Origin of the sequence: Turicibacter faecis (assembly GCF_037076425.1) — a bacterium.
Classification (GTDB): Bacteria; Bacillota_I; Bacilli_A; order MOL361; family Turicibacteraceae; genus Turicibacter; species Turicibacter faecis.
The window spans coordinates 2,250,001-2,417,500 of sequence record NZ_AP028127.1 but is presented as its reverse complement, the minus strand read 5'-3'; the positions used below and the strand labels follow the sequence as shown (position 1 = coordinate 2,417,500).

At 35.8% G+C, this 167,500-nt stretch carries 153 protein-coding genes, 2 pseudogenes, 2 riboswitches and 2 other annotated features (1 of these 159 cut by a window edge); of the genes and pseudogenes, 107 read left to right on the top strand and 48 right to left on the bottom strand.

The window, feature by feature from the left end; all coding sequences use genetic code 11:
* Positions 1-310: 310 nt before the first annotated feature.
* Positions 311-1,150 (top strand): annotated as a pseudogene (locus AACH31_RS11720) (ISL3 family transposase).
* Between the two features lie 83 nt (positions 1,151-1,233).
* Positions 1,234-1,500: pseudogene (locus tag AACH31_RS11815) on the top strand (transposase); the annotation flags it as partial.
* 300 nt (positions 1,501-1,800) lie between these two features.
* Here the strand turns inward: AACH31_RS11815 and rpoE are convergent.
* The 4 genes from rpoE to asnS all read right to left on the bottom strand — a co-directional run bounded on the left by rpoE (position 1,801) and on the right by asnS (position 6,015).
* Positions 1,801-2,286, bottom strand: a complete 486-nt coding sequence (gene rpoE, locus AACH31_RS11715) for a DNA-directed RNA polymerase subunit delta (RefSeq protein ID WP_161831416.1) — start codon at positions 2,284-2,286, stop codon at positions 1,801-1,803.
* A gap of 22 nt (positions 2,287-2,308) precedes the next feature.
* Positions 2,309-3,970, bottom strand: a complete 1,662-nt coding sequence (argS, locus tag AACH31_RS11710; protein WP_161831418.1) for an arginine--tRNA ligase — start codon at positions 3,968-3,970, stop codon at positions 2,309-2,311.
* Between the two features lie 2 nt (positions 3,971-3,972).
* Positions 3,973-4,410 (bottom strand): DUF1934 domain-containing protein, encoded by a 438-nt coding sequence (locus AACH31_RS11705; protein WP_338617708.1) that lies wholly within the window; start codon positions 4,408-4,410, stop codon positions 3,973-3,975.
* 213 nt (positions 4,411-4,623) lie between these two features.
* Positions 4,624-6,015, bottom strand: a complete 1,392-nt coding sequence (gene asnS / locus AACH31_RS11700) for an asparagine--tRNA ligase (RefSeq protein ID WP_161831422.1) — start codon at positions 6,013-6,015, stop codon at positions 4,624-4,626.
* A 57-nt stretch (positions 6,016-6,072) separates the two neighbouring features.
* Positions 6,073-6,297, bottom strand: a binding site (T-box leader).
* A gap of 634 nt (positions 6,298-6,931) precedes the next feature.
* On the opposite strand from asnS, the gene AACH31_RS11695 reads away from it, so the two are divergent.
* Together AACH31_RS11695 and AACH31_RS11690 are read left to right on the top strand one after the other, a co-directional pair.
* Complete coding sequence (locus tag AACH31_RS11695) at positions 6,932-7,795, top strand: transposase (RefSeq protein ID WP_338617289.1); 864 nt, start codon at positions 6,932-6,934, stop codon at positions 7,793-7,795.
* Positions 7,792-8,121: a transposase gene (locus AACH31_RS11690; RefSeq protein ID WP_338617288.1), complete on the top strand. Its 330-nt coding sequence runs from the start codon at positions 7,792-7,794 to the stop codon at positions 8,119-8,121. Before AACH31_RS11695 ends, AACH31_RS11690 begins: the two co-directional genes overlap by 4 nt.
* Positions 8,122-8,755: 634 nt before the next feature.
* On the opposite strand, the gene mnmE is transcribed toward AACH31_RS11690, so the two are convergent.
* From mnmE to rpmH, 3 genes are all read right to left on the bottom strand, one after another.
* Positions 8,756-10,114, bottom strand: a complete 1,359-nt coding sequence (gene mnmE, locus AACH31_RS11685; protein ID WP_161831424.1) for a tRNA uridine-5-carboxymethylaminomethyl(34) synthesis GTPase MnmE — start codon at positions 10,112-10,114, stop codon at positions 8,756-8,758.
* Between the two features lie 109 nt (positions 10,115-10,223).
* Positions 10,224-10,568 (bottom strand): ribonuclease P protein component, encoded by a 345-nt coding sequence (rnpA, locus tag AACH31_RS11680; RefSeq protein ID WP_161831426.1) that lies wholly within the window; start codon positions 10,566-10,568, stop codon positions 10,224-10,226.
* 55 nt (positions 10,569-10,623) lie between these two features.
* Entirely contained in the window at positions 10,624-10,758 is a 135-nt protein-coding gene (rpmH, locus tag AACH31_RS11675) for a 50S ribosomal protein L34 (protein ID WP_006784010.1), read from the bottom strand.
* Between the two features lie 443 nt (positions 10,759-11,201).
* On the opposite strand from rpmH, the gene dnaA reads away from it, so the two are divergent.
* The 9 genes from dnaA (at position 11,202) to AACH31_RS11630 (ending at position 21,472) form a co-directional block, all read left to right on the top strand.
* On the top strand, positions 11,202-12,548 hold the full coding sequence (dnaA, locus tag AACH31_RS11670) for a chromosomal replication initiator protein DnaA (protein WP_161831428.1): 1,347 nt from the start codon (positions 11,202-11,204) through the stop codon (positions 12,546-12,548).
* Positions 12,549-12,728: 180 nt separating this feature from the next.
* Positions 12,729-13,865: a DNA polymerase III subunit beta gene (gene dnaN / locus AACH31_RS11665; protein ID WP_161831430.1), complete on the top strand. Its 1,137-nt coding sequence runs from the start codon at positions 12,729-12,731 to the stop codon at positions 13,863-13,865.
* A gap of 907 nt (positions 13,866-14,772) precedes the next feature.
* A complete protein-coding gene (gene mnmG, locus AACH31_RS11660) occupies positions 14,773-16,644 on the top strand; it encodes a tRNA uridine-5-carboxymethylaminomethyl(34) synthesis enzyme MnmG (protein WP_161831432.1) in 1,872 nt (623 codons plus the stop codon).
* Between the two features lie 64 nt (positions 16,645-16,708).
* Positions 16,709-17,422, top strand: a complete 714-nt coding sequence (rsmG, locus tag AACH31_RS11655) for a 16S rRNA (guanine(527)-N(7))-methyltransferase RsmG (protein WP_161831434.1) — start codon at positions 16,709-16,711, stop codon at positions 17,420-17,422.
* Positions 17,423-17,539: 117 nt separating this feature from the next.
* Entirely contained in the window at positions 17,540-18,361 is an 822-nt protein-coding gene (gene noc, locus AACH31_RS11650; RefSeq protein ID WP_161831436.1) for a nucleoid occlusion protein, read from the top strand.
* Between the two features lie 320 nt (positions 18,362-18,681).
* Positions 18,682-19,452 (top strand): ParA family protein, encoded by a 771-nt coding sequence (locus tag AACH31_RS11645; protein WP_161831438.1) that lies wholly within the window; start codon positions 18,682-18,684, stop codon positions 19,450-19,452.
* Positions 19,439-20,314 carry a ParB/RepB/Spo0J family partition protein gene (locus AACH31_RS11640; RefSeq protein ID WP_161831440.1) on the top strand — a complete coding sequence of 292 codons (876 nt, stop codon included), beginning with the start codon at positions 19,439-19,441 and terminating at the stop codon, positions 20,312-20,314. The genes AACH31_RS11645 and AACH31_RS11640 overlap by 14 nt, the downstream gene beginning before the upstream one ends.
* A 16-nt stretch (positions 20,315-20,330) precedes the next feature.
* Entirely contained in the window at positions 20,331-21,266 is a 936-nt protein-coding gene (locus AACH31_RS11635; RefSeq protein WP_237658889.1) for a mechanosensitive ion channel family protein, read from the top strand.
* A complete protein-coding gene (locus tag AACH31_RS11630) occupies positions 21,266-21,472 on the top strand; it encodes a DUF951 domain-containing protein (protein ID WP_161831442.1) in 207 nt (68 codons plus the stop codon). The genes AACH31_RS11635 and AACH31_RS11630 overlap by 1 nt, the downstream gene beginning before the upstream one ends.
* A gap of 110 nt (positions 21,473-21,582) precedes the next feature.
* On the opposite strand, the gene AACH31_RS11625 is transcribed toward AACH31_RS11630, so the two are convergent.
* The gene (locus tag AACH31_RS11625; protein ID WP_338617700.1) at positions 21,583-22,869 is read right to left on the bottom strand and encodes an ISL3 family transposase; all 1,287 of its coding nucleotides are present in this window, start codon (positions 22,867-22,869) and stop codon (positions 21,583-21,585) included.
* A 354-nt stretch (positions 22,870-23,223) separates the two neighbouring features.
* Here AACH31_RS11625 and yaaA point away from each other — a divergent pair, with 354 nt between their 5' ends.
* The 10 genes from yaaA to AACH31_RS11575 all read left to right on the top strand — a co-directional run bounded on the left by yaaA (position 23,224) and on the right by AACH31_RS11575 (position 34,244).
* Positions 23,224-23,502, top strand: a complete 279-nt coding sequence (gene yaaA, locus AACH31_RS11620) for a S4 domain-containing protein YaaA (RefSeq protein ID WP_432766966.1) — start codon at positions 23,224-23,226, stop codon at positions 23,500-23,502.
* 12 nt (positions 23,503-23,514) lie between these two features.
* Positions 23,515-24,651: a DNA replication/repair protein RecF gene (recF, locus tag AACH31_RS11615; protein WP_161831444.1), complete on the top strand. Its 1,137-nt coding sequence runs from the start codon at positions 23,515-23,517 to the stop codon at positions 24,649-24,651.
* Entirely contained in the window at positions 24,617-26,539 is a 1,923-nt protein-coding gene (gyrB, locus tag AACH31_RS11610) for a DNA topoisomerase (ATP-hydrolyzing) subunit B (protein ID WP_161831446.1), read from the top strand. The genes recF and gyrB overlap by 35 nt, the downstream gene beginning before the upstream one ends.
* Before the next feature lie 34 nt (positions 26,540-26,573).
* Positions 26,574-29,081: a DNA gyrase subunit A gene (gene gyrA, locus AACH31_RS11605; protein WP_161831448.1), complete on the top strand. Its 2,508-nt coding sequence runs from the start codon at positions 26,574-26,576 to the stop codon at positions 29,079-29,081.
* A gap of 99 nt (positions 29,082-29,180) precedes the next feature.
* Positions 29,181-29,411: a binding site (T-box leader), on the top strand.
* A 64-nt stretch (positions 29,412-29,475) separates the two neighbouring features.
* A complete protein-coding gene (serS, locus tag AACH31_RS11600) occupies positions 29,476-30,750 on the top strand; it encodes a serine--tRNA ligase (RefSeq protein ID WP_161831450.1) in 1,275 nt (424 codons plus the stop codon).
* 127 nt (positions 30,751-30,877) lie between these two features.
* Entirely contained in the window at positions 30,878-31,666 is a 789-nt protein-coding gene (locus AACH31_RS11595; RefSeq protein ID WP_161831452.1) for an MBL fold metallo-hydrolase, read from the top strand.
* A gap of 13 nt (positions 31,667-31,679) precedes the next feature.
* Entirely contained in the window at positions 31,680-31,853 is a 174-nt protein-coding gene (locus tag AACH31_RS11590; protein ID WP_161831454.1) for a CxxH/CxxC protein, read from the top strand.
* Positions 31,854-31,906: 53 nt separating this feature from the next.
* The gene (gene rlmH / locus AACH31_RS11585; protein WP_338506492.1) at positions 31,907-32,386 is read left to right on the top strand and encodes a 23S rRNA (pseudouridine(1915)-N(3))-methyltransferase RlmH; all 480 of its coding nucleotides are present in this window, start codon (positions 31,907-31,909) and stop codon (positions 32,384-32,386) included.
* Positions 32,387-32,440: 54 nt separating this feature from the next.
* The gene (locus AACH31_RS11580; protein WP_320100822.1) at positions 32,441-33,301 is read left to right on the top strand and encodes a MurR/RpiR family transcriptional regulator; all 861 of its coding nucleotides are present in this window, start codon (positions 32,441-32,443) and stop codon (positions 33,299-33,301) included.
* A gap of 130 nt (positions 33,302-33,431) precedes the next feature.
* Complete coding sequence (locus AACH31_RS11575; protein ID WP_338506496.1) at positions 33,432-34,244, top strand: HAD family hydrolase; 813 nt, start codon at positions 33,432-33,434, stop codon at positions 34,242-34,244.
* 160 nt (positions 34,245-34,404) lie between these two features.
* Here the strand turns inward: AACH31_RS11575 and AACH31_RS11570 are convergent, their stop codons facing one another.
* Positions 34,405-35,934, bottom strand: a complete 1,530-nt coding sequence (locus tag AACH31_RS11570; protein WP_338618114.1) for a leucine-rich repeat domain-containing protein — start codon at positions 35,932-35,934, stop codon at positions 34,405-34,407.
* Between the two features lie 1,261 nt (positions 35,935-37,195).
* On the opposite strand from AACH31_RS11570, the gene AACH31_RS11565 reads away from it, so the two are divergent.
* From AACH31_RS11565 to AACH31_RS11515, 11 genes are all read left to right on the top strand, one after another.
* Positions 37,196-37,573: a metallophosphoesterase family protein gene (locus AACH31_RS11565; RefSeq protein WP_338617696.1), complete on the top strand. Its 378-nt coding sequence runs from the start codon at positions 37,196-37,198 to the stop codon at positions 37,571-37,573.
* Between the two features lie 160 nt (positions 37,574-37,733).
* Positions 37,734-38,081 (top strand): zinc ribbon domain-containing protein YjdM, encoded by a 348-nt coding sequence (locus AACH31_RS11560; RefSeq protein ID WP_161831466.1) that lies wholly within the window; start codon positions 37,734-37,736, stop codon positions 38,079-38,081.
* Between the two features lie 170 nt (positions 38,082-38,251).
* The gene (locus tag AACH31_RS11555) at positions 38,252-39,622 is read left to right on the top strand and encodes an RsmF rRNA methyltransferase first C-terminal domain-containing protein (RefSeq protein WP_338617694.1); all 1,371 of its coding nucleotides are present in this window, start codon (positions 38,252-38,254) and stop codon (positions 39,620-39,622) included.
* Positions 39,623-40,395: 773 nt separating this feature from the next.
* Positions 40,396-40,497: riboswitch (purine riboswitch) on the top strand.
* A gap of 91 nt (positions 40,498-40,588) precedes the next feature.
* Positions 40,589-41,926, top strand: coding sequence for a nucleobase:cation symporter-2 family protein (locus tag AACH31_RS11550; protein WP_338617692.1), 1,338 nt, complete (start codon positions 40,589-40,591; stop codon positions 41,924-41,926).
* Positions 41,927-42,502 (top strand): xanthine phosphoribosyltransferase, encoded by a 576-nt coding sequence (locus tag AACH31_RS11545; RefSeq protein WP_338617690.1) that lies wholly within the window; start codon positions 41,927-41,929, stop codon positions 42,500-42,502. It abuts the gene before it with no gap.
* Positions 42,503-42,688: 186 nt separating this feature from the next.
* On the top strand, positions 42,689-43,618 hold the full coding sequence (locus AACH31_RS11540; protein WP_262950762.1) for a carbohydrate ABC transporter permease: 930 nt from the start codon (positions 42,689-42,691) through the stop codon (positions 43,616-43,618).
* On the top strand, positions 43,618-44,442 hold the full coding sequence (locus tag AACH31_RS11535; RefSeq protein ID WP_338617687.1) for a carbohydrate ABC transporter permease: 825 nt from the start codon (positions 43,618-43,620) through the stop codon (positions 44,440-44,442). The genes AACH31_RS11540 and AACH31_RS11535 overlap by 1 nt, the downstream gene beginning before the upstream one ends.
* Before the next feature lie 16 nt (positions 44,443-44,458).
* Positions 44,459-45,763, top strand: a complete 1,305-nt coding sequence (locus AACH31_RS11530; RefSeq protein ID WP_262950764.1) for an ABC transporter substrate-binding protein — start codon at positions 44,459-44,461, stop codon at positions 45,761-45,763.
* A 15-nt stretch (positions 45,764-45,778) separates the two neighbouring features.
* On the top strand, positions 45,779-46,576 hold the full coding sequence (locus AACH31_RS11525; RefSeq protein WP_338617684.1) for an HAD family hydrolase: 798 nt from the start codon (positions 45,779-45,781) through the stop codon (positions 46,574-46,576).
* Between the two features lies 1 nt (position 46,577).
* Complete coding sequence (locus AACH31_RS11520; protein WP_262950766.1) at positions 46,578-47,318, top strand: glycerophosphodiester phosphodiesterase; 741 nt, start codon at positions 46,578-46,580, stop codon at positions 47,316-47,318.
* A gap of 11 nt (positions 47,319-47,329) precedes the next feature.
* Positions 47,330-48,457: an ABC transporter ATP-binding protein gene (locus AACH31_RS11515; protein WP_262950767.1), complete on the top strand. Its 1,128-nt coding sequence runs from the start codon at positions 47,330-47,332 to the stop codon at positions 48,455-48,457.
* A gap of 464 nt (positions 48,458-48,921) precedes the next feature.
* Here AACH31_RS11515 and AACH31_RS11510 read toward each other — a convergent pair whose 3' ends face one another.
* Positions 48,922-49,941 (bottom strand): YdcF family protein, encoded by a 1,020-nt coding sequence (locus AACH31_RS11510; protein WP_262950768.1) that lies wholly within the window; start codon positions 49,939-49,941, stop codon positions 48,922-48,924.
* A gap of 865 nt (positions 49,942-50,806) precedes the next feature.
* Entirely contained in the window at positions 50,807-50,983 is a 177-nt protein-coding gene (locus AACH31_RS11505; protein ID WP_161831474.1) for a hypothetical protein, read from the bottom strand.
* 667 nt (positions 50,984-51,650) lie between these two features.
* On the opposite strand from AACH31_RS11505, the gene AACH31_RS11500 reads away from it, so the two are divergent.
* Complete coding sequence (locus AACH31_RS11500) at positions 51,651-52,316, top strand: DUF305 domain-containing protein (RefSeq protein ID WP_161831476.1); 666 nt, start codon at positions 51,651-51,653, stop codon at positions 52,314-52,316.
* Between the two features lie 2 nt (positions 52,317-52,318).
* Here AACH31_RS11500 and AACH31_RS11495 read toward each other — a convergent pair whose 3' ends face one another.
* Positions 52,319-53,227 carry a ComEC/Rec2 family competence protein gene (locus AACH31_RS11495; RefSeq protein ID WP_237658893.1) on the bottom strand — a complete coding sequence of 303 codons (909 nt, stop codon included), beginning with the start codon at positions 53,225-53,227 and terminating at the stop codon, positions 52,319-52,321.
* A gap of 389 nt (positions 53,228-53,616) precedes the next feature.
* On the opposite strand from AACH31_RS11495, the gene AACH31_RS11490 reads away from it, so the two are divergent.
* Complete coding sequence (locus tag AACH31_RS11490) at positions 53,617-54,237, top strand: hypothetical protein (protein WP_338506524.1); 621 nt, start codon at positions 53,617-53,619, stop codon at positions 54,235-54,237.
* Positions 54,238-54,556: 319 nt separating this feature from the next.
* Here AACH31_RS11490 and AACH31_RS11485 read toward each other — a convergent pair whose 3' ends face one another.
* Positions 54,557-55,033, bottom strand: coding sequence for a flavodoxin family protein (locus AACH31_RS11485; protein WP_338506527.1), 477 nt, complete (start codon positions 55,031-55,033; stop codon positions 54,557-54,559).
* A gap of 190 nt (positions 55,034-55,223) precedes the next feature.
* On the opposite strand from AACH31_RS11485, the gene AACH31_RS11480 reads away from it, so the two are divergent.
* The 4 genes from AACH31_RS11480 (at position 55,224) to AACH31_RS11465 (ending at position 58,822) form a co-directional block, all read left to right on the top strand.
* On the top strand, positions 55,224-55,766 hold the full coding sequence (locus tag AACH31_RS11480; protein ID WP_161831484.1) for a sigma-70 family RNA polymerase sigma factor: 543 nt from the start codon (positions 55,224-55,226) through the stop codon (positions 55,764-55,766).
* A 1-nt stretch (position 55,767) separates the two neighbouring features.
* Positions 55,768-57,219: a DUF4179 domain-containing protein gene (locus AACH31_RS11475; protein WP_338506530.1), complete on the top strand. Its 1,452-nt coding sequence runs from the start codon at positions 55,768-55,770 to the stop codon at positions 57,217-57,219.
* A gap of 157 nt (positions 57,220-57,376) precedes the next feature.
* Positions 57,377-58,168, top strand: coding sequence for a hypothetical protein (locus tag AACH31_RS11470; protein WP_161831488.1), 792 nt, complete (start codon positions 57,377-57,379; stop codon positions 58,166-58,168).
* Between the two features lie 174 nt (positions 58,169-58,342).
* Complete coding sequence (locus AACH31_RS11465; RefSeq protein ID WP_161831490.1) at positions 58,343-58,822, top strand: SH3 domain-containing protein; 480 nt, start codon at positions 58,343-58,345, stop codon at positions 58,820-58,822.
* A gap of 41 nt (positions 58,823-58,863) precedes the next feature.
* On the opposite strand, the gene AACH31_RS11460 is transcribed toward AACH31_RS11465, so the two are convergent.
* Positions 58,864-60,189, bottom strand: coding sequence for an MATE family efflux transporter (locus AACH31_RS11460; protein ID WP_237658894.1), 1,326 nt, complete (start codon positions 60,187-60,189; stop codon positions 58,864-58,866).
* 71 nt (positions 60,190-60,260) lie between these two features.
* Between AACH31_RS11460 and AACH31_RS11455 the strand changes: the two genes are divergently transcribed.
* The 3 genes from AACH31_RS11455 to AACH31_RS11445 all read left to right on the top strand — a co-directional run bounded on the left by AACH31_RS11455 (position 60,261) and on the right by AACH31_RS11445 (position 63,375).
* Positions 60,261-61,064, top strand: a complete 804-nt coding sequence (locus AACH31_RS11455) for a MerR family transcriptional regulator (RefSeq protein WP_161831492.1) — start codon at positions 60,261-60,263, stop codon at positions 61,062-61,064.
* A gap of 107 nt (positions 61,065-61,171) precedes the next feature.
* Positions 61,172-62,239 carry a helix-turn-helix transcriptional regulator gene (locus AACH31_RS11450; protein WP_161831494.1) on the top strand — a complete coding sequence of 356 codons (1,068 nt, stop codon included), beginning with the start codon at positions 61,172-61,174 and terminating at the stop codon, positions 62,237-62,239.
* Positions 62,240-62,544: 305 nt separating this feature from the next.
* Positions 62,545-63,375 (top strand): metallophosphoesterase, encoded by an 831-nt coding sequence (locus AACH31_RS11445; RefSeq protein ID WP_161831496.1) that lies wholly within the window; start codon positions 62,545-62,547, stop codon positions 63,373-63,375.
* 30 nt (positions 63,376-63,405) lie between these two features.
* Here AACH31_RS11445 and AACH31_RS11440 read toward each other — a convergent pair whose 3' ends face one another.
* Positions 63,406-64,053: an FBP domain-containing protein gene (locus AACH31_RS11440; RefSeq protein ID WP_262950769.1), complete on the bottom strand. Its 648-nt coding sequence runs from the start codon at positions 64,051-64,053 to the stop codon at positions 63,406-63,408.
* Positions 64,054-64,142: 89 nt separating this feature from the next.
* Complete coding sequence (locus AACH31_RS11435; RefSeq protein ID WP_161831500.1) at positions 64,143-64,445, bottom strand: CD3324 family protein; 303 nt, start codon at positions 64,443-64,445, stop codon at positions 64,143-64,145.
* 317 nt (positions 64,446-64,762) lie between these two features.
* On the opposite strand from AACH31_RS11435, the gene AACH31_RS11430 reads away from it, so the two are divergent.
* Positions 64,763-64,972, top strand: a complete 210-nt coding sequence (locus tag AACH31_RS11430) for a hypothetical protein (protein ID WP_338617680.1) — start codon at positions 64,763-64,765, stop codon at positions 64,970-64,972.
* 53 nt (positions 64,973-65,025) lie between these two features.
* On the opposite strand, the gene AACH31_RS11425 is transcribed toward AACH31_RS11430, so the two are convergent.
* The gene (locus AACH31_RS11425) at positions 65,026-67,002 is read right to left on the bottom strand and encodes a M28 family peptidase (protein ID WP_338617678.1); all 1,977 of its coding nucleotides are present in this window, start codon (positions 67,000-67,002) and stop codon (positions 65,026-65,028) included.
* Positions 67,003-67,136: 134 nt separating this feature from the next.
* Here AACH31_RS11425 and AACH31_RS11420 point away from each other — a divergent pair, with 134 nt between their 5' ends.
* On the top strand, positions 67,137-67,538 hold the full coding sequence (locus tag AACH31_RS11420) for a helix-turn-helix domain-containing protein (protein WP_161831506.1): 402 nt from the start codon (positions 67,137-67,139) through the stop codon (positions 67,536-67,538).
* A 285-nt stretch (positions 67,539-67,823) separates the two neighbouring features.
* Positions 67,824-68,432 (top strand): hypothetical protein, encoded by a 609-nt coding sequence (locus AACH31_RS11415; RefSeq protein ID WP_161831508.1) that lies wholly within the window; start codon positions 67,824-67,826, stop codon positions 68,430-68,432.
* A gap of 115 nt (positions 68,433-68,547) precedes the next feature.
* Here the strand turns inward: AACH31_RS11415 and AACH31_RS11410 are convergent, their stop codons facing one another.
* Both AACH31_RS11410 and AACH31_RS11405 read right to left on the bottom strand, forming a co-directional pair.
* Positions 68,548-68,967 carry a hypothetical protein gene (locus tag AACH31_RS11410; RefSeq protein ID WP_161831510.1) on the bottom strand — a complete coding sequence of 140 codons (420 nt, stop codon included), beginning with the start codon at positions 68,965-68,967 and terminating at the stop codon, positions 68,548-68,550.
* A 257-nt stretch (positions 68,968-69,224) separates the two neighbouring features.
* The gene (locus AACH31_RS11405; RefSeq protein WP_202618713.1) at positions 69,225-70,595 is read right to left on the bottom strand and encodes a GntP family permease; all 1,371 of its coding nucleotides are present in this window, start codon (positions 70,593-70,595) and stop codon (positions 69,225-69,227) included.
* A 351-nt stretch (positions 70,596-70,946) separates the two neighbouring features.
* Between AACH31_RS11405 and AACH31_RS11400 the strand changes: the two genes are divergently transcribed.
* Positions 70,947-72,503: an AbgT family transporter gene (locus AACH31_RS11400; RefSeq protein ID WP_161831512.1), complete on the top strand. Its 1,557-nt coding sequence runs from the start codon at positions 70,947-70,949 to the stop codon at positions 72,501-72,503.
* 77 nt (positions 72,504-72,580) lie between these two features.
* On the opposite strand, the gene AACH31_RS11395 is transcribed toward AACH31_RS11400, so the two are convergent.
* Complete coding sequence (locus AACH31_RS11395; RefSeq protein WP_262953762.1) at positions 72,581-73,048, bottom strand: hypothetical protein; 468 nt, start codon at positions 73,046-73,048, stop codon at positions 72,581-72,583.
* Positions 73,049-73,254: 206 nt separating this feature from the next.
* On the bottom strand, positions 73,255-73,968 hold the full coding sequence (locus AACH31_RS11390) for a pirin family protein (protein WP_262950783.1): 714 nt from the start codon (positions 73,966-73,968) through the stop codon (positions 73,255-73,257).
* Positions 73,969-74,315: 347 nt separating this feature from the next.
* Between AACH31_RS11390 and AACH31_RS11385 the strand changes: the two genes are divergently transcribed.
* The 5 genes from AACH31_RS11385 to AACH31_RS11365 all read left to right on the top strand — a co-directional run bounded on the left by AACH31_RS11385 (position 74,316) and on the right by AACH31_RS11365 (position 79,411).
* Entirely contained in the window at positions 74,316-75,062 is a 747-nt protein-coding gene (locus AACH31_RS11385) for a M15 family metallopeptidase (RefSeq protein WP_161831518.1), read from the top strand.
* Between the two features lie 223 nt (positions 75,063-75,285).
* Complete coding sequence (locus AACH31_RS11380; RefSeq protein ID WP_161831519.1) at positions 75,286-76,980, top strand: M3 family oligoendopeptidase; 1,695 nt, start codon at positions 75,286-75,288, stop codon at positions 76,978-76,980.
* A gap of 188 nt (positions 76,981-77,168) precedes the next feature.
* The gene (locus AACH31_RS11375) at positions 77,169-77,996 is read left to right on the top strand and encodes an undecaprenyl-diphosphate phosphatase (protein ID WP_161831520.1); all 828 of its coding nucleotides are present in this window, start codon (positions 77,169-77,171) and stop codon (positions 77,994-77,996) included.
* A gap of 195 nt (positions 77,997-78,191) precedes the next feature.
* The gene (locus tag AACH31_RS11370; RefSeq protein WP_161831521.1) at positions 78,192-78,788 is read left to right on the top strand and encodes a VanZ family protein; all 597 of its coding nucleotides are present in this window, start codon (positions 78,192-78,194) and stop codon (positions 78,786-78,788) included.
* Positions 78,789-78,808: 20 nt separating this feature from the next.
* Positions 78,809-79,411: a VanZ family protein gene (locus AACH31_RS11365; RefSeq protein ID WP_161831522.1), complete on the top strand. Its 603-nt coding sequence runs from the start codon at positions 78,809-78,811 to the stop codon at positions 79,409-79,411.
* Positions 79,412-79,543: 132 nt separating this feature from the next.
* Here the strand turns inward: AACH31_RS11365 and AACH31_RS11360 are convergent, their stop codons facing one another.
* Both AACH31_RS11360 and AACH31_RS11355 read right to left on the bottom strand, forming a co-directional pair.
* Complete coding sequence (locus AACH31_RS11360) at positions 79,544-79,921, bottom strand: hypothetical protein (protein WP_161831523.1); 378 nt, start codon at positions 79,919-79,921, stop codon at positions 79,544-79,546.
* Between the two features lie 156 nt (positions 79,922-80,077).
* Complete coding sequence (locus tag AACH31_RS11355) at positions 80,078-80,806, bottom strand: YebC/PmpR family DNA-binding transcriptional regulator (RefSeq protein ID WP_161831524.1); 729 nt, start codon at positions 80,804-80,806, stop codon at positions 80,078-80,080.
* A gap of 192 nt (positions 80,807-80,998) precedes the next feature.
* Here AACH31_RS11355 and AACH31_RS11350 point away from each other — a divergent pair, with 192 nt between their 5' ends.
* Entirely contained in the window at positions 80,999-81,211 is a 213-nt protein-coding gene (locus AACH31_RS11350; protein WP_161831525.1) for a zinc ribbon domain-containing protein, read from the top strand.
* A 76-nt stretch (positions 81,212-81,287) separates the two neighbouring features.
* On the opposite strand, the gene AACH31_RS11345 is transcribed toward AACH31_RS11350, so the two are convergent.
* Positions 81,288-81,467: a (2Fe-2S)-binding protein gene (locus tag AACH31_RS11345; protein ID WP_161831526.1), complete on the bottom strand. Its 180-nt coding sequence runs from the start codon at positions 81,465-81,467 to the stop codon at positions 81,288-81,290.
* Positions 81,468-81,943: 476 nt separating this feature from the next.
* Here AACH31_RS11345 and AACH31_RS11340 point away from each other — a divergent pair, with 476 nt between their 5' ends.
* Entirely contained in the window at positions 81,944-82,258 is a 315-nt protein-coding gene (locus tag AACH31_RS11340) for a YbjQ family protein (protein WP_161831527.1), read from the top strand.
* A 183-nt stretch (positions 82,259-82,441) separates the two neighbouring features.
* Positions 82,442-82,939: a GNAT family N-acetyltransferase gene (locus AACH31_RS11335; RefSeq protein ID WP_161831528.1), complete on the top strand. Its 498-nt coding sequence runs from the start codon at positions 82,442-82,444 to the stop codon at positions 82,937-82,939.
* 31 nt (positions 82,940-82,970) lie between these two features.
* On the opposite strand, the gene AACH31_RS11330 is transcribed toward AACH31_RS11335, so the two are convergent.
* The 4 genes from AACH31_RS11330 to AACH31_RS11315 form a co-directional block, all read right to left on the bottom strand.
* Entirely contained in the window at positions 82,971-83,156 is a 186-nt protein-coding gene (locus AACH31_RS11330; RefSeq protein ID WP_161831529.1) for a hypothetical protein, read from the bottom strand.
* A 61-nt stretch (positions 83,157-83,217) separates the two neighbouring features.
* Entirely contained in the window at positions 83,218-84,099 is an 882-nt protein-coding gene (locus AACH31_RS11325; RefSeq protein ID WP_161831530.1) for a stalk domain-containing protein, read from the bottom strand.
* A 13-nt stretch (positions 84,100-84,112) separates the two neighbouring features.
* The gene (locus tag AACH31_RS11320; RefSeq protein ID WP_161831531.1) at positions 84,113-84,805 is read right to left on the bottom strand and encodes a hypothetical protein; all 693 of its coding nucleotides are present in this window, start codon (positions 84,803-84,805) and stop codon (positions 84,113-84,115) included.
* A gap of 267 nt (positions 84,806-85,072) precedes the next feature.
* The gene (locus AACH31_RS11315) at positions 85,073-85,507 is read right to left on the bottom strand and encodes a GNAT family N-acetyltransferase (protein WP_161831532.1); all 435 of its coding nucleotides are present in this window, start codon (positions 85,505-85,507) and stop codon (positions 85,073-85,075) included.
* A 300-nt stretch (positions 85,508-85,807) separates the two neighbouring features.
* On the opposite strand from AACH31_RS11315, the gene AACH31_RS11310 reads away from it, so the two are divergent.
* The 3 genes from AACH31_RS11310 to AACH31_RS11300 all read left to right on the top strand — a co-directional run bounded on the left by AACH31_RS11310 (position 85,808) and on the right by AACH31_RS11300 (position 88,891).
* Positions 85,808-87,109: a GHKL domain-containing protein gene (locus tag AACH31_RS11310; RefSeq protein ID WP_262950784.1), complete on the top strand. Its 1,302-nt coding sequence runs from the start codon at positions 85,808-85,810 to the stop codon at positions 87,107-87,109.
* Between the two features lie 4 nt (positions 87,110-87,113).
* Positions 87,114-87,863, top strand: coding sequence for a LytR/AlgR family response regulator transcription factor (locus AACH31_RS11305; protein WP_161831534.1), 750 nt, complete (start codon positions 87,114-87,116; stop codon positions 87,861-87,863).
* A gap of 548 nt (positions 87,864-88,411) precedes the next feature.
* The gene (locus AACH31_RS11300) at positions 88,412-88,891 is read left to right on the top strand and encodes a hypothetical protein (protein WP_161831535.1); all 480 of its coding nucleotides are present in this window, start codon (positions 88,412-88,414) and stop codon (positions 88,889-88,891) included.
* A 1,255-nt stretch (positions 88,892-90,146) separates the two neighbouring features.
* Here AACH31_RS11300 and AACH31_RS11295 read toward each other — a convergent pair.
* A complete protein-coding gene (locus tag AACH31_RS11295; RefSeq protein ID WP_161832735.1) occupies positions 90,147-91,727 on the bottom strand; it encodes an ABC-F family ATP-binding cassette domain-containing protein in 1,581 nt (526 codons plus the stop codon).
* 458 nt (positions 91,728-92,185) lie between these two features.
* Here AACH31_RS11295 and AACH31_RS11290 point away from each other — a divergent pair, with 458 nt between their 5' ends.
* The 3 genes from AACH31_RS11290 to AACH31_RS11280 all read left to right on the top strand — a co-directional run bounded on the left by AACH31_RS11290 (position 92,186) and on the right by AACH31_RS11280 (position 95,978).
* Complete coding sequence (locus AACH31_RS11290) at positions 92,186-93,799, top strand: DEAD/DEAH box helicase (protein WP_161832736.1); 1,614 nt, start codon at positions 92,186-92,188, stop codon at positions 93,797-93,799.
* A gap of 74 nt (positions 93,800-93,873) precedes the next feature.
* Positions 93,874-95,532 carry a SulP family inorganic anion transporter gene (locus AACH31_RS11285; RefSeq protein WP_262950785.1) on the top strand — a complete coding sequence of 553 codons (1,659 nt, stop codon included), beginning with the start codon at positions 93,874-93,876 and terminating at the stop codon, positions 95,530-95,532.
* Between the two features lie 38 nt (positions 95,533-95,570).
* On the top strand, positions 95,571-95,978 hold the full coding sequence (locus AACH31_RS11280; RefSeq protein WP_161832738.1) for a GNAT family N-acetyltransferase: 408 nt from the start codon (positions 95,571-95,573) through the stop codon (positions 95,976-95,978).
* Between the two features lie 70 nt (positions 95,979-96,048).
* On the opposite strand, the gene AACH31_RS11275 is transcribed toward AACH31_RS11280, so the two are convergent.
* Genes AACH31_RS11275 through AACH31_RS11265 form a run of 3 tightly spaced genes read right to left on the bottom strand, consistent with a single transcriptional unit; the run spans position 96,049 to position 97,838 of the window.
* A complete protein-coding gene (locus tag AACH31_RS11275) occupies positions 96,049-96,639 on the bottom strand; it encodes a manganese catalase family protein (protein WP_161832739.1) in 591 nt (196 codons plus the stop codon).
* A 15-nt stretch (positions 96,640-96,654) separates the two neighbouring features.
* Positions 96,655-96,903 carry a spore coat protein CotJB gene (locus AACH31_RS11270; protein ID WP_161832740.1) on the bottom strand — a complete coding sequence of 83 codons (249 nt, stop codon included), beginning with the start codon at positions 96,901-96,903 and terminating at the stop codon, positions 96,655-96,657.
* Positions 96,903-97,838, bottom strand: coding sequence for a hypothetical protein (locus AACH31_RS11265; RefSeq protein WP_237658984.1), 936 nt, complete (start codon positions 97,836-97,838; stop codon positions 96,903-96,905). The genes AACH31_RS11270 and AACH31_RS11265 overlap by 1 nt, the downstream gene beginning before the upstream one ends.
* 750 nt (positions 97,839-98,588) lie before the next feature.
* Here AACH31_RS11265 and AACH31_RS11260 point away from each other — a divergent pair.
* The 3 genes from AACH31_RS11260 (at position 98,589) to AACH31_RS11250 (ending at position 101,700) form a co-directional block, all read left to right on the top strand.
* A complete protein-coding gene (locus AACH31_RS11260) occupies positions 98,589-98,807 on the top strand; it encodes a hypothetical protein (RefSeq protein WP_161832741.1) in 219 nt (72 codons plus the stop codon).
* A 337-nt stretch (positions 98,808-99,144) separates the two neighbouring features.
* Entirely contained in the window at positions 99,145-99,720 is a 576-nt protein-coding gene (locus tag AACH31_RS11255) for a hypothetical protein (RefSeq protein ID WP_161832742.1), read from the top strand.
* A gap of 1,215 nt (positions 99,721-100,935) precedes the next feature.
* On the top strand, positions 100,936-101,700 hold the full coding sequence (locus AACH31_RS11250) for a hypothetical protein (protein WP_161832743.1): 765 nt from the start codon (positions 100,936-100,938) through the stop codon (positions 101,698-101,700).
* A 144-nt stretch (positions 101,701-101,844) separates the two neighbouring features.
* Here the strand turns inward: AACH31_RS11250 and AACH31_RS11245 are convergent, their stop codons facing one another.
* Entirely contained in the window at positions 101,845-104,316 is a 2,472-nt protein-coding gene (locus AACH31_RS11245) for a glycoside hydrolase domain-containing protein (protein ID WP_338617667.1), read from the bottom strand.
* A gap of 285 nt (positions 104,317-104,601) precedes the next feature.
* Between AACH31_RS11245 and AACH31_RS11240 the strand changes: the two genes are divergently transcribed.
* The 5 genes from AACH31_RS11240 (at position 104,602) to AACH31_RS11220 (ending at position 107,859) form a co-directional block, all read left to right on the top strand.
* A complete protein-coding gene (locus AACH31_RS11240; RefSeq protein ID WP_338617666.1) occupies positions 104,602-104,946 on the top strand; it encodes a sigma-70 region 4 domain-containing protein in 345 nt (114 codons plus the stop codon).
* A gap of 163 nt (positions 104,947-105,109) precedes the next feature.
* The gene (locus AACH31_RS11235) at positions 105,110-105,526 is read left to right on the top strand and encodes a hypothetical protein (RefSeq protein WP_338617665.1); all 417 of its coding nucleotides are present in this window, start codon (positions 105,110-105,112) and stop codon (positions 105,524-105,526) included.
* A gap of 97 nt (positions 105,527-105,623) precedes the next feature.
* Positions 105,624-105,980 (top strand): phage holin family protein, encoded by a 357-nt coding sequence (locus tag AACH31_RS11230; RefSeq protein ID WP_338617664.1) that lies wholly within the window; start codon positions 105,624-105,626, stop codon positions 105,978-105,980.
* 229 nt (positions 105,981-106,209) lie between these two features.
* On the top strand, positions 106,210-106,782 hold the full coding sequence (locus AACH31_RS11225) for a hypothetical protein (RefSeq protein ID WP_338617663.1): 573 nt from the start codon (positions 106,210-106,212) through the stop codon (positions 106,780-106,782).
* Positions 106,783-107,436: 654 nt separating this feature from the next.
* Entirely contained in the window at positions 107,437-107,859 is a 423-nt protein-coding gene (locus AACH31_RS11220; RefSeq protein ID WP_338617660.1) for a hypothetical protein, read from the top strand.
* A 213-nt stretch (positions 107,860-108,072) separates the two neighbouring features.
* Here AACH31_RS11220 and AACH31_RS11215 read toward each other — a convergent pair whose 3' ends face one another.
* Positions 108,073-110,880 (bottom strand): N-acetylmuramoyl-L-alanine amidase, encoded by a 2,808-nt coding sequence (locus tag AACH31_RS11215; RefSeq protein ID WP_338617659.1) that lies wholly within the window; start codon positions 110,878-110,880, stop codon positions 108,073-108,075.
* A 285-nt stretch (positions 110,881-111,165) separates the two neighbouring features.
* Between AACH31_RS11215 and AACH31_RS11210 the strand changes: the two genes are divergently transcribed.
* From AACH31_RS11210 to AACH31_RS11195, 4 genes are all read left to right on the top strand, one after another.
* Entirely contained in the window at positions 111,166-111,717 is a 552-nt protein-coding gene (locus AACH31_RS11210) for a hypothetical protein (RefSeq protein WP_338617658.1), read from the top strand.
* A 61-nt stretch (positions 111,718-111,778) separates the two neighbouring features.
* Entirely contained in the window at positions 111,779-112,354 is a 576-nt protein-coding gene (locus AACH31_RS11205) for a hypothetical protein (protein WP_338617657.1), read from the top strand.
* Positions 112,355-112,728: 374 nt separating this feature from the next.
* Positions 112,729-112,992 (top strand): hypothetical protein, encoded by a 264-nt coding sequence (locus AACH31_RS11200; protein ID WP_338617656.1) that lies wholly within the window; start codon positions 112,729-112,731, stop codon positions 112,990-112,992.
* A 126-nt stretch (positions 112,993-113,118) separates the two neighbouring features.
* Complete coding sequence (locus tag AACH31_RS11195) at positions 113,119-113,520, top strand: hypothetical protein (RefSeq protein ID WP_338617654.1); 402 nt, start codon at positions 113,119-113,121, stop codon at positions 113,518-113,520.
* A 207-nt stretch (positions 113,521-113,727) separates the two neighbouring features.
* Here the strand turns inward: AACH31_RS11195 and AACH31_RS11190 are convergent, their stop codons facing one another.
* Positions 113,728-115,095 (bottom strand): MATE family efflux transporter, encoded by a 1,368-nt coding sequence (locus AACH31_RS11190; RefSeq protein WP_338617653.1) that lies wholly within the window; start codon positions 115,093-115,095, stop codon positions 113,728-113,730.
* A 514-nt stretch (positions 115,096-115,609) separates the two neighbouring features.
* Between AACH31_RS11190 and AACH31_RS11185 the strand changes: the two genes are divergently transcribed.
* Positions 115,610-116,881, top strand: coding sequence for an ArsB/NhaD family transporter (locus AACH31_RS11185; protein ID WP_262953870.1), 1,272 nt, complete (start codon positions 115,610-115,612; stop codon positions 116,879-116,881).
* Positions 116,882-116,939: 58 nt separating this feature from the next.
* On the top strand, positions 116,940-117,488 hold the full coding sequence (locus tag AACH31_RS11180) for a hypothetical protein (protein WP_161832422.1): 549 nt from the start codon (positions 116,940-116,942) through the stop codon (positions 117,486-117,488).
* A 23-nt stretch (positions 117,489-117,511) separates the two neighbouring features.
* Here AACH31_RS11180 and AACH31_RS11175 read toward each other — a convergent pair whose 3' ends face one another.
* The 5 genes from AACH31_RS11175 to AACH31_RS11155 form a co-directional block, all read right to left on the bottom strand.
* A complete protein-coding gene (locus AACH31_RS11175) occupies positions 117,512-118,813 on the bottom strand; it encodes an alanine/glycine:cation symporter family protein (protein ID WP_338617651.1) in 1,302 nt (433 codons plus the stop codon).
* Between the two features lie 111 nt (positions 118,814-118,924).
* Positions 118,925-120,385, bottom strand: coding sequence for a leucyl aminopeptidase (locus AACH31_RS11170; RefSeq protein WP_338617648.1), 1,461 nt, complete (start codon positions 120,383-120,385; stop codon positions 118,925-118,927).
* Positions 120,386-120,527: 142 nt separating this feature from the next.
* Positions 120,528-121,340 carry a MetQ/NlpA family ABC transporter substrate-binding protein gene (locus tag AACH31_RS11165; RefSeq protein WP_338617646.1) on the bottom strand — a complete coding sequence of 271 codons (813 nt, stop codon included), beginning with the start codon at positions 121,338-121,340 and terminating at the stop codon, positions 120,528-120,530.
* Positions 121,341-121,415: 75 nt separating this feature from the next.
* Positions 121,416-122,084: a methionine ABC transporter permease gene (locus AACH31_RS11160; RefSeq protein WP_161832419.1), complete on the bottom strand. Its 669-nt coding sequence runs from the start codon at positions 122,082-122,084 to the stop codon at positions 121,416-121,418.
* Positions 122,084-123,097, bottom strand: coding sequence for a methionine ABC transporter ATP-binding protein (locus AACH31_RS11155; protein WP_338617643.1), 1,014 nt, complete (start codon positions 123,095-123,097; stop codon positions 122,084-122,086). Before AACH31_RS11155 ends, AACH31_RS11160 begins: the two co-directional genes overlap by 1 nt.
* A 349-nt stretch (positions 123,098-123,446) precedes the next feature.
* Here AACH31_RS11155 and AACH31_RS11150 point away from each other — a divergent pair, with 349 nt between their 5' ends.
* From AACH31_RS11150 to pflA, 3 genes are all read left to right on the top strand, one after another.
* On the top strand, positions 123,447-124,031 hold the full coding sequence (locus AACH31_RS11150; protein WP_338617640.1) for a manganese efflux pump MntP: 585 nt from the start codon (positions 123,447-123,449) through the stop codon (positions 124,029-124,031).
* Between the two features lie 338 nt (positions 124,032-124,369).
* Positions 124,370-126,595, top strand: a complete 2,226-nt coding sequence (gene pflB, locus AACH31_RS11145; RefSeq protein ID WP_161832417.1) for a formate C-acetyltransferase — start codon at positions 124,370-124,372, stop codon at positions 126,593-126,595.
* Between the two features lie 28 nt (positions 126,596-126,623).
* The gene (gene pflA / locus AACH31_RS11140; protein ID WP_161832416.1) at positions 126,624-127,355 is read left to right on the top strand and encodes a pyruvate formate-lyase-activating protein; all 732 of its coding nucleotides are present in this window, start codon (positions 126,624-126,626) and stop codon (positions 127,353-127,355) included.
* A 144-nt stretch (positions 127,356-127,499) separates the two neighbouring features.
* Here pflA and AACH31_RS11135 read toward each other — a convergent pair whose 3' ends face one another.
* The 4 genes from AACH31_RS11135 to AACH31_RS11120 form a co-directional block, all read right to left on the bottom strand.
* Positions 127,500-128,312 (bottom strand): Cof-type HAD-IIB family hydrolase, encoded by an 813-nt coding sequence (locus tag AACH31_RS11135; RefSeq protein ID WP_161832415.1) that lies wholly within the window; start codon positions 128,310-128,312, stop codon positions 127,500-127,502.
* A 17-nt stretch (positions 128,313-128,329) separates the two neighbouring features.
* Complete coding sequence (locus tag AACH31_RS11130) at positions 128,330-129,292, bottom strand: polyprenyl synthetase family protein (protein ID WP_161832426.1); 963 nt, start codon at positions 129,290-129,292, stop codon at positions 128,330-128,332.
* Positions 129,276-129,707 carry a hypothetical protein gene (locus tag AACH31_RS11125; protein ID WP_338506609.1) on the bottom strand — a complete coding sequence of 144 codons (432 nt, stop codon included), beginning with the start codon at positions 129,705-129,707 and terminating at the stop codon, positions 129,276-129,278. The genes AACH31_RS11130 and AACH31_RS11125 overlap by 17 nt, the downstream gene beginning before the upstream one ends.
* A 75-nt stretch (positions 129,708-129,782) precedes the next feature.
* Complete coding sequence (locus AACH31_RS11120) at positions 129,783-130,202, bottom strand: HIT family protein (RefSeq protein WP_161832413.1); 420 nt, start codon at positions 130,200-130,202, stop codon at positions 129,783-129,785.
* 230 nt (positions 130,203-130,432) lie between these two features.
* On the opposite strand from AACH31_RS11120, the gene AACH31_RS11115 reads away from it, so the two are divergent.
* Genes AACH31_RS11115 through AACH31_RS11105 form a run of 3 tightly spaced genes read left to right on the top strand, consistent with a single transcriptional unit; the run spans position 130,433 to position 132,461 of the window.
* Positions 130,433-130,984 carry a Gx transporter family protein gene (locus AACH31_RS11115; RefSeq protein ID WP_161832412.1) on the top strand — a complete coding sequence of 184 codons (552 nt, stop codon included), beginning with the start codon at positions 130,433-130,435 and terminating at the stop codon, positions 130,982-130,984.
* Positions 130,985-130,990: 6 nt separating this feature from the next.
* Entirely contained in the window at positions 130,991-131,764 is a 774-nt protein-coding gene (locus AACH31_RS11110; protein ID WP_237658959.1) for an energy-coupling factor transporter transmembrane component T family protein, read from the top strand.
* Between the two features lie 28 nt (positions 131,765-131,792).
* Positions 131,793-132,461, top strand: a complete 669-nt coding sequence (locus tag AACH31_RS11105) for a uracil-DNA glycosylase (protein ID WP_338506614.1) — start codon at positions 131,793-131,795, stop codon at positions 132,459-132,461.
* A 36-nt stretch (positions 132,462-132,497) separates the two neighbouring features.
* On the opposite strand, the gene gerQ is transcribed toward AACH31_RS11105, so the two are convergent.
* Together gerQ and AACH31_RS11095 are read right to left on the bottom strand one after the other, a co-directional pair.
* Positions 132,498-133,163 (bottom strand): spore coat protein GerQ, encoded by a 666-nt coding sequence (gene gerQ / locus AACH31_RS11100; protein ID WP_161832410.1) that lies wholly within the window; start codon positions 133,161-133,163, stop codon positions 132,498-132,500.
* Between the two features lie 24 nt (positions 133,164-133,187).
* The gene (locus tag AACH31_RS11095; protein ID WP_161832409.1) at positions 133,188-133,610 is read right to left on the bottom strand and encodes a cell wall hydrolase; all 423 of its coding nucleotides are present in this window, start codon (positions 133,608-133,610) and stop codon (positions 133,188-133,190) included.
* Positions 133,611-133,949: 339 nt separating this feature from the next.
* Between AACH31_RS11095 and pta the strand changes: the two genes are divergently transcribed.
* Positions 133,950-134,915: a phosphate acetyltransferase gene (gene pta, locus AACH31_RS11090; protein WP_161832408.1), complete on the top strand. Its 966-nt coding sequence runs from the start codon at positions 133,950-133,952 to the stop codon at positions 134,913-134,915.
* 107 nt (positions 134,916-135,022) lie between these two features.
* A complete protein-coding gene (locus tag AACH31_RS11085) occupies positions 135,023-135,274 on the top strand; it encodes a DUF1450 domain-containing protein (RefSeq protein ID WP_161832407.1) in 252 nt (83 codons plus the stop codon).
* A 43-nt stretch (positions 135,275-135,317) separates the two neighbouring features.
* Here AACH31_RS11085 and AACH31_RS11080 read toward each other — a convergent pair whose 3' ends face one another.
* A complete protein-coding gene (locus AACH31_RS11080) occupies positions 135,318-135,644 on the bottom strand; it encodes a hypothetical protein (RefSeq protein ID WP_161832406.1) in 327 nt (108 codons plus the stop codon).
* A gap of 208 nt (positions 135,645-135,852) precedes the next feature.
* On the opposite strand from AACH31_RS11080, the gene AACH31_RS11075 reads away from it, so the two are divergent.
* The 12 genes from AACH31_RS11075 (at position 135,853) to AACH31_RS11020 (ending at position 149,049) form a co-directional block, all read left to right on the top strand.
* Entirely contained in the window at positions 135,853-137,151 is a 1,299-nt protein-coding gene (locus tag AACH31_RS11075; RefSeq protein ID WP_161832405.1) for an HD domain-containing protein, read from the top strand.
* A gap of 28 nt (positions 137,152-137,179) precedes the next feature.
* Positions 137,180-137,731, top strand: coding sequence for a ribonuclease M5 (gene rnmV / locus AACH31_RS11070; RefSeq protein ID WP_161832404.1), 552 nt, complete (start codon positions 137,180-137,182; stop codon positions 137,729-137,731).
* Positions 137,732-137,750: 19 nt separating this feature from the next.
* Positions 137,751-138,623 (top strand): 16S rRNA (adenine(1518)-N(6)/adenine(1519)-N(6))-dimethyltransferase RsmA, encoded by an 873-nt coding sequence (gene rsmA / locus AACH31_RS11065; RefSeq protein ID WP_161832403.1) that lies wholly within the window; start codon positions 137,751-137,753, stop codon positions 138,621-138,623.
* A gap of 175 nt (positions 138,624-138,798) precedes the next feature.
* A complete protein-coding gene (gene yabG / locus AACH31_RS11060) occupies positions 138,799-139,611 on the top strand; it encodes a sporulation peptidase YabG (protein WP_161832402.1) in 813 nt (270 codons plus the stop codon).
* A 111-nt stretch (positions 139,612-139,722) separates the two neighbouring features.
* Complete coding sequence (locus tag AACH31_RS11055; RefSeq protein WP_161832401.1) at positions 139,723-139,956, top strand: Veg family protein; 234 nt, start codon at positions 139,723-139,725, stop codon at positions 139,954-139,956.
* A gap of 80 nt (positions 139,957-140,036) precedes the next feature.
* A complete protein-coding gene (gene ispE, locus AACH31_RS11050; RefSeq protein ID WP_161832400.1) occupies positions 140,037-140,891 on the top strand; it encodes a 4-(cytidine 5'-diphospho)-2-C-methyl-D-erythritol kinase in 855 nt (284 codons plus the stop codon).
* A gap of 192 nt (positions 140,892-141,083) precedes the next feature.
* Complete coding sequence (spoVG, locus tag AACH31_RS11045; RefSeq protein WP_161832399.1) at positions 141,084-141,338, top strand: septation regulator SpoVG; 255 nt, start codon at positions 141,084-141,086, stop codon at positions 141,336-141,338.
* 224 nt (positions 141,339-141,562) lie between these two features.
* Entirely contained in the window at positions 141,563-142,930 is a 1,368-nt protein-coding gene (glmU, locus tag AACH31_RS11040; RefSeq protein WP_161832456.1) for a bifunctional UDP-N-acetylglucosamine diphosphorylase/glucosamine-1-phosphate N-acetyltransferase GlmU, read from the top strand.
* Between the two features lie 107 nt (positions 142,931-143,037).
* The gene (locus AACH31_RS11035; RefSeq protein WP_161832457.1) at positions 143,038-144,012 is read left to right on the top strand and encodes a ribose-phosphate diphosphokinase; all 975 of its coding nucleotides are present in this window, start codon (positions 143,038-143,040) and stop codon (positions 144,010-144,012) included.
* A gap of 322 nt (positions 144,013-144,334) precedes the next feature.
* Positions 144,335-144,895: an aminoacyl-tRNA hydrolase gene (pth, locus tag AACH31_RS11030; RefSeq protein WP_161832458.1), complete on the top strand. Its 561-nt coding sequence runs from the start codon at positions 144,335-144,337 to the stop codon at positions 144,893-144,895.
* 25 nt (positions 144,896-144,920) lie between these two features.
* Positions 144,921-148,451: a transcription-repair coupling factor gene (mfd, locus tag AACH31_RS11025; protein ID WP_320100815.1), complete on the top strand. Its 3,531-nt coding sequence runs from the start codon at positions 144,921-144,923 to the stop codon at positions 148,449-148,451.
* 58 nt (positions 148,452-148,509) lie between these two features.
* The gene (locus AACH31_RS11020; RefSeq protein ID WP_161832460.1) at positions 148,510-149,049 is read left to right on the top strand and encodes a stage V sporulation T C-terminal domain-containing protein; all 540 of its coding nucleotides are present in this window, start codon (positions 148,510-148,512) and stop codon (positions 149,047-149,049) included.
* 127 nt (positions 149,050-149,176) lie between these two features.
* On the opposite strand, the gene guaB is transcribed toward AACH31_RS11020, so the two are convergent.
* A complete protein-coding gene (gene guaB / locus AACH31_RS11015; protein WP_161832461.1) occupies positions 149,177-150,652 on the bottom strand; it encodes an IMP dehydrogenase in 1,476 nt (491 codons plus the stop codon).
* A 430-nt stretch (positions 150,653-151,082) separates the two neighbouring features.
* A riboswitch (purine riboswitch) is annotated at positions 151,083-151,183 on the top strand.
* Between the two features lie 213 nt (positions 151,184-151,396).
* On the opposite strand from guaB, the gene AACH31_RS11010 reads away from it, so the two are divergent.
* From AACH31_RS11010 to AACH31_RS10955, 12 genes are all read left to right on the top strand, one after another.
* Positions 151,397-153,058, top strand: coding sequence for a formate--tetrahydrofolate ligase (locus tag AACH31_RS11010; protein ID WP_161832462.1), 1,662 nt, complete (start codon positions 151,397-151,399; stop codon positions 153,056-153,058).
* A gap of 126 nt (positions 153,059-153,184) precedes the next feature.
* Entirely contained in the window at positions 153,185-153,697 is a 513-nt protein-coding gene (gene purE, locus AACH31_RS11005; protein WP_161832463.1) for a 5-(carboxyamino)imidazole ribonucleotide mutase, read from the top strand.
* The gene (gene purK / locus AACH31_RS11000; RefSeq protein WP_161832464.1) at positions 153,690-154,820 is read left to right on the top strand and encodes a 5-(carboxyamino)imidazole ribonucleotide synthase; all 1,131 of its coding nucleotides are present in this window, start codon (positions 153,690-153,692) and stop codon (positions 154,818-154,820) included. Before purE ends, purK begins: the two co-directional genes overlap by 8 nt.
* Before the next feature lie 16 nt (positions 154,821-154,836).
* Positions 154,837-158,544 carry a phosphoribosylformylglycinamidine synthase gene (locus tag AACH31_RS10995; protein ID WP_338617631.1) on the top strand — a complete coding sequence of 1,236 codons (3,708 nt, stop codon included), beginning with the start codon at positions 154,837-154,839 and terminating at the stop codon, positions 158,542-158,544.
* A gap of 114 nt (positions 158,545-158,658) precedes the next feature.
* The gene (purC, locus tag AACH31_RS10990) at positions 158,659-159,369 is read left to right on the top strand and encodes a phosphoribosylaminoimidazolesuccinocarboxamide synthase (protein WP_161832466.1); all 711 of its coding nucleotides are present in this window, start codon (positions 158,659-158,661) and stop codon (positions 159,367-159,369) included.
* A 10-nt stretch (positions 159,370-159,379) separates the two neighbouring features.
* Positions 159,380-160,810, top strand: a complete 1,431-nt coding sequence (purF, locus tag AACH31_RS10985; RefSeq protein WP_338506625.1) for an amidophosphoribosyltransferase — start codon at positions 159,380-159,382, stop codon at positions 160,808-160,810.
* A 14-nt stretch (positions 160,811-160,824) separates the two neighbouring features.
* Positions 160,825-161,850: a phosphoribosylformylglycinamidine cyclo-ligase gene (gene purM / locus AACH31_RS10980; RefSeq protein ID WP_338617628.1), complete on the top strand. Its 1,026-nt coding sequence runs from the start codon at positions 160,825-160,827 to the stop codon at positions 161,848-161,850.
* Positions 161,847-162,407: a phosphoribosylglycinamide formyltransferase gene (gene purN / locus AACH31_RS10975; RefSeq protein ID WP_338617627.1), complete on the top strand. Its 561-nt coding sequence runs from the start codon at positions 161,847-161,849 to the stop codon at positions 162,405-162,407. The genes purM and purN overlap by 4 nt, the downstream gene beginning before the upstream one ends.
* A gap of 14 nt (positions 162,408-162,421) precedes the next feature.
* The gene (purH, locus tag AACH31_RS10970) at positions 162,422-163,954 is read left to right on the top strand and encodes a bifunctional phosphoribosylaminoimidazolecarboxamide formyltransferase/IMP cyclohydrolase (protein ID WP_161832470.1); all 1,533 of its coding nucleotides are present in this window, start codon (positions 162,422-162,424) and stop codon (positions 163,952-163,954) included.
* A 26-nt stretch (positions 163,955-163,980) separates the two neighbouring features.
* Positions 163,981-165,234, top strand: coding sequence for a phosphoribosylamine--glycine ligase (purD, locus tag AACH31_RS10965; RefSeq protein ID WP_161832471.1), 1,254 nt, complete (start codon positions 163,981-163,983; stop codon positions 165,232-165,234).
* 125 nt (positions 165,235-165,359) lie between these two features.
* Positions 165,360-166,451 carry a pyridoxal-phosphate-dependent aminotransferase family protein gene (locus tag AACH31_RS10960; RefSeq protein ID WP_338617625.1) on the top strand — a complete coding sequence of 364 codons (1,092 nt, stop codon included), beginning with the start codon at positions 165,360-165,362 and terminating at the stop codon, positions 166,449-166,451.
* Between the two features lie 16 nt (positions 166,452-166,467).
* Positions 166,468-167,500, top strand: partial view of a phosphoenolpyruvate carboxykinase gene (locus AACH31_RS10955; protein ID WP_161832473.1) — the 5' portion only. The gene runs 692 nt beyond the window's last position; only the first 1,033 of its 1,725 coding nucleotides appear in the window; the start codon lies at positions 166,468-166,470; its stop codon lies beyond the right edge, outside the window.

Below are 167,500 nucleotides of genomic sequence, written 5' to 3'. Positions count from 1 at the left end.
GTAATATGTTTCTTGCGACATAAAAAAAGAGCACTCCCCTCAATACCTTTACTATTTTATTAGCTAAGACATTATACTCCCATAGAATTAATTAGAGAAGATAAACTGAAATGACTATCTTTATTTTTCATAGCAACCTGCTTATTGTCAAAAATGCAGAATCCTATTTGATAAATCATAATTAAAAGGGGTCTATAATATTTAGTGTTGTTGATTAAGCAGCACTTTTATAGTATGAAAAAAAGAGACCTCAAGTCTCAATCCTGTCACAATGTTATCGACTAAAACAATATTGAAAGGATAAGATTTGATGTCTCACTCATATTTCACTAGAAAACTTTTAAATATTAAAGATAAAAATATTACATTTTCAAAAGATTATCTTGAGAAAGTAAAATTGAACGGAATTACTAGCTTTATCTTTAAAGGTATTCTTACGTATCAACCGACTCATTGTCAAAAGTACAGAACCCTATTTTATTCAAAATTTAAGAAGCATGGATTTAAAACCTCTCGAATCGCCATTCTAAAAGTCTCCCTTCACGATAGCTACTTAGCCCTAAAAAAACAGCGTTATTATTGTGGGCATTGCCAGTCTACTTTTACACTAAGTACTTCAATCGTTGAAAAGAACTATTACATTTCTTATCACACGAAACACGCCATTGCTTTAGAGGCCCAAAATAAAATTTCTGAATGTGATATTGCACGTCGCCATCAGGTCTCTCATTCAACCGTCAATCGAATCATCCATAGCTTTTATAACTCTCAAACTTTAAACCTTAATTATTTACCTGAAAATCTCTGTTTTGATGAATTTAAATCCGTTAAATCTGCTGAGGGTCATATGTCTTTTATCTTTTGCGATGCTGACTCAAAACAAATCATCGATATCGTTGAAGATCGTCGTTTAAGCTCCCTTCAAGCTTATTTTAAACGATACACAAAGGAAGCACGTCATCGAGTGAAAAATATTGTGATTGATATGTACGCTCCTTACATCAGCCTCATTAAGAATCTTTTTCCTCATGCCTAAATTATCATTGATAAATTTCATTTTGTTCAATATCTCTCTCGTGCACTGAATAAAACTCGAATTCGATTCATGAAAAAGTTCAAAAAGCATGGTCGTAAATTCAAACGTTATTAACGTTTATTTTTAAAATCTCACGCTTTACTTAATGTCACCACTTATCGATCAGTTTACTGTTTTAAACACCTTCTGAATTAAAAGCAACTTATGATTTATATCCAGAGTTACTTTTCGCTCTTCAGACGAAAAACTTAAAACGATTTAATCATTTACTCGAAACGGAACACCCACTTGTTTCTCCTGAGTTTCAAACAGCTTTCCAAACCTTTAAAACTTATCAATCCTATATTAAAAATACTCTCTCAACTCATTACACAAATGGTCCTATCGAAGGAATTAATAATAAAATTAAGGTCATTAGGCGTATTGCCTTTGGATACCGTAGTTTCTATCATTGGGTCCCCTAGTGTATGTAGCGAAGCTCGTACATTTCCTTCATTGCTAGGGTAATTAAATCTCGTATTCTCATGGTTCAAAATCTAACAAAACCTAAAACAAAAATCCTAGCAGTATAGCCACTAGGATTTCAATTTAGTCTTTCACTGCGATAGACTATCATTTCATTAACCTTTTAACATAGTGCATCAAAAAAATCTTCCAACAAACGCTACTACTAAGCATCCATTTGTTGGAAGATTTACGAGTATCTATTATTTTCCTGAGATTAATCTTTTATCGTCTTAACCTAAAAACCTTAATTTGAACAACTATTCTAATTCATCCTCTTGGTATATAGCTAGACCTTCAAACTCTTCTGGGTCCTCATCAACCTCTACTTCACTTTCATCACTGTAATCATCTTCATTATCAGCCTTATCTAAAAACTCATCAGTTTCATCTTTATCCATTTCTTCCTTGTAGACAGGTTCGGCATCATATGTATCAAACCCATCTTCAGTAATTGCTTCTACTTCCTCATCATCGAAATCGATATCATATGTATCATAGTTAGCTACTTCATATTTTTGACGTGATTTTAAATCCCATTTATCTTCACCCACAGTTACAAACTTACCGCTTAAGGTCAAATCTGAATAAAATTGTGGTAATCTTGCTTGAAACTGTTCATCAGTTAATCCCATAATTTCGCATACCTCTTTAGCGATTTTCTCGAATTTTTGAGGCTTTATTTTTCTTTGAATTAATAACTCCGCTACTTCTAACATTGACATTTCTTCATTATGTGTAGTCATTCTAAATCCTCCTCTTTATAATTTACATTCTTTCCGGCGCCGATACTCCAATTAAATTTAATGCATTTTTTATAGTTATCTCAAGAGCTTGGATCAATGCTAATTTTTCGTTTGTTTTTGCATTATCCTCTTCATTAATTACTTTTTCAGCATTATATAAGCTATGGAAGGCTGTTGCTAAATCATTTACGTAATTACAAATTAAATGAGGACGTCTTTTTGCTGCTGCATCTGCTACAACGTTAGGAAATTCCCCCATTAATTTAATAACTTCATACTCTTTTTCGTGATTAATAAATTCATAATTTTCTTTTACGTCAACGGAAAAGCCTTTTTCTTTAGCCTGTCTTAATATAGAACATGTTCTTGCATGTGCATATTGAGCATAGTAAACAGGATTTTCATTTGACTTTTTCGTAGCCAAATCTAAATCGAAATCCATTTGTGTTTCACCACTACGCATGACAAAGAAATAACGAACAGCATCTACTCCAACCTCATCAACAAGATCACGAATCGTAACAGCTTTTCCCGTTCGCTTAGACATTTTGAACTCTTCTCCGTCTTTAATTAAGCGAACCATCTGAATAATATCTACCTCTAATTTATCCGCCTCATATCCTAATGCCTGCATCGCAGCTTTTACGCGAGCAATATATCCATGATGGTCTGCTCCCCAAATATCTACTAACTTATCATTTCCTCTATTAAGTTTTTCGATATGATTTGCAATATCCGGTGTTAGGTAAGTATATGAGCCATCTGATTTTTTTAAAACTCTATCCTTGTCGTCTCCAAAATCAGTCGAACGGAACCAAATTGCCCCATCTTTTTCATAAATATATCCCTTTGATTGAAGAAGATCTATTGATTCTTTCACGAGGTTTTTATCGTAGATTGATTTCTCGCTCGTAAATAAATCAAATTCTACCCCAAACATATTTAAATCTTTTTTAATTTTATCTAACTCATAATCAAGCGATATTTGACGAATCAAATCATAATTTTCATCTAATTTTCCAACAAATTGCTCTTTATATTTTTCCGCCATCATTTGTCCTAACAAAATAATGTCCGGTCCATAATAACCATCTTCCGGCATTTTTGATTCATTCCCTAATGCCTCTAAATAACGAGCATAAGCCGAAACAACTAAATTATGAATTTGATTTCCCGCATCATTTACATAGTATTCACGAGTCACATCATATCCCGCTTTCGACAAAAGTCGGCAAAGAGAATCACCCAAGGCAGCTCCTCGAGCATGACCTAAATGTAGGTCGCCAGTCGGATTAGCTGAAACATACTCAACATTATATTTCAAACCTTTTCCGGAATTACTTTTACCGTAATCATCACCTAAATCAATGATGCCTTTAATAGACTTAGTAAATACCGTCTTTTTCAGGAAAAAATTGATAAAACCTGGGCCGGCAATTTCAATTTTTGCAACATCAGCTTTATTTGTATCAAAGTTTTTTACTATTTCTTCAGCTATAATACGTGGATTTTTCTTTGCACGTTTAGTTAACTGCATTGCAATATTAGTCGAATAATCCCCGTGTTTTGCATCTTTCGCATTTTCTAAAATAACATTGATATCTTCCTCACAAGAAACATAACCACACTTGATAACTGTTTCCTTAATTTCATTCTTTAAGTTTTCTTTCAGCGTTTGGATCATATCTAAGACATATCCTCCTTTTTAAAATAAATGCTCAGTTTATAATTTCCTACTCTTTCCTTTTGTACAGTTAAATCGTAGTCTAAATTTATCCGAAATTTATTTTCGCATTCCTCTAGATTATAACAATGAGTTTTTACCGTGCTAATAAGTTCACCGTAAGGCGTTTTTATATACCCATCTACATTTTTTTTTTTGGTGTATCTTTGATCTAATATTATCGTTCCATTGCGACGAATACGAATAGTGTTATCATCAAATTCTAATCTACACTTCGTAATATGGTCATCGTCAATATTTTTCTCTTCAAAGAATAAAAAGCCTATATTATTTTTTTTATAATATTTTCCTTGCGTCTCATACGAGGTCTCTGTTACCTCTAAACCTTGAGTTAATTTCATATGAAAATTAACCACACCCGTTATTTTACTCATAACCATTCTACCATCATCCATAATGTGTAATTTTATCTTTTAATTATAGCACAATTTATTTTATCCATTCTATATGATTATTGCAATAATTTTATAAATATATACGATGTCTTATTCTATTTAGAATTTTTTGGAATCAACTTTTTAAATTATATCTATAAAAAAAGACAAAAAAAACTAGGAAAATAATATCTATTTTTCTAGTTTTTTTATCATCAATTAGAATTCAGCATTTTTAGGGGTACGTGGAAAAGGAATTACGTCACGAATGTTTTCAACTCCAGTTAGATACATAACCATACGCTCAAAACCTAATCCAAATCCTGAATGAGTCACACCACCATAACGACGTAAGTCTAAATACCAATTTAAATCTTCTGTAGGAACACCTATTTCCTCCATACGTTTTTCTAAAATATCTAGACGCTCCTCTCGTTGGGATCCTCCTATTAGTTCTCCTACCCCTGGAACTAACAGGTCCATAGCTGCTACTGTTTTTTGATCATCATTAACTCTCATATAAAATGCTTTAATGTCCTTAGGATAGTCTGTTACAAATACCGGCGATTTAAAAACTTCATCAGTCAGGTATCTTTCGTGTTCAGTCGACAAGTCAATCCCCCATTCAACTTTATTTTCAAACTTTTTATTGGCAGTTAATAAAATATCGATTGCTTCTGTATAGGTAATTCGTTTAAATGTAGAATTAGCAACAGTTTGAACTCGATTTAGTACTCCCTTGCTAACATACTGATCAAAAAAGTTCATCTCTTCTGGGGCATTTTCTAGTACATAGTTAATAATATATTTAATCATTCCTTCTGCCATATCCATATCGTCTTTTAGGTCGGCAAACGCCATTTCTGGTTCAATCATCCAAAATTCTGATGCATGACGTTGGGTATTAGAATTTTCTGCACGGAAAGTCGGGCCAAATGTATAAACATCTCGTAAGGCAAGAGCGAATGCTTCCCCTTCAAGTTGTCCCGATACTGTTAAGTTAGTAGACTTAGCAAAAAAATCGTGTTTGAAATCTACGACTCCTTCCTCATTTCGAGGGATATTATCTAAGTCTAGTGTTGTAACTCGAAACATCTCTCCCGCTCCCTCAGCATCAGAACCTGTAATAATTGGGGTATGCACGTATACAAAGTTTTTTTCTTGAAAATAGCTATGTATTGCAAATGCAACTAATGAACGCACTCTAAAAACGGCAGAAAACAAATTAGTTCGGGGACGTAAATGAGCTACTTCTCTTAAGAATTCACGAGTATGTCTTTTAGGTTGAATTGGATAATCTTCCGGACAATCTCCTTTTAAGACTAATTTATGCGCTTTAATCTCGAAAGGTTGTTTAGCATTTGGCGTAGGTATAACTACCCCATATACAGTTACAGCTGAACCTACACGGATTTTTTGGATTTCTTTAAAATTATCTAAACTTTCCTCATATACAACCTGAATGGTTTCAAAAAATGATCCGTCATTAATCATTAAGAAGCCAAAAGATTTTTGAGCACGATTATTTCTAACCCATCCATTCAATTCAATAGACTGATGTTCAAATCGTTCTAAGTTTCTAAATAATTGTCGTGTTACAACTTTCTCCATCTAAAAATCCTCCTTAATTTTTTTAATTACTAAAAATAAAAAACAGTCCTCATCCAAAAAAGGGACGAATGACTGTTAATCCGCGGTACCACCCTAGTTTAAGAACATATAGTTCTTACACTTCATCCTTAACGCGGAATTTACGACTTAATCTACTTACAAACATTGTTTTCGGTAAGTTACTCCAAGGTGTTCTTCACTTCCAAATCCATTCTAGGCTCTCACCATCCCTAGATCGCTACAATTTCAATTAAAAGCTACTCTCCTTTTCAACGTAAATATTTAATTATTTAAATATTATACCCTTTGCTCTTATTAGTCAATATTTACTCATCGAATATTTATCCTATACTCCAAACACCTTCTTCGACAAAATAATAAAATTTTTGCAATAACGTGAATTATGTTAATTTATGTTTTATTTTGCAGAATTTAAATTTGATTATTTTCGCTAGTCCTTTTATTTTATTTTTTAAAATATTATTTTTTTATTATTTCACCTAAACTTCGATACAAAGAATCTGTTGTCATATGTCAAAAAATAATGCTTTTAGTCGCAAAATGCAATAATTAATAATATTTTGTTTAAATAATAAAATCAATAATAAACGTTGGGGATACAGTGGATAAGTGTACTAAAGTGTCGATTTAACGATGTTTTTGGATGTGAATAAATTGTAGACAAGTTGTTGATATATGTCGATTATTATCAACAACTATGTGAATAAGGTGTTTGTTTTTGTCGAATTATAGAGATTAAACACAAGTGATCTTAAATATTTAAAGCTATTAATGTGCAAAACTACTTCCAATTAATTTCCAGCTATAAAATACCAGTAAAAAAAGAAAAAACATTAACTTAAATCCCTGTATAATTAAGTCTCCTACAACCAATTAACGAGGGGGAATTAAGTTAATGTTCATGGATAGTATTATATCAGATTCAAATTCAATTTTCAAATTTTTAAAACAACTTGATTTAGATTTATTCTTATCTAAACCTCAGTTTAATCATGTTAACCAGTTTCTAAACTTGATGATTCAGGAAAATTATCAGGGGAAAATCTCTGCCGTTAAACACTGTCATCGGACAAGTTTTGGACGATTTTTAACGGATAGTCCTTGGGATGAGGAGGCGATCAGTCACCAGATTCAAACCTATGTTTTATCCTGTATCTATCAGCGTTCTTATCAAACTCAACAACCTATTTACGTGATGGTTGATGATACGACTTGTGTTAAAACTAAACCTTCGTCACGGGCAACACATCCTATTCAAGGATGTAGCTGGCACTTTTCTCATCTTCATCATCAACACGTTTATGGTCATCAATTTGTCGCCTTGATGCTTCAATGTGAGGATTTAATTCTTCCTTATCAAATCATTCCCTATGAAAAAGAGAAACAGAGTAAAATCGAACTCGTTCGAAGAGCTCTGATGGAATTACCCAAACCTCCCTATAAAGGCTATGTCTTAGCGGATAGTTGGTATACGTGTGAAGCTCTCCTTCAAACGGCTAAGCAAGTCGGGTTTCATTATTTAGGAGCGATTAAAACGAATCGAATCATTCTTCCTAAAGGTTACCGTCCCAACGGAATTCAACTGAAACAATTTGCGAAAACATTATCCCTTCATGATCTCGACTTAGTGACCGTCGGATCTGAGCGTTATTATACGTATCTATATAAGGGACGAATAAGAGGGGGACATGTCGTCCAAATCATTTTAAGTTGCGCCAAACGGCTCCTTTGGAAGAAAAAGCTTTACGTTGTTTTATGAGTCATGATTTGAAAATGTCTGCCAAACAACTACTTAAACACTATACTAAACGTTGGCCTATTGAAATTTTCTTCCGAGAAGTGAAGCAAAATTTCGGAATGGGGAACTATCAAATTCGAACTTTACAAGGGATTAAACGATTGATGTTAATGATTCAATTCGTTTACCTTTATTTAAAACGAATAACGTTAAATAATCGTTGTTTGGGTGACAGTTTACGCCAGTGTCAACGAAAGCAAAAACAAGAATTAGTGAAATTAATTTATCATAAAGCTCAAAAAGGTGTGGAATTAAAAACCATTTTTGAAGAGTTGAAAATTGCATAGGGTAAGTGTATTTTCATTCCTTGGAAAATTTTTCTTAAAAATTGCACATTAATAGTTTAAAGTTTAAAACTCTCGGAATTCAAGCGATATAACTCATTTTCTTACAAAATAACTGTTTTTTTCTTTTTTCGACGTTATCTCGAGATAAATAACAAGTTTCTACATAATTCGATAATATATTTTTTCTTTTTTTAATAATAATAAAAATAATATATGTGGATATTGGGGATAAACCCTAAATTTATTGATATTATCATATTTTAGATTGTAGATATCTTGTTAATAAACTGTTGATGTATTTAAAATTTATACACACATGCTGTGTATGTTTTATCGCATAATGTTTTATATTGTCGATTACTGTTCACCCTTCTAATACTTATTTAAGTGTTTCTTTTTTCTATAGGCACACTCGTTATATATAATAAAGTGCTAATACACTTAATAGATAAGAAATAAAGTATTAAATAAAATTACATTTAAAAACATCCATAACAGGCCTTATTTCTTCATCGAACCAACCTTAAAAATAACAAATAAAAGAAAAAAACGAAACTATTCTTATTCAAATAGCTTCGTTTAAAAAGTATTTTATTAAGTTTGACTTGTGTACTTATTTTAATTACATTTTGATTTATTTTCCTAAACAAAATTTACTAAATAATTCATCTAGTAATGCATCTCCAATATCTTCCCCGAGAATTTCCCCAAGAATATGCCAGGCATTTTTTATATCAATTTCAACCATATCCACAAGCATCCCTATTTTCATCGCTTCAATTGCATCTTCGAGGGAGGTAAGGGCCTGCTTTAATTTAGCGATATGACGAGCATTTGATATATAGGTCATATCCGTAGAACCTATCTCTCCTAGCTCAAACATTTCTTTAATACTATTTTCTAAAAGTTCAATACCCTCATCTAAAACCATTGAAGTTTCAATATAGTTAGGAATTTCATTACGTTCAATATTAGATTCTAAGTCTGTTTTATTCAAAATAATAATTCGTTTTTTTTCATCTGTAAGTTTTAATAACTGTCTATCTTGATCTGTTAGTGGTTCATTATTATTTAAAACGAGTAAGATTAGTTGTGCTTCACTTAATATTTTTTTCGACTTTTCTACGCCAATAGCTTCCACAATATCTGTTGTTTCCCGTATTCCAGCTGTATCAATTAAATTAAGTGTTAATCCACCAACATTTATATATCCTTCAACAGTATCCCTGGTAGTCCCAGCTATATCCGTTACAATTGCCTTTTCCTCCCGCATCAACTGATTAAGTAGACTTGATTTTCCTACGTTTGGTCGTCCAATAATTGCAGTTTTAATTCCATCTCTTAAAATTTGTCCAGTTTTAGCAGTTTCCAAAAGCTTAATCATTTTTTCCCTTATCTTCATGGAAAGAGGAAGTAGTAATTCGGAAGTCATCTCCTCTACATCATCATACTCTGGGTAATCGATATTAACCTCTATATTCGCAATAATGTTCAATATTTCCTCGCGCATTTCCTTAATTAGACGTGATATTCTACCATCTAATCCATTCAAGGCCAGAGATAATGATTGTTCACTTTTAGCATGGATGATATCCATAATAGATTCCGCTTGGGCTAAATCGATTCTACCATTTAAAAATGCCCTTTTTGTAAACTCTCCGGGATCAGCGACTCGTGCTCCGGCAACCAATAGCAATTCAAGAATTTTATTTGTTACCAATATCCCACCGTGACAATTTATTTCAACAACATCTTCGGCAGTAAAGGTGCGTGGAGCACGCATCACTGAAATTAGCACTTCATCAACCTTTTCTCCCGTTTCGGGATTGTATATAAAACCGTAGTTAATCGTGTGACTTTGAGCTTTATGTAAATCTCGCCCATTCAATAACTTATTTGTAATGGATATGGCATCCTTACCGCTGACACGAATAATAGAGATAGCTCCCTCTCCCATGGCAGTGGCAATACCTGCGATTGTATCTTGAAACATGCAAACACCTCCGAAACTAGTATAGTTAAATAATAATTTATTTTAACATTTGGGTTAGTGAAACGTCAAAATAGACCCCATTTGAGGTCTATTTTGACGTTTTTTATATTTATGACTTTGGGATCATTCCGATCTTTTTATATAGTTGCTCTAATTGGTACTTACATTCGGCATAATCTAATTCCTTTACACCTTTTCGTGCAATAACAAAATAGTCATAATCAGGGTTTATCTCATTTAGATGTTCTATAGTAATATTTCGAATGTATCGTTTGACCTTATTGCGTTCAAAGGCTTTTCCGACCTTTTTTCCCACAGAAACGGCTAACCGGGGATTAGCTATTTCCTTGTTAATACATTTATATATAATGAAATAAGAATTTGCCCTTGAACGACCACGCTTCATTACCTTTTCTATTTCGGTACTTTTTTTAATTCGATATTTTTTTTGCATTAGCTCACCCGCTATAGTTTTTTATATAGTAAAAAGACCACTTTAAAGAGTGGTCTTATGCACATAACACTTTTCTACCCTTTTTACGGCGACGCGCTAAAACATTACGTCCTCCTGGTGTTGCCATACGAGCGCGGAAACCATGAGTTTTTGCACGTTTACGTTTGTTAGGTTGCCAAGTACGTTTCATCTATAACACCTCCTAAGAGTCTTATACCATAGCATAATTCAATATTATAGTAAATATTCAAAAGAAAGTCAAACATTACTTTTTGCATAAGCACCTATATATTGTCCAGATAATAAAAATTATATACACATGTGGATATGTTAATAAACATAGATATAGTGTTAATTTTATCTCACTTTCCACAATATAATCAACATTTCGACAATTTGTTGATTATATGACATGTGGATATGAGGATAAATAATAGAAACGTTGATAATATCAATAAAATCAGAATAGTTTATCCACCTTTTGTTGTCGAAAAGTGTAGTAATATGTATTGATTTTAATAATATCCACAAGATGTTAATAAGTTTTTATTTTTTTTTATAGTTTGTGGACTTCTTTAACATTTTGTTATGCTATAATGTTGATAGAAGAGACTCTAAGATGAGGTGTACACGGTGGAAAAATATCAACGAATATGGGATGATGCTATTGATCGTTTAAAGTCAAATATTTCACAACAATCTTTTGATATGTTCTTTAGCACGCCTAAGAAGGTTTATAAAATAAAAAATAACAAAATGTACGTTATTGTTCAAAACAATCACGAACAATTTATGCTAGATAAATTTTATTTAAAAGAAGTTGTAGAGATGATAGCAGAGGTATCTGGTTTAAATTATGATGTTAAATTTATTACTGCCGATTATGTGAAAAATGATCAACAGGCATTTGATTTAACGAAGCCAGATCCTAATTTGCCAAAATATTATCGAGGTAATTTAAATACAACATACACTTTTGATCGTTTTGTTGCTGGAAAAAGCAATCGACTCGCGTACATGATTGCTCTTCAAGTGGCTGAACGACCAGGGGAAGTTGCGAATCCTTTATATATATTTGGTGGTGTTGGACTAGGAAAAACCCATTTAATGCAAGCGATAGGAAATTTCATTTTAGATGATAATCCTTCGTCGAGAATTTTATACTGTACCTCTGAAAAGTTTATTGACGATTACCGTCATGCAACATTAGATAATAATTTTGAATCTTTTAAAGAAAAATATCGAAATATCGACGTTCTTTTAATAGACGACATACAGTTTTTGTCCAAAAAAGAACAAACTCAAACAGAATTCTTCAATACATTTAATGAATTGTATAATAGTAATAAGCAAATTGTTATTACATCGGATCGTCCGGCATCAGATTTGAAGGATATTATGGATCGTTTAACTTCGAGGTTTGAGTGGGGATTACAAGCAGATATTCAAATTCCGGATACCCAAACACGTATAGAAATTATGAAAAAAAAATTGGCCGGGGAGAATATTAATTTAGAGGAATTTCCTGAAGAGGTGTTAGAGTTTATCGCAAGTAAATTTAACAGTAATGTGCGTACATTAGAAGGAGCTTTAAAAAGATTAATTTTTTATGCGACAATTAATAACTCAGATTTCACTATTGAATTAGCTAATGAAGCATTAAGAGATTTATTTAGGGCTGAGCAAAAAAAATCAAAAGTTGATGTAAATAACATTATTAAAGAGGTTGGGGCTTATTACGACGTATCTGTTGCGGATATTTTATCTAAAAAACGTAAAAAAAATATTGCTTATGCAAGACAAGTGGCCATGTTTTTAACTCGGGAATTAACGGGTAGTTCATTTCCTAAAATTGGTGAAGCATTTAGCGGGCGGGATCATACAACGATTATGCATGGATGCGAAAAAATAGAAAAAGAGTTAAAGGATAATACGGATTTAAAGAAGGCTATTAGTGACTTAAAACAAACATTATCATAAGTTATACACATGGGTTTGAAGATGAAGGGCTAATTTATCAACATAATATCAACATATTACACACAGGGTGCCGATACTGTTATTATTTGGTTTGATAGCCTTATCCCCTATATCCACAAATTTTATTACTAAAAAGATTATTAAACAGCAATAATATATAACTATATAGGAGTGATTCAGATGAAAATTAAGATTGATCGTCATTTATTGTTAACCCAACTGTCTTATATTAGTAAGGCGATTCCATCAAAAACGCCTCTTCCTGCATTGATGGGAATCAAATTTGTTGTTTCTGAAGAAGGATTATATCTAACTACGAGTGATTCAGATATTACAATTAATACGTTTTTACCGTTAGAGGTTAATGATACACAAGTAATACAGATTGACTCGATTGGATCAATTATTATCCCAGGAAAATATTTTATTGAAATTATAAAGAAATTAAATGGGGATATCATAGAAATTAGCACCTTTGAGGGACATTATGTCATTATTAAATGTGGACGTAGTGAGTATACCTTAAATGGATTAGATGTTTCGGAATATCCGAACATTGAACTGATTAAACATGATAACCCGATTCATTTAGAAAAACAATTGTTAAAAACGATTATAAGACAGACAGTTTTTTCAACTGCACATATTGAAAACAGGCCGGTTTTAACTGGGGTGAACTTCAGGTATGATGCTGATGAACTGATGTGTATTGCAACAGATAGTTACCGCTTATCAAAAAAAGTAATTCCACTAAATAAGCTGCATGAACCTTTTAATATTGTTATTCCAGGACGTAGTTTAATTGAATTATCAAAAATTTTAGATGATTCGCATGATGCAATTGACGTATACTTAGCACATAACCAGGTACTTTTCCAGATTGGAAATATTTCTTTTCAATCAAGATTGCTAGATGGAGAATATCCAGAAACTAAAGATTTTGTTCCTACAACATTTGGGATTGAGATTAAGGCTAATTATCATGAATTATATGAGGCTTTTGACCGTGCTGCCTTGATTGCCCGTGATCAAGAATCGAAGGTTGTCAAATTAAATATTTTACCTAATGAAAATAAAATGCTAATTACAGCTAACTATCCGGCAATTGGAAAGGTTGAGGAAGAGGTCCAAGTGGAAATGATTTCAGGAGGAGAATTAAGAATTGCTTGTAGTGCTTTATTCATCTTGGATGCTCTTAAAGCAATCAATAAATCAAGCGTAATTATGAGTTTTAACGGAGATATGTATCCATTTATTCTTCGAGATCAGTACGATGAGACGACAATTCAACTTATTGTTCCAATTCGAACAGAATAAAAAAAGAGCCAATTGGCTCTTTTTTTTATAAAAATAATGAATAATAAAAATAAAAATCATCAATAATAAAACGAATTGATAAAAACAAGCTTGTAGGGGAAGTTATTGTTACGGGTAAATCTGCCGTTAGTAAAAATATATCGTTTGGGTTTACGTAACAATCGTATTGTAAAATAAAGTTGGTGATTTAATAAACGGAGAAATAATAACTTATCCACATTTTTGATTTGTGGATAAATGAGGGGGTTAGCTTTATAATTACATAAAATTGATGATTATCGTTGTTGTGAGATCAAAAAAATTAAAATAATTGAATGCACCATGAAATATAATCAGTTCATAAATAAGTATAAGTATCTTTCATTTCTTCCGTCTTCATCTAATTTTAAAAAAGATTAATTTCATTTATACCTCCCTCGAAAAGAGGCAACAGTCTTGTTTGGATTTAAAAAGGATCGATTTTGGATGATATTTATATGAATGTTAAATAGAAGTTTGAGTGGTTTTTCTAGGTAAATCTGCGGTGTGAGTTATGTACTATATTGAGAGGATTATGGACAATCTTCATAAAATATGAGTAATCACTCTTTTTATCTCATATAAAAAATGTTTAATTAATAAAAAATGTCGTTTTATTAAGGGGGATGTTTTTGATATAAAATATAGATATTTATATTATGCAGGGGTGAACATAAAAAAACAATTATTTTATACTGAAATTCATTAAACTCAATTCTTAAGTAATTTATTTTTTGAAATAAAATGTTGTATTTCGTTGAAAAAAAGGGATAAAAAGCCGCCTATGTAGGGGATATATTCTTTTTTCTTGTTTATTGTCGACATTTAGAGGTAAAATGAAATAGTTACGTTGAATGAAAAAATATCTTTGTATAAGGAGTTGAAGTTGATGATATATGATGTAATCGTTGTCGGTGGAGGACATGCTGGTATTGAAGCAGCATTGGCACCATCGCGGATGGGGTGTAAAACCTTGATGATAACAGGAGATATTAGTCGCATTGGTCATATGCCTTGTAACCCAGCTATTGGGGGACCGGCAAAAGGAATTGTTGTTCGCGAAATCGATGCCCTGGGCGGTGAAATGGGGGTTAATACGGATAAAACACATATTCAGATGAGAATGTTGAATACAGGCAAGGGTCCGGCCGTTCGCGCACTAAGGGCACAGGCAGACAAAGTGGATTATCCACGCGAAATGCAAAAGACGGTTTTATCCCAAGAAAATTTAGATGTAATAGAAGAAATTGTGGATAACTTACTTGTCGAAAGTGGAGAGGTAAAAGGGGTTCAGTTAGAGAGTGGAGAAAAGATTTTATCAAAAGCTGTCATTCTTACTACGGGTACATATATGCATTCTAAAGTAATGATTAGTGACGAAATCACTTTAAGTGGTCCAGACGGAGCAAAAACCTCGTTAGGTTTATCAAATAATTTAAAGGAATTAGGTTTTGAGTTATTTCGTTTAAAAACAGGAACCCCTCCACGTGTAGCAGCGGATAGTGTTGATTTCTCGAAAACTGAAATTCAACCTGGTGATAACGTCATTCGATCGTTTAGTTTCGACACCGTTGACCACCTACCGTTAGAAAATCAAGTTCCATGCTATTTAACCTATACTGGAGAGGATACACACCACATTATAATGGAAAATCTAGAACGCTCATCGATGTATTCAGGTGCCGTTGAAGGGGTTGGTCCTCGTTATTGTCCTTCAATTGAAGATAAAATAGTTCGTTTTAATGATAAACCAAGACATCAGATTTTTTTAGAGCCTGAAAGTAAACATATTCCTGAAATCTATGTTCAGGGATTTTCAAGTAGCTTACCACGTGATATTCAAGAAAAAATGATTAGAACAATACCAGGACTTGAAAATTGTCGAATTGTTAAATATGCCTATGCGATTGAGTATGATGCCATCAAACCTACGCAATTATGGCCATCTCTAGAAACGAAATTAGTAAAAAATTTGTATACTGCAGGGCAGATTAATGGAACAAGTGGTTATGAAGAGGCGGCCGGTCAGGGAATTATGGCAGGAATTAATGCCGCATTACGAATTCAAGGGAAAGACCCGTTAATCTTGAAAAGAAGTGAGGCGTATATTGGGGTTTTAATAGATGATTTAGTTACAAAAGGGACATTAGAACCTTATCGTTTATTAACTTCTCGCGCGGAGTATCGCTTGTTATTACGTCATGATAATGCAGATATGAGGTTAAGAGAGTATGGTTACCAGGTTGGATTGGTAAGTGAAGAAAAGTATAAAAAATTCTTAAATAAGAAAGAAGCTATCGCATTAGAAAAAGAACGTTTATCGATGATTAAAATTACTCCGAAGGGAAATACTAATGAGTATTTATTAAGTATTCCTTCTTCTCCACTGAAAGATGGGATTACAGCAATTGATTTATTAAAGCGCCCTGAAATAACTTACACACATATCCACAACCTTATCGATGAAAAAAATGTGGATATTTCTAAAGAAGTTATTGAGCAAGTTGAAATTCAGGTTAAGTATGAAGGATATATTAATAAGGCTCTTCAACAGGTAGAAAAATTGCGTAAGGTTGAAGAAAAGAAAATCCCCATTTCAATTGACTACGATGATGTTCCAAATCTTGCTATAGAAGCGAAACAAAAACTTAAAGATGTACGTCCATTAACAATTGGACAGGCTAGCCGTATTTCGGGAGTAAATCCAGCGGATATTTCAATTTTAATGGTTTATATTGAATCTGGAAGATTTAATAAGTAAAAATATAAATTGAGAGTTAAGGGAAAGGATCTCTTAACTCTTTTGGGCTAAGGAGAGGTTTTTTATGACACCAGAACAATTTTACAGTAGACTAAAAGAGTTTGGTATTGATTTAAGCGAAGAACAAAAATGGCAGTTGCACCGATATTATGAATTATTAGTAGAGTGGAACGAAAAAATGAATTTAACAGGAATTACTGAAGTTAATGAAGTTTATTTAAAGCATTTTTATGATTCCTTAATTGGCTTCTTGATGTTTGAGGAGATTGGAAATTGTAGAACACTATGTGATGTCGGATCTGGGGCTGGATTTCCAGCATTGCCTGTAAAAATTGTATTCCCACATTTAAAAATGGATTTGGTCGATTCGCTAGGAAAAAGAGTTAACTTTTTAAATCATGTTATCAACGAGACCAAGTTAAAAGACATTCAGGCGTATCATTCTAGGGCGGAAGAATATGCAGGTCGTCATAGGGAGTCCTTTGATATTGTAACTGCCCGTGCGGTTGCGCGATTAAACATTCTTTCCGAGTTGTGTGTTCCATTGGTTAAAGAAGAGGGATATTTTATTGCCTTAAAGGGACAAACAGGTGAAGATGAGTTAATAGAGTCAAAGCGGGCACTCGAAACTTTAGGTGTACAGATTATTGATGTTAAACAAATAGAATTACCCGAGGAAGCGGGATCACGCACTAATATTTATACAAAAAAACACAAAAAAACACCTAATAAGTATCCTAGGGCTTATGGTCAAATTAAAAATAAACCATTAAAATAGGCTTAAATGTCATGGGCCAGGGTAAAGCTATAGAAATCCTAGAAAAAAGCAGAAAAATAAGCTATAATTTAAATATTAAGAGTGATTTTTAACTGTTATTATAAGGGGGGATTCAGGGTGTTTAATATATTTTTAAGGGATGATTCTCGTAACCAACCAAAGGATGAAGTTATTCAATTACCTATTGCGAAAATTATTCCAAATAAATATCAACCACGAAATATCTTTAATGATGAAAAGATTTCTGAGTTATCGGAATCGATTAAAGAACACGGAGTAATTCAACCTATAGTTGTTCGTCAATTTGAAGGCGGTTATGAAATTATTGCTGGGGAAAGACGTTATCGTGCCTCAAAGCTAATAGGTTTGGAAAAAGTTCCAGCTATTATAAGGGATTATGATGATCGCCAATCAGCATCAATTGCAATCGTTGAAAATATTCAACGTGAGGATTTAACGGCTATTGAGGAGGCTATGGCATATAAACAATTGATTGAGTTACATGGTATTACGCAGGCCACTCTAGCGAAACAGATGGGGAAATCTCAGTCGACTGTTGCGAATAAAATTCGCTTATTAAACTTAGGTGAAGCGGTGCAACAGGCAGTTTTGGAGCGTAATATTACAGAACGACACGCACGTGCGCTATTGACAGTAAAGGATTTTCAATTGCAAGAGCAATTATTGCAAAAAATTATAGAGAAGGATTTAAATGTCTCGGAAACAGAACGCTTAATAGACGAGACATTAAATCCAAAGGAAAAACCAGTGAAAGCCAAGACTATTTCTCGTATGCCAAGAGACTGTCGAATTGCTATGAATACCTTTAAACAGGCTATTATGATGGTTGAAAAAACTGGGATGAGGGTAAATCACGAAACTGAGGAATTAGACGATTCCTATGTTATTAAAATTTCTTTACCTAAGCGTAAGCAGTAAAGGGGTCTGTGGTCATAGGCCCCTTTTTTTTGTTATTAAATAACAGTGAACGAGGGTTCTATTGGGCAGGTGTGGATAAAATCTTTTTGTTATCCACAGGAACTTTCTTTTAATACTATAACCAGCAATAATTAGATGATATTTTAAGGTGGGAAAAACCAATTTTTTTCATAAAAATAGCATGTTTGGAAATAATATTTATTGGGTATAATGTGTACCTTTATAAAACCCAAAATTTACTGATTAAGTTCCAAATTTATTTCTCATAACTTATCATTTCGTGGTAAAATATTAGCAAGTATGACTTTAGGAGGGTTAATATGGGGAAAATTATCGCTATAACGAACCAAAAAGGTGGAGTTGGTAAGACGACATCTAGTATTAACTTATCAGCATCCTTGGCTTACTTGGGTCATAAAGTATTACTTGTTGATATGGATCCCCAAGCTAACGCCTCTACAGGTATTGGTGTTTATAAAGGAGACGCTGAGTTAACGGTTTTTGATTTACTGGTGGACGAGACACCAACGAGTCAAGTAATTTTAAAAACGAATGAGGAAAATTTATTTTTAATCCCCTCGTCTCAAGAATTAGCAGGATTTGAATCTATGATTGTTATGGAAAAAGACCGTGAATTTAAGTTATTACCTAAATTAGATCAGGTAAAGGATTATTTCGACTATATCATTATCGATTGTCCACCATCATTAGGTCTTTTAACAATCAATGCATTATCAGCAGCGGATTCCACATTAATCCCTGTTCAATGTGAGTATTATGCGTTAGAGGGATTAACACAATTATTAAATACAATTCGTATTGTTCAACGCCGCCTGAATCGAAATTTATCGATTGAAGGTGTACTTCTTACTATGCTTGATCGTAGAACACGATTAGGACTAGATGTGATTAATGAGGTTAAGCTATATTTTAAAGAAAAGGTATTTAATACAATTATTCCACGTTTAGTTAGATTGAGTGAGGCGCCATCCTTTGGTAAGTCTATTATTGCGTATGATCAGAAATCAACAGCAGCTCAATTTTATCTAGATTTAGCTAAAGAGGTGGTGAAAAATAATGTCAGCGAATAGATTGGGTAGAGGATTAGGTGCACTATTTCAAGAACATGACATTGAAAGCCTAGAGTCTTTTGAACAGGTAAAAGAGGGAGAGGTTATTCATCAATTAGAAGTCGGTGATTTAAGACCTAATCCATATCAACCACGTAAATATTTTGATGAAACAAAAATTAAAGAATTAGCCATGTCAATTAAAGAACATGGTGTTTTTCAGCCAATTATTGTGAAAAAAGACATAAAAGGTTATATAATTATCGCTGGAGAAAGACGTTTTCGAGCGGCCATACAGGCAGGATTAAAGACTATTCCGGCTATTATCCGTGAATTTAATGATCATTTGATGATGGAATATGCATTAATTGAAAATTTACAACGCGAGGATTTAACAGCTATTGAAGAGGCAGAGGCGTATCGTTTACTAATCCAAAAGTTAGACCTAACACAGGAACGATTGGGAGAACGTTTAGGGAAAAGCCGTGCTTATATTGCCAATACGATGCGCTTATTACAATTACCACAATCGGTACAGGAAGAAATCGAAAATGGTGTAATTTCGGTGGGACACGGTAAAGTTTTAGCGGGATTAAAGGATGAACAGTTAGTCTTAAAGCTCGTAAATATTATTAAAGAAAAACAAATTTCGGTTCGTGAACTAGAGGATTTAATAAAAGAAATTGGAATTACACATCCGGCAGAAGAGAAGAAAATAAAAAAAATAGTAAATCCGCACCTAGAATATGTCGAATCTAATTTAAAATCTTATTTTGGAACAAAGGTTAAACTTAAAGAAAAAAATGGTAAAGGCCAAATTATTATTGATTATATGACAATGGATGATTTAAATAGATTACTGGAGATGATGGGATTAGAGTAAATGAGGAGGAAGTTAATTGAATTTTTTGTTTTTTAGTCCAGATATAATAAAAGTAAATCCGTTTTTTGCTATTTCTCTAGCACTTGCTGATAGAATTCAGAATTTTTTTGCGAAGGAACAATTAAACGAGTTACTAATTAACGTGGGATTCAAAATTATTAGTGTAATTTTAGTTTGTGTAATCATGTCAGTTATAAGAAGGCTTGGAAAGAACATGTTGAAAAAAGCCTTTGCTGTAAATGTTGAACGTATTCAGAAGGTTACTGGGGGAACAGAGAGACGAAAAGAAACATTTGAAAGCCTGTCTTTAAATATTTGGCGATATACTGTTAATATTGTTTTGATTCTATGGTTAGTATCTATTTTTATTCCACTTCAAAATTTATTAATTGCGTCCAGTGCCTTCTTTGTTGTAATTGGATTTGCCGCAAAGAGTATGTTAGATGATATTACGATGGGATTTTTTATCATTTTTGAAGACCTATTTTCAGTAGGAGACTTTGTAGAAATTGACGGGAATACAGGAACAGTAACAGAAATTGGATTAAGATCTGTAAAGATTCGTGTCTTAACCGGGGAAATTGTGATTATTCCTAATGGAAATATAGGTAAGGTGATTAATCACTCGGTTTCAAATGGACAAGCCGTGTTGGATATTAGCATTGCATACGAGGCCGATATTGATCAAGCAATTTTAGTATTAGAGGGTGTAGCACAAGACGCTTTTGATAAATATGAGACTATTTTACAGTTGCCACAAATTTTAGGTGTACAAGAATTAGCTGATTCAGCAATTGTTATTCGAATGATAGCAGAGGTTTCACCATTACAACAATGGCATATTCAACGTGAGTTACGTCGATTAATAAAAAAATCTTTTGACCAGCATAATATTGAGATTCCATATTCTAAAATGGTAATTTATCAGAAGAATGAAGGAGGGGCACAGTAGTGAATAATGCATCATTTGGTTTGAATGATATTGTTGAAATGAAAAAACAGCACCCCTGTGGAACTAATCGTTGGCAAGTTATTCGTTTAGGGGCTGATATTAAAATCAAGTGTTGTCACTGTGAGAGAGTTTTAATGATGCCAAGGCCAGATTTTAAAAAGAAATTAAAAAAAGTTTTAGAGTCTTCACAAATTAGTGAGGACTAATGTGGGGATTTAGGACGCCATTGAGCGACTAAATCCGGTTCTTTGTCAAATAGTGTTGCTGATTAATTTGTAACCTGTTACAACGAAAATTCAAATCGAAATCCTAGTAGCTATGCTGCTAGGATTTTCGTTTTAGGCTTTGTTAGATTTTGAACCATGAGAATACGAGATTTAAAGTGATAGAAACTACGATATCCAAAGGCAATACGCTTAATGACCTTAATTTTATTATTAATTCCTTCGATGGGACCATTTGTGTAATGAGTTGAGAGTGTATTTTTAATATAGGATTGATAAGTTTTAAAGGTTTGGAAAGCCGTTTGAAACTCAGGAGAAACAAGCGGATGTTCCGTTTCGAGTAAATGATTAAATCGTTTTAAGTTTTTTGTCTGAAGAGCGAAAAGTAACCCTTGATATAAATCATAGGTTGCTTTTAATTCAGGAGATAAATCAAGTAGAAAGTTTAAGATATCAATTTCACGCATGGGTTGTTTAAAGCAGTAAACTGATCGATAAGTGGTGGTATTAAGTAAAGCGTGAGATTTTAAAAATAAGCGCCAATAACGTTTGAATTTACGACCATGCTTTTTGAACTTTTTCATGAATCGGATTCGAGTTTTGTTCAGTGCACGAGAGAGATGTTGAACGAGATGAAATTTATCAATGATAATTTGGGCATGAGGAAAAAGATCCTTAATGAGGCTGATGTAAGGAGCGTACATATCAATCACAATATTTTTTACTCGATGACGTGCTTCCTTTGTGTATCGTTTAAAATAAGCTTGAAGGGAGTTTAAACGACGATCTTCAACGATATCGATGATTTGTTTTGAGTCAGCATCGCAAAAAATAAAAGACATATGCCCCTCAGCAGACTTAACGGATTTAAATTCATCAAAACAGAGATTTTCAGGTAAATAATTAAGGTTTAAGGTTTGAGATTCATAAAAGCTATGGATGATTCGATTGACGGTTGAATGAGAGACCTGATGGCGACGTGCGATATCACATTCAGAAATTTTATTTTCGGCCTCTAAAGCAATGGCGTGTTTCGTATGATAAGAAATGTAACAGTTCTTTTCAACAATTGAAGTACTTAGTGTAAAAGTAGACTGGCAATGCCCACAATAATAACGCTGTTTTTTTAGGTCTAAGTAGGTATCGTGAAGAGAGACTTTTGGAATGACAATTCGAGAGGTTTTAAATCCATGCTTCTTAAATTTTGAATCAAATAGGGTTCCGCATTTTTGACAATGAGTCGGTTGATACGTAAGAATACCTTTAAAGATAAAGCTAGTAATTCCGTTCAACTTCACTTCCTCAAGATAATCTTCTGAAAATGTAATATTTTTATCTTTAATATTTAAAAGTTTTCTAGTAAAATATGAGTGAGACATTAAATCTTATCCTTTCAATATTGTTTTAGTCGATAACATTGTAACAGGATTGAGACTTGAAGTCTCTTTTTTTTATCCTATGAAAAAAGTGCTGCTTAATCAGCAACACTAAATATTATAGAACCCTAAATCCTCTTTTTATTTAGAGTATGCATTTTAGTGTCATAAAACTTTCGTTTTAAAATATAGTTGTGGACATCTCTGGGAGGGGGAATCAAGGAAATTCTTTAGTAATAAACATACTTTTTAGAAACGTTAGAGATGAGGATAAAAATCCCCTTTTTTTATATAGGGAAAAGTGGAGAAAAGGCGTTAAAATCAGTGGATTTGAGAGTTTTTTTAGGACGGTTTATCGTGTTAAAAAGTTACCAATTATGCTATAATATATATAGAAAGAAAAAGGTGATTAGTATGCAAACTGAAGTTTTTATTACAAGTGAATATATTACACTAGGTCAGTTTTTAAAGTATGAGAATTTAATTGAAAGCGGCGGAAGTGTAAAATTCTTTTTAGAAGAAATCCCGGTTTTTATAAACGGTGAACAAGATAATCGTCGTGGTCGAAAGCTATATCCGGGTGATATTGTATCCATTGAAGAGTTTGGTGAGTTTATTATTTTAATCCAGAAATAGAGGGTTAGATTAATGTTTATTAATCGATTATCATTAAAGCAGTTTAGAAATTATCAACAGGCTACTGTCGAGTTTAAAAAAAATATTAATATTATTATTGGAAATAACGCACAGGGGAAAACAAGTTTGATTGAGTCAATTTACGTTTTATCGACGACTAAATCACACCGGACGAGTAAGGATTCTCAACTCATTTTATTTAATGAGGATTTTGCTCGTATTGAGGCTGATATTACCCGTGAACGTGATAGGTTGCAATTATCCTTAGTTATTTCTAAAAAGGGGAAAAAGGCGAGTTATAACGGAGTTGACCAGAAGAAGTTAAGTGATTATGTAGGTAAGTTGATCGTTGTAATGTTCGCCCCAGAAGATCTATCCTTGGTTAAGGGTGGTCCCCAGTATCGTCGTCGATTTATGGATATGGAGATTGGGCAGTTATCACCATCATATCTATTTCATTTAGGCCAATATTCGAAGTTATTAAAGCAAAGAAACGAGTTATTAAAGCAATTACGATTGAATCGTACGGATGATTTGCTTTTAGATGTTATTACTGAACAATTAGTTCCACATGCTATTTATGTGCTAAATAGCCGCATTGATTTTTTAAATAAACTAGAGTTGTTTTCAAAGGAAATTCACGGAGAAATCTCTAACCAGTTAGAGGATATTAGTTTAAACTATATAAATTCATTTAAGAACTTGGAGTTAAGCGAAGAAGTATTGCTAAAAAAATATAAAGAGTTGTATGATCAGGATATTCAATTAGGATCAACTAGTTTAGGTCCCCATCGTGATGATTTCGGTGTTTCAATTAATGGGGTAAATACTCATCAATTTGGATCACAGGGTCAGCAAAGAACAGCATCATTATCGATGAAATTGGCCGAGATTGAGTTGATTTATTCTGTTTTAAATGAGTATCCTATTTTATTATTGGATGATGTTTTAAGTGAGTTAGATGATGTTCGTCAAACTCAATTACTAAATACGATAAAAAATAAGGTACAAACCTTTATTACGACAACAAATATTGACGGAATTGATAAATTTATGATTGAATTAGCTGATATTTTTACGATTAATAATGCAAAGATTAGGATAGGTGATATGAATGACGCAGGAAATGACGAACACACAACAGTATGATGCAAGTAATATTCAAGTCCTAGAAGGTTTAGAGGCGGTTCGTAAAAGACCAGGAATGTATATTGGTTCAACGAGTGGCCGTGGATTACACCATTTAGTTTGGGAAATTGTAGATAACTCGATTGACGAGGCCTTAGCGGGTTATTGTACAGAAATCAATGTCGCTATTACGGAAAATAACGAGATAATTGTAAAAGATAATGGTCGGGGAATTCCAGTAGATATTCATAAGCAAACAGGGAAATCGACTGTTGAAACGGTTTATACGGTACTTCATGCTGGAGGAAAATTTGGCGGTGGAGGATATAAGGTTTCTGGGGGATTACATGGTGTAGGGGCCTCAGTTGTTAATGCCTTATCTGAACATCTAGAGGTAACGGTAAACCGTAACGGTAAAAAATATTTTCAACAATTTGAAAAGGGGACACCAATTGATGAGTTGCATGTGATCGGTGAATCTGATTCAACGGGGACAGAGGTTAAATTTAAGCCGGATCCGACTATTTTTACAGAAACAACAGTTTATGACTATGATATCTTGCGCAATCGTATTCGTGAGTTAGCATTTTTAAATAAAGGATTAAAGATTACACTAGAGGACTTAAGGTCTGATAAACCACAACGTCATGAATTTCACTATGAAGGCGGTATTAGTGAATATGTTCGCTTCTTAAATAAAAATAAAGAAGTAATTCACGACGAGGTCATTCATGTTGAAGGTGAGCGCGATGGAATTAGCGTTGAAATTGCAATGCAGTATAATACGGGTGTTGCGGGAAATATTTATTCATTTGCGAATAATATTAATACACATGAGGGAGGGACTCACGAAGCTGGTTTCCGTGCGGCATTAACACGTATTATCAATAGTTATGCTAAAAAATTGAATTTGTTAAAGAGCGATGATGCCCTTATCGGTGAGGATATTCGGGAAGGATTAACGGCAATTATTTCAGCGAAGCACCCAGATCCTCAGTTTGAGGGACAGACTAAAACAAAACTGGGGAATAGCGAAGTTCGTCGTATTGCGGATAATATTTTTTCAGAAGGTTTTGAACGATTTTTAATGGAGAATCCGCAAGCGGCAAGGATTATTATTGATAAGGCATTGATGGCGGCGCGTGCAAGAATGGCGGCGAAGCGTGCCCGTGAAATGGTTCGTCGTAAATCGCCATTAGAATCTCTTGGATTTAAGAGTAAGCTAGCCGATTGTCAATCGCGCGATGCCCAAATTTCTGAGTTATTTATAGTCGAGGGAGATTCAGCGGGTGGATCGGCAAAACAGGGACGAGATAATAAGTTTCAGGCCATTTTGCCACTACGAGGAAAGGTATTAAACGTTGAAAAAGCCAGAATCGACAAAGTTTATGCAAATAATGAGATTAAGAGTATGATCCATGCCATCGGAACTGGAGTAGGGGATGAATTTGATATTGAAAAGGCCCGTTATCATAAGGTAGTTATTATGACCGATGCCGATGTTGATGGAGCCCATATTCGAACACTATTATTAACGTTCTTTTATAGATATATGAGACCTTTAGTTGAAAAAGGGTATGTATATATTGCTCAACCACCACTTTATAAGGTTACACAAGGGAAAAGAATTGAGTATGTATATTCACCTGAGGAGCTTGATGCGGTTATGGAAACATTGTCACCAACGCCACGTCCAAATGTCCAACGTTATAAAGGTCTTGGAGAGATGAATGCTGAACAGTTATGGGAGACGACGATGGATCCAGAGGTGCGTACATTATTACAGGTTACTCTTGAAGATGCTGTTGAAGCAGATGAAATTTTTGATATTTTAATGGGTGATCGTGTTGAACCTCGTCGAGAATTTATCGATGCTAATGCAAAATATGTGACAAATTTAGATTTCTAATTCAAAGCAATAGATAGTATCAGGAGGAACGAAAATGTCTGGATATGACCAAGTAAAACCGCATAATATTGCTAAAGAAATGAGAACCTCTTTTATTGATTATGCGATGAGTGTTATCGTATCACGTGCTCTACCAGATGTTCGTGATGGATTGAAACCTGTTCATCGTCGAATTTTATATTCGATGAATGACTTAGGAATGCACAGTGATAAACCATATAAAAAGTCTGCCCGTATTGTTGGGGATGTTATCGCTAAGTACCATCCTCACGGCGATTCATCTGTTTATGATGCGATGGTACGTATGGCACAAGATTTTAGTTATCGTTATCCTTTAGTTGATGGGCATGGTAACTTTGGTTCGATTGATGGCGATGGAGCGGCCGCAATGCGTTATACTGAAGCGAGAATGTCGAAATTAGCAATGGAAATGATGCGGGATATTAATAAAAATACGATTGATTTCCAACCTAACTTTGATGGTGAGGAACAAGAACCTGTTGTGTTACCGGCAAGGTTTCCAAGTCTACTAGTTAATGGGACAACCGGGATAGCAGTCGGTATGGCCACGAATATTCCACCTCATAACCTATCGGAAGTTATTGATGGTTGTTTAGCTTATATGGACAATCCTGAAATTGATATTTTGGGTTTGATGCAGTTTATTAAGGGGCCTGATTTACCTACAGGTGCGCTAATTTTAGGTACGAAAGGAATTCGTTCAGCTTACGAAACAGGAAATGGATCAATTATGATTCGTTCTCAATGTGAAATCGTTGAAGGTCATGGTGGCAAATATTCTATTTTAGTAACTGAAATTCCTTATCAGGTTAATCGTGAACGTTTAATTGAGAAAATTGCTGAGTTAGTTAAGGAAAAGCGTTTAGATGGGATTACGGATTTACGAAATGAATCGAATCGTGAAGGAACACGTATTGTTATTGAATTGCGTAAAGATGTTAATCCACAGGTGATGTTAAACAATTTATTTAAGTTAACTCAATTACAGGTTTCCTACGGTATTAATATGTTAGCTTTAGTCGATGGGCAGCCTAAAGTATTGAACCTAAAAGAGATTATTTCAGAATATATTAAACATCAGGTAGAAGTTATTGTTCGTCGTACAAAATTCGACTTGGATAAGGCCGAAGATCGTGCTCATATTTTAGAAGGATTACGTATTGCTTTGGATCATATTGATCGAATTATTGCAATCATTCGTGGTTCTTCTAATGATGAAGAAGCGTTAAATTCATTAATGTCAGAATTCTCTTTATCGGAACGTCAAGGGAAAGCTATTTTAGAGATGCGCCTTCGCCGTTTAACAGGATTAGAACGAGGTAAAATAGAAGATGAATATCAAAATTTAGTCGTTTTAATTGCTGATTTAAAAGATATTTTGGCGAATGAATCACGTGTTCATGCAATCATTCGTGAAGAATTACTTGAAGTTAAGCAAAAACATGGTGATGAGCGTCGCACTCAGATTGTTCGGGGTTCTGATTTTGATATTGAAGATGAAGATCTAATTCCAGAGGAACAAGTTATTATCACCTTGACTAATAATGGATATATTAAACGTCAACCGATATCAACGTATCGATCTCAAAATCGTGGAGGTCGAGGGGTCCAAGGAATGGGGACGCATGATGATGATTATGTAAAAGAATTATTATCAACATCTACCCACGATCATTTACTGTTCTTTACAAGTAAGGGAAAAGTTTATCAGAAAAAGGCATATACGATTCCGGAATACGGGCGTACGGCTAAGGGATTACCTATTGTAAATATTATTGAAATCGCGCAGGATGAATACATTAGTGCAATTATCCCAGTTAAAGAATTTAATGATGATGAATTTTTATTCTTTGCTACACGATTTGGTGTCGTAAAACGTACTACTTTATCGGCCTTTGGACATATCCGAACGAATGGTCTTATTGCCCTATCGTTAAGGGAAGACGATGAACTTATCGGGGTAAGAAAAACATCTGGACAAGATGATATTATTATTGCTTCTAGTGGTGGAAAAGCTGTTTGGTTTGATGAGACTGAGGTTCGTCCAATGGGACGTACAGCAGCTGGTGTTCGAGGTATTTTCTTAGAGGAAGATGAAGTTGCAATTGGAATGGAAATGGTCACAACGGACCAAGAAATTCTTGTAGTAACAGAGAACGGATTTGGTAAACGAACTTCAATTAAAGAATATCGCAAAACAAAACGTGGTGGAAAAGGTGTTAAAACGTTAACTATCACGGATAAAAACGGAACATTAGTGGCCATGAAGGCTGTAAATGGGGATGAGGATCTAATAATTGTAACAAATAAAGGGGTTATTATCCGAACACCAATTCAACAAATTTCACAAACTGGCCGTGCAACACAAGGGGTAAAATTAATTCGACTAACTGATGAACAATTAGTGTCTAGTGTTGCAATTGTTGAACATGAGGAGTCTGACGAGTCACAACTAGTTAGTGAAGAAGTCCAAAAGGTTGCTGAAGGAGCAGAGTTAGACAATAAACCAGAGTCAGAATAGTAAAAAAGAAATAATTTGTGTTAAAGAGGTATATAATATAATACAATTAATATACTAATATTGACAAAAAAAGGTCTTAGTGCTATAGTACAATTAAATAAAAAAGCATTGATTAGGAGTAGTACTTTTTACTTTTATTGCCTAGAGAGTCAGTGGTCGGTGGAAACTGAACAGTAAGTAATAAGGAATCAACCTAGGAGTGGAATGAAGAAATTTAGTATTCATTCACGGTTTAACCGTTATCTTTACAAGTGGTTTTATCAAATGATTTGTTATGAATCTGTTGATAAGCAACTAGGGTGGCAACGCGGGTTAAGTCTCGTCCCTAAGTCAGGGGACGGGACTTTTTTGCGTTTGAACTAACTAATCAAATGAGCTTATAGGAGGAATATCGATGTTAGATTTAAAACGAGTAAGAGAAGATTTACAAGGCACGATTGAGCGTTTAGGGACACGCGGTGGTGATTTCAGTTATTTAAATAAAATCACTGAATTAGACGAGCAACGTAAAAATATTATTTTAGAGGTTGAACAATTAAAATCAAATCGTAATGAGGTATCAAAATTAATTGGTCAATATAAACGTGAAAAAAAGGATGCGTCTGAATTACTTGCACAAATGAATGGTGTTGGTGAAAAAGTTAAAGAATTAGATGAAAAATTACGTCAAATTGATGAAGAAATTAAAAATTTATTATTAATTACCCCAAATGTTCCATGTGGAACAATTGCTATTGGGAAAGATGAAAATGATAACGTAGAAATTCGTAAATATGGAGAGCCAACTCATTTTGATTTCGAACCAAAAGCTCACTGGGATTTAGTTACTGAGTTAGATATTATTGATTTTGAACGTGCTGGGAAAATCACGGGAAGTCGTTTTGCGGTTTATAAAGGATTAGGAGCGCGTTTAGAGCGTGCCTTAATTAGTTTTATGTTAGATTTACATACGGGAGATCATGGATATACGGAAATTTTACCTCCGGTTATTGTGAACCGTGCGAGTATGACAGGGACGGGACAATTACCTAAATTTGAAGAAGATGCGTTTAAGCTAGTAGATTCAGATTATTTCCTTATCCCAACAGCAGAGGTTCCGGTTACAAATTTACACCGCGATGAGATTCTAAATGGTGAACAGTTACCGATTAAATATACAGCTTATAGTCCATGTTTCCGTGCTGAGGCTGGATCAGCGGGACGAGATACACGAGGAATTATTCGTCAGCATCAATTTAATAAGGTAGAATTAGTGAAGTTTGTTAAGCCAGAAGATTCATATCAAGAGTTAGAAAGTTTAACGGCTAATGCTGAGAAAGTATTACAATTATTAGGGTTACCTTATCGAGTAATTGAGTTATGTACAGGAGATATTGGATTCTCGGCAGCAAAAACATATGATATTGAGGTTTGGTTGCCATCTTATCATGCGTATAAAGAGATTTCTTCTTGTTCAAATTTTGAAGATTTCCAAGCACGTCGCGCTAACATCAAGTTCCGTCGCGATGCGAAGGCTAAACCTGAATTTGTTCATACATTAAATGGTTCAGGTTTAGCAATTGGTCGTACGGTTGCCGCTATTATTGAAAATTATCAGCAAGCAGATGGAAGCATCGTAATTCCGGAAGCTTTACGTCCATATATGCGTAATCTTGAGGTAATTAAATAGAGATTAAAGGAGGAGCGAAAGCTCCTTTTTTTGAGGAAAAGAATGTTTTTAGCGTAGGACTAGATTAAACGGAATAAAAATGTTAAAATGAATCATTAAGAAAAATGTGTTGAAATCGGGTGATAGAATGAAAATCTGTGTGTTGTCAAGCGGCAGTGTAGGAAACGCGACAATTATAGAAACCGACCAAACGGCAATTTTAATAGATAATGGTTTATCTTTAAAAAAGTTACAGGAATTAATTAAACAAAGTGGTTTTGATGAAAATAAAATAGAGCATATTTTGATTACTCATGAACATAGTGATCATATTAAAGGTGTTGGTGTTTGTACACGAAAATGGAAGTTAAACGTATGTGCAACACAGAAGACAATTGAGGAAATGTATCGAAAAAAAATTATTAAACCTGATGTAGAACAAACGATGGCCGTCGAAAAAGATCAGTGGATACAGCTAGGCGATTTATCTGTGATGCCCTTCCGAATTTCTCATGATGCGGTTGATCCTGTTGGATATATGATTCAACAGGAAGATAAGAGACTGGTTTATGTGACTGATACAGGATATATTACAGGAGATATTTTAAAAACCCTCGGTAATGCGGATGTTTATATTATGGAGACGAATCATAATGTGGAGATGCTTCAGATGTGTAATCGTCCATGGGCTTTAAAGCAACGTATTTTAGATGACTGCGGCCATTTATCAAATGAAGATTCGGCTTATGCGATGAGTCAGTTAATCGGGGATAAAACAAAACATATTTATTTAGCCCATTTGAGTCAAGAGGCGAATTTACCTGATTTGGCTATGATGACGGTCCGACATGTGTTACGAGAAGAAAATATTAATTTGGATTGTTTAAATTTGTATATGACATATCCGATGCAACCATCTAAGGTTATTCAATTATAATAGGAGGGGTTTTATGTATAGTTGTTTAGAACATATTGAAGAGGCAATGGATCGATATTTAGATGAGTATGGAAAGCTGCCTATTTTGGTGGAAGTGGAGCTTAGTCATAGTTGTGATTATTGCAAGCAGGAGGCTGTGTATAAAATTATAGAGGGTATGATGATTGAAGACGAAGAGGATTTCTAGGAGAGAGAACTTGCTTTTAAATAGTATTAGGAGCAAATTGGAGGCGTTATGTTATGAATATTACGATTATTTCTGTTGGTAAGATTAAGGAGAAATATATTAAGTTAGGAATTGATGAGTTTTCAAAGCGATTATCAAGATATTGTAAATTAACAATGGTTGAGGTTCCAGATGAGAAAACGCCAGATCAGGCTTCTATGCGGGAGATGGAATTGATTAAGGAGAAGGAAGGAAAACTAATTTTAAATAAGGTAAAAGATAATATGTATGTTATCGCTATGGATTTACAGGGGGAAATGAAAACATCAGAGCAATTTGCAACACAGTTAAGCCAGTTAGCCTTAAGAGGGGAGAGTAATGTAGCCTTTATTATCGGTGGATCTTTGGGCCTATCTGACGAGGTGAAGAAGCGAGCAAATTATAAGTTATGCTTTTCAAAGATGACCTTTCCCCATCAACTCTTTAAATTGATTTTATTAGAGCAGGTGTATCGAGCATATCGTATTAATCATAATGAACCGTATCATAAGTAATCATTAATGGAGTTATGTAACTCCTTTTTTTAATTTTTAGGAGAAGGTGATGGAATGACTTTTGAGAATATGGTTAAGTGTTGCGATAGGTTGACGCCGACCGAGTACAAATTGGCACAATTTATTATAAAGAATAAAAGGTTAATTCAAAAATTATCTATTCAGGAACTGGCTAATCAGACTTTTATTTCAAAATCGGGGATTCACCGTTTTTGTAAAAAGTTAGGTTTTGATGGATATAATGGACTAAAGTTAAAGTTGATTCAAGATTTATCACTGGGTACAAAGGATAAATCTATTGATGCGAATTTTCCGTTTTTAGAAACAGATAATCATGCTATGGTTGCTAAACGTTTGTTAGATTTGTACGAGGCTACTGTGAGGGACACGTTCCATTCTATTGATGTGGACATGCTAGAGAGGTGTGTTAATTTATTGCATGTGGCGGATGTTATTGATATTTATACCTATGCTCACAATTTAAATATTGCGGAGAATTTTCAAGATAAAATGAGGACAATTGGACGCGTTGTCAATTGTCCAAAATCTTTTTATGAACAACGATATACAGCAGCAGCATCTAATAGTAAGCATGTGGCTATGTTACTTTCTTATTCGGGGAGAGCTGTCTTTTTACCGGATATTATAGAGATGTTGAGTAGAAATAAAGTCGAAATGATTTTAGTAGGTCGGATAGGAAATACAACTTCAAATGGTGCGATTAAGAACCGATTATATTTAAGTGATCGAGAAGATTTTAAGAATCGTATTTCTCATTTTTCTTCACACATTGCGATGCAATATATGTTAGACGTCTTATTTAGTTCTATTTTTAAAAAAGATTATAGGAAAAATATTAATTATATTGATGAGATTCTTTCGATTGTAGATGACCGGCATCTTGAGGAAGAATAAAACGTGTCAAATGATTTCAGATTGATGTGAAATTAAGGGGAAGTTTAGGAACAATGTATCAGTCTTTATCTCTTTGATTGACGAAAATAAGAGGGGCAAGATATAGTAGTGGTGAAGGAGGAGTGAATTGATGAAGGCTATATTTTTCGATATTGATGGGACGTTGATTGATACATTGAATGGAGTGACGCAGATTTCGTCGCGGGTTAAACGTGCTATTCGTCAGTTACAGGATGAAGGAAATTTTGTTTTTATTGCGACTGGAAGGCCATATTCTTTTTTAGATGAGGAGATAAGAAACTTTGGTTTTGATGGATATGTATTAGTTAATGGTGCGCAGGTTATTGTTAGGGATCAGGTTGTTTATAATCAAGCGATGGATAAACGGTTTGTGAAGATGTTTGCTGACATATTGGATGATAAGGGAATCCAATATGTATTAGTTGGTGAAAGAAACAGTTATTTGGATAAAAAGAGTCAGGAGTTTTATGAGTTTTATGAGAGTATTCATATTCCAAGAAGCTACTTTGAGAGTGAGTATCGTTTAGAAGACTTAGAGATTTATAAATTCGAAATATTTGGGAAGACGAGTGAAGTGATAGAGGAATGCAAGGAATGGTTAAAAAACTATGAAGAGTATGGCTTTTTTCACAGTATTCACCCTAGTCATTTAGAGGTCTATTATAAAGAGAATCATAAGGCAACTGGAATTTTAAAAGCGCTGGAGTATTTGAATCTTCCGATTGAGGAGAGCTATGCTTTTGGTGATGGGGAAAATGATATTGAGATGCTTGCTACAGTCGGATGTGGCATTGCGATGGGGAATGCTGCAGAGAATGTAAAGAGGCATGCTAAGCAGGTAACAGATAGCGTAAGTCAGGATGGGGTAGCAAGAGGGATTGGAAAGTATATTTTATGTCAGAAAAATGATGAATATTTATGACGGAGAGGTAAAGGGGGCTACTCATGTCGGAATAATTTTTAGTTTATTCTATTCAATACGTTGGAGTCCTGTTTTATAGGGGGAATCACGTTTAGATGGTATACAAAAAGGGATGAGTCGTGCCATTAGGCCAACTCATCCCTTTTAAGAATGAAGAGGATTATTCTTCATTAACTTTAATGATTGCGATGGATGTGTAGATAAAATGCACATCTATTTTAGATGTATTAACGAGAGATAGAGAAGTGATATCCGTGGTTTTTAAGACAATAGTACCACTTAGTTCGACTAGTTGTCTTTCATCTGCGGTAACGATCGCTTTTGATCCCAGACATCTTTTATAGTTAGTCATTAATTCTACACTAATAGGAAGGTTATCACAGTTATGACAGTGATAGGCTGATGTATGATAGGTGATAAGGTAGATAGAATGGGGATCAAGTTCAATAGTTGTGTGTAATTTACTAGAATGCAGATTATTATTGTCCCCAAAATCGATATTCAAAATCGGATAGACGGGAATAAAATCATTAGGACGGATAGAGAGTTCTGAATGAGGTTTTGAAATATATTGTCTATTATCACCTGAAAACTCAGCCCCACGAGGACCTTGAGGCCCGGTAGCTCCGGTTAATCCACGAGGACCAGTTTGTCCAGTGGCTCCTTGAGGTCCAGTAGAACCGGTTAATCCACGGGGACCAGTTTGTCCAGTATCCCCTTGAGGTCCGGTAGCTCCGGTTAATCCACGAGGACCGGTTTGTCCAGTAGCCCCGGTTTGTCCAGTAGCTCCGGTTAATCCACGGGGACCAGTTTGCCCAGTGGCCCCTTGAGGTCCTGCTGGACCAGTGGCTCCACTTAGAATTAAATAAGGTTGATAAACAATCCCAGAGAAACTACTGGGGTTAGCATAATCAACGTTGAATATAAAACTTAGTGTTCCCTTTCCATTAAGGTTCGTCCATTCGATCGAGTTTGTTGCAGAATTGTATTGACCATTATCGCTGATTTCAGATGGTCGAATTGTTTCGCTTAAGCGATTGATAAGAGGGTTACTCACCGAAAGGTTATGTGTATAGGAAACTTGGGTTGGTAGTGTTATTTGTTGGTCATATAAGACAGGGTCACTTAAGTTTTTCAAATTTGCTAGGGGGGAAATATCAGTAATTTGATTAATCGGAAGCTCTAATTGTTCCAGATTTTGAAGGTCTGCTAGAGCATAGATATCGGATATTTCATTTCCACCTGCTTGGAGTTCTTTTAAGTTTGATAAATCTTGTAAACTAGAGATATCACGTATTTTGTTATAAGACATGGATAAACTTTCAAGCTGAAGTAGGTCTTTTAACGGTGTAATATTGTTGATACGATTTTGGCTAATATCTAAGTTTTTTAAATTTGTTAGATTTTCGATTGCTCTGATGGTACCAATGTTATTAGCCATCAGTTTTAAGGTTTCAAGAGAGACTAACGGTCTAAGAGGCGTTATGTCACTGATATTATTTCGATCGAGGGATAAATAGGTTAGTTTTGTTAAACCCTCTAAATCTGAAATCGTAATAAGTTGATTATTTTCTAGTTCCAAATGAGTTAGGTTTTTTAAGTATTTTAATGGAGATAATTCTAGTGATGATATTTGATTATTAGATAGGATAAGTGTTTGTAGTTTAACTAGTGGTTCTAATTCTGTGATTGAAGAAGTTAGATTTCCTTGTAGTTCGAGCGTTTCTAAGTTTGTGAGATGACCTAATCCTGTAAGATCAGAGATATTTCTATTTTTTGCGTCTAAGGTAGTTAACTGTTAGAGTTCTTCTTCCGTTAAATCGGTCGTTGTTGGTACTCCTAAGGCTTCACAGATAGCAGCTTTTAACTGGGGATCAGGGATATTAACAATCCCTGAGTTAGGGGTTGGCATAGTATCACATCCAGTATTAGAATAATTGAAACATATCTGTTTCTATATAATATATGATTGTTATCCACAGAAAGTCTGTACAATTATATGAAGAAGGGCAAAAACATTGGATATACATATATAGGGGATAAATCGGTTAAGTGGGTTAATTCTTTGATGGGATTTAGATTGGAGATATTTGTATCTATTAATTGTAGCTGATGTAAGTGAATGAGGTTTTCTAAAATGCTAAAATCATTGAGAGAACTTTGATTTAGAAAAAGTTTTTGTAGATTAGTCAGATTTTTAAGGATAGAATGATTAGAGCTATGATGAGCATAAATGAATAATAATTCCAACGGTAGTTGCTAATTTTATTTGAATATAAAGTTAATAAAGTTAAAATTATTCAGTCATGGAGCGAGTGAATATTCGAGATGAAATTTTCATATAATAATAGTTGATTTAAATTAAGTAGATTTTTCAAGAGAGCAATACTCATCATAGTATTTGTTTCTAACGATAAACGAGTTAAGTTTATTAAATTTTAAAATGGAGATAAGTCAGACATTTTGGAATCACTTCATTTAATATAGTTTAGGTTTCTATAAGATTACTAATGTTAACGGAAGAAGCTTTGAGAAGAAATTTTTTTCTTAGTTAAAGTACTTATTACTGAAATTTCAAGGGAGTTATCGAATGCCTCTTCTAGTTTAGATTCAGGAGTGTTCATAATCATTGGTCTAGAGATTGGCATCATATTACCTAAAATATTAGAATAATTGAAACAGTGATGTTAGGGTAGTAATATTTGTTTTGACGGAGTCTAGACTCTATCAGAGTATAGAGGATAAAAATTTTTTAATCATTGGAAGTATAATTAAAGGGAGCTAGTTATTATAAATAATGGAAGAGGAAGGCAGCCTCTAGTTCTTAATCATTTGAACGGTGCCCTTTTCATTGCTGGATGATCCGAGTGTTACATGTGGCATTTTTTTTCATATCAGTAAGATAAATTTAAATGTTCCACGTGGAACGTAAGAATGAGAGGATGATATTTTTGAAAATTGGTATTATTTCTGATACACATAATGTTTTAAGAGAAGAGGTGATTAATAGGTTAAATCAGATCACTAAGACATTTGTCGTGCGAGGCAATAACGATTTATTGGATCTTCCAGATTATTTAGAAATAGAAATGAATCAGTGTTTGATTTATGTTGTGCATGATAAAAGGAATATTCCTGATAAGTTAGCTGGAATAGATGTGGTGATCTATGGGCATTCTCATCGGTATGAGCAGGAGGAAAGAGAGGGAGTATTATTTTTAAATCCGGGAAGTTGTGGAAGACGACGATTTTCTTTACCTTTAACGATGGCATTTTTGTGGGTAGAAGATAACGAAATAAGGATTGAAAGAATTAATTTGGATGATTAGGTGCAAATTATATCTATACAGTGATGAAGTTGTTTAAACATGGGGTTGATTAGAAAAGAAATGATTCAGATAAGGGTTGTTTAATAGGACAACTTTGAAAAAATAGGTATTTTATGATATGATATTGAGTTATGAGATTTGCTTGAATGGAGGAATTTAGATGTCAGCTTTACCAAATTGCCCAAAATGTAATTCAGAATATACTTACGAAGATGGAAGTATGTTAGTTTGTCCAATGTGTGCTTACGAGTGGAATCCAGCGGCAGATGCTGAAGCAGCAGAAGCGAATGTAATTCGTGATGCGAATGGAAATGTATTAGCAGATGGAGATACAGTAACAGTTATTAAAGATTTAAAAGTTAAAGGAAGTTCTTCAGCGATTAAGCAAGGAACTAAAGTTAAGGGAATTCGTTTAGTTCATGATTCAACAAATGGACACGATATCGATTGTAAAATTGATGGATTTGGAGCGATGAGCTTAAAATCAGAATTCGTTAAAAAAATCTAGTTAAAAGGCGTTCAAATAGAACGCCTTTTTTTATGTTATAAGAGGGAGTTTCTTTATGGAGAATCAACGCTCTAATTTCCAGTATTTTCAATGCACTGATTCTTTAATGGGGAGACGTTTTGTACTATAATCGATAGATAGTTAGGAACATTAGGAAAGGGTGAGCGATGATGTCATTACCAAAGGACTTTTTAGATAAGATGCAAGAGTTACTTCAAGATGAGTATGATTTATTTATAAAAAGTTATGAGCAGGAGAAATCACTAGGGTTACGACTTAATTTATTGAAAACCGATAAGGATCATTTTATAAAGATAAATCATATGCATTTAACACCTATTCCATGGGTTTTAGAAGGCTTTTTTTATCAGCAAGCTGATCGTCCAGGAAAGCATCCGTATCATGAAGCGGGAGTTTATTATATTCAGGAACCGAGTGCGATGTCGGTTGGAACGTTTGTAGGGGCTTTACCTGGGGAGCGTGTGTTGGATTTATGTGCGGCGCCAGGTGGAAAAAGTACGCATCTTGCTTCTCAGTTACAGAATGATGGATTGTTAGTTACCAATGAAATTTATCCACAACGCGCTAAAATTCTTTCGCAAAATATTGAGCGTATGGGGGTTAAAAATGCAGTTGTGTTAAATGAGAGTCCTCAAACGTTAGCGAAGCATTTTCCTTCTTTTTTTGATCGAATCGTCGTAGACGCGCCATGTTCGGGTGAGGGGATGTTTAGAAAGGATGAGGTAGCGCAAGAGGAGTGGAGCCTTGATAATGTATTGAATTGTGCAAGCCGTCAGGCGGATATTTTAGAAGAGGCGGCAACGATGTTACGACCAGGTGGGCGTATGGTTTATTCAACGTGTACATTTGCACCAGAGGAGAATGAGCAGGCGATTGCTTCATTCATTGAACGACATCCAGAGTTTAAAATTGAATCTGTGGATAGTTATGAAGGATTTAGCGAAGGGCGAGTGGAATGGTCAGGGTATGAGATGGAGGAGATTAAGCGAACGTATCGTTTATGGCCACATCGAGTTCATGGGGAAGGGCATTATGTGGCTGTCTTAAAGAAGATGGAAGATCCTGAGGTTCGTGAACCGAAACGTCAGTTTGTTAAACCGTTAAAGGATAAGAAGAAGCTAGCGCCCTATTTAGAGTTTGCGAAGGAGACGTTTATCAATGTTCCTTCAGGGGATTATGTTTTATTTGGCGATCAGTTGTATATTGTTCCCTCAGGTATGCTATCTTTTGATGGATTAAAGGTGGTACGTGCGGGATGGCATTTGGGAACGATGAAGAAGAATCGTTTTGAACCGTCTCATGCCTTAGCGCTTTCATTAAATCAAGCAGATGTTAAACATTCCATCTCGCTTGCGGCAGATAGTGAAGAAATCGCGACGTATCTACGAGGAGGAACCCTTCCTTTTGAAGGTGAGAAAGGTTGGTATTTAATCTGCGTCGATGGGTATTCGCTTGGATGGGCGAAACTTGCGAATCATATGTTGAAGAATCATTATCCTAAAGGGTTACGATGGAATTAAAAAGTGGACGAGACGTCCACTTTTTTTAGAGTTTAATCCATTCATGAAGAGGTATCGTGATGTTTAGGAAACCATCTTTATTGATTAAGTTAGAAAAGGTGGTCAGAAGATGAAGAGGAAATCCAAACTGCAACATTTTTTGTCTAATTTGCCACAAGTCTTAGGAAATTTTATTAAAATATGATATATTCATGGGGATTAGGTATAAGTGGTAAATGAATGTCGCCGCTGATTTTATAGTTGAAGTGATTAAGATAAAAATAATCATTTCTCATGAAAAGGGAGGATAATAAATGGGAAAATATTTAAAGCTGTGGATACTTCTGTTTTTGACTTCAGTCGTTACTTTATTTTTTAGTATCTCTTGGATAACAAGAATCGAATTCGTTAATATATTTAATGAATTTGAAATTTTATTAATGTTAGTGGGATTTTCAGCGACGATCGCTTCTATCTTTAGTTGTACAACATTTATTTACGATCAACTTTCTAAATTAAAGTCATAAATGGACCTTTTAGGAGAGCGTAAGAACACTCGTAACTTTAGTCGTGGGAGGTTCAATCCAGCTAACATTGTTAGGTGTTACCGTTAAAGGAAGAAGACATTTTTTTACGTAAGACTAAATCTACCATTAATAATTGAAAGGACTGCTAACGCGGTCTTTTTTTATCCACAGTTTTATGAAAGGGGGTAAAAAATGAAAATAGGAGAAGTAATTTACAAATTTTCCAGGAAGAGGTTGTGTTTTTTGCACAGACATACTATAATACCTTTATTAAATGAAATAAAGACTCGTATATACCTGGTGATATGGACTGGGCGTTTCTACCTGCAAACCGTAAAAGTGCGGACTACGAGGCGTTGTTGATGACTAGAGATGGGGACATCTCTTGTTTAGCAGCACCTCGGCCAACGTGGGTGCTGCTTTTTTATTTGGAGATAAAAGTAAAAAGGAGTGGAGTTGTATGGAAGAGATGAAGCGTCAGACAAATTTAATTTATGGGGTAGAGGATAATCCTGCTTTTTTAAAGAAATTGCTATTTGGATTGCAACACGTATTTGCAGCATTTTCAGGGATTGTCGTGGTACCACTTGTTATTGCAGGGGCTTTAGGGTTTGATAGTCAGATGACAACGACCTTAATTAGTGCGTCTATTTTGGCAGCTGGTGTTGCAACAATTATTCAAGCTCGCGGAATCGGGCCTGTTGGATCGCGAGTAGCTTGTATTATGGGAACGGATTTTACGTTTGTTTCACCTGCGATTTCAGTAGGTTCAACGCTTGGAATGGCGGGAATTGTTGGGGCAACGATCCTGGGTTCATTGTTCGAGGTTGTGTTAAGTTTCTTTATTAAGCCATTAATGAAGTTATTTCCACCGCTTGTTACAGGAACGGTCGTTTGCTTGATTGGATTAACCCTTTTACCAGTATCGATCGATTGGGCTGCAGGGGGAAGTGGTGCAAGTGATTATGGAAGTTTATTAAATATTTCAATTGCCATGATTGTTCTGTGTGTGACCTTACTCTTAAATCGCTATGGAAAAGGAATCATTAGTAGCGCGGCAATTTTAATTGGGATGGCTGTGGGGTATGTGATTTGTATTCCGTTAGGATTGGTTGATTTTACGGCGGTGACGGAGGCGAGTTGGTTTGCGATTCCGAATATTTTGGAGTATGGGATTACGTTTGATGCGAAAGCCGTGCTTGCCTTTATTCCGGCTTATTTTGTGACGACAATTGAGACGGTTGGATGTTTAAAAGCAATTGGTGAAACATCAGATGTCGAGATGACGGATAAGAAAATGAGTTCAGGGATTTTAGCTGATGCAGTGGGGAGTATTTGTGGAGGACTTGTTGGTTCTTTCTCAAATACATCATTTAGTCAAAATGTAGGATTAATTTCGTTAACAAAAGTTGCGAGTAAGCATGTGGCCTTAATGGCGGGAATTTTATTAGTCTGCCTAGGATTATTTCCTAAGTTAGCGGGACTTATCAATGGTATTCCACAACCTGTTCTTGGTGGAGTAGGATTAGTGATGTTTGGTATGGTAGCTGCTGCGGGGATTAAGACATTGAGTCGTGTAGAGTTAACCGATCGTAATCTGTTAATTATCGCCGCTTCTTTAGCATTAGGTCTTGGAGTGACATTTAGACCGGAAGTTATTTCAGGATTACCAGAGGCTTTGCAGATGATTTTTGCGTCAGGAATTTCAACGGGAACGATTGTGGCGCTTGTGTTAAATTTAGTTTTAAAAGATATGAAACCCAAAAAAGTGCAGATTAAGAAAGTTGAGGTTGCTTAGATGAAGAGTTTGAAAGATAGAATTTTAAAGGATGGAATGGCATTAAATGAAACAGTATTAAAGGTTGATTCTTTCTTAAATCATGGGGTGGATGCCCAGTTAATGTATGAGGTTGGGACAGAATTTAAAAATTATTTTATGGACCATGGGGTAACGAAAATTTTTACAATTGAAAGTTCAGGTATTGCTCCAACTGTCATGACGGCGATCCAAATGGATTTACCGATGGTGACATTAAAGAAGCAGGCCTCTAAAGTATTAAAGGATGATGTGTACCAAACAACAGTTCATTCTTTTACAAAGGCAACGGATTATGAATTGACACTGTCAAAGAAATATATTTCTAACGAAGATAAAGTTTTAATTATTGATGATTTTTTAGCAAATGGAGAAGCGGCACTTGGAGCCATCCGTTTGGTTGAGGAAGCGGGGGCACAAGTAGCGGGGATTGGAATTGTGATTGAAAAGTCATTCCAACCTGGACGCCAATTGTTAATGGATAAAGGATATGAGGTTTATTCCCTCGCTCGTATTAATAAATTAGGAAAAGGGATAATTGAGTTTGTAGAAGAATAATAGGAAAGCCAAACGATGATGAGGATCGTTTGGCTTTTTTTCTTTCATACAGGAGCGACGTTTAATTAATAATGTTATCAAATAATTAATGTAAATTAACAATAATTAACAATTTATTCATGAACAGTTAAAATACGGGTGATATAGTTAATAATGTAATATTTATTTTAATTAGGAGGGGCTTGTATGGAAAAACGGGCAATGTATTCAATGGGAATAATGCCTATGGAAGAGGACAACGTGAAAAAAAAGAAAAGATTGGGATTAGGGAAACTAGAGCCTGTTTTTTATTTAATACCTGCATTTTCGGTATTTGCGGTTTTTGTGTTTTATCCATTTATTAAAACAATTATTCTAAGTTTATCCCGAACGAATTTACGTGGGGAAATCCAGGCATTTGTAGGTTTAGATAACTTTAATGAATTATTTACTAGTCCGGATTTTTACCGCTCAATGGTGGTGACATTTCAATTTGTATTGTTAGTTTCCATTCCATCAGTAGTCATCGGTTTAATTTTAGCCTTATTAGCAAACAACAAATTAAAAGGAAATCGGGTATATGAGTTAATGTTTTCGGTACCTATGGCCATTGCTTCTGCACCCGCAGCCGCTATTTGGACCATGATTTTTCATCCAACGAATGGAGTTTTAAATTTTATTTTGGGAAAGGAAATTGGTTGGTTAACGGATCCTAACTATGCACTGTTTTCTATTTCTATTGTAACGATTTGGTTAAATTTAGGGATTAATTTTATTTTTTTAACTACAGGTCTTCGTAATATTCCAAGTGAGTTATTAGAAAGTTCGGCAATTGATGGGGCACGCTTCTTTCACAAATTGAAGCATATTATTATTCCAATGATATCTCCCCAACTGTTTTTAGTTATTTTTATGAATCTGATTAATAGTTTTCAAGCTTTTGGGCAAATAAAGTTGTTAACGCAAGGTGGACCCGGAGATTCAACCAATGTTCTTGTCCATTCTATTTATCGTGAAGCCTTCTTTAATGGACGGTTTGAAACGGCTTGTACACAGGCGCTTGTTTTATTTGTCATGATGTTGATTGTGACACTTGTCCAGTTTAAGTTTGAGAAGAAGGGGGTTCATTACCAATAATGAAAATGTATAAGAGAAATCGTATCATCCTAACCGGATTAAATATTATTTGTGGTTTATTGATTATTTCTCCCTTGCTGTATGCACTCTCGTTAAGTTTTATGTCCCAAGGGGAAATGGCTCAATATCCAATTAAATTATTTCCAAGTCATTTAAATGTAGAGAATTATAAAGAGGCTTTAAATCCGGTGCCGTTACTTCGATTTTTGATAAATAGTTTAGTGGTTTCTATTTTGGTAACTATTGGCCAAGTCATTACTTCGAGTCTAGCAGCCTATGCCTTTGCTTTTTATGAATTTAAATATAAGAGGTTATTGTTTTTATTGGTTTTGTCGACGATGATGATTCCAGCGGAAACAACTATTATTTCTAACTTTCTAACTGTTAGTTCATTAGGGTGGACGGATCACTTATATGTATTAATTATTCCATTTCTAACGTCTGCTATGGGAATTTTTTTAATTCGTCAATTCTATTTAACAATTCCAAAGGAATTACTGGAGGCGGCTAAGATTGATGGTTGTAATCATTTTAAATTTTTAATCAATATATTGATTCCAATTTCTAAACCGGCGATTGCTTCATTATCTATTTATACGTTTATCGGAACTTGGAATCAATATCTATGGCCATTACTAACTATAAATAATGGGAATAATCGAACAGTTCAGATTGGAATTAGCATGCTTCAATTTGCAGAAGGGAGTAATTATGGAGTGGTATTGGCAGGTGCAATTTTAGTGTTAATCCCATCTATATTAGTGTTTATGATTGGACAAAAGTCACTGGTCGCTGGAATGACGGCAGGATCAGTGAAGGGATAAAAAAGGAGGAATAAAAATGAAGAAAAAGGTATTAGCAGTAGCAGGTATTTTAGGAATAACCCTATTAACCGGGTGCAGTGGGGGCAACCAGGCATCAGGGACAGAGATTACCTTCTGGCATTCGATGGGGGGAAAAGGCGGAGAGGCTATTAATAAGTTAGTCAAAGAGTTTAATGATTCACAGGATGATATCCAGGTGGTTGCAGAGTTTCAGGGGGAATATGATGATGCCATTAATAAATTAAAAAGTTCAGCGCTTAGTCATTCAGGCCCTGATATCATGCAGGTTTATGAAATCGGGACAAAATGGATGATGGATAGTGGATATGCGATTCCGATGCAAGCGTTAATTGATGAAGATGGATATGATATCTCTCATTTAGAGGAAAATATTATAGACTATTACACCGTTGATGGTGAGCTATATTCAATGCCATTCAATACATCAACTCCGATTCTTTATTATAATAAAACGGCCTTTGAGGAGGTAGGTCTCAATCCAGAAATAGCTCCTACCGATTTTAATCAAATTATTGAATTCTCAAACAAGTTATCGGAAGACGGTCGTTATGGATATGCGATGCAAATCTATGGATGGTTCTTCGAACAGTTTTTATTGAAACAGGGATTAGATTATGCGAACGAAGGAAATGGACGAGACGGCAATGCAACAGAGGTTGTATTTGATGAGAATGGTGGGGCCGCGACGATTATTGACGGGTGGAAGAAGTTAATTGACTCGGGGGCAGCTATTAGTTTTGGTCGTGATGGGGATGCAATAAAGGATGCTTTTGCATCAGGTAAAGTAGCAATGATGATTGCCTCAACGGCTTCCCTGACTGATATTAAAAGTAAAATTGATGACTCCTTTGAATTAGGGACGGCCTATTTTCCTTCAGTAAATAGCCAAGATACGGGTGGTGTTTCAATTGGTGGAGCTTCTTTATGGGTGATGGATAATGGTGATGATGAAAAATCCAAGGCTGCTTTTGAGTTTATTAAATTCATGGTTTCACCGGAGAGCCAAGCGAAATGGGCACAAGCAACGGGATATTTTTCAGTAACAAAAGATGCTTATGAGATCCCAAGTATGGTTGAGCATTTGAATAATAATAAAGAATTTCAAACAGCGATTAACCAATTACGTGAAGCTAACAATCAATCAGGAGCATTACTCGGGGTTTTAACTGAAGCACGTGCAACTATTGAGGAAAACATTGAAAAAGTTTTAAATAATGAATTAACAACGAAAAAGGCGATAGAAAATATAGCTAAAACAATTAATACGGCATTGGATAAATACAATAAGGCCAATCGATAATTACCGGAGGAAAAGATGAATAAGATGATATTTTTTGATGTCGATAATACCCTTGTTTGTCGACGTGAGAACAAGATGTGTGAGGGAACATTAAATGCAATTGAGAAGCTTAGTCGGGATAATAAGATCGACTTAGCAATTGCAACAGGTAGATCATTGGCAATGGTCAAACAGGAGAATTTTCATCAGATGTTCGAAACCATTATTTCAGCTAACGGATCACTGATTACAAGGCGAGATGAGGTCATTTATAAAAAACCGATAGATTGTGGGGTAGGTAGACAATTAATACGTTATTTTGAGGAGACTCAAACGCCGTATTGTATTCATTTATTAACGGAAAGTAAGGGGAAGTTAGAATACGATTGGGTGCGGCATTTTTCACAAAAATATAATATGACAATAAGCCTGTTAGAAGACGATGTATTAAATCGGTTAGACGAATATGAAATTTTTCAAATCAACGCCCATATTAAACAGGAGGATATTGAGAAATTTAAAAAGAATTACCCCCTCTTGAACTTCGTAAAACTTATCGATGTGGAGGAAGGCTATGATATTTTCAATAAATGTTGCACTAAAGGGAGTGCTATAAAGTTTTTGAAGGAAAGAAATACAATGAAGAATATGATGTATTATGCATTTGGAGATGGATTTAATGATTTGGAGATATTTGATGAAGTAGATTACTCGATTGCCATGGGGAATAGTTGTGATCCATTGAAAGCACGTGCAACGTATATTACGGATTCGGTCCATCTGAATGGAATTTATAAGGCATTGAGGAAATTGAATTTGATTAAGGGGGAATAGGATGATTAATTTTGCTCACCGCGGGGCTAGCGGGGATTATCCGGAGAATACATTAATCGCGTTTAAGGAAGGAATTAGATGTGGAGGGACTGGACTTGAATTTGACGTGCATCAGACAAAAGATGGTGAATTGGTCGTTATTCATGACGAGGATGTTGAACGAACGATGCAGGGTAAAGGCTTAATTAAAGACCTAACATTAGATGAAATTAGGGCATTCAAATGTAGAAAAGCACGCTTTGTTGACCATGAGGAGTGTTATGTTCCTAAACTTGAGGAAGTGTTAGAGTTGGTGAAGGAACAAGAAATCACGATAAATATTGAGTTAAAGACAGACGTGATTTCTTACTTTGGAATGGAAGAGGAGGTCATTGAATTAATTCAACGTTACGGGGTTAAACATAAAGTATTACTTTCGAGTTTTAATCCTCAATCTTTAAAAAAATGTAAAGAAATAGATGCAACAATAAAGACGGGATTCTTATATCATCAACCGATGGAGCAAATCATTGAGTATGCAAAAACGTTGCGGGTTGATGCGATTCATCCCCATTTAAAATTGGTAACGAAGGATTTAATTGAAAAGGCCCACCAAAATCAATTAGATGTAAATGTATATACGGTTAACTCGCCAATTCATATGAGAGAGTTAATTAGGGCGGAAGTTGATGGTATTTTTACGGACTATCCAAGTTTATTGAATGAAATAATTGAAGAGAATAAATTGAAATCATTGGTTTAGGAGAGGTTAGGATGGCAACATTAGCACTAAAAAATATTTATAAAATATACGAAGATGAGGTAACAGCGGTTAGTAATTTTAATTTAGAGATTAAGGATAAGGAGTTTATTGTTTTTGTTGGTCCATCTGGATGTGGGAAGTCAACAACGTTAAGAATGATTGCGGGATTAGAGGAAATTTCTAAAGGGGATTTATTTATTGGGGATCAATTGGTGACTGATGTTGAACCGAAGGATAGAGATATTGCGATGGTATTTCAAAATTATGCTTTATATCCTCATATGTCCATTTATGATAATATGGCATTTGCCTTAAAATTGAGAAAGTTTCCAAAGAAGGAGATTGATGAAAAGATCAGAGAGGTAGCTAAAATTTTAGATATTGAGGCACTTTTAGATCGTAAGCCAAAGGCTTTATCAGGGGGACAAAGGCAGCGGGTCGCATTAGGGCGTGCTATCGTTCGTCAACCTAAGGTTTTTTTGATGGATGAACCGTTATCGAATTTAGATGCTAAACTACGTGTCCAAATGAGAGCAGAGATTACAAAGTTACATAAAAGACTAGGAACAACATTTATTTATGTGACCCATGATCAGACTGAGGCGATGACGATGGGAACGCGGATTGTTGTCATGAATAAGGGAATTCTTCAACAGGTAGACACACCTCAAAATATTTATAATTATCCTAAAAATAAATTTGTTGCAAGTTTTATAGGAAGTCCACAAATGAATTTTTTTAATGGAATTGTCATCAAGAATCAAAATACTGTTGCAATGTTAGGCGGCAACGAAAAGATAACCTTATTACCAGAACAGGCGAAATATTTAATGAATAGTGGATATTTTGGAAGGGAAGTTATTTTAGGCGTCCGACCAGAGAACATTAGTTTAGTGCCTAAGACGACAAGGGATACTAAACTTACAGGTGTTATCGACATGGTTGAATTAATGGGGGCAGAAAGTTATATTTACGTGAAAATAGCAGAAGAAATGCTGGTGGTACGTATTAACGGAACAACAACTAAGACGGGTGGAGAAATCATTGATATTTATTTAAATCCAGATCAAATCCATCTCTTTGATAGGGAAACAGAAGAGCGAATGATTATAACTAAACATAGTGAGCAGACGATGTAAAAAATAAAGGATTTAATTTTTGTTCCACGTGGAACATGAATTAAATCCTTTTTATGATTGGGGATGTTAATATCAGTTGAAATTTACTCCTCTTATTTTCAATTAAGGATATGGTTAGCTGTTTTAATGGAAGATGGTTGACATGTTGTCCACAAAGTCAAAGGATGATAGGGAATGATTCCACGGATAAAAAAGGCGTCACGATGAAGTAGACAGCCTTTTTTAGCGAGACAACGATGAGGATTATCAACAAAATTGGTGTTTGGTAGGTAATAATTATAGGGATTAAAAGAGGCACCGTGATAAGGTAGGTGGCCTTTTTTAGCGAGACAATGATGAGGATTATTAACCAAGTTGGTGTTTGGTAGGTAGTAATTATAGGGATTAAAAGGAGCACCGTGATAAGGTAGGGTGCTTTTTTTATGGGGGAAAGGGTGAGAGGTTGGAAAAGGAATAGGATGTTGTTAGATAAAAAGGGTTAGTAGGAGTCCGAAGATTAGAAAGAGGAGTGTAATGGTAAGATGACGTTTTTTGTTCATAATGAGGAGTGCCATGTATTCTCGAATCATAGCATTGGGTAAAAAATAGGCTGCTGTTTTAGAGCCAATTCCCGCTGTTTTTAGTCCAATGGCTTTGGCATACAGGCTAGCACGGAAGGTATGATAATTGTTGGTTACGAAGGTGGTCTGGTAGCCGTTAGGATGGTTTTTTTCCATGAGTTGTTTAGAGAATTGCATGTTTTGGTAGGTATTTTTGGAGTTTGTTTCGACGAGTGTGTGTTCAAGGGGAATATTGTGATTCAGGGCGTATTGTTGCATGGCAATCGCTTCGGGGATCTCTTCGTTTGGGCCTTGTCCTCCAGAAAAGAGGAGCATAGGAGGCGTTGAACTTCTTTTTTGGTGCTGATAGATTTGGATAGCTTTATCGATACGACTAGCGAGTAGTGGGGGCACTTTATTGTTGATTAAACCACTGCCTAATACAATAATGTAATCATAATGGTAAGTAGGTTTTCTGATTGAAAAGAGGAATGAAATACTCAGGAAGCTTAGGAGATTGCAGAGATAGTAGAAGGCAACGAGGCCGAACCCGCTGAGAAAAATAAGAAGTTTTCGGGGAATCGGATAGATTAGGCAGATAAAAATGCATCCTAGTAAGGTGATGAGACCAAGGGCTAGAAATAGCGTGAGGAGGTTCGCAAAGGTTTTACGCTCCCGTTTCATGACTATTTTAGCGTTAATCAGGAGGGCGATAATTAGGATATAGATGCCGAAGAATAGAAAAAATAGAAGGTTAAGAAGCAGTAATCCGAGGAGGAAGATAATAAAGAGATTAGGAATCTGTATTGCCAGATAGACAACGTTTAAAGCATTTATTAAAAAAAGGATATTAAAGAGAAAACCATTTAATAGTCTTCGTGGTTCGAGTTTATAGCTTAAAAGGAAAACAAAAAGGGCCGTCAAATTGATATAAAATAGGGTCATAAAATCACCTCACAAATTTTTATTGAGAACCGAAACAATACACCGAAGTTCGCAAATGGCTAGGAGCCATTATGAAAATGAATGGTGAAGGGGAGGGAAAGAGGAAGAGGTCTTTTACCTTTTTATCGTCTACTGTTATACGGGATTACTTCATTCATGACCTCCATTTTTAGGTGTGAAAGATCTAGGATTCTTTATTGAAGCATTTTTCAGTTTCTCTATAAACAAATTATGTAGGAAAAGAGAAAAAATGAGAAGATAGGGACATTTCTAGAAGAGAGAAGATAAAAAAAGAAGTGGGAATCGTTAAATTAAGTCTGCTATTGAAAGATCATCAGGTTATCCTCAGTTTAGAAAAAATGAAATTGGGGATTCCTTTAATTGAAAGGTCATTCGTGCCTCATCTTTTTATTCGCAAGAAAGAAGGACTTAACGATTCTCTTCTTGGTAGACGATAGAGGTTAATCTGGGGATAATTATCCCCAGATTTTATTTTTATAAAAAATACTTGATGTATCGATTGTCGTATTTTTTATAATGGATACAATCAACGGATAAAAAAGCTTTGTTTTTTTGAATTTAATAGATTGTGAGTCGGTTTAATAAGATTAAAAGTTGATGGAGATTTCTCTTCTTCAGGATGGAATCTTTTTTCCTGTGTATAAATCATCTATTAAAATTGGAATAGAGGATATTAAATTTTTATATCGATCGCTTTTTTAGTATCCACAGTTGCTAATAAGGCGCAAATTTTTTTATCCCCAATTTAAAATTTTTTAAATTGAGGATAATTTAATGAAGAGAATAAAAACAACAAAATAAATTTGTGGACAAAAAAAGCACACCTTCGTAGGTGTGCTTTTAATTATTCAAATAAATCATTGAACTCTTCATCTTCTAAACTTTTTAATTGTTTTTCTTCTTCCTTTTTTTCTTTGTATTTAACCATTGTTTTTGTTAGAAGTGTAATTCCAACCCCTGCAGCTAAAGCGGATCCTGCCATTAAAACAGTAGATAGTTTTGGCTTATTTATTTTTTTCATTATCTTTCAACTCCTAATAGGTTTTGTTTTTCTAAGTCTTATTATAAAATATCTTCTTTTTTTTGAATAGTCTTTCCTTATTTCCTCTTTCTAAATTGGACGAGAAGATTAATTTAAACACTTTTTAATCGTGATTTCTCCAGATGTTCTTTTAACGTTATTCAAAAGAGACGATTTTCGGAGTTACTCTGCTTTTTTTTACTTCTTCTTTCCTCTATTTGTGCTCTCTTTTTAAATAGTTCCGCGCTAAATTGAATTTATTTATCTTCTTTTAACCTTTTTTTAACTCATTGGATGATCCATTTTCATGAAAATGGTATGACTATTTTAAAAAAACAATAATACTAATTTTATAATATTTTATTATTAAACTTAAAAAATACTTTTTTCCAATAGGTAATTTATAAAATTATTCTATCAATAGATTATATTTATAGAATAAAACTATCGATTAAAATTTAACTTGTCTATATGTTGTATTGAAGTTGTTGGGAAATTAAAAAGATTCGATTTTGCAGTAGTTTAAGTATAGCTAACTTTTAATGAGAAAAATGTTAAATTATACAAGTGGAGTTCGACAACTTTTCCTCTTTAAAACCGTTACATAAAGAATGATTAAAAACCGAATACTAAGGAAGAAATGAATCATGAAGAAGGTGGTGATAAGATGAAATGGTTTAAATATTCGTTATTGGTGTGTTTCTCATTTTTCTTTTTATCCATAACCGTGTTTGCTAATGATGGCGTAAGTTTAAAACAGCAAGATTATTTGAAAAAGGTCGATCTTATTTACTTACAGATGCAAAATAGCTTAAGCGCCAAGGAAAAAATGGGTGATTTAAACGCCGATTTTTTAAATCAGATGTTGAATCATCAACGTGGACTCATTGCATTATCAAAAAATCAGTTAGAACATGGAGAACGAAATAAAATAAAAAAATCCGTGAATGACATCACTCACGAATTGAAATCTAATATTAATAAAATTAATCAAACTCAAAAAAAGGTTCATCAACAGTTAGTTTATGATGAGAAGAAGGAAGCTACCTACCTATCTAGTTATGAGGAAGTTTATCAACAAATTTTAGTTGCGCTTAAATCGGAAGGTGCAGAACAGCCGACTACCTTAATAGGTAAGAGTGTAGATGAGGATTACTTGCATCGTGTGATGCAACAATGCGATGTTTGGATGATTTTAATTAATAATGTTTTAACGCAAACGGATAATGAAGAGGTTAAGTCTGTAGCCAATGAGTTATTAGAATCTTCTAAAAAGATAAAAAATGATGTTTCTCAGCTTATTGAAAAAATTGAACAGAAAAAAGGAGACTAAAGTTAGTCTCCTTTTTGTTTAAGGGAAAGTGTTGAAGTGAGTTGTTGATTAACCGTAATTTGTTGACCATCACTTCGTATAATAATTGGACCATCACTTGTGAGTAATGTTTGAACTTGATATTTTGTTAAAAGATCAAGGACCTTTTGATCCGGATATTCATCTTCTGAGCACGTAATGATGCCATAATCAGGAGTTGTCATTTGTAATAGTTCTTCTAGATTGTCACTGTATTTTCCGTGATGAGGCACCTTTAATAAGGTGTAAGCATGAGGATTAGAAGCAAGGAATTCACTTATTCGAATGGCCTCAGCGTCTCCAGCAAATAAAAAACTCTGATTTTTATATGAGAGAGAGGTAATTAAAGAATAGTCGTTTGATTGTTCGTATTCCTCTCTTAGCGGAGCGGAAACAATAATGGTTGCGCCATTTACTTCAAGTACTGTATCACTTGTTAGAAGGGTCGGCTTAATGTCGTGTTTTTCAAGGGCCTTTACGTATTCTTTATGTTGTTTTGTATCCCGCGAATAGTTCGGTTGAATGACGTTTTGCACCTCGATGCCTTCATCTAAGATAATATCTGCACCTCCGATGTGATCTTTATCGAGATGAGAGATAATAAGGTAATCAATCGTATCAATGTTTTCTTTTTTTAAAAAATCGGTAATTGTTTCTCCATTTTCATCTAGTCCTGTATCAATCATTACTGTTTTATCTTGTATTTGAATGATGATGCAATCGGATTTTCCTGTTGCAAGTATGTCAATGGTTAATGGAGCAGGACTTAAATTAGCTTTTGTATTTAATTGGGGCCCGTTTGTTGACGTCGTCCCCTCACAACCAGATAGGCAGATTAATAAAGTAGAAATCAGTGAGGTAAAAGCTAGTTTTAAGGAAGAGGTTTTTCTCATATATAAAAACTCCATTCTATCACAACATTTTTAGCACACAATTCTCTAGTTAAAGAATAGCATAAATAGGGTTAAATCTCGGTAGTATTAATATATAAAAAACGTGAAAATTCATTGAAAAGATAAACGTGTCCATTAAATTTTTAGGGGAAATAAGAATTAGTTGGTCCATCATTGACCGATTTAACATGAGGTTAGGGAGTCCTTTTTTTATTCAATGACTCAAAACCAAAGACTATGTTTTAAGCGATAACTTATCGTTTACTTATAGTTTAAATCAGTTGAAATCATTTTAATCGAAAGGATCAAGAAATTTTAAAAAATTTAGTCGCATTTTTGAGTGAGGTGCGTATAGTAGTAGAGACCATGTTTTTTTGGGAGGGAGAGGCATGAAAAAGTGGGGAGCGCTTTTGTTTTTAATGACACTATTGGTAGGTTGTCATTCGGTGGATGGGAATGAGGAAATCATAGAAACTCCTTTGACACCGGAGGAGAGTGTGGCCTATGATTCTAACCAATCACCGATTGAAACAGATGGAGTTTTTGTCGAAAAAGAGGATATCAAATTATCGATTGAATGTCCGGTAGAGGCAACGATTAATTCTGCCGTCGATGCTTTCCACCTGACGATGTCAGAGGATCAACTCGGAGCCATTATTCATGAGCCAACAGTAGAGCAATTAGCCCAACTTGATTCATTAGAAGTGTTGCTCTATGAAGAAGAAGGATGGAGTGATCGTCTTTTAATTATACCAAAAGAAGTTGGAACAACGGTTGCGATTTACTCGACTTGGTATGATGGAGAGCGTTTTATTGATGAGGAGCCAGTTTTTAATGAAATGGTAATTGAACAGTTTCAGGTGATAGATGTTCGAAGCCGAGTTCCAGAAGGGATTCCTAATCTAAAAGTCGTGATGGAATATAAAGAGAAAAAGGTGGAGTATTTGATGACTTATGATGGTCGGGGAGACCGAGCACAGGTTGAATATTTAGAGGTAAGTGGGGAATAGACTTCGGTGCTTGTATAAAAAAATTCCTCATAGGGTGAGGGAGCATGTGATGAGTTAATGGATAAAGACCGTTTGCAGGGACTAATTGAACGGATGGATTTCATTTATTATTCTCACTTATTTACTTATTTGAACGACATGCTTTAAATCCAGAACATGTATGGGGATAAAATGAGCGTTTAGGAAACCGGTCCAACTAATTTTTTAATAGGGAGTTTGCCTATTATAGACCTTTGTTCATAGCTTTAACGTTTAAAAAGGTGTATCAATGAAAAAAGAGGTTATTATTTTAAAACAATAACCTCTTTTTTCATTGGTTTTAAATCGCCGCTTTTACCGCAGATAAGAGTCCGTCGATATCTTTTTCGTTAGGGTGATGGACGGATTCGGCTAAATTATTTTTAATCGCCTCGTATTTTTCAGGGACGGCTTCTCGGAGCTGTTCTTGTTTTTTTTCTGAAACTTTTCCTTGGCAAGCATAGGCACCGATAATGGTATTAGAAGCGGGAACAAGTGCTTTTACATTATTTAAAATTTCTTCAAAATAAGCGTCGGTATTATCATAACCTACGGTTCCAAAGATGAATACTTTTTTGTTAGTAAGCTTTTCGATAAAGGCCTGGATATCAGCTGAACATGAATTTTTAGTTGCCCAAAATCCAACAAAGATGACGTCTGCATTTAATGCCTCATTCGAGGGCTTTCCAACATAACTCGCTCCTAGGTGATTGTTGATTGCCTCAGCCAATTTTGCGGTGTTACCTGTGACGCTACTGTAAACAATTGAATAATTCATAAGATAATCTCCTTAAGTTATGGAAAAATAGGGTGCTTGATTGATAGAATAACCCTTAATAGGATTTGATTTTAAAAAATTTATATTCATGAGGATAAATTTTCGATGAAGAACAATATTTTTGCAACCTTTTAGAGGGAGATAGACTCTAAGAGAGTGAGGACAAAGGTCGGAAGATAAGGAGGATGAAATGAAGATTTTTAGGTGGGAGCAACGGTACAGTCAATTATCAGAGGTTCAATTAGTTAAGCGCGCGATGAAAAAGGACGATTTGGCTTTTTTGGAGTTAATGAGACGTTACGAGAACTATTTCATTCAGATGGCTTATCGATATGTGAAAAATGAGCAAGATGTGATGGATTTAATTCAGGAGTTAGCCTATCGAGGGCTTTTGAATATCCATCAATTAAAGGAACCGAAGTATTTTAAAACATGGATGACAAGGATTTTAATTAATTTAGCGATGAATCTTTGGCACAAGGTGGAGTTAAATGAGTTGGGTGAGGACCTTGAGGCCCCCTCTAAGGGATGCCTAATTGAAGAACGGATGGATTTGAATCGAGCCATTCAAAAATTACGTCCAGATTATCAGTCAGTGATTAAGATGCATTATTTTGAAGACTTAAGTATTGAGGATATTTCTATTCGGCTTCAACTAAAGCCGAATACAGTAAAAAGTCATTTAAGAAGAGGGAAAAAAGCACTTGAGACGATGTTGAAGGAGGATGTCTAAGATGAATTCAAAAATGTATGAAGAAGCAGTGATTAAAGGAATAGAACGGGCTAACCAGGAGATGAAGAAAAATAAGGGAGGGATAAAGTCTAAGAAAGTGGTCCCAATAGTGGCGAGTCTTTGTTTAGTTGGAGGAGTTGGGCTTAACCAACCACCGATTATTAATGCTTTAAAAGAAATTGGCGAGTCTTTTAATGAATTTTCAGGGTATTTATTTGGGGGGACAACCGAAAAATTTCAAAAGGTAGCAACGGAGATTGGCGAGTCAATGACAGATAAAGATTTGGTGATTACGGTAGAAGAAGTTGTATTAGACGATAATCTTCTTCTTATGGCGTTAACGGTAGAAAGTGAGTTTTTGAAGGGGTATGAGGGATTAAATGAGAATGATTTTTTCAATTTAGATTATCGTTTACGTGTGAATCATAGGATTCCTGAGGCAATGAATGCCTTCCGGGTACGAAAAATTGATGAAAAAACGGGAGCAATTATTATTGAGGCGGATCTTTCAACTATTAATTTAAAGGATGAAGTGATGATTGAATTAGGAGTCAATCGAATTGCGCGTGGATATAACTTTATAGAAGGGAAATGGGACTTTAAATTTAAGGTTGCAAAATTGGAAGGAACGGAAGAGTTTCACCCTAATGTCAAGACAGCGTATGAGGATACATCTATCTCACTTAATCGATTGATGAAAAGTTCGCTTGCTACAACATTTGAATTGGAGGTTAAAGGGCAAACTGTTAACGAGGTTCGCTATCAGTTAGATCAATTAGTTGTAAGGGGATCAAACGGATATATTTACGAGCCTACATTTATTTCAGAAAATTTCGATGAGAAATCCAAAGAATATTCAGGGCGCTTAAGGGTAGATTCAGATATGGATGGACTGGAATGGCTAGAACTTTATCCAAGAGAGGAAATTGCTCGCCATGTTCAGGTCGATGGTTGGACGTATGAAATATATCAGACACCGAATAAGCCTATCTTTTCGGATGAATATGAGAAAGTTACACGTTTACCAAACGAACAAGAACTAGCAGCAGGATATGGATTGGATGACGTGACGTATTATATTAACGGTCAATTACCGACAGAATTTAAACCGTTAACGGAATACATCTCTGATGAAGTTTGGGTTAATTCAACAGAGAAGGTCACGATTGAAAATGTGGAATTACAAAATGATGAGGTTGTTGTCACTGTAAAAATACCATCGACTTATTCGGAACGTAATTTAGCGCGTCTTGTCTTATTTGATGAAACAATGAACGATTATGCAGCGCGCGAAGGACAATTAATTGTTGCCCCCAAAGACGAATCACAAGGAATTTATCAAATTAAATTAGACGCCATTGACACTAACAAAATGTATACAATAGCTCTGCCTCTGATGCCCGAAACAAATGAAGAGGTGGCACCATGGTGTTTAAGAGTACCCTTAAAATAAAAAGTGAAATCTGATAGGACTCCTGATTGTTAGGGGTCTTTTTTTTCTGGGGGATAATGTCAGTTAAAAAAGTTAAAGAAATTTGTTATAATTAATCGAAAGTTAAATCATGGGGCACGAGATGATTTTAAATGAACGATATGGGAGGAATGTGAAGATGGGAAGAAAGATGTATCAAGTTGTTAAATCAAGGGGGCTTCAAATTGGATTATCACTAGCAGGTGTAACAGCTGTCGCACTTTGTGCGTCGTTATTGACGGTAAAAATAGAGTCTGCGCAAGCCAAGGCAAAGGATCAGTCCGTAGAACCGGTGTTACTAGAGGCCAAAGAGTTTAAAGTTCTTCAACGCGCGACGTTAGACGTTAAGCCAGAGGAAGATGAGGCTAATGTTAATGAGGAAAATCAGTCCATGGAATCGGGGGTTGTTGAACCGTCAACGGAACAAGTAATCCCACAACCAACGGTTGAAGAGCAGACACCCCCACAGATAAATGAGGTAAAAGAACCTGAAGCGACAGTAGAAGAGACGCCTACTGTGAGCGACCCATCAGCTGCTCACTTATTAGGACTACAAATGAACGCAAATCACCTAGGTGCGATTATTCATCGACCTTCTTCGGCACAGTTATCAGCACTTCAACAGTTAAATGTAGCTGAATATCGCGAAAATCTTGTCGAAGAACATGTGATTATTGTTCCAAACGAGGTAGGTTCACGAGTTAAGATTTATCAACTGAAATTTGAAGAGGGTGATTTAGTAGAAGATGGCATCGTCTTTGAAAAATATATAGCAGATGAGCATGATGTGGTGTCTTTAAAATGTTATATTTCGGGTGGAATTCCTAATTTAAAAATCGTTGTTGAGGCACCAAATGGCCGTTTCGAACATATTTTAACGGCAGATGGCGTAGGTAATCGTCCGGCGACGGAGTATTTTTCGGCTTATTAATCAAGAAAAAAATCTCTTCTCCTTGCGTTAAGCGGTGAAGAGATTTTTTAATGGCTGATAATGTCAGCTGAAATTACATCATTATTCTACAAAAATATGATATGATTAGTTATAATAATATAATTCTCGATCGATTTAGTGATATTTTTACAAGTGTTAATGAGGAGGGTTATCATGCAACCAAAGAAAAAATCAAAATCGAATGAACAAGTCATTTCATGGACGCAACGAATTGGGGTCTCATTTATTGGGTTATTAACGGCACTAGGGGCTGGACTTATTATGTATACCGGGGTAATGGCGGCAACGTATGAGCAACCAGAGGCTGAGAATGAATTTATTGTTTATGATGAGGGCCAAGATAAAAATCAGGTAAACCAAGAATCATCGGATCAAAATTCGGCAGCAAATTCTGAAGGTGAAACGCCTGCTACGCCAACTGAAGATAAAGAAACAGATCATTCCGTTGCTTATTGTAATATTGACGGCGTTAACGTCCGTAGTGAAGCGGCAACAGGGACCGACATTATCGGAAATCTTGATGCGGGAGATGAAGTAACCGTCTTAAATCGATATTATAATGATGAATGGGTACAAATCTCTTTTGAAGGACAAACTGGGTATGTGTACGTGGAGTATTTAGATTTTGAATAATGATAAAAAAGGGTCATCTCCGGTTGGAGATGACCTTTCTTTTAAGCATAGTGATAATAGTTCCCATAGCGCTTCATTAATAAAAGTGAAAAAATAAGGGTCACAGCCTCTGAAAATGGAATGGTGAGCCATACACCGTAAACCCCTAGGAGGGTTGGAAGCAGGATGATTCCAACTAAGACAAGAATTAAGGTTCTTAAAATAGAAATAAAGGCTGAGATTTTCCCATTTGAAAAGGCAGTAAACATGGCAGAGGTAAAGATATTTAAACCAACGGGTAGAAAACTAATCGCAAATAAATTGAATCCGATCAAGGTTAAGTGATAAAGTTCATTCTTTCCGCCCGTAAATAGTTTAATCAGTGGCGAAGCAAGAATGAGGGCAAGGGCAAACGTTGCTACGGAGGCAACCATTAGAATTCGGTAACTATAACGAATCAGTTTTCTTAGATTTTCATGGTTATTTTCACCGTAGTTGAAACTAATGAGTGGGGCAGCACCAGATGAAAATCCAAGGTAAGCGGACATTAAGAAAAATTGAGCGTATAAAACAATGGTAATCGCAGCTACCCCTTTCTCGCCAAGATAATGAAGCATGGCTAAATTGAAAAGTAAGGTTGTGACAGAACTTGAAAGATTCGTGACCATTTCAGAAGAACCATTTCCCATACTTTTTAAGATAATCGACCACTCTAACTTCGGTTTAGTGAAGTGGAGGTAGTTTGTTTGATTCATAAAATAAATGAAACCTAAGATTGCAGGAACTAATAGACCAATGGCGGTAGCTAGGGCGGCCCCTGCAATTCCTATCTTAAAGACAACGATAAAAAGGTAGTCTAAAATAATGTTTGTCACACCACCGATTACCGTATAAAAGAGACCACGTTTCGGTTGATTAGCAGTAACCATGAAGTAATCAAAGAGTGATTTCAACATAGTAGTCGGCATAAAAATAGTTAAAATCGTTCCATAAGCATAAGCATGTTCGTAAATATTGTCAGTAGCTCCTAATAATCGTAAAAGTTTTGGGAGAAAGAGTAACTGAAGAAGCATTAAAAAGAGACCAATTGCAAGGGTAACAGCTACGATTAATGAAAAATGTTGCTTAGCTTGTTCAGGTTTCCCTTCCCCAAAGTTTTTCGCCACAATGGCACTTCCCCCCGTGGCGAACATGACAGCAATCCCGTTGAGGGCAACCCATAAGGGTAAAAAGATATTAATCGCGGATAGGGCATTTTGTCCGACAACTCGTGAGACAAAGACCCCGTCGATAATCGTATAAAGTGATAAAAAAATCATCATAATCATCGTTGGGAATGTAAAAACCAAAAATGATTTGAGTGTTAACTGCTTATTTGTTAAAGACATCTTAATAAATCCCACCTTTCGGTACTATCATATAGTATACGGTAACCGTATAGTCAAGAGGAGGACAGTAAATGAAACAATATATTACAACTGGTGAATTCGCTAAACTGTGGGGCATCAAAAAACAAACGCTTTTTCATTATGATGACATCGGCATCTTTCAACCGATAATCAAGCAGGAGAACGGGTACCGTTATTACAGTTATCAACAGTTTGAAGTTTTCGGAGTGATTACGGCATTAAAAGAGTTAGGAATGTCTCTGAAAGAGATTAAAGCTTATTTAGATAGTCGGAGTCCAGAAAATTTATCACAACTCTTTTTACAAAAGATAGAGGATATTGATCGAGAAATTGAATATTTGAAAAAAATAAAGCACTTTATGAAAGAAAAAATAGAAATAACAGAGCAGGCCATCACAATAAATAAGGATGCCATTGAGTGTTTACACCTAGAAGAAGAGTATTTAACGTTGAGTCCACCTTTAGATTATACGAGCCATCATGGTTTTTTTAATCACCTGGCTGAATTTATGCAGGAAAGGGGATTGAATTATTTATCAGCCATCGGTTGTATGATTGACGAAGAGCATTTGAATTCTTCAGAGTATGGTCATTATAGTTATTTATATTCAAAATCTGATAAGAGGAAGGAAAGAGCACCATTATTTTTAAAACCAAGAGGGACGTATTTAATGGCGTATCACCAGGGGGATTACGAACTATCCTATCAAACATATGATCGCATAAAGGCATTCGCAAAAGCTAATCACCTTGAATTTGAGGGCTATGCGTATGAAGAGTTTATACTCGATGAGGTATCAGTGAAAGGATACGAAAATTATTTATTAAAGATTCAAATCAAGATCAAAGATTAACTCATGGTTAAAAAAGTTATCAAATGTTTAACAGTTGGGTTATGGTGGGTCAGCTTGAGGAACGTTTATAATAGGAGTATAGATTGTTTGTAGGAAGGGATGAAAGGATGAACTTAAAAATTGGTGAGGTTATTTATCGTTTGAGAAAGGAACATCACTTGACGCAGGAACAGTTAGCACAGGCAATTGGTGTATCGGTTCCCGCTGTTTCTAAATGGGAAACGGGGACAACATATCCGGATATTACGTTATTGCCAAAGATTGCTCAGTTTTTTGAATGTAGCATCGATGAACTGATGGCGTACGAACAAAAATTGACGCCTCAGCAAATTAATCAGTGGGTCGTAGAATGTAAAGAACTAGCGAACAAACGTTTATTTGGTGAAATGATTGAAAAATGTACGGGCTATTTGAGACAGTATCCAAAAAGTAATGAGTTGAAATTGGCTATTGCCTCGTTTTACTTAATGGAAAAAGGGTTTGCGCCAAAGGATATTTTAGACGACTTGTCAAAACAGGTCATTTCATTACTTGAAGAGGTCGCAAGTGGAACAGATGCCTCTTTAATGAATCAAGCAAACTATTTATTAGCGGGAATCTATATTCAAAATCAAGAGGATGAAAAGGCAGAAAAGATTTTACTTCAAATGCCACGCTTGACCTTTCATCCGGATGATTTATTAATTGCTATTTATCTTCAGCGCAAAGAAAATAAGGAGGTTAAACAACGAATTCAACGAAGATTGTTTAACCATCTGTCATCTATTCGCATCACCTTAGGACATTATCGTCAATTTTGTGTGAAGCAAAATCAGTCTTTGATGACGGAGCGGTTGTTGCAGATAGAGGGGGCGTTAATCGAACTTTTTGAGTTGGAAGCATTATTTAGGGTTAGTTATACATTAGAAAAAATTATTTTTTTTAGTCGTCAACATCGTGAAGAAGAGGTCATGAGTCAATTAACAAAAATAATCGATCAACTTGAACACACAACTATGAAAATGCCGACGCCTTTATTCGGTGAACTAGAGTTGAATGAAAGTCTTCAGTCAGAAAGGTTTCCGGGACTGTTGCTCCAGTTAATCGTAACGGATCCTACATTTGAGGGGATTCGTTCGCGAAAAGAGTACCCGGAGTTGATTAAAAGACTGGAGGGTATCCTTCAAGCAGATTAATTAGGCAGTTGTTTCCTTGAAAAAAATTCCTTATATAATAAGGATAGAAAAACTGCTGTTAAATCGGGAGAAAGTTCCTTGATTGGATTCAAAGATGAGCAATTTAACCTATCACGCTTTATGAACCGAGGTGGGTTTTTTCAATGAAACAAATCCCCTATATAATAAGGATAGAAAAAATTTTGAAAAAAATCGCCTTCGACATATTATCGGAATAAATTCTAAAAAAAGAGTTTGTGATTTATTTTTAATGAGAGTACAATATAATCTTGTAAAGATAACGTGAGAGTATAGAGGATGAGGCGATGAAGGTATTACTGAAGTGTTTAGGTTGGTTGATAGCGATTGGAATAGGAGTCGGTCTTTACGCAACATTTATTGAGCCAAAGTTGTTACATGTTGTTTCCCACGAAATCGTGAGTGAAAAGGTGAAGGGTGAAACGATTAAAGTTGTTCAGTTTTCGGATACACATATCGGTGAATTTTTTTCAACGGAGGATCTTAAGAAGGTTGTGAACAAGATTAATGAGCAGTCCGCCGACTTAGTGTTATTTACAGGGGACTTGATGGATAACGCAGCTAAGTATGAGGGAAGTTTAGAGGAAGTTCAAAGAATCCTGTCTACCATAGAAGCGACAGATGGGAAGTATGCTGTCTTTGGAAATCGCGATTATGGTGGCGGAGCCGAAAAATTTTATGAAGAGTTAATGGAAGCAGCGGGATTTAAAGTTTTACTGAATGAGCATGAGGCGCTAACAATTAAGGGAACGACCTTAAATTTATATGGCGCCGATGATGCTTTGATAGGGTATTATAATCTCAATCAAACGGTGCAGGGGATGGAGGAAACGAATTTAAATCTGCTCATGTTACATGAGCCAGACCTAGTCAACGAGTTTGTTGGTTATCCCATTGATCTAGCGTTAGCTGGGCATAGTCATGGGGGACAGGTTTATCTTCCATTTGTGGGTCCTTTGATGACAACGGCACTCGGCCAACAGTATGTTCGTGGCTTTTATGAAGTTGGAAATCAAATTTCGCTTTATGTGAATACAGGAATCGGAAATACGAAGGTACCGTTTCGTCTATTTAATGTGCCGCAGGTGACCGTGTTTGAATTAAAAGCAAGAGAATAATGAAAAAAAGTCTAGAAACTCTAGACTTTTTTATTTAATATTATTAACCTCTTTAAGAAGCCCCTCTAATTTTTCAGTAGATGTGATACGCTCATTGCAGGCTGCACTATCTAAACAAGCGAAAAAACCGATGGAACGATAATTTTTATTTCCCTTACAAAGAGGGGAGACAAAAGCAACTTCACTTTTAGGCCCCATATGATGACAGAGGGCGCACACGTTTGTCTGTTTATTTTTGGCTTCCGTGAGTCGGCAAGCCATCCCCAGTAATTGTTGGTGATAGCGGTGGACGATAAAGAGTTTTTTCGTCGCTAAATCAAACCAACCGAGATAAACACACGGACGTTCCAATACCTCACTCGAAGGGAGTTTCAATTTTTTTTCTTTCTTAAAGAGTTTAGAAATTTCACTCGCTGTAATCGGTGGGTTTGTAAAAATGTAAGGTTGTAATTGGTTTAAAAAGACATCGATGTCGTGGGAATCTTTGAGAGCCGTGATATCGAGTAATTTTTTTTGTTCAGGAAGGAGATGACTGAGGTGCGAAAGAATTTTATCTTGAATGTAATCACGACTTGCATCTCGTGTCCGATAATCGTTACACGTTCGCAAGGCATTATTTAAGTCTTTTAATCGTTTTTTTATGTAGTTATACTCTTCTTTTTTTAAGAAGGCTTCCATGAAGAAATCACTCCTTTTCCTAGATAAAAAGCTGATGCGATGATCATCAGCTCTTTTATAATTAGTATAACAGGAGGGTGAGAGAGGCGCTAGCTCATCTTTGATTCTGTATCAACGATGGGGCCCTTTTTTTGTTGGGCAATAATGCGCCGAATACTTTTTTCTGATAGAAAGTGGAGGTGGGCCAATTCAGAAATTGGGATTCCCGCGAGATAATGTTCGTAAATGTCCCGATTTCGTTCGAGTAGGCCTTTTTTAGCTCCATTTTTTTCACCCCATGATTTTTGATTTTCTTGTTTTCGTGGGATATAAAGATATTCGCCATCGATATAATCTTGAATTAAAGTTAAAAGTTCTTCAGGTAAGATAGATTTTGCGTTCGTGTACTTCATCATTTTGCTCCTTTACGGCTAAATTTATACAGTCGTAAGAGCAAAGAACGCCATATTGCTTTGTTTAAAAGAACCTAGTTATGATTTTTTCTCAGCTATTAAGTGAACGAGGCTCCAAACAAAGCATAGCTGACTTTGACGTTCCTTGCGTGGAGCAAACTGATTTAAAAATGAAAGTCTTTAAAACAGTCACGAGCATCACCCCCTCATCTCATAGGTTTATTATACGACTAATTAGGGAAAAGAAGAAAGACGGAAGTTAATGACAAGAGGAGGATATGCTATAATGGTAGGAGAAATAGATCGGGAGTGGTGAGATGAAGCAGGGAAGTTTATCACTAATAGGTGCGATGATTGGGTGTTTAGGATTAATAATTTCTTCAAAAGAGCTGATGGATATTCTATGGCCATTTGGTCCATATGTTGTGTTCATTTTTCGTTTGGCGTATGTGGTTGCATCAGGAATACTATGCTACCTTTCATTCAAGTTATTAGTCTTAAATCTGAAAGGTAAACATCAAGCGTAACTAAAAACCCCCTACTGTCTTCATCCTTGAGTGACAAAAGGGGGGGGGGTTAGTTATAGAGTTAAAAGACGACGCATTTTTCGGATGATTTGTTTGAGGTTTCTTATTTCTTCCACCATTACTTGATCTTCTTGGATTTTTTCATAGGCGAGGAGAGATTTTAATTGGCTAATTTCATGACAAAGATCGTCGTTGGCGTGTTTATGGAGGAGGGAATCGATAAGTTCATATAAGTTAATCTGGCTGACGATTAGGTTTTTTCCCCATGTCATATGTTTGTCGTCTTGGCTAGTAGATTGTTTGAGAAAATACTCATAAGTGTCTTGGTCATAGTAGAAAGCATAGAGATTGAGGTCAACACGGCAAAGTTGTTCAACAGCGGATTTTAATTTTTCTTGTTTTAACAACCGGAGCGCCTCTTTCAAGTGAACCATATTTTTTTGATAAGCTTCATGCGGAAAAATAGTTGTTCCATCCCAAGTTAATCGAACGAACGACTGTTGAATTTTTAAATACAGCTCGTGAAGTTGAATATTCATGAGGTGACTCTTCCGAGGTGAAAGGGGGGCAAATTGAGTGAATGTATAAAGATGACGTGCTAAATGTTTTGACATTTGAAGAAGAAAATAGAGTTCTTTATGGGAATGATACGATTGAAAATCAAGACTCTCTTCAAATGCTTCGAAGAACTTCTCAAATTTAAGCGGCATAATTTTCATCTGATCAAATAAGATGATGAATGTTCCATAAAGTTTGTGGCAATACTCAAATGCGGGATAACTAAAATGATGAGTGATTTCATCATAGGATGTTTGACGAAGGATGAAATCCTGTTCGTGAGTGGGGCGGTAGCTAATGATGGTTGGAATTCCACTTTGTGAATACGAAAAATCGTCACTTACAATAGTAGTTGGTGCATCGATGACACAGCCATCTGGATAGGGACATCCAGGTACGAGTTTGGAAATGGATCGAATAAAATCCTGATACCCTTCTGTCGTTTTAATATGATGGGATTGAAAGTCATCATAGGCAACAAACCCTTCAAGATTAATTGCCACCATCGCCTCTTTTGCCCACTCAGGATGATTTTTAGTAATTTGTTGATAACCGCCAATGGACCAATTAAAAGAAGACTCACTTAGTCCCCATTCTTTAGCGCCATGGGCGATAAAGACCAAGGTTTTATCGGGAACGTAATGACTCTTGATAAGTGCTCGGGCTAATCCTAGTAATAAGCCGCACCCACAGGCTCCGCTGTGGAAATTATAAAAGAGTCCGTCATAGTGGGACATAATAAGGATGCGCTCATGTTGATTTTTCCCTGGAATTTCACCGATGATATTGTAAGATGGCTGGTCTTTTAAAATATGGCTATAGCAATTAAGAACAACAGGTAGGGTTTGATTTTTAGAGTTGGATAATTGTTTTTTCAACATACAAGCATCTTGCAAACTAACGGCAAAGGCTGGAATATCAACGGGTGCATTGAAATTTTCGTAAGTGAGTGCATCAGCAGGAAGCTGCTGATCGTCCCGCATTGGAGCGGCGATGATTCCATAAGCACCTTTTTGTCTTGCTTGTAGGGCACAAATCCCAATCTGGCATCCGATATAGGTGTCTAAGTCAACGAGAACTAGCTTGTTCTTGACGTCTATGTTTTTATATTCATTTTTAGTCCCTTTTCCAACGTAAACGAGATCGAGGGTTAGGTTTTCTTCAATACAGTGCGTTGCGTAGGCGCAAAGGGTGAGTTGATGGAGTCTTTTTTTGCGATCAAGGTAGTGAAGGGTGCTTGTCTTGAACTCCCAGGAATCGATGGTGATTTCTTCTTTGCGAACATCGGATAAACCGATTTTTTGAAACTGATGATATAAAAATTGGCCAGATGACTTTTCTGACGGTGATCCAGCCGTACGAAATCCGAGCGTTTCGTTTGATCCTGATTGAGAGAGAGTACCGGCTACATAAGTGGCGTAATCAACATTAATTGCATCATAAAAATGATTTAATTCTTCTTGATAAGTCATAGCATGACTCCTCCTTTGATTCTTTCCTTCTATATCATAGTAAAAAAGGTAGAAATAGGTTCCAATCCTAAAGGAGAAATGTATATCTATTTCACTTCGTGAATAAGATAGAAGTACAAAGGGGGAAATATAAGATGGAATTTAACGAAAAACTACAACTACTACGGCAAACAAAAGGGATTTCCCAGGAAATGTTAGCAGAAGAAATTGGGGTACCGAAGAAATTAGTGGTCGATTGGGAAGCAGGAAAAGAGTTGCCAGATATGCATAACTTAATGGCAATTTCGGATTGGTTTAACGTGAGTTTGGACGAATTACTGCGTGATCGCATTCACTTGGATACACTAAATCGGTTGGGATTTTTTGAGCAGGAAGAAGAGCTTGTTCAAAACGATTTTCTTGAAAATCTTATTTTAATTGTAGGCATGATGCTGATGATCATGAGCTTTATTTTTAATCACTTTTTAATAGGTGCTATATTTGGTCTTTTAGGAACCGGGATATACTATGGGATTCGTTTGAAAAAACAAAGATAATCAAACATAAAAAAGGCAAGCTCCTTGTTTAATGAGGAGCTTGCTTTTTTTATTTATCTATTGAAAAAATAAGACAAATTTGTCCAAACTGCAATAGTTATTGTCTAGTTAGCATCAAAGGGTATGAAGTTGTCAACAACTACGATATACTTCTATTTATTGGATGGATGTTCACTTGTTAGGAATTATAATAGGTGGAATTAACTTCAACCAATAGGTAGAAAGGAGGATTATCTTCGGAATAGGGAATAAAGTAGCGAGTTTTAATAATAGGGAGTGAGTAAGATGAAGAAAATAGTATTTATGATTGGAGCAGTCATAGTCTTTTTAACTGGAGTTTTGATTCTTTCAATCCATGTTGATTTCCGTCATGAGGAAGAAGACAATCAGGAGATGACGCAAAAGGTCGAATTCGTTGAGGTTATCGATGGAAAAATTAGAATTGATGAAGTGTATACAACGTTAGGTGTTCCTAGTGATTCAGTTTATGTGACAAGGGAAGTCTTAGGTGAAAAAACAGTGGTATCTGTTTTTGATAAAGAGAGTCAAACTTATTTATTTGGGTTTGAGGAAGAGGGGACAAACCCGAATGCCCGTGGAGCATATACGAAAACTGTTTCAAAGATTACTTCTTCAAATGGGGCAGAAGCTAAATTACAAATGGTTTTAGAGTGCTATCAGGATAGTAATCATCGTCAAATCAATAAAATTAAATCTACAAAATGGATTGCAGTTTCAGGATCAATTTTAGAATGTGAATACACTTCGTATATTTCAGATAAAAATGATCAAGGTGTAGGGACAAAGGCGCGCATGTTTGGGACAGTTAAGATGAAAAAAGGTTCGGATTCAAATATTTGGACGAGTATCGATCACACGTATTCATTAGACTAAAAGGTTGGCGAAATTTTTTTAAAGAAGAATATAGCACCTAAACAAAAGGAGGTCTTCCAGTGGAAAGACCTCCTTTTGTTTACGCGTTATTAATCGGATTGTGAACTACTGACGTTTAACGGCTCGTTACTTTTAGGGTATAGGTTCCAGAAGTTTCTGCTTTGGCTTGAACAACAAATGTTCCGCTATTTGCTGGAATTTCTGCAAAAGTAACTGTTTTTCCCGGCTTAATCGTCTGGGGTTTCCCCTTGATTTCCCCTTTATTATTTAATATTTGAACTTTAATGCTCCCTGGGTTTCCTCCATTATTGGTTACGTTAACGTCTGCTTTAAAAAGATTATTATCTCCTATGACATTACACCATTGTCCTGCAGTTAAATACGTTGATCCACTCCAGTTTAACCAAGCTTTCGAGTTTTGTTCTCTCTGTTTAATCACAATTTCATCGGGTGTTGAAGCGGTGATAGAATTTGCATGCCATCCTACTCCTAATAATGTTAAACATGTGAAACTAACTACGAATCCCTTTTTCATCCTATATCCTCTCCAACTATCATAAGTTTATAGGAAAATCATAACATATTTTATTCAAAGGAGAGAAGAAAAGTACAAAAATAGACAATAACATCCCTTATTATTTCATCTGACGTGATTTTGTCGGGAGAGTTGTGGCATCCCTTGCTCAGAAGGTGAGTTTTAATTCATGAAAAAGATAGGGCATAAAAAATTCCTAGCGCGAAGACTTGGTTTTGTCTAAGCACTAGGAATTTTTTATTTGAAGTTCGTTGGCTTTATCGATAGACGAATGAGGTCAGTATAACGATGAGTGCTGTCACTGTAATTGGAATGATGACGGATGTGAAGAAAATATCTTTATAAGATTGTTTGTGGGTGAGGCCGAAGATGGCGAGTGTCGTAATGACGGCACCGTTATGAGGAAGGGTATCGAGTCCACCGGAAGCTAGAGCGGCGATTCGGTGAAGAAGTTCAGGAGAAATACCAAGAGGTTCACTCATTTGTAAAAAGGTAGGGGCAAGGGCATTTAAGGTAATGCCGAGTCCGCCAGAGGCTGAAGCCGTTAATCCACAAATGATATTAACTGAGAGGGCCTCAGTAATAATAGGATTAGGAGAAAGATTTAAAATCATCGTTTGAATACTGGCGAAAATGGGAAGAGTTTTGATGATGCTACCATATCCGACGATAGCACTTGAATTAAGTAGGGGAACAAAGGAATTTTTGACCCCTTGGTCGAGAACGGATTGAAGATTTTTTATTTTCCCAATATTCAAGAGGAGAATTAATACAATAGCAATCACGATGGAAATAATGACGCTCCATGTTCCAGACTGGCTATCGAGTGTCGTGTTGTATTTTTCTAAATAACTTCCATCTATATAAGGATAGTAAAATTTTGAAAAGAAGAGATTGGCGCTAAAAATAACAACGATGGGTGCGAGGGCTAACCAAATAGACGGAGTTTTTGATGGAATTTTTGTCTTTTGCTCCATACTCTCCCCATAACCTTCGTTAACTTTTTTCGCACGGGCTGCTTGATTGTTGAGGTAAAGCATCCCTAATCCGAAGATGAGGGCGCTCGCAAGGAGTCCAATTCCTGGAGCGGCAAAGGTGTCAGTTTTGAAGTAGGTCATAGGAATAACGTTTTGAATTTCGGGCGTTCCTGGAAGGGCAGTCATCGTAAAGGTGAAGGCTCCGAGTGCAATGGTTCCAGGGATTAAACGTTTGGGAATGTCCGCCTCTTTAAATAATAAGGTGGCGATAGGGTAAAGAACGAAGGCGACGACAAAGAGTGAGACACCCCCGTAGGTCAGTAAGGCACCAGACAGAACAACAGCTAAAATCGCACGTTCAGGCTTTAACCACCGAATAATCGTGTGGGCGATCGCATGGGCATATCCCGTTTCCTCCATCAGTTTTGCAAAAATGGCTCCGGTTAAGAAAAGTGGAAAGTAATTTTTAACGAATCCAGCAAATCCATCCATATATACAAGCGTATAGTTTGCCATGAGATGACTATCAAACCCAAACGTTAAAAGCAGCGTGACGAGGGCGACGATCGGCGCCGTGATAATCGTCGAGTACCCCTTATATGCAAGAAACATAATGGTTCCTAACGATAAAATTAAAATAATTAAATGCATGATGATAAAACCCTCCTTGAAGTTTTTTTTCCGAGTTAAAAGAGCACGAGCCTTACTTTTATTGCCTATCTATTTGATAAATCCAAACGAGCCTTCAAAAAAATAGGTAGGGGAGTAGGAAGAAAAAAGAAAGTTGTATAAATAAGTTTGGCGTGATTATTATAGGAGAAACAAAGGTATTTCACAAATAATATGCAATTTTTTACCTCATTTTATAAAATAATGAAAAAATATTACAAGTACAATCAGAATTTTCTTTTCAGAAAGCGTTTTAAGGGGATATAATTAATTATGTTTAACTATTTAAACGGGAATCCCAAATAATGGGAAAGGGAATCAAGGAGGAATAATATGAGTGAGCAAAGGAAAAAGATTGGTATTTTAGATCGGGTGGAGAGGATTGGGAATGCCCTGCCGCATCCGGCAACAATTTTCTTAATTTTATCAGTTGTTATCGTTGTGTTATCAGCGATCTTATCAGCAACCGGGTTATCAGTTACGTATGAGGGGATTAATCGTGCGAATAATAATGCGGTTGAAATGATGACAGTAACGGTTAACAGTTTACTTTCAAAAGAAGGGGTTCAGTATTTATTTAGTTCTGCAGTAACGAACTTCACTGGGTTTGCACCACTGGGGACAGTCTTAGTCGCGTTACTCGGAGTTGGACTTGCCGAAGGAACAGGATTAATTGGAACATTATTAAAAAAATTAGTAATGAGTACGCCAAAACGTTTAATTACGGTTGTTGTGGTGCTTGCCGGTGTTTTATCAAGTATTGCATCTGATGCAGGATATGTTGTTTTAATTCCGTTAGGAGCGATCATTTTCTTAAGTATGGGACGTCATCCATTGGCCGGATTAGCAGCAGCGTTCGCCGGGGTATCTGGTGGATTTAGTGCTAACGTGATGGTCGGGCCAACAGATTCATTACTGGCTGGATTAACAACAGAAGGTGCGAAATTAGTGGATCCAAATTATGTTGTTGGTATTCAAGCTAACTGGTGGTTCTTAATTGCTTCAACAGTATTAATTACAATCATCGGAACGGTTATTACTGAAAAAATTGTTGAGCCTCGTTTAGGAAAATATACAGGTGACGCAAAAGTTGAAGACCATGAAATGAAGGTTTCAACAGAGGAGCAACGTGGATTACGTTTTGCTGGAATTGCGACACTGTTAATGATTATATTATTTGCTGTATTAGTTGTTCCAGCGAATGGTTTCTTACGCGGAACGGAAGCAGGAGTTCAAGGGGTTTTAAATTCTCCATTTATGAATTCAATGGTTGTTGTGATTGCGTTAGTATTTGCAGTGGCCGGAATCGCTTATGGATTTGGAGCTAAAGTTGTAAAAAATGATAAAGATGTAATGAATTTGATGGGTAAAAGTATGGCATCAATGGGATCATACATTGTCTTAGTCTTCTTTGCCGCTCAATTCGTTGCTTACTTCAATTATTCAAATTTAGGAACAATTATTGCTGTTAAAGGGGCTGACTTGTTAACGGCGATTGGATTACAAGGAATTCCACTTGTTATCTTATTTATCTTAGTGGTGGCATTCATTAATATCTTCATGGGATCAGCTTCAGCTAAATGGGCAATCCTAGCACCAGTTTTTGTGCCAATGTTAATGAAGGTCGGATTCACGCCAGAATTCACTCAGATGGCTTACCGTATTGGTGATTCAACAACAAACTTAATTTCACCATTAATGAGTTACTTCGCCTTAATCGTAACATTTGCAGCGAAGTACGATAAAAAATCTGGAATTGGTACATTGGTTTCAACGATGGTGCCGTATTCAATTGCCTTATTAATTGGATGGACGATTTTATTAGTTGTTTGGTTTGTACTACGTTTACCATTAGGGCCAGGTATTGAAATTTTCTTACCAGGATTTTAATTAAATGAAAAAGACTTAAGCACTTGCTTAAGTCTTTTTTTGTGTCATTTAAAAATCTCCTATCGAGTTTGAGACGATTATCTCTTCTTGAATAAAATATAAAGTCCCAAACCAATAAGAAAAATTGAAAATAAAAATAGATAAGAAACGAAAAAATTTAAGTAGAGGAATAGGGCGATGGTGCAAAGGATTGTAATAGGAATGAGTAGACCTTTATCCTTGACATCAAAGTAATAGAGCTGATAAAGACCAAAAGCAACAGTTAATAAATAAAGTGGTGCGGTAAAATCTGAATATTGCCACTTGGTTAAAATTTCAAAAAGAGAGATTAATCCAATGGCAGATAAAATCCCCCCGGGTACAAGTTGACCGGGGTTTTTTCTCGTTTGAAAATAATTGATTTCAAAATAGAGCCCCGGAATTAAAACAAATAAAAACCAAAGATTATCGAGGATGACGGTATCTAAATGGAAGGCGTAAGTAAGGAGTGATAGTCCCCCGATAAGGATTAAAACACTTCCGATAACGAGTTGAAATGGTTTCATAAAAATTCCCCCTTCACGAATTAACATACCATGTCTAGATGTGATTCGAAAGGGGGAAAATATCCTACTTTTTATGAAGCAATCGATAGTCGCTTGGCATCATTTCCTTTAGCTTTTTAAATCTAAAAAATTAATAAACGGTTGAGATTTGACAAAAGATAATAAGAATCAACAGATAAAAAAAGAGCGATTAAATCGCTCTTTTTTTACATATAAGGATGGCTTGATTTAGGCATCTCGATGACGATAAAGTGGGAAGTATGGGTTGCCTCTATATGAATTTCATCTTCGATAATTTCAAGGGCATCCTGTTCTTTGAGGGCAATTCCGTTCGCTTCGGAAAAACCTTCAATTTGCATGAGGTAGGCCTGTCGACCTAAAGGGACGTTAATGGTTGCTGTATTTTTCTCATCGAGAATAATAGTATAGATGTTCACGTCCTGGTTTATGGTGATGGGCGCATCCCCATGAATATCAGAAACCATGTGGAGCCATTGGTTGTGACGTGCCTCGAAGTCAAAGTGGTAATCCCCGTGTGTTTGGTGACGATGATGGGGTTGTGGGGAAATCCCAATCTCTAAAACCCGAGTGGGTTGAGCCGTGTTGTTCGATCGGATTTGTTCAACATCTGATGCTGCGCTCATGTAGTGCATTTGTCCGCGTTTGAGAACGCAATTGTGTCCGTGTTGATCGGTATAGGTTAGTTCGCCGTCAACAACGTAGGTAAGTGTCTCGATATTGTTATTAGTTGTTGTCTTATAGACGGAATGAGGAGAGATAAGGTTGTCATTTAAAACACGTAATACGCCAAAGTTAATTTTTGTCTCATCAAAATAGTCTGCAAATGAAAAGTGATAGACTGTTGATAACCAGTCAAATTCAGCGCCACCCATTGATTGATGATCGAGTTTTCTAAGCATGTGAATCACTCCATCTCCTGAAAATTTAGGCGGTTGCCTATTACTAGTATCAGTTTGTCTTGGGTAACTATACGGCGAAATAGTTGGATAGTTCAAGCAGAAATTAGGTCGACTAGATAATAATTAGAAATTTTATAAAATTTTGCTTTTAAAATTATTTTTTAATTTGTGGTTAAAAATATTGCTGTCTTTAAATTAGGAGGGAATTTGTCATTTATTAACTAATCCTTCAATTCATCTGTGTAAGAAAAAACGAATCGTTATTTTTGAGTGAAGGGAATGTTTAAAATTAAAAAAAGATGCTCAATAATAAAGAAACTAGTGAATTGAAGAGGAGGCGCGTGATAATGAATCGAATGCGAATGTTTTTAATTGCAATGAGTGGACTATTTTTAACGATAGGGATGATTACCGTGTTTTTATTTCAAACGCAACTGAAGGAGAAGGAAACAGACATTCCCACCTTTTATCAGGATGTTGTGGAGATAGAAAATCCGGCTAGTTTCCGTGCATTAGTTAATAAAAATTATCGTTTACCTGCTGATTATGAACCATCGGATTTAGTTCTTTTAGACGTGCCCCTTTATAATAAGGATAAGAATAATGAGGCAAACTATTTAAGAAAAGAGGCTGCACGTGCCTTAAAGAATTTATTTGAAGCCGCTTATAATGAGAAGGGGTATGAATTAATCGCGCGAAGCGGCTATCGTTCGTATGACACACAGGTGATGCTTTACGACCGTTACGTTAAAGAAGATGGGGTAGAGGCAGCTGATACTTATAGTGCGAGACCTGGGCATAGCGAGCATCAAACAGGATTGACGATTGATATTACATCCGACTCCGTTCATGGGGGATTAACTGAAACATTTGGTGAAACTGATGAAGGAAAGTGGGTGGCCGAAAATGCCCATCGATTTGGTTTTATTATCAGGTACCCTGAGAATCGCGTTGATGAGACCGGGTATCAGTATGAGCCTTGGCATCTTCGTTATGTAGGAACTGAGGCGGCGACCTCTATTTATAATGATCAATTAATTCTTGAGGACTACGTGCTTAATGTGATGAAACAAATGAGCGTTCTGTGGGACTGAGGAGACTAAGATCGTTCTAGAACCTTACACTTTTGTACGATAGCCTAGAAAATTTCAAAAAATTCATGGCAAAAACTTACAAAACAATTTTAAATGGCATATAATAGAAATATCATCTTAGGAAATGGGGAGGCTTTAAAGAACCTAAGCATGATTTGTTTGATAAAGAACATACTATTTATAAGTTAAACAGAATTTTTTGTTAAAGTTAGGAGTGAGTGATATGAAATTTTCGGAATTTAAATACACCAGACCAGATTTTGATCAGTATAAGAAAACTATGGATGAATTAACGAATCAATTTAAACAAGCATCTGATGCAGACGCTCAGTTAGAACTTGTAGCAAAAATTAATAAGGTGCGTAGTCATGTTGAAACGATGGCGACATTAGCTTCTATTCGTCATAGTATTGATACGCGCGATAAATTTTATGATGAGGAACAAACTTATTGGGATGAATATAGTCCACTGTATGAAGAAGTTAACTCTAGTTTTTATGGAGCGATTGTTCATTCACCTTATCGTAAAACTTTAGAGGACAAGTTTAGTAAACAGTTTTTTACGATTTTAGATTATCGCTTAAAATCTTTTTCTCCGGAGATTATTTCGGATTTACAAGAAGAAAATAAATTATCTAGTGATTATACGAAATTAATCGCCTCGGCTAAAATTATGTTTGATGGTGAAGAACGAACAATTCCCGGAATGGGAAAATATTTATTAAGTGAAGATCGAAATGTTCGTGAAGCGGCTTCGAATGCGAAGTATGGATTCTTTGAAGCACATGAGCAGGAGATTGATGAAATTTATGATCAACTCGTTAAGGTGCGTACCCGTATTGCTAAAAAGTTAGGATTTGAAAATTTCGTGGAGCTTGGATACATTCGGATGATTCGCAGTGACTATACACCGGAGATGGTAAAAAAATTCCGTCAACAAGTTCTTGATTATATTGTGCCCGTTGCATCTTCATTATATAAACGTCAAAAAGAACGTTTAGGATATGGAGAACTTAGATATTTTGATGAAAAGTTTGAGTTTACCACAGGAAATGCGACACCGAAAGGTGAACCAGACTGGATTCTAGAAAATGGTGTTAAGATGTATCATGAACTTTCACCACAAACAAAAGAATTTTTTGATTATATGGTAGAGACTGAGTTGTTGGATTTAGTTAATAAGCCAGGTAAAGCGGGTGGAGGTTATTGTACATATATACCGGATTATAAATCTCCATTCATCTTTTCAAATTTTAACGGAACATCGGGAGATATCGATGTGTTAACCCATGAAGCAGGTCATGCTTTTCAAGTGTATTCATCACGTTGGATTGAAATTCCTGAATTAAACTTTCCAACTTACGAAAGTTGTGAAATTCACTCAATGAGTATGGAATTCTTTACATGGCCATGGATGAATCTCTTCTTTAAAGAAGATACAGAAAAATATAAATTTGTTCATTTAGGTAGTGCGATTAAATTTATTCCTTATGGAATCACTGTAGATGCTTTCCAACATTTCGTTTATGAACATCCAGAGGCAACACCGGCAGAACGTAAAGCTGCTTGGCGTGAATTAGAAAAACAGTATTTACCGCATAAAGATTATGAAGGGTGTGACTTCTTAGAGCGAGGAGGTTGGTGGTTCCAACAAGCTCATATTTTTAATAGTCCATTCTACTATATTGATTACACACTTGCCCAAATTTGTGCCTTACAATTTTGGAAACGAATGCATGATGATCGAGAAGATGCATGGAAGGATTATGTTCGATTATGTGAGGCCGGAGGAACGAAATCTTTCTTAGGACTTGTTGAATATGCCCATTTGAAATCGCCATTTGAAGAAGGATGTGTAAGTTCAATTATTTCTGATATCCAGGCGTGGTTAGAGCAAGTAGAGGATAAAAAATTATAATAAAATGATTATCCACGGATGTTAAAAAGTGATGGGAGGACATTTTCCCATCACTTTTTTCGTTTTGTGTATAGTTTATACAAATTTAGTATTTTATTCATCCTCAATCCGTAGTATGATAAAAGGGTTATGGAAGAAATCAATACGTTTTGGGATTGATTAAAGATTTTTACTTAGGAGGGTTAGTTGTGGATTTTATTGAATTATTGAAGGTAATTTTCCTTGGGATTGTAGAGGGGATTACGGAATGGTTACCTGTAAGTAGTACGGGGCATATGATTTTAGTTGACGAATTTATTAAATTAAACATGACACCAGCATTTATGGAGATGTTTTTCGTCGTTATCCAATTAGGTGCTATTATGGCGGTCGTTTGTTTATTCTGGGATAAATTATTTCCGTTTGAATTTAAAGGTGGCTTCAAAGTTAAGACGGATACGATGAATTTATGGTTTAAAATTGCAGTAGCTTGTGTGCCTGCAGCGATTATTGGTTTATTATTTGACGACGTGATTGATGAATATTTATTCAATCCAGTGACAGTTGCCTTAATGTTAATCCTTTATGGGGTATTATTTATTGTGATTGAAAACCGAAATAAGGGACGCCGTCCAATGGTTAATGATTTATCACAAATCACTTATAAATTTGCCTTAATGGTTGGTATCTTTCAATTATTAGCACTTGTTCCAGGAACATCACGTTCAGGGGCAACGATTGTAGGTGCAATTTTAATTGGTGCTTCACGTTATGTTGCATCAGAGTTTACATTTTTCTTAGCTATCCCAGTTATGCTTGGTGCGAGTCTATTAAAAATTCTAAAGTTCGGTTTAGTTTTTACAGCGTCTGAAGCAGTGGTTCTGGGAACTGGAACATTAGTTGCCTTCTTTGTTTCTATTTTAGCGATTAAATTCTTAATGGGATATATTAAAAAGCACGATTTTAAAGTGTTTGGATGGTATCGTATTATTCTAGGAATTATCGTGCTTGCTTATTTTTTCTTTTTTAATGTGTAATAGATAAGAGTAAGCCAATTTACTAAAGAGGCTAATAGATAAAGATAAAAAATCATGGATGAATAATCCATGATTTTTTTTTGTTGTCCGAAAAGGTCAAATTTTAATAAAATCTTCATAAATTAGTGACCCTTTTCTTAATATCTATAGGGTATACTAACTGTATGAGTCATTTAATGAGAGGAAGTGGGAGTGATGAAAGTCATTGATTACGTAGTGACTGGATCATTGTTAATGCTTGTTGTTTTTCTTTTTTATATTCCAATTTTCTTTTTATTAAGAAAGAAAAATATTCCGCTTTTAAAACAGATGAGCTGGGTTTGTTTTGTGGGAATTATTTTTGTTATTTTAGTAGCTACGGGATTGTTTGATCTCCTTCTTGGAGGAAGATACGCGTTCAATCCCCCCTATCATTTTCTGAATTTAGTTCCATTTAGTTGGGTGAGGGAAACGTGGGCCATGGGATTTTTAGCGATGATTTCTCAGGTGATTGGAAATATCCTTATGTTTGTACCGTTAGGATTTTTACTTCCCTTCGTATTTAAATCATGTAAATCCCCGTACAAAACATTGATGGGGGTGGCTACTTTTTCTTTTTCGATTGAATTTATTCAATATTTTATTGGACGTTCAGCGGATATTGATGATTTAATTTTAAATACATTAGGCGGCATGCTTGGTTTTGGCGTTTATTTGATGACCGATAAGTGGTTATTTAGGAAGTTGAATAGTCAAGAAAAGTGTGCAATTCCTGAAACAGGCGAGGACACTGAGTTGGAAGAAAATGAGTGAAGAAGAAAGAAGGATGATTGATGGGGATTTTGATTGAAAGATTTTACGGCTTTTTATGCGTGTTTATTCCTTGCTTGATTTATCAAGGATGGCTATTAAAAAAAGAGGGGCGAACAGCCCATTTAGGTTATCATTTGTTTTGGGTTAATGTATGTGTTCTTTATCTTTACTTGGCGATAGACGTAGCGGGAATCGGAAGTGTTTGGGATATTGGATCATTTAAGACCATCATTCGCGGGGATGAGATTCACCTTCTTCCATTCTCAGAGGGAATCGGGCTAACCACGGTGCTTAATATTATTATGTTTATGCCACTTGGTTTTTTAGTCCCACTGATTTGGCGTTCGTATAGAAATGGCATCAAGGTGATGGGGATAGGGTTATTGTTTTCAGGTTTAATTGAGTTTTTTCAGTTGTTTAATTATCGGACAACAGATATTGATGATTTATTAATGAATACATTGGGTGCATTATTTGGGTATTTAATGTTTGTAGGATTGAAAAAGATTTTTCCACAGGTTGGGGAAAAATCAATTTTACTTGCTAAATATGAGCCCATAGTATATGTTGTATTATCTATTTTAGGGGAGTTTTTACTCTTTAATTGGCGTCTCATCGCATAAAAAAACGTCTATTCCGGGAAGGGATAGACGTTTTTTCTTGATAGTGAAACTAGTTTGAGAAGAGTCCCACCTAGACTCAATAAATAGTATTTGATAAAGGTAAAAAATTATACAAAGAATTTTGTTTTTTTATTATTGAAGACGGCTCGCCACTAATTGTTGAATCTCTTCTTTGATTTCCGATGTGGCATCGATTTCTTCGAGTTGGGCTGAAAGCGTGCCATCCTCGTCATCGAAGTGGTTTAGTTCGTGATAGGTTTCCGCGATTTCACGAGCGATTTCGATATCAATTTGGTGTGACGAAGCAAGTGCTTTTAAGTCTTGATCAATCGTTTTAACTTCTTCAATGCATTTGAGGGAAAGAACCATTTCGATTGGCATTGTTCCGTTGTTTTTGCTTTTATCAGGGTATTTAATGGTAACGTTAATTTCATCGAGGTGGCTCTCGCACATAAATTGATATAGATCGGAAAAGGTTTTAAATTTTTTGTGTTTTGTTTTAATTTCCATAGGTTCAACATCCTTTCGTGAAAAACAGAAGAACTAGTGTTAGTATCGACCAATTTTTGCTTAATATGTAAAATAATTTCTTAAAATAAAACACCTCCAACAAAAGAGGAGGTGTTCGCTTTTGATCACGTAATTGTGAGAAGTGGAAGCCTAGTCTTATTCTTCCTCTTCTGGTAAGTCAACGTTATGGTGGACTTGTTGAACGTCATCTAAGTCTTCTAATACGTCAATTAATTTTAAGAATTTAGTAAGGGCATCTCCCTCTAATGAAACAGTTGACGTTGGAAGCATTGTTAATTCTGCCACTTCAAATTCGTTAATTCCCATTGCATTTAATGCTGTTTGAACGGCATGGAATTGGTCTTGGTCCGCGTATACAGTGATTTCTCCATCTTCTTCTTCAACATCGCGAACGTCTACATCTGCTTCCATTAATCCTTCTAAGATTTCATCGGCAGAGTTTCCGTTGAATCCGAATAAAGCTGTTGCTTCAAACATGAAAGCCACGGCACCACTAACCCCGATTTTTCCACCATTTTTATTAAATGCGGAACGAACTTCTGCAACTGTACGGTTTACGTTATCTGTTAATGTATCAACAATAACTGCAGCCCCGTTCGGACCGTATCCTTCATAACGGATGAAATCGTAGTTTTCGTCTGATCCACCTTTTGCTTTGTTGATTGCACGGTCAATGATTTCGCGGTTAACCCCAGCAACCTTTGCACGGTCAATAACAGAAGCTAAGTTACGATTTAAACTTGGATCTGGATCACCATTTTTGGCAGCCATATAAATTTCTTTTCCGAAACGCGCTAAAACTTTTGAACGGGCAGCATCTTTAGCCGCTTTACCGTATTTAATATTATTCCACTTACGACCCATGGGGTATCACTCCTAATATTTAATTTTATTGTTATCTACCTCTCTTTATTATACCCCCCTTTCTCCTATCTTTTCAAGTTTTATCCTTATTATGGTCGTCTAGGGGTGAAAAAAAGAAAGAGTATTTGACACAAGTGGGTTAATTTGGTAACCTAAGTTTGAACAGAAAACTAGGTCACAGGAGATGATTAGATGGAGATTAAAAATTATACCTGTATGAAGTGTGGAAATCATCACTATGAAGTAGATGAATTTTGCGCGACAGGAACCGGATTTTCGAAGTTGTTTGATGTCCAAAATAAGAAGTTTACAACGATTACGTGCACCAAGTGTAAATATACAGAGATCTATAAAGGATCAACGAGTGATTTGGAAAATATTTTTGACTTTTTAATTGGTGGTTAAGAAGGAAAGAATTCTTTGAATGGATATAAAAAGAACCGGGCAGGATTGCTCGGTTCTTTTTGGTTATAGGAGTAGATTATTCAGCTAATAAAGCATCGATTGTTTCTTGAATTCGTTTCACACAACCTTTGCAAGCTGTTCCAGCTTTTGTTTCTGTTTGAATTTCAGCAAGTGTTGTTGATCCTGTTTCAACTTCTTTTTTGATGTCCCCTACTGTTACGTTGAAGCAGTAGCAGATTTTTTTATTTAAATCCATGTGAATGCCTCCCCTTTTATTAGATATAGTCCCATTTTATATGAAAAATGAGGTTCAAACAAGAGAGATGCAAGATTTTTATGAGGAGATAGTGCTCTTTAAAAAAAGGGGAAGCTTCTTTCATGCTCATTTTGTGACGTATATTGAGGCAAGGATGGGAATTGAGGGAAGATATTGTTTCAGAAAAAGGGGTTAAGCATGAAAAGATTGAAATTGCAAAAAATTTAGCGGATGTTTTAGATAACCTACGATTGCGTTAAAAACCGGACTTTCCATGGAAGAGGTCTGAAATATTAGAAAGGAGCAAAACTAAAATGAGTTTTCTTTTTGGTTTGGATAATGGGAAGCGAATTTTCTTATTCATGAAGATAGATTTAACGATTGGAGAGGAATAACCGATGAATAGAAGCAATAGATTGACATATATTTATTGGATTTGTCATATGATGTAGTAGGTTACGGAGGGAGGAAGTTTCATGTTAATGGTGACAACAGATTCGATTGTGGGGAAAGAAATTGTAGAGGTGAAAGGGCTTGTGAAAGGAAGCACGGTTCGGTCAAAACATATTGGAAAGGATATTGGGGCTTCCTTAAAAACGATTGTTGGTGGAGAGTTAAATGGCTATAATGAAATGCTGATTGAGGCTCGTCAAATTGCATTAGGTCGCATGGCAGATGATGCAACACGGTTAGGTGCTAATGCGGTTGTTGGTGTTCGATTGATGTCATCTGCTGTGATGGCGGGGGCAGCGGAAATGGTGGCATACGGCACAGCGGTGGTGGTGAGATAAAAATGAAAGCAATATGGGTAAACATGGTTATTTGTACAGTGTTAATCGTTTATTTAAGCGGTATATTGGATGTAGCTGGCTTACTCATAGCAAAAATCACAAGACGGCATCACGATTAAAAAATAAAAAAATGAAAACCGAGCATTTTGGGTTTTCATTTTTTGCTAAAGGAGAGTTTTTACGATGTATCAACTGATGGTTGCCAGTAAATCTGATCTTGAGATTGTTTTTCAACTGATTGAACAAAGGATCGAGTGGATGAATCGAGTAGGAATTAAGCAATGGAATGAAACGAATTATTGTGAGGTGTATCCTAAAACTTATTATGAACGATTGATGAGACAAGGTCGCCTATATGTTTTAAAATCAAATCAAACACATCGAGTCATAGGGGCTGTTGCTTGCTTTGATCAAGACGAGCGATGGTGTGATACGAAGGAAGTGTCTGCTTATTATCTGCATCATTTGGTGACGGATTACCGTGAAAAAGGGGTTGGACACATTTTGTTAAAGGAGATAGAAGGGGTGGCACGGAAACATAAGAAGCACTGTTTAAGGTTAGATTGTGCAATGGATAACGAGAGGCTGAATCAATATTATGAAGAGCAAGGCTTTTTATGGTGTGGTCAATGCGAAGAGGGTTTGTATAGAGGGAACTTACGGGAAAAGACATTGGGGTAGAATGAGCGGAAGAGATAAAAAAAGAATCAATCTATTTGGATTGATTCTTTTGGTGTTGTTTAAGATGCATCATGAGATAGCAAATCATAAAATAGCTTATCCACATGAGGATTAAGGATGGATTGACGCGTTCGTTAATGATAAGGCACATAACGATTGAGGCGATGATAAAGAACGAACTGGATTTTAACGTATAATGAAGTGCCGATTTATTCATAAGTACTCCCCTTTCAGATTAATAAAATAACTGGGATTGATTGACAATCCCAGTGACTCAGTTAAAATGTTTCGGATTCAGGTGAATTTGAGTTATCCCCAGTTTCAGAATCACTTGGTGGAAGTGGAGAGGGTCCTTCCGGTGTCGGTGGTGTGACATCAGAGGGTTGATCCTCTACTGGTGGTTCAGGTTTTGGAGTCGGTTCCGGTTCTGGTGTCGGTGGGACAATCTCTTCTGGCTTATCCCCCACCGGCGGTTGAGGTGAATCCGTTGGTTCTTGTGGCTTCACCGGCGTAGAAGTGGATGGCTTTTGCGTCGTATTCTGATTTGGTTTAGACGTTGATGGTTTTTGAGTCGGCTTCGATACTTCTGGCTTTTGGGTGATAGATGGAGTTGGTTTTGATGTGGACGGCTTTTTATTCGTCGTTTGACTTACCTCTTTTTCACCTTCTGTCTCTTCAACCGTTAATCGTTTTCCAATAGCAGAATCCCCCGAGTCTTCCTTATCTTCAAAGACGGTCATCGTGTTCGAAGCATCGCCGTTTAATGTAAAGCCCTCTTCTGAGTATGTAGCATTAAAGATGCGCTCAATGTATTGAACGGGAACGAACACTTCATCGTCAATCAATTTTGGGGTTACCCATTTGATCGTCATTAACGCCGTTTCATCGTTTCGTTCAAGGAATAGGGCTTCCTTTTCACCGTTGATGAGACTATATCCGCAGTTAAGATTTAAAATGATTTCTTGATCATTGATTGTGTAAGTATAGGTACCTGTTTCTTCATCAAAGGCCACTGAACCCTCGAAGGAAGACATAACGTCATCGATAGAAGCAAGGTTCTCATGAATATCAGGTGTTATGGTTGTTAATGTAATTGGATCTTGTCCCCCCATTAAAAAGGAAGGAAAAAATGATAGTAAAAAAAGAAATGAATGTTTCATGATACTGGTCCCCCTAACCAATTAAACGTGTTTTATGGATAAGATAATTTTTATTTTCTGATAGATGATAATAAGTATCTGAGGTGTTAACTTTAGCTTGGATGGTTGTTGTTGCCCCTTCCCTATTTTCAAAATTGTAGCGAATCATTTCGTCCGATAGTTCATTTAGCAGGGAATTGATTTCGTCTGTTGATAAATGATCAGGGACGATGGTATTAAATGAAAGGTTCTTTTTGGTTAATTTTGAGTCTTCAATCTTCCATTCGGCTGTAAATAATAAGTTTTCACTGAAATTTTCTGTATAAATGGGTTCGTATTGATAAGTATATGATCCATTTGTCTCGATGGTATAACGATAATTGGGATCTGTAAAATCAACGGTTTGTTGGTCTGTCTTGTTTTCATAGACATTCATGTGCACTTGCGTCACATTTTTTGAATCATTTTTTTGTAGCTCAGAAAGTAATTTATTCGCTAATAAAATGTTATCAGCATAGTTGAGGTCGGCTTTAATATCGACTTCATATTTTTTCTCCTTTTTGTGTCGACGAACGTCTAAGATTTCGTAAGGAGATTCAATTAGTTGATTAAGTTCTACATCCTTTGGTTCTAGATGAGAGACACCGTAGACAACCGTGACGGTGACTAAAAGGGTTAGTAATGTTCCAAGTACAATGACCGGTTTTTTTGAAATATTGCGCTTCATAAGACTCCTCCAAATTCCTCAATATCAATCATAAGTTTGTTGTTGTTTTGTCTCAAAATCATGTAATTTTGTAGACTCCCCTACCACTTTTTGTATACTTTTTATTTTAGAGGAAATAGAGGGAAATTACAATATAACTAAAAAAGAAGTCATAAAAGATATGACTTCTTCGAGCTATTTTTTTTAAATAATTTAAAAAGGGTGAAAAAATTATTACTCATTTGCATGATTTCAGTCTAACGTCTTCATGTTCTGCCGAAATAAGGGCTAATAAGTCAGAACCATGACGTGCTCTTGTCCAAAGATTTGACCGTTAAATTCAAAACCGGCTTCTTCATATAAATGAATAGCGGGTGCACTTTCTGGATTTACACCAAGAAAAATTTGGTGGCGTGTTTTATCTCCCTTAATGAGTTCGATGACTTGGTGAAGGGCCTCTGTTCCAAACCCTTGATTTTGAAAGTGGTGATCGATCATTAAGCGATAAATCCAGTATTCATCATCCTCCGAGTCTAGGCAATACATTAAAAATCCGACCATCATCTCATCATGGTAAATGGCAAGCGGGATACATTCTGGTTGGACCTTAGATTGTGAGATGGAAATCGCATTGGAAGCGACGTATTGTTGTTGATTGGGATGTACGCTTAAATCGAGACATTCCCAAAGATTATCTTTTGAAATCGGTCGTAATGTAATCATTTTGATTCCCCCTATAAAACGATTAGCGTTGTATATTCATTATAATCACGTAAGTGGCCGTTTATACAGCATCGCAAAAGTAGTGATAAACTTTAAACATTTGACGCAATCTGCCATGGGTTCATTTAATATAAAAAATGCTATCCTTATTATATAGGGAATTTAATAAAAGAAATAATCTACCTCATTAAAATGATTGATAAAAAGGATAAACAGACGAAATTAAGGGAAATAGTTAATAATTTTACAAAAAACGATAATTTGATATAATGGAATCATTAAGTCGGGGAGGATGATTTGATGGTTTCTTTTTTTATACCTTTTTTTCAATTAGTTGTATTGTTTTTAGGGGGCCAATGGCTATTGAATGAAAAAATGGGGCGACGTGAATTTTGGGTTCAGTTGCTCATCATCAATCTAATAGGTCAAGGGCTTTATCCAACGATTAAATTTTTTGCGATATTTTTCGTCGTGCTTTATCTCTTGATTTACCGACTATTTAAAACAAAGAAATTTTTTTTCAGCGTGATTGCGTCGGGGTTACCATTGATTACGATGGTCATCGGGGATTATTTATCGCAATTGATCCTTGGAATTTCAGGACAATCCTCGTCTTTATCTTTAACGTGGGAGCAGTCAGTTGTTCTTGAAACATTAATGATGGGGGGATTCACCTTAAGTTGTTGTTATTTTTTAAAAAGTTTATTTAAAAAAATGAATCGCTTTCCAGCACTAGAAAAACGTTATCAACGCTTAGTCTTAGTGCAAGTCAGTTTATTAATCCTTTTATTGTATGCGAATATTTACGCGGGGGAGAAGCAAGGTTTTAGTTCGCAGCACATTCAATTAACGAGCCTTTTATTTATTGCATATGGAGGACTACTAATTTGGAGTGCTGGAAACTTATTATTGGTCGTTATTAAACACGCCAAGCTAGAACAGGAGCGGATGGCGAATCAGCAAATCTATGACTACGCTTATAAACTTGAGCAACTATATCAAGAACTCCATCATTTTCGACATGATTATCTAAATATTTTAGTGAGCCTAGGTGAGAGCATTCGCCAAGAGGATTTAGATGGGATTAAAGGGATTTATGACCGAGTCATTCAACCCACTGAAAAACTGGTGAAGGGTCGTGATTATATTTTTGGAAAGCTCTATCAGATGGGCGTTCTCGAAATTAAAAGTTTACTTTTTGAGAAAATGGTTCGGGCACAAACAGAGCAAATAGACGTGAGGTTGGAGCTAGAAGAGCTAATTGATACCCTCTATGTCGATGTCTTTCCTGTTTATCGGGTGTTGGCTATTCTATTGGATAACGCGATTGAGGGAGCAAAAGAGGCAACAATCCCCTATCTATCCATTTCATTTTTGCAAGGGGAAGGGATTCAACAAATTGAAATTGAAAACTCATGCAAAGAGGAAGAGATTTCTTTAACAAAGATTTATCAACCGGGGTATTCCTCGAAAGGAGAGAATCGCGGAATCGGGTTGGCGACGGTTCAACAACTGATGGAGGCGGATCATTATATAACCCTTCAAACGTTTTATGATGCAGGTGTTTTTAGACAAGTTTTAATTTTAAAAAGGCAGGGATGAGAAGATGAAACTATTTATTTTAGAGGATGACCCCGTTCAAAGGGAACGCTTGGAAACCATAATCACCAAGTTACAAGACACACTCCAAATCTTTTGTGAACAACTAATTGCAACTCATGACCCAGAGGTGCTGTTAAGCAAGTTAGATGTTATTGATAGCCATCACGTGTATTTTCTCGACCTTGAAATAAATCATGAGGTACGAATGGGATTAGAGGTTGCACAGGAAATTCGGAAAAAAGATCCTCATGGAATGGTTATTTTTGTGACGACCCATTCTGAGTTGGCGCCAAAAACGTATGCTTACAAAGTGTCGGCACTTGATTTTATTGAAAAAGATCAACCGAATGAAGCCTTTTCTCAGCAAGTGGAGGCCTGTTTAAAGCTAGCGAAGGAATACGAGGGAAGACAGGGTGAAAAAGAGGAACTTGTGATCAAGAATAAATTTACGACTTTGAGTGTTCCCTTAGCGGATGTTTTATATATTGAGACGTTGACCGGGTCCCATAAACTACATTTAGTGACTAAAAAGGCGAGTACGCAATTTTATGGGAAGTTACGTGAGGTGGAACCTCTTCATGAACGGTTGTTTCAATGCCATAAATCTTATGTCGTTAACCTTCAAAATGTGGTGAGAATTGATAAAAAAGAAAAAAAGGTCTATTTTGAGAATGGAGAATCATGCTTCGTCTCACGACGGCTCGTCAAAGAATTGGAACGATTACTACTCAATGCGGCAGAAAAATCCCTTTAAAAAAGGGATTTTTTTGTATAAATGAACCGTTCAGGCATTTTCAATGACCGAATAGGGAATCGTTATTCTTGTTTGCGAACTGATTTGTTATGATGAGGGAGCAACAGATTAAGGGAATGTGTGGGGATTGAACTTTACTAGCAGTTCGAGTAGCAGCAACTAACAAAGGGAAAGGCGTTTAGGTAGGTGTTACTTAGGCTCTTGTTTTTGATGTAGAGCCTATATAAAAGAAAGGAGATTTTATATGAAAACTTTTTTAGCTATAGCGTTAATCATATCTTCTTTATCTTATGTGCTCATTTATTTCAAAAAGAAAAAAACCAATACGCATAGAGAAATTAGCTATAAAATAATCTTTCTAATCACCTTTTTAATGATTAGCATTCCTATGCTTATGTTATAACCCCTACTTCTTAATTTTAAATAGCGTATTTTTATTGGAGACTTTAGTCTGTTGAATAAGAAAGTTGTATGCAATATAAAACCATTTTCTATGTAAATATTTCCATTTATGATATGATTAGACTTAAAGTGGGAGGAGGATGTGTATGATTAAAAAGAAATTGTTAGTTGCAGGGGGGACGGCTATTTTAGCGTGTAGCTCTTTTGGGACAAGCATATTTGCCGATGATCAAGCCGGTACCGAGCATAGTGTGGAGGTAGAGATGACGCTTGATGATAATGGTCAGGTGGTATATGAATATACTGATGAAGAAGGGATTACTCGAACAAGCACGACGACAAGTTTAGTTTCTTTGACGCAAGATAGATTTGATAAAATCTATTCTATTAATAAATGGGATAGCGATTGTATTGTCATTACGGTAAAGGAAGTTCCAGAGGGTGGAGCAAAGGCGTCTTTTGAAATTGTGGGTAGCGACGGTAAAACGATTGCTAGTTCTAAGGGAACACAATACGGTAAAGGTTCATCTTGGAGTGCGAAAAGTGGTGGAGGATGGGGAAAATCACACCATGTAAGAGCTAATCCGTCAGTCTCAGGGAAATATAAATTCCACTTACAGTGGTAAATAGTTATTATTTTGATGGCTGAGGATGAGTTTTTTCAAAAAAACGGAGAATTTTTATATGAATTTTATTGCATATTGTTATAATCTATTAAGCAGTATCTGCGTGATTTTGTTAGCAACCGTATTGCTAATCGTCATTTGCCGAGTCTTGAAAATAGGAATTTTATTATTGTTGGAGAAATTAAATTAAAAAATCCCTTTTAAAAAAGGGATTTTTTTGACTAAATGAATGGTTCAGTTGAATAGGGGAAAGATTTTTTTTTTTTTTTTTTTTTGGATATAGAGGATTGAATAATTAAACGTCAACATATTATCGAGGATTTTTTACAATTTTCTTTTTTTCATGTATAATAATAAAGGGAGTCATAGATATGGTGCGACTTTTAATCTCGCTCTCAAAAGCGGGGTGATCTCATGAACGCTTTATTAACATTTGTATGATTAGTAGTTAATGTAGCTAATGGAATTTTTCAATTAGTTAAAAATGTTCGTGATAATAAAAAAAAGTAAAAGCACCTAATTGTCTTGCCGGACTAGAATAGCTTTTACTTTTCATATGAAACATTTAAGTGAGAGCAGAAAGTCGCATGGACAATCTATGGCTCTTTTTTTATACTATGTACTTTATAGTTATATTATAACTATTTTTCAGTTTTTTTCAAGTTAGTCTCCGTTTTCAAAAATAAATAGAATCGTTACTTTATCTCTCTACTATAATTGGAGTATCCATCAAAGCGGAAGAAGATTTTCTTATGAAAAATATAAAGGTCCTAACAACGCTCAAAATAAATTTTGAGATAACTGATTTACTGGACGGCTAAGAACAAAAAACATTCAGTAAAAATGACCGTGGCAGATTATGAAAGCTTGATTAGGAAAACTTCGTTTATAAAAGAAAAAGCATTGGCAACGCCAATGCTTTTTTGTGTGCGATTTAAAATTTAACTATAAATATTTTGCGAGATTACTTCCCCACTTTAAAGTCCTATTAGTTGAGGAAAGCTAAGGGTATCGTTTCACACCCCACTTAGCAAAGGAGACCCTACCCTATTAAAGGAGGATACATTTACTTCGTAAATGACAGGGAACCCCCAATCAAACTAGGCGGGATTTTCAATTTTTTATATAATCTAGTTTCAGGCCTCAGTTTCTCCTCTAAGTCTTCGAGTGTTACAAAATTCTTTTAGTGAATTTTGTTCCCTCGCTTAGACTTATGCGAGTAAACAAAGCGAGACCTTCAACTTTTTATATTATATTAAAGGGCTAGGTATTCGTCGTATGTTGTTTGTTTGTCGACGATTGATCCATCCTCTTTGATGTCGATGATGCGGTTAGCGATGGTTTGGATGAATTGGTGGTCATGTGAAGCGAATAAGACGTTACTTGAGAAGTCTTTTAATCCATTGTTTAATGCGGTGATTGACTCAAGGTCAAGGTGGTTGGTTGGTTGATCAAGCATTAATAAGTTGGCGTTTGCTAACATCATGCGTGATAACATACAACGGACCTTTTCTCCTCCAGATAAAACTGAAGCCTGTTTTAAAGCTTCTTCTCCTGAGAATAACATACGTCCTAAGAATCCACGAACATAGCTTTCTGTTTGATCGTCAGAGTATTGACGTAACCAATCGACTAATGAAAGTTCTGACTCATTAAAGAACTCTGAGTTGTCTTTCGGGAAGTAAGCAGTTTTGATTGTAACTCCAAATTTGAAGGTTCCACTATCTGCTTCCATTTCTCCATTTAAGATTTTGAATAAAGTAGTCACGGCAATTTCATCTCCGATAAAGGCGATTTTATCGTCTTTGCGGACCATGAAGCTAACGTTATCAAGAACTTTAACGCCATCAATTGTTTTTGTTAGTCCTTCAACCATTAAGATATCGTTTCCTACTTCACGTTCTGGCTTGAATCCAACGTATGGATAGCGACGGCTTGATGGTTCTAAGTCTTCTAATTTGATTTTATCTAATAATTTTTTACGAGAAGTCGCTTGTTTTGATTTTGAGGCGTTAGCCGAGAAACGAGCGATGAAATCCTGTAATTCTTTAATTTGTTCTTCTTTTTTCTTATTCGCTTCTTTTGCCATGCGGTTTAAAAGCTGACTTGACTCATACCAGAAGTCATAGTTTCCAACGAATAACTTAATTTTTCCGAAGTCCACGTCACAAATATGCGTACAGACTTTGTTTAAGAAGTGGCGGTCATGGGATACAACGATCACTGTTCCTTCAAAGTTAATTAAAAATTCCTCTAACCAGTTAATTGACTTGATGTCTAAGTGGTTGGTCGGCTCATCGAGAACGAGAATATCAGGATTTCCAAATAAAGCTTGTGCTAATAAAACTTTAACCTTTTCGGCCCCTGTTAAATCTTTCATTAATTTATCGTGTAATTCTGCTCCAATTCCTAATCCTTGTAATAAAGACGCAGCATCTGATTCAGCTTCCCATCCATTTAATTCCGCAAACTCACCTTCAAGCTCTGCTGCACGAATCCCATCTTCTTCATTAAAATCAGGTTTCATGTATAACGCATTTTTCTCTTCAGTGATTTGGAATAAACGTTCATTTCCACGGATAACAGTCTCTAAAACAGGTAATTCATCGTATTGATAGTGGTCCTGCTTTAAAACTGACATACGTAAATCTTTAGGGTAGCTCACGTGACCTGTATTAGGTTCGATTTCCCCAGCTAAAATTTTTAAAAAAGTTGATTTTCCAGCCCCATTTGCCCCGATTACTCCGTAGCAATTTCCTGGTGTAAATTTCAAGTTAACTTCTTCGAATAATTTTTTATCACCATATCGTAAACCGACATTAGATACTGTAAGCATGTAACAACACCTCCGTGTAATTTATCTTGAAACATTATATCATACTTTTGCAAGTGTCGTCGAAAAAGCCGTGTGCGAGGTTAAAAAAGATAGAGAAAAGGTTAGAAGTTTGGACAAGTTGTTAAGAGGAACCGTTTCTTCTGATAAAGAACATAAAAAAGAGGAATAGAAAAAATGCTATCCTTAATATATAGTTGTTGTGAGAGATTTAGATATTTTGTGAAAATAAAAAAAATATGAAAGAGAATCGAGGAAGTGGCACATAATAAGGAAGATTAGAATGGTTAAATCGTAACACAGAAATTACGTAGGGGAAACGATATCATCAAAAGACCTATCTTGCAACTTTTTAAAAAATATTGTATAATAAGTGGACACTTCGTAAAAACATGCACTATCGTAAGTGATCATCGATTCATTTACGTTTTTTTGTGTTTTAGATAGAAAGGAAGCAAAGAATGACTCAAATTAAATTTAATGATCTTGCTTTATCGCCTGCGATTTTAAAGGCAATTGAAGAAATCGGATATGTAAATCCATCACCAATTCAAGCAGAAGCTATCCCAGTTGTATTATCTGGAAAAGATATTATCGGACAAGCCCAAACCGGAACAGGGAAAACGGCTGCGTTTATGTTACCAATTTTAGAGAAAATTGACCACAAAAGCCGTCACGTGCAAGCCTTAGTATTATGTCCAACACGTGAATTAGCGGTTCAGGTTCATGAAGAATCTAAAAAGTTCGCACGTAATATGCGTGACGTACACATTTTATCAATCTATGGAGGGCAATCATATGATCCTCAAATTCGTGCCTTAAAGAAAGGGGTACAAATCGTTGTCGGAACACCAGGTCGTGTCATGGACCATATGCGCCGCGGAACGTTAAAGTTAGATAACTTAAAAATGTTAGTTTTAGATGAAGCCGATGAAATGTTAAACATGGGATTCAAAGATGATATCGAAGAGATTTTAGAAAAAACACCGGAATCTCGTCAAACAGTTATGTTCTCAGCAACAATGGCTCGTGAAATCATGAACATTGCGAAAACTTATCAAAAATCTCCTGAAATCGTTAAAGTAGTTTCAGAAGAGTTATCAAATAAAAAAATCGACCAATACTTCGTAGAAGTACGTCGTCAAGATCGTGTTCATGCAATGATTCGTTGCATCGACATGATGGGATTAACATCATCAATTGTCTTCACAAATACAAAACGTGAAGTTGATGAGTTAGTTTCTAAGTTACAAGAAGAAGGATATGTAACAGAAGGATTACATGGAGATTTAAAACAAGCACAACGTGACCGTGTTATGAATAGTTTCCGTCGTAAAAATGTTAATATCTTAGTTGCAACAGATATCGCGGCTCGCGGAATTGATGTTAGCAACGTTGAAGCTGTTTTTAACTATGATATCCCATTAAATGAAGAAAATTATGTACACCGTATCGGACGTACAGGTCGTGCAGGAATGACGGGATTATCAATTACATTTGTATTCGGAAAAGATATGTTCCGTATTCGTCGTATTGAAGAATATACAAAAACAAAAATGTCTAAGATGCCAATTCCAACCGTAGAACAAATTCAAGAGAAACGTTCAAATCATGTGATTGAAGATGTTATTTCTAACCTTGAGGGACAAGACTTCACAAAAGAAAACGAGTTAATTGCAGCGATTTTAGAAAAAGGATATAGCTTAGAACAAGTAGCAGCTGGATTATTACGTATGAACATTGGGCAATCAACAAAAGATTATGCACCAATTCAAGAGGTATCAGCTAATACGAAGTCTAAAGGAATGCGTAAAAACGAAGTTCGTTTATTCGTAAATGTTGGTTCTAAACAAAAAGTTAAAGCGAAAGACTTCGTTGGAATGTTAACGAAAAAATCAGATATTCCAGCACGTGCGATTGGTGATATTGATGTTTATAAAAAATTCTCATTCATCAATGTTGATAAAGCACATGCAAACGCAATTATCCGTAAATTAAATTCGAAATTAATTAATGGAAAACCAGTTCGTGCTGAAAAAACAGCACCTGGAGCGTCAATGCCAAAAGGGAAGTAATTCAAAAGCCTTCATAATATAATTATGAAGGCTTTTTCTTTTGATTAAGAATCATATGAAAGGGAGTATGAAGAGTGTCAACGCGGTTAAAGCCTAAATTATTATCAGTTATGAAAACTTACACAAAAGAGCAGTTCGTTAAAGACGCCATAGCGGGAGTGATTGTTGCAGTAATTGCACTCCCGTTATCGATTGCTTTAGCTATTTCATCAGGTGTTTCACCTGAGCAAGGATTATATACCGCGATTATTGCTGGTTTTTTCATTTCATTACTTGGTGGAAGTCGAGTTCAAATCGGGGGACCAAGCGCTACATTTATGGTAGTTGTTTATGGGGTTGTTGCTAGTCATGGTGTAGAAGGATTGCTACTTACTACGATATTAGCTGGAATTATTTTAATATTATTTGGATTGTTACGATTAGGGAGTATGATTAAGTATATTCCATATCCTATTACTGTCGGGTTTACGAGTGGGATTGCCTTGACGATTTTTAGTTCACAAATTAAGGACTTTTTTGGGATGACGCTTGAAAATGTTCCGACGGGATTTATTGATAAGTGGAAACTTTATTTCTCATCGGCCAATCAAATTCATTGGATGCCGTTTATTATCGGTTTGATTGCATTGATCATTTTAATGATCTGGCCAAGAATAAATAAAAAAATTCCAGCCTCTTTAGTTTCGATTGTTGTGACGACGGTACTAGTAGCACTCTTGAATTTAGATGTGCCAACGATTGGAACACAGTATACTCATCTTTCATCCACCTTTCCAAGGCCCTCGTTCCCAGAGGTGACGTGGAATAAGATTGAGATGTTGATTTCCCCGGCGTTTACAATTGCTTTTTTATGTTCACTCGAGTCGCTGCTTTCGGCGGTTGTATCAGATGGAATGATTGGAAGTAAGCATCGTTCGAATATGGAGTTGGTCGCTGAAGGTGTTGCGAATATTGCGTCGGGAGTGTTCGGGGGGATGCCGGCAACAGGGGCGATTGCTCGAACGGTGGCTAATATAAAAAATGGTGGACGCACTCCAATTGCAGGGGTAGTTCATGCGGTGACGTTATTATTTATCTTGTTATTTTTAATGCCATTAGTGAAAATGATTCCATTAGCAACGTTGGCGGCCGTGTTAATTATGGTTTCTTACAATATGAGTGAGTGGCGAATGTTTAAAAGGTTGTTAAGTGCACCTAAAAGTGATGTGTCAGTTTTACTTGTGACGTTTTTCTTAACGGTATTATTTGATTTGACGCTTGCGATTAGTGTGGGAATGGTTTTAACGTCGTTCTTATTTATGAAACGGATGACGGATGTGACGAATGTTCAAGGATTTGAGTTGCACGATGAGGAGGAGGAAGGCCAACTTTTAGATGAAGAGTTAAAGGAGGTCTTGTCCGATGAAATTTTAATTTATGAAGTGAATGGTCCATTTTTCTTTGGAGCCGCGGATAAGTTTTTAGATTCGATTCAATCTTTACAAGGACCGTCTAAAGTTTTAATCATTCGACTTCGAAATGTTCCGGTGATTGATGCCACAGCGGTTCATGCACTGGAGTTGTTACAGGATACTTGTCGTCGTTCGAACACAACCCTTATCTTGAGTGAAATTAACGATAAACCTTATCAGGTGGTTAAGCGTGTTGGATTGGTGAGGGAGATTGGTCGTGAGCAAGTGTGTCGTTATTTTGATCAGGCGGTTGAACGTGCGAAACAGCTGGTGTGTCGGTAAGAAGTTATGAGAATAGGGGATGGCAGCAGGAGGATATCATGAAAAGAATTAGACGAATTTCATTGGATGAGGTTTGGAAGATGCGCCACGAGGTGATGTGGCCGGATCAATCGATTGAATATATTCAATTACCGAATGATGATCAAGGAATTCATTTAGGATTGTTTGTTGAGGATAGTCTTGTAAGTGTCATTTCGTTATTTATCGATGGAGATGAGGCGCAGTTTCGAAAGTTTTGTACACAGACAAACTTTCAAAATAGGGGTTATGGGAGTGAATTGTTACAATATACGATGGATTACGCCAAGGGGCGAGGAGCGAAAGCTATTTTTTGCAATGCCCGAGTGACGAAGTGTTCATTTTATGCTAAATTTGGGCTGATTAGGACGGAAAACCGATTTGTAAAGGGTGGAAAAGAGTACGTCGTGATGAGAAAAACGTTATAATTAATAGGGTGATTTTAAATCGCATCAGAAAAAGGGGCTGTCTCTTCGGAGATAGCCCCTTATTTTATTATTAATCTTCGTCTTTCATGAAGAAATAACGATTGGTACTGAAGTGGTCTTGAACATCCATTAATGTTTCACCAAAGCGTTGGAAATGGACGATTTCTCGTTCGCGAAGATAGCGTAAGACAGATCGTACATCTTCATCAGTTGCGATATCGAGTAAGTGTTCGTATCCGGCACGTGCTTTTTGTTCGGCTGCCATGTTGGCAGTTAAATCGGCAACTGGATCGGAAGTGACTGAAATGTAGCTAGCTTTCCAAGGGACTCCGTTTGGATCGGCTAAAAAGATTCCTGTTCCGTGAACGGAGTAAGTTGGATCAAATCCCGCTTTTTTTAATTCTTCTATGGAAGCTCCATCTGTTAACTGGTAAATTAAAGCTGATACCATTTCAAGATGTGCAAGTTCTTCTGTCCCAATGTCGGTTAATGTTGCAATTGATTGATCAGTTGGCATGGTGTAACGTTGTTGGAGATATTCCATAGAGGCTGATAATTCTCCGTCTGCTCCACCGAGCGCACTGAAAATATTTTGTGCCATTTTTGGGTCGCGTTTTTTAATATCGACTGGCATTTGTAGTCTTTTTTCATAAATCCACATGTTTTTCTTTCCCCCTTATTTATTTTGCCAAGGCCAAGGTCCTTGAATCCAATTGCCTTCTGCGTCAACAGTTTGGTGACCAAAGTTCATAAGAGGCCCATATTTTTTTTCATATTCTCGGACTAACTTTTGAAGTTCTTCTGAAAGTTTTTTGTGGTCTTTTAATGCTTTAGCATCACCGGGATGTGTATCAAGAAATAGGTGAATGTCGTGCACGATTAAACTAATCGCTGAAATTTGTGTTAATAATTGATCTTTAGTCATTAGTGTTGACCTCCTTTAAAAATGAAAACCGCTGGTGCCGAAACTTTTTTAGGGGTATAAGGAGAATAAAGTTCATTGAATCCTGTTCCTTGTTGCATCGTTTGTGCAGGCGTGTTGTATCCTTGATAAGTTTGAGATTTAACATAAGTTGTTGCTAACGGAAGAGTTTCGCAAGTCATTCCTACTTGGTCAGCTCTTGGTTGTGAAGCAACAGTTGCTTGGTAACCCATTTGACTATTTGCGTAGTACTCATTTTGCATTAAGTATAAGTTATAATCTTGTTGGGTTGAACTTTTGAGTGGTTGTTGATCAACGTAAACTAATTCATCACTGACAGGATATTGTTTTTTATCCACAACTTGTTTTGAAACGGTTGGTTGCATTAATGGAACTTTTGCATCTACAGGTTCTAAGTAAGCTTCAACATAGGTTGTTTTTTTATGTTTAGCTGTTGTTGTTTGGGTACTAGCGACTTGTGGTTCTGTTTTTTGAACAGGTTGTGCCACTGGAGCAACTGGTTTAGGTTGAACATCTACAGGCATCACCGGTTGTTGGACTGGAGCCACATAGGGCTGTGCTTTACAAACGGGTGCAGGAGCAGGGACAGGCGCAGGTGCCTGACACATAGGTGCAGGAGCGACAACTTGTGGATAAGTTGTTGGTACGACAGGTTGTTGAGTCGTTACTGGTTGGTAAGGGGCAGAAGCCACAGGTTGTTGAGTCGTTACTTGCTGATAGGTAGTGGCAGTAACGGGTTGTTGAGTCATCACCTGTTGATAAGTATCCACAGGCATTACTGATTGTTGCATCATAGGGAAACCAGCTTGAACCGGAGTTGTTGGATAAGCTCCTAATGCTGGTGTGGGTTGTCCAATCATACCAGGTTGGGCAACACCGGGAGTTTGAACCGTTGTATTATAAGGATTATAAATCACATTTACACCTAATCAAAACAATTTCGTTTTGATGATGTTCACACGAGGGCGCTACGCTCGTGCAGTTCTCATAAGAACGTCTCATATTTTCATATGAGTGCAGACTATATCATTCCCCATCTAAAAGGGGGATCCTCCACTTCGGTCATCCATCGCTTATGACCTACTCCCTCTCGGGATAGTCGTTGAAGTTTCCTCTATTCGAGGCTTACCTGCTGATCGTCCATTGCACGAACACTTAGGATTTAACCATATGCCATCTCATTCATTTTTTCTACTTTCGTCACCTTCACGCTTAAAACTATTCGCTTTTACGTTGTGGTTGAATGAGCTTTAGGAGATTCCAGCAATTCAAAGGATGTTGAAGAGTACGACTCTCACTCCATGCTTGTTTCCAAACATGGGAGGCATTACCTCCATTTAGAAAGTTTAAAAAATGTGTGAACCTCCTCCAAAGTTCTCAAATTCTTTAAACTTGTAGGCATCATCAACTTGCCTAATCTTAATATATGACAAGATTTTTAAGGAGTGACAAATTTCTCATGAGAAAAAGAGAGAGTGTGCCCCTATAACAGAGAAAGATTTCACTCATAACAGAAGAGGTCTTGAACGAGAAAAAATCTAAATCTTAAGAAGAGGGAGGGGGGATGTTTGTAAAGTCGTGGCAGATGGTTAGGAAAAGATGAATCATAAAAAAGAGAAAAGAATGTTATAATATAAATAATTAAAAGGAATAGGGAGTGCGAGTGGATGATCAGATTAGAATATCGAACGACAATGGATGAATTAATCGAGATGCACGTTCTCGTAAAGGGGATGAGTAAGTGTTGGCGACGGTTCTTGATTAAGGGGAGGATTAAACGGGCGGTGCGTACTTATCCTGGATTATTAAAAGATAAGGTCGTTGAAATCAAGGGACGAAGAGTGACGGCTTATTATGAGGAGCGAACCCTCGGGATTGAGGCCTAACGCCTGATCAAGTTTAACGATAAGTATTATTTGTATGATCAATATCATCAGGGCATTGCGGTTGTTCCACAGTATCTTTTTAAATCAGAGGAAGAGGAAAACTTATTTTTAGAGGAGTTAGATTTGCCTGTAGAATCGGTGAAAGAATAAAGTTGAGGGGGAGAAAAGGCGGATGGAGAGTAAAAATAAGGGATTGAGGTTTATCAAGAGGCATCATCTATTACCAGTCATAGCATCTATTCCAGCACTTATGCTTATCGTACATATTCTGTTTCCTACAGTAGAGGGTTTTATTTTTAAGTATATTGCTTTTAGGTTTTTAGCACTGGGGGTATTGTTGGTATTCGCAACCTGGTTTGTAGATGTATGTCAATATGGTCTTTGTTTGATTTATTTAGCGTATCGGTATTTAAAGTCGGTCAGAAAAAGAGAACCTTTACCTGTTGCTTTTTGGATTGTTAATGCCTTTTTGTGTGGTAAGTTATCTATCCTCTACATCGGTATATACATTATGGAGGGGACGAGGATTACTATAGGTAACGAAGGTTATCAGTTGATTTCTAACCCGATTTATGTTATTTTCTTATGGATTACTGGATGGTGTTGTTCTACTAGAATTTTAAAAAGCGATAAATTAATCGCTTGGTTATTTTTAATTTTTATAATGATAATCGGGGGACTTCTAGCATCGACGTTGGTCGCATTTAATATGGATTATTTCTGCATCCAACTTCAATTAGTATGGTATGCGATATTTTTTTGCGAAATATTGTTGATAAAACGGATTTTAGACAAACCATATCTCGCCGATAAATGGATTGGATGGAAAAAAACACTACTCGTACTCTTCATTTGTATTCCGCTTATGACTTTTATTAGTTTTTATATCCTATTCGGGCTAGCAAGATATTAAGCGAAAAAAGAACCTAATAGACCATAAATAGGACATAAGCAGGTAATTAACACGTATCGAAAAAAAGCAAGATTCGCTGTACGCTGAATCTTGCTTTTTATTTACGATTTTCTGGAATTATTTTTGACAAAGGTAAAAAGTTATTTCATCCCCATCTGTTTGAATACAACAGATGGGAATGATTTTTGTTGATTATGCTTGGATAATTAATGGACGGTCCTTCAAGTTTCGTTTATTCAGTGCTATACTTATGATTATTAAAAGGAGGAAGGGATTAACATATGAGGAGTAAATATCAACGATTAAAATTTATAGAAAAATATCATCTATTACCAGTCATAGCATCTATTCCAGCAATCACATTTATCTTATACCAATTATTACCTGATTTCTCGGTGTTAAATTTTGATGTATCACATGAGGCGGCTTTACTTATTTTTATATTGGTGATTCCAACTATTGGGTGTTTATATTTGGTAAATTTATTTGTATTTTTTCCTTATCTAATATATATGTATTTTAGCACTTTAAGGAGGAAACTTCCCTTATCTCCTACTTTTAGGTTAATTAATAGAGTTTTTATTAGTATATTATTAATTATTTTTATAATAACTGCTGATTATAATAGATATATTTTTCCTGTTCAGTATGATACATGCTTTTTTAATAAGTTTATTTATGGTCTTCTTTTATTGAGCATAGGGTGGGGGTGTTCGGTAACAAGATTTAAAAATAAAACCCGTATAATTAATCTAATATTTATTTTTATTATATATCATTTTTTGAATGCATTTTTTTATGGTATTGAATTGCATCAGACAATTATGTTTTTATTTGCAAACATTTCATTTTTTGCTGAAATATTTTTATTTAAGGAAGTGTTAAATAAAAACTCTCTTTGAGATAAAACTTGATAATGAACTTAAAAATAGAAACTAGCAATCCATACTTTAATTGTAAGTGGGTAATTATAACACGTATCGAAAAAAAGCAAGATTTGCTGTACACTAAAGGTGCACTGAATCTTGCTTTTTATTTATAATTGTCTTGAATAATTTTTGGTCAAGGTAAAAAGTTGTTTCATCCCCATCCGTTTGAATACAACAGATGGGAATGATTTTTGTTGATTATGCTTGGATAATTAATGGACGGTCCTTCAAGTTTCGTTTATTTAGTGCTATACTTATGATTATTAAAAAGGGAGGGGATGAACATATGAGGAGTAAATATCAACGATTAAAATTTATAGAAAAATATCATCTATTACCAGTCATAGCATCTATTCCAGCACTTATGCTTATCGTACATATTCTGTTTCCCACGTTAGCGTATTTTATTTTTAAGGATACTGATTTTAGTTTTTTAGCACTGGGTGTATTACTGTTATACGTAACCTGGTTTGTAGATGTATTTCAATATGGTCTTTGTTTGATTTATTTAGCTTATCGGTATTTAAAATCGGTAAGAAAAAGAGAGCCGCTCTCTGTTGCTTTTTGGATGGTTAATGCTTTTTTGTGTGGTAAGCTATCTATCTTTTACATCAGTGTATACATTATGAAGGAGATAAGTGCTAGCTTAGGTTGGAACGGTTATGCTTTTATTTCTAACCCGATTTATGTTATTTTCTTATTGATTACTGGATGGTGTTGTTCTACTAAAATTTTAAAAAACGATAAATTAATCGCTTGGTTGTTTTTAATTTTTATAATGATAATTGGGGGACTTCTAGCATCGACGTTGGTCGTCAATAACGGAGATTACGTTCACGGAGATTATTTCCTCATCCAACTTCAATTAGTATGGTATGCGATATTTTTTTGCGAAATATTGTTGATAAAACGGATTTTAGACAAATCATATCTCGCCGATAAATGGATTGGATGGAAAAAATCACTACTCGTACTCTTCATTGGTATTCCACTTATGACTTTTATTAGTGCTTATATTAACGTCGCACTGTATTGGTTATATAATTTTTGATCCAGGTAATTTCACCCCCCAAAAAATTATAGAACTAGTACTTCTCTATAAGTGTTATAGTACCAAAGAGCCAAGATATTAAGCGAAAAAGGAACCTAATAGACCATAAATAGGTTATTAGGTTCCTTTTTTTATTTTTAACAATTAACGACTATTACTTACCTCATTTGTAACAAAATTTTTAAAGGCTTCGTTTGCAGCATCATAATATATTGTGTCTAGAAAGGGCCCGTTTAGCACAAATCTAAATCCCCAGTATATCCCATCTCCTTTATTTATTTCATCGCAGAGGTTATAAAATTGCTTAATATCCCCAGAAAAATTATTTTTAATATATAGTGTTGATCGCTTAAAACAATTTGTTTTGGCATTAGTAATAAAATACTCTTGAAATAAAGCTGAAAAATAATCTCTTTTTAACAAGAGTCCAATGTTTACGGCATCAATGTCACTAATATAATCTTCAAGACTGAATAAAGTATCGTATTGTGGATTACAAATATGTGATTTTGCAAATTGATTTAAAAAGTTTATATCTTTACTTCCTTCAGTTCCGTTATAAACATCTTTTGCAAAGGTTGTTAAATCTCCTCCCCATCCTGAAAACAAATTAATTTGTTCTTCAATAAAAGAAAGAAGAGGGTGCATATAGTCTATTCCATGCGCGGTTGCTGCCATATGATAGAAGTCATAATTTAAAGAAGTGACAGGATCAATAAAATTAAGTGTTAAGTCTGTTAGCTCACTGTCAACTAATTTACAGAAATCACCATCAATTGGACCAGCAGTACAATACCATAACAAAGTGTTCATACTACTTCGTTTGAGATTATATTGCGTAATAAATTTGTTTAAAAGTTCATATTTTTCTTCTTCTGTTTGTACATAAGAGATTTTGAGATTGATTTTTTCAAGTGTAGCAGTAAAATCTGCTATTTGAGTTGGTGTATACTCTTCACCGTAGCCTCCTAATTTTCTTAAGTACTGTAAAGTTAATGAATTGATATTTTGTGCTGTTGCGCTTGTACCCTTATTTTCTAAATAAGTACGCGCAACCCTTTCAATTTTTATTAATGAATTATAGACTTGCCCAATTTGTGTAGGCTTACTTAATAAATTAAATCCCTTATCAAGTCTAGATATAGCTACCTTATCAATGCTAATTCTTCCATTTCCCTCACCAATGGTGATATCAGTTGCGAATTGATCAAATGCCCATAACTCTGGCATTGTAAATCCTAAATTTCCACTAAATCCATAGGAAGCATCTGAAACAAAAAGATTATCAATTCTGAATGTGGCATTTTCATATTTTCTTAATAGTCTACATACATTCCGTGTTCCATAAACTCCAATATTGTAGGGAGAGTCAATTTGGGAAAAGTATTGGTTAATTCCTTTAAAATAAGGATAGACGTAATTGGTGATTTCAGCCTCTTGTGGATCGTAATCTACCGCAAAATAGATCGTTGTTCCGCTTGGAATACATAAGTCATAAGCTGCCTGAACCGCCTTTTGAGCATGGGTATATCCTTGTTGTTGATTAAAGGCAGAATTCGCGGCCCCGTATTCTTGAAAGATTGGGAAAATAGATAATCCATTTTTTAAGATAAGCTCAACTTCTGATTTAGTCATCTTTTTATCTAAAGTTCCATTTTCTACATTTGTTAAATATCGCCCAACGATTTCATATCCATGATTTTTTAGTGTTTCAATTTTATTTTGATCTAATCGTGTAGAGGTATCACAACCTTTTGCAGAACGTGAAGTATCTCCGTTACTACTCAATAAAGATCGAATAATTGAATAACCAATTTTATTTGGCGTTTTTTCAATTAATAATGAATTAGCAAAATCTTTCGTTGTCGCTTCTAATTCAGCGTCATAAACACTTGAAGACGTATTAATTGAATATCCATTACAAACCACAGCATATTTAACTAAAGTAACAAAAACATTAGAATCTCCTAATGATACTGTTGGACATCTCTCAATTGTTGTTGGACCCCATGCTCCCGTTGCATCAGATGCTGAAATTCCTTCTTCTTTTTGTAAAGCATACATTAGCATTTTATTCATGTCTCGATCATATAAACCGTTACATGGACAAATTTGATAAAAATCATAGTATTCATAATTTAGTTTTTGTTGAATTTCACGAATTTCTTCTCTCCCACCAGGTAATAAAGTAAATGCACTCATATCTAATAATCCGCGCATGATATCTCGATTCATATTTCCTGACGCAGTGGGAAATCCCATGTCTGCTTTTAGTTTTTTAACAGCATCATATGTTCCATTTCCATAGTAACCTGTGAATCCACCAGGATTGTATCCTTTGCACCATAAACCTCCCTGAACAATATAAACAAGATTACCTTCACTTCCTTGGTTAATAGCTGGACATTGCCTATAGGTGGTCGGTCCAAAAGCATCGCTAGTTTGTGTAATCCCCAACTCAATTTGTAACGCACGTCGTAGGGCATAAATAGTTGGCCATCCAGTTTTACCATTGACTTCAATCGTATTGAATCGACCAGAGGGTTCATATTTTCCGTATGTATCGTTCAACCATTGTTGAACTTCTGCTACTCTTTCATCTCTTTTGGTTTCCATAGGTACACTCCTTTAAGTTAAATTGGATTTTCGTCGTTATCGACAAATTAATTTAATCAGATAGGTTGTGCAGCTGGAGTGTAAAAAAAATGCAAATTCTTTCTTCTGATAGGGTGATTTTTATCACTATTTTTTCACAACTCTTTGTGTTATTTTTGAGAAAATAGTCGAGAAAACTCTTTAATGATAAAATAGCGGCGGCTATTTGCAGTCTAATTGCACAGTGATTGCGTTGATTTAGGCTTTTAATGAAAGAGTAATCTTTAAGGTGAGGAGATGATACGTTTGGAGTGGAAAGAAGAGAAGGAGTTAGTGAAGGGAATTTTCGATGAAAAACAGGAGTTAGATAGGAAGGTTCCTATTATAAAAAAAGATGGAAACAGAAGGTTAGAAAAAAATCATACTGCTATTATCGAAAAGCATAGGCAATTAGAATCTAATATTGAAGACTGCTTTTCAGCATTAGAAAAACAGGATCGAAAAATCATTATTTTATCTTATGTTGAAGGACTAACTAATTATAAGCTAGCGGAGGCACTAAATGTTTCAGAAAGAACAGTGGCGACCTATAAACGAAACGCCACAATTAATTTTGCTAGTACATATAAACTCCTTTTTGGAAATAATTAAGAGATATTGATAAAGTGGCGATAACGGGTATCATTGGGTAACAAAGAAGTGGTTAATTTTGTAAATGTAGGTAGTTAGTCATTATTTTAAATATTTAGTTTCAGATGATAAGAAGTCAATTTTATAAGTAAATTTAAAAAATGAACATGAATGGATGATTGTTATGCTAGATGTTACTCGCTTAGTAAGGATGGATAAGGGGGCGAAAGAAGTTGTAATAGGTATGCTTCGATTATATAAAGATTTAAAAGGAATAAAATTAATTTCAAGTAATAGGGAGCGAGAAATATCTAAAGATAAAGTTTTAAGAGATAAGGAGATTGATTATTATTTAAAGGAGTTTGAAAAATCGTGGAATCTATTGCCCGAGACGATACAGACTATTTTGCAGGAATTTTATATGGGGGATAGCCTAAAATCAGGAGCAGGTATTAGGTTAAGTCTTTCATTAAGTTATAGTGAACGACAAATCCATCGATTAAAGAGGGACGGAATTAGACGGCTGTATAATCTTTTGATTCTGAATGCGGACGAAGAAATATTTGTAATTTATAAAAAAATAAAAGACTGTTTTATTTAATATATAAAAGGGAGGAGATTCTTTAATAAAAGGTTAGGTGCTAAATATGAGAAGTTTTCTTAGACTCAATAAGAATCGCATTATTACGAGTGGAGTTATGGTATTTTTATTTGGTGAAATGAATAACTTATTGCTTACATTAGTTTTCTTTATCGTTACCGAATTTTTTACAAAGTTGTTATATGAAGCAATGAATCACAATGTCTCGCTTAAACTGTTGAATTCCATGATTAGTAATAAAATATTTATTTTATTACTTGTAGCTATCGCTCATACTCTAGATTATAATGTACTTTTTTTAGATAACACCTTGAAAAATGCTATTATATTTTTCTATTTAAGTAATGAAGGAATTTCTATTTTGCAAAATATATCATTTAGTGGAGTAGTTATGCCCGATAAGATAAAAAAGATTCTAATCAGTCTAAAAGAGAAAGATGATGAGGAAAAATAAACGGCCTATAATGAAAAAGCGTGATTAATTAGAAATCACGCTTTTTCATTGGACATTTTCCCTTATAGAGAAGAATGCCTATGATAAGTGAATTATAATAGGATAATTATATGTCGAAAGATTCAAAGGAGAAAGCTAATAATTGGTATTAAGGGACATATAGCTTTTAAGTAAGTGCCGTGCTATACTACTAATAAGCGACAAGGGAGATTGAGAAAGGGATGATAAAATGGAGTTAAGGTATAAAACATCATTAGAAGAGTGGGTAAATGTTTACCTACTAGTAATGAGTAGGACATCTTTACGGTTTTATGGGGCGATTATCTTTATGGGAGTTGCAATTCCGATCTTTCTTTTCTATGGATTATTTCATACGATTTATTATATTCATATATATTATAAGTCTGGATATGATTTAGAAGGCCTCCTTTTTCAATTATTTAATTGTATGGGAGTGATAACGCTATGGTTTGTAATAACTCTTACACGAAAGCAATCTGCTAGATGGATTCAAAAGACTTTTTTATCTAAAATTACATTTCGAATGTATCCACTTTTATTACAGGAGAAAATATTGAGGGTGAATGGACATCATGCAATTTTTGATTATGGAGAACGGAAATTAAATATTGATATAAATCATATTATTGAATATGATAATAGGTATTATTTATATACAGGGAAGTATACAGAATTAGATGTAATTCCTAAGTCTATTTTTAAATCGGAGGAACAGGAACAATTATTTTTAAAGGAGGTTGGTCTGCCTGTTGAGCGTCCAATACGAAGATTATTTTTATAGTTTAAATCGAAAAAAGAAGCCTTTATAACGGCTCCTTTTATAATAACTATTTCCTAAGTCTATTTTTAGAAATGTCTTTTAGTCTCAGGTTACTGGAAACACATACGGAGAATATCAAATTGAGGTTTGTTTTTAATTAAAGTGTATAAACCATATATAAACAGAATCGCGATTCCGGTGATTCCGAAGGTGGTATTATAATCGATATATGTATTTGGTTTTAATTGGTTTGCAGGCGTTGAATCTTTTAATGGAACTTTTAGCGTATAAGACCCAGGGGTATTAACGTGAATGGTAATAATAATTCTTTGGTAGAGTTTTGTTGGAAAATTTTTGTCTTGATATACAGTTGAGGATTCTAAAGTAATGATAACCTTATCGCCTTCCAATTCATAACGCGTTTTTATATTTTTGTCAAAGTCAGATTCAAATGAAATGCTTTGAAGTGTCATTAATAAGTTGTTTTTATCGAATCGATATGCAATTTGGCCACGATCGAGTGCGCCTAATAAGTTGATAACATTTTTCTCAGGACTAATATCTAAGTTAAGTGTTTTAAATGGGCCTGCTAAGGATGGGGTTAAACTAATCTCTCCATCGACGGTAACTAAAGGAAAGTGAATAGAATATAAAATAATAAGGAGAGATTTATTTATGAATGAATTAGAAGAGAAACACAGATTAAGGGCTAATGGGTGTGGATGCCTTCTTGCTTTAATTGGATGCCTTCTTCCAATTATTTGTTTTTTTATTGCAATTTTCCTCTTTTTCCAATCTACCTTTAGAGAAGTAACAAACGAAAAAGTTATTTTTGAAAGCTCTTCTCCTAATGAAAATTATACTCTTTCAATTATCCAAAGAGGTATCGGTTTTCATGGAAAATATATGTTTTATATAGAAGTGGATGATGGCATAAGAACAGAGGTAAACATAGTTTGCCATGAGAACTTTGACGCTTCGAATGTTTTGATTGAATGGAATGATGATACTAATGCCACTATTACTCTATATGGAGATTATGCTCAAACAATCTATTTCACTGCTCCAAATAATTTTGAATTACAGTCACTCTATTAGGAAATAGGAGGTTTAATTTTTGGACTCAGTTAATCATTGGTTATATAATCTGCTGAAGTTGAGCGGTCATTAAAAGATTAATTTCATTAAGTACATCTTACCAATTAAATAAGTAAAATCCATCTATGGTAATCTTCAACATGAAAGCCTCTACTACCGCATCGCATCGTTTAACTTGTAAGTAATAAATAGATTACATTTTAAAGTGATTGATTAAGAGGTTTTTTTATTTTCGATTAAATATAACTCGATGACTTTTAGAGCAAATCCTTTAGCTAATCCTTTTAGTTCTGATTCTGAAATAGAAGGAATTCCGACAATATGAGCTATTGCCTCCACCCATAAGTAATTTCTCATCACCTCACATACTTGTCTCTCAATGCCTTCTAGACTTGTTGCTCCGTTAAACCTATTTTTCATAAATTTTGTAGTTCGTAATTGAACGTAATTTTTATAATAATCTCTAAATAATTCTCCTAGATTGTTATAATTTTTTGATTGATAAAGCTTATACATATTCACTGCGTCTATATCGGAATAATAGTCTTCCATGCTAAAATAGGTATCTTCATTTCCAATTAAAGAGTGAGTAGCTTTTGCTATTTGATTAACATCACTACTTTCACCAATTTTATTTTTAATATTTTTAATTAAGGAAACTAAATCACCAGCCCACCCAGCGTAATCGGCAATTTGAAAAAACTCTGATCCCCATAAGAAGACAGGTGTTTCTAAAGTTACACAGAGATGTGGTAAATTAATTACTTCATTTGATACTGGGTCTATAATATAACTAATAATATCCCCTTGGTACTTCGTAGTGACATAATTTACATACCCTTGATCTAAAGGGCCCGCTACTGCGGTCCATGCTGTTCCGTTATACTGTGAATGTCTATAATACTGTAAAGCTAACTTAAGTGGATTTGTATCCATAATATTAGGATAATGCGTAGCAATGTACTGTTGTGCTAACTTACAAAGATCTGTCATTTGCTTAAAAACTAATTCGTTATGATCTTCATTAACTGTTAATTCTTTTTCAATTATTTTTACAAAACGATTCCATCCCAAATCTAGTGTGCGATGAGGACAATATTTACCGCTCCAACTTTGGTGTGTACGAACGTTAGACAATGGAATATTGAAGTATCTCATTAATGCAGCAATTAATTTAGCTGCATTTTTTTCAGCTTTAAGGAAGCGATCGCCACCGGATTCTGAGTAGCAGATTTCAATAGCGATGGACTTTCTGTTTCCGGTTCCTTCGCTACCATCACCTGCATGCCAACCATTTCTGTTTAATGGTAACCCTTGCACGGCTTCTTTATCATCCACCGCAAAGTGAAAAGAGACTTCGTTATCGTTTCGAATCATATAGGCAATTTCATTTTCTGCAGAGGCGTCATTATAGGTGTTGTGGACAGTAATGTAGACGGGGTCCATCGGATAAGGGGCTTTAATGGAGTATTTTTGACTTGAAACTAAATTTTTTCGCACGCTTAAACCATTGACAGGACCAATATCGCTTGCTCCGTTACCACCCGCGCTGCCACCAGAGGAACTACCGGAAGAACCGGGTTGACGTAACTGACCTTTCATTAATAGGGAAAGTAAGGTGTCATTTTGGTCGGCTGAACCCGTGTAATTAGAAATCCCATTCGCATTGGCAATTTGTTCACGAGAATCGAAACTAGAATTAACACCGATTGAATTTAAGGCATCGACAAATGAGCCACCTGAGTAATTAGGAATTGGGAAGTAAGAAGAGCCTGCTGAACCACCGGAAGAACCGGGTTGACGTAACTGACCTTTCATTAATAGAGAAAGTAAGGTGTCATTTTGGTCGGCTGAACCCGTGTAATTAGAAATCCCATTCGCATTGGCAATTTGTTCACGAGAATCGAAACTAGAATTAACACCGATTGAATTTAAGGCATCGACAAATGAGCCACCTGAGTAGTTAGGAATTGGGAAGTAAGAAGAGCCTGCTGAACCACCGGAAGAACCAGGTTGACGTAACTGACCTTTCATTAATAGAGAAAGTAAGGTGTCATTTTGGTCGGCTGAACCCGTGTAATTAGAAATCCCATTCGCATTGGCAATTTGTTCACGAGAATCGAAACTAGAATTAACACCGATTGAATTTAAGGCATCGACAAATGAGCCACCTGAGTAGTTAGGAATTGGGAAGTAAGAAGAGCCTGCTGAACCACCGGAAGAACCGGGTTGACGTAACTGACCTTTCATTAATAGAGAAAGTAAAGTATCGTTTTGGTCGGCTGAACCCGTGTAATTAGAAATCCCATTCGCATTGGCAATTTGTTCACGAGAATCGAAACCAGAGTCAACACCGATTGAATTTAAGGCATCGACAAATGAGCCACCTGAGTAGTTAGGAATTGGAAAGTAAGAAGAACCGTTACCTGAGGAAGTAGTTCCGGAATATGTTGGAAAGGCTAAATCAGAATTTGTCCAACAATCTGAATTTGATGCCCCAACAACTGATTGATTATCTGGTGCCGATTTTTTAACAAACATGACATCGGCTGGATTTAAAACAGAGTCGGTCCCGGCTTTGATGATGTTAGAGTTTTTACCTAGAGTAGGGCTATAAGTTGGATAGTTAACATCTGTATCAAATTCGACATGGAGATGTGGTCCTGTTGCATATTGTCCAGTAGATCCATAAAGCCCAATACGTGTATCTTTTGTAATAGATTGTCCCTTCGTGACGTCCACACGATCTAGGTGGAAGAGACGTTGAATCAGGTTTTTAATAGTTCCATTTTTTAATTGACATTGATCGTAGCGAATAATAACTACATTTCCTAGAACGTTATCAAATCCGGTTTCTAAAACTTGTCCGTTTCCACTACCCCAAATGGTTCGATTAGATCCCGTCTCGGTTAAATCCATTCCGTAATGCCGAAAACCAAATTGATTTAAATAATTTGTGTTTTTAAATCCGGCAGTTACCCGTGTTTTATTAATGGGGAGAATCAGTTTTTGTGTTGCCATATAAAAACCTCCAAGATGTAAAGTTGTATGCAAGGAGTTATGTTTATCTCCTTACAAATTTCATTTTAAATCAAAAAGGCTCTTGCAAACTGCCATCAAAGTGACATGAGATTTTTGAAAAAAGTTAATAAACGAAATAAAGGGTTATTGATTTTTTTGTTAGAGATTTAAGAGGAAAGCCAAAGAGAGTCTAATAATTGGTATTGACGGACATATAGCTTTTAAGTAAGGTATCGTGCTATACTACTAACAAACGACAGAGGATGTCGAAAAGGGGATGATAAAATGGAGTTAAGGTATAAAACATCAGTAGAAGATTATATTCAGGCAAGCCTATTGCTTGTATGGGATAGACCAATCATTTTCTTTTTTAGTATTGTTGTATTACGTGTTCTGTTGCCTATGTTTATTCTAGCTTATACAGTTTATTTATTCATGCAGAATTGCTTTTTAGATAGTTTTATTTTTTTAGGAGCGACGACTGTTATTCTATTAATTGGAATAGCCTTTTTACAAAAACGGCGCATGGTCCAATTAATAGAGAAAAATTTTTCGAAAGTCTTATTAAAAAGTCCATATTTGATTGAAGAGAAATGTATGGTGGTTGAAAACCAGAAAGTTCATCTTCATTATTCATCTGAAAATAAAATAGATACTGATGTTAAGTACATCTTGAACTTTAATCAGAAGTTTTATTTATACTCTGATAATCGAGTAATTGATATTATACCTGAAAATATTTTCAAAAATTGTGTTGAAAAGGAACTATTTTTAAAAACCCTTAATACACCTATTAAAGCGGTAAAAAGAAATATCCTTTATTGGCGATTATATTGAAAATTGATTATCAAATTAGGAAGATTAATTTCTATGATGATGTCGAAAAGGGGATGATAAAATGGGATTAAACTGTCAATTGACATTGGATGGTTGGGTTGAGGCAAATTTATTAAGTAATTTAAAAAGTAAACTTTTCTTTTTTATGCATGTTGCATTTATTCGTCTATTTGTTCCTTTTAATACCGTATATGGTCAATTGATGCAGTTATATAAGTATAGAAAACACTTAGATTACTTTGATTACTTCTTAAAAGGATGGCTTATTGTTACTGGGGGAAGTATAATTTTTATAGTTATGGTCTTTCTGCTACAAAAAAGAAATATAATATTTCACATAAAAAGAGGGTTAAAGCGTGAGTTGAAAACACGACCTTATCTGTTTGAGCCTAAAACGATGGTTATCTACGATCGACGTATTACCGTAAAATACAAAGATTATGCAAGAGATATAGCTGTTAGTCACCTAGTGGAAAATAATAAAAAGTATTACTTATTCACTGAGGATTATCAGGTAATTGATGTGATTCCCCATTATCTCTTTAAATCGGCAAGTGAGCAAAAGTTATTTTTAGAGATTTTAAATATGTCTGTAGAGTATCCGAGTAAAAACATATTGTATCGAGGATTATATTAAAAATTGATTGTCAAATTAGGGGAATTAAATTCTCTGATGATATAGAAAAATCTGATGATATAGAAAAAGAGGATGATAAAATGGAGTTAAAATATAAGTCTTCATTGGGGGATTATATTGACGCAGGAGTGTTAAGAACGTGTCGAATTAAATGGCAATATTATTATGGAATTATTTTTTTGAGAATTGTTTTACCAATATGTACGTTGATATACCTAATTTATCTTCTCTATTATGGTGTAACTCTCAATACATGGATGATTTTTGTTCGTCTTTTTATAACTACAACTGTTGCATTTTTTATGATAGGTCCTATGCTAAGATTACGATACAGAATCTAGTTTAAAAAACTATTAGAAAAGCATCCACATCTTGTGGAAGAAAAGAAAATCATACCTTTAGATAATAAGATAAAAATTATTTATGAAAATAGAGAAATGACTGTAGAATTAAAGTATATTTTAGAAAAAGATGATATGCTGTATCTTTATGGAGAAAAGTATTTAATAGTAGCAATTATTCCATGTGAATTATTTTGTTCTAAGGAAGAAAAGGAAGATTTTTTATCTATTATTAATTTACCAACTGAGAGGTTCAAAAGAAAATTCCTTTATTGGGGTATTTGGTGGTGGAAGTAGAAAAGAAGGCGGATCTAATTCATGATTTCGGATGGGGTTTATTTGTATTTAGGAGGGGGATAGGCGAGTAACCACCGCCTAATACTACTGATAAACGACAGAGGATGTTGAAAAGGGGATGATAAAATGGAGTTAAGATATAAAACATCATTAGAAGAATTGGTGGAGGGGATTCTATTAATTAGTTGTAGGTCACCTCTCCGATTTATTTTTTGTTATATTATCGTTGGAACTTTATTTCCGCTTTTTCTTTTATATGTGTTCATCTATACTATTTACTATCTTTATTTTTATCCGACGCCAAGTTATTTAGTTGAGGAATTGGTGGAACAATTAATTCTTTGTGTCACAGAGCTGTCTTTATGGGGAGTCGCTGTTGGATTTCGTAAACCTATGATGAAGTGGTGCACCAAAAGAGCGGTATTTAATAGAATTATTAAAAAGAATATGTATTTTATGGGGGCTAAAACGACGACTGTTAAAAAAGGAAAAATCAAAATAGAGTATGATGACGCAGTGCTGAGTTAAAGGTGTATCACGTGATTGAGTATAAAGAGAAGTATTATTTATACGAAAAGAATTATAAAAAATTCATAGATGTGATAGCTAAAACGGCATTTCGTTCTAAGGAAGAGGAAAAAAATTTTTTTAAAAGAATTAAATTTACTTGTTGAGGCCCCAAAAAGAAATTTGTTTTTATAATAATGAAAAAAGCCAGGAAATTCTGGCTTTTTTCTATTTTACGGGAGATTCAGTTTTTTTAAGATGGTGCCACGCTTTCCATAAGACGAGGGCACAGATTAAAAAGGCGGTAAAATCGGATATAGGAAAGGCGTACCAGACACCGTTGAGTCCAAGGTTGGTGAAGCGAGGTAAGAGGAGAATCAATGGGATGAGGATGATAAATTGTCTTAGAATGGAGAGAAAGAGGGCGGGCATGGCGCGTCCGAGTGCTTGATAGAACGTAGAGGCCACAGTTTGGAGCCCGATGGTCCAGAAGAAAAGAAGTTGAAGTCTTAAGACAAAAGTTGCCTGAGAAATTAAATCGGCATCCTTGGTAAAGAGTTTAATTAAAAAGTGTGGGAATAAAAATCCTGTCACTGAGCCAATCGCCCCAATAAGAGTGGTGTAAATAAGTGCCAGCTTGACGACCTGTCTAATTCGCTCCGGTTGTTTGGCCCCATAATTGTAACTAGCAATTGGTTGGAGTCCTTGGTTAATCCCCATAATTGGTAAAAAGAAAAGGGAAATGATTCGGTTGACGGTTCCAAAGGCGGTAAGTGCCACGGTTCCACCTAGATTTCTTAACGTCGCATTTGTAATGAGAGCAAAGAGAGAACTTGCGGCATTTCGGGCAAAGGCGGAAAAACCGACGCTAATAATGGAGGTCATGACCTTAACATTAGGTAGGAGAAAACGCCGCTCAAATTTGACAACACTTCGGTGACTTAAAATGAAAAAGAGTGAGAAAGCAGTCGCGAGCGCTTGGGAAATAACGGTTGCCCATGCAGCCCCGGTAATACCAAGATGAAAGGTGAAAATAAATAAGGGGTCAAGTGCAATATTAAACAAGGCTCCGATTAAAACAGTAACCATGGAAATTTTGATATCGCCTTCAGCACGAAAGACGGCGCTTGCTAGCAGAGCGAATGCGTTAAACGGAATCGCCCAGATGCCGACGAAAAAATAGTCCTTCGCATGTGGAATCAATTCTTCATTCGATCCAAATAAGTAAAGCAATTTATCCGCAAAGAAGAAACTTATTATCATTAGTAAGATAGAAATGATGAGAGTGAGTACATAGGCATTTGTGGTAATCTGGTTAGCGCGTTCATTATTTTTGGCACCAAGACTCCGAGAAAGAGCGGAGGCACACCCGATGGAAACCATTTGTGCAAAAGCAGTATACATCGTTTGAATCGGGTAGACAATGCCGATGGCGCCAACTGCTAACGTCCCGACACCCTTTCCAACAAAAATCGTGTCTACAATATTATAAATTCCGCTCACGAGCATGGCGATAAAAGCGGGCATGGATAATGAGAAAAGCAATTTATTAATTTTTTCTGTTCCTAGGAACTGACTGTCTCGTGGTGCCTTCATGAATCTAGCCTCCGTTAATTAAATTGAAACGCCTACGACTTATATATTTACCTCATATGAATGTAGTGGATTTCAATAGATAAATAATAATTTTCATTTATATAGTATGGCGATTTTGGATGGCTCTATTGATAGGTATTTATTAATTTTATTCAATAAAATTTCAGATAGGATGATGAGTTAGAGAAAGGTAAAGATTTAGGATCAAATATTATTGGATAAAGTTGCAAAAGAATGAATAAAAAACGTAAAACGATAGATAGTAATAGAAGAGTATAAAAAAAAGATAATTTTTATGAAAGGGTATAGCAATGCTAGAAAAACATTCAATTATCTTGACTTTTTTTTACATTATTCGGTAAAATAGTTCAAATAGGGGGTATGAAAAGGTATGGATTAAGCTTCATATTTATTAATTTTCATAGATTAATGGTTATGAAATTTAATTCATAGCATCTTTTTACTAAAGCCTATTTGAGTATAGATATTTTAGCAAACTAAGGGTGTGAGACTTTTGGAAAATACGAATTTTCTACCAGCTATTATTATTTTCCTTGTTGCGTATGGAATTATTATTTCTGAAAAACTAAACCGCACAGTTGTTGCCCTACTTGGAGCAATTGCGATGGTTGTATTTCATATTTTATCGCAAGAAGAAGCTTTTCACGTCATTGACTTTAATACGATTGGGTTATTAGTCGGAATGATGACTATCGTTAATATATTGAAAAGAACAGGAATTTTTCAATATATTGCGATTAAAACTGCTAAACTGTCGAAGGGTAGTCCATGGAAGATTATGCTTTACTTCTCCGTTGTTACTGCCGTTGCATCAGCGCTACTTGATAATGTGACGACAATTTTATTAATTGCTCCGGTTACATTTGTAATTACGGAAACACTGGGACTAAATCCTGTTCCGTTTTTAATTACCGAAGTATTAACGGCTAATATTGGTGGAACGGCGACGTTAATCGGAGATCCACCTAACATTATGATCGGTGGAGCTACCAATCTCTCATTTATGGATTTCCTTATTAACTTAGGACCAGTTGTTGTTGTGATTTTCATTGTGGTTCTACTATTATTGAAATTTATTTACGGATCTCAACTGAAAATTAGTGAAGAAAATAAGGCTAAAATAGCTGAGTTTGATGAAACGAAAACAATTACCGACCCTGTCCTACTGAAAAAAAGCGGGATTGTCTTGTTAGGGACAATTATTGGATTTGCGATTCACCAATCATTTGGACTTGAATCGGCAACGATTGCTTTATTAGGAGCTGGAATTTTACTCTTAATCAGTAAAGTAGATGTAGAAGAAATTTTAACCGAGGTGGAATGGCCGACTATTTTCTTCTTTATGGGACTATTTATTATGGTTGGTGCCCTAGAAGAAATAGGGGTTATCGAGGTGGTAGCTAATCAATTAATTAGTTTAACTCATGGTAATGTATTTGTGACGACGATGTTAATTTTATGGGTAGCAGCCATTGCCTCAGCATTCTTAGATAATATCCCGTTTGTTGCGACGATGATTCCACTGATTCATAGCATCGGTGCCACAGGGATGGATACAACATCACTTTGGTGGGCACTTGCATTGGGGGCTTGCCTTGGAGGAAATGGTAGTGTCGTTGGAGCAACTGCTAACGTTATTGTCAGCGGAATGTTACATAAAAAAGGTTATAAATTAACATTTGGTGACTTCTTAAAAATTGGTTTCCCATTAATGCTCATTTCAGTCTTTATTTCGATGATTTATTTAATTATCTTTTATGTATAATTAAATTGGAATTTTAAAATTAGAAATAGGGATGTTGAATCGGAAAGGAAATCAAATTATGGCAAATAGAAATTATTATTCGAATGCTTCTAGCTTTACGAATGGAAATGTTTTAAACATGGAAGCTGAACAACACGAAATGAAGTTACGTCAAATGGGAGGAGAAGTTCTCCAATTAAACTCAAGATGTTGTTACGTGAGATTTATGGTGGGGGATTTTAGACTGTCGTACGTTTATAACATTAATCGTTCCAATCATTATTTCCTAGAGCGTCTTAAACCGTATCCTCTTCCTTTAAAAGAATACGAAAACGAAGAAGATGTGGTTGAAATGATCCGTCGTGATTTAGAGCACTTTGAAAATGCAGCGAAAAGTAAAAATATTCACTCCTTTATTAAAGTAAATCAGGAGTTGAACAAGACAGCTAACGCGTTTGAAGATTTGTTCTTATATTACAACGTGGAAACGTTCCATACGGATACTATTTTAAAAAAATTAGACGAAATTAAAGAAGAGATTCATAAAACGGTGAAAGATTCAGTTCGTTTATACGAAGAAGAGGAACCTTGTTCATTAGTTCAATTCTTAGAAACTTCATCGAAATAGAAAAAAGTCGTAAAGCATAAGCTTTACGACTTTTTCTTATTCATGATTTTTTTAACTTCTTTAGCAAGATAGCACAGAGCCATCACATTAATCGTTGCAGTAAGGGCGACCCCAACGTCTACGAGTGACCAAATGAGCGAGGCCGATCCGATAGATGACACTAAAATAACGAGTAAGACAATGATTCGAACAACTGTCAAAATCTTTTCATTTTTCCATAAAAACTTGACGTTACATTCCCCGTAGTAGTATCCAGTGAGAATCGTACTAAAGGCAAAGAAAAAGATGGAGATAGAGAGAATGATTCCGCCGATGGGACCAAATAGCTGAGTGAGGGCGTATTGTGTGAGTTCAATTCCGTTACTTGATAAACTTCCAACCTCTGTCGCATGAGTGACCATAATCAAGAAGGCAGTAATGGTACAAATAAATAAAGTTGTGACATAGACTCCAAAAGATTGAATATATCCTTGATCGGTTGGAGAGTCACTATTGGTCATTGCAGCGGCATGTGCCCCAGATCCCATCCCTGCCTCATTTGAGAAAACGCCTCGTTTAACACCTGTGATGACGGTATACATCACGGTTCCTCCAATTAAAGGCGAAGGTCGAAAAGCATCCTCAAAAATGGTGATAAAAAAGGTTGGGACATAGTCGAGGTGGGTCATCATCACGAAAAGTCCCATCCCGATATAAAATAGTGCCATAATTGGAACGATTTTTGAGGTCATGTTAGCAATCGTTGAAGCACCACCGAAGATAATCATTGAAGTAATGAGGCTTAAACCAACCCCAGTTAATAAAGGTGGGATCGATAAAACGTCTCGAAAAGAGGTCGCAATCGTATTTGCCTGAATGGCGCTAAAACCAAAGGTATAGGTTAAAACGATAATAAAGGCATAGATGATTGCAAATCCTTTTTGGTTCATTCCGTATTTAATATAATAGGCAGGTCCCCCAACGTAAAGATCACCATCCTTTTTTTTGTAGAGTTGGGCAAGTGTGCTCTCGACGAAAGAAGAAGCGGCGGTAATTAAGGCGCTGACCCACATCCAAAAGACACTTCCCGGGCCGCCAATGTAAATTCCTAGAGCAACTCCTGCTAAAGAACCGACACCGACACGTGCGGCGAGGGCCATCGTAAAGGATTGGAAAGACGACACGTTGCTATGAGGATTTTTTTTTGTTAAGCATTGAATCATTTTTTTAAATTTAAATTGCGCTCCTTTAAAATAGAAGGTGAAGATTAGGCTAATTAACATTAAGGTTGGAATAGCAAAGTAGGACCAAAGGATGTGTTCAAAGTTTTTGACGATTTCTGTCATATTAAATCCCCCATCATTGTTTCATAGTTAGTATCTAGCTTATGATAGTACATGAGGAATATGATAAAAACATGAAAAAGGGATATCTTTAGACGATATCCCTTTTTTATTTTAACGATGTAATTCTAAATATTTTGCAATCGTACGAACCATGACCCCTGTTCCACCTTTTGGACCTAAATCGTAAGCAGATTTTGCTTCGGCAGTTCCTGCGATGTCAAGGTGAATCCAAGGGGTATCACCTACAAATTCTTTAAGGAATGCAGCTGCCATAATCGCTCCTGGTTTTCCAAGAGGAGCATTATTTAAATCAGCGACTTCGCTATTACGAATTGATTTTTGATCACGAGGATGGAGAGGCATTGGCCAAATATATTCAATGGCTTGATCAGCCGCCTGTTGGAAGTCGTTTAAGAAAGCTTGATTGTTTGTAAATGCACCCGTAATATCTGACCCGAGTGCAACGATGATGGCCCCAGTTAATGTTGCCAAATCAATAATTTTAGTGGCTCCTAACTGCTTAGCAAATGTTAGAGCGTCGGCTAAAATGAGACGTCCCTCAGCATCGGTGTTTGTCACTTCAACTGTTTTTCCGTCCATGGTTTTAAGAACATCACCGGGTTTAATCGCGTGAGAACTAATCACATTATCTGTAGCCGGAATAACAAGTAATAAATTAACAGGTAATTGAAGACGCACGGCAACCTGAAAAGCACCGAAAGCAGAAGCAGCTCCGCCCATATCTCCTTTCATTCCTTCCATACTTGAACGGGGTTTTAAACAATAGCCTCCAGTGTCGAAGGTGATTCCCTTACCGACTAAGGCAGTAACCTCATTGCTTGTTGCATTTCCTTGGTATTTTACAACGATAAGTTTTGGTGGTTCAGTTGATCCTTGGTTTACTCCGAGAATTCCACCCATCCCTAGTTTTTTCATTTCGTCTTTTTCGACAATATGAATGTCTAAGTGATGATGATTAGCAAATTTTTTGATATGATCGGTTAAATGAGTGGCTGTCAGATGGTTGCTAGGTTGATTGAATAATTGTCGGGCATCATTGGTTGCTTCTCCGTAAATGACACCACGAGTTAAATCAGAAGTTACATCTTCTTGTGCATAAATAGATAAGGTGACAGGCTCAGTATGTGGATGCTCCGTTTTATAACAATCAAATTTGTAGGTCGCTAATGTAATGGATTCGGCACATAAGGTAGCCAACTCGTTGATAGAGGTAGTTGGTGATTGAAAAGTTTCTAATAATAATATAGCCTCATTTTTAATTAGTTTAGTGATTTTTCCAATTGCTTCTTTAGCCTTCTCAAATGTAAATTCTGTTGATTTTCCTAATCCGATAAAATATAATTTTTTACTGTTAATTTTTCCAAGAGGATAAATTGGAGTGACTGCTTTAAATTTTGTTGGAATAACGCCTTCTTTTATAGCTGTTGTTAATTGGTTGTTTAATAAATGGTCTAATTGAAAAATATCTTGATGTGAGAAATCAGAGAAAACCCCAATAATAAGAGGACGTTCCTCGGTTTCTAGATTTAAATCTGATTTAAATTGAATCATAAATCTCACCCTTTCCTTTTTCAATATTATATACTATATTTCAAATTTCGACAGTAATTTACTATTATTTTTTCCATTTTTATGAGAAATATGATTTAAAAATAAAAAGAGAGAGATTAAAAATCTCTCTCTTTTGTTGGGATTATTCTGAAACAGGAACAACGGCACCTTTATAAGTTTTTTTAATAAAATCTTGAATTTCTTCTGAGTGTAAAGCATCAATGAGCTCTTGAACGGCTTCATTGTCTTCGTTTCCTTCTTTGACCGCGATGATGTTAACATAAGGTGATTGGCTATCCTCTAGAACAATGGCATCTTTCATTGGATTTAACCCTCCGTCTAGGGCGTAATTCGTATTGATTAAAACGGCATCACCTTCATTTTGTTCATAAACAGTGACTAAAAGACCAGGATCGATATCTGTTTTAAAAGTTAAATTTTTAGGATTTTCAGTAATGTCTTCAACTGTTGCTGTGGTTGAATCGATATCTGGATTTAATTTAATAAGACCGTTTTGCTGTAATAGGGTTAACATGCGGCCGTGGTCGGCAACAGAGTTACTCATGATGATGGTCGCTCCATCTGGTAGTTGATCTAATGAAGTGTAATTTTTTGAGTAAATCCCGATGGGCTCGATATGAATTCCACCCACATTCACGAGGTGAGTTCCGTGCTCCTTGTTGAAGGTGTCTAAGTATGGAATGTGTTGAAAATAGTTTGCATCAAGTTCTCCCTCTTCTACACTTGTATTAGGTAAGACATAGTCTTGGAAGACAGTGATGTCTAAATCGATTCCCTTTTCTTTAAGAATAGGTTGAACTTGTTCTAAAATTTCTGCGTGAGGTACCGCAGAGGCACCCACTGATAATTTTGTTGCTTCATCGGTTTTTTGCCCACAACCGACGAGTGAAATCGCTGCTGCAAAACTACATAAACCTAAGGCTAGTTTTTTCATCTTAAATCTCCCCCTGTAAAATCATATATTTAAATCTTAATCGTTGATTAAGGATTTAACAAAAGAATTAATTTTTTAACGTTTATCGAGGTAATGAGAACAAGTGTCCCCAATCCATTGAATCACAAAAACAATAAGCAAGATAATGATGGTTGCGACAATAACGACATCAAATCGGTGACGTTGAAATCCCTCTAAATAGGCAAGATTTCCAAGCCCACCGGCTCCGATAACACCCGCCATTGCCGTGTAACCGACGAGTGAAATGGTTGTGACTGTAATCCCAGAAATTAGAGCCGGTAAGCTTTCAGGGATCAGAACCTTTTTGATTATTGTGCCTATCGAGGCTCCCATAGAAAGTGATGCCTCAATCACGCCTTTATCGATTTCTCTGAACGCTATTTCAACGAGACGTCCATAAAACGGGGCGCTTCCGATAATAAGGGCGGGCAAAGCGGCATTTGGCCCAAGCATCGTTCCAACTAGTAATTTAGTGAAATCTAATAAAAGGATAATTAAAATGACAAACGGAATTGATCGAAAGATATTAACGAATGCCGAAAAAAATCGATGAATCCATTTGTTTTCTAACAGTTGCCCAGGCCCCGTTAGAAATAGGATAAGTCCAAGACCGATTCCTAATAAGAAACTAAATACTGAGGCAACGAGTGTCATATATAATGTTTCAATAGTCGCCGATAGCATCTTGTCCCAATTAACATGGGGTAATACTGATAAAATCATTAAGTCATCACCTCGATTTCTACACCTTCCCGTGTTAAATAGTCTAGGGCAGGATTAATTTCGCTTCCCGTTAAATGAATGTATAAAGATCCATAGCCTCCCTCTTGGGTATGCAAAATTTTACCTTGAATAATGTTAATATCAACTTTGAAGTTACGAATGATATTCGTGATAAAGGGCTGTTCCGCTTTCTCCTTTAAAAATTTGAGTAGGACCACTTTTCCATTTGGAAACTCATGTGCGAGATGACGAGCCGTTTTGAGGGAGTTATCTTCATGGGAAATTTGCTTTACAAATCGCTGGGTTACGGAATGTTTCGGAGAAGAGAAAATATCTAGGACGTCACCCTGTTCAACAATATTTCCATTTTCCATGATAGCAACACGATGACAAATCTTATGAATCACGTGCATCTCATGTGTAATAAGCACAATAGTTAGTTGATATCTTTTATTAATTTGAACGAGAAGATCTAAAATTTCATCTGTTGTTTGTGGATCGAGTGCCGATGTGGCCTCGTCACAAAGTAAAACATGTGGATTGTTGGCTAAAGCTCGCGCGATTCCAACGCGTTGCTTTTGACCACCACTCAACTGGTTAGGATAGTTATGTTCTTTCCCGCTTAATCCGACTAATTCGATCAATTCGGTGACACGTTCTTTGATTTTTGCCTTTTTAACGCCTGCAATTTCTAATGAAAAAGCAATATTTTCAAACACGGTCCGAGACCATAGGAGGTTGAAATGTTGAAAAACCATCCCAATTTCTTGGCGAGCGAGTCGTAGCTCCTTTGCAGAGATTTGAGTTAAGTCTTGCCCGTCGATAAGGATTGTCCCGCCTGTTGGACGCTCAAGTAGATTGAGCATTCGGATTAATGTGCTTTTTCCCGCTCCGCTATATCCGATAATTCCAAAAATTTCTCCCTTTCTTATGGATAAATTAACGTTGTTGACAGCTTTAATAGTCGTGTCGTTCACAGTAAAAGTTTTTTGAACATTCGTTAAAGTAATCAAAAGTTTCCCCCCTTTTTTTGAGTTGTGTGTGATGAATACTAGGATACGGTTCTTTGTTTTAGGAAATGACTTCCCGAGAAAAAGAAATTTATCTCAGTGGTGACAGTAGATTCACCACAATCGTTAGTCTTTTTGTGAGACGGATCAGTTAAATAAATCTGATTTTTCAACGATTAATCCTTTTTCAAATTGCATGTAGTACTTATTTTAGATGTAAATAATGGAAAGTCAAGGCACCATTTAGTAAAAATTGATGAAACCGTTAAACGAAGAAAGTTTTAAGCATATATTGGCTAGAGCTTCGATATGATATAAAGATAAATTTAAACTAAAATTGGGGTGAAAGTCGTTGAACAACTATTTAGTAATCGTTATGCTTATGTCTATTGCCCTTGCCATGGATGCTTTTGCGGTATCAGTGACACTTGGAATGGATGGCATGGCCCATCGATGGGGAAATCGCTTGAAAATAGCAGGAACATTTGGCTTTTTTCAGGGCCTGTTATTCATACTAGGTCTACTTTCGTTACGATTTGTCAGTGGTGAGGTGACGGTTTATAATCACCTAATTGCAGGTGCATTTTTAATTGTGCTCGGTGTTCGAATGATAAAGGAGGCACTAGATAAATCGGGCGAAGGGTATATTGAGGTAAGTGAGAAAAAGTTGAGTCAAGGGAAACAGTTATCATTTAAAGTTATAGCAGCTTTTGGTATTGTAACGAGTATTGATGCCTTAGCCGCTGGAATTACATACGGATTGATTTATGATTTCTTTATAGTAGCCGTTTTATGTGTTTCCTTTGTTGCTTTATTTCTTTCGTATATTGGATTGACATTCGGAAAAAAACTAGGATCTCTCATTGGAAATAAGGCTAATATCTTAGGGGGATTAATGGTTATTTTATTGGGGATGCACGCCATCTTTTTTAATTAAGTATATCCTTATTATATATAGCGTGAATTATGAGCAGGATTAATTGGATTTCTATGGATAACTAAGTAGAGTCCTGTTGAAAAAAGGATTCCTAAGTGTAAGAAGAAAAAAATAAAAAAAATCGTGCGTTTAAGTTGATTTTTTCCAATTAGGGCAATATAATAAGAGTGTAAAAAAGATATATACGTTATAACGTTTGATAGATGTTAACAAATGTTATATCCGTATAATGAAAACCCTTTACAAAAGGTCAAGTCTCGTTGTAAAATGAGTGTGTGTTAATGAGATTTGAAATTTCAGAGAGCGGTTCTAGTGCGAACTATAAGGAGGAATTATCTATGGAAGCTTGGCAAGGCTTTAAAGGTACTGACTGGCAAGAAAAAATTGATGTGCGTGATTTCATTAATCAAAACATCACTGTTTATGAGGGGGACGACTCTTTCTTAGCAGGACCAACTGAGGCAACAACAAAATTATGGGAACAAGTAATGGAATTAACTAAGGCTGAACGTGAAGCTGGGGGAGTTTTAGACTTAGATACAAAAATCGTTTCTACCATTACTTCTCATGAACCAGGATATTTAAACAAAGATTTAGAAAAAATTGTTGGATTCCAAACAGATAAACCATTTAAACGTTCATTACAACCATTTGGTGGAATTCGTATGGCAGAAAAAGCAGCACAGTCTTACGGATATCATGTAGATGAGGAAGTTTCTCATATCTTTACAGAGTATAGAAAAACTCACAATCAAGGTGTTTTTGATGCTTATACGCCAGAAATGCGTGCAGCACGTAAATCAGGGGTTATTACAGGATTACCTGATGCTTATGGACGTGGACGTATCATCGGGGATTATCGTCGTGTAGCTTTATACGGAATTGACCGTTTAATGGCAGAAAAATTAAAAGATCATAATAATACGTCACGTATTATGGACGAAGAAAATATCCGTTTACGTGAGGAAATTTCAGAACAATACCGTGCTTTAAATGAATTAAAACAAATGGCTGCTAAACACGGATTTGATATTTCAAAACCTGCGACAACAGCTAAAGAAGCAATCCAATGGTTATACTTTGGATACTTAGCAGCGATTAAAGAACAAAACGGTGCAGCGATGTCTTTAGGGCGTACGTCTACATTCTTAGATATCTATATTGAGCGTGATTTACAAAATGGTGTGATTACAGAAGAGGAAGCACAAGAAATGATGGACCATTTCGTTATGAAATTACGTCTTGTAAAATTCTCTCGTACACCTGATTATAATGAATTATTCTCAGGAGATCCAACATGGGTAACTGAGTCAATCGCAGGTATGTCAACGAATGGATTCCCATTAGTAACGAAAAACTCATTCCGTGTGTTACATACATTAGATAATTTAGGGCCAGCACCAGAACCAAACTTAACGGTATTATGGTCAACTCAATTACCTCAAGGATTCAAAGAATACTGTGCAAAAATGTCAATTAAAACATCAGCAATTCAGTATGAAAATGATGATATTATGCGTCCAATCTATGGTGATGACTATGCGATCGCTTGCTGTGTATCACCAATGAAAGTAGGTAAACAATTACAATTCTTCGGTGCACGTGCAAACTTAGCTAAAGCATTATTATATGCGATCAACGGTGGAAAAGACGAAAAATCAAAAGTGCAAGTTGGTCCACATTGGGCTCCAATCACTGATGAAGTTTTAGATTATAATAAAGTAATGGAACGTTACGATGAAGTGATGGAATGGTTAGCTGATTTATACGTAAATACATTAAATATCATCCACTATATGCATGATAAATATAGTTATGAACGTATCGAAATGGCGTTACATGATACAGATGCAGAACGTGTTTCGGCAACTGGTATCGCCGGATTATCAGTAGTAGCAGATTCATTATCAGCGATTAAATACGCTAAAGTTAAACCAATCCGTGATGAATTTGGGATTGCAGTAGACTTCGAAGTAGAAGGAGACTTCCCTAAATACGGAAATAACGATGATCGTGTAGACCAAATTGCTGTAGATGTTATGTCAGCCTTTATGACAAAAATTCGCAAACATAAACCATACCGTGCTAAATTACAAACTCAATCAATTTTAACGATTACATCGAACGTTGTTTACGGTAAGAAAACAGGAACAACTCCATGTGGTCGTAAAGAGGGAGAACCATTTGCACCAGGTGCGAATCCTATGCACGGACGTGATTCTCACGGAGCAATTGCTTCAATGTCATCAGTAGCTAAATTACCATTTGAATCAGCACAAGATGGAATTTCTAATACATTCTCATTAGTGCCTAAATCTTTAGGACGTACAGATGCAGAACGTAATAAAAACTTAGTAGCGATTATGGATGCGTACGTGGCTAAAAAAGGTCATCACTTAAATATCAACGTATTTAACCGTGATACTTTATTAGACGCGATGGAACATCCTGAAAAATATCCACAATTAACAATTCGTGTATCAGGATACGCTGTAAACTTTATTAAGTTAACACGTGCTCAACAATTAGATGTTATTAATCGTACAATGCACGAAAAAATGTAATTGGGAAAAGGGAAGATAAGGTGATAGTATGAATGGATATGTACACTCGGTAGAATCGTTCGGGACAGTTGATGGACCAGGACTAAGATTCATCGTCTTTGTTCAGGGGTGTGGACTGCGATGCGCATACTGCCATAATCCTGATTCATGGAAAATGAAAGACGGAAAATTAACGGAAATTTCTGAAATCATTTCTGAATTAGTGAAATATAAAGAGTTTTTTGACGCCTCAGGTGGAGGAATCACAGTGAGTGGCGGGGAACCTTTACTGCAGATGGAGTTTGTAACTGAACTATTTAAAGAGTGTAAAAAACATGGAATTCATACTAACATCGATACTTCTGGTGATCTAAAGTTTAATACACCAGAACGCCAGCAACAATTAAAAGAGTTATTAGCTGTTACTGATATGCTAATGCTTGATATTAAAATGTTCGACGCTAAGAAACACAAAGAGTTAACAGGAAAAGATAACACACACATACTTGAATTTGGTCGCTTAGTATCTGAAGCCGGGGTTCCTATGTGGATTCGCCGGGTACTAGTACCAGGATTGACCGATGATGAAGAAGACTTAGAAAACACTGCCGCATATATTAAAACTCTGAAAACCGTTGAAAAAATTGAAGTTTTACCTTATCACACAATGGGTGAATACAAGTGGAAACAATTGGGGTATGATTATCCCTTAACAGGACAACTTCCTCCAAGTGATGAACTTGTAAAACATGCCGAAGAGATTCTAGGTAAAGCAATTTAAAGCTTTTAGAACAGGCCTCCTTTTAGAGGCCTGTTTTTTTGCATCGTAAAAAGGGGCTTACTTGATGAGCGTAGATTAACCAATTAGTAGAGCTATCTTTAGTTTTTATGAAATAAAAAAAACAGGTAGCCCAAGGGCCGCCTGTTAAGCAGTAAAAATAAATTTTTCAATGACGTGGGCAATTCCATCCTCATCATTAGTTGAGGTGATATAGTTGGCGGCTTTCTTTACTTCAGATACGGCATTTCCCATTGCCACACCAAGTCCCGCAAAGTCTATCATTGATAAATCGTTGTATCCATCACCGCAAGCGATGAGTTGAGATTGATCGAGTCCTACGTGATCTAAAAGTTTTTGTAAAGAGTAGGCTTTATTAATATTTTGAGGCATAAACTCTAAGAAAAATGGTAAAGAGCGAGTGATGCTTAGACGTTCTCCTAAACGTTCCTTCATTTTGATTTCAACTTTTTCTAAATATTCAGGATCAGCTGTACATAAGCATTTTACAGAATTAAAAGTTACAGAATCTTTGAAATTTTCTACACGATTAATAGGCATCCCGTTGATATTGGCTTCCTTTTGAATATATTGATCATTATCAGCCGTAACAATAGCGGCATCTTCATAGGCCATAATATTGACATTCATCTCGCGGGCTAAGTCGTATAATTCATGACAAATTTCAGGTGTAAGTGACTTATCGTAAATCATTTCATTACTATGAGATTCGATAATACGCCCACCATTGTAAGATAAAATGTAACCAGGGTATTGATCAAGACGTAATTCTTTTGCGGCTTTTGTCATTCCGTAAGTTGGACGACCTGAGGCAAGTACAATCATGACACCTTGTTCTTGTGCCTTTAATAAGGCTTCCTTTGTTTTGGGCGAAATTTCGTTTTTTGAAGACATAAGCGTCCCGTCTAAGTCTAAAACAATCATTTTATAATTACTCATAAAGCTCTCCCTTCGTGTTAATTAAAAATTAAGCTAATTAAATGGTTTATTTTTGGTTGTAAAAGCGGAAAGTTCTTCGCGATAGACCGGGTAATATTAATATAAGTTTGGCATAGTTCCTCCGATTTTTTGATTGATTCTCCATGACTGATGCGTTGGCAAAGAAGATCAAGAAGTGGAGTATCCCAATTACATTGTTGATAAATTTGAGATAAATCATCTTTGAGAAGATCATCTTCTAAGGCGAAAATCGTCGGTAGAGTCACAACGCCCTCTTTTAAGTCGTGACCGACGGGTTTTCCAAGACGGGGAGAATCACCACTGAAATCTAAAATGTCATCCTTTATTTGATAAGCTATTCCGATAGAACTTCCCAGTTTTTTTAATTCATCTAACTTTTCCTCGTTAGCATGGGCAAGTATTCCCCCAATCACTAGGCTAGCCGAAATTAAGGTTCCCGTTTTTTGATCACTTTTTTTGATATAGTCTTCTAATGAGAGGTTAAAGTTAAAGAGATTATCTTGTTGTTGAAGCTCCCCCAGGCATAATTGTTTCATTGTATCCGCAAGTTGCAAGTGGAGGGGGGGGAAAGGAAATGAAGCGAAAAGTTCAAGGCTTCTATTTAGTGTATAATTTCCTAATTTGAGCGCTATTGTTTTATTATAACGTTCATGAAGAGTAAGGACATTGTGTCTTACAGATGAATGATCAATGATATCATCGTGAATAAGAGAGGAAAGGTGCAGAAGTTCAATGGCAACTGCAGCTAAGTAGCGATCTTCTTTAGAAATTTTATCTCCCAACTCGGTTGCCATTAATAAAAAGAGAGGGCGAATCCGTTTCCCTCCGTTGGCGATAAGTTCGCAAAGGGAAGTCTTTAGGTCATCTTCTTTTTCTAATACAGGATCTTCCGCAATCGTTTGGATGAGAAGGTCGTTAAAATAACGTTCATCATATCCGAATTTAGTTAGATATCCCATCATACCCCTCCTCCTCTGCGATGATGCGAACCCATCCGTTTAAAACTTTATCCGCGCCACTGTGTGTCATCGATGTGATTTCATAGTTTTTTAGATGTTGAAAAATATTATTTTTAATCAACGGGAAGGCGTGGCGAATGGTATAGTCGTAATATAGGCTATAGAATAAATCACCGTACAAAATAATTTTTTTACATTGCCGATCATCAGAGTTTTCCTTCAACTTTTGATGGGTATCTAAATGAAGAAAAAGAAGTCCATAGGAAACGAAGTAAGAAAAATAATTTTCCGGGATGATAGCGTGGGTCTCTAATGTCTGATAGAGACGTTGAAGTGGGGCACGGTTAACGCTAATATGGGTGATGTTTACTTGCTTAAGTTGTTGCGTGATTTCATTTATTACGTCTTTAATCATGTCTAATCCACCGTTTCTAATAAGGATAACCTTAGTATTCCAAGGATTGGACATCGTATACAAAATTTAGAAAGATTAAAGGTTAGAAATAATCTCTTCTTTTAATTCAGAAAGTGAATCAGGTGTATATAACGCTGCATTATTGACATAATGAACATTGAAAGAATCTTCAAATGAGTATCTTGGAATGAGGTGGACATGGTAATGAAAGACCGTTTGTCCCGCTACGGGCTTATTGTTATTTACAATATTCATTCCGTCTGCATGAAATGTTTTTTTAAGAGCAGTCGCTAGTTTAGGGATAATTGAAAAGACGTGAGTCATATCTTCTTCAGTCATTGAGAAAACATCTTCAACGTGTTTTTTTGGAATCACCAATGTATGACCGAGTGTTGTTTGAGAAATATCGAGGAAAGCCAACACGTGTTCATTTTCAAAAATAATATGTCCGGGAATTTCCTTGTTGCTAATTTTACAGAAGATACATTTTTGCATGTTTATGCCTCCAGTCAACCCATGAAGTTCATCTTTATGATGGGACGTGATGAGTCCCCCAAAAGTGAGAACTTAAAAGGAATGTTAAATTAGTTATTATATGATTACGACCTAATTTTATCAAAACTCAATTAATTTTTAAAGTGCTAACATTTTGTCAACAAAAGGGGGATTTGAGTCTTCCGCTCATGATATAATAGAGACGAAGTTAAGTAGGAGGGGTTTAACCAATGAATCAAAAAAGGAATCGTGAAAACTTAGAAAAGATGATGCTTATTATTTTAATTGGATCCTTGGCCATTGTTTTGGGGATTATTGAGGCGATGATCCCGGTTAGATTGCCCATTCCAGGTGCTAAATTAGGGTTGGCGAATATTATGATTGTGATTGGTTTATATTATTTAGATGGAAAAGATATGCTAACTGTCATTATCTTAAAAACCTTTTTAACAACACTACTGCTTGGAACATTTTCGATGTTTGCTTATGGGTTTGTCGGTGCGTTGTTAAGTTATGCAACGATGATGACGGCTTTTAAATTATTGAAGGACAAAATAAGTTTATTAGGGATTAGTGTTTTAGGGGGCGTGATGCATAATATTGGTCAAATTATCGTGGCAATGATTTTAATTAAAACCAATGCGGTCGCTTATTACATGATGTTTTTATTACCTCTTGGTGCAGTGACGGGAATAGTTGTTGGGATTGTTGCCAAACTCGTCATGCCACGATTGAATGAATTTGAATTATTCAAAAAACATTATAAATTACAGGAAGTATAGGGAATTATGATGAAAAAACTGTGGCTTGGTCGATATATTGACGGTTCTTCCGTTTACCATGCGTTTGATCCTAGATCGAAATTAGTGATGATGGTGCTTAATCTCCTAATGATTATTTGTACTGTCAATTGGGAACAGCTATTATGTGTCACGCTTTTTACCTTTTCTTTACTTTGTCTTAGTAAAATTCCTTTTTCGTTTTATTTAAGACAAGCGATGTTTCTAAAATATATGTATTTCTTTTTTTTGATGTTCTTTACTTTAACGGAGGGCACCACCTTTTTATTGAAGATCGGAATCTTTCGTGTCAGTCTAGACGGATTGTGGATAGGAGCGTTTTATGTTACTAAGATGATGTTATTTGTTATTCTGGGTGCTTTGTTAACTTTTACAACGTCACCGGGGGAAATCGTGGCCGGTGTGAGGACATTATTTAAAAGCCCATCGATTGAGCGATTTGCCTTTATGGCAGGGCTTTCTATCCGTTTAATTCCAATGATTTTAGAGGAAGTTAAGTTGATTTATAATGCTCAGCAATCACGGGGTCTAGACTTTAGTGAATTAAGGTTACAAGATAAATTTAAAAAGTTGTTATCCATTATTATACCTGCTATTTCAAATACGGTTAAACGCCTAATGATGATGATTGAGGCTATGGAGTGTCGTGGATATGTTGTAGGTGAGCAACGGACATCTATTTATCGATTACAGTTTAGGATGCGTGATGTTTGTCTGTTAGTTTATGGTATTTTAGTGTTGGCTATAGTTATTTTACTTTAGTGCTTTTTTAATGAAAGGAGTGATTTAATTGTTTATCCATAATGATTGGGCACCTATTTTAGAACGAGAATTTGAAAAGCCGTATATGAAGGAGCTTTTTTCTAAGCTACACGAACAATATGAAATTGAGACTGTTTATCCACCTAAAAAGTCTGTGTTTAGGGCATTTGAACTCACCCCTTATTCAGCAGTGAAGGTTGTGATTTTAGGTCAGGATCCGTATCACGGTGAGAATCAGGCAAATGGTCTTAGTTTTTCCGTAACAGAAACAACAAAAATTCCACCTTCACTTCGAAATATTTTTACGGAGTTGGTTTCGGATATCAAGTGTTCTTATCCAACGAGCGGAGATTTAAGTAAATGGGCAAGAGAGGGGGTTTTATTGCTTAATTCAACCTTAACGGTTAGATCAGGCCAACCGATGTCCCATGCTTCGATGGGGTGGGAAAGGTTTACAGACCATATTCTAAGTTGTTTGAATGAGAAGGATGCCCCTATTGTTTTTATTTTATGGGGAAATCATGCACGGAGTAAAAAAAGATTAATCGATCAAAGGAAGCATTTAGTGCTAGAATCGGTTCATCCTTCTCCATTGTCGGCGCATCGTGGATTCTTCGGAAGTGCCCCCTTTTCAAAAACTAATGAATTCTTAGTTTCTAAAGGGATTCACCCTATTGATTGGACCTTAACTAAATAAAAAAAGGACTCCTTTTTAAAAGGAGTCTTTTTTTATTTAGTGTTGATCAGAATTTCCATACCCGTGTTGTGTTTCAGGCATTTGGTTATAGTAAGGATATTTTTGTTTGTAAAGTTCATCTTGTTGTTTTTGATAGTTGTAAAGTGCCCCTAATGATGGGAATTTTTCAAATAAATCAGGATCAACAATGTTGATTGTGTTATCTTGTGGATAGTAATAGTTGATTTCTTCAGGGAATTCAACATAATCTAAGTAAACAGTTAATAAGACGAAACGGTGCCCAGTATTTGGATCACTTAAAATAATGTGATCGCGTCCTGCTGCTTCAATCACACCAAAGAAGCTACGTTGCGCAGTTGCCGCATCATTTCCGCTAAATGTCATGTATACGGTAGCCATTTTTCCGCGGTTAAGTCTTAAAACTTGACTGAAATAACTGCTACCTTGAGCCATTGAAATGACATTTCCTACTGGAAGTTCGAATCCTGCATAGCTTACTCCACTAGAGGCTGCAGGTGTTTGACCTGGCTCTGTAGGTGTTTGAGGCGTAATTGGTGCTCCAGATGGGAATGGTGGTTCCACTGTGCTAGGGTTTACGTTTGTGTAATTAGCCCCCATAGGATTTGGTTGTTGATATCTCCAATATGGATCATTTGGATTTGGAACGGGTCCCCCGTAAGGATAAGAATAATAATAATTCATAGTGTCTCTCCTTTCAAGATACGATTAGTCATAACAATGTTCGGATTCAAGCGGAATGTAGAAGCAGTGATCTCCATATCGACCTGAATTCCATTGTCCCCAAAACTGGGCGGGACACGATGGTTGAAAAGGATCGTAAAACCATAACGCAGTCGTTGCGGGTTCGAAACGCTCTCCGTTAATGACCCTTTTAGCCAATCTTATTTCGTTATCCCTTGCGCGTTGATAAAAGTAATCGAATTGTACGGCTTCAAACCCCCCAGGTGATTGATAAACCATTGATGGAATGGTGTTAATGTTTTTGAAATCGTGGCAATTAGCTAAAATCCGATTTACGCAAACATTTCCGACGAGTAACATTCCCATGTCTCCGTCACTTTCAGCCTCAGCGCGCATGAGTCGAGCAAGTAATTCAATGTCTTTTTGGGTTGCTTGAATAACTCCCATATAATCACCTCTCGTTTCATCATACGACCTCAGAGGAGAAAATATGAATAAAGGTGATGAAAAAATAAAAGTTAATGAGTGAAACAAGAGGGAAGTGGATGAATTGAAAAGGAGGTTGTATCCGATGACCCATCGTTCGTTGTTGAGGGGTTAGGAAGAATATATTATCTCAAGTTTGATGGATCAATAAAAGGGGGCCTTTTTATATATAGGAAAGTGAAAATTTTGCTATTCAAAAAACGACGATTGTTCTTAAAAAAATAAAAGGTATTAACCTTTTATTTTTTTAAGAATAATAGTACAATAGGGTTAACACAACATCAAAAGGTGGTAAATTGAATGGATATCATGACAAGTTTAAAGAATCAAATTATTGGGAAAAACATTCGCATTGTTTTTCCGGAGGGGAATGAACCACGTGTTGTTCAAGCAGCGAGCCTACTTGCACGTGAGAATATGTTAAAGCCGGTTTTAATTGGGTCAATTGAAGAGGTGCAGTCGGCAGCAGGGCATTATTCATTAGAAGGTTGCGAGATTATTGATCCAAAACATTATGACAAATTAGAGGAAATGATTGCTGAGTTAGTCGCGGTACGTAAGGGGAAAGTAACAGAAGAAAAGGCGCGTGAACTCGTTTTAGATGTTAACTATTTTGGAACGATGTTAGTTCATATGGGCTTAGCAGCGGGATTGGTTTCAGGGGCGATTCATTCAACGGGGGATACAGTTCGTCCAGCTTTACAAATCATCAAAACAAAACCAGGAATAGGAAAAACATTTGGATATTTTGCAATGTTACGTGGGGATGAGCGTTTAATTTTTGCAGATTGTGCGATTAATCCAAATCCGTCAAGCAATGATTTAGCGGAATTTGCATTGGAATCGGCTCGCGTAGCGCGTATGTTTGATATTGAACCTAAAGTAGCTTTATTAAGTTTCTCAACAAAGGGATCAGCGAAAACAGAAGAAACGAAAAAAGTGACGGATGCGGTTAAAGTGTTAGACGAGATGCAAGTTGATTTTGATTATGATGGTGAGTTACAGTTTGATGCGGCTTTTGTTCCTGCCGTTGCGAAAACAAAAGCAAAAGATTCAAAAGTAGCAGGACAAGCGAATGTATTTGTTTTCCCAGATTTAAATTCTGGAAATATCGGCTATAAAATTGCTCAACGATTAGGTGGGTTTGAGGCGGTAGGGCCTATTTTAGCAGGATTGAATAAACCTGTGAATGATTTATCACGTGGATGTTCACCAGAGGATGTCTACAAAACAGCAGTTATTACAGCGAATCAGACATTATTATAAAATAAGGGAAGCGGGCTTTGTGTTTTATTTGACATGAAGCCCGATTTTTTATAAAATCGTTGAAGATACACTTTAAAAAAATTGATAAAAAGGGGAAGGTGTAGTCGATGTTTAATTTAGATGATTTATTTGCAGAGCCAAACGAGTTTCGTGTTTGCGATAAGTGTAAGGCAACTAATTTAAATACATTATTACCACGTTTGAAAGAAATTGATCCGAAAGCTAAGATTTATCAAGGATGCCAATCTTATTGTGGTCCTGGTCGTGATCGTTCGTTTGTGTTTATTAACAATAAACCAATCTTAGCTGATAATGAAGACGAATTAATTCAAAAAGTTAAAGAGTTTTTAGGAAAATAAAAAAGAGATGGGAAGTCATCATAAAGTGACATTCCCATCTCTTTTATTTTACGGGGTCAATATAATAGGCCCCTTTAGAAGTTGAACGAATTTTTGAAATTTTATTCGTCAAGAGTTGCATAATATAGTGTATAATCGCCTGCTCATCGATAAAGAAGTGATGGGCATGCGGTTCATGGTTCAGTACAAATCGAATTCGAGACTGTAAAAAGGGAGTTAAGTTTTCAAATATTTCTTCAGAACTAAGTGGGGATGGTTGATAGAGTGTTAAAAGATCATAAATTTCACAAATAAGCATAGAAAACAACTTATGGTGTTTAAGGAAAGATTCCTGATCGGTTACAAAACTCTCATGTGTTTTCAAACACATAGTATCACATCCTATAAAACGTTTTCACAACACTATTATATCATATTTTCTAGTATTTGTTAAAGTGTTGCTTGTTTTTTTATATTTAGTATATGGCCATGACGTTCATGTCGAATCATAATGTGGTATACTAAGCTTGTAAAAAGTAAAAGTTTTGCATTATTTTATAAAATAATGATGAGATATACAGATATAGACGGTGGTGCCAATGGTAAAATTAGAAGAAAAAGTATTTAGAGATCCAGTTTACGGATATGTTCATGTATTTGATAAATTAATTTGGGATTTGATTCAAACGAAGGAAGTTCAACGTTTACGGCGTATTAAGCAATTAGGTGGAACCTACATGGTTTTTCATACGGCTGAGCATAGTCGATTTTCACATTCCTTAGGGGTGTATGAAATGGCGCGTAAAATTATCCGGGCGCTTATGTATTGTGGGACGGTGTTAGAGGAGGAGGAGCGTTTGCTAGTCTTATCCGCGGCATTGTTGCATGATTTAGGCCACGGTCCGTTTTCACATTCCTTTGAATCCGTTTTTAATGTTCGTCATGAACTATTTACTGAACGTATTATTATGGAAGATACAGAAGTTAATCAGGTGTTGGAAAGCTATCAAAAAGGATTTGCGACGAAGGTTCGTGATGTCATTAATAAAACGTATGAAAACCCACTAGTAATCAACATTATTTCTAGTCAGTTAGATGCGGACCGATTGGACTATTTATTGAGAGACGCCTATTTTACAGGCGCCCCATATGGTGAAATTGATGTTGAACGTATTTTAAGGACGATGAGGGTTGTTAATAACAAAATTGTTTATAAAGTTTCGGGGATGCACGCTATTGAGGATTATTTAATGAGCCGTTATCAAATGTATTGGCAAGTTTATTTACACTCAACAGGGCGTAGCTTTGACTTAGTGATTCAAAATATGTTACGACGTGTTCGAGAACTTGTTTTATCAGGGTATCAATTTAGACATCCTATTGGGGCGTTAGCAGACCTGTTTTTGGAGAAGGACTTATCTGTTGAAACGTATTTAAAGTTTGATGATGCGACAATTAGTCACTATGCGTCGTTATTTGTTGAAGAGGAAGATGAGATATTGAGCGATTTTGCGGATCGCTTTATTCATCGTCGTTTATTAAAGGAAATGCATTATGTACCAAATGACGAAGTGAACAAAAATTTAATAAAAATCGGGGAATATATGTCCATCTTAGGTATCAATCCAACCTACTATTTAATTACCGATCATAGTGTTAAAACACCGTATGATTATTATGGTCATAAGACGAATTGTTTACCGGATTGCATCGAATTGTTGATGCGTGATGGTTCTATTAAAGAAATATCGGAAGTATCAACGATTATTAAGGGGATTATTGCCGTTAAACCAAAACAGGAATATAAAATTTATTTTCCGCTAGATTTAATTAAAGCGAGTGGGAATGTAGAGATAAAAAATAAAATTTTAGAGCTATTACCTGAAAATATTCAGTAAAAGTTAACATAGAAATCGAGGAAAAAAGATGTTTAAAGAGATTATTGTAGTCGAAGGTCGGGATGATACGAGGCGATTAAAAGAGGTATATCCAGAAATTGAAACGTTAGAGACAAACGGATCGGCTATTAATGAGGACGTTATTTCACGCATCAAGGAGTTGCAGAAAAAACGTGGAGTGATTATTTTTACCGATCCTGATTTTCCGGGAAATAAAATTCGTCAACGCATTATGCAAGAGGTGCCACTTTGTAAACATGCCCACCTTCCTAAACGGGAGGCAATTGCTAAAAATGATAAGGGAGTCGGGGTTGAGCATGCAAGCGCCGAATCGATTAAGCGGGCTTTACAAGATGTCATCACGCCTAAAACTGAGGTGACGGAGGAGATTGAAACAGAATTTTTGTTTGATTTAGGATTAATTGGTCATCCAAATAGTGCAAAAATACGGGAAAAGCTAGGCGAAGTGTTAGGAATCGGCTATGTGAACGGAAAACAACTTCAAAAGCGTTTAATGATGTTTGGAGTTACTAAACAACAAGTTGTTAATGCATTAGCAGAAGAACCAAAAAGTGTCTAAAATAAAGGAGCTATTAAGTATGAGAGATATCGCAACGAAGTCAAACACAAGAGAAATTATAGAAAGACATGGGTTTACCTTTAAAAAAAGCTTTGGGCAAAACTTCTTAACAGATACAAATATTTTAAATAAAATTGTAGATGCCGCTGATTTATCAGATGAGGTGGGTGTCATTGAAATTGGGCCAGGTATCGGGGCCTTAACTGAGTTTATTGCGCGTAAGGCAAAAAAAGTGGTGGCTTACGAAATCGATCCGCGTTTAATTCCAATTTTAGCGGAAACATTAGCCCCATATGATAATGTAAAGATTATCCATCAAGATATTTTGAAGGCAGATGTCGCATCGATGATTGAGGAAGAGTTTAAAGATGTGAAGGAAATTGCGGTAGTTGCTAACTTACCGTATTATATTACAACTCCTATTTTGATGGGACTCATCGAAAAGAAATTACCTATTGATCGTTACGTGACTATGATGCAAAAAGAGGTAGCGCAACGTTTATCAGCCTCTCCGGGATCAAAAGATTATAATGCTTTATCAATTGCCGTTCAATATTATACGGAGGCTAAAATTGCTTTAACAGTTCCAAAGACTGTTTTCATTCCCGCTCCGAATGTTGATAGTGCGGTTGTTCGTTTAACAAAACGTAAAGAGTTAGCAGTTGATGTTTTAGATGAGGATTTCTTTATGGAAGTTGTTCACGGTGCTTTTAGGCAACGAAGAAAAACATTACAAAATAATTTAAATCAACACTTTACTTCTTTATCGAAGGAAGAAGTGACAGCAATTCTAGAAGAGGCCAATATTTTACCGAACCGCCGTGGGGAATCTTTATCCATTGAGGAGTTCGCCCATCTATCTAATGTGTTTTATCGTCATTTAAAGGCATAAATTCTCTCTTTATAGTCTAAAAGCCCCTTATTATAAGGGGCTTTTAGACTATAAAGGTTACTGGAATCAATTCATTTTAAGTTTATTTGAAAGCATGGGAAGAGGAATCTTTTTATGCTTTTTTGTGTAGGCACATTTAAAGGGGTGGGGCATATAATAACGTGAGGTGATAAGGATGGATGAAGAAGTCAAAGTAGGGGATATTGTAGGCCGTCGTTCTTATGGATCTGACACGATGTTTCGTATTGAGGAAATTACGGGAGACGTCGCCCATTTAAAGGGAATCTTCTTTCGTTTGACGGCGGATGCCCCATTAAGTGATTTAGAAATTATTTCGCGTGAGGAGTATCAACGTGCAGAGCAGGTGGAGTTTGATCAATATCGAACCATTCTCCCCCCTGTTATGGATAATATGAGAAGTTATGATAATGGAGATTTTTATATTAGTGGACGGATTTTACACATTGATGGGGATGAAGAGTACCTCCAGAAAAGTATCAAACTGTATAAATATGCAAAAGTTTATGCACAGGCATTTGCGGTTCCTGAGAAGGATATGAAGGTTAAAGTTCCTGAATTAGTTAAACGGTTAAGACCAAATATTGTTGTTATTACGGGGCATGATGCATTAGAAGATAAAGAACATGAAGATGATTTGATGGCGTATAGAAGTTCAAAATACTTTGTAGAGACGGTTAATGCATTGCGTGAAATCGAACCTTCGCTTGATTATTTGATCGTTATAGCTGGGGCGTGCCAATCGCATTTTGAGGCGTTGATTGGTTCTGGAGCAAATTTTGCATCATCGCCTAAACGTATTAATATACACGCGCTTGATCCAGCGATTATTGCGGCAACGATTGCCCTAACCCCTTACGAGGAACAAGTGGATTTAAGGGAAGCGATTGAAAAAACGATTGCTAAAATAGCGGGAATTGGTGGTCTTCAAACGAAGGGAACCCTTCGCTATGGAATCAGGAAAATGTAAAAATATTTTATTTTATCATTGATAATGAATAATTTCAACCCTTTAGCATATAATAATATTGAAAAAATTTTCTTTTTATGGTATGCTTTATGATAGAAAGGTCGTGATGTTTTGGCAAATAATATTGTTAATATTCGTCAAGAGTTGAGTGAACAAGTCGGTAAAGAAGTGAAATTAACCGCTTATGAAAGTCGTAATCGAGTGGTAGAACATACAGGTATTTTATCGAATACGTATCCTTCTATTTTTGTGATTGATTTAGATAGTCAACGCGACTCAGTTGACCGAGTTTCTTATAGTTATATTGATGTTTTAACGGGATCGGTAGAATTAAAGTTTAATTAATATTAAAAAAAAGTAGTTGACGATGTTTACTACTTTTTTTTGTATGATAAAATAAAATCATACTGATTGGAGGAATGGCTATGGTAACAATTAAAGCTCCAGCAAAAATAAATTTGGCACTTGATACGCTCTATAAACGAGATGACAATTATCATGAGGTTGAAATGATTATGACAACTGTTGATCTAGCAGATTATATTACAGTCACTCCCCGTAACGACGATAAAATTGTTATTCAATCAAATGAGTTTACAATTCCATTGAATGAAAAGAATTTAGCCTATCAAGCGGCTGAACTTTTTAGAAAACATTTTAACATTAAGCAAGGGGTTGAAATTTATATTAAAAAGAAAATCCCAGTAGCGGCTGGTTTAGCTGGTGGAAGTAGTAATGCAGCGGCGACTTTAAAGGCGCTAAGGGAACTTTTTAAAGTAGATTGTACGATGGATGAGTTGGCCGAATTAGGTGCACGATTAGGGTCAGACATTCCGTTTTGCGTTTATGGTGGGACCGCATTAGCAACAGGTCGTGGAGAAATTATTCATCCGATTCCGTCCCCTCCAAAATGTTGGGTTATTTTAATTAAACCGCGAATTGGCGTGTCAACAAAAGAGATTTATGAGGCACTCAACGCAAATGAGGTTCAACATTTAGATATTAAAGGGATGTTAGACTGTATCGAGTTACAGGACTATCAGGGGATTTGTAATCGTTTAGGTAACTCGTTAGAGAGCGTAACGTTTGAACGGTATCCGGTCGTTGAAGAAATAAAGAATAAATTAATTCAATTTGGAGCAGATGCCGTACTCATGAGTGGGAGTGGACCGACAGTTTTTGCTCTTGTTCGTAAAGAGTACAAGTTAAGGCGTATTATAAATAGTATTAATGGTTGCCTAAGAGAGCATGAAGTTTATGCAGTTAGATTAATTGGCTAGTATGAAAAGCATCTTAATTGTTTATCGATTAAGATGCTTTTTTGTCGGATTAACAAAACAGTTAAAAGAGTATCGGAAAAAAATTCATGAGAATGTATATAATTGTAAGAAAAACACACAAATGACATAAAAAGCACTTACAGTATGTGGTATAATGAAGAGGTGATATGGACAACTTAGGAGGATGAGAGAATGAATATTACAGACGTTAGAATTCGAAAAGTAGAGACAGATAATAGAATGAAAGCAATCGCATCAATTACCTTAGATGGGTGCTTTGTTATCCATGATTTAAGAGTCATTCAGGGGGATGAACACTTATTCGTGGCAATGCCTAGTCGTAAGACGTCAACGGGGGAATTTAAAGACATTGCACATCCAATTAATCATGAAACCCGTAAGGAAGTAGAAGACTTTGTTATTAAGGCCTATGAGGAAGCAGAATAAGAGAGTGAATGCTTAGACTGAAAGGTTATGGGCGTATTATGACACATAAAAAAAGCGTCATGAATGAATGTTTAAAAAGCTACCTTCTTTTAGAAGAGTAGCTTTTTTTAAAATTCTAAACTAAAATATAACAGAGAGGCTTACACTGGATGGAAAATTAAATGTAATGAAGTGTTGAATTGTGCTATACTAAATAAAGAAGTTAGATTAACGGAGGGATTTTAATGAATAAGTATGCAGTTGTATTAGCCGCGGGAAAAGGAACCCGTATGAAGTCTAATTTACATAAAGTATTACACCAAGTATTAGGAAAATCGATGGTGGACCACGCAGTTACAAACTTAGAAAAAATTGGGGTAGATAAAATTGTAACGGTGATTGGTTATGAAGCGGATTCAGTTCGTGCAGAATTGAAAGACCGCGTAGAATATGCGATGCAAACGGAACAGTTAGGGACGGGGCACGCTGTGATGATGACGAAAGATTTGTTAGAAGGTCTTGAAGGGGTAACGATTGTAACTTATGGTGATGTTCCGTTATTAACAGAACAAACTATTTCTAATTTATTTGACTATCATCAAGAACAAGAGGCAGCAATTACTATTTTAACTGCATCGACAGATAATCCGACGGGATACGGGCGTATCATTCGTGATGAAGCGGGTAATGTTTTACGAATTGTTGAACAAAAGGATGCAAATGAGCAAGAATTATTAGTCAAGGAAATTAATACGGGTGTTTGCTGTTATGATAATAAGGTATTGTTTGAGGCCTTAACGAAAATCACGAACAACAATTCACAAGGAGAATACTACTTAACAGATTTAGTTGGAATTATTCGCGACATGGGATTAAAGGTTGTTGCCTATGAGAATGAAGATTTTGAAGAAACATTAGGAGTTAATGACCGTGTTCAGTTAGCCTATGCTGAAAAAGTTTTAAGAAAACGTGTAAATGAACAGCATATGAGAAATGGTGTTACGATTATTAACCCAGAGGCTACGTATATTGGAACTGAAGTGGAAATTGGGCAAGATGTTATTATCTATCCTGGAACAATGATTACGGGATGTTCAAAAATTGAAGATGAGGTTATCATTGGTGCTAATTCACAAATTAACTCATCGGTTATCGGAAAAAATTCAACGATTAATGCCTCAGTTATTTCAGATTCGGTGATTGGTGCGAATACAACAGTAGGGCCTTTTGCTCATATTCGTATGCACGCTGAGGTTGGAAGTCATGCACGTATTGGAAATTTCGTAGAAATTAAGAAATCAGTGTTTAAAGATGGGGCAAAAGCCGCACACTTAAGTTATATTGGTGATGCAATTTTAGGTGAGAATGTAAATATGGGATGTGGTTCAATTACTGTTAACTACGATGGAAAGAATAAACATCAAACCATAATTGGAGCTAATACGATGGTTGGATGTAACGTGAATTTAGTTGCACCAGTGACAATTGAGCCTAATGCTTACTTAGCGGCTGGTTCGACAATTACAAAAAATGTACCAGAGGATGCGCTTGCGATTGCTCGTTCAAAGCAAGAAAATAAAGAGGGCTACGCTAAGATTATTCGACAAAAATAATTTAACAAAAAGATTAAATTTAAACATTTATTGAAATAATTGAAAATAAATGCGAAATTGTGTAAAATATTGTCTGAAGTGTGTTTATTCTAGGAGGTTAAATCAGCATGGCAGAAATTAATCGTAAAAAGTTTAAGATTTTTAGTTTAAATGCTAATCGTCCATTAGCACAAGAAATTGCAGATCGTATCGGTGTTCCTTTATCGGATTTAACAGTTAATCGTTTTGCAGATGGTGAGGTACAAGTTAATATTAATGAAACTGTACGTGGACATCATGTTTTCGTTGTACAACCAACACATAATCCAGTAAATGATCACTTAATGGAGCTTTTAGTTATGATCGATGCTTTAAAGCGTGCATCAGCTAAAACCATTAATGTAATCATGCCTTATTATGGATATTCTCGTCAGGATAGAAAAGCAAAAGCGCGTCAGCCAATTACAGCGAAATTAGTAGCGAACTTAATTGAAGCTGCAGGAGCAACACGTGTGATGACAATGGATTTACATGCGACGCAAATCCAAGGATTCTTTGATATTCCAATCGATGACTTCCGAGCAATGCCTATTATTGCAAAATACTTTATTGATAAAAACTTAGATGATATTGTTGTTGTATCGCCAGACCATGGAGGAGCAACTCGCGCTCGCGTACTTGCTGAATATTTAGATGCTCCTATCGCAATTATTGATAAACGTCGTCCGAAACCAAATGTTGCAGAAGTTATGGGATTAATCGGAGAAGTTGAAGGAAAGCATGCTATTATTATCGATGATATGATTGATACAGCGGGAACGATTCAGATTGCAGCGAATGCGTTAAAAGAGCGTGGGGCGTTATCTGTTTATGCGGCTTGTACACATCCAATTCTTTCGGGTCCAGCTGTTGAACGTATTGAAAATTCAGCCATTAAAGAATTAGTTACTACAAATACAATTAACCTACCAGAAGAAAAACGAAGTTCTAAAATTACACAATTATCTGTTGGCGAATTATTAGCAGAAGGTATTTTACATATTTTAAATGATGAGCCGGTATCAGACTTATTTGTCTATAATCGTGATTTATATAATTTTTAATTAAATGATGAACTGAGGGGGCAAAGCTAATCATTAGCTTTGCCTTTTTATGTGCTCTATGAGTGAATGCCAGTTAAGAATGGGGCCCTAGTAATAGAGGGTGACTAGCCTGATGAACAAATTAATGGGCAAGAAATGGATGAGAGAGGGGACGCGTGGCTTATCAAGGTTTCCAGTTTTATTTTAGAAAAAGAGTAGGAATTAAAGGACATTTTTTTGAGGTATGGAAAAAGCTAATCGATGATTGAATAATGATTGGTAAAATATATAAGGTTCATGTAAAATAGAAGAGGCTATTAAAACTCAAGACGAGGTGATTTTTATGAAATTGTTTGTAGGTCTGGGAAATCCAGGTTCAAAATATGAAAGAACACGTCATAACGCGGGGTTTATGGTGATTGATAGACTAAGTTCAGCATGGAATATTCCCTTAATAGAAGAGAAAAAGTTTAAAGGTGAGATGGGAAGAGGAATTGTAAAGGGTGAGAAAGTTATATTACTGAAACCGACGACGTTTATGAATTTATCAGGTGAGTCCGTTCGTGCACTTATTGATTTTTACGATATTGATGTAGAAGATATTATTGTAATTTATGATGATTTAGATTTACCTCATGGAAAAATTAGAATGCGTTTAAAGGGGAGTGCAGGGGGGCATAATGGTATTAAGTCATTAATTGCACACCTTAAAACTCAGGAGTTTAAACGTATTCGTATTGGAATTGACCGTCATCCTAAGATTCCTGTTGTGGATTATGTTTTAGGAAAATTTACAGAGGATGAACTGGCATTAGTCAATCAAGCGATTGATTTATCAGTGAAAGCATGTGAAATGACATTAACTGAATCTTTTAATAAGGTGATGACAGAGTATAGTAAGTAGTTTTAACTAAGAGGTGGATGGAAGAATGAATATAATGAATCAGTATATTTCAAAGTCGGATGCAATCCAAACTTTGATAAAGGCGTTAGATGGTGAGCATCAAAACGTTTTACTTAGCGGAGTAACTCCGTCTTTTTATGCGTCATTAATGCAAATGTTGTATGAGAATAAAAGAAGGCCTGTAGTTATTATGATGCAAAATTTATATCAGGCCCAGCGTTTGTATGATCAGTTAGTGGAGTTGATGGACGAAGGGTTGGTCCGTCTTTTTCCAATGGACGAATTTATCACAGCGGAAATGCTAGCTTCAAGTTCTGAATTACGTATTGAAAGGATGAATACATTATCTTCGATTATTGAGGATCCTAACAGGATCATCGTTACTCATGTCGCAGGTGCTGCCCGTTTTTTACCGCCTAAGGAAGTTTTTCAACAGGCGGATATTTCATTAGAGGTTGGTGAGTGTTACGATTTAGATACATTAAAAAGAAAGCTAATTGAACTTGGCTACCAATCTGTACGTGCCGTGGAACATATGGGAGAGTTTAGTGTGCGCGGTGGAATTCTTGATGTGTTTCCAATGACGGAAGAAAATCCATTACGTATAGAATTTTTTGACGATGAGATTGACACGATACGCTATTTTACAACGGATACACAACGTTCGATAAAGAAAGTTGAGCGGGCTGTCATTGTTCCAACCTTTGAGTTGGTATATTCGGATCAGGAGATTAAGGCCTTTGAATCAAGCATAAAGGATCTTTTGAACAAAACGTTACCTCTTGTGGATGGGGAAGCACGAGAGATGTTATATGCGAGAATTTATCAAGATATCGAAAAAATTCAAAATCATCAGGATTTAGAATTAATGCATAAATATATTTCGCTTCTATATAAGGATCCGGATACTTTATTATCCTATTTAGACAATCCGCTTGTTATTTATATTGATTATGCCCGTGTTTTGGAAAATCAAGAGCATATGAATGAAGATGCGTTAGCTTGGCAAGAAGGCGCGATTGAAAATGGAAAAACAGTCAAAGGGTTAAATCTGTATCAACCTATCACGACCATTTCAGTAGCTCATCAGTTATTTTTATCTGAACATCTTGGTACGTTACCTAATGTGGAATTGGACCAACATGTTAAATTGGCAACGAAAAGTGTATCGGAGTTTCATGGACAACTAGAATTCTTTGCTAAGGAATGTAAACGTTTAAGAGAAAATGGCGCGACGGTTTTTGTGGCTGTTTCGAGTGTTGAAGCACGGAATAATTTGGCGAACTATTTGGATGAATTAGGTGTTGGTGTAGCATTCCCTACAACCATTGACGAGATTCGCGAAGGGTCTATTCATCTTATTTGTGATTGCTTGGCGGTAGGATATGAACTATTAGAGCCACATATTGTTGTCTACACCGATTATGAGGTCCATACAAAGCGTAAGAAATCTACGGCGTATAAGAGCAACTTTAAAGAAGGAAAAAAATTGAAAGATTATAATGAACTACAACTGGGAGATTATGTCGTTCATGTTCAACACGGAATTGGTCAGTACATTGGAATTGAAACATTAGAAACTAATGGAGCGCGTAAAGACTTTTTAATGATTGCCTATCGCGGGGACGATAAGCTATATGTTCCTATTGATAAAATTCAGATGGTTCAGAAATATGTAGGTTCCGAGGGAGCCAAGCCGAAAATTAACAAATTAGGGACATCCGAGTGGGAGAAAACGAAATCTAAAGTTAAGAAGACCGTTAAAGATATTGCGGATAAGTTGATTAAAATCTACGCCAAAAGGGAACATCTTCCGGGTTACGCTTTTGCGAAAGACACGATTGAACAACATGCCTTTGAAAATGCCTTTCCATACGTGGAGACTGACGATCAATTAAGAGCTGCAAGTGAAATTAAGGAAGATATGGAAGCCCCACATCCAATGGATCGCTTGTTAATTGGGGATGTAGGTTATGGTAAAACGGAAGTTGCGATGCGAGCAGCCTTTAAGGCCGTTCAAGATGGTAAACAGGTTGCTTATTTGGCACCCACAACCATTTTGTCTAAACAACATTATGAATCATTTGTTTCGCGCTTTCGGGATTTTGATGTCAAGGTGGGCTTACTGAACAGATATATTTCAGTAAAAGAACAACAGGAATTGCTAGAAAGTATAAAAAGTGGTAAAATAAATATCGTTGTCGGAACTCATCGGATTTTATCAAAAGATGTTATTTTTAAAGATTTAGGACTTTTGATTATTGATGAAGAGCAACGCTTCGGGGTTGAACATAAGGAAAAAATCAAAGAGTTTAAAACTGAAGTTGACGTCTTAACGCTGACTGCAACACCCATTCCAAGAACATTACAGATGTCGATGATTGGAATTAGAAGTTTATCGCTGATTGAAACTCCCCCGATGAATCGTTATCCTGTACAAACTTATGTTTTAGAGGAACACGATGGGGTTATACGAGATGCGATTGAGCGTGAATTGGCGAGGGATGGACAAGTATTCTATTTGTATAATAGAGTATCTGATATAGAGAAGCGGGCTGCGAAAATACAAAAATTAGTTCCAGATGCAGTTGTAGAATATGCACATGGTCAAATGAGTAAAGAGCAGCTTGAACAAACAATGGCAGATTTTGAAGAAAAGAAATTTAATGTTTTAGTTTGTACAACGATTATTGAAACAGGGATCGATATACCTAATGCAAATACACTGCTTATCTCTGATGCATATCGCCTAGGATTATCACAACTTTATCAGTTAAGAGGGCGTGTGGGTCGTAGTGATCGGATTGCTTATGCTTATTGTATGTACCCACGAAATAAGGTGTTGACTGAAAATGCTGAAAAAAGGTTACAGACAATTAAGGAATTTACTGAATTAGGATCAGGTTTTAAAATTGCAATGCGTGATTTGGCGATACGGGGAGCCGGAGATATGTTAGGTGCGAAGCAATATGGGTTTATTGACACGGTCGGATTAGATTTATATACCCAATTATTAAGTGAAGCAGTCGTTCATGCTAGAGAAGGTAGCGATTTTGAAGTCGCTTCATTTGAAGTACCAAAGGTAGAGTTTGACTTTCCTACGAAAGTCGATGCCTATATACCAGACTTTTATATTAGTGATGAATCAACAAAAATAGAAATTTATCAAAAAATTAAAAAAATTACCAATGATCATTCTTATAATGATATTATCGATGAATTAATTGACCGTTTTGGAGATTTTCCTGATGAGGTTAAGTATTTAATTGATTTAACTTATTTAAAAAACTTAACAGAAGGATATATTGAAAAAACAAAATCGACTAAAAATACGATAGAATTCATATTAAAGGAAGAAATTACACAAGATATTAATGGACAGAAGCTATTTGAGGCTGTTCATAAGATTGGTTCAATGATTCGCTTAGCTTACAAAGAGGGAAGAATCAATATTATTTTTGATTTACCTGTTGTAAAAAGATTACAATGGTTCGAATATGCATTGGACCTCTTTAAAGATTTTGAAAGATTCAAAAATAATGTAAAAAAGGTATAATTTATAAAAAAACATAAAAACTAATGTTAGATAATCCGAAAGTGAGGTTTTGAGAAAGATGAAAGCTACAGGAGTCGTACGTCGTATAGATGATTTAGGTCGAGTTGTAATACCAAAAGAAATTCGTAGAACAATGCGTATTCGTGAAGGGGATTCTTTAGAAATTTTCGTTAATCAATCAGGAGAGGTCGTTTTAAAAAAATATTCTCCTATTGCAGATATTTCTGCTTTTGCTCAACAATATGCAGATGCAGTACAAGGTTCAACTAAAAAAGGTGTTTTAATTGTTGATCGCGAAGATATTATTGCTGCTTCGGGTGAAATTAGAAAACAATATTTAAATCGCCGAGTAAGCCGTCCTTTAAGCGATATGATTGAAAATCGTACCTCTAAAATTGCTGAAGGAAAAGAAGTGTTAGAAATCGTAGACGGTGAGACAACAGAACGTTCATTTGTTATGGTTCCTATTATTTCAAATGGTGATAGCTTAGGTGCCGTTATTTTAGTTGGAACTGAAGAAGATGAATTCGTTAATGAATTAGATATTAATAGCGCTAAAATTGCAACAGCCTTCTTAGGAAAATATTTAGAGGGATAATAAAGAAAAGGACATTAACTTTGATTAAAAGCTAATGTCCTTTAAAATTCATGATAAATTTTATGAAATGATTTTGTTTTATTAATTTATGGTCAAAAAAAGAGTGTGGATTATCCACACTCTTTTTTTATTTTTGATAGTTAGGTGCTTCTTGTGTGATTTCAACATCATGTGGATGTGATTCTCGTAGACCCGCATTGGTAATACGAACAAATTTAGCATTTGTTTTTAATTCCTCAATAGTTGCTGTTCCACAGTAACCCATTCCTGCACGTAATCCACCACATAATTGATAGATTACATCTTCTAATTTACCTTTATACGGAACACGGGCTTCGATTCCTTCAGGTACTAACTTTTTAGCTTCTTGTTGCTTTCCTTGGAAGTAGCGATCACTTGATCCACGTTTCATAGCAGCTAAAGATCCCATTCCTACATAAGTTTTATAGCGACGTCCATTATATAAAATCTCTTCTCCAGGAGCCTCCTCACATCCGGCGAATAATCCACCAAACATAGCGCAGTCAGCACCCGCAGCAATTGCTTTAACAAAGTCTCCACTTAGTTTTAATCCACCATCTGCAATTACTGGAACCCCTACAGTTTTACAGTATTCGTAAACGTCGTTTACAGCTGAAATTTGAGGTACACCTACACCAGCTACGACGCGAGTTGTACAGATTGATCCCGGACCGATTCCTACTTTTACAGCATCAGCACCCGCAGCGATTAAGTCCTTAGCAGCTTCAGGTGTGACGATGTTTCCACCGATTACTTGTAATTGTGGGAAAGCTTCTTTGATTTGACGAACTGTGTTAATAACTCCTAATGAGTGACCGTGCGCTGAGTCTACCGTAATAACGTCTACACCGGCATTGACTAAAGCTGATACACGTTCCATTGTGTCTAAACCAATTCCAACTGCAGCACCACAACGTAATCGTCCATGTTCGTCCTTACAGCTATTAGGATACGACATTGTTTTATCAATATCTTTGATAGTGATTAGTCCACGTAAGACTCCATTTTCGTCGATTAGAGGTAGTTTTTCGATGCGATGGTTCATAAGGATTTCTTTTGCCTCATCTAAAGTGATTCCGATAGGGGCAGTCACTAACTTATCGCGTCCTGTCATAACTTCACTAACTTTTAAGGTATGGTTATTACGATATTTTAAGTCACGATTTGTTACGATTCCTTTTAAAATTCCAAATTCATCGACAACTGGGAATCCAGATACTTTATAATGTTTACATTTCTCGTTAGCTTCTTCAAGTGTTACATCCTCTAAAAGTGTTACTGGGTCTGAAATCATTCCGTTTTGATAAAGTTTAACACGACGCACTTCTTCGGCCTGTTCAGTGATTGTCATGTTTTTGTGGATAAATCCAACTCCTCCTTGATGAGCCAGGGCGATTGCTAAACGAGATTCAGTGACTGTATCCATCGCTGAAGAGATGATAGGAACATTTAATTCGATTTGACGTGTTAATTTTGTTTTTAACGATACATCTTTAGGTAATACTTCACTTCTTTGAGGGATTAACAATACATCATCAAATGTTAATCCTGTTGAAACAACCTTTCCGTTTAATGAATTCATAGTAGGTCCTCCTATAGTTGGTTATTTTATGTCCTCGGCGTGCATAGTATATTTTGTGTGCCTTGTTAAATTTGTAAACATGATAGCATAATTGGTAGTAGCGTGCAACTACAAAAAATAATATAATGAATGAATAACGGAAAAATCATGTTGTGGGAGAATAAAATGGATGGATTAGGTAAACAATATAGAGTTATTTTGAAAATTATGATTGATATTTTCAAATAATTGGTTTATAATTCAATTGTAAATATTTTGTTATTAAATGAAAAAATTTGTAGGAGGTCATTGGGATGAATTGTATGTATATTCGAAAAGTAAAGAAAAAGCAGACAATTTTATCATGTCCTCAATACAATATTAATAAAGAGACTAAAAGGCATAAGGGTTAATTGCGTTTTTTAACGTGTATGTTTTTTAGTCTTTTTAATTGAATAAATATTACAACATTCATATATCATCGATAATATGGTTCGAAAGTTTCTACCCCTTACCGTAAAATTAGGGACTATGAAGGTTGCATAAAATAAAGTTAAATAAGTTGAAGAAACAATGAAAATTCGTTAATACAGGATGAAGTAGAGTTAATGCTTTTTATCCAGGGGAGAATTTTTAAAACTTATGTAATGTTTTAGGCACCTTTAGTTCTTAGCTAGAGGTGCCTTTTGTTTATGTTTTGACCGATATTGTTTATTCTAAATGGGTAGGGCAGTTTCTTATGATGTGAAAAGGAGTGTATTTAAAATGAAAAACGACTTACAAATTGCTAAAGAGATTGAATTAAAACCGATTACAACAATTGCGGAGGAACTAAATATCTTAGATGATATTGAGTGCTACGGTAAATATAAAGCTAAAATTGATTTAAGTGTCATGAATAATCAACGTAAAGATGGAAAGTTGGTCTTAGTGACAGCGATTAGTCCAACGAAAGCTGGTGAAGGAAAAACAACGATGACAGTTGGATTAGGACAAGGTTTCTATCATGTTGGCAAACAGTCTGTGATTGCTTTACGTGAACCATCATTAGGACCGGTTATGGGACTAAAAGGTGGAGCAGCTGGTGGGGGTTACTCTCAAGTGTTACCGATGGAAGATTTGAATTTGCATTTTACTGGTGATATTCACGCTATTACAAGTGCTAATAATGCCATCTGTGCTTTGTTAGATAATCATATTTATCAAGGAAATGAATGTGAGATTGATCCAACCAAAATTGTGTTTAAACGTTGCCTAGATTTAAATGATCGTACGTTACGTGAAATTACAATTGGACAAGGGTCACATGTTAATGGAATTGAACGTAAAGATGGATTTAATATTACTGTTGCTTCTGAAATTATGGCTGTTTTATGTTTGGCAACTAGTTTAGAGGATTTAAAAGAAAGAATTGGTAACATTATTGTTGCGTATACAAAAAATGATCAACCGGTATTTGTGAAGGATTTAAAAATCCAAGGTGCGATTACGATGTTATTAAAGGATGCTTTAAAGCCAAATTTAGTTCAAACGTGTGAAAATACACCTGCAATTGTTCATGGAGGTCCATTTGCAAACATTGCCCACGGATGTAACTCAATTATTGCGACTAAAACGGCGTTAAAATTAGGGGAATATGTTGTAACTGAAGCTGGTTTTGGTGCTGACTTAGGTGCTGAAAAGTTCTTAGATATTAAATGTCGTGAAGGTAAATTAACACCTGATTGTGTTGTTATTGTTGCGACAGTTCGTGCGTTAAAAATGCATGGTGGGGTAGAATACGACAATTTAAAAGAAGAAAATGTTGAGGCATTAGCAAAAGGAATTGAAAATTTAGCGAAACATATCGACTCTATTCAAAAATTCAACTTACCGTATGTGGTTGCCGTGAATCAGTTTACTCACGATACAGAAGCAGAATTAGAATTCCTAAAAAAATGGTGTGAGGAAAATAACCACCCATGCGAGATTGCTAACGTTTGGTTAAATGGTGGAGCAGGTGCTAAGGAGTTAGCTAATCGTGTTATTGAATTAGTTGAGAATAATGACCAAACATTTAAAGTTTTATATGAGCGTGAGGCAAAGTTAGAGGACAAAATTTTAACTATTGCAAAAAACATTTACGGAGCTCGTGGAGTTGTTTATACAGATGAAGCTAAAAATCAACTTCAAAAAATTAAAGAGTTAGGTTATGAAGATTTCCTAGTATGCATGGCTAAAACACCAGTTTCGTTAAGCGATGATCCAAAGGTATTAGGACGTCCAACAAACTTTGATATTACGATTCGTGAAATTCGCATTTCGGCAGGTGCAGGGTTTATTGTATGTTTAACAGGAAATGTATTAACGATGCCAGGCTTACCAAAACAACCAGCTGCACTTAAAATGGATGTGACGCCAGAGGGAGAATGTGTCGGATTATTCTAGAGAGTAATAAGCATCCGCTCGATATATTTTGAGGTTAAAATAGGAAGGAACGGGGCTAACGGTTCCCTCCTTCTAACTTAATAAATATAAGGATAGAGTTTTGATCTAGTTTGGAGGAAAAAACTTATGGAGAGAATTTATGAAATTTCAAGTAAACCATTAGTTGGAATTATCATGGGTAGTAAATCCGATTTAGAAACGATGCAAGAGTCGATGAAAGTATTGGACGAATTGCAAATTTCATATGAGGCACACGTTGTATCCGCTCATCGTACGCCAGATAAAATGTTCGAATATGCTGAACTTGCGCGAGAAAGAGGGATTAAGGTGATTATTGCTGGAGCAGGAGGAGCTGCTCACTTACCTGGAATGGTTGCAGCTAAAACGACACTTCCTGTTATCGGTGTTCCTGTTCAGTCTAGAACGTTAAATGGGATAGATTCGCTTCTTTCAATCGTTCAAATGCCTGGAGGAATTCCAGTTGCCACTGTTGCAATCGGTAAAGCAGGTGCGAAAAATGCGGGATTGCTTGCAGCTTCTATTTTGAGTACAAGTAACGCTACGATTACAAAAAAGCTAGATGAATATCGTGAAGAAATGACGGAATCTGTGTTAAAGGAAAGTGATCTAGGTGAGTAGAGTGATTTTACCCGGTGCTACTATTGGGATTATTGGTGGCGGGCAACTTGGACGAATGATGGCAATATCGGCAAAACAAATGGGATATAAAATAGCGGTGTTGGAGCCTTCAAAAAATGGCCCCCTCGCTCAAATCGCTGATTATGAAATCAATGCCCCTTATGATTGTGAAGAGGCTTTAATAGAGTTATTAAATTTAAGTGATGTTGTCACGTATGAGTTTGAAAATATTGATGGAAGTCAAATTAAAAGGGTAGAAGCTAGAGGGTATTTACCTCAGGGAGAGCGTCCTTTAATGTTGACCCAACAAAGGTATATCGAAAAAAAAGCAATTAATAAGTGTGGGTTTCAAACGGCCCCTTATGAAAAAGTAGAAGGAGTCGATGAATTAAAGCAGGCAGTGTTAAATATTGGTTACCCATGTATTCTTAAAACAGTAAGTGGAGGTTATGATGGAAAAGGCCAATGGACATTAAAGTCTGATTTAGATTTAGAAAATGTCCAATCCGTTGTAGCGACTCAACCTTGTATTTTAGAAGGTTTTGTTCCATTTACAAAAGAAATTTCAGTTATTGTGACGCGGGGAACGAACAAACAAGTTGAGGTTTTTCCGATTGTTGAAAATATTCATCACAATCATATTTTGCACTTAAGTGTTGTGCCTGCCCGAATAGATAAACGTCAACAATTACAAGCAGAGGAAATTGGAAAAACATTAATTGAGAAATTAGACTTTGTGGGAACACTTGCGATTGAGATGTTTGTTGTAGGAGATGAGCTTATTATTAATGAGTTAGCTCCACGCCCTCATAATTCAGGTCATTATACGATTGATGCGTGTAATGTTTCTCAATTTGAACAACATATTCGTGCCATTTGTGGATTGCCTTTGATCAAACCACAATTAATTAAATCTGCGACGATGTTAAATCTTCTAGGCCAACATGTAGATTATGCGTTAGAGATGTGGAAAAAGCCCGAGTTTTCAGAGGCTAAACTTCATCTTTATGGAAAAGCAGAAGCAAAAAGAAATCGTAAAATGGGGCACCTCACGTTTGTTAATCCGTGTGAAGCAACAGTATTAGAACAGGTTAATCAATTTTTAAATAATTTTCCCAAGTAAAGGATGAGGATGAGAAATGAGTCAGTATCGCGTTTATGTAGAAAAGAAAGAGAGTTACGCAACGGAAGCTATGAGCTTAGCGCATGAGTTGAACGAGAACTTGCACCTTGCATTAAAAAATGTTCGTATTGTTAATGTGTACGACGTGTTTAATATTAATGATCAACAATTAGAAGTGACGAAACAAAATGTTTTGTCTGAAAAAGTAACGGATGTGGTTAGCGAGACATTAGATCTAGAAAATAAGGTTTACTTTGCTGTTGAATTTTTACCGGGACAATATGATCAACGTGCCGACTCTGCTATGCAGTGTATTCAACTTTTAACAGGAAATGACGAAGTTCGTGTTAAAAGTGGTAAAGTAATTCTTCTAGATGAAGATACTTCTAACGAGGATTTAGAAAAAATTAAACATTACTATATTAATCCGATTGAAATGCGTGAAAAGGATATGGATTCTCCTTTGAAATTAGATGAGTCAGTTGAGATTGAAGATGTACAAATTCATCTAGGTTTTATCGATTATAATGATGAGCAATTAGATCAATTTTTACACGAACATAATATGGCGATGACTTTAGATGATATCAAGTTAATTCAAGCGTATTTTTGTCGAAAAGAACACCGAAATCCGACAGAAACTGAATTAAAGGTGCTTGATACTTATTGGTCTGACCATTGTCGTCATACGACCTTTGAAACGGTTCTTCAAAACGTAACGTTTGAAAGTGGACGTTTTCATGAAATTTTAGAGTCAACTTACAACGAGTATTGTGAGATGCGTCAACGTGTACATCATAATCGCAAGCCGATGACTTTAATGGATATGGCGACTATTTCAATGAAGGAGCAAGGAAGGTTAGGGTTATTAAAAGATTTAGAAGTTTCAGACGAAATCAATGCATGTAGTATTTTCATCGATGTTGATGTAGATGGTGTAATCGAACCATGGTTATTAATGTTTAAAAATGAGACGCATAATCACCCTACTGAAATTGAACCATTTGGTGGAGCTTCAACTTGTATTGGTGGGGCTATCCGTGACCCACTATCTGGACGCTCATACGTTTATCAAGCGATGCGTATCAGTGGTGGAGCAAATATTCTTGAAACAATCGAAGAAACGATGGAAGGTAAACTTCCACAGCAAGTCATCTCTAAACGATCGGCTGATGGAAATAGTTCTTACGGAAATCAAATTGGTTTAGCAACAACCTTTGTACGTGAAATTTACCATGAGGGGTATAAGGCAAAACACATGGAAGTAGGGGCTGTAGTTGGTGCAGTTAAGGCTAGTGATGTTCGTCGTGAAAAACCACAAGCAGGGGATATCATTGTGTTATTAGGTGGAAGAACAGGACGCGATGGTATTGGTGGAGCAACGGGATCATCAAAGGCTCACACTAAAACATCTATTCAAACGGCTTCGTCTGAGGTTCAAAAAGGGAACGCGCCAACCGAGCGTAAAATTCAACGTTTATTTAGAAATGGAGAAGTAACACGTCTAATTAAAAAATGTAATGACTTTGGAGCAGGTGGGGTTTGTGTTGCCATTGGTGAGTTAGCAGATGGACTTGAGATTGATTTAAACAAAGTTCCAGTAAAATATGAAGGGTTAAACGGGACAGAATTAGCCGTTTCAGAATCTCAGGAACGTATGGCTGTTTTAATTGATCCAAAGGATTTAGACACGTTCATTGGATTTGCTACTGAAGAAAATTTAGAGGCAACAGTGGTTGCTAAGGTTACTGATACAAACCGACTAGTAATGTATTGGAATGATAAGGTGATCGTCAACTTATCACGTGAGTTTTTAGATACGAATGGTGCACGTCAATACATGGATGTCAAAGTTGTCACACCAAAGGAAGAAGATCCATTTGCGAGTAAAATTGAAGGAGAAACCATTAAGGAAAAGTTTTTAAATAACTTAAGACAACCTAATGTCGCATCTTTACAAGGGATGGTTGAAATGTTTGATGCAACAATTGGGGGAACAAGTGTTTTAATGCCTTATGGAGGAAAGTATCAATTAACTGAAACAGAGGGATCTGTACATAAAATTCCACTTCGTCATGGGGTGACAAATACAGTAAGTATGTTAACACATGGATATAATCCAGATATTACAACTTGGTCACCATTTCATGGGGCGGCTTACGCAGTAATTGAATCGATCGCACGTATTATAGCGTTAGGTGGAAAATGGCAAGGAATTCGTTTTTCATTCCAGGAATATTTCCGTCGCTTAGGTCAAGATCCAGAAAATTGGGGTCAACCATTCGCCGCGCTATTAGGTTCAATCTATGTTCAACAAGGATTTAATCTACCGGCTATTGGTGGAAAGGATAGTATGAGTGGATCATTTGGTGATTTACATGTCCCACCAACACTTATTTCATTTGCAGTGCAAACTGAAAAGGCGTCTAAAGTTTTATCTCCTGAATTTAAGGAGGTAGATAACTACATTTATTTAATTAAGCATAATCCGACGAAGGATTTAATGCCAAACATTGAACAATTAAAAGAAAATTATAATTTTATTTACGACATGGTGACGCTTGGTCATATTAAATCTGCGTTTAGTATTAAACAGGGGGGGATTGCTGAAGCGATTGCCAAAATGTCGTTTGGTAATAAGATTGGGGCAAGCATTAAGACAGGTTATGATTTATTTAATATAGATTTTGGATCGATCATCGTTGAAACAGATCGCCCACTATTATTTGAACATGCTCATTTATTAGGGAAAACGACGAAAGATCCGTTAATTATTGTTAATCAAGAGGTATTAACGATTGATGAGTGTTTGGCAGCATGGCAAGGGAAATTTGAACACGTCTATCCGATTGCCTCTTCATCATCGGAAAAAATGGTTCAAACAGTTGACTACACGAATAGACATATTAAAACCTCTCCTTTAGGAGCGACTCCACAAGTATTTTTACCTGTGTTCCCTGGAACAAATTGCGAATACGATACAGCACGAGCTTTTGAAAGGGCAGGAGCTCAAACTATTATCGATGTTTTTGGTAACCAAAATCACCAAGATATTGAGTCTTCCATTGAACGTATGGTGAAACATATTGATCAATCACAAATTTTAATGCTTTCAGGTGGATTCAGTGCCGGAGATGAACCAGATGGATCAGGTAAATTTATTACATCTGTTTTAATGAATGAACGAATTCGAGAAAGTGTTGAAGGATTACTCGAGCGTGACGGATTAATCTTAGGAATTTGTAATGGATTCCAAGCATTAATCAAATCTGGATTATTACCTTATGGAAAATTTAATCAAGTAACAGAGGATTCACCGACGCTAGTAAAGAACGATATTAATCGCCACCTTTCTAAAATTGTTCGTACAAGAATCGCATCCAATAAATCGCCATGGTTATCGCAAACTGAGGTAGGGGCTATTCATAATGTGGCAATTTCTCATGGTGAAGGTAAGTTTGTAGCGAATGATAAAATGATTAAACAATTAATTGAAAATGGTCAAATTGCAACGCAATATATTGACTTAAATAATCAAGCGACCATGGATGGTATTTATAATCCAAATGGATCTATTATGGCTATCGAGGGGATTACGAGTCCAGATGGACGAATCCTTGGTAAAATGGGGCACTCAGAGCGAATGGGAGACCAAATTTTCAAAAATGTCCCAGGGGATTATGATCAGTTAATTTTTGAAAGTGGAGTTAAATATTTCAAATAGAAGTTATTGGTTTACGGTTTATGTGAAGGATTGAGAGGGATTGATCAGTCTAATCCCCTCAAATTCCTTTCTATATTATATAGAGGTATATAGAGAAGACGGAGGATGATTATAATGAGTCAAAATCGTGTAATGTTATATGAAGGAAAAGCGAAACAAATTTTTAAAACAGATGATGCAGCAAAGGTAGTTATTCATTATAAGGATGACGCAACAGCGTTTAATGGAGTAAAAAAATCGAGTATTGCTAATAAGGGAATCTTAAATAACGCTATTACAACCATCATTTTTGAAATGTTAGAAAAACGCGGAATTAAGACACATTTTATCGAAAAAATAAATGAACGTGATCAATTATGCCATCAAGTAGAAATTATTCCTTTAGAGGTGATTATTCGTAATGTTATTGCTGGAAGCATGGCAAAACGTTTAGGAATTGAAGAAGGGACAGTACCAAGTAACGTTGTATATGAATTATGCTATAAAAACGATACGTATGGTGACCCATTAATTAATGATGATCATGCTGTGGCATTAGGATTGGCAACATACGAGGAATTAGCCACAATTAAAAAAATGACATTAGAAATTAATCAAGCACTTATTGAGTTTTTCGATAAGCAAGGGATTCGATTAATTGATTTTAAAATCGAATTTGGTCGTAAAAATGATGGAACCATTGTATTAGCAGATGAGATTTCTCCAGATACATGCCGATTATGGGATAAAGAGACAAACGAAAAATTAGATAAAGACCGTTTCCGACGAGATCTTGGGAATGTAGAAGAAGCGTATATTGAAATTTTAAATCGTGTCAGTCGATAGGGTGAGTGGAATGTCAGAATTAGACTTATTTTTTGAAAATAAAATGAATGAAGAATGCGGCGTGTTCGGTGTATTTAATCACGAAAATGCGGCAGAGTTAACTTATTACGGGTTACATGCCCTCCAACATCGTGGGCAAGAGGGAGCCGGAATTGTTACAAGTGATGGACAAACTCTTCACCAACATAAGGGTGAAGGGCTAGTTCATAACATATTTACACAACAAGATATTAATCGATTAGCAGGAATTCATGCCATCGGTCATGTTCGTTATTCAACAGCAGGTGGTGGAGGTATCATGAATGTGCAACCTTTTTTATTCCAATCTCAAACGGGGAGACTTGGGTTGTGTCATAATGGTAATTTAGTTAATGCCCATCAATTAAAAGGATATTTGGAGAATGAAGGTAGTATTTTTCAAACAACATCTGATTCGGAAATTTTAGCGCATTTGTTAAAAAGACAACGTGGCGATATGTTAAGTGCCCTAAAAGAATCATTGCTTTATATCGAGGGTGCCTTTGCTTTCTTATTATTAAAGGAAAACGAAATGTATATTGCTTTGGATAAATTAGGGCTGCGCCCTTTATCGCTTGGGAAAATTGGTGAAAATGGATTTGTTGTTGCCTCAGAAACTTGTGCTTTCGATGTGATTGGAGCAACTTATATTCGTGATGTTAAACCGGGTGAGGTCATCCGTATTGATTTAGAAGGGATGACTTCAGAAAGTTATGCGGTGAAGGGTGAGCAGAGTATGTGCAGTATGGAATATGTCTACTTCGCTCGTCCTGATAGTGATATTGAGGGAATTAATGTTCATCAGGCGCGAAAAAATTGTGGACGTATTTTAGCTAAAGAAGCTCCTGTTGAGGCAGATATTGTTGTTGGTGTGCCTGATTCGGGATTGAGTGCGGCGATTGGGTATGCAGAAGAATCGATGATTCCATTTGAAATTGGGATGGTCAAAAATAAATACATCGGACGTACTTTTATTCAACCTTCACAGTCTCTTCGAGAACAGGGAGTTAAAATGAAGTTATCAGCTGTTCATTCAATCGTTAAAGATAAACGAGTCGTTCTAATTGATGATTCAATCGTTCGTGGGACGACTTCACGACGAATGGTTGATATGTTACGTGAGGCCGGTGCTCGAGAAGTGCATGTGAGAATTGCTTCACCCGAGATAAAGTTTCCTTGTTTTTACGGGGTAGATTTTTCAACTTATGATGAATTAGTGGCGGCTACACATACAACGGATCAAATATGTGAGTTAATTGGGGCGGATTCATTAGCGTTTGTCTCAGTTGACGGTTTAACAAAGGGTATTGGACGTGATTCTAAACTTGGAAAGAACTGTGGTCAATGCGTGGCCTGCTTTAACGGGGACTACCCGACGTACTTATATGAAGATGTAAAAAGTGCCAATAAGGAAGTTAAATAAGAGGTGAAAGAGAAATGAGTAAAGCATACGAGTTATCTGGTGTTAGCTTAGAAGCGGGTTATGAAAGTGTAAATCGAATTAAAAAACATGTAGCAAAAACGCATCGACAAGGAGTTTTCTCAGGAATTGGTGCTTTTGGAGCAATGTTTGACTTATCAGAATTAAATTATAAAAAACCGTTATTAGTTTCGGGGACTGATGGAGTAGGAACTAAATTAATGGTTGCTATTAAAGCTGATGTTCACGATACAATTGGAATTGATTGCGTAGCTATGTGTGTAAATGATATCGTTGTGCAAGGAGCTCAACCCCTTTACTTTTTAGATTACGTCGCTGTTGGCAAAAATGAGCCTGAAAAAATTGAAGCTATCGTTAAGGGAGTAGCTGATGGGTGCCAACAAGCTGGTGCCGCATTAATTGGTGGTGAAACAGCAGAAATGCCGGATATGTATGACTTAGATCATTACGATTTAGCAGGATTTGCAGTTGGTGTTGTTGAAAAAGACCAGTTGATTACCGGTGAAAAGGTGAAAGCAGGCGATGTCCTAATTGGTTTACCATCGAGTGGAATTCATTCAAATGGGTATTCTCTTGTTCGAAAGATTTTATTTAAAGATAATGACATTGACTTAAATCGTTATGAAGATTCATTAGGTATGACAGTGAAAGAAGCTGTCTTAGCCCCTACAAAGATTTATGTAAAACCTATTTTATCGCTTATTAAGGAAATCGGTGTCCATGGTATGGCACATATTACAGGTGGAGGATTTGATGAAAATATCCCACGTGCTTTACCTAAAGGTTGTGGTGTGAAGATTAATAAGAACTCTTATCCTATACCTCCAGTTTTTAACTACCTAAGAGAGTTAGGTAACTTAGAAGAACGTGAAATGTACAATGTCTTTAATATGGGGATTGGAATGGTTATTATTGTTGATCGTCAGGATGCAGAAAAGACAATGCAAATTTTGAAAAACTGTGATGAGGAACCTTATATTATTGGAGAGGTCATTGAGGGAGAAGGAGTTCAATTAGTATGAAGAAAATAGTTGTTTTTGCATCTGGGAGTGGAAGCAACTTTCAAACTATTGTTGAAAAATTACATCTAAAAAAATGTGAAGTAGCCTTGTTAGTTTGTGATAAAGAAGGAGCCTATTGTGTAGAGCGTGCCAAACTGCTTGGTATCCCGACTTTCGTCTTCCATCCTAAGGATTATGCCAAAAAGGCAGACTTTGAAAAGGTAATTTGTCAGGAGTTATCTAAGGTGGAGCCCAATTTAATCGTTTTAGCGGGATATATGCGTATTATTGGTCAGACACTTTTAGATGCCTATGAAGGTAAGATCATTAATATTCATCCAGCATTATTACCTGCTTTTCCAGGTCGTGATGGAATTACAGATGCCTTGAATTATGGTGTGAAGATTATGGGTGTCACGGTTCACTACGTTGATGCAGGAATAGATACAGGGAAAATTATTGATCAATCGTGTTTCAAACGTTCAGGTCAAGAATCTAAGGAAGAAATAATAAATCGTATTCATGAGTTAGAACATGAATTGTATCCACCAGTTATTGAAAGACTTTTAGAGTTATAGGAGGCGTTTAGGGAATGAAACGAGCGTTAGTTAGTGTATCAGATAAAACAAATTTAGTACCTTTTGTAAAAAGATTAGTAGAATTAGGGTATGAGATTATTTCAACAGGTGGAACTAAAAAGGCTTTAGAGGAAGCCGGTGTGGAAGTTATTGCAGTTGATGCGGTGACTGGATTTCCAGAAATATTAGAAGGGCGCGTTAAAACGTTACATCCAATGATTCACGGAGGCTTATTGGCAAAACGTGGGGATCGTTCTCATCAACAACAGGTGGATGAAAATCAAATCAAGTATATCGATCTTGTGTGTGTCAACTTATATCCATTTGCTAAAACTATTCAAAATACGGCTTCAACTCATGAGGATAAAATTGAAAATATCGATATTGGTGGACCTTCAATGTTACGTTCTGCCGCTAAGAACTTTAATGATGTGACAGTTATTGTCGATGCAAAAGATTACGATTTAGTTATTTCAGAAATTGAAGAGAATCAAAATACAACATTAAAAACACGTCAAATGTTAGCAGGAAAAGTGTTTAATCATACAGCAGCATATGATGCGATGATTGCTAATTATTTTAATGAAATTAATGAAATCGAATTTCCAGAGAAATTAACGTTAACTTATGACTTAAAACAGGGATTACGTTATGGGGAAAACCCTCATCAAAAGGCGGCGTTTTATCAAACGTTACAACAGCCTTCATATAGTGTGGTTAATAGTCAACAATTACATGGGAAGGAATTGTCTTATAATAACATTGCGGATGCAAATGCTGCACTCGAAATTTTACAAGAATTTGAAGGACCAGCAGCCGTTGCGGTTAAGCATATGAATCCATGTGGTGTTGGGTTAGGTTCAACGATTGAAGAAGCATATGATAAAGCATACCAAGCGGATCCAGTATCTATTTTTGGTGGAATTGTTGCATTGAACAAAGAGGTGACTAAAGAGGTAGCTGAAAAATTACATCAGTTATTTTTAGAAATCGTTATCGCACCAAGCTTTAGTGAGGAAGCCTTAGCGATTTTAAAACAAAAGAAAAATCTTCGTCTTTTAATTACTGATATGTCAAAACGATTAGAAAATGGAATGAAATTAGCATCAGTTAAAGGTGGAGTGCTTGTTCAAGATCTTGATACGCTTCAAGTTAACAAAGAAGAATTAGAGTGTGTGACTGAAGTTCAACCAACAAGCGAGGACTTAAAACAATTAATGTTTGGGTTTAATGTGTGCAAGCATGTAAAATCAAATGCAATTACTTTAGTAAAAGAGGATATGACTATTGGAATTGGTGCAGGACAAATGAACCGTGTAGGATCAGCTAAGATTGCGTTAGAACAAGCCGGAGAGTTATCACAAGGGGCTTATTTGGCATCAGATGCTTTCTTCCCGATGTCTGACACGGTGGAGTTAGCTGCAAAATATGGTATCAAAGCTATTATTCAACCAGGTGGATCAATTAAAGATCAAGATTCAATTGATGCATGTAACAAGCATGGAATATGCATGGTATTTACAAAGGTTCGTCATTTTAAACATTAATGGATGAGTGATAAGAGGAGTAGGCTATGAAAGTTTTAGTTATTGGACGCGGTGGACGTGAGCATGCCATCGTAAAAAAATTAGTACGTGATCGTAAGGCATCTCAAATTTTTTGTGCCCCAGGAAACGATGGAATGAGTGAAGCAACCCTTGTTCCAATTGAGGAGACTCATGTTGCGGAATTGGCGGCTTTTGCTCAAGAAAATCAGATTGATTTAACAATTGTCGGTCCTGAGGTATCTCTAATGGCAGGGGTTGTTAATGAGTTTAATCAATTAGGGCTACCTATCTTTGGTCCTACTAAAGAGGCAGCTTTAATTGAAGGTAGTAAAGCCTTTGCAAAATATATGATGCAAAAGTATGATATTCCGACGGCGGCCTATGGAGAGTTCACTAATATAGAAGAGGCGACGGCTTATCTAAGAACACAAAAGATGCCAATTGTAATTAAAGCTGACGGATTGGCGGCTGGAAAGGGAGTCGTGATTTGTCAAACGTTGGAAGAAGCTGAAGCTACTGTCAAGGAAATGCTTCTTGATCGAAAATTTGATGATGCATCATCTAAAATTGTTATTGAGGAGTTTTTAGACGGAGAAGAGTTTTCTTTAATGGCTTTTGTTTCAAATGAAATTTATAAGGCAATGCCTATCGCACGTGATTATAAACGTGCTCATGATGGTGATTTGGGATTAAATACGGGAGGAATGGGAAATCATAGTCCTCACCCATTAATTTTTGACACTGATTATGAAGATGCAATTAACCAAGTGATTGAACCAATGACAAAGGCGATGATTGAAGAGGGAATCCCTTTCACAGGAATTTTATATGCTGGTTTAATGAAGACAGCGGAAGGGATTAAGGTTATTGAATTTAATGCCAGATTCGGTGATCCTGAGACGGAGGTGTTACTCCCACGCCTTGAAACAGACTTAACTGATATTATGTTATCCTTATTAGAAGGTAAAGATATTGAGTGTCATTGGAATGATAAAGCCACTGTCGGAATCGTTTTGGCTGCTAAGGGATATCCAGGTGCTTACGTAAAAGGAACACCAATTAAAGGATTAGACGAATTAGTCGATGTAGATGTTTGTCATATGGGAACGAAATTAATTGACAATCAAATCTCTCTAAATGGTGGACGTGTTCTGTTTGTTGTGGGAACTGGCGATACGCTTGAAGATGCACGTCAAAAAGTCTATCAAGAAGTAAAAAAAATAGACTGTAAAGATTTGTTCTACCGTACAGATATCGCAAAAAAAGTGATAAATAGTTAATTAAAATAGAAGGGAGATATCATTTTATCTCCCTTTAATTGCATAGATTAGTTAATGAATGTTTATAAGATTGGAGATAATAGGCTTCTAAGATTATGTGATAAATGAAAAGAGGGTGAAGGAGAATGAGTAAAGTTTTATTTACACCAGGACCGACGAATGTTCCTGATTTTATTAGAGAGGTTCTTGGACGAGATTTAATTCATCATCGAATGGCAGACTATCACGAGTTACTAAAGGAAATCAACGAAGATTTAAAAGTTGTGTTCGGTACAGCGAACGATGTTTTAGTTTTAACATCTTCTGGAACAGGGTCAATGGAATCAACCGTTGTTAACCTTTTTTCACAAGGTGATTCCGTACTGGTTATTAATACGGGATGGTTTGGGAAAAGATTTATTGAAATCTGCCAGGTTTATGGGTTAACTGTTCATGAATTGTGTTATGAGTGGGGAAATAGTTATAATATTGACGAAGTTGAAAATATTTTGGATAAATTCCCGGAAATTAAAGGAGTTTTTGTGACATATCATGAAACCTCGACAGGTGTTTTGAACAATTTGAAACCGTTAGGGAATTTAACGCGAAATAGAGGCTGCCTATTAATTACAGATTGCATTAGCGGGATGATTGTTCATGAATTTCACATGGATGAATGGGGAGTCGACTGTGCAGTTGCTAGTAGTCAAAAGGGATTCTTGCTTCCACCGGGATTAAGTTTTGTCGCCTTAAGCGATAAGGCAAAGGATGCCATGGAACAATCGAGTTTACCTAAATATTATTGGGATTATAAAAAATATTTTAATTCTTTTAATGAAAAGTGCGAACAGCCTTTTACGCCAGCTATTTCGATTGTCGTTGCTTTAAAGGAATCGTTAAGTTACTTGCTAGACAAAGGTGTAACAACAGTCGTTGATGAGAAGAGAATGCTTAGAAGGTATGCCGAGGAGAAATTACAGGAGCTCGGGTTTAAATTATTTATTGAAGATGAGTCGATTAGAGGGAATGCCCTTATCCCTGTTATTGTTCCGGATGGGGTAGATGGAAAACGTCTAACATCGTCAATTGATGAACGTCATAATTTTACTGTCGCAGGCGGTATGGGGAGTTATGCAGGAAAAATGTTACGTGTTGGAATTTTGAGCGACATTACAACGAAAGAAATTGACTTGTTAGTATCATATCTGAAAGAGAGTTTAAAGGATTATAAAAAGTAAAAAGGGGGACTGACTAATGAAACCGCAATTTGAATTGGAACGAAACACAGCTGTAATTAATTTTTCCGCCCATTATTGTAATACAGCGGATGAATTATTAAATAGCCAGGGATTTGAGCGTGTTTTAAGTAGATTTTTAAAACAGTTAAAGAAGAAGGAATCACCAATTTATGAACAACTTTCATATGTTTGTGGAGAATGCTTGATTGCGAGCGAATTAATTTCCTTGTTTAAATTATTATTAGTTTTAGAAATAGATGAAATCATGAAAATGAACCGATCATTTATTGTTTTATTACAACACAAGGATGCTCTAATTAATTTTATTGAGGAACTTTATGATTACTGGCGACAACTTGAACGATATAGTGTCATTTATAATAGCACTGAAGGTACAGGAATCCAAAAAATTAAATTTATCGAGGCTAATAATGCATTTACTAATTTAGTTTTACAAGTCTATCGTATTATTGAAGAGCGCTTAATGGGGCATCATCAGAATGTGTATCGTCAATTAATTGTAGGTGCCAATGCGGGATTAGTTTTAAATGAGATTCAGTGGGATATTCCGGTTCAATATATGGGGTTACGATATCCGGCTTTTATCGAGTCTATTGTGTTAACTCCGCCATTTATTACTTATCCTAAACGGACAAAAAGAGATGGAATTTTCGAGGAAGTGTTTGAAAATCCGCTAGATGGATTATATTTAGATCCTAATAATTGGTTTGTGTATCCTGCTAAAGTGGGAACGGCTTTAGCGTATGTTTATTTCCATCGAGATTTCATGGCCCAAGGGGTGACGATGTGTAATTTATTTGAATTGGCAGATCTAAAGGAATGTGATAATAGAAAGCCAGATTTAATTTATGTTTATGGAAATAAGGATAAAGAGGATAAAGCAGTGTTTTATCAAGATAAGGCTAATGATATTATGATTGGTTATGCTTCTTATAGTGAGGAACACGACTACTTTGGCTATATGAAAAAGATGGTGTTAACACTGTACAATGTTAAAATGATTAATGAGAAAAAGTTACCGCTACATG

What these genes read in the sequence shown, in the direction of transcription:
- AACH31_RS11465 (WP_161831490.1), top strand. Translation starts at nt 58,343, where the DNA reads ATGCAACCAAAGAAAAAATCAAAATCGAATGAACAAGTCATTTCATGG.
- AACH31_RS11705 (WP_338617708.1), bottom strand. Translation starts at nt 4,410, where the DNA reads ATGGTTATGAGTAAAATAACGGGTGTGGTTAATTTTCATATGAAATTA.
- AACH31_RS11625 (WP_338617700.1), bottom strand. Translation starts at nt 22,869, where the DNA reads ATGTCTCACTCATATTTTACTAGAAAACTTTTAAATATTAAAGATAAA.
- AACH31_RS11390 (WP_262950783.1), bottom strand. Translation starts at nt 73,968, where the DNA reads ATGCTTAGAAAACTCGATCATCAATCAATGGGTGGCGCTGAATTTGAC.
- AACH31_RS11350 (WP_161831525.1), top strand. Translation starts at nt 80,999, where the DNA reads ATGGAGATTAAAAATTATACCTGTATGAAGTGTGGAAATCATCACTAT.
- recF (WP_161831444.1), top strand. Translation starts at nt 23,515, where the DNA reads ATGTTTATTAATCGATTATCATTAAAGCAGTTTAGAAATTATCAACAG.
- AACH31_RS11115 (WP_161832412.1), top strand. Translation starts at nt 130,433, where the DNA reads ATGAATCAAAAAAGGAATCGTGAAAACTTAGAAAAGATGATGCTTATT.
- AACH31_RS11595 (WP_161831452.1), top strand. Translation starts at nt 30,878, where the DNA reads ATGAAAATCTGTGTGTTGTCAAGCGGCAGTGTAGGAAACGCGACAATT.
- gyrB (WP_161831446.1), top strand. Translation starts at nt 24,617, where the DNA reads ATGACGCAGGAAATGACGAACACACAACAGTATGATGCAAGTAATATT.
- AACH31_RS11335 (WP_161831528.1), top strand. Translation starts at nt 82,442, where the DNA reads ATGTATCAACTGATGGTTGCCAGTAAATCTGATCTTGAGATTGTTTTT.
- AACH31_RS11385 (WP_161831518.1), top strand. Translation starts at nt 74,316, where the DNA reads ATGAATCGAATGCGAATGTTTTTAATTGCAATGAGTGGACTATTTTTA.
- AACH31_RS11455 (WP_161831492.1), top strand. Translation starts at nt 60,261, where the DNA reads ATGAAACAATATATTACAACTGGTGAATTCGCTAAACTGTGGGGCATC.
- AACH31_RS11370 (WP_161831521.1), top strand. Translation starts at nt 78,192, where the DNA reads ATGAAAGTCATTGATTACGTAGTGACTGGATCATTGTTAATGCTTGTT.
- AACH31_RS11395 (WP_262953762.1), bottom strand. Translation starts at nt 73,048, where the DNA reads ATGAAACCATTTCAACTCGTTATCGGAAGTGTTTTAATCCTTATCGGG.
- AACH31_RS11160 (WP_161832419.1), bottom strand. Translation starts at nt 122,084, where the DNA reads ATGATTTTATCAGTATTACCCCATGTTAATTGGGACAAGATGCTATCG.
- AACH31_RS11515 (WP_262950767.1), top strand. Translation starts at nt 47,330, where the DNA reads ATGGCAACATTAGCACTAAAAAATATTTATAAAATATACGAAGATGAG.
- AACH31_RS11245 (WP_338617667.1), bottom strand. Translation starts at nt 104,316, where the DNA reads ATGGAAACCAAAAGAGATGAAAGAGTAGCAGAAGTTCAACAATGGTTG.
- AACH31_RS11280 (WP_161832738.1), top strand. Translation starts at nt 95,571, where the DNA reads ATGAAAAGAATTAGACGAATTTCATTGGATGAGGTTTGGAAGATGCGC.
- AACH31_RS11075 (WP_161832405.1), top strand. Translation starts at nt 135,853, where the DNA reads ATGGTAAAATTAGAAGAAAAAGTATTTAGAGATCCAGTTTACGGATAT.
- AACH31_RS11205 (WP_338617657.1), top strand. Translation starts at nt 111,779, where the DNA reads ATGGGATTAAACTGTCAATTGACATTGGATGGTTGGGTTGAGGCAAAT.
- purE (WP_161832463.1), top strand. Translation starts at nt 153,185, where the DNA reads ATGGAGAGAATTTATGAAATTTCAAGTAAACCATTAGTTGGAATTATC.
- AACH31_RS11495 (WP_237658893.1), bottom strand. Translation starts at nt 53,227, where the DNA reads ATGAGAAAAACCTCTTCCTTAAAACTAGCTTTTACCTCACTGATTTCT.
- AACH31_RS11220 (WP_338617660.1), top strand. Translation starts at nt 107,437, where the DNA reads ATGAATGAATTAGAAGAGAAACACAGATTAAGGGCTAATGGGTGTGGA.
- AACH31_RS11525 (WP_338617684.1), top strand. Translation starts at nt 45,779, where the DNA reads ATGAATAAGATGATATTTTTTGATGTCGATAATACCCTTGTTTGTCGA.
- AACH31_RS11315 (WP_161831532.1), bottom strand. Translation starts at nt 85,507, where the DNA reads ATGATTACATTACGACCGATTTCAAAAGATAATCTTTGGGAATGTCTC.
- AACH31_RS11095 (WP_161832409.1), bottom strand. Translation starts at nt 133,610, where the DNA reads ATGGGAGTTATTCAAGCAACCCAAAAAGACATTGAATTACTTGCTCGA.
- AACH31_RS10995 (WP_338617631.1), top strand. Translation starts at nt 154,837, where the DNA reads ATGAGTCAGTATCGCGTTTATGTAGAAAAGAAAGAGAGTTACGCAACG.
- AACH31_RS11080 (WP_161832406.1), bottom strand. Translation starts at nt 135,644, where the DNA reads ATGTGTTTGAAAACACATGAGAGTTTTGTAACCGATCAGGAATCTTTC.
- guaB (WP_161832461.1), bottom strand. Translation starts at nt 150,652, where the DNA reads ATGAATTCATTAAACGGAAAGGTTGTTTCAACAGGATTAACATTTGAT.
- AACH31_RS11490 (WP_338506524.1), top strand. Translation starts at nt 53,617, where the DNA reads ATGAAAAAGTGGGGAGCGCTTTTGTTTTTAATGACACTATTGGTAGGT.
- AACH31_RS11275 (WP_161832739.1), bottom strand. Translation starts at nt 96,639, where the DNA reads ATGTGGATTTATGAAAAAAGACTACAAATGCCAGTCGATATTAAAAAA.
- AACH31_RS11500 (WP_161831476.1), top strand. Translation starts at nt 51,651, where the DNA reads ATGAAATGGTTTAAATATTCGTTATTGGTGTGTTTCTCATTTTTCTTT.
- AACH31_RS11180 (WP_161832422.1), top strand. Translation starts at nt 116,940, where the DNA reads ATGGCAAATAGAAATTATTATTCGAATGCTTCTAGCTTTACGAATGGA.
- AACH31_RS11195 (WP_338617654.1), top strand. Translation starts at nt 113,119, where the DNA reads ATGGAGTTAAGATATAAAACATCATTAGAAGAATTGGTGGAGGGGATT.
- AACH31_RS11340 (WP_161831527.1), top strand. Translation starts at nt 81,944, where the DNA reads ATGTTAATGGTGACAACAGATTCGATTGTGGGGAAAGAAATTGTAGAG.
- AACH31_RS11120 (WP_161832413.1), bottom strand. Translation starts at nt 130,202, where the DNA reads ATGCAAAAATGTATCTTCTGTAAAATTAGCAACAAGGAAATTCCCGGA.
- purF (WP_338506625.1), top strand. Translation starts at nt 159,380, where the DNA reads ATGTCAGAATTAGACTTATTTTTTGAAAATAAAATGAATGAAGAATGC.
- spoVG (WP_161832399.1), top strand. Translation starts at nt 141,084, where the DNA reads ATGAATATTACAGACGTTAGAATTCGAAAAGTAGAGACAGATAATAGA.
- AACH31_RS11505 (WP_161831474.1), bottom strand. Translation starts at nt 50,983, where the DNA reads ATGAAAAAAATAAATAAGCCAAAACTATCTACTGTTTTAATGGCAGGA.
- AACH31_RS11085 (WP_161832407.1), top strand. Translation starts at nt 135,023, where the DNA reads ATGTTTAATTTAGATGATTTATTTGCAGAGCCAAACGAGTTTCGTGTT.
- rpmH (WP_006784010.1), bottom strand. Translation starts at nt 10,758, where the DNA reads ATGAAACGTACTTGGCAACCTAACAAACGTAAACGTGCAAAAACTCAT.
- AACH31_RS11425 (WP_338617678.1), bottom strand. Translation starts at nt 67,002, where the DNA reads ATGACTTATCAAGAAGAATTAAATCATTTTTATGATGCAATTAATGTT.
- asnS (WP_161831422.1), bottom strand. Translation starts at nt 6,015, where the DNA reads ATGGAGAAAGTTGTAACACGACAATTATTTAGAAACTTAGAACGATTT.
- mnmE (WP_161831424.1), bottom strand. Translation starts at nt 10,114, where the DNA reads ATGTTTCAAGATACAATCGCAGGTATTGCCACTGCCATGGGAGAGGGA.
- AACH31_RS11460 (WP_237658894.1), bottom strand. Translation starts at nt 60,189, where the DNA reads ATGTCTTTAACAAATAAGCAGTTAACACTCAAATCATTTTTGGTTTTT.
- purM (WP_338617628.1), top strand. Translation starts at nt 160,825, where the DNA reads ATGAGTAAAGCATACGAGTTATCTGGTGTTAGCTTAGAAGCGGGTTAT.
- AACH31_RS11035 (WP_161832457.1), top strand. Translation starts at nt 143,038, where the DNA reads ATGGCAGAAATTAATCGTAAAAAGTTTAAGATTTTTAGTTTAAATGCT.
- AACH31_RS11555 (WP_338617694.1), top strand. Translation starts at nt 38,252, where the DNA reads ATGTCATTACCAAAGGACTTTTTAGATAAGATGCAAGAGTTACTTCAA.
- AACH31_RS11165 (WP_338617646.1), bottom strand. Translation starts at nt 121,340, where the DNA reads ATGAAAAAACTAGCCTTAGGTTTATGTAGTTTTGCAGCAGCGATTTCA.
- AACH31_RS11550 (WP_338617692.1), top strand. Translation starts at nt 40,589, where the DNA reads ATGGAAGAGATGAAGCGTCAGACAAATTTAATTTATGGGGTAGAGGAT.
- AACH31_RS11010 (WP_161832462.1), top strand. Translation starts at nt 151,397, where the DNA reads ATGAAAAACGACTTACAAATTGCTAAAGAGATTGAATTAAAACCGATT.
- AACH31_RS11300 (WP_161831535.1), top strand. Translation starts at nt 88,412, where the DNA reads ATGATTAAAAAGAAATTGTTAGTTGCAGGGGGGACGGCTATTTTAGCG.
- rpoE (WP_161831416.1), bottom strand. Translation starts at nt 2,286, where the DNA reads ATGACTACACATAATGAAGAAATGTCAATGTTAGAAGTAGCGGAGTTA.
- AACH31_RS11270 (WP_161832740.1), bottom strand. Translation starts at nt 96,903, where the DNA reads ATGACTAAAGATCAATTATTAACACAAATTTCAGCGATTAGTTTAATC.
- AACH31_RS11230 (WP_338617664.1), top strand. Translation starts at nt 105,624, where the DNA reads ATGGTATTTTTATTTGGTGAAATGAATAACTTATTGCTTACATTAGTT.
- AACH31_RS11260 (WP_161832741.1), top strand. Translation starts at nt 98,589, where the DNA reads ATGATCAGATTAGAATATCGAACGACAATGGATGAATTAATCGAGATG.
- argS (WP_161831418.1), bottom strand. Translation starts at nt 3,970, where the DNA reads ATGATCCAAACGCTGAAAGAAAACTTAAAGAATGAAATTAAGGAAACA.
- AACH31_RS11430 (WP_338617680.1), top strand. Translation starts at nt 64,763, where the DNA reads ATGAAGCAGGGAAGTTTATCACTAATAGGTGCGATGATTGGGTGTTTA.
- rsmG (WP_161831434.1), top strand. Translation starts at nt 16,709, where the DNA reads ATGACACCAGAACAATTTTACAGTAGACTAAAAGAGTTTGGTATTGAT.
- AACH31_RS11360 (WP_161831523.1), bottom strand. Translation starts at nt 79,921, where the DNA reads ATGGAAATTAAAACAAAACACAAAAAATTTAAAACCTTTTCCGATCTA.
- AACH31_RS11130 (WP_161832426.1), bottom strand. Translation starts at nt 129,292, where the DNA reads ATGGGATATCTAACTAAATTCGGATATGATGAACGTTATTTTAACGAC.
- AACH31_RS11475 (WP_338506530.1), top strand. Translation starts at nt 55,768, where the DNA reads ATGAATTCAAAAATGTATGAAGAAGCAGTGATTAAAGGAATAGAACGG.
- AACH31_RS11320 (WP_161831531.1), bottom strand. Translation starts at nt 84,805, where the DNA reads ATGAAGCGCAATATTTCAAAAAAACCGGTCATTGTACTTGGAACATTA.
- serS (WP_161831450.1), top strand. Translation starts at nt 29,476, where the DNA reads ATGTTAGATTTAAAACGAGTAAGAGAAGATTTACAAGGCACGATTGAG.
- AACH31_RS11690 (WP_338617288.1), top strand. Translation starts at nt 7,792, where the DNA reads ATGAGTCATGATTTGAAAATGTCTGCCAAACAACTACTTAAACACTAT.
- AACH31_RS11330 (WP_161831529.1), bottom strand. Translation starts at nt 83,156, where the DNA reads ATGAATAAATCGGCACTTCATTATACGTTAAAATCCAGTTCGTTCTTT.
- AACH31_RS11470 (WP_161831488.1), top strand. Translation starts at nt 57,377, where the DNA reads ATGGGAAGAAAGATGTATCAAGTTGTTAAATCAAGGGGGCTTCAAATT.
- purH (WP_161832470.1), top strand. Translation starts at nt 162,422, where the DNA reads ATGAAACGAGCGTTAGTTAGTGTATCAGATAAAACAAATTTAGTACCT.
- AACH31_RS11415 (WP_161831508.1), top strand. Translation starts at nt 67,824, where the DNA reads ATGAAGAAAATAGTATTTATGATTGGAGCAGTCATAGTCTTTTTAACT.
- AACH31_RS11545 (WP_338617690.1), top strand. Translation starts at nt 41,927, where the DNA reads ATGAAGAGTTTGAAAGATAGAATTTTAAAGGATGGAATGGCATTAAAT.
- AACH31_RS11445 (WP_161831496.1), top strand. Translation starts at nt 62,545, where the DNA reads ATGAAGGTATTACTGAAGTGTTTAGGTTGGTTGATAGCGATTGGAATA.
- AACH31_RS11645 (WP_161831438.1), top strand. Translation starts at nt 18,682, where the DNA reads ATGGGGAAAATTATCGCTATAACGAACCAAAAAGGTGGAGTTGGTAAG.
- rsmA (WP_161832403.1), top strand. Translation starts at nt 137,751, where the DNA reads ATGAGAGATATCGCAACGAAGTCAAACACAAGAGAAATTATAGAAAGA.
- AACH31_RS11250 (WP_161832743.1), top strand. Translation starts at nt 100,936, where the DNA reads ATGAGGAGTAAATATCAACGATTAAAATTTATAGAAAAATATCATCTA.
- AACH31_RS11310 (WP_262950784.1), top strand. Translation starts at nt 85,808, where the DNA reads ATGGTTTCTTTTTTTATACCTTTTTTTCAATTAGTTGTATTGTTTTTA.
- AACH31_RS11450 (WP_161831494.1), top strand. Translation starts at nt 61,172, where the DNA reads ATGAACTTAAAAATTGGTGAGGTTATTTATCGTTTGAGAAAGGAACAT.
- AACH31_RS11400 (WP_161831512.1), top strand. Translation starts at nt 70,947, where the DNA reads ATGAGTGAGCAAAGGAAAAAGATTGGTATTTTAGATCGGGTGGAGAGG.
- gerQ (WP_161832410.1), bottom strand. Translation starts at nt 133,163, where the DNA reads ATGAATTATTATTATTCTTATCCTTACGGGGGACCCGTTCCAAATCCA.
- AACH31_RS11575 (WP_338506496.1), top strand. Translation starts at nt 33,432, where the DNA reads ATGAAGGCTATATTTTTCGATATTGATGGGACGTTGATTGATACATTG.
- dnaN (WP_161831430.1), top strand. Translation starts at nt 12,729, where the DNA reads ATGAAAATTAAGATTGATCGTCATTTATTGTTAACCCAACTGTCTTAT.
- AACH31_RS11405 (WP_202618713.1), bottom strand. Translation starts at nt 70,595, where the DNA reads ATGCATTTAATTATTTTAATTTTATCGTTAGGAACCATTATGTTTCTT.
- AACH31_RS11580 (WP_320100822.1), top strand. Translation starts at nt 32,441, where the DNA reads ATGACTTTTGAGAATATGGTTAAGTGTTGCGATAGGTTGACGCCGACC.
- AACH31_RS11440 (WP_262950769.1), bottom strand. Translation starts at nt 64,053, where the DNA reads ATGGAAGCCTTCTTAAAAAAAGAAGAGTATAACTACATAAAAAAACGA.
- AACH31_RS11560 (WP_161831466.1), top strand. Translation starts at nt 37,734, where the DNA reads ATGTCAGCTTTACCAAATTGCCCAAAATGTAATTCAGAATATACTTAC.
- purN (WP_338617627.1), top strand. Translation starts at nt 161,847, where the DNA reads ATGAAGAAAATAGTTGTTTTTGCATCTGGGAGTGGAAGCAACTTTCAA.
- AACH31_RS11420 (WP_161831506.1), top strand. Translation starts at nt 67,137, where the DNA reads ATGGAATTTAACGAAAAACTACAACTACTACGGCAAACAAAAGGGATT.
- gyrA (WP_161831448.1), top strand. Translation starts at nt 26,574, where the DNA reads ATGTCTGGATATGACCAAGTAAAACCGCATAATATTGCTAAAGAAATG.
- AACH31_RS11485 (WP_338506527.1), bottom strand. Translation starts at nt 55,033, where the DNA reads ATGAATTATTCAATTGTTTACAGTAGCGTCACAGGTAACACCGCAAAA.
- ispE (WP_161832400.1), top strand. Translation starts at nt 140,037, where the DNA reads ATGGTAACAATTAAAGCTCCAGCAAAAATAAATTTGGCACTTGATACG.
- mnmG (WP_161831432.1), top strand. Translation starts at nt 14,773, where the DNA reads ATGATATATGATGTAATCGTTGTCGGTGGAGGACATGCTGGTATTGAA.
- AACH31_RS11540 (WP_262950762.1), top strand. Translation starts at nt 42,689, where the DNA reads ATGGAAAAACGGGCAATGTATTCAATGGGAATAATGCCTATGGAAGAG.
- AACH31_RS11225 (WP_338617663.1), top strand. Translation starts at nt 106,210, where the DNA reads ATGGAGTTAAGGTATAAAACATCATTAGAAGAGTGGGTAAATGTTTAC.
- AACH31_RS11125 (WP_338506609.1), bottom strand. Translation starts at nt 129,707, where the DNA reads ATGATTAAAGACGTAATAAATGAAATCACGCAACAACTTAAGCAAGTA.
- AACH31_RS11380 (WP_161831519.1), top strand. Translation starts at nt 75,286, where the DNA reads ATGAAATTTTCGGAATTTAAATACACCAGACCAGATTTTGATCAGTAT.
- AACH31_RS11520 (WP_262950766.1), top strand. Translation starts at nt 46,578, where the DNA reads ATGATTAATTTTGCTCACCGCGGGGCTAGCGGGGATTATCCGGAGAAT.
- rnmV (WP_161832404.1), top strand. Translation starts at nt 137,180, where the DNA reads ATGTTTAAAGAGATTATTGTAGTCGAAGGTCGGGATGATACGAGGCGA.
- yabG (WP_161832402.1), top strand. Translation starts at nt 138,799, where the DNA reads ATGGATGAAGAAGTCAAAGTAGGGGATATTGTAGGCCGTCGTTCTTAT.
- AACH31_RS10960 (WP_338617625.1), top strand. Translation starts at nt 165,360, where the DNA reads ATGAGTAAAGTTTTATTTACACCAGGACCGACGAATGTTCCTGATTTT.
- AACH31_RS11295 (WP_161832735.1), bottom strand. Translation starts at nt 91,727, where the DNA reads ATGCTTACAGTATCTAATGTCGGTTTACGATATGGTGATAAAAAATTA.
- AACH31_RS11435 (WP_161831500.1), bottom strand. Translation starts at nt 64,445, where the DNA reads ATGAAGTACACGAACGCAAAATCTATCTTACCTGAAGAACTTTTAACT.
- AACH31_RS11110 (WP_237658959.1), top strand. Translation starts at nt 130,991, where the DNA reads ATGATGAAAAAACTGTGGCTTGGTCGATATATTGACGGTTCTTCCGTT.
- AACH31_RS11290 (WP_161832736.1), top strand. Translation starts at nt 92,186, where the DNA reads ATGACTCAAATTAAATTTAATGATCTTGCTTTATCGCCTGCGATTTTA.
- glmU (WP_161832456.1), top strand. Translation starts at nt 141,563, where the DNA reads ATGAATAAGTATGCAGTTGTATTAGCCGCGGGAAAAGGAACCCGTATG.
- AACH31_RS11020 (WP_161832460.1), top strand. Translation starts at nt 148,510, where the DNA reads ATGAAAGCTACAGGAGTCGTACGTCGTATAGATGATTTAGGTCGAGTT.
- rnpA (WP_161831426.1), bottom strand. Translation starts at nt 10,568, where the DNA reads ATGCAAAAAAAATATCGAATTAAAAAAAGTACCGAAATAGAAAAGGTA.
- pflB (WP_161832417.1), top strand. Translation starts at nt 124,370, where the DNA reads ATGGAAGCTTGGCAAGGCTTTAAAGGTACTGACTGGCAAGAAAAAATT.
- AACH31_RS11535 (WP_338617687.1), top strand. Translation starts at nt 43,618, where the DNA reads ATGAAAATGTATAAGAGAAATCGTATCATCCTAACCGGATTAAATATT.
- AACH31_RS11190 (WP_338617653.1), bottom strand. Translation starts at nt 115,095, where the DNA reads ATGAAGGCACCACGAGACAGTCAGTTCCTAGGAACAGAAAAAATTAAT.
- AACH31_RS11210 (WP_338617658.1), top strand. Translation starts at nt 111,166, where the DNA reads ATGGAGTTAAGGTATAAAACATCAGTAGAAGATTATATTCAGGCAAGC.
- AACH31_RS11135 (WP_161832415.1), bottom strand. Translation starts at nt 128,312, where the DNA reads ATGAGTAATTATAAAATGATTGTTTTAGACTTAGACGGGACGCTTATG.
- AACH31_RS11480 (WP_161831484.1), top strand. Translation starts at nt 55,224, where the DNA reads ATGAAGATTTTTAGGTGGGAGCAACGGTACAGTCAATTATCAGAGGTT.
- mfd (WP_320100815.1), top strand. Translation starts at nt 144,921, where the DNA reads ATGAATATAATGAATCAGTATATTTCAAAGTCGGATGCAATCCAAACT.
- rlmH (WP_338506492.1), top strand. Translation starts at nt 31,907, where the DNA reads ATGAATATTACGATTATTTCTGTTGGTAAGATTAAGGAGAAATATATT.
- pta (WP_161832408.1), top strand. Translation starts at nt 133,950, where the DNA reads ATGGATATCATGACAAGTTTAAAGAATCAAATTATTGGGAAAAACATT.
- AACH31_RS11365 (WP_161831522.1), top strand. Translation starts at nt 78,809, where the DNA reads ATGGGGATTTTGATTGAAAGATTTTACGGCTTTTTATGCGTGTTTATT.
- AACH31_RS11235 (WP_338617665.1), top strand. Translation starts at nt 105,110, where the DNA reads ATGCTAGATGTTACTCGCTTAGTAAGGATGGATAAGGGGGCGAAAGAA.
- AACH31_RS11175 (WP_338617651.1), bottom strand. Translation starts at nt 118,813, where the DNA reads ATGACAGAAATCGTCAAAAACTTTGAACACATCCTTTGGTCCTACTTT.
- AACH31_RS11305 (WP_161831534.1), top strand. Translation starts at nt 87,114, where the DNA reads ATGAAACTATTTATTTTAGAGGATGACCCCGTTCAAAGGGAACGCTTG.
- AACH31_RS11410 (WP_161831510.1), bottom strand. Translation starts at nt 68,967, where the DNA reads ATGAAAAAGGGATTCGTAGTTAGTTTCACATGTTTAACATTATTAGGA.
- AACH31_RS11325 (WP_161831530.1), bottom strand. Translation starts at nt 84,099, where the DNA reads ATGAAACATTCATTTCTTTTTTTACTATCATTTTTTCCTTCCTTTTTA.
- pth (WP_161832458.1), top strand. Translation starts at nt 144,335, where the DNA reads ATGAAATTGTTTGTAGGTCTGGGAAATCCAGGTTCAAAATATGAAAGA.
- purC (WP_161832466.1), top strand. Translation starts at nt 158,659, where the DNA reads ATGAGTCAAAATCGTGTAATGTTATATGAAGGAAAAGCGAAACAAATT.
- AACH31_RS11530 (WP_262950764.1), top strand. Translation starts at nt 44,459, where the DNA reads ATGAAGAAAAAGGTATTAGCAGTAGCAGGTATTTTAGGAATAACCCTA.
- AACH31_RS11345 (WP_161831526.1), bottom strand. Translation starts at nt 81,467, where the DNA reads ATGGATTTAAATAAAAAAATCTGCTACTGCTTCAACGTAACAGTAGGG.
- AACH31_RS11355 (WP_161831524.1), bottom strand. Translation starts at nt 80,806, where the DNA reads ATGGGTCGTAAGTGGAATAATATTAAATACGGTAAAGCGGCTAAAGAT.
- pflA (WP_161832416.1), top strand. Translation starts at nt 126,624, where the DNA reads ATGAATGGATATGTACACTCGGTAGAATCGTTCGGGACAGTTGATGGA.
- AACH31_RS11510 (WP_262950768.1), bottom strand. Translation starts at nt 49,941, where the DNA reads ATGACCCTATTTTATATCAATTTGACGGCCCTTTTTGTTTTCCTTTTA.
- AACH31_RS11695 (WP_338617289.1), top strand. Translation starts at nt 6,932, where the DNA reads ATGTTCATGGATAGTATTATATCAGATTCAAATTCAATTTTCAAATTT.
- purD (WP_161832471.1), top strand. Translation starts at nt 163,981, where the DNA reads ATGAAAGTTTTAGTTATTGGACGCGGTGGACGTGAGCATGCCATCGTA.
- AACH31_RS11170 (WP_338617648.1), bottom strand. Translation starts at nt 120,385, where the DNA reads ATGATTCAATTTAAATCAGATTTAAATCTAGAAACCGAGGAACGTCCT.
- AACH31_RS11640 (WP_161831440.1), top strand. Translation starts at nt 19,439, where the DNA reads ATGTCAGCGAATAGATTGGGTAGAGGATTAGGTGCACTATTTCAAGAA.
- AACH31_RS11590 (WP_161831454.1), top strand. Translation starts at nt 31,680, where the DNA reads ATGTATAGTTGTTTAGAACATATTGAAGAGGCAATGGATCGATATTTA.
- AACH31_RS11215 (WP_338617659.1), bottom strand. Translation starts at nt 110,880, where the DNA reads ATGGCAACACAAAAACTGATTCTCCCCATTAATAAAACACGGGTAACT.